Annotated in this window: 174 protein-coding genes, 1 tRNA gene, 1 other RNA gene and 1 pseudogene (1 of these 177 running past the window's edge); 67 read left to right on the forward strand and 110 right to left on the reverse strand. The window is 54.7% G+C overall.

Translation table 11 applies throughout. The annotated features are described in order from the left end of the window. Positions 1–165 precede the first annotated feature (165 nt). Positions 166–1,512: an amino-acid N-acetyltransferase gene (gene argA / locus AC07WB_RS15305; protein ID WP_176519152.1), complete on the forward strand. Its 1,347-nt coding sequence runs from the start codon at positions 166–168 to the stop codon at positions 1,510–1,512. Positions 1,513–1,673: 161 nt separating this feature from the next. Here the strand turns inward: argA and recD are convergent, their stop codons facing one another. The 12 genes from recD to rppH form a co-directional block, all read right to left on the reverse strand. Next, on the reverse strand, positions 1,674–3,512 hold the full coding sequence (gene recD / locus AC07WB_RS15310) for an exodeoxyribonuclease V subunit alpha (protein WP_494940767.1): 1,839 nt from the start codon (positions 3,510–3,512) through the stop codon (positions 1,674–1,676). Further along, complete coding sequence (gene recB / locus AC07WB_RS15315; RefSeq protein WP_494940768.1) at positions 3,509–7,048, reverse strand: exodeoxyribonuclease V subunit beta; 3,540 nt, start codon at positions 7,046–7,048, stop codon at positions 3,509–3,511. The genes recD and recB overlap by 4 nt, the downstream gene beginning before the upstream one ends. Continuing rightward, complete coding sequence (ptrA, locus tag AC07WB_RS15320; protein ID WP_494940769.1) at positions 7,045–9,942, reverse strand: pitrilysin; 2,898 nt, start codon at positions 9,940–9,942, stop codon at positions 7,045–7,047. Before ptrA ends, recB begins: the two co-directional genes overlap by 4 nt. A gap of 106 nt (positions 9,943–10,048) precedes the next feature. After that, the gene (recC, locus tag AC07WB_RS15325) at positions 10,049–13,429 is read right to left on the reverse strand and encodes an exodeoxyribonuclease V subunit gamma (RefSeq protein ID WP_494940770.1); all 3,381 of its coding nucleotides are present in this window, start codon (positions 13,427–13,429) and stop codon (positions 10,049–10,051) included. A gap of 115 nt (positions 13,430–13,544) precedes the next feature. Beyond that, positions 13,545–13,886: a prepilin-type N-terminal cleavage/methylation domain-containing protein gene (locus AC07WB_RS15330; RefSeq protein WP_345828457.1), complete on the reverse strand. Its 342-nt coding sequence runs from the start codon at positions 13,884–13,886 to the stop codon at positions 13,545–13,547. Beyond that, positions 13,819–14,241 carry a DUF2509 family protein gene (locus tag AC07WB_RS15335; protein ID WP_494940771.1) on the reverse strand — a complete coding sequence of 141 codons (423 nt, stop codon included), beginning with the start codon at positions 14,239–14,241 and terminating at the stop codon, positions 13,819–13,821. Before AC07WB_RS15335 ends, AC07WB_RS15330 begins: the two co-directional genes overlap by 68 nt. Further along, on the reverse strand, positions 14,238–14,777 hold the full coding sequence (locus AC07WB_RS15340; RefSeq protein ID WP_494940772.1) for a prepilin peptidase-dependent protein: 540 nt from the start codon (positions 14,775–14,777) through the stop codon (positions 14,238–14,240). The genes AC07WB_RS15335 and AC07WB_RS15340 overlap by 4 nt, the downstream gene beginning before the upstream one ends. Beyond that, positions 14,768–15,238 (reverse strand): prepilin-type N-terminal cleavage/methylation domain-containing protein, encoded by a 471-nt coding sequence (locus AC07WB_RS15345; protein ID WP_494940773.1) that lies wholly within the window; start codon positions 15,236–15,238, stop codon positions 14,768–14,770. The genes AC07WB_RS15340 and AC07WB_RS15345 overlap by 10 nt, the downstream gene beginning before the upstream one ends. Positions 15,239–15,435: 197 nt before the next feature. Next, positions 15,436–16,230, reverse strand: a complete 795-nt coding sequence (gene thyA / locus AC07WB_RS15350; RefSeq protein WP_494940774.1) for a thymidylate synthase — start codon at positions 16,228–16,230, stop codon at positions 15,436–15,438. Next, positions 16,227–17,108, reverse strand: a complete 882-nt coding sequence (lgt, locus tag AC07WB_RS15355) for a prolipoprotein diacylglyceryl transferase (RefSeq protein ID WP_097096192.1) — start codon at positions 17,106–17,108, stop codon at positions 16,227–16,229. The genes thyA and lgt overlap by 4 nt, the downstream gene beginning before the upstream one ends. 94 nt (positions 17,109–17,202) lie before the next feature. Further along, positions 17,203–19,449 carry a phosphoenolpyruvate--protein phosphotransferase gene (gene ptsP / locus AC07WB_RS15360; protein ID WP_097096191.1) on the reverse strand — a complete coding sequence of 749 codons (2,247 nt, stop codon included), beginning with the start codon at positions 19,447–19,449 and terminating at the stop codon, positions 17,203–17,205. 12 nt (positions 19,450–19,461) lie between these two features. Beyond that, positions 19,462–19,989 (reverse strand): RNA pyrophosphohydrolase, encoded by a 528-nt coding sequence (gene rppH, locus AC07WB_RS15365; RefSeq protein WP_007890933.1) that lies wholly within the window; start codon positions 19,987–19,989, stop codon positions 19,462–19,464. A gap of 683 nt (positions 19,990–20,672) precedes the next feature. On the opposite strand from rppH, the gene mutH reads away from it, so the two are divergent. From mutH to AC07WB_RS15380, 3 genes are all read left to right on the forward strand, one after another. After that, entirely contained in the window at positions 20,673–21,359 is a 687-nt protein-coding gene (gene mutH, locus AC07WB_RS15370; protein WP_097096189.1) for a DNA mismatch repair endonuclease MutH, read from the forward strand. Between the two features lie 105 nt (positions 21,360–21,464). Continuing rightward, the gene (locus tag AC07WB_RS15375; protein ID WP_097096187.1) at positions 21,465–21,683 is read left to right on the forward strand and encodes a YgdI/YgdR family lipoprotein; all 219 of its coding nucleotides are present in this window, start codon (positions 21,465–21,467) and stop codon (positions 21,681–21,683) included. A gap of 144 nt (positions 21,684–21,827) precedes the next feature. Next, positions 21,828–22,868: an NADP(H)-dependent aldo-keto reductase gene (locus AC07WB_RS15380; RefSeq protein ID WP_494940775.1), complete on the forward strand. Its 1,041-nt coding sequence runs from the start codon at positions 21,828–21,830 to the stop codon at positions 22,866–22,868. A gap of 81 nt (positions 22,869–22,949) precedes the next feature. Here AC07WB_RS15380 and lplT read toward each other — a convergent pair whose 3' ends face one another. The 12 genes from lplT to AC07WB_RS15440 form a co-directional block, all read right to left on the reverse strand. Then, entirely contained in the window at positions 22,950–24,140 is a 1,191-nt protein-coding gene (gene lplT / locus AC07WB_RS15385; RefSeq protein ID WP_494940776.1) for a lysophospholipid transporter LplT, read from the reverse strand. Then, positions 24,137–26,287, reverse strand: coding sequence for a bifunctional acyl-ACP--phospholipid O-acyltransferase/long-chain-fatty-acid--ACP ligase (gene aas, locus AC07WB_RS15390; RefSeq protein WP_494940777.1), 2,151 nt, complete (start codon positions 26,285–26,287; stop codon positions 24,137–24,139). The genes lplT and aas overlap by 4 nt, the downstream gene beginning before the upstream one ends. Positions 26,288–26,531: 244 nt before the next feature. Beyond that, positions 26,532–27,935, reverse strand: a complete 1,404-nt coding sequence (locus tag AC07WB_RS15395; protein ID WP_097096182.1) for an efflux transporter outer membrane subunit — start codon at positions 27,933–27,935, stop codon at positions 26,532–26,534. Further along, positions 27,936–31,040 carry an efflux RND transporter permease subunit gene (locus AC07WB_RS15400; protein WP_494940778.1) on the reverse strand — a complete coding sequence of 1,035 codons (3,105 nt, stop codon included), beginning with the start codon at positions 31,038–31,040 and terminating at the stop codon, positions 27,936–27,938. Continuing rightward, positions 31,037–34,210, reverse strand: a complete 3,174-nt coding sequence (locus AC07WB_RS15405) for a multidrug efflux RND transporter permease subunit (RefSeq protein WP_494940779.1) — start codon at positions 34,208–34,210, stop codon at positions 31,037–31,039. Before AC07WB_RS15405 ends, AC07WB_RS15400 begins: the two co-directional genes overlap by 4 nt. Continuing rightward, positions 34,207–35,448, reverse strand: coding sequence for an MdtA/MuxA family multidrug efflux RND transporter periplasmic adaptor subunit (locus tag AC07WB_RS15410; protein ID WP_494940780.1), 1,242 nt, complete (start codon positions 35,446–35,448; stop codon positions 34,207–34,209). The genes AC07WB_RS15405 and AC07WB_RS15410 overlap by 4 nt, the downstream gene beginning before the upstream one ends. Positions 35,449–35,590: 142 nt before the next feature. Next, positions 35,591–36,991 carry an efflux transporter outer membrane subunit gene (locus AC07WB_RS15415; RefSeq protein WP_097096178.1) on the reverse strand — a complete coding sequence of 467 codons (1,401 nt, stop codon included), beginning with the start codon at positions 36,989–36,991 and terminating at the stop codon, positions 35,591–35,593. Between the two features lie 186 nt (positions 36,992–37,177). Further along, positions 37,178–37,909 carry a hypothetical protein gene (locus AC07WB_RS15420; protein WP_494940781.1) on the reverse strand — a complete coding sequence of 244 codons (732 nt, stop codon included), beginning with the start codon at positions 37,907–37,909 and terminating at the stop codon, positions 37,178–37,180. 57 nt (positions 37,910–37,966) lie between these two features. Further along, the gene (locus AC07WB_RS15425; protein ID WP_494940782.1) at positions 37,967–41,098 is read right to left on the reverse strand and encodes an efflux RND transporter permease subunit; all 3,132 of its coding nucleotides are present in this window, start codon (positions 41,096–41,098) and stop codon (positions 37,967–37,969) included. Between the two features lie 8 nt (positions 41,099–41,106). After that, entirely contained in the window at positions 41,107–42,243 is a 1,137-nt protein-coding gene (locus AC07WB_RS15430) for an efflux RND transporter periplasmic adaptor subunit (protein WP_345828434.1), read from the reverse strand. Between the two features lie 478 nt (positions 42,244–42,721). Beyond that, on the reverse strand, positions 42,722–44,455 hold the full coding sequence (locus AC07WB_RS15435) for a penicillin-binding transpeptidase domain-containing protein (protein ID WP_097096175.1): 1,734 nt from the start codon (positions 44,453–44,455) through the stop codon (positions 42,722–42,724). 245 nt (positions 44,456–44,700) lie between these two features. Beyond that, positions 44,701–46,974 carry a molybdopterin-dependent oxidoreductase gene (locus AC07WB_RS15440; RefSeq protein ID WP_345828431.1) on the reverse strand — a complete coding sequence of 758 codons (2,274 nt, stop codon included), beginning with the start codon at positions 46,972–46,974 and terminating at the stop codon, positions 44,701–44,703. 196 nt (positions 46,975–47,170) lie between these two features. On the opposite strand from AC07WB_RS15440, the gene galR reads away from it, so the two are divergent. Beyond that, positions 47,171–48,172, forward strand: a complete 1,002-nt coding sequence (gene galR, locus AC07WB_RS15445) for an HTH-type transcriptional regulator GalR (protein WP_097096173.1) — start codon at positions 47,171–47,173, stop codon at positions 48,170–48,172. A gap of 197 nt (positions 48,173–48,369) precedes the next feature. Here galR and AC07WB_RS15450 read toward each other — a convergent pair whose 3' ends face one another. Continuing rightward, positions 48,370–48,819 carry a GNAT family N-acetyltransferase gene (locus AC07WB_RS15450; protein WP_345828429.1) on the reverse strand — a complete coding sequence of 150 codons (450 nt, stop codon included), beginning with the start codon at positions 48,817–48,819 and terminating at the stop codon, positions 48,370–48,372. After that, positions 48,816–50,072: a diaminopimelate decarboxylase gene (gene lysA / locus AC07WB_RS15455; RefSeq protein WP_494940783.1), complete on the reverse strand. Its 1,257-nt coding sequence runs from the start codon at positions 50,070–50,072 to the stop codon at positions 48,816–48,818. Before lysA ends, AC07WB_RS15450 begins: the two co-directional genes overlap by 4 nt. Before the next feature lie 110 nt (positions 50,073–50,182). Here lysA and AC07WB_RS15460 point away from each other — a divergent pair, with 110 nt between their 5' ends. Further along, positions 50,183–51,103 carry a LysR family transcriptional regulator gene (locus AC07WB_RS15460; RefSeq protein WP_345828426.1) on the forward strand — a complete coding sequence of 307 codons (921 nt, stop codon included), beginning with the start codon at positions 50,183–50,185 and terminating at the stop codon, positions 51,101–51,103. Here AC07WB_RS15460 and AC07WB_RS15465 read toward each other — a convergent pair. Continuing rightward, complete coding sequence (locus AC07WB_RS15465; RefSeq protein WP_494940784.1) at positions 51,100–52,263, reverse strand: MFS transporter; 1,164 nt, start codon at positions 52,261–52,263, stop codon at positions 51,100–51,102. The genes AC07WB_RS15460 and AC07WB_RS15465 overlap by 4 nt on opposite strands. A gap of 364 nt (positions 52,264–52,627) precedes the next feature. On the opposite strand from AC07WB_RS15465, the gene AC07WB_RS15470 reads away from it, so the two are divergent. Further along, on the forward strand, positions 52,628–53,254 hold the full coding sequence (locus AC07WB_RS15470; RefSeq protein ID WP_097096168.1) for a hypothetical protein: 627 nt from the start codon (positions 52,628–52,630) through the stop codon (positions 53,252–53,254). Between the two features lie 124 nt (positions 53,255–53,378). Here AC07WB_RS15470 and AC07WB_RS15475 read toward each other — a convergent pair whose 3' ends face one another. The 12 genes from AC07WB_RS15475 to xerD all read right to left on the reverse strand — a co-directional run bounded on the left by AC07WB_RS15475 (position 53,379) and on the right by xerD (position 64,922). Further along, positions 53,379–54,050: a DUF1989 domain-containing protein gene (locus AC07WB_RS15475; protein ID WP_097096167.1), complete on the reverse strand. Its 672-nt coding sequence runs from the start codon at positions 54,048–54,050 to the stop codon at positions 53,379–53,381. 13 nt (positions 54,051–54,063) lie between these two features. Next, positions 54,064–54,729 (reverse strand): amino acid ABC transporter permease, encoded by a 666-nt coding sequence (locus AC07WB_RS15480; protein ID WP_345828420.1) that lies wholly within the window; start codon positions 54,727–54,729, stop codon positions 54,064–54,066. Beyond that, entirely contained in the window at positions 54,729–55,379 is a 651-nt protein-coding gene (locus AC07WB_RS15485; RefSeq protein ID WP_097096165.1) for an amino acid ABC transporter permease, read from the reverse strand. The genes AC07WB_RS15480 and AC07WB_RS15485 overlap by 1 nt, the downstream gene beginning before the upstream one ends. 3 nt (positions 55,380–55,382) lie before the next feature. Then, positions 55,383–56,030 carry an urea carboxylase-associated family protein gene (locus AC07WB_RS15490; protein WP_494940785.1) on the reverse strand — a complete coding sequence of 216 codons (648 nt, stop codon included), beginning with the start codon at positions 56,028–56,030 and terminating at the stop codon, positions 55,383–55,385. Further along, complete coding sequence (locus tag AC07WB_RS15495) at positions 56,014–56,646, reverse strand: DUF1989 domain-containing protein (RefSeq protein WP_097096164.1); 633 nt, start codon at positions 56,644–56,646, stop codon at positions 56,014–56,016. Before AC07WB_RS15495 ends, AC07WB_RS15490 begins: the two co-directional genes overlap by 17 nt. 2 nt (positions 56,647–56,648) lie before the next feature. Further along, entirely contained in the window at positions 56,649–57,485 is an 837-nt protein-coding gene (locus AC07WB_RS15500) for a transporter substrate-binding domain-containing protein (protein ID WP_494940786.1), read from the reverse strand. 262 nt (positions 57,486–57,747) lie between these two features. Beyond that, complete coding sequence (locus AC07WB_RS15505; protein ID WP_097096162.1) at positions 57,748–58,599, reverse strand: MurR/RpiR family transcriptional regulator; 852 nt, start codon at positions 58,597–58,599, stop codon at positions 57,748–57,750. A 131-nt stretch (positions 58,600–58,730) separates the two neighbouring features. Next, positions 58,731–60,251, reverse strand: coding sequence for a lysine--tRNA ligase (lysS, locus tag AC07WB_RS15510; RefSeq protein ID WP_345828416.1), 1,521 nt, complete (start codon positions 60,249–60,251; stop codon positions 58,731–58,733). A 9-nt stretch (positions 60,252–60,260) separates the two neighbouring features. Further along, a protein-coding gene (gene prfB / locus AC07WB_RS15515; RefSeq protein WP_097096160.1) for a peptide chain release factor 2 occupies positions 60,261–61,359 on the reverse strand; the annotation gives its coding sequence in 2 pieces (ribosomal slippage) (positions 60,261–61,283 and positions 61,285–61,359; 1,098 coding nt in all). 199 nt (positions 61,360–61,558) lie between these two features. Then, positions 61,559–63,286 carry a single-stranded-DNA-specific exonuclease RecJ gene (gene recJ, locus AC07WB_RS15520; protein WP_097096159.1) on the reverse strand — a complete coding sequence of 576 codons (1,728 nt, stop codon included), beginning with the start codon at positions 63,284–63,286 and terminating at the stop codon, positions 61,559–61,561. Positions 63,287–63,292: 6 nt separating this feature from the next. Continuing rightward, on the reverse strand, positions 63,293–64,006 hold the full coding sequence (gene dsbC / locus AC07WB_RS15525) for a bifunctional protein-disulfide isomerase/oxidoreductase DsbC (RefSeq protein WP_494940787.1): 714 nt from the start codon (positions 64,004–64,006) through the stop codon (positions 63,293–63,295). Between the two features lie 22 nt (positions 64,007–64,028). Further along, positions 64,029–64,922 carry a site-specific tyrosine recombinase XerD gene (gene xerD, locus AC07WB_RS15530; protein ID WP_370659792.1) on the reverse strand — a complete coding sequence of 298 codons (894 nt, stop codon included), beginning with the start codon at positions 64,920–64,922 and terminating at the stop codon, positions 64,029–64,031. 100 nt (positions 64,923–65,022) lie between these two features. Here xerD and fldB point away from each other — a divergent pair, with 100 nt between their 5' ends. After that, positions 65,023–65,541: a flavodoxin FldB gene (gene fldB, locus AC07WB_RS15535; protein ID WP_097096157.1), complete on the forward strand. Its 519-nt coding sequence runs from the start codon at positions 65,023–65,025 to the stop codon at positions 65,539–65,541. Here the strand turns inward: fldB and AC07WB_RS15540 are convergent. Further along, positions 65,538–65,957: a protein YgfX gene (locus AC07WB_RS15540; RefSeq protein WP_494940788.1), complete on the reverse strand. Its 420-nt coding sequence runs from the start codon at positions 65,955–65,957 to the stop codon at positions 65,538–65,540. The two genes, fldB and AC07WB_RS15540, sit on opposite strands and share 4 nt — an antisense overlap. Beyond that, positions 65,932–66,198, reverse strand: a complete 267-nt coding sequence (gene sdhE / locus AC07WB_RS15545; RefSeq protein WP_007890277.1) for an FAD assembly factor SdhE — start codon at positions 66,196–66,198, stop codon at positions 65,932–65,934. Before sdhE ends, AC07WB_RS15540 begins: the two co-directional genes overlap by 26 nt. A gap of 218 nt (positions 66,199–66,416) precedes the next feature. Here sdhE and ygfZ point away from each other — a divergent pair, with 218 nt between their 5' ends. Continuing rightward, the gene (ygfZ, locus tag AC07WB_RS15550; RefSeq protein ID WP_494940789.1) at positions 66,417–67,400 is read left to right on the forward strand and encodes a tRNA-modifying protein YgfZ; all 984 of its coding nucleotides are present in this window, start codon (positions 66,417–66,419) and stop codon (positions 67,398–67,400) included. 71 nt (positions 67,401–67,471) lie between these two features. Here ygfZ and trhA read toward each other — a convergent pair whose 3' ends face one another. From trhA to AC07WB_RS15595, 9 genes are all read right to left on the reverse strand, one after another. Beyond that, complete coding sequence (trhA, locus tag AC07WB_RS15555) at positions 67,472–68,125, reverse strand: PAQR family membrane homeostasis protein TrhA (protein ID WP_097096154.1); 654 nt, start codon at positions 68,123–68,125, stop codon at positions 67,472–67,474. Positions 68,126–68,366: 241 nt separating this feature from the next. Beyond that, on the reverse strand, positions 68,367–69,110 hold the full coding sequence (locus AC07WB_RS15560) for an SDR family oxidoreductase (protein ID WP_097096153.1): 744 nt from the start codon (positions 69,108–69,110) through the stop codon (positions 68,367–68,369). Between the two features lie 185 nt (positions 69,111–69,295). Further along, positions 69,296–72,169 carry an aminomethyl-transferring glycine dehydrogenase gene (gene gcvP, locus AC07WB_RS15565; RefSeq protein ID WP_494940790.1) on the reverse strand — a complete coding sequence of 958 codons (2,874 nt, stop codon included), beginning with the start codon at positions 72,167–72,169 and terminating at the stop codon, positions 69,296–69,298. A 100-nt stretch (positions 72,170–72,269) separates the two neighbouring features. Next, entirely contained in the window at positions 72,270–72,656 is a 387-nt protein-coding gene (gene gcvH / locus AC07WB_RS15570) for a glycine cleavage system protein GcvH (RefSeq protein WP_097096151.1), read from the reverse strand. A gap of 23 nt (positions 72,657–72,679) precedes the next feature. Further along, entirely contained in the window at positions 72,680–73,777 is a 1,098-nt protein-coding gene (gene gcvT, locus AC07WB_RS15575) for a glycine cleavage system aminomethyltransferase GcvT (protein WP_494940791.1), read from the reverse strand. A 422-nt stretch (positions 73,778–74,199) separates the two neighbouring features. Then, positions 74,200–75,402 carry an FAD-dependent 2-octaprenylphenol hydroxylase gene (gene ubiI, locus AC07WB_RS15580; protein ID WP_400458429.1) on the reverse strand — a complete coding sequence of 401 codons (1,203 nt, stop codon included), beginning with the start codon at positions 75,400–75,402 and terminating at the stop codon, positions 74,200–74,202. 20 nt (positions 75,403–75,422) lie between these two features. Beyond that, entirely contained in the window at positions 75,423–76,601 is a 1,179-nt protein-coding gene (gene ubiH / locus AC07WB_RS15585) for a 2-octaprenyl-6-methoxyphenyl hydroxylase (RefSeq protein ID WP_097096148.1), read from the reverse strand. Continuing rightward, positions 76,598–77,920, reverse strand: coding sequence for a Xaa-Pro aminopeptidase (gene pepP / locus AC07WB_RS15590; RefSeq protein WP_494940792.1), 1,323 nt, complete (start codon positions 77,918–77,920; stop codon positions 76,598–76,600). Before pepP ends, ubiH begins: the two co-directional genes overlap by 4 nt. 50 nt (positions 77,921–77,970) lie before the next feature. Next, positions 77,971–78,552: a YecA/YgfB family protein gene (locus AC07WB_RS15595; protein WP_494940793.1), complete on the reverse strand. Its 582-nt coding sequence runs from the start codon at positions 78,550–78,552 to the stop codon at positions 77,971–77,973. Positions 78,553–78,722: 170 nt separating this feature from the next. Here AC07WB_RS15595 and zapA point away from each other — a divergent pair, with 170 nt between their 5' ends. The 3 genes from zapA to AC07WB_RS15610 all read left to right on the forward strand — a co-directional run bounded on the left by zapA (position 78,723) and on the right by AC07WB_RS15610 (position 79,952). After that, positions 78,723–79,052 (forward strand): cell division protein ZapA, encoded by a 330-nt coding sequence (gene zapA, locus AC07WB_RS15600; protein WP_007890288.1) that lies wholly within the window; start codon positions 78,723–78,725, stop codon positions 79,050–79,052. Positions 79,053–79,091: 39 nt separating this feature from the next. Then, a non-coding RNA gene (gene ssrS / locus AC07WB_RS15605) (6S RNA) lies at positions 79,092–79,275 on the forward strand. Between the two features lie 80 nt (positions 79,276–79,355). Then, positions 79,356–79,952: a 5-formyltetrahydrofolate cyclo-ligase gene (locus AC07WB_RS15610; RefSeq protein WP_097096145.1), complete on the forward strand. Its 597-nt coding sequence runs from the start codon at positions 79,356–79,358 to the stop codon at positions 79,950–79,952. Positions 79,953–79,990: 38 nt separating this feature from the next. Here the strand turns inward: AC07WB_RS15610 and serA are convergent, their stop codons facing one another. Beyond that, positions 79,991–81,229 (reverse strand): phosphoglycerate dehydrogenase, encoded by a 1,239-nt coding sequence (gene serA / locus AC07WB_RS15615; protein WP_345828398.1) that lies wholly within the window; start codon positions 81,227–81,229, stop codon positions 79,991–79,993. A 279-nt stretch (positions 81,230–81,508) separates the two neighbouring features. Next, positions 81,509–82,168, reverse strand: coding sequence for a ribose-5-phosphate isomerase RpiA (gene rpiA, locus AC07WB_RS15620; RefSeq protein ID WP_097096143.1), 660 nt, complete (start codon positions 82,166–82,168; stop codon positions 81,509–81,511). Between the two features lie 180 nt (positions 82,169–82,348). On the opposite strand from rpiA, the gene AC07WB_RS15625 reads away from it, so the two are divergent. Next, positions 82,349–83,254: a LysR family transcriptional regulator ArgP gene (locus AC07WB_RS15625; protein ID WP_097096142.1), complete on the forward strand. Its 906-nt coding sequence runs from the start codon at positions 82,349–82,351 to the stop codon at positions 83,252–83,254. Positions 83,255–83,292: 38 nt separating this feature from the next. On the opposite strand, the gene AC07WB_RS15630 is transcribed toward AC07WB_RS15625, so the two are convergent. Further along, a complete protein-coding gene (locus AC07WB_RS15630) occupies positions 83,293–84,021 on the reverse strand; it encodes an oxidative stress defense protein (protein WP_400458423.1) in 729 nt (242 codons plus the stop codon). A 216-nt stretch (positions 84,022–84,237) separates the two neighbouring features. On the opposite strand from AC07WB_RS15630, the gene AC07WB_RS15635 reads away from it, so the two are divergent. After that, entirely contained in the window at positions 84,238–85,545 is a 1,308-nt protein-coding gene (locus AC07WB_RS15635) for an MFS transporter (protein WP_400458421.1), read from the forward strand. Here AC07WB_RS15635 and AC07WB_RS15640 read toward each other — a convergent pair. After that, positions 85,532–86,230: an IclR family transcriptional regulator gene (locus tag AC07WB_RS15640; protein ID WP_097096139.1), complete on the reverse strand. Its 699-nt coding sequence runs from the start codon at positions 86,228–86,230 to the stop codon at positions 85,532–85,534. The genes AC07WB_RS15635 and AC07WB_RS15640 overlap by 14 nt on opposite strands. A 57-nt stretch (positions 86,231–86,287) precedes the next feature. Between AC07WB_RS15640 and AC07WB_RS15645 the strand changes: the two genes are divergently transcribed. Beyond that, the gene (locus AC07WB_RS15645) at positions 86,288–88,546 is read left to right on the forward strand and encodes an FAD-dependent oxidoreductase (RefSeq protein ID WP_494941080.1); all 2,259 of its coding nucleotides are present in this window, start codon (positions 86,288–86,290) and stop codon (positions 88,544–88,546) included. Here AC07WB_RS15645 and argO read toward each other — a convergent pair. The 6 genes from argO to tkt all read right to left on the reverse strand — a co-directional run bounded on the left by argO (position 88,543) and on the right by tkt (position 96,117). After that, positions 88,543–89,166, reverse strand: coding sequence for an arginine exporter ArgO (gene argO, locus AC07WB_RS15650; RefSeq protein WP_400458419.1), 624 nt, complete (start codon positions 89,164–89,166; stop codon positions 88,543–88,545). The genes AC07WB_RS15645 and argO overlap by 4 nt on opposite strands. 130 nt (positions 89,167–89,296) lie before the next feature. Beyond that, complete coding sequence (mscS, locus tag AC07WB_RS15655) at positions 89,297–90,172, reverse strand: small-conductance mechanosensitive channel MscS (RefSeq protein WP_097096136.1); 876 nt, start codon at positions 90,170–90,172, stop codon at positions 89,297–89,299. A gap of 188 nt (positions 90,173–90,360) precedes the next feature. After that, complete coding sequence (gene fbaA, locus AC07WB_RS15660; RefSeq protein ID WP_097096135.1) at positions 90,361–91,440, reverse strand: class II fructose-bisphosphate aldolase; 1,080 nt, start codon at positions 91,438–91,440, stop codon at positions 90,361–90,363. A 104-nt stretch (positions 91,441–91,544) separates the two neighbouring features. After that, positions 91,545–92,708 carry a phosphoglycerate kinase gene (gene pgk, locus AC07WB_RS15665; protein ID WP_494940794.1) on the reverse strand — a complete coding sequence of 388 codons (1,164 nt, stop codon included), beginning with the start codon at positions 92,706–92,708 and terminating at the stop codon, positions 91,545–91,547. Positions 92,709–92,759: 51 nt separating this feature from the next. Beyond that, positions 92,760–93,779: an erythrose-4-phosphate dehydrogenase gene (epd, locus tag AC07WB_RS15670; protein ID WP_494940795.1), complete on the reverse strand. Its 1,020-nt coding sequence runs from the start codon at positions 93,777–93,779 to the stop codon at positions 92,760–92,762. A 346-nt stretch (positions 93,780–94,125) separates the two neighbouring features. Further along, positions 94,126–96,117 carry a transketolase gene (tkt, locus tag AC07WB_RS15675; protein ID WP_494940796.1) on the reverse strand — a complete coding sequence of 664 codons (1,992 nt, stop codon included), beginning with the start codon at positions 96,115–96,117 and terminating at the stop codon, positions 94,126–94,128. Between the two features lie 273 nt (positions 96,118–96,390). On the opposite strand from tkt, the gene loiP reads away from it, so the two are divergent. Further along, a complete protein-coding gene (gene loiP, locus AC07WB_RS15680) occupies positions 96,391–97,143 on the forward strand; it encodes a metalloprotease LoiP (protein WP_494940797.1) in 753 nt (250 codons plus the stop codon). A 73-nt stretch (positions 97,144–97,216) separates the two neighbouring features. Here loiP and AC07WB_RS15685 read toward each other — a convergent pair whose 3' ends face one another. Beyond that, positions 97,217–97,621 (reverse strand): YidB family protein, encoded by a 405-nt coding sequence (locus tag AC07WB_RS15685; protein ID WP_345828381.1) that lies wholly within the window; start codon positions 97,619–97,621, stop codon positions 97,217–97,219. A gap of 54 nt (positions 97,622–97,675) precedes the next feature. Beyond that, on the reverse strand, positions 97,676–98,596 hold the full coding sequence (gene speB, locus AC07WB_RS15690; protein ID WP_097096129.1) for an agmatinase: 921 nt from the start codon (positions 98,594–98,596) through the stop codon (positions 97,676–97,678). Between the two features lie 920 nt (positions 98,597–99,516). On the opposite strand from speB, the gene AC07WB_RS15695 reads away from it, so the two are divergent. The 18 genes from AC07WB_RS15695 to rfbC all read left to right on the forward strand — a co-directional run bounded on the left by AC07WB_RS15695 (position 99,517) and on the right by rfbC (position 120,645). Continuing rightward, complete coding sequence (locus AC07WB_RS15695; protein WP_494940798.1) at positions 99,517–99,885, forward strand: hypothetical protein; 369 nt, start codon at positions 99,517–99,519, stop codon at positions 99,883–99,885. A gap of 19 nt (positions 99,886–99,904) precedes the next feature. Then, complete coding sequence (locus tag AC07WB_RS15700; RefSeq protein ID WP_494940799.1) at positions 99,905–101,680, forward strand: polysaccharide biosynthesis/export family protein; 1,776 nt, start codon at positions 99,905–99,907, stop codon at positions 101,678–101,680. A gap of 53 nt (positions 101,681–101,733) precedes the next feature. Then, the gene (locus AC07WB_RS15705) at positions 101,734–102,534 is read left to right on the forward strand and encodes an ABC transporter permease (protein ID WP_494940800.1); all 801 of its coding nucleotides are present in this window, start codon (positions 101,734–101,736) and stop codon (positions 102,532–102,534) included. A gap of 11 nt (positions 102,535–102,545) precedes the next feature. Next, the gene (locus AC07WB_RS15710) at positions 102,546–103,196 is read left to right on the forward strand and encodes an ABC transporter ATP-binding protein (RefSeq protein ID WP_494940801.1); all 651 of its coding nucleotides are present in this window, start codon (positions 102,546–102,548) and stop codon (positions 103,194–103,196) included. A gap of 14 nt (positions 103,197–103,210) precedes the next feature. Then, the gene (locus AC07WB_RS15715) at positions 103,211–104,413 is read left to right on the forward strand and encodes a Wzz/FepE/Etk N-terminal domain-containing protein (RefSeq protein ID WP_494940802.1); all 1,203 of its coding nucleotides are present in this window, start codon (positions 103,211–103,213) and stop codon (positions 104,411–104,413) included. Between the two features lie 152 nt (positions 104,414–104,565). After that, the gene (locus AC07WB_RS15720; protein ID WP_494940803.1) at positions 104,566–105,279 is read left to right on the forward strand and encodes a hypothetical protein; all 714 of its coding nucleotides are present in this window, start codon (positions 104,566–104,568) and stop codon (positions 105,277–105,279) included. A gap of 5 nt (positions 105,280–105,284) precedes the next feature. Then, positions 105,285–107,708 carry a glycosyltransferase family 2 protein gene (locus AC07WB_RS15725; protein WP_494940804.1) on the forward strand — a complete coding sequence of 808 codons (2,424 nt, stop codon included), beginning with the start codon at positions 105,285–105,287 and terminating at the stop codon, positions 107,706–107,708. 161 nt (positions 107,709–107,869) lie between these two features. Continuing rightward, a complete protein-coding gene (locus AC07WB_RS15730) occupies positions 107,870–109,654 on the forward strand; it encodes a hypothetical protein (RefSeq protein ID WP_494940805.1) in 1,785 nt (594 codons plus the stop codon). 1 nt (position 109,655) lies between these two features. After that, positions 109,656–110,315: an acylneuraminate cytidylyltransferase family protein gene (locus AC07WB_RS15735; RefSeq protein ID WP_494940806.1), complete on the forward strand. Its 660-nt coding sequence runs from the start codon at positions 109,656–109,658 to the stop codon at positions 110,313–110,315. A gap of 27 nt (positions 110,316–110,342) precedes the next feature. Further along, positions 110,343–111,017: an inositol monophosphatase family protein gene (locus AC07WB_RS15740; protein WP_494940807.1), complete on the forward strand. Its 675-nt coding sequence runs from the start codon at positions 110,343–110,345 to the stop codon at positions 111,015–111,017. Between the two features lie 4 nt (positions 111,018–111,021). After that, entirely contained in the window at positions 111,022–112,566 is a 1,545-nt protein-coding gene (locus tag AC07WB_RS15745; protein WP_494940808.1) for an N-acetylneuraminate synthase family protein, read from the forward strand. Between the two features lie 276 nt (positions 112,567–112,842). After that, positions 112,843–113,748: a glycosyltransferase family 92 protein gene (locus AC07WB_RS15750; RefSeq protein WP_494940809.1), complete on the forward strand. Its 906-nt coding sequence runs from the start codon at positions 112,843–112,845 to the stop codon at positions 113,746–113,748. 86 nt (positions 113,749–113,834) lie between these two features. After that, positions 113,835–115,853, forward strand: coding sequence for a glycosyltransferase family 2 protein (locus AC07WB_RS15755; RefSeq protein ID WP_494940810.1), 2,019 nt, complete (start codon positions 113,835–113,837; stop codon positions 115,851–115,853). Next, entirely contained in the window at positions 115,841–116,869 is a 1,029-nt protein-coding gene (locus AC07WB_RS15760) for a glycosyltransferase family protein (RefSeq protein ID WP_494940811.1), read from the forward strand. Before AC07WB_RS15755 ends, AC07WB_RS15760 begins: the two co-directional genes overlap by 13 nt. 287 nt (positions 116,870–117,156) lie before the next feature. Beyond that, positions 117,157–118,230, forward strand: coding sequence for a dTDP-glucose 4,6-dehydratase (gene rfbB, locus AC07WB_RS15765; protein WP_494940812.1), 1,074 nt, complete (start codon positions 117,157–117,159; stop codon positions 118,228–118,230). 1 nt (position 118,231) lies between these two features. Further along, positions 118,232–119,113, forward strand: coding sequence for a glucose-1-phosphate thymidylyltransferase RfbA (gene rfbA, locus AC07WB_RS15770; RefSeq protein ID WP_097096116.1), 882 nt, complete (start codon positions 118,232–118,234; stop codon positions 119,111–119,113). Positions 119,114–119,122: 9 nt separating this feature from the next. Continuing rightward, a complete protein-coding gene (rfbD, locus tag AC07WB_RS15775; RefSeq protein WP_494940813.1) occupies positions 119,123–120,010 on the forward strand; it encodes a dTDP-4-dehydrorhamnose reductase in 888 nt (295 codons plus the stop codon). 59 nt (positions 120,011–120,069) lie between these two features. Then, positions 120,070–120,645 (forward strand): dTDP-4-dehydrorhamnose 3,5-epimerase, encoded by a 576-nt coding sequence (gene rfbC / locus AC07WB_RS15780; protein ID WP_097096114.1) that lies wholly within the window; start codon positions 120,070–120,072, stop codon positions 120,643–120,645. A gap of 80 nt (positions 120,646–120,725) precedes the next feature. Here the strand turns inward: rfbC and AC07WB_RS15785 are convergent, their stop codons facing one another. The 8 genes from AC07WB_RS15785 to speA all read right to left on the reverse strand — a co-directional run bounded on the left by AC07WB_RS15785 (position 120,726) and on the right by speA (position 149,077). Continuing rightward, entirely contained in the window at positions 120,726–121,970 is a 1,245-nt protein-coding gene (locus AC07WB_RS15785) for a capsule polysaccharide biogenesis protein (RefSeq protein ID WP_494941081.1), read from the reverse strand. 13 nt (positions 121,971–121,983) lie between these two features. Beyond that, the gene (locus AC07WB_RS15790; RefSeq protein ID WP_494940814.1) at positions 121,984–124,101 is read right to left on the reverse strand and encodes a capsule polysaccharide biogenesis protein; all 2,118 of its coding nucleotides are present in this window, start codon (positions 124,099–124,101) and stop codon (positions 121,984–121,986) included. A 288-nt stretch (positions 124,102–124,389) separates the two neighbouring features. Further along, positions 124,390–125,616, reverse strand: a complete 1,227-nt coding sequence (locus tag AC07WB_RS15795; RefSeq protein WP_494940815.1) for an HlyD family type I secretion periplasmic adaptor subunit — start codon at positions 125,614–125,616, stop codon at positions 124,390–124,392. Then, complete coding sequence (locus tag AC07WB_RS15800) at positions 125,613–127,784, reverse strand: type I secretion system permease/ATPase (RefSeq protein ID WP_494940816.1); 2,172 nt, start codon at positions 127,782–127,784, stop codon at positions 125,613–125,615. The genes AC07WB_RS15795 and AC07WB_RS15800 overlap by 4 nt, the downstream gene beginning before the upstream one ends. Next, positions 127,781–129,232, reverse strand: a complete 1,452-nt coding sequence (locus AC07WB_RS15805; protein ID WP_494940817.1) for a TolC family outer membrane protein — start codon at positions 129,230–129,232, stop codon at positions 127,781–127,783. The genes AC07WB_RS15800 and AC07WB_RS15805 overlap by 4 nt, the downstream gene beginning before the upstream one ends. Positions 129,233–129,306: 74 nt before the next feature. After that, on the reverse strand, positions 129,307–145,380 hold the full coding sequence (locus AC07WB_RS15810; RefSeq protein ID WP_494940818.1) for an Ig-like domain-containing protein: 16,074 nt from the start codon (positions 145,378–145,380) through the stop codon (positions 129,307–129,309). 315 nt (positions 145,381–145,695) lie between these two features. Then, entirely contained in the window at positions 145,696–146,385 is a 690-nt protein-coding gene (locus AC07WB_RS15815; RefSeq protein WP_345828366.1) for an EAL domain-containing protein, read from the reverse strand. Between the two features lie 712 nt (positions 146,386–147,097). Beyond that, complete coding sequence (gene speA / locus AC07WB_RS15820; RefSeq protein ID WP_097096105.1) at positions 147,098–149,077, reverse strand: biosynthetic arginine decarboxylase; 1,980 nt, start codon at positions 149,075–149,077, stop codon at positions 147,098–147,100. A gap of 792 nt (positions 149,078–149,869) precedes the next feature. Here speA and metK point away from each other — a divergent pair. The 8 genes from metK to ruvX all read left to right on the forward strand — a co-directional run bounded on the left by metK (position 149,870) and on the right by ruvX (position 157,392). Next, complete coding sequence (metK, locus tag AC07WB_RS15825) at positions 149,870–151,024, forward strand: methionine adenosyltransferase (protein ID WP_097096104.1); 1,155 nt, start codon at positions 149,870–149,872, stop codon at positions 151,022–151,024. 577 nt (positions 151,025–151,601) lie between these two features. Then, entirely contained in the window at positions 151,602–152,996 is a 1,395-nt protein-coding gene (locus tag AC07WB_RS15830; RefSeq protein WP_494940819.1) for a sugar porter family MFS transporter, read from the forward strand. A 234-nt stretch (positions 152,997–153,230) separates the two neighbouring features. Then, complete coding sequence (locus tag AC07WB_RS15835; RefSeq protein WP_141400239.1) at positions 153,231–153,743, forward strand: SprT family zinc-dependent metalloprotease; 513 nt, start codon at positions 153,231–153,233, stop codon at positions 153,741–153,743. Positions 153,744–153,833: 90 nt separating this feature from the next. Beyond that, the gene (gene endA / locus AC07WB_RS15840; RefSeq protein ID WP_345828365.1) at positions 153,834–154,541 is read left to right on the forward strand and encodes a deoxyribonuclease I; all 708 of its coding nucleotides are present in this window, start codon (positions 153,834–153,836) and stop codon (positions 154,539–154,541) included. Positions 154,542–154,614: 73 nt separating this feature from the next. Then, positions 154,615–155,346, forward strand: a complete 732-nt coding sequence (gene rsmE, locus AC07WB_RS15845) for a 16S rRNA (uracil(1498)-N(3))-methyltransferase (protein ID WP_345828364.1) — start codon at positions 154,615–154,617, stop codon at positions 155,344–155,346. 39 nt (positions 155,347–155,385) lie between these two features. After that, on the forward strand, positions 155,386–156,330 hold the full coding sequence (gene gshB / locus AC07WB_RS15850; RefSeq protein ID WP_097096100.1) for a glutathione synthase: 945 nt from the start codon (positions 155,386–155,388) through the stop codon (positions 156,328–156,330). Positions 156,331–156,412: 82 nt separating this feature from the next. After that, a complete protein-coding gene (locus tag AC07WB_RS15855; RefSeq protein ID WP_097096099.1) occupies positions 156,413–156,976 on the forward strand; it encodes a YqgE/AlgH family protein in 564 nt (187 codons plus the stop codon). After that, positions 156,976–157,392 carry a Holliday junction resolvase RuvX gene (gene ruvX, locus AC07WB_RS15860; protein WP_097096098.1) on the forward strand — a complete coding sequence of 139 codons (417 nt, stop codon included), beginning with the start codon at positions 156,976–156,978 and terminating at the stop codon, positions 157,390–157,392. The genes AC07WB_RS15855 and ruvX overlap by 1 nt, the downstream gene beginning before the upstream one ends. A 90-nt stretch (positions 157,393–157,482) precedes the next feature. Here the strand turns inward: ruvX and AC07WB_RS15865 are convergent, their stop codons facing one another. Continuing rightward, positions 157,483–158,475 (reverse strand): type IV pilus twitching motility protein PilT, encoded by a 993-nt coding sequence (locus AC07WB_RS15865; protein ID WP_097096097.1) that lies wholly within the window; start codon positions 158,473–158,475, stop codon positions 157,483–157,485. Positions 158,476–158,491: 16 nt separating this feature from the next. On the opposite strand from AC07WB_RS15865, the gene AC07WB_RS15870 reads away from it, so the two are divergent. From AC07WB_RS15870 to hemW, 4 genes are read left to right on the forward strand one after another with little or no spacing between them, the layout of a single operon-like run. Then, a complete protein-coding gene (locus tag AC07WB_RS15870; protein ID WP_345828363.1) occupies positions 158,492–159,199 on the forward strand; it encodes a YggS family pyridoxal phosphate-dependent enzyme in 708 nt (235 codons plus the stop codon). 12 nt (positions 159,200–159,211) lie between these two features. Continuing rightward, positions 159,212–159,766, forward strand: a complete 555-nt coding sequence (locus tag AC07WB_RS15875; protein WP_097096095.1) for a YggT family protein — start codon at positions 159,212–159,214, stop codon at positions 159,764–159,766. Positions 159,767–159,786: 20 nt separating this feature from the next. Next, positions 159,787–160,380: an XTP/dITP diphosphatase gene (locus AC07WB_RS15880; protein ID WP_097096094.1), complete on the forward strand. Its 594-nt coding sequence runs from the start codon at positions 159,787–159,789 to the stop codon at positions 160,378–160,380. Next, complete coding sequence (gene hemW / locus AC07WB_RS15885; RefSeq protein ID WP_345828361.1) at positions 160,373–161,515, forward strand: radical SAM family heme chaperone HemW; 1,143 nt, start codon at positions 160,373–160,375, stop codon at positions 161,513–161,515. The genes AC07WB_RS15880 and hemW overlap by 8 nt, the downstream gene beginning before the upstream one ends. A gap of 32 nt (positions 161,516–161,547) precedes the next feature. Here the strand turns inward: hemW and AC07WB_RS15890 are convergent, their stop codons facing one another. The 3 genes from AC07WB_RS15890 to trmB all read right to left on the reverse strand — a co-directional run bounded on the left by AC07WB_RS15890 (position 161,548) and on the right by trmB (position 163,412). Continuing rightward, positions 161,548–162,264: a YggN family protein gene (locus tag AC07WB_RS15890; protein ID WP_097096092.1), complete on the reverse strand. Its 717-nt coding sequence runs from the start codon at positions 162,262–162,264 to the stop codon at positions 161,548–161,550. Positions 162,265–162,366: 102 nt separating this feature from the next. Continuing rightward, positions 162,367–162,693, reverse strand: a complete 327-nt coding sequence (locus AC07WB_RS15895) for a YggL family protein (RefSeq protein WP_494940820.1) — start codon at positions 162,691–162,693, stop codon at positions 162,367–162,369. Then, entirely contained in the window at positions 162,693–163,412 is a 720-nt protein-coding gene (gene trmB, locus AC07WB_RS15900) for a tRNA (guanosine(46)-N7)-methyltransferase TrmB (protein ID WP_494940821.1), read from the reverse strand. The genes AC07WB_RS15895 and trmB overlap by 1 nt, the downstream gene beginning before the upstream one ends. 154 nt (positions 163,413–163,566) lie before the next feature. On the opposite strand from trmB, the gene mutY reads away from it, so the two are divergent. The 3 genes from mutY to mltC are packed head-to-tail and all read left to right on the forward strand — an operon-like array spanning position 163,567 to position 166,058. Continuing rightward, positions 163,567–164,652 (forward strand): A/G-specific adenine glycosylase, encoded by a 1,086-nt coding sequence (gene mutY, locus AC07WB_RS15905; protein ID WP_097096089.1) that lies wholly within the window; start codon positions 163,567–163,569, stop codon positions 164,650–164,652. Then, the gene (locus AC07WB_RS15910) at positions 164,652–164,924 is read left to right on the forward strand and encodes an oxidative damage protection protein (RefSeq protein ID WP_097096088.1); all 273 of its coding nucleotides are present in this window, start codon (positions 164,652–164,654) and stop codon (positions 164,922–164,924) included. Before mutY ends, AC07WB_RS15910 begins: the two co-directional genes overlap by 1 nt. 54 nt (positions 164,925–164,978) lie before the next feature. Then, positions 164,979–166,058, forward strand: coding sequence for a membrane-bound lytic murein transglycosylase MltC (gene mltC / locus AC07WB_RS15915; protein ID WP_097096087.1), 1,080 nt, complete (start codon positions 164,979–164,981; stop codon positions 166,056–166,058). Positions 166,059–166,131: 73 nt separating this feature from the next. On the opposite strand, the gene AC07WB_RS15920 is transcribed toward mltC, so the two are convergent. Next, the gene (locus tag AC07WB_RS15920; RefSeq protein ID WP_494940822.1) at positions 166,132–168,279 is read right to left on the reverse strand and encodes an ornithine decarboxylase; all 2,148 of its coding nucleotides are present in this window, start codon (positions 168,277–168,279) and stop codon (positions 166,132–166,134) included. 296 nt (positions 168,280–168,575) lie between these two features. Here AC07WB_RS15920 and acuI point away from each other — a divergent pair, with 296 nt between their 5' ends. Further along, positions 168,576–169,559, forward strand: a complete 984-nt coding sequence (gene acuI, locus AC07WB_RS15925; protein WP_097096085.1) for an acrylyl-CoA reductase (NADPH) — start codon at positions 168,576–168,578, stop codon at positions 169,557–169,559. Positions 169,560–169,654: 95 nt separating this feature from the next. On the opposite strand, the gene AC07WB_RS15930 is transcribed toward acuI, so the two are convergent. Genes AC07WB_RS15930 through AC07WB_RS15950 form a run of 5 tightly spaced genes read right to left on the reverse strand, consistent with a single transcriptional unit; the run spans position 169,655 to position 175,641 of the window. Beyond that, positions 169,655–170,434, reverse strand: a complete 780-nt coding sequence (locus AC07WB_RS15930) for a heme ABC transporter ATP-binding protein (protein ID WP_097096084.1) — start codon at positions 170,432–170,434, stop codon at positions 169,655–169,657. Continuing rightward, on the reverse strand, positions 170,431–171,429 hold the full coding sequence (locus AC07WB_RS15935) for a FecCD family ABC transporter permease (protein ID WP_494940823.1): 999 nt from the start codon (positions 171,427–171,429) through the stop codon (positions 170,431–170,433). Before AC07WB_RS15935 ends, AC07WB_RS15930 begins: the two co-directional genes overlap by 4 nt. Next, positions 171,422–172,243, reverse strand: a complete 822-nt coding sequence (locus AC07WB_RS15940) for a heme/hemin ABC transporter substrate-binding protein (RefSeq protein ID WP_494940824.1) — start codon at positions 172,241–172,243, stop codon at positions 171,422–171,424. The genes AC07WB_RS15935 and AC07WB_RS15940 overlap by 8 nt, the downstream gene beginning before the upstream one ends. Further along, the gene (locus AC07WB_RS15945) at positions 172,240–173,271 is read right to left on the reverse strand and encodes a hemin-degrading factor (RefSeq protein ID WP_494940825.1); all 1,032 of its coding nucleotides are present in this window, start codon (positions 173,269–173,271) and stop codon (positions 172,240–172,242) included. Before AC07WB_RS15945 ends, AC07WB_RS15940 begins: the two co-directional genes overlap by 4 nt. Positions 173,272–173,319: 48 nt before the next feature. Continuing rightward, positions 173,320–175,641 carry a TonB-dependent receptor domain-containing protein gene (locus tag AC07WB_RS15950; protein ID WP_345828354.1) on the reverse strand — a complete coding sequence of 774 codons (2,322 nt, stop codon included), beginning with the start codon at positions 175,639–175,641 and terminating at the stop codon, positions 173,320–173,322. A gap of 230 nt (positions 175,642–175,871) precedes the next feature. On the opposite strand from AC07WB_RS15950, the gene AC07WB_RS15955 reads away from it, so the two are divergent. Further along, positions 175,872–176,159 (forward strand): Rdx family protein, encoded by a 288-nt coding sequence (locus tag AC07WB_RS15955; protein WP_494940826.1) that lies wholly within the window; start codon positions 175,872–175,874, stop codon positions 176,157–176,159. Positions 176,160–176,219: 60 nt separating this feature from the next. On the opposite strand, the gene AC07WB_RS15960 is transcribed toward AC07WB_RS15955, so the two are convergent. The 3 genes from AC07WB_RS15960 to AC07WB_RS15970 all read right to left on the reverse strand — a co-directional run bounded on the left by AC07WB_RS15960 (position 176,220) and on the right by AC07WB_RS15970 (position 178,248). Next, entirely contained in the window at positions 176,220–176,759 is a 540-nt protein-coding gene (locus AC07WB_RS15960; RefSeq protein ID WP_494940827.1) for a PadR family transcriptional regulator, read from the reverse strand. Positions 176,760–176,850: 91 nt separating this feature from the next. Beyond that, a complete protein-coding gene (locus AC07WB_RS15965) occupies positions 176,851–177,633 on the reverse strand; it encodes a siderophore-interacting protein (RefSeq protein ID WP_494940828.1) in 783 nt (260 codons plus the stop codon). Between the two features lie 471 nt (positions 177,634–178,104). Then, a complete protein-coding gene (locus AC07WB_RS15970) occupies positions 178,105–178,248 on the reverse strand; it encodes a hypothetical protein (RefSeq protein ID WP_494940829.1) in 144 nt (47 codons plus the stop codon). Here AC07WB_RS15970 and AC07WB_RS15975 point away from each other — a divergent pair, their 5' ends adjacent. Further along, a complete protein-coding gene (locus AC07WB_RS15975; protein WP_137386906.1) occupies positions 178,249–178,305 on the forward strand; it encodes an SEC-C metal-binding domain-containing protein in 57 nt (18 codons plus the stop codon). A 195-nt stretch (positions 178,306–178,500) separates the two neighbouring features. Here the strand turns inward: AC07WB_RS15975 and AC07WB_RS15980 are convergent, their stop codons facing one another. The 4 genes from AC07WB_RS15980 to AC07WB_RS15995 form a co-directional block, all read right to left on the reverse strand. Beyond that, positions 178,501–179,367, reverse strand: coding sequence for a helix-turn-helix domain-containing protein (locus AC07WB_RS15980; protein ID WP_097096075.1), 867 nt, complete (start codon positions 179,365–179,367; stop codon positions 178,501–178,503). 247 nt (positions 179,368–179,614) lie between these two features. Further along, positions 179,615–179,782 (reverse strand): DUF2474 domain-containing protein, encoded by a 168-nt coding sequence (locus tag AC07WB_RS15985; RefSeq protein WP_097096074.1) that lies wholly within the window; start codon positions 179,780–179,782, stop codon positions 179,615–179,617. 1 nt (position 179,783) lies between these two features. Further along, positions 179,784–180,788 carry a cytochrome d ubiquinol oxidase subunit II gene (cydB, locus tag AC07WB_RS15990; protein ID WP_097096073.1) on the reverse strand — a complete coding sequence of 335 codons (1,005 nt, stop codon included), beginning with the start codon at positions 180,786–180,788 and terminating at the stop codon, positions 179,784–179,786. Between the two features lies 1 nt (position 180,789). Then, positions 180,790–182,211 (reverse strand): cytochrome ubiquinol oxidase subunit I, encoded by a 1,422-nt coding sequence (locus AC07WB_RS15995; RefSeq protein ID WP_097096072.1) that lies wholly within the window; start codon positions 182,209–182,211, stop codon positions 180,790–180,792. Between the two features lie 565 nt (positions 182,212–182,776). On the opposite strand from AC07WB_RS15995, the gene yghX reads away from it, so the two are divergent. Further along, positions 182,777–183,667: a YghX family hydrolase gene (gene yghX / locus AC07WB_RS16000; RefSeq protein WP_097096071.1), complete on the forward strand. Its 891-nt coding sequence runs from the start codon at positions 182,777–182,779 to the stop codon at positions 183,665–183,667. 136 nt (positions 183,668–183,803) lie between these two features. Here the strand turns inward: yghX and AC07WB_RS16005 are convergent, their stop codons facing one another. Continuing rightward, a complete protein-coding gene (locus tag AC07WB_RS16005) occupies positions 183,804–184,169 on the reverse strand; it encodes a winged helix-turn-helix transcriptional regulator (protein WP_345828350.1) in 366 nt (121 codons plus the stop codon). Between the two features lie 101 nt (positions 184,170–184,270). Here AC07WB_RS16005 and AC07WB_RS16010 point away from each other — a divergent pair. Together AC07WB_RS16010 and treF are read left to right on the forward strand one after the other, a co-directional pair. Further along, a pseudogene (locus tag AC07WB_RS16010) lies at positions 184,271–185,119 on the forward strand (SDR family oxidoreductase); the annotation flags it as partial. A 384-nt stretch (positions 185,120–185,503) separates the two neighbouring features. Next, positions 185,504–187,201, forward strand: coding sequence for an alpha,alpha-trehalase TreF (gene treF, locus AC07WB_RS16015; RefSeq protein ID WP_097096068.1), 1,698 nt, complete (start codon positions 185,504–185,506; stop codon positions 187,199–187,201). Positions 187,202–187,245: 44 nt separating this feature from the next. On the opposite strand, the gene AC07WB_RS16020 is transcribed toward treF, so the two are convergent. Both AC07WB_RS16020 and AC07WB_RS16025 read right to left on the reverse strand, forming a co-directional pair. Then, on the reverse strand, positions 187,246–188,064 hold the full coding sequence (locus AC07WB_RS16020; protein ID WP_345828347.1) for an alpha/beta fold hydrolase: 819 nt from the start codon (positions 188,062–188,064) through the stop codon (positions 187,246–187,248). Positions 188,065–188,198: 134 nt separating this feature from the next. Continuing rightward, positions 188,199–189,146, reverse strand: coding sequence for a sensor domain-containing diguanylate cyclase (locus tag AC07WB_RS16025; protein WP_097096067.1), 948 nt, complete (start codon positions 189,144–189,146; stop codon positions 188,199–188,201). A 377-nt stretch (positions 189,147–189,523) separates the two neighbouring features. On the opposite strand from AC07WB_RS16025, the gene AC07WB_RS16030 reads away from it, so the two are divergent. The 4 genes from AC07WB_RS16030 to AC07WB_RS16045 all read left to right on the forward strand — a co-directional run bounded on the left by AC07WB_RS16030 (position 189,524) and on the right by AC07WB_RS16045 (position 195,349). After that, complete coding sequence (locus tag AC07WB_RS16030) at positions 189,524–192,775, forward strand: transporter substrate-binding domain-containing protein (RefSeq protein ID WP_494940830.1); 3,252 nt, start codon at positions 189,524–189,526, stop codon at positions 192,773–192,775. After that, a complete protein-coding gene (locus AC07WB_RS16035; RefSeq protein ID WP_097096065.1) occupies positions 192,772–193,473 on the forward strand; it encodes a response regulator transcription factor in 702 nt (233 codons plus the stop codon). The genes AC07WB_RS16030 and AC07WB_RS16035 overlap by 4 nt, the downstream gene beginning before the upstream one ends. A gap of 130 nt (positions 193,474–193,603) precedes the next feature. Next, on the forward strand, positions 193,604–194,668 hold the full coding sequence (gene uxuA / locus AC07WB_RS16040; protein ID WP_097097649.1) for a mannonate dehydratase: 1,065 nt from the start codon (positions 193,604–193,606) through the stop codon (positions 194,666–194,668). 258 nt (positions 194,669–194,926) lie between these two features. Next, complete coding sequence (locus AC07WB_RS16045) at positions 194,927–195,349, forward strand: ester cyclase (protein WP_494940831.1); 423 nt, start codon at positions 194,927–194,929, stop codon at positions 195,347–195,349. Here AC07WB_RS16045 and AC07WB_RS16050 read toward each other — a convergent pair. The 14 genes from AC07WB_RS16050 to AC07WB_RS16115 all read right to left on the reverse strand — a co-directional run bounded on the left by AC07WB_RS16050 (position 195,346) and on the right by AC07WB_RS16115 (position 208,549). Then, positions 195,346–195,768, reverse strand: coding sequence for a MarR family winged helix-turn-helix transcriptional regulator (locus AC07WB_RS16050; protein ID WP_345828340.1), 423 nt, complete (start codon positions 195,766–195,768; stop codon positions 195,346–195,348). The genes AC07WB_RS16045 and AC07WB_RS16050 overlap by 4 nt on opposite strands. Positions 195,769–195,812: 44 nt before the next feature. Beyond that, the gene (gene fabF / locus AC07WB_RS16055) at positions 195,813–197,075 is read right to left on the reverse strand and encodes a beta-ketoacyl-ACP synthase II (protein ID WP_494940832.1); all 1,263 of its coding nucleotides are present in this window, start codon (positions 197,073–197,075) and stop codon (positions 195,813–195,815) included. A 10-nt stretch (positions 197,076–197,085) separates the two neighbouring features. Continuing rightward, the gene (locus tag AC07WB_RS16060; protein WP_494940833.1) at positions 197,086–198,642 is read right to left on the reverse strand and encodes a DHA2 family efflux MFS transporter permease subunit; all 1,557 of its coding nucleotides are present in this window, start codon (positions 198,640–198,642) and stop codon (positions 197,086–197,088) included. Then, complete coding sequence (locus AC07WB_RS16065; protein ID WP_400458342.1) at positions 198,639–199,679, reverse strand: HlyD family secretion protein; 1,041 nt, start codon at positions 199,677–199,679, stop codon at positions 198,639–198,641. Before AC07WB_RS16065 ends, AC07WB_RS16060 begins: the two co-directional genes overlap by 4 nt. Continuing rightward, the gene (locus AC07WB_RS16070; protein ID WP_345828333.1) at positions 199,676–200,221 is read right to left on the reverse strand and encodes a winged helix-turn-helix transcriptional regulator; all 546 of its coding nucleotides are present in this window, start codon (positions 200,219–200,221) and stop codon (positions 199,676–199,678) included. The genes AC07WB_RS16065 and AC07WB_RS16070 overlap by 4 nt, the downstream gene beginning before the upstream one ends. A gap of 173 nt (positions 200,222–200,394) precedes the next feature. Beyond that, positions 200,395–201,087, reverse strand: coding sequence for an amino acid ABC transporter permease (locus tag AC07WB_RS16075; protein ID WP_494940834.1), 693 nt, complete (start codon positions 201,085–201,087; stop codon positions 200,395–200,397). A gap of 15 nt (positions 201,088–201,102) precedes the next feature. Then, positions 201,103–201,789: an amino acid ABC transporter permease gene (locus AC07WB_RS16080; protein WP_320204511.1), complete on the reverse strand. Its 687-nt coding sequence runs from the start codon at positions 201,787–201,789 to the stop codon at positions 201,103–201,105. 87 nt (positions 201,790–201,876) lie between these two features. Further along, complete coding sequence (locus AC07WB_RS16085) at positions 201,877–202,692, reverse strand: transporter substrate-binding domain-containing protein (RefSeq protein ID WP_097096056.1); 816 nt, start codon at positions 202,690–202,692, stop codon at positions 201,877–201,879. A gap of 20 nt (positions 202,693–202,712) precedes the next feature. Continuing rightward, positions 202,713–203,450 (reverse strand): amino acid ABC transporter ATP-binding protein, encoded by a 738-nt coding sequence (locus tag AC07WB_RS16090; RefSeq protein ID WP_345828328.1) that lies wholly within the window; start codon positions 203,448–203,450, stop codon positions 202,713–202,715. Between the two features lie 10 nt (positions 203,451–203,460). Then, a complete protein-coding gene (locus AC07WB_RS16095; RefSeq protein WP_179452163.1) occupies positions 203,461–204,027 on the reverse strand; it encodes a peroxidase-related enzyme in 567 nt (188 codons plus the stop codon). Beyond that, positions 204,024–204,506 (reverse strand): CMD domain-containing protein, encoded by a 483-nt coding sequence (locus tag AC07WB_RS16100; RefSeq protein ID WP_494940835.1) that lies wholly within the window; start codon positions 204,504–204,506, stop codon positions 204,024–204,026. Before AC07WB_RS16100 ends, AC07WB_RS16095 begins: the two co-directional genes overlap by 4 nt. Next, positions 204,503–205,957, reverse strand: coding sequence for an NAD(P)-binding domain-containing protein (locus AC07WB_RS16105; protein ID WP_494940836.1), 1,455 nt, complete (start codon positions 205,955–205,957; stop codon positions 204,503–204,505). The genes AC07WB_RS16100 and AC07WB_RS16105 overlap by 4 nt, the downstream gene beginning before the upstream one ends. A 368-nt stretch (positions 205,958–206,325) precedes the next feature. Beyond that, positions 206,326–207,285 carry a LysR family transcriptional regulator gene (locus AC07WB_RS16110; protein WP_193372792.1) on the reverse strand — a complete coding sequence of 320 codons (960 nt, stop codon included), beginning with the start codon at positions 207,283–207,285 and terminating at the stop codon, positions 206,326–206,328. Between the two features lie 355 nt (positions 207,286–207,640). Then, complete coding sequence (locus AC07WB_RS16115) at positions 207,641–208,549, reverse strand: LysR family transcriptional regulator (RefSeq protein WP_345828320.1); 909 nt, start codon at positions 208,547–208,549, stop codon at positions 207,641–207,643. 131 nt (positions 208,550–208,680) lie between these two features. Here AC07WB_RS16115 and AC07WB_RS16120 point away from each other — a divergent pair, with 131 nt between their 5' ends. From AC07WB_RS16120 to AC07WB_RS16145, 6 genes are all read left to right on the forward strand, one after another. Continuing rightward, positions 208,681–209,991 (forward strand): MFS transporter, encoded by a 1,311-nt coding sequence (locus AC07WB_RS16120; protein ID WP_494940837.1) that lies wholly within the window; start codon positions 208,681–208,683, stop codon positions 209,989–209,991. Positions 209,992–210,005: 14 nt separating this feature from the next. Next, the gene (locus AC07WB_RS16125) at positions 210,006–211,094 is read left to right on the forward strand and encodes a tartrate dehydrogenase (protein WP_400458331.1); all 1,089 of its coding nucleotides are present in this window, start codon (positions 210,006–210,008) and stop codon (positions 211,092–211,094) included. 492 nt (positions 211,095–211,586) lie between these two features. Further along, complete coding sequence (locus AC07WB_RS16130) at positions 211,587–211,769, forward strand: con-10 family general stress protein (protein WP_007893075.1); 183 nt, start codon at positions 211,587–211,589, stop codon at positions 211,767–211,769. A gap of 68 nt (positions 211,770–211,837) precedes the next feature. Continuing rightward, positions 211,838–212,350, forward strand: coding sequence for a ferritin-like domain-containing protein (locus AC07WB_RS16135; RefSeq protein ID WP_097096047.1), 513 nt, complete (start codon positions 211,838–211,840; stop codon positions 212,348–212,350). 138 nt (positions 212,351–212,488) lie between these two features. Then, positions 212,489–213,106 carry a glutathione S-transferase family protein gene (locus tag AC07WB_RS16140; protein ID WP_400458329.1) on the forward strand — a complete coding sequence of 206 codons (618 nt, stop codon included), beginning with the start codon at positions 212,489–212,491 and terminating at the stop codon, positions 213,104–213,106. A 10-nt stretch (positions 213,107–213,116) separates the two neighbouring features. Then, positions 213,117–215,168 carry a 2Fe-2S iron-sulfur cluster-binding protein gene (locus tag AC07WB_RS16145; protein ID WP_494940838.1) on the forward strand — a complete coding sequence of 684 codons (2,052 nt, stop codon included), beginning with the start codon at positions 213,117–213,119 and terminating at the stop codon, positions 215,166–215,168. 31 nt (positions 215,169–215,199) lie between these two features. Here AC07WB_RS16145 and AC07WB_RS16150 read toward each other — a convergent pair whose 3' ends face one another. Beyond that, positions 215,200–215,826 (reverse strand): response regulator, encoded by a 627-nt coding sequence (locus AC07WB_RS16150; protein WP_494940839.1) that lies wholly within the window; start codon positions 215,824–215,826, stop codon positions 215,200–215,202. 292 nt (positions 215,827–216,118) lie between these two features. After that, positions 216,119–218,932, reverse strand: coding sequence for an autotransporter outer membrane beta-barrel domain-containing protein (locus AC07WB_RS16155; protein WP_494940840.1), 2,814 nt, complete (start codon positions 218,930–218,932; stop codon positions 216,119–216,121). Positions 218,933–219,512: 580 nt separating this feature from the next. Between AC07WB_RS16155 and AC07WB_RS16160 the strand changes: the two genes are divergently transcribed. Beyond that, positions 219,513–225,050 (forward strand): Ig-like domain-containing protein, encoded by a 5,538-nt coding sequence (locus AC07WB_RS16160; protein WP_494940841.1) that lies wholly within the window; start codon positions 219,513–219,515, stop codon positions 225,048–225,050. 220 nt (positions 225,051–225,270) lie between these two features. Here AC07WB_RS16160 and AC07WB_RS16165 read toward each other — a convergent pair. Further along, positions 225,271–225,346: transfer RNA gene (locus AC07WB_RS16165), tRNA-Phe, on the reverse strand. Between the two features lie 194 nt (positions 225,347–225,540). Between AC07WB_RS16165 and AC07WB_RS16170 the strand changes: the two genes are divergently transcribed. Beyond that, on the forward strand, positions 225,541–226,863 hold the full coding sequence (locus AC07WB_RS16170; protein ID WP_494940842.1) for a methyl-accepting chemotaxis protein: 1,323 nt from the start codon (positions 225,541–225,543) through the stop codon (positions 226,861–226,863). 9 nt (positions 226,864–226,872) lie between these two features. Here the strand turns inward: AC07WB_RS16170 and mrdA are convergent, their stop codons facing one another. The 3 genes from mrdA to deoB all read right to left on the reverse strand — a co-directional run. Continuing rightward, a complete protein-coding gene (gene mrdA, locus AC07WB_RS16175; RefSeq protein WP_097096038.1) occupies positions 226,873–228,747 on the reverse strand; it encodes a penicillin-binding protein 2 in 1,875 nt (624 codons plus the stop codon). Between the two features lie 200 nt (positions 228,748–228,947). Beyond that, entirely contained in the window at positions 228,948–229,661 is a 714-nt protein-coding gene (gene deoD, locus AC07WB_RS16180) for a purine-nucleoside phosphorylase (RefSeq protein WP_097096037.1), read from the reverse strand. Positions 229,662–229,694: 33 nt separating this feature from the next. Next, positions 229,695–230,686 carry the 3' portion of a phosphopentomutase gene (gene deoB, locus AC07WB_RS16185; RefSeq protein ID WP_494940843.1) on the reverse strand. Its footprint extends 232 nt past the window's final position, so the window shows 992 of its 1,224 coding nt (coding positions 233–1,224); its start codon lies beyond the right edge, outside the window; its stop codon occupies positions 229,695–229,697.

Here is a 230,686-nt window from a genome sequence, read left to right on the forward strand (position 1 = left end):
GAAAGCGAAAACTTTGTTCGACCAGAAATGTCTTGTCTTGCCGGAAAAACCAGATAATGCAGTCTGTTAGCGAGTGTTGCATCAGGAAAATCGTAAAGTAACGTCAGGCCGGACACTTGCATTAATCTGCGAAAGAGCATAAAAATACGAAAATTACGAATAAAAATGCAAAGAGGGTTTGCCGTGAAGGAACGCAGTACAGAACTGGTTCAGGGTTTTCGCCATACCGTTCCCTATATAAATACCCACCGCGACAAGACCTTTGTCATCATGCTGGGTGGTGAAGCCATCGAGCATGAGAACTTCTCAAGCATCGTAAATGATATCGGCCTGTTGCATAGTCTTGGCATTCGGCTGGTGGTGGTCTACGGTGCCCGTCCGCAGATTGATGCCAGCCTGGCGCAGCAACAGCTGGAACCGATTTACCATAAACACACGCGCGTCACCGATGCGCAGTCGCTTGAGCTGGTCAAGCAGGCAGCTGGCCGACTGCAGCTGGATATCACCGCGCGTCTCTCGATGAGTCTCAATAACACGCCGCTGCAAGGTGCTCATATTAACGTCGTGAGCGGCAACTTTATTATTGCGCAGCCGCTAGGCGTGGATGATGGCGTCGATTACTGCCATAGCGGCCGTATCCGTCGTATTGATGAAGAGGCGATTCATCGCCAACTGGATAATGATGCGATCGTGCTGCTGGGACCAGTGGCCGTTTCAGTGACCGGCGAAAGCTTTAACCTGACGTCAGAAGAAGTCGCGACGCAGCTGGCCATCAAATTGAAGGCCGAGAAAATGATTGGTTTCTGCTCCGAGCAGGGCGTCACCGATCGCGAAGGTAACATCATTTCCGAGCTGTTTCCCAATGAAGCCCAGGCGCGCATTGACGAAATGGAGAGCGATGGCGATTTCCTTTCGGGCACCGTACGCTTCCTGCGCGGTGCGGTTAAAGCCTGCCGCAGCGGGGTGCGTCGCAGCCATCTGATCAGCTATCAGGAAGACGGAGCGTTACTGCAAGAACTGTTCTCCCGCGACGGTATCGGCACGCAGATTGTTATGGAATCGGCCGAGCAGATTCGCCGCGCCAACATCAATGATATCGGCGGTATTTTGGAGCTGATTCGTCCGCTGGAGCAGCAGGGCATTCTGGTGCGCCGTTCACGCGAGCAGCTGGAGATGGAGATTGATAAATTCACCATCATTCAGCGCGATAATCTGACCATTGCCTGTGCAGCGCTGTATCCGTTCCCGGACGAGCAGATTGGTGAGATGGCCTGTGTCGCGGTACATCCGGATTATCGCAGCTCATCGCGCGGCGAATTGCTCTTAGAACGCGTAGCGCTGCAAGCGCGTCAAATGGGGCTGAAAAAGCTGTTTGTGTTGACGACCCGCAGTATTCACTGGTTCCAGGAACGCGGTTTTACGCCGGTGGATATTGAGTCGCTGCCCGAGAGCAAAAAGCAGATGTACAACTACCAGCGCCGTTCGAAAGTGCTGATGGCAGACTTGGGTTAGCACTTGCTGGTGGGCATTTATGCGCATCGGGAAGAGGTCGCCATGAATGGCGACCCTACGGTGCATTTGTAGAGGCGGCATTTATGCGCATCGGGAAGAGGTCGCCATGAATGGCGACCCTATGGTGCATTTGTAGGGGCGGCATTTATGCCGACCTGGGTTTATTCCCCGCTCAACCGCTCGAGCAATCCGCTGCGCCGTTGGGTGCGCAGCTGCACCGCCCGGCGGAATACGCTTTCATCGCTGTACAACGTCAGCTGCTTTCGCGCACGCGTAATGGCGGTATAAATCAGTTCACGCGTTAGCACCGGTAAAAACTGCGCCGGCATCACTAACGCCGTATGATCAAACTCCGATCCCTGCGATTTGTGCACCGTCATTGCCCACGCGGTATCGTGCGTGGGTAAACGACTTGGCTGTACCGCTTTGATGCTGCCATCTGGCAATGGGAAAAATACTTTCAGCAGACCTTCATCATCAAACAGCGTAATGCCGATATCGCCGTTAAACAGGCCCAACGCGCTATCGTTGCGCGTCACCATCACCGGACGTCCCTGATACCAACGACTGCCGCCGGTGGGACGACGAATCAGTTGCAGCTGCATCAGCTTCTGTTCAATACGTTGATTCAGCCCCTGCACGCCAAAAGGCCCTTCGCGTAGCGCACACAGCAGCTGATAGCGACCAAATGCCGCGATAATCTCTGCCGGATCTGCTCGCTGGCTAATCAGTTTCAGGAAAGGCTGGTAGCCTGCTGCAATCTCCGCCAGCATCGCCTGATAAGCCTCCGCATCATTTAAAGGTTTACGCGCGATATCACTAAACCCTGCCTGCAATGCCGCCTCGACTGCTTTCGCATCACCTGCGTTAACGGCGCTGGCCAGCTGCCCGATGCCGGAGTTGGCGTCAAAGCGATAACTTTTGCGCAGCAGGCAAATAGAGTCGCGCACAGGGGGAGCGCTGTGCTCATCATTGCCCGCCACTGCACAGCCAGTAATTTCACTGAGTTGTAACGCACGCGCGGTACTGTAACCGGCCTCAGCGCAGCGGCAGATATCGCCGAGCACCGCGCCCGCTTCAACGGATGCAAGTTGATCGCGATCGCCCAGGAAAATGACTCGCGCCTGCGGAGGCAACGCGGCGATAAGATTGGCCATCATACCGAGATCGACCATGGAGGCTTCATCCACCACCAGCACATCCAGATGCAATGGATTTCCCGCGTGATAGCGCAGACGCTGCGTTTCCGGTTGTGCGCCTAAAAGACGGTGCAACGTAGTGGCCTCAGCCGGAAAGCGTAGTCGTTCCGCCTCGCTAACCGGCAGCTTTTGCAGCGCCTTACCCAGCGATTCGGTGAGACGCGCCGCGGCCTTGCCGGTTGGAGCAGCCAATTGAATACGAAGTGCGTCCCCACTCAGGCGAATGAGCGCTGCCAGCAGTTTTGCCACCGTAGTGGTTTTTCCGGTGCCGGGGCCGCCAGAAATAACCGCGGTTTTTTGCGTCAATGCTACGGCGGCCGCAATTTTCTGCCAGTTATCCGGCGCGATACCAAACAGCTGATCCAGTACTTCTCTTACCTGCTCAGATGCAAACTGCTGCGCTGTGGCCTGTGACTGGAAGAAGCGTGCCACCTGCCCTTCGTTATGCCATAAGCGATGCAGATAGAGACGATTCTCGCTCAACACGATCGGCGCCGCCCGATCGTGACTGTGCAACGCAGGCCAGTCACTCAGTTCTGCGTGCCAATCTTGCGGCTCCCCGGCAGCTTGCCAGATAGCGTGCGCCAGCTCCGCATGACGACCATTAAACAGGTTGTCGCGGCTCAGCTGCGTCAGCGGTAAACAGACATGCCCATCCCCTGCTTCTGCACTCAGGCATGCTGCCAGGAGTAATCGCGCCGGATAATCATCATCGGCCAACAGTTGGGCAAACTGGACATCCAGCGGCCGCAGCAAGCGCAGCTCAGCTGCCTGTGCCAAAAGCGCCGTCATACCGCTCATGCAGACTCTCCTGGCCCGCGAAACAGGCTGTCCAGTTGTGAAACAAAATCGAAGCTTGGACGCGTATGGAACACGCCATTATCGGGTGAGCTACCATCCATGCCGCGCAGGAAAAGATAGAACACGCCGCCAAAGTGCTGCTCATAATCGTAATCAGGCACACGATGCTGTAAATAGCGATGCAGCGCCAGCGTATAGAGTTGGTACTGCAAATCGTAGCGGTGGTCGATCATCGCCTGCGCCATCGCCTGCGGTGTATAAGCTTCGTGGCTGTCACCCAGCCAGTTGGATTTATAATCCAGCAGGTAGTATTTACCCTGCCAGCGAAACACCAGGTCAATAAAGCCTTTTAGCATGCCCTGCACCTGACGGAAATCAAGCGGCGGAGCCTGTGCCGATAACGCATCCTGAGCGATTAATGCACTGAGTTCATGCGCCGTCAGCACGTTATCAATTGGCAGATAGAAGGCCATTTCAACCAAACAATCGTGATGGTGAACGCCCGCCAGATGGATGCCCTGCGCATTCAGCGGCGTAGTGACCACGCGTGCAATCCACTCACTGAGCATCGGCTGCCAGTGGAGCGGGTAACCGTTTTGCTGCAGATGCTGCGTCAGCTTCTCTGCGGAGGGCGGCTGTGGGAAATCCAGTGATTCAAACAGCTCATGTAAAAACGTCCCCGGTGCAGCACCGCGCGGGAAATGGTGGGGTGTTAACGTCGCTTCCAGCGTCTCCTCACGGTTCTCCTCGCCCGCTGCTTCAACATCGAAGTTTGGCATCACATCCAACAGGCGATGAGTGCCATGCTGCTGTAAACCGGAGTAGCTGGTTACCCGCCACGGATCGGCCAACACACGCGTTACGGCACGCGCGGCAAGTTCGCTATCGGCAACGGCATCATTCTGCCAGCGCTCGGCATGGATATCATCCGCCAGCACCACATCGGTGCCTACTGCCTCCATATCATTGAGCAGAATAGCCAACTGCTCTGCCGTGGCCGCTTCACCACGCTGCAACAAGAACCCGAGCGCGCTTTTGTGCACATCGCTCTCGCCCTCTTTCTTACGCGTGCCACGAAACAGCGGCGCCACCCCAACGCTGCAGTGATAAATCGAGCGGGTCAGCGCCACGTACAGCAGACGCAAATCTTCCGCGAGACGCTCCTGCTCGGCCAGCGCCAGACTCGCCTCATCCGCTTGCAGATCCAGCACCGCTCCAAAACTTTCACGATCGTGATACAGCGCGGTATCGGCTTCGCGGAAACCGGCGGCGAATGGCAGCCACACTAACGGATATTGCAGTCCTTTGGACTTGTGAATGGTGACAATCTGTACCAGATGGCGATCGCTCTCCAGACGCAGCTGCTGGCTGGCAGACTGACTATCCGGACGTGCGATCTGCTGCGCCAGATGGCGCACCAGCGCATGCGGACTATCCAGCTGTGCTGCCGCCTCCTGTAACAGTTCGCCCAGATGCAGTAAATCGGTCAGGCGGCGTTCACCGTTGTCTGATGCCAGCAAATTCTCTGCCAGCTGACGCTCCAGCATCATCTCGCGCAGCATCGGCAACACGCCACGCTGCTGCCACACCAGCTGCCAGCGAGCAAAGGTATCGACCAATTCATCCCAACCACGAGCATCCTGATCCAGCGCATCCAGCTGCGAGGCATCAAAGGCAAACAGCGAGGTAGCCAGCGCCGTACGCAGCATACGCTCCTGTTCCGGCGCCAGCACCGCCTGCAGCAGCCACAACAGCTCGCGCGCTTCCGGCGTGGTGTAGACGCTGTCGCGGTTAGAGAGATACACCGACGGAATCCCCAGCAGATTTAACGCTTCGCGAATCAGATTGGCTTCGTTACGGCTGCGCACCAGCACGGTGATATCTGAAGCTTGTACCGGGCGCAGTGCAGGAGCTTTGCCCAGCATCGCACGCTGTTGCTGACCAGCCTGTAGCCAGCGGCGTATGTCGGCCGCACACTGCTGCGCCATCCGTTGCTGATAGTCTCCCACGCTGCAACCTGCCCCAGGTTGCAGCCAGAAGCGCAATGCCGCTTGCTCAACCTGATCGATGCTGAGCGACAAGCGCTGATTGGGTGGCGCGAACTGCACCGGCTGGAAGGGAATGTCGGCGAACAAAAATGGCGCTTCAAGACGCATAAACAGCTGATTGACGCTGCTAACCATCGCCGGCGACGAGCGCCAGTTAGTATCCAGCGTATAGTGCGCGCTGACCTCACTCCGTGCCCGAATATAGGTAAAAATATCCGCGCCACGAAACGCGTAAATCGCCTGTTTTGGATCGCCAATCAGCAGCAGCGCATGCGCTGGTTGATTGATGTAAAGCGTGCGGAAAATGCGGTATTGCAGCGGATCGGTATCCTGAAATTCATCAATTAACGCCACCGGAAAACGCTGACGGATGGCCTGCGCCAGCTGTTCACCACTGGGCTGCTGCAGCGCTTCGTCCAGACGGCTTAGCAGGTCATCAAAACCTAGCAGTGCCTGCTGGCGCTTTTCTTTACGTACCGCAGCACGCACCTCAACCAGCGCACGGGCAATTACCAAATCACGCAGCGACAGCGGCTGCGCGATAAAGCTATCAATGGCGTCAAATAAGCCATGCTGTGGCGGAAGGCCCTTTTTGGTCTTCTCTATCAGTACCTGCTGGCCAAAGCGCGCCAGCTCGGCAGGAACCTGATAATCGTACGTTTCGCTTTGTGCCCAGAAGCTGACCTTGTTAACCCAAACCGGCAAATTTTTACTGCTGTAGCTACGCTTATCCACGTCCGATTGTCCAACCAGCGTCAGCACCTCTTCGCCGACCGCCAGCCACTGCGCTTTCATGGCGGCGATACGCGCCAGATTTTCACTGTGGCGTGAGGCCAGCGTTTCACCCTCGGCAGGCGGAAGACGCAGGCTGGGAGACTCGCCCTGTAACCATGGACGCAAGGTTGCCAACAACTGCTCCGGGCCGCTCCACTCGCTGACAATCACGCGCGCAACATCCAGCGTCAATGGATAGCAGTGGCGGCGCCAAAAATCGGCCGTCGCCTGTCGCAGCAGAAGCTGTTCATCCTCAATCAGCTGCTGTTCAAACAGCATCCCTGATTCAAAGGCATTGAGATTGAGCATGCGTTGGCAGAAGCCGTGAATAGTGAATATCGCCGCTTCGTCCATCTGGCGCTCGGCAGCAAGCAGCAGTGAAGCCGCATCGGCAGGTTGCGGAATCTCCTGCAACAGTTGCATCAGCATCGGGTTGCCGCTGACGCCGCGCAGGCAGGCCAATCGCAGTTCGTGAATATTGGCACGAATACGTCCACGCAGCTCGGCGGTAGCAGCCTCGGTAAAAGTCACCACCAAAATTTCTTCTACCGACAGTGGGCGGGAATACGCATTTTGTCCACCTAACCCGAGCAGCAGGCGCAGATAGAGCAGACCGATGGTAAAGGTCTTGCCTGTTCCGGCTGAGGCTTCAATCAGACGCTCACCGCGCAGCGGCAGCGTCAGGGGATTGAGGGTTTCAGGTAACAAACTCATTGCGCATCACTCTTCACTGGCAATGATTGCTGCAATTTCTGCACCTCATCCCACGTGGTCCAGTCCGGCAATAGCGCGTAATCATCTTTGGTCGCACCATCATGGCTACCGCCAATCTGCGAAATCATCGCCATGCCCTGCTGCGCTAACACCGCCTGATGGAAGAAGTCGGCCAGACCCGCTGGCGTCAGCTTTTGAATTTGCTCAATCGCTTTTTCACGCGTATCGAAAGCAAAATTCTGGCGATTGAAGTCGCGGTTAAAGCGGTTCGCCTCTTCATCCAGCGTTTGCGGGCGCTGCTTCATATCGTTGATCAACGCCTGCTGATATTGGGCGAAATCTTCCGGTTTCATGGTGCGCAGACGCTGTTCAGCCTGCGGATAAAAGGCCTGGAAGCGTTGCAGTAAGAAGGCGGGTTGTTTGCTGTTACTTTGCAGTAAGAAACCGATACCCCATTGGCGACCAATCGGCATCTGGTAGGCAAACACCGCATAGCCGAGCTGCTCTTCGGTACGCAACTGATTGTAGAACCACGGCTGCACTATCTGGCTGAGCATGGTGCTGTTAGCCATGCTTTGATACTCGCTGTAGCCCAACGGCACATACAGCGCCGCCAGCGCGGAATCGGTGCTGCTACCTGCTTTCTGCAGGTTGGCCTTCATCGCCTTATCGACGACCACATAATCACTGTGCCAGTAGCCGTGGCCATCGCTCTGCAACTGCTGTTTAAGTTCATCACCCAACTGTATAACGCGATCGGCTGATAGATTCCCCACCACCATCATCTCTGGTGTTGCGTGATGAATCAGCGCATCACGATAGTCAGTGACCTCTTTCAACGTGATCTCTTTGACCAGCTTGCGGCGCGTTTCGCGCTGGGTATAGGGCAGCTGCGAGAGCATTTGCATTGGCTGAATGGCTTGCTCAAACGCTTTGCCTTTTTCAGCCGCCTCCAATCGATCCAGATACCAGGATTTGGCCTGTTCCAGCTGCTGTTGATCCGGGGTAAACGTGGCGTAGCCTTCCACCAGTTTTTTCAGCAGTTCCGGCAAGCGTTGGGTAAACCCGCTGGCGCTAAACACGATGCCATCATCTTCACCGGTGGAGAAGCTGATGCCGCCAACCGATGCCTGCGAGTTGAGCTGATCCAGAGCCAGACTGGAGAGATAGTCATTCAACCCAAACAGCACCTGCTGGCGCGCATCGCTAATCGCGGCTTTGTTGCGCAGTGCCAGGGTGATCGCCGCTTTGGGTTCACTGGCAAACATCTGGCTTGGCATCCAGTAGATGCGCATGCTGTCACCGCTGGTGAGCGCCACGGGATGATCGTAGGTTTTACCTGTGGAAGGCATGATGGTGAAATCAGACGGAATATAGGGATTCAGGGCCGGCATCGATAGCTGCAGCTGAGTGGCACGCTGCTGCCAGTCACTGAACTGCGCGGTGCTGATTTTATCCACCTGGTAAGGCGCGTTCACAAAATAGGCTTCTTTGTTGTGCGGCTCCTGCGGACTGATGTACCAGATACGCGCGTTCTGCGGCGTCATCTCATCAAGACGTGATTTGATGGCGGCTGGGTCGAATTGATCGGCCAGATATGGCGCGTCCAGCGTATGTTCAACCGGCACACGTAGCATGGTGTCCACTAACCATTCGATGTAATCCATATCGCGCGTGATTGATGGATAGCGGAAATCCAGTGCCAGTACATGAGAGACTTCATCAAAGTACTCTTTGCTGATGCCTTTACTACGCAGCAGATCCAGGTAGCTAAATACTGCGGCTACGACCTCATCGCGCTGTGCCAACCCTTTATCGGTGAGCGATACGCTGATAGCAAACACGCCGCTGTTGCGCTCGGTCATCGGATCGGCACCCGCGCTGACACCGTCAGCCAGCCCCTGCTTTTGCAGCCAGTCATTAAGGGTATTCTTGCTGCGGTTGCCCAGAATATAACTAATCAACGTATCCGTTTTACTGCGGAACTGGCCGCTGTTATTGGCAATACGGAATTCGATTTTTAACTGCTTGCGCGGCTGTGCAGGCACGTAATGAATAATGATGCCCTTTTGTGCATCGGTGACCACGGGGACATCTATCTCAGGCACTGCCGTCTGATGATTGGCCACTCGACCAAAGGTCTTTGCCGCAATGTCGGCCATCTCTGGCAGCGGCTTGTTGCTGTAAATCACCGCCTTCATCAGATTCGCCGAATAATGGCTGTGATAAAAATCGGTTAGCGCCTGATGTAATTTGCTGTCGGGCTTATCACTCAGCGTATCAAGGTTACCGCCGGAATAACGTGAACCCGGATGTGCAGGGTTTAGGGTTTCTGCACCCACTTGCGACATACGCAAACCATCACGCGAGCGGGCCATGGTGAGCTCAGCGTTAACAGCGTGGCGTTCACGGTCAGCATTGATCGGATCCAACAGCGGTTCAGCAATCGCATCAGCCAGGCGATCGACAGCCGGCTGCAGTGCATCGTTCTCCACTTCAAGATAGAACGCCGTACGATAGGAGGCCGTACTGGCATTATGGCTACCACCGTGCTTCTTCAGAAATTCTGCAAGATTGTCAGGCTGCGGATAAAGCTTAGATCCCATCAGCACCATATGTTCCAGATAGTGCGCCAGGCCCAGTTGCTGATTAGGATCATCCAGCGAACCTATCGGCAACGTCAGCGCCGCCAGGGATTTCGGTGCTTCTGCGTCCGAGACCAGCAGCACGGTCATGCCGTTACTTAAGGTAATCGCCTGATAGCTGCGTGGATCGTGATCGCTTTTACGAATGGTGTCATTAATGGGTTGCCAGCCGCGATCGGTATCGGCAAAGGCATTCAGCGCCAGCATGCTCAGCAGCAGCGCTCCAATCCAGCGTGCGTAAATCCGCATTTAAACCCCTTACGTTACCCTTTTCCGCTGTCTGTGTGCCCAGCGGTGAAATAGAAAAACTTTTTTATAGTAGTGAGAACAGCGTTAACGAGGCTGTTCCCGATTGCTATTCATCATGTTGATGCGCAAGGCGCACCGGCAAATACCATTGCCGTGCGGCAGCGGTAATCGCCTGGATAGCCTCTTCATCAAGTGTTCGGCTAAGGCGCTGAAGATAGGGATCGCTGCCCTCGCCTTCAACCTGGAAACCACCCTGCCAGGCTTGCAGCAGTTTGTTAAGTGCCTTTTTCTGCGTTGCTTCGTCTTCCAGCAGCAGGTGCGCCTTGCTATCAAAGCTGGCCTCCAGCCAGGCCCCACCCGATTTATTGAGCAGCATCAGCGGCTGTACTAACCCCGCCTGATAACCCCCAACATACTCGCTCAGCAAAACTAATGCCCGATCGGCATCCAGTGCCGTAAAACGCCAGTGACTCTGTTTACGACCGTACATACGGCTTTCACCCGTACCGCCTAACGCGCAATACACCAGATGTTCGATCCATAACAACAGTCCATCGTTCATATTAAGCACGCCCGGACGCCAGCGCAGCAGCCCATCAGCTTGCACCTGGGTCAGCCAGCCGGTCAATTGCACATCGCCCAGCTTCAGATTGATCTCCCAACTCTCCGCCGGCTGGCGTTGACCGCTCACCTCCGCCGCCACTTCCTGCATCTCTTCGGTCTGGCTCTGCCAGAAAATTTCCCCAAAAGCGCCGTACGGTAGATTGCCTGCGGCACGATGGCGAGCATACAGCTGCGCCGGATCGTCACCGTTGACCAGCGTATTTAACAGCTGGGCGTTGATTTGATAACGCTCCAGACTGTCGGGAGCGAAGGGTTCGCTGTCGGGCAGTTCGCTCTCTTCCATCCAAAATGCGACGCCTAAGCGCTGCTGGAACCAGGCGCGCACCGGATGGCGCCAGAAACGCAGCAGTTGCTCCAGCGACAACGTTTCCAATGGCACCGGCGGTAAAGGCTGGACAAAATCAGGTTGCGCGACCCCGCTGCCGGTTGCGGCAGGTAGCCATTCCGCCGCAAAACTTTGGCCATATGCGCCCGGTTGGAAGTTCTCCGCCGCAAAAGGCATTCGGCTATGTAGCGTTTGTAGATGTTCACGCACATGCTGCTCGCTGACGTCAGGCTCACAGGCTTCGTCGCCGGGTAAACAGAAACTCTGCCCAAGATAATCCACCAGCTCACTCACTAATACTGAGGGATAGCGCTCGGTGTTGTCCTGAATAGCGCGGCCGATATAGCTGATATACAGCTGCTGCTGCGCCGAAATTAACGCTTCGAGGAACAGGTAGCGGTCATCATCACGGCGACTGCGATCGCCCTTACGCATCTGCTGCTGCATGAGGTCGAAACCAAGTGGCGCTAATGTGCGCGGGTAAACCCCGTCGTTCATGCCCAGCAAACACACCACCTTGAAGGGAATAGAGCGCATTGGCATCAGCGTACAAAAGTTGATCGGGCCGGCAAGAAAACGTTGGCTAATCCGCTGCTGATCGAGGCGCGAACGCAGCTCATCGCGCAGTAATGTGACCGGAATCGGCTGGTGATAAGCCGCTTGCATACCCTGTTCAATAATCTCCTGCCACTGCGTTTCCACCAGCAGCAGTGCGGCGTCACTTTCGGCATCACCGCTGAAGAAGCTGGTGATCAGCTCGCGACATAATGGCAACCAATCCTCAAGCGTGCGCTCTTGCGCCAGACGCGCGCGCCACTCTTCAAGCCGAGAGAGTAATTCGGCCAGATGTCCCGCCAGCTCAGCGATGAGGCCACTGGACTCGTCATACGGCAAAATACCCTGCCAGTCGCCGTTGCCACTTTCTAGCGCGTAGCCCAGCAGCATGCGCTGCAGACCAAAACGCCAGGTATGTTGTCCGGTCACCGGCAGCGCCAACGCTTCCACACTGGCATCATCCAACCCCCAGCGGATACCGGATTCCATCACCCAACGGCGTAGCAGTCGCAGCCCGCTTTCATCCACTGAGAAGCGTTGCGCCAGCGCTGGCACTTCCAGCAACGCCAGCACATCTTCCGAAGCAAAACGGCTTTCCGGCAATGCCAGTAAACCGATCAACGCCAATATAGCCGGGTGCGCCTGGCTGGCGCGGCGGTCTGAAATGGCAAAGGGTAAATAGCGCTCACTCGGCGCGCTGGCAAAAGCAGCCTGAATAAAGGGGGCATAACTGTCAATGTCTGCCACCATGACAATGATGTCGCGCGGCTTGAGCTCGGGATCGGCTTCCATTAGCGTTAGCAGGTGATCCTGCAACACTTCAACTTCACGCTGCGCACTATGGCACACCTGCAGCGTGATCGAGCGATCGTGCGGATCAAGCTGGCGTTTCTCACTGCTGTCGGCCAGTTCACCGGCGTTCAGTCCAATCACCGCTTTATCGTCGAGATTGAGCAGGTCCGACTGCAGACTGTGCAGCAGATTGTCTTGGGGCAATTCCACAAAGGCATCAATGTCGTTGGCGGCGGACTCCATCTGGCTCAGTAAAAACAGATTATCGCGCCCCAACTTGCCCCATGACGCGAGCAGTGGATTGGTGAGCTGTTGCTCGCCGAGATCGTTAAATAACGACGTGGCGCTAGCCGGATCGCGAAACAGCGGCTGTAGCTCATCTGATTGTAAACGACGCCGCTGGCGGCTTTGCAGCTTCGCCAGGAAGGCATAATCCTGAATGTCACCCCAATAGTGGCGACATGGATTGGTGAACAGCAGATGGATATCGATATGCCGTCCCAGCGCTTCTAACGCCTGAAGATAGACCGGCGGCAGCGCGGAAATACCGCAAATAAATACGCGCTGTGGCAGACCTGGCGGCGGCGTGTTTGCCTGTTCCAGTTCACGGATAAAGCGCGCATAAAGATTGGCACGATGCCACATCGGCTGGTCGAGGCTCTCCGTAAAGCTGACCAGATCGCACCACAGCGGTGCCTGCCAATGCTGTGATTCGCCTAAGCCATCAATTCGTTCACCGCGCTCCCAGCTATTGAGCCAGTCCGAGCGGTACACCAGATATTGGTCAAACAGATCGGCGACGCGGGCGCTGAGCTGATACAGCTTACGCTTATCATCGTCGTCATTGAGATAGTGCCGCAGCGGCTGGAAGGCCTCCTGCTCCAGCAAGGTCGGCAGCCGATGCATCAGCTTCCAGCTCATGCTGGCTTTGGTGAAGGCGCTCTCTTCAGGGATATCGGGTAGCACCTTAACGAACATGTTCCAGATAAAACTGGCGGGCAAAGGGAACTCGATGTTGGCGGCGATACCGAAACTGTTAGCCAGCTCCATTTGCAGCCATTGCGCCATACCGGGACTCTGTACCAGCACCTGTTCAGCAGCAAGCGGATCGGCTAGCGGCTGGTTTTCAATCAGAATACCTGCCAGATTTTTCAACAGATCGAGCTGATTGGAATGATAGACCCGGAACATAACTCTCCTTCAAAGATATACCCACCCTACTTCAAGCTGCAGGTACGTTAGCTGCACGCACTCAGCCGAGCCACTCTACCGTTTATCGCCATTGATGCCTACCGCTGAGGCCATCTCAGCGGCAATTGAGCTGTCCTAATGAGGCCGAGCGCTGTTGCGGTCCCGTCACCGTGACGTGCTCAAGTGTACAGCCGCCTGCGATGCTTTGCTGCTGGCGCTGGCTCTGCCAGCCCGCTACGTCATGACCAAGCAGCGCCTGCCCTGCAGCACGCCAGGCCTGCCGCTGCTGCCACTGCTGGCTAAAACCCAGTGCCAGCGCCCGATGATATTGCAACAAAGTGCTGATGGTCATTGCCAGCAGCAGCATCGCCACCAGCGTTTCCGCCAGGCTAAAGCCCTGTTGCTTCTGGCTGACACAGCTCCGGCTGCGAAAGCGGGCAATAATCGATCCAGCCATGTTCTTGCCGCTGGGTTTGCGAGTTACGTAGAGAAACCCAACGATAGAGCCACAGCGCTCGCCCTTCTCCATGTGCTGATAACAACGCATTGTCATCCTCCATACGTAATAGACAGCTTTGCCACTGCTCTGCCGCCCACTGCTGGCACTGCCAGCCGGTCGCCTGCGGCCAGTTTTGCACGCTCCCCCACTCCAGTGCGGAATACGCCTGCCAGAAATCCTGGTGATGCTGCTGCTCGTCCGCCACTGATACCATCCCTTGCGACAGCTGGCTGCGCGTAGCATGCAACGTCAGTCCACCCATGATTAACATCATCAGCACCATACCCAATGTGCTGTTGCCGCGTTGCTTCATAGATTGATTCCTTCAATCCAGTGTTCCAACGTCACGCTTTGGCTAGCCGCATGCCCTGCCAGTTGCAGGATAAGGCGTGTTCCCTGTCGTTCAAGTTTGAAGGTGTCGAGGGTGAGAAAGGCCGGATCGGACACTCTCTCCCACCCACTGCTGCTGCACTCATCCACACCACGCTGCATTTCCAGCTGTCCACTGCGCAGCCGATAGCCGTAATAGTCACTTTCGCTGTGCCCCACACCTTCCCAGCGCCCGTTGCTGTTCTCATCCCAGCGCAGTAAAACGCAGCTGCCATTCGCCGCAAGCGTTAGCGCGGCACCGTGGCACTGCCCGTGACAATAGCCCGCTCGTCGCAGCGCCTTCTGTAAAGTATTGGCGATCTGCTGCAGTTCCTGTTGCAGCTGCACACGCTGCTGCAGGCGCAGATTCTGCTCCAGTAGCAGGGGTAAAAAGCGCCCTACGCTGAGCATCAAAACGGCACCAATCGCCATAGCAATCAGCATTTCCAGCAGGCTAAAACCCCTTTGCGCTATTCGCATCCTTTCTCTCCCGGCTGACAGGCTCGGATACGCGCTCTGGCGGAGATGATTAGACGCCAGTGTCCGGCATCGCTAATGAGATCGATACTGCCGGGGCGTGCCACATCACGTCGCCCATAAAACCCCACTTCACCCGTCATGCCGGCAATGCGCACGCTGGCATGTGGCGGCCTGAATAGCCAACGAGATGCCAACGCACAGCCTTCCGCAGGCTTTTGCCCCGCGCCAAGGCAGCCGTTTTCCCCTGGCTGCAACCACAGAACAAGATCGCGATTGTGCCAGCTCGCGTAAGCGCGGGCCCGCAACAGAAATCCCTGCAGTTGCGCAACGCTTTCGCGTAGCTGTTGATAGTGCTGCCAGCGCTGCCAGCCTTGTAAGGCACCCACGCTGAGTATGCCGGCAATCACCATCACCAATAACAGTTCAGGTAAGGTGAATCCGTGGTGAATGTTTCTGTTCATGCCGGGTAATTTGCCGGTTGGGATGACGCTCAACAAGCGGAGGATTGGTGCTTTGGAAAATGCTGCGCAGGAAATCGCTGAGAGGTGCAGAGAGATACAGATTTTTGCGAGGTGGATCCAGAACTGAGGTGCGGTTGGGAATTGAGGTGCGGTTGGTAAGTGGTCGCCATAAATGGCGACCCTACGGGTAAATAGCGTTAAATCGCTACGGGTGCTTTAATCGCCGGATGCGGATCGTAGCCTTCGATGTCGAAATCTTCGAATTGATAATCGAAGATGGAGGCCGGTTTGCGCTTGATCACCAGCTTCGGCAACGGACGCGGTTCGCGCGTCAATTGCAGGCGTGCCTGTTCCAGATGGTTGCTGTAGAGATGCGTATCGCCACCCGTCCAGACAAAATCACCCACTTCGAGGTCGCACTGCTGCGCCACCATATGCACCAGCAGCGCATAGCTGGCGATATTAAACGGCAGACCGAGGAAGATATCGCACGAGCGCTGATACAGCTGGCAAGAGAGCTTGCCGTTAGCGACGTAGAACTGGAAGAAGGCATGACAAGGCGCCAGCGCCATCTCGTCCAGCTCACCCACGTTCCACGCCGAAACGATGATGCGGCGGGAATCCGGATCGCGCTTCAGCTGCTCAATCACTTTGCTAATCTGATCGATTTCTTCGCCCGAAGCGTTGCCCCAGCTGCGCCACTGCTTACCGTACACCGGGCCAAGATCGCCGTTCTCATCGGCCCACTCATCCCAAATGGTTACCTTGTTCTCTTTCAGATAACCGATGTTGGTTTCGCCTTTGAGGAACCACAGCAGCTCATGAATAATTGAGCGCAGATGCACTTTCTTGGTCGTAACCAGCGGAAAACCGTCCTGCAAATTGAAACGCATCTGGTGGCCAAAAATGGAGAGCGTGCCGGTTCCGGTGCGGTCGGCCTTTTCTGCGCCTTCATTCAGCACATGTTGCATTAAGTCCAGATACTGTTTCATTTTACCTCACGCGTTTGTTGCTGCGGGCGACGACGATACGCCCAAACCATCATAATCACACCGGCCAGAATCATGGGGATTGAGAGAATTTGTCCCATGCTGACGCCGCCTTCGAACAGACCAAGCTGCGCATCGGGCTGACGGAAGAACTCAACGATGATGCGGAATGCGCCGTAGCCAATCAGGAACAGGCCAGATACGCTGCCCATCGGACGCGGCTTGCGAATAAACAGATTCAGAATGATGAACAGCACAATGCCTTCGAGGCACAGCTCATACAGCTGCGAGGCATGACGCGGCAGCACGCCGTAGGTGTTCAGCAATTCCTGGTATTGCGGATTATTGGCCGCCAGCGCGATATCTTCGCTACGCGACCCCGGAAACAGCATGGCGAATTTGAAATCTGGCGCCACGCGGCCCCACAGTTCGCCGTTGATGAAGTTGCCCAGACGACCGGCACCTAAACCAAACGGGATCAGTGGCGCAATAAAATCGGCTACCTGGAAGAAAGTGCGTTTGGTACGACGCGCAAAGATCAGCATCACCACAATTACGCCGATTAAGCCGCCGTGGAACGACATACCGCCATCCCAGACCTTAAACAGATAAAGCGGATTCTCCAGGAACAGCGGCAGGTTGTAGAACAGCACATAGCCAATACGTCCGCCGAGGAACACGCCGAGGAAACCTGCGTACAGCAGATTCTCCACTTCCTCTTTTTTCCAGCCGCTGCCAGGTTTGTTAGCACGGCGCGTCGCCAGCCACATGGCAAAAATAAAGCCCACCAGATACATCAAACCGTACCAGTGAAGCGAAATCGGTCCGATTGAGAAAATCACCGGATCGAATTGGGGAAACGAAATGTAGCCGTTAGTCATCTTTCACCATCGTTCTTCTGCCCTTAAACGGGACAATAAAAGGCTGCGCATAATAGCACAGCCGGGTTGTACACAGGTCGGCAAGATGTAACCGTTAACGCCCGCCGCGAATCAGGCCGCCTAAACCGCGACGCTCCATAAAGGTTGAAACCAGGTGACGTACTTCTGATGCCGTATGCGCTGCCAATCCATGCTCGCTCAATTTCTGCGCTTCCTCGAAATCGAGATGACGCAGCAGATATTTCACGCGCGGCACGTTCTTGCCGTTCATGCTGAGGTGGTGATAGCCCATGCCCACTAACAGCGCGACACACATCGGATCGCCGGCCATTTCACCACACAAGCAGAGCTCCAGTTTGGCCTCGCGGGCTTCGCTGGCAATGGTGTGCAGCGCCCGCAGCATTGCCGGATGCAGCGAATCATACAGGTTCGCCACGCGCGTGTTGTTGCGATCCACTGCCAGCAAATATTGCGTGAGATCGTTGGTGCCCACCGAAATAAAATCAATGCGATCCGCCAGATGCGGGATCATAAATAGCATCGAGGGCACTTCGATCATGATACCAATCCGCGGCTTGGGAATCACATACCCCAGCATCTCTTCCACTTCACGACCAGCACGATCAATCAGACGACGCGCTTCATCGATCTCATCAATATGGCTAATCATCGGCAGTAAAATGCTCAGGTTGCCAGACGCCACATTGGCACGCAGCATGGCACGCACCTGCACCAGGAAGATTTCCGGCTGATCGAGCGTTAAACGAATGCCGCGCCAGCCAAGGCAGGGATTCTCTTCACTGATCGGCATATACGGCAGCTGTTTATCAGCCCCCACATCCAGCGTGCGTAGCGTGACCGGCTTATCGTAAAACAGCTGCAGCATGCCCTGGTACTGCGCCACCTGTTCCTCTTCGGAAGGGAAGCCGTTGTGCAGCATAAACGGGATTTCGGTGCGATACAGGCCAATGCCGTCAACCCAACTGTCGAGCGCCTGTTCATGTTCCGGGCTGAGGCCTGCATTCAGCATCACCTGCACGCGCTCGCCGCTTTTCAGCTCACCGGATTGCTCAACCACGCCTTCAGCCATTTTGCTCAGCGCGTTCTCTTCACTGATCAAACGCTGATATTCCTGTACCAACACCGGTTCAGGATCGATCAGCACTTCGCCGCGGTAGCCGTCAACAATCAGCAGGCGTTTGTTAAGCTGGGCGGGCAGGATATCCGCGCCCATCACGGTTGGAATGCCCATCGCGCGCGTCAAAATCGCCGCATGCGAGTTGGACGCACCGTCGCGGACCACCACGCCGGCTAAACGCTCCTGCGGCAGTTCGGCCAGGGTGGTGGCTGTGAGTTCATCGGCAACCAGTACGAAGCGTTCCGGCCAGGCATTGGTGCCCACCAGCGAATCATCGAGGTGAAAGAGCAGACGCTGACCTAGCACGCGCAAATCGCCGGCGCGCTCGCGTAAATATTGATCCTGCAGATTAGCGAACTGTTCGGCGAACTTCTCGATCACCGTCTTGACTGCCCATTCCGCGACCGATCCGCGATCGATCTCGTCAAAAAGATCTTTTTTCAGCCGCGCATCCGTGAGCAGATGCGAATAGAGATCGAAGATCGCCGCACTCTCTTTCTGCACGCTGGCGGCAAAGCGTTTACTGAAGCGGCGAAATTCGTTGCCCGCCTCACCCATTGCCAGCACCAGGCGCTCGCGCTCGCGCTGCACGTCCAGCGTGGAAGCGGCAGTGACCTGATCGAGCAGCGGCTGGGTTTCATCTACCCAACCTGGCGCAACCGCCACGCCAGGCGCAGCGGCAATCGCTTTGACGCGCGTCTGGCGGAATTGGCCAAACAGTTGGCCAAGCTGCGATTGCGACAGCAAGCCGGCCATTTGCGTGGCAAGCGTGACGAGAAACGACTCTTCGCTTTCATCGAACTGGCGGTGTTCGCGCTGCTGCACAACCAACACGCCAAGCAGCTGGCGGCGGCTGATAATCGGGACACCGAGGAAGGAGCGATAACGCTCCTCTTTAACAGAAGGAATGTATTTGAAGCTGGGATGGCTCTGAGCATCGGCGAGGTTGATCGGCTCGGCTAAGCGTCCGACAAGGCCAACAATACCTTCGTCAAATGCCAGCGTGACCGTACGACCACGCGGCTTTTTTAGTCCGCGTGTCGCCATCAGGTAGTAGCAACGACGATCGTGATCGGCGAGATAAACCGAGCAAACCTCGGTTTCCATCGCAAGGCAAATTTCGTTTACCAGAATGTCGAGTGCTTCATTCAGACGTGGAGCACTCGCCACTTTTTCTACTATTTCGCGCAACTGAGTGAGCATAAAGGGCGTGGCCTATCCTCTTTTACGTCGTTGGGCGGCGTTATTGCGCTGCCCCGCACTCTCCTGCATAGACATCACCACGCCAGCGAATTCTTTCATTACGCGGCGATAAACATCGCGCTTGAAAGAGACGACCTGACGTACCGGATACCAGAAGCTAACCCAGCGCCAACCATCAAACTCGGGCGTGCTGCTGTGCTGCACATTGATCTCCGCGTCACTACACATTAACTGCAGAAGAAACCACTTTTGTTTCTGGCCGATACACACCGGCTTTGTGTCCCAACGCACCAAACGTTTTGGCAACTTGTAACGTAACCAGTTACGGGTTGAAGCAAGTATTCGAACATCTTTGCGGTGTAAGCCCACTTCTTCGAACAGTTCGCGATACATCGCCTGTTCAGCAGTTTCACCCGGATTGATGCCTCCCTGAGGAAATTGCCAGGAGTGCTGTCCAAAGCGCCTGGCCCATAACACTTGTCCTTGCCTGTTGCAGATTACGATACCAACATTCGGGCGGTAGCCATCATCATCGATCACTGGACTACCTCAAAGCTAAATTTGAATAGCCTGATTGTTTCACACTCCTTACAGGCGGTAAACCACTGGATACTGAGGGTGATAACGGAATAAAAACAGGATAACTCACAGAGATAAGCCAAGTTATAAACAGCAAGCGGGAATTATGGCCGATCTTATTCACCTTTTCTGTGGATAGCGTTGTGCAGAACACGGGAATGAAGTGAATAACCACTTCAGAAAACTCTTACAAAACAATAAGTGAAACTCACAAAAAAAATTATTTTTCAGCGAGTTATTAAAAAATCGTCGACTAAATCCTAAGAGGATCGTCCTTTACTCACATTTGCTTTTTGGCGATCGGTTAAAGATCCATCAGCGGCGTTTTTATCCACAGAGAATGCCCTAAACCTGGTCAAAGAAAGGAAAAAAAGCGTTCAAAACGCGAAAGTCAAGGCTGTAAATGGAAACAGGTATCTTCATAACCAGGGGTTATCCCACTTTTCTGTGGATAACTAGGTTCAACATCTGTTCATTGTCGATAACAAGCTGGGATAACCTTAATAGCACTTCTGCTGTTAACGGGCATCAATCTAAAAAAAGCACGCTGAATCATGCTATTATCACACTTATTCACGTATCTGCCATGTGGACAAATTCAGCCAGCTTTTACTGTTCACTCTTCAACCAATGTGAGTTTTACCATGCACTCCTCACCGTTATTGCCGTCGCCACCGGAAAATGAAGCGGAATTACTGCAGCGCGCACAGCGACTGGCCGGCCAAACATTTGCCGCGCTGGCGGCACAGCTTAACCTGCCCATTCCGCCAAACCTGAAGCGTGACAAAGGCTGGGTGGGTATGCTGTTAGAGCTGCATCTGGGCGCCAGCGCGGGCAGCAAAGCCGAGCAGGATTTCGCCCATCTCGGCATTGAATTGAAAACCATACCGGTGGATGCGCAAGGCAAACCGCTGGAAACCACCTTCGTGTGCGTTGCGCCGCTTACCGGTAACAGCGGCGTCACCTGGGAAACCAGCCATGTGCGCCACAAGCTGGCGCGCGTGCTGTGGATCCCGATCGAAGGCGATCGTGGCATACCGCTAGCCGATCGCCGCGTGGGATCGCCTTTGCTGTGGCATCCCAGTGAAGAAGAGGAACAGCAACTGCGTGAGGATTGGGAAGAGCTAATGGATATGATTGTGCTGGGTCAGGTAGAGCGCATCACCGCACGTCACGGCGCCTGGCTACAAATCCGTCCTAAAGCGGCGAACAGCAAAGCGTTGACGGAAGCCATTGGCCAACACGGCGAGCCTATCATGACGCTGCCACGCGGTTTTTATTTAAAGAAAAGCTTCACCGGTCCTTTGCTCGCCCGTCATTTTCTAATGTAAATGCACTTTTCTGCCGATAAATTTTAGGAATGATGCGATTACTCCTAACGGCGAAAGCATTTATTACTACACTTTTGCTGTTGAAGTCGTTGGAAGGAGAGAAGAATGAAAGGGTTGGTAAGTGCAGTGGGTGTCATGTTGGCTGCGGTATTGATGAGTGGTTGCAGTAGTGATTACGTGATGGCGACCAAAGATGGTCGTATGATTATGACCGATGGTAAGCCCGCCATTGATAAAGAGACCGGTTTAGTGCAGTACACCGATGAGCAAGGCCATCAGATGCAGATCAATGGTGATGAGGTCTCGACCATCATTGAGCGTTAAGTGCCAAATTACATCGCCTGCACACGTTTTCTCCCTGTGCAGGCGATTTCCCGAACTTTCCCCCCTTCCTTCCGCGCCGCTTCACACGCTATAGTCCCACTGGACACAACATTCCCTTTCATAATGAAAATAGGATGCCGGCACATGCACTATCACCGTATTCCCCATAGCACGCTGGAAGTGAGTCAGCTGGGGCTTGGAACCATGACGTTTGGTGAGCAGAACAGCGAAGCCGACGCCCACGCACAACTCGATTACGCAGTTAGCAGCGGCATAAATCTGATTGATACTGCGGAAATGTATCCGGTGCCGCCGCGCCCGGAAACCCAGGGTTTAACTGAACAGTACATTGGTAGCTGGCTGAAAAAGCGCGGCAGCCGCGACAAAATCATTCTGGCCAGTAAAGTGGCGGGGCCAGTGCGCGGTGCCGATGCATCGATTCGCCCGCACCAGGCGCTGGATCGCAAAAACATCCGTGAAGCGCTGGATGCCAGCCTGAAACGCCTGAATACCGACTATCTCGATCTCTATCAGCTGCACTGGCCGCAGCGCCAGACCAACTATTTTGGCAAGCTGGGCTATCAATTTACCGATTCCAGCGTGCCAGTGACGCTGCTGGAAACGCTGGAAGCGCTGACGGAACAAGTGCGCGCCGGTAAAATTCGTTACATTGGTGTATCGAATGAAACCGCGTGGGGCGTGATGCGCTACCTGCAGCTGGCGGAAAAGCATGAGCTGCCGCGTATCGTCACCATCCAGAATCCGTATAGCCTGCTGAACCGGAGTTTCGAGGTGGGTTTGGCAGAGATCAGCCAGCATGAAGGCGTTGAGCTGTTGGCTTACTCCAGCCTGGCGTTTGGTACCTTGAGCGGTAAATATCTGAACGGGGCAAAACCGGCCGGTGCGCGCAATACGCTATTCAGCCGCTTCACGCGCTACAGCGGCGATCAGTCACAGCAGGCGATTGCTGCCTACGTGGATCTTGCGAAGAAGCACAACCTGGATCCCTCGCAGATGGCGCTGGCCTATGTGCGTCAGCAGCCGTTTGTCGCCAGCACCCTATTGGGCGCCACCACGATGGAGCAACTGAAGGTTAACGTGGAGAGTTTCAATCTGACGCTGAACGCCGAGGTGTTAGAGGAGCTGGAAGCGATTCACCGCCAGTTTACTTATCCCGCGCCTTGAAACCAGGTGCGCATTAATGCGCACCCTACATGTCAATCGTAGGGTCGCCATTCATGGCGACCCATTCAATTACCGCACGATTTAACGACGGCTTTTCCACCACAAGAGCGCAATCGCCACGGCGAAGATCGCACCGAATCCTACGCCGGTCGCCACTGCTGGCGCACCCAGCTTGATCGCCACCGTGTACAATCCCAGCATCAGCAGCATGGCGGTATTCTCACCAAGGTTCTGCACCGCAATCGCGTTACCCGAACCCACGGTATCCTTGCCGCGCTCCTGCAGTAGCGCATTGAGCGGCACCACGAAGAAACCGCCCAGTGCACCAATCAGCATTAATATCAGATAGGCATTCAGCAAACTCTGTTGCAGCGCGAACACCACCACCATCACCCCAATCAGCACGCCGGCTGGCATGCAGCGGCGCACGGTTTGCAGCGTCACCAGTTTCGCCGCTGCGGCGGCGCCAATCACAATGCCAATCGCCACCATTGCATTCAGCGTGGTAGGGGTTTTATTGTCGCTGATGCCGAGCGCCACCGGCACCCACAGCACCAGCAGGAAACGCAGCGTCACGCCCGCGCCCCAAAACAAGCTGGTGCCGAGCAGCGAGAAACGCGTCTCGCCGTTGCGCCACAGTATTTTAGTCGCCGCCACGAAACTGCGCAGCATCGCGCCAAAGTGCCAGCTCTGGCCCGGACGCGCCGCCGTTAGTCGCGGAATAAAGATATTCGCCACCACCGCCATCGCATACGTCATGGCGCACACCACCAGCGCGGCGACCAGGTTCCAGTCCGCCAGAATACCGCCCGCCACGGAGCCCAGCAGAATCGCCGCTATGGTCGAGCCTTCCATTAAGCCATTGGCTTTAACTAAGCGTTCACCGTGGGTGATTTCCGTCAGGATGCCGTACTTAGCGGGTGAATAGGACGCCGCACCAATTCCCACCAGCGTGTAGCCGAGGAACGGATTGAAGCCAAAGCAGATAACCAGCGCGCCCAGCAGCTTGAGGCTGTTGGCAAACATCATTACCCGGCCTTTGGCGAAGCTATCCGCCATCTGACCTACAAACGGTGCGAGCAGAATGTAAGTCGCCACAAACAGCATTTGCAGGATCGGCTGGCTCCAGTCCGGATAGTACTGATTTTTCAGCACCGCCAGCGTCACGAACAGCAGCGCGTTGTCGCCAAACGCTGAGAAGAACTGCGCCACAATTACCGCCAGCATGCTGCGCGATAGCAGCGGTGCATCCCTATTTAACGGCTGGCTCATACCTGCTCCTCTTCCGCCAGCTGTCTGAGGCTGACATAGTCCGGTTTGCCGCTGCCCAGCATTGGCAGCTGCTTCATCACGCGGATGTCGCGCGGCACCGCCAGCTCCGGCGCACCAATCTCACGCGCGGCTTTCAGCAGCGTGTCGCGGCTCAATACCGTGTCGGTGGTGAACAACACCAACGCTTCACCACGATTGCCGTCCGGACGCAACGATGCGGCATGCTGCTTCTCATGCGAGGCTTTCAGCGCAATCTGCTCAACGATTTCCAGCGATACCATCTCACCGGCAATTTTTGCGAAGCGCTTCGCACGGCCCTGAATCTGACAGAAACCGCCTTCATCAAAGCTGACGATATCGCCGGTGTCGTACCAGCCTGCTTCCATCTCGCCTTCGCCGTTATCGGCCACCGGCACTTCCAACACGCCTGGATTCTCTACGCGCAGATAACCGTTCATCACGTTTGGACCACGCAACTGCAGGCGACCGCCCTGCTCAATGCCCGGCACCGAAATCAAACGCGAATCCATGCCGGGCAGAATACGGCCTACCGTGTGACTTTTTGCCGCCATCGGCACGTTGATCGCCACTACCGGCGCGCATTCCGTCACGCCGTAGCCTTCAAGAATGCGGATGCCGTACTTCTCCATGTAAATCTGGCGCGTCGCTTCCTGCAGTTTCTCTGCGCCGGCTACCACATAGCGCAGCCGCGCAAAATCATACGGGCTGGCGAAGCGCGCGTAGTTGCCAAGGAAGGTCGAGGTGCCAAACAGCACGGTGCAGTTACGGTCATACACCAGCTCCGGCACAATGCGGTAATGCAGCGGGCTCGGATAGAGAAACACCTGCGCGCCGGTCAGCAGCGGCGTAAACAGGCCAACGGTCAGACCGAAAGCATGGAACAGCGGCAGCGCCGACATAAAGCGGTCACGCGGCGTGAAGTCCGCCACGGTACGAATCTGCTCCACGTTCGCCAGCAGGCTTTTGTGTGAATGCACCACACCTTTGGGATTGCCTTCCGAACCCGAGGTAAACAGCACCATCGCCGCATCTTCCGGCTGCTGCTGCACCTGTGCACGGCGCGGCATCAGCAGATGCGCCACAATCCACAGCTTGTCTTTCAGCGTGACGGTATCTTTCAGATCTTCCAGATAGATCCACTGCACGTCGCTGAGGCCCTGCGGCAAGTGCCACAAGTTGCCCTTTTCGAGGAACTGGCGCGAGGTGAAGACGGTTTTCACCTGTGAAGCGGTGAGCGCCGCGCGCATACCTTTTACGCCAGCGGTGTAATTCAGCATGGCCGGAATACGTCCGCGCAGCGACGCGCCAAGAATCGCCGCCGCGGTGACGGTGGCGTTCGGCAGCAGCAGGCCCACGTATTCGCCTTGCTGGCTATAGCGTTCAAGAATGCGACCCACGCCGAGCGATTTCTTCAGCAAGCCGGTATAGCTGTCGGGCTTGAAATTGATGTCTTCAATGCACGGTTTCATCAGCCCATAACGCTGGCGCGCACTGAGGAACGCTTCGAACAGCGTTTCACGCGGACGCACCGCCATGCGCGCCTCCATCATCACATGGTGTAAGTGCTCACCCGCCAGCTGGCGGCGATCGCGCGCGCGTTTCGCTTCAGGCATCGGAATCATCGTCGCCGGTAGCACCGTTAAGGTGATGCGCGGGAACAAGCGACGTTTAAACACGCCCGCCAGCCGACCAAACGGCGTATATTCCGCCCCTTCGATACGCATCGGCACCACGGTCGCGCCGGATTTTGCCGCCACAAAACCCGCACCGCTGTAGATCTTCATCAGCGAGCCGGTCACGGTAATGCGCCCTTCCGGAAAGATCACCACCGGACGGCCTTCGTTAATCATCCGCACCAGATGTTTGACTGACATCGGTCTGGTAGGATCGAGCGGCACGAAGTCGATAATCGGCTTCAGCAGGCGCATGTACCACTGTTCGCTGATCGACGAGTAGACGGCGAACACCGGTTTGATCGGCAGAAACAGCGCCACCAGCACCCCATCAAGAAATGACATGTGGTTAGGGGTGATCAGCACTTTTTCTTTGTGTAGTGCAGTAAGGTCGCCACGCAGTTCCACGCGCCACAGCAGGCGGAACAGGAAACGGAAAAAGGTGAGTAGCATGCCAGCTCCCTAGCAATCGTAAAAAATGGCTCTTACGATGCAGGATCTGGGGATATTCGACAAGTGGCGGGATGATTTAAACACAGTTGCGCTTTGCGAGCAGGTGCGCATAAATGCGTCATCAAAATTTCTGCGCGTCGCTGGACGGTGCGCATAAATGCGTCATCAAAATTTCTGCGCGTTGCGGGACGGTGCGCATAAATGCGCACCCTACGTGTAGGGTCGCCATTTATGGCGACCTGGGTTACTGCGGATCCGCCTGCCAGCCGCCGCCCAGTGCGGCGATCAGCGCCACGCTGCTGACCCACTGCGTGCTCTGCAATGACAGCAAACTCTGCTGCGCACTCAGGCTGCTGTTTTCGGTAGTGGCGACGTCGAGATAATCGATCATGCCCGCCTCATACTGATTGCGCGTCACGCGCGCCGATTCCTGCGCCGCGTCGGTGGCGCGCTGCTGCGAGGCGATTTCGCCTTGCAGGGTATTCAGCTGCACCAGATAATCCTCCACTTCCTGCATCCCTTCCAGCACCGACTGGCGATAGCTGGCGACGCTGGCATCATAAGCCGCACGCGCCTGCTCCACCTTCGACGAGGTGGCACCGAAGTCTAACAGCGTACCGCTCAGCTCCGGCCCCAATGACCAGACGCGATTGGGCAGTGAGAACAAGCTATTAATCGCCGATGAACTCACGCCGCCGCTGGCGCTCAATGTCAGGTCGGGATAGTAACCGGCAATCGCCACGCCCACCGCCGCATTGGCCGCCGCCACGTTACGCTCGGCATAGGCGATATCGGGACGGCGCTGCAACAGCTGCGAGGGCACGCTATTTGGGATCGCAGGTAACGCGGCATCCAGCTTCGCCACCGGCAGGGAGAAATCGGCCGGCGCGCGGCCCAGCAGCAGCGCAATCGCGTGCTCCATCTGGGCGCGCTGCCATTGATAATCCTGCGCCGAGGCGCGCGCGCTCTCCAGCTGCATCTGCGCCTGCGCTAAGGTGGCGCGTGATTCGCTGCCAGCGGCATATTTGTTTTCAATCACCGTCAGATAGCGCTGATACGCCTCAATGCTGCGCTGATACAGCGCAATTTTCTCGTCGATGATGCGCAGCTGGAAATAGTCCTGCGCCAGTTCGGACTGCGCGCTCAGGGTGATATTCGCCAGTTCAGCTTTGCTGGCTTCGGCGCTGGCGTTGTTCTCCTCCAGCGTGCGGCGCAGTTTACCCCACAAATCCAGCTCCCAGCTGGCGCTGAGATCGGCGGCATGGCTGTTGCTGACGCTGCGTTGTCCGCTGGTACTGGCGCGGCTGCCGCTGCGCGTGCTGCTGGCGTCGTAGCCAACGGACGGCAACAGTGCGGCACGTGACTGCGACGTTAGCGCCTGCGCTTCACGGTACTGCGCGGCATAGTTGGCAACATTCTGATTGGAAATGCTGACCTGCTTCAGCAGGCTATCCAGCGTGGCATCGTGATACACCTGCCACCACTCGCCTTTACTCACGGCATCCTGCGGCGTGGCCTGCTGCCAGCCTTTAGCTTCTTTAAAATGGGTCGGCATCGCCATGGTCGGGCGCTGATAATCCGGACCAACCGCGCAACCGGCCAGCAGCAACACCAACAGTACGGGGGTAATTTTCAGGGACATTTTCATCTATCGGGATTCCACATGACGCAACCGCAGCCACTGACGCTGCGTGGCACGGCTTAAACGATCGAGCCAGAGATAAACCACCGGCGTAGTAAACAGCGTCAGCAGCTGGCTGAGCGCCAGACCACCGGCAATCGCCAGCCCGAGCGGGCTGCGCAAGTCGGCATCGCCACCGCTGCCCAGCGCCAGCGGCAGCGCGCCGAAGAAGGCGGCCAGCGTGGTCATCATGATCGGGCGGAAGCGCATCAAACAGGCTTGGATGATCGCCTGCTGCGGCGACATGCCCTGCGTACGCTCGGCGTGAATGGCAAAATCAATCATCATAATGGCGTTCTTTTTCACGATACCGATCAGCAGGATGATGCCGATCAGGGCGATTACCGTCAGCTGCGTATTGGTGAGCAGCAGCAGTAACAGCGCACCGACGCCCGCCGACGGCAGCGTCGAGAGAATAGTAATTGGGTGGATATAGCTCTCATACAGCACGCCGAGCACGATATACACCGCCGCCAGCGCGGCAATAATCAGCCATGGCATGGTGGCAGTGAGCTGTGAAAACGCCGCGGCGGTGCCGGCAAAACCGGCCTGAATGGTGGACGGCAAGCCGAGCTGCGCCATCGCCTGCTTGATCAGTCCCTGCGCCTGCTCCAGCGATACGCCATCATTCAGGTTGAACGCCACGGTGCTGGTGGCCGATTGCCCCTGATGCGCCACCGACAGCGGCGCGTTGCCGCCTTTGAAGCTGGCGAACGCCGCCAGCGGCACGCGATCGCCGCTGTCGTTGATCACATACAGCTGCTGGAGAATCGCCGGATCGCGCGTGTAGCTGTCCTGCAGCGACATCACCACATGATACTGATTGAGCGTGTGGTACAGCGTGGCGACCTGGCGCTGGCTGAAGGCGTTATTCAGCATGGTGTCGAGCATCTGCACGTTAACGCCCAGCCGCATGGCGCGATCGCGATCGATGTTGATCACCACCTCCTGACCGCCGGTTTGCGCATCGGAATCCACGCTGTTGAGCTGCGGGATCGCCGCCAGCGCTGCCTGCACTTTCGGCGTCCACTCGCGCAGCAGATCGAGGTCGTCGGCCTGCAGGCTGTACTGATAGGTGGCGTTGGCGCTGCGCCCGCCGATATGCAAATCCTGCGCCGCCATCAGGAACATCTGCGCCCCGGCGATGTGGCTGGTTTTCATGCTCAGGCGATTCGCCACTTCGGTGGCGGTGGCATCACGCTGATCAAAATCCTTCAGCCGCACAAAGAAGTTGGCGCTGTTGCGCGAACCGAACATGCCGCTGCCCATCGACGACATCACGCTTTCCACCGCCGGATCGGACTGGATGATATTGGTGAACTGCAGCATTTTCGGCTTCATCGCCTGGAAGGAGATGTTCTGATCGGCACGCAGCGCGCCCATCAGCAGGCCGGTATCCTGATTGGGGAAGAAGCCTTTTTGAACCACCGAAAACAGGAACAGATTGAGCAGCACGGTCAGCACCAGGCTAAACATCGTCAGCTTTTGGTGCGCCATCACCCAGCTTAAGCCGCGCGAGTAGGCCGCCAACAAACCATTAAGCTGGTTTTCGATAAACTGATACAGCGGATGCGGCCGCTGAGTGACTTTCGCTTTCGGCTTGAGTAAACGCGAGCACAGCATCGGCGTCAGGCTCAGCGACACAAACATTGAGATCAGCAGCGACACCGTCAGCGTCACGGCAAACTCGCGGAACAGGCGGCCGACAATGCTGCCCATCAGCAGAATCGGGATAAACACCGCAATCAACGACATAGTCATCGATAGCACGGTAAAACTCACTTCCTGCGCGCCACGCAGCGCCGCACGCAGCGGACTCAATCCCTCTTCGATATGGCGGGTGATATTTTCCAGCACCACAATCGCATCATCCACCACAAAGCCGGTGGCGATAATCAGCGCCATCAGCGACAGGTTATCGAGGCTGTAACCGAGCAGATACATTACCGCGCAGGTGCCAACCAGCGACACCGGCAGCGCCAGCGCCGGAATCACCACCGCCTGTACGTTGCGCAGGAAGACAAACACCACGGCGATCACCAGCAGCATCGCTACCAGCAGCGTCTCTTCGGTGTCGTACAGCGACGCGCGCACCGTTGGCGAACGATCCACCACCACTTTCAGCTGGGTATCGGCGGGCAAATCTTTCTCCAGCGCCGGCAGTTGCGCTTTGATGGCATCGATGGTGTCGAGCATGTTGGCGCCGGCCTGGCGCTTAATGCCCACCATCACCGACGGCTTCGAATCCAGAAAACCGGCCTGATATTGATCTTCTACCGAATCGTACACCGTGGCGACATCGTGCAGGCGCACCGCTTTACCGTCCTGATAGCTGACGATCAGATCCTGGTACTGCGCGGCTTTATCCAGCTGGCCGTTGCTGTCCACCACCCAGGATTGGCTGCTGCCCTGCAAAATGCCCTTCGGCTTATTGGTGGTGCCGTTGGCGATGGCGCTGCGCACCGTATCCAGCGAAATGCCGTATTGCGTCAGCTTCAGCGGCTGCAAATCGATACGCACCGCCGGCAAGGCGCTGCCCATCAATGACACTTCGCCCACACCTTGCACCTGCCCCAGCGCCTGCTCGATTTTGCTTTCAGCAAGGTCGTAGAGTTCGCCCGGCGTGCGCGTGGCGGACGTTAGCGCCAGCATCACAATCGGCGCATCCGATGGGTTAGCTTTGCGGTAGGTCGGCAGCGACTCCATCGCGCTTGGCAGCAGGCTGCGCGCGGCGTTGATCGCCGCCTGCACGTCACGCGCCGCGCCGTTGATGTCGCGATCGAGATCAAACTGCAAAATCACGCTGGTCGAACCCTGCGAACTGGTCGAGGTCATCTCGGTGACACCCGCGATCTGCCCGAGCGAACGCTCCAGCGGCGTCGCCACGGTGGCCGCCATGGTTTCCGGGCTGGCACCCGCTAAGCTGGCGCTGACCATGATGGTGGGGAAATCCACCTGCGGCAGCGGTGCCACCGGCAGCAGCCGATAGCCCAGCGCACCAAGCAGCAGGATCGCCAGCGTCAGCAGCAGCGTGGCGACCGGACGGAAGATAAACAGCCGGGTTAAGTTCATCGATCGCCCCGCGCCTGTTGCTGCTTGCGCTGCATATAGCGCTTGCCGCGCTGGGCGATGCCATCAAACCACAGGTAAATCACTGGCGTGGAGAACAGCGTTAGCACCTGGCTGACAATCAGGCCGCCAACAATCACCAACCCGAGCGGCTGGCGCAGTTCGGCACCGGAACCGGACGCCAGCATCAGCGGCAGCGCGCCGAGCAGCGCCGCCATGGTGGTCATCAAAATCGGGCGGAAGCGCAGCAAACAGGCTTGATGAATTGCCTCGCGCGCGCTCATGTGCTGTTTGTTCTCCGCTTCCAGCGCGAAGTCGATCATCATAATCGCGTTCTTTTTGACGATGCCGATCAGCAGGATCACACCAATCAGCGCAATCAGGCTGAACTCGCTGCCGGCCAGCAGCAGCGTCAGCAACGCGCCAACCGCCGCCGACGGCAGCGTCGAGAGGATGGTTACCGGGTGGATAAAGCTCTCATACAAAATGCCGAGCACCACGTACATGGTGATCAGCGCCGCCAGAATCAGCCACAGCGTGTTGCCGGTGGCGCTCTGGAACGCCGAGGTTTCGCCCTGATAGCGCAGGGTGATGCTCGACGGTAGATTGAGCTGCTGCGTCACTTCGGCAATCGCCTTCTGTCCATCCTCCAGCGAGTAACCGCTGTTGAGGTTGAACGACACCATCACCGCCGGGAACTGGTTGAGGCGCATGTGCATCAGCGAGCCGGTGCGCTGATGAATAGTGGCGATGGACGTCAGTTTCACCATGCCGGTCGTTGTACTGGTGTCATCCGACGATGACGACGACGTGCTGCTGTCGTCGCTGGACGAAGTGCTGCTGCTGGTCACCGGCAGATAAACATCATCAAACGAGGCTGGCGATTGCTGGTACTGCGGCGCCACTTCCAGCACCACGCGATACTGATTAGCCTGGGTAAAGATGGTGGAGACCAGCCGCTGGCCGAAGCTGTTATACAGCGCGGTGTCGAGATCAGCGGCGGTGATGCCGTAGCGCGCCGCCTTATCACGGTTCAATTCCACGTAGGCCACGCGGCCCTGATCCTGCAGGTTGCTCACCACGCCGTTGAACTCCGGACGCTGCTGCAACGCGGCGACCATCTTCGGCGTCCAGCTCACCAGATTTTCACTGTCGGCATCATCGAGCGTGAACTGGTACTGGCTCGGCGACACCTGATCGTTAACGGTTAAATCCTGCGCCGGTTGCAGATAGAGCTGAATGCCCGCCACCTGCACCGCCGCCTGTTGCAGCTGTTTAATCACCACGTCAGCTTTGTCATCGCGATCGTCAAACGACTTGAGGTTGATCTGGATGCGCCCGCTGTTCAGGCTGGTATTGCTGCCGTCGATGCCAATGGTCGAGGACAAACTCTCCACCGACGGGTTTTGCAAAATCACTTGCGCCAGCGCCTGCTGACGTTTCGACATCTCGCTAAACGACACATCCTGCGACGCCACGGTAACGCCCTGAATCAGGCCGGTATCCTGGGTCGGGAAGAAGCCTTTCGGGATGGCGATATACAGCAGCGCGGTGAGCGCAAAGGTCGCCAGCGCCACCAGCAGCGTCAGCTTCTGATGATTCAACACCACCGTCAGCAACCGGTCATAGCCGCGCACCAGCTTGTCGAACACCTCGCCGCCTTTGCGTGAAAAGCGTGACTGTTTCTCCGGCGGAATATGCTGCAGCAGATAGGCGCACAGCATCGGCGTGAGCGTCAGCGATACCACCATCGATACCAGAATGGATACCGCCAGCGTGATGGCGAATTCGCGGAACAGCCGCCCGACCACATCGCCCATAAACAGCAGCGGAATCAGCACCGCAATCAGCGAGAAGGTCAGCGAGATGATGGTGAAGCCAATCTGCTGCGATCCTTTCAGCGCCGCCTGCATCGGCGTTTCGCCCTCCTCCAGCCGCCGCGAAATGTTCTCCACCACCACGATGGCATCGTCGATAACGAAGCCGGTGGCGATGGTCAGCGCCATCAACGACAGGTTATTCAGGCTGAAGTCGGCCAGATACATCACGCCGAAGGTGCCAATCAGCGACAGCGGCACCGCCACGCTCGGAATCAAGGTCGCCGCCACGTTACGCAAGAACAGGAACGTCACCATCACCACCAGCGCCACCGACAGCATCAGCTCAAACTGCACGTCGCTGATGGAGGCGCGAATGGTTTGCGTGCGATCCGACAGAATGCTCATCTTCACGCCGTCCGGCAGCGCCGCCTGCAGCTTCGGCAGCTGCGCTTTGATGCTGTCCACCACCTGAATCACGTTAGCGCCAGGCTGACGCTGCACGCTAACTACAATCGCCGGGCTGTTATTCGCCCACGCCGACTGGAAGCTGTTCTCAGGGCCCTGTTCGATATGCGCGATATCTTTCAGCCGCAGCGCCGCACCGTTCTGATAAGTGATAATCAGATTGCCGTACTCATCGGCGGTGCGCAGCTGGTCGTTAGCGTCGATGGTCACCGAGTGATATTTACCGTCAAAGCCACCTTTCGAGCCGTTAACGTTGCTGTTGCTGATGAGCGTATTGACGTCTTCCAGCGACAGCTTGTGCGCCGCGAGCGCTTTCGGATCCATCTGCACGCGGATCGCTGGCTGATGGCCGCCTGCCAGCGTCACCATGCCGACACCGTTAATCTGCGACAGCTTGAGCGCCACGCGGGTATTGACCAGATCCTGCACCTGCGTCAGCGGCAGCGTGTCGGCACTCACCGCCAGCGTGATCACTGCCGTATCGGCCGGGTTAACCTTTTTATACGTCGGCGGATTCGGCAGATCGCTCGGCAGCAGATTATTGGCGGCGTTGATCGCCGCCTGCACTTCCTGCTCGGCGACATCCAGCGACAGATCGAGGCTGAATTTCAGCGTGACGATTGACGATCCGCTCGAGCTGGTCGAGGTCATCTGGCTTAATCCCGCCATCTGCCCCAGCTGGCGCTCCAGCGGCGAGGTGACGGATGACGCCATGACATCCGGGCTGGCGCCGGGATAGAGCGTGGTGACCTGAATGGTCGGGTAATCCACCTGCGGCAGCGCCGAAGTCGAGAGAAAGCGATAGGAGAAGATGCCGGCGATCAGCACGCCGACCATCAGCAGAATGGTGGCGACCGGACGCTGGATGAACAGGCGAGACGGATTCATTGGCTCGCCGCGCCCGCGCTGGTTTTGCTCTCATCGGCCAGCTGCACTTTGCTGCCGTTGGTTAGACGATCAATGCCTTCGGTCACCAGACGATCGCCCGGTTCCACCCCTTTCAGGATCGCCTGCCGATCGTCACCAAAGCTCGGCCCGGTGGTGACGGCTTTGCGCGTCACGGTGTTGTCTTTATTGATGACAAACACGAAGCTGCCGTCACTGCTCAGTTGCAACGCCTGCGCCGGGATCACCGTGGCATTTTTCAGAATGTTGATTTGCAACCGCAGATTAACAAACTGATTGGCAAACAGCGTTTCATCTTCATTCGGGAAGGTGGCTTTCAGCGCAATGGTGCCGGTCGCGGTATCGATCTGGTTGCTGATGAACTGCACCTCGCCCTGCGCCAGCGGTGTGGTGTTGTCCTGATCGAAGGCGGTGGCGGGCAGGCTTTGTCCACCGTGCAGCGCCTTGGTCAACTGCGGGATGTTGCTCTGCGGCACGCTAAACGTCACGGCGGCGGGTTGCATCTGCGTCACCACCACAATGCCGGTGGTGTCGGTGGTTTGCACCATGTTGCCGGGATCGACCAGGCGTAAACCGACGCGTCCGCTAATCGGCGAAGTGATGCGCGCGTAGTCGATATCCAGCTTCGCGCTGGCGATCTGCGCTTCATCGGCGGCCACCGCGCCTTTGTATTGCCCGACGGTGGCGGTTTGCGTGTCGAGATCCTGACGCGACAGCGAATCCTGCGCCGCCAGTTTCTGATAGCGCGTTAAGGTTAACTGGGCGCTTTTTAGCAACGCCTGATTTTGATTGAGATCGCCCTGATATTGCGCCAGCGTCGCCTGATAGCTGCGCGGATCGATCTGTGCCAGCAGCTGACCGGCGCTGACTTTCTGCCCTTCGGTAAAGAACACTTTTTCCAGCTGACCGGCCACGCGGCTGGTGACCGTGACGCTGGCGTTAGGGATCACTGTGCCAAGCGCGTTGAGATACTGCGGCACATCCGCCGTGCTGGCTACGCCGCTGTGCACCAGCGTCGCACCGCCCGTCATCGCCATACCAGGCCTAACGCCCGCGCCACCGCGATGTCCGCCGCGTGCGCCCTTCTCCGCGCCTGGCGGCATGCCGCCGTGTCCGCCCACCACGCGCCAGACCACGCCAGCCACGATCAATAGCACAAGCAAAAGAAGCAGCCATTTCAGCCAGCGGAAAGAGGAGGAGCGGGAAGCGTTGTTAGTCATCGGAGTCTTCAGGTTAACAAGGAAATGGAAAATCCCCTGCAAAACAGGGGATTATTTCAATGGGAAATCATCACTTGCCGCATTATCGGCTGAATGCCCGCGCGAATTCCATACGCGAACCGTAAGGGTTTCGTTAAGATTGTCAGGATTGCCAGCCGCCGCCCAGCGCCTTGTACAGGGTGATTTTCTGGCTGAGCTGGCCCAGATGCGCGCTAATCAATGACTGCTGCGAACTGTAAAGCGATCGCTGGGCCACTAACACATTGAGATAATTGTCGACGCCCTGCTTAAAGCGCAATTCTGAATAGTCGTAGTCGCGTTGGTTGGCGCCCACTTCCTGCTGCAGCGCCGTCAGCTGATCCTGCCAGGTATCCTGGCCGGCCAGCGCATCATTCACCTCTTTAAACGCAGTTTGGATCGTCTTCTCATAGTCAGCAATTTCAATACGTTTCTCGATATGCGCGATATTGAGATTAGCCTCGTTTTTACCACCGTCAAAAATCGGCAGGTTAATCGATGGCATAAACGACCACGCGCCGGTGCCGCCGCCCAGTAAACTGCCGAGTGAACTGCTGGTCGAGCCGCCGGATGCCGTCAGCGTGATGCTGGGGAAGAAGGCGGCACGCGCCGCGCCGATATTGGCGTTGGCCGCTTTCAGTGAGTGCTCGGCAGCCATGATATCCGGACGACGCGTCAGCAGATCCGACGGTAAACCAGCGGGTGTGGCCGGGAACTGCCAGTGGGCATCAAGCGTGGCGTGCGACAGCAGCGTGGCGGGCAGATCGGTGCCAACCAGCAGGCGCAGCGCATCAACGTCCTGCCGCACCTGACGGGTATAGCTCGCCACATCCGCCTGCGCCGCACGTACAGTACTTTCGGCCTGCGCCAGATCCATCGCGCTGCTGGCGCCGCCGTCATAGCTGAGTTTGGTGATGCGATACGATTCCTGCTGGCTGTTGGCCGTGCTTTGCGCCAGATGCAGCAGATCGTTATCTGAACTCAACGTCAGCCATGCCGTCGCCACTTCCGAGATCAGCGAAATGCGCGTGGCGCGCTCGGTAGCCGCGCTCGACAAATAGGTTTCCTGCGCCTGATCGCTCAGGCTCTGCAGGCGGCCAAAGAAATCCAGCTCCCATGAGGTGACGCTCAAGCCGCTGTTGAGTTCGTGATAGGTCACCGCGCCGGTGCTTTTGGTGTTATAGAGATTGGCCGGCTCATGCGCTGAGGTCTGGCTGGCAGTGGCGTTGATCGACGGCATCAGCGCCGCACGCTGCACCGTGACGCCCTGCTGCGCCTCTTCAACATTCAATGCCGCCACGCGCAGGTCGCGGTTGTTGTCGAGCGACAGCTGAATCAGGTTGCGCAGCGTGGCGTCGGTGAAAAAGTTCTGCCACGGCAGATCGGCAACGTTGCCGACCGGCGTTGGCTGGTCGTATTTGGCGTCTACCGGCATTGCCGGACGCTGATAGTGCGGCGCCAGCGAGCAACCGGCCAGCACCAGTGCCAGCGGCAATAGCGCCAGACGAAAATTTTTACTGTTCATTGTCAATATTCTCAATAGGTTATGCCGTGCAGTTTGCCAGGTGCGCATTAATGCGCACCCTACTAATACGAGCAGGCTTCCGTAGCGGCGCGATTCATCGCGCGCCTTGATGCCTGCATCTTGCCCATCCCGGCAATGCGCAATAAATTGCGCCGCTACAAGTTCTTGCGCGCTTGATATATGCCGCTACTCTTTGCGCCGTGCAGTTTGCCAGGTGCGCATTAATGCGCGCCCTACTAATACGAGCAGGCTTCCGTAGCGGCGCGATTCATCGCGCGCCTTGATGCCCGCATCTTGCCCATCCCGGCAATGCGCAATAAATTGCGCCGCTACAAGTTCTTGCGCGCTTGATTTATGCCGCGACTCTTTGCGCCGTGCAGTTTGCCAGGTGCGCATTAATGCGCACCCTACTAATACGAGCAGGCTTCCGTAGCGGCGCGATTCATCGCGCACCTTGATGCCCGCATCTTGCCCATCCCGGCAATGCGCAATAAATTGCGCCGCTACAAGTTCTTGCGCGCTTGATTTATGCCGCGACTCTTTGCGCCGTGCAGTTTGCCAGGTGCGCATTAATGCGCACCCTACTAATACGAGCATGCTTCTGTAGCGGCGCGATTCATCGCGCGCCTTGATGCCCGCATCTTGCCCATCCCGGCAATGCGCAATAAATTGCGCCGCTACAAGTTCTTGCGCGCTTGATTTATGCCGCGACTCTTTGCGCCGTGCAGTTTGCCAGGTGCGCATTAATGCGCACCCTACTAATACGAGCACACTTCCGTAGCGGCGCGATTCATCGCGCGCCTTGATGCCTGCATCTTGCCCATCCCGGCAATGCGCAATAAATTGCGCCGCTACAAGTTCTTGCGCGCTTGATTTATGCCGCGACTCTTTGCGCCGTGCAGTTTGCCAGGTGCGCATTAATGCGCACCCTACGTAACACACCTCACACGTAGGGTCGCCATTCATGGCGACCGCTTAACGCTCGTGCACGACCTCTGTGGATGTTTTTTTCTTGCGCGCAAACAGCTGTGAAACCACCACGTAAAACATCGGCACAAAGAAGATGGCAAGGAAGGTGGCGGTAATCATGCCGCCCGCCACCGCGGTACCAATCGAGTGCTGGCTGCCCGCGCCTGCGCCGTTAGAAATGGTGAGCGGCAGCACGCCGAGGATAAACGCCATGGACGTCATGATGATGGGTCGGATACGCAGCCGCGCCGCTTCCACCGCCGCGTCCACCAGCGTTTTGCCCTCGCGTTCATGCAGCTCTTTGGCAAACTCGACGATCAGAATGGCGTTTTTCGCCGCCAGCCCCACCGTGGTCAGCAAGCCCACCTGGAAAAACACATCGTTTTGCAGGCCGCGCAGCAGCACCGCGCTGATGGTGCCGAGGATGCCGAGCGGCACCACCATGATCACCGAGAACGGAATCGACCAGCTCTCGTACAGCGCTGCCAGGCACAGGAACACCACCACAATCGAGATCAGATAGAGCTGGGTGGTTTGGTTGCCAGACGCCTGCTCCTCATACGAGATGCCGTACCACTGCACGCGAAAACCGTGCGGCAGCTGCTTCGCCAGCTGTTCCACCGCCTTCATTGCTTCACCAGTGCTTTGGCCCGGCGCTGGCGATCCGAGGATCTCCTCGGCGGTTAAGCCGTTAAAGCGTTCAAAGTGCGGCGAACCGTACACCCATTTACCGGAAGCAAAGGCGGAGAATGGCACCATGGTGCCGCTGCTGTTGCGGAAGTACCATTTGTCGAGATCTGACGGCGTGACGCGGGAATCCGCTTTGCCCATCAGATACACCTCTTTGACGCGGCCGTTATACATGAACTGATCGATGTAGCTGGATCCCCACGCCACCGACAAGGTGTTGTTGATATCGGTCATGCTCAGGCCGAGCGCGCTCGCCCTCTCATCATTGATCTCCAGCTGATACTGCGGCTCATCTTCCAGGCCGTTGAGGCGCACCTGCGCCAGATGCGGATCGTTGTTCGCCAGCGTAATCAGCTGATGTGCGGCATCCATCATCTGCTGATGGGTGTGCGCGCCGGTATCCTGCAGATAAAGGTCAAAACCGGTGGCATTCCCCAGCTCCATCACCGCAGGCGGCACCATGGCAAAGATTTTAGCGTTCTGGTAGTTGGCAAAGTGCGCCATCACGCGGTTCGCTAAATCCTGCACGCTTTGCCCGCGGTGGGTACGATCGCCCCAATCTTTCAGGCGTACGAAGGCCATGGCGTTGCTTTGACCGCGACCGGCAAAGTTAAAGCCCGCCACGCCAAAGGTGGTGGTCACCACCGAGGCTTCGTTCTTCTCCAGATAATCATTGAGATCGTTAATCACCTGCTGAGTACGCTGTGAAGACGCATTCACTGGCAGCGTCATCTGCACCATCATCAGGCCCTGATCTTCTCCCGGCAGGAAGGTGGTCGGCACGCGGGTGAAGAGAAAGCCCGTCACGCCGACGATGACCAGATAGATCACCAGGAACAGGCCGCGACGGGAAATCACTTTGCTGACGCCATGGGTGTAGTGCATCGCGCCGCTATCGAACTTGCGGTTGAACCAGCCGGCGAAGCCGGTGGTTTTGTGCTCTGCTGCCGCCGGTTTCAGCAAGGTGGCGCACAGCGCCGGGGTGAAGATCAGCGCCATGATCACCGATAGCGCCATCGCCGACACGATGGTGATGGAGAACTGACGATAGATGACGCCGGTCGATCCGGAGAAGAACGCCATCGGCAGCAGCACCGCCGACAGCACTAGCGCGATACCAAACAGCGCGCCCTGAATCTGCTGCATCGATTTGATGGTGGCGGCTTTCGGGTCGAGCTGCTCTTCGTGCATCACGCGCTCGACGTTCTCCACCACCACAATCGCATCATCCACCAAGAGCCCGATGGCCAGCACCATGCCGAACATGGTTAGGGTGTTAATGCTGTAGCCAAACGCCGACAGAATGCCGAAGGTACCGAGCAGCACTACCGGCACCACCAGCGTGGTGATCAGCGTCGCACGCAGGTTTTGCAGGAAGATCAGCATCACAAAGAACACCAGCACCACCGCTTCGATCAGCGTTTTCACCACCTCCTCAATTGAGGCGCTCACCACCGGCGAGGTGTCGTAGGGATACTGAATTTCGACGTTGTCCGGCAGCGAATCGTTTAAATCGGCGATGGTTTGGCGCACCGCTTTGGCGGTATCCAGTTCATTGGCACCGGTCGCCAGACGCAGTGCGATACCGGCGGCGGGCTTGCCGTTCATAGTCGCATCAATGCCGTAGCTCTGTGGGCCCAGCGCCACGCTCGCCACGTCTTTCAGCCGCACCTGCGAACCGTCGCTGTTCACTTTCAGCAGCACATTCTCAAACTGCTGCACGGTAGTGAAACGGGTTTTGCCAAGAATCGTCGCCTGCGTTTTTGCCCCCTGAATGGTCGGCAAGCCGCCGAGAGAACCGGATGAAACCTGCACGTTCTGGTTATCGATGGCGGTAGTAACGTCGCTTGGCATCAGGTTGTATTTGTACAGCTTTGCCGGATCGAGCCAGATGCGCATCGCGTATTCCGAACCCAGCACCATAAAGTCGCCGACGCCCGGCGTACGCGAGATCGGATCTTCTAGCTTCGATACCAGCATGTCGGCCAGATCGCCGTTGGTCAGCTTGCCGTCTTTAGAGATCAAGCCGATGACCATCATGAAGTTTTTCTGGTACTTACGGATGCGAATTCCTTGCTGCGTGACATCAGTTGGCAGCTGCGACTCGGCGAGCGACACGCGGTCTTGCACCTGTACCTGGGCGATATCCGGATTGATGCCCTGATTAAAGGTGGCAATGATCTGTGCGCTGCCGTCTGAGGCGCTGCTCGACTCCAGATAACGCAGGCCATCCAGACCATTGAGCTGCTGCTCAATCACCTGCACTACGGTGTTTTGCGTGGTTTCGGCGCTGGCACCCGGATACGTGACGGAGATCGACACTGCCGGCGGTGAGATATTGGGGTATTGATTAACCGGCAGACTGATGGCGGCAATCGCGCCGACCAGCATCACGATAATCGCGATAACCCAGGCGAAGATGGGACGTTCAATAAAAAACTTCGACATGCCGCCCCCTATTGCGCTGCTGCATCGGTCATGGAAAGGCTGACCGCGTTGGCGGATGGCGTGTCATCGGTATTGGCCGCCGTAGTGGTGACTTTCTCTCCGCTGCGCACGCTTTGCAGGTTGTTCACCACCACGTTTTCCCCTTGCTGTAAGCCCGACGTCACCAGCCATTCTCCTTTGATCATCTCGCCGGTATGGATGCTGCGCTGCTCAATAGTGCTGTCATTTTTGACCACGAAGACATACGGCTGGCCTTTGGTGTCATGCATGATTGCCTCTTGCGGCAGCAAAATCCCCTGCTGCTGAATGCCCTGCGGGAAACTGGCATGCACGTACATGCCCGGCAGCAGGTCGTTATGCGGATTGGGGAATACCGCTCGCAGCACCACGGTGCCGGTAGTGGTATCAACGTTTACCTCCGAAAATGCCAGCTTGCCCTGTTCGGCATATTGGCTGTTATCCTCCAGCGATAACCCCACTGCCGCGGTGTTATCGGCCACTTTGGCAATTTTACCGTCGGCTAATGCGCGACGCAGACGCAGCAGATCGGTTGCCGATTCACTGACATCCACATAGATCGGATCGAGCTGGGTTATGGTGGCGAGATAATCGGTTTGGCCATTGGTCACCAGTGCACCGGCGGTGTACAGCGAACGGCTGATGTGGCCGGAAATTGGCGCTTTCACCAGCGTGTAATCGAGATTGACCTTGGCGGTTTCAACATCGGCCTGCGCTTCGCGCGCGGCAGCAACTGCATCATCGTATGTCTGCTGGCTGATAGCGTGCGCATTGGCCAGCGGCTGATAGCGTTTCACCACCATGGCATCGTTCTGCCAGGTTGCCATGGCTTTATCGTAGGCCGCTTTATAGGTGGCGGGATCAATCTGATACAGCGGCTGGCCGGCTTTCACTTCACCGCCTTCGGTAAACAGGATTTTTTCAATCACGCCGCTTACCTGCGGACGTACCTGCGCCGTTCGCACCGCCGTGGTACGGCCAGGCAATTGGGTAACAAGCGTAACGGGTTCGGCTTTCAGGTTTACCACGCCAACTTGCGGCGTGGCGGATGCGGCGGGTTTAGCTCCGCCCTGGTCACAGGCTGCCAGTAAAAACACCACGCTGGCAGAAAGAAGTTTCAGGCGCATAGTTGTTCTCTAAAAGATAGGAGGGGAATAGTCACGAAGGTAATGACGCTAAAAAGCCATTGTAGGGAGGCGGGTTAAGCGAGGTTGTTAAGGTTGCGTAAAATATATTTTCCAAAGGAAAATGGTAAACCTTTCGTGCCATAAATCGTTGGGATTTTTAGCGTTTTGTGGGTTTAACCGTAGGGTCGCCATTCATGGCGACTTGGTTATTGGCCGCACCGTGCGGTCAGTTAAATGTCGTCATGAATGACGGCCCTACGCGTTTTGGTAAATTGCAGGCAAAAAAAACCCACGCATCTGCGTGGGTCGGTGTAATAACAGGGATGCTGCAAAGCAGCGTTGTTTCACACCCATCAATACCTCTGGGATGACCATATTGGCACCGAACCGCCGGTGAAAGACAGGTGCAAAAAGCAACGGTGTTCGGCGAAGTGAAACGAGGTGTGAATTTTCTCCACACCTTAATTACATTTTGATTTCACTGAGATTTATCTGAAGGCGGCTTACTGTAGATGGCATCCGGTGCCACATTCATGTGCTTCAGCACCGGGCCCATGATATTGCCGAAGATCGGGGCGGCAACCGATCCACCAAAGTGATCGCCCGCGGTGGGATGGTTGATCATCACCACCAGCGCCACTTCCGGATGGCTGGCCGGCGCGATGCCGGCGGTATAGTTGATGTAGCCGCCATCGTACTTACCGCTGGAGCCCATCTTCTCCGCCGTACCGGTTTTGGTCGCCAGACGATATCCCGGCACCGCCGCTCTCACGCCGGTGCCGCCCGGCAGCACATCACTCTCTAGCATGTGCACCACGGTTTGGACCACCTGCGGATTGGCCACCTGCTTGCCCAGCACCGGCGGTGTCACCTTGGTGATCGACAGCGGGCGATAAATACCATACGAACCGAGCGTGGCGTATTCACGGGCAATTTGCAGCGGCGTCACGCGCAGGCCGTAGCCAAAAGCGAAGGTAGCGCGTTCGATGTCGGCCCAGCGTTCACGATGCAGCGGGAAGTAGCCGACGCTTTCGCCGGTCAGGCCCAGTCCGGTGGGTTTACCCAATCCAAACGCCTGATAGGTGTTGACCAGCGCTTCGGCGGGCATCGCCAGCGCAATGTGCGACACGCCGATATCACTCGATTTTTGCAAAATGCCGGTCATGGTAAGTCGCGGCCAGTGGCCAACGTCGCGGATCAGGTGGCCATTTACGCTGTAGGGCGTGGTATCAATCACCGAATCGGCGCGCACCAAATGGCGCTCCAGCCCTTCCATCACCACCAGCGGTTTCACCGTTGAGCCCGGTTCGTAGCTGTCGTTGATCGCCGAGTTACGCATCTGTGCCGGCGTGGCGTTCTCATAATTGTTCGGGTTGAAAGACGGATAAGAGGCCATCGCCAGAATTTCGCCGGTATCAATTTTTACCAGCACCGCCGCGCCTGAATCCGCTTTGTTGAGCAGCACGCCGTCGCGCAGTTTGCTGTAAAGCGTGAACTGGTCGAATTTGTCGATGCTGAGCTGCACCGTTGGCGGCTGCTGCGGCGGCTGGTAATCGATCATCGCAATGATGTTGCCTTCACCATCCTGACGATAAACCTCTTTGCCCGGATCGCCCTGCAACACATGATCGAAGCCTTTTTCGATGCCGTTCAGGCCATTGCTGTCGGCGCCGACGATACCAATCAGCGGCGCGGCCGCTTCACTCATCGGATAGAAACGGCTGTCGTTATACACCGAGCTGATGCCTTTCAGTTTCAGCTCGGCGATGTCTTTAGCGATGCCGAGTTCGATCTTGCGTCCCAGATAAAGGAAGCGCTTTTTCGGGTTAGCGGTGATTTGCGCGCGCAGATCTTCCGGACGCAGATTGAGCGCCGCCGCCAGATAGGCCCATTTGGCGCTGGTGAAATCAGGATTGGCCTCCAGCACGCGCATCGGATCGGCGATGATATCGCGCGCTGGCACACTCAGCGCCAGCGCCTGACCGTCGCGATCCAGCAAGGTGCCACGGTTGGTGGGCAGCGTGACGGTGCGCAGCGAGCGCTGATCGGCCTCGTGTTCCAGCATCGGATGTTTAATCAGTTGTAGGTCGCCGACACAGATCAGTAATAGCACCAGACAGCAGAAAACGCCGAGGCAAATCAGGCGAAAACGAAACGGGTTAAAGGGGGCTTTGATCTGGTCTTTTCCCAGAAATTTTTTAATAGGAGGCATGGTAATCCACTGAGGCGAAAATCAGGCTTAATGCCAGCAGTTATAAAGAAACGTAAAGCGAGTTGACAGGAAAACTATGTTTCAAAAAAAAACCTGCGCATCTGCGCAGGTCGGTGTAATCAAGAAAACTTTTTGATGTTCACCCATCAATACCTCTGGGACCCTGACTGTAGCAAGGCGGCATGATGAGAAACCATCGCCTAAACGCAACAGTTACCCGCAAAATGTAACCAGCGGTGAGATTGTTAACCGTTTGTGCAAATCCGATGTTTTTTGATTTCTACCAGGCAACTCATGGCGTTTGGCCCCTGCGTCAGCGACGAGGTGCCGATATCCAGCGTCAACACATTGGGGTTGCCGGCACGATCCCACGGCTGCCACGCGCGACCAAATCCGGGATCGAACCACGCGCCGGTGGCGATGATCACCACACCCGGCGTTAAACCATCGGTAAGGCGTACGCCAGCCAGCATGCGGCCCCGCGCGTTGCTCACCTCAATCTCATCGCCATCCGCAATCGCGCGCGCGGCGGCATCCTGCGGATGCATATACAAGGTTTCATGTCCGGCGGTTTTATTGGCTTGTACGCTGGCGGTCGCATCCATCTGGCTGTGCAAACGATCCGACGGTTGAATGGAGATCATATGCAGCGGGAACTGCGCGCTGAGCGGCGCGCCCAGCCACTCTTGCGGCTCGCGCCATTCCGGATGGCCGGCGAAATCTTCCAGCTGATAGTCCGCGATGGTTTGGCTAAACAGTTCGATCTTGCCGCTGGCGGTTTGAATCGGGTGACTTTGCGGATCAACACGAAAATCATCCATAAATACGTAAGGTTTGCCGCCTTCCGGAATCTCGACATACCCGCGCTGCCAAAACTCACCAAACTCTGGGAAATGAATATCTCTGCGCGCATGCGCGGTGGCGCACTGCTGATACAGATGTTCAATCCACTGCATCTCGCTACGGCCCTCGGTGAAAACATCGCGATAGCCGAGGCGATCGGCAATATCGGCGAAGATATCGAAATCGTTACGCGCCTGATGCTGCGGCTTGATCGCCTGATGCATCGCCAGCACGAAGCGATCGCGCGATGAGCCGCCAATGTCGTTGCGCTCGAGCGTCGTGGTGGCGGGCAACACGATATCCGCCATCTGGGCCGCCGGCGTCCAGACAATATCCTGCACAATCACGGTGTCCGGACGCTGCCAGCCCTCCACCAGACGATTGAGCTGCTGATGATGATGGAACGGATTGCCGCCCGCCCAGTGCACCAAATGGATATCCGGATAGTGCTGGGTTTCCCCCTGAAAATGATAGGGCTGGCCCGGATTGAGCAGCATGTCGCTGATGCGCGCCACCGGAATCGACAGATTGCCCGGATTCGGCCCGGTGCTCATCATCGGTGCCGGGCCATCCTGACGCGGATTGCCGACGCTATTCATCGAACCGTGACCAAACGAGAAGCCGCCCCCCGGCAAACCTGGCTGGCCGAGCATTGATGACAGCGCAATCATCATCCAGTACGGCTGCTCGCCGCGATGCGCGCGCTGCACCGAATAGGAGCAGGTAATAAAGCTACGTTTGCCAATGAGCTGCTGCGCCAGCAGGGCAATGCGCGCCGCCGGAATGCCGGTGATCGCACTCGCCCACGCCGGCGTTTTAGCAATGCCATCGCTCTCGCCCAGCAAATAGCCGCGCAGCTGCGGCCAGCCGGTGCAGTGGCTGGCGAGGAAGCGTTCATCAATGCCGTTGCGGCGCGTTATTTCATATCCGAGCGCCAGCATCAGCGCGACATCGGTGTTGGGGCGAATCGGAATCCACTCGGCATTGACGAACGCCGGGCAATCATCGCGCATCGGGCTGATGTTAACGATCGGCGTGCCTTTGGCGCTGAGCTGTTCCAGCGCCGGTTTCAGGCTGTGCTGCCCGGCGCCGCCGGATGCCACCTGGGCGTTTTTCAGCGCCAGACCACCAAAGGCGATAAAGATGTCGGCGTGTTCCACCACTTGCGGCCAGTCAGTCACGCGGCCGGTCAGCGGCATATAGGTGCCAATCACATACGGCAGGAAGAACTGCGCTGCGCCCCAGCTGTAGTTACCTTGCTGATCCACCCCGCCGCCGCCCTGAAAATAGAAGCGGCGAATCAGCGTGCGCGCGTGGTTGACGCGTCCCGCCGATGACCAGCCGTAAGAGCCGTTGAAAATGCCCGATGCGCCGTAGCGATCGCGCACGCGGCGATTCTCTTCCGCCACCAAATCCAGCGCGGTATCCCAATCCACCGCCACAAAATCTTCACGGCCACGTAAGGTACGATCGCTGTTCTCGCGTGACTTAAGCCAGGAACGGCGCACCATCGGCTGGCGGATACGCTTATCCGAATAGACCAGTTCAGGGATGGTGTTAAGCATCGGCGACGGATCGGCATCAGCAAAAAATGGTTCGCAGCCAATCAGGCGATCGTTTTCAGTGACGGCGGTGAAGGCGCCCCAGTGCGCCAGATGCGGCACGCGAGTTTTCATGGTTTTGGGTCCGGCAGGCAGGTGTGATTATGGTTGGCAGCATACCATGAGGCGAACAATGAGCTAAAGTGCGGTCGTGAGCGCCTGATTTTCCGTGCTTTTGCGACAGCGCTGACATTCTGGCGGGTTGCTACAGGGGGTGTTTTCCGTAACACTGATGGCATGTGTAAACGTTTTCCCGGATGTCGATAATCGCATGGCTACCATTAAGGATGTTGCCCGCATGGCGGGGGTTTCGGTCGCAACCGTCTCTCGCGTCATCAATAATTCGCCCAAAGCCAGCGAGAGCTCTCGCCTCGCCGTGACGCAGGCAATGGAGCAGTTGCAGTATCACCCGAACGCCAATGCGCGCGCCCTCGCGCAACAATCCACTGAAACCCTGGGTTTGGTGGTGGGCGATGTGTCCGATCCGTTTTTTGGCGCGATGGTCAAAGCGGTGGATGAAGTCGCAGGGCAGACCGGCAACTTTTTGCTGATTGGTAACGGTTACCACAATGAGCAAAAAGAGCGTCAGGCGATTGAGCAGCTCATGCGTCATCGCTGCGCCGCGCTGGTGGTGCACGCGAAGAAAATCCCCGACGACGATTTAGAGATGCTGATGAAGCAGGTGCCGGGCATGGTGCTGCTGAATCGCTTGCTAAAAGGCTTTGAGAATCGCTGCATCGCGCTGGATGACCGCTACGGCGCGTGGCTGGCAACCCGTCATCTGATTCAGCAGGGCCACACGCAAATCGCCTTTATCTGTTCCACCCACACCATTTCCGATGCCGAAGATCGCCTGCAGGGCTATTACGATGCGCTGAAAGAGCACGGGTTGCCGTGTAACGATCGATTAGTGGCGTGGGGCGAACCGGACGAAGTGGGCGGCGAACAGGCGATGACGGAGTTGATGGGGCGCGGCAAGCAATTCACGGCGGTGGCCTGCTATAACGATTCGATGGCGGCCGGTGCGCTGGCGGTGCTGAGCGATAACGGCATCCGCGTGCCGGAAGAGATGTCGCTGATTGGCTTCGATGATGTGCTGGTGTCGCGCTATGTGCGTCCGCGATTGACCACGGTGCGCTATCCGATAGTGACCATGGCGCAACAGGCGGCGCAGCTGGCGCTGGCGTTAGCCAATGGCAGCGAGATGCCGGAAGTCACTAATATGTTTAGCCCAACGCTGGTGAGACGGCATTCGGTGAGTGGACCGGGTTGATTGGGGTTGGGTGCGGGGTTTCCCTCACCCTAGCCCTCTCCCGCACGCGGGAGAGGGAACCGATCGCGGATCGGGGTGAGATAAGCACGTTGCTTTGAAATCGCTCGGGCACTTAACTTCTAAATCGCTCGGGCGGCTCCCTCGCCCGCTTGCGGGAGAGGGTTGGGGTGAGGGACAGCGCGCACCGCCCCAACCCATCACAACTCCCGCGCGTACACCTTCACCCGCACGTCCGGGAACTCCAGCGCCTCGCACTGATACTGCCAGCCAAAACGTTCGTAATAACCACCAAACGTCGACCATAACCACAGCTTGTCATACCCACGCTGACGCGCGAACGCAATCACATGCTGCTGTAGCGCTTCGCTCAATCCCTTGCCGCGCGCGGATTCCTCAACAAATAACGCGGCCACCCACGGATAGAGATCCTGACGACTGATCAAATCGCAGCGCCAAAATCCCACCGTACCCAGCGGCGTATCGCCATCGAGCGCCACAAAGGTCACCGGAAAATCAGCGTCGTTAAGGCTGCTGCGCACAATGCTGTCGTAAAACTCGCGCGAGGTGCCATCGCCAAACGCCTGCCACAACCAATCGGTGATCTGTGTGGCATGATGCGGCACCGCGCTGAGCGCAACGATCTTCATCCGTGCAGTTCCAGCGCCAGCAGTTCCTGAATGGTCTGCGCACGACGAATTTCCCGCGCCTTGCCGTTCTCAAACAGCACTTCCGGAATCAGCGGGCGGCTGTTGTAGTTCGACGACATCGATGCGCCGTACGCGCCGGTATCATGAAACACCAGATAATCACCCACCTGCGCCGCTGGCAGCGCACGGGTTTCCACTTTGCCGCCTTCCAGCTGTGTAAACACGTCACCCGATTCACACAGCGGACCGGCCACCACACTTTCAATCGTTTCATCACCCAATGCACGGCCATCTGCCGGCAGCAGCGAAATATGGTGATAGCTGCCATACATTGATGGACGCATCAAATCGCTGAAACCGGCATCAACCAACACAAAATGGCGACTGCCCATATCTTTCACCGCCCGCACCTGTGAAACCAGCACGCCTGATTCCGCGACGAGGAAGCGGCCCGGCTCAATCTCCAGCTTCACCGGATGACCAAGATGCGCAGCAATGCGCTCGCGCGCGCCGTTCCACAAGCCGTAATAGTGTTGAGTATCAATCGCCTCTTCACCATAACGATAAGGAATCGACAAACCGCCGCCGGCGGAAATCGCCTCGAGATCCTGACCAAACGCCACCACCTGATCGACCATCGCGTCACACACCTGTTGCAGGTGGCCGTAATCCACGCCAGAACCGATGTGCATATGCAGGCCCACCAGATGCAGACCGTGCTGCTGGATCGCCGCCAGCGCCAGCGGTAGATCGCTGTGCCAGATGCCGTGCTTGCTGTTCTCGCCGCCGGTGTTGGTTTTCTGGCTATGACCATGACCAAAACCGGGATTGATGCGCAGCCACACCGCGTGGCCCGGCGACAGTTCGCCCAGCTGATGCAGCATATCCACTGAACCGGCGTTGACCGGCACCTTCAGCTCGGCGATGCGCGCCAGCGTGGGCTGGTCGAACACGTCGGCGGTGAAGACGATATCTTCGCCCCCCGGCTGATAGCCGGCGGCAATGGCGCGCTCGATTTCCCCCAGCGATACCGAATCCACTTTAACGCCCGCCGCACGCATCAACCGCAGGATGTGAATATTGGAGCAGGCTTTCTGCGCAAAACGCACCACGTCGAACGCGCTCAGCTGGGCAATGCGCTGCTGAATGATCGCCGCATCGTAAGCCCAAAATGGACCGACATAACGCTGCGCCAGCGGCAGTAAATGGGCGGCGGTTAACGCCGTTTCGGTGTTGTTCAGTGGACGGGGCATGTCAATTCTCCTGTGTCATTGAACGTATTTAGCCACAGCGCAGCGATTCAGAAAAATATCTGTTTTAGCGACAGCTATACAAATATGATATGGCTTTAGCTGAGGGCGCAATGGCAAAAATTAACTGGCGACATATCGAAATTTTTCACGCGGTGATGACCAGCGGCAATCTGACGCAGGCGGCGACGCTGCTGCGCACCTCGCAGCCGACGGTAAGCCGCGAGCTGGCGCGGCTGGAGCAGCAGCTCGGCCTGCAGCTGTTCGAGCGGGTGCGCGGACGCTTGCAGCCGACGGTGCAAGGCCTGCGGCTATACGAAGAGGTGCAGCGCTCGTGGTACGGGCTCGATCGCATTATGGATGCCGCCGAAGGATTACGTGAGTTTCGCCAGGGCGAACTGTCGATTGCCTGTTTGCCGGTATTTTCGCAGTCGCTGCTGCCGCCGCTGCTGCAACCTTTTTTGCAGCGCTATCCACAGGTTAGCCTGAATATCATTCCGCAGGAGTCGCCGCTGCTGGAAGAGTGGCTATCGGCGCAGCGCTACGATCTCGGTCTGACCGAAACCCAGCATGCACCTGCCGGCACCGAGCGCCTGCCGCTGCTGACCTGTGATGAAGTGTGCGTGCTGCCGCCGCAGCATCCGCTGTGCCAGCGCGCGGTACTGACGCCGCAGGATTTCCACGGCGAGAATTACGTCAGCCTGTCGCGCAGCGATAGCTATCGCCAGCTATTGGATTCGCTGTTTCATGAGCAGGAGGTGGATCGTCGATTGGTGCTGGAGACGCACAGTGCGGCGTCGGTATGCGCAATGGTGCGCGCGGGCGTGGGGATTTCGATTGTGAATCCGCTAACGGCGCTTGATTACGCCGCCAGCGGAGTGGTGATGCGGCGCTTCAGTATTGCCGTACCGTTTACCGTCAGCCTGGTGCGGCCACAGCATCGACCGGCTTCGGCGCTGGTCGATCACTTCTGCGACCACCTGCAACAGCAGGTAGCCGCGTTTCCACAACGTATTGCCGAGCAATTAGCTTAAGCGTTGACTGCTTCGCCCTGCCCGCCCGATTTGCGGAAGGTGACGAGGCAGATCACCAATCCGATAGCCGCCAGCGCCGCCGCCGCAACCGGCACCGACGTCAGGCCGTAACCTTTCTCGATCACCGCACCACCGACCCATGCGCCAAGCGCGTTACCGACGTTGAAAGCGGAGATGTTGAGCGTGGAAACCAGGTTTGGCGCATCTTTACCGTGGCGCACCACGTTAATCTGCAGGCCCGGCACGGTGGCAAAGGTCGCCATTGCCCACAGGAACAACGTGATTTCCGCCAGCCACAGCGCATGGCTGGTCCAGCTGAACAGCAGCGAGAATAACGCAATCAGTACAAAGCTGAGGATCAGGCTGAACGACACTTTCCAGTCGGCCAGCTTGCCGCCGAGGATATTGCCGACCGTTAAACCAGCGCCGATCAGGAACAGCGTCCAGCTGACGCCACGATCGCTAATCCCGGTCACCTGCAGCAACAGCGGAGCGATATAGCTGAACAGGGCAAACATCGCCGCCGCAAAGAACACCGTCATCAGCAGCGACAGCCACAGTTTGCCATTCGCCAGCGCGCTGATTTCACTCGCCAGATGCACCGGCTTCTCTTCTTTGTTGTTCGGCAGGCTAACAATCAGCGCGATAAAGGCGAAGATGCCGATAATCGCCACGCCCCAGAAGGTGGCACGCCAGCCAAACATCTGACCGAACCAGGTGCCCAACGGCACGCCGAGCACGTTGGCCAACGTCAGGCCGGTGAACATCAGCGCCACGGCAGAAGCCTGACGACTCGGTGCCACCAGGCTGGCGGCCACCACCGCGCCAATGCCGAAGAAGGCGCCGTGACACAGCGCTGTCACCACACGCGCCAGCATCAGCAGGTTATAGGTGTAGGCCAACGCACAGAGCACGTTACCGATGATGAAGATGATCATCAGTAGAATCAGCGTCTTCTTCCGCGGCAGTTTAGCGGTCAGCAGCGCCATGATCGGCGCACCAATGGCCACGCCCAGCGCGTAACCGCTGATCAACCATCCCGCAGAGGGGATCGACACCTGAAGATCGCCCGCCACATCCGGCAGTAATCCCATAATGACAAATTCCGTGGTGCCGATGGCGAACGCACTCAGCGCCAGCGCCAGTAATGCAACAGGCATAACACACTCTCCCAATAAATTTTTTGCAGGCGGGCCGCACTGCGAGCGCAGTACGGTTACAACAGACGCTTATTAAAATTTGAACTGCGTCACATTGTTATTAAAGCATAGCCCTTGCACCGCAACCACCCCGCCTGGCGCAAGGCTATTTTGCCCGCACAGCAATAATCGCCGCGCGGAAAAATGACCGAAACCAACCATTGAGACAGATTGACGTTTTCACGCTACGCTTGTAGCAGGATGTGACGGTGGTCACAGCGGAACAGTTTTTGGCAATAAATCAGTCAGTAAAGGATGGACGCGTACTGCCGATACCTCAATGGATTGCCCGGTTAGGGGGTGTCAAAAATCGAGGGGAGAGCGTATGCGATGGCTCATCGCGCTAACGGTTGGCTGCCTGAGTGGCTGTTCTGTTGGACATTACGAATACAGCAAAGAAGCAGCAAAACGCGTCGATATGACCGTCACCGGTATTCCCACCGTTCTGGGCATTGGTGCGCTCGGCACCACCATTCCTCTTACGCGTGACTACAGCCTGACGGCGGCGCACGTGGCGAAGTTTTCCTTGTATCGGGTCAAAGCCTGGCATCCTGAATGTGATATCGCGGTGGTGTACCACAAAAACAGTGAAGCCAATCTGCCACCGCCGTTTCGCAACAGCCATATTGGCGACAACGTGAATTTGTATGGCTACAGCTTTATTTCGGCGATGCCGGTGTCATCAAGCGGCAAGAATTTGATCAACACCACGCTGGCGAATGACTGGAATAAGGCCAGCTGCGTGGTGGTGGCGGCCAATGCCGGCGTGGTGAAAGGTATGTCCGGCGGCGCCGTGTATAACGCCAGCGACGATACGCTGGCGGGTGTCATTGTCGGCTACAGCAGCCAGATCGACGATAATAAGAGCGGTAAAACGCTGTATAAAAATGTGGCGCTGTATGTGCCCTATGCGCGTTTTCAGGCGTGGCTGGATGGGGTGGTTAAGTCGTAGATTGTGCGGATCACAACAAGGTCGCCATGAATGGCGCCCCTACAGGTATCGTAGGGTGCGCATTTATGCGCACCGTTTCAAGGTACGCGCGAAATCTGATGATGCATTTATGCGCACCGGGAAATTACGCGGGAACCCACGCGCCCTTCAGCTGCACCTGCGGGAATCCGCTGGTCAAAATGCGCAGCTCGGCATCACGCGGCGTATTATCGCCCTGCCCCTGAATGCTAACGATATCCTGCGGACAGGCCGAGAACGCCACAAAACAATCCATCTCGGCGCGCAGCACGATGTAGTCGCCCGGTTTGGTCACTACCGGCAGCGTCTTTAGCGTAATGCCGTCCGGCTGCACCTGAATATTCATAAAGATATTAAATGACGCCAGATTACCGTGCGGCAGCGTCACGCCCAGCTCGCGCATCCCCTCAAACAGATTGTCATGGCAGTTGCGATGCGGTTCGGTACAGCCGAGCAGCTCATAGCGCCGCGCGTCGCAGGCGGCCATAAAGGTGTCGTGCACGCCGGGCGACGTATCCGCCACCAGCGTCAAAATAGGATGGCGCTGGCTGGTGATGAAGCTGTCGCCCACTTTAGGATTGAGACGCTGATTCCATACGCGCGTCGCCTCCATACACATATATTCGCTCACATCCTCGGCGTTATAGGCCCAGCAATCTACCACCTGGGTACCGTGCAGGTTAATCACCTGTACCGCTTCGCCCTGCTTCAGGCGCACCGCTTTGCCGTAGCGTGCCGGGATGGTAATCGCTTCACGGTGCTGAAATTCAGCTGACATGTTGTTCTCCAGATTAATGCTGCATGGCGCGACGATAGCGCGTCATGCGGGATTCGAGGCCGCGCGCCAGCCAGTCGATCGCGCTGTTGAGCAGCCAGTAACAGAGCGCCACGGTGAGATAGATCTCCAGCGGCGCGTAGGTATCCGAAATCGCCTGTTTGGCGGCGTACATAAACTCCTGCACCGAGACAATCGATAGCAGCGCCGAGTCTTTAATCAATCCGATCATCAGCCCGACCAACGGCGACAGCATCTGCGGCAGGGTTTGCGGCAGCACCACATCGCGCAGCTGCTCGCGGCGGCTTAAGCCCAATACGCGGCACGCTTCCCACTGCCCTTTCGGCAGCGCATCAATCGCCGAGCGAACCACCTGCGCAATGTAGGGCGCGTAGTAGAGCGTTAGCGCCAGCACACCCACTACCGGCGACGACAGCGTGATGTCATATTCCGGCAGCACGAAGTAGAGCAGATAGATCACCACCAGCAGCGGCAGTGCGAGGGTTAACCCGCTGTACAGATTGAGCAGACGCAGCCAGAACGGCGAGGCGCGCATCAGCAGTACGGCCAGCAGCGCGCCCCACAGCAGTGAACAAAGTGCCGCCACTAAACAGAGCTGCAGGGTAGCCACCAGGCCGTCAGCGAGCGACGGCAAGGAAGTGATAATTGCCTGCCAATCCATTATGCCATCCTCCGTTTTGCTTCCAGACGCCGCGCCGCCGCAATCAACGGCATGGCGATCAACAGATATCCGGCCGCCACCAGCAGCAGCACCTGGGTGGCTTCGTAGGTGCGGGCGATGACAATTTGCCCGGCGTAGGTCAACTCGGTCAGCGCCACCACCGAGGCCAGCGGCGTGGTTTTCAGCAGAATAGTGAACTCATTGACCAGCATCGGCAGGCTGGCGCGCATCACCTGGGGATTGATCACATACCACCAGCTGAGAAAACGGCTCAGGCCCAGCGTGCGCGCCGCTTCAAGCTGTCCACGCGTCACCAAACTGCGATTAACGCGCAGGATTTCCGCCACGTAAGCGCCGCTGTTGAGGCCGATAGCAATCACCGCCGCCAGCATCGGCTGGCCGCCCAACCCCAGGCGCGGCAAGGTGAAAAACACCACAAACAGCTGCACAATTGCCGGGGTGCCGCGCATCACGCTGACATACAGGCGGCCGATGGTGCGCCAGATCCAGGCGCGACGCAGCTGCAGGAAGCAGCCAAGCTGCCCCATCACTACGCTGACGAGCGACGCCAGCACGGTGAGTAGCAACGTCATCAGCAGGCCACGTCCGAGTTCCGGCAGCGCGGCCACTACCTGTTGATCCAGCCCCATGCGTTACTCCGCGCTAAAGTCGTGCAGGTTTTCCGCCACCGACAGCAGCAGCGGCGCGGGCTTATCGTTACCCTCAATGCCGGTGTTGCAGGCGGAGACGATGAATTCCGTATCCATCACCACGCGACAGGTAATGCTGTCGCCGGCTTTGGTCTGATTGGTTTCCGGCAGAATATCGCCCTCGCGCGTGAGCTTGACGTGCATAAACAAGTTGATCGGATCGGGCAGCTTCGGCACCACCCGACCAAGACGCGCCAGCTCGCCGCGCACGCCCTCAAGGCAACCCTCGCCCTGATAGCCACGCTCGGCGAGAAACGCGGTGGTCGAGGCGGGCAGCAGCAGGTCGTGACGCTTTACGCTGTCCTTGCCCAGCACCATCATCGGACGGCGACGGTTATTCACCAGACGCATCCCGGAACCGAGCAGATAACTGTTGCTGAACACCCGCGTGTGGTGCACCGACAACCATACGGCGGGATCGGCAAGGCTAAAGCCAAACAGCGACGCGACGGCCCCCTCGCCCAGCGCGGTGATGCGCAGCAGCTGACCGCGCAGCACGCGAATCGAACCTACGCTGCCCGGCGCAATCTGCACCGGTTCAGCCAGCGTGCGCACGGTGGTTTCTTCATAACGTTCACGCATTAACAGCATGATTCATCTCCTGAGCGTGAAAATGGTCGCTGACCACGATGTCGATGGGCGTCACCTGCAAACCGTTGCCGGGAATGATGTCCTGCGGGCAGGATGACACCGCGCAGATCAGGTCGCACAGCGCTTCAAAGGTGATGCTATCGCCCGCTTTGCTGTTGGGATCGGTGACTTCCATGCGGCCATCGGCGGTAACCGGACCGTTTTGGAACAGGTTGAATGGCTCCGGCAGCGAGAAGTAGGTCACCCCAAATGCCTTCATCCCTTCCAGCAGGTTATCTACGCAGTTGCGATGCCCTTCCACGCCGAAATCGACGCTAAAGCGCGTGCGATCGCAGGCCGGTACGTTGGCATCGTGAATGCCGATGCTGTCGGCAAGAATGCGCAGCATCGGGCGGTTTTCACTCGACCACAGCGCATCGCCGGGTTTGAAGAACAGCGACCGCAGCTGCTGGCGGGTATGCACCGGCGACAGCTTTTCGTTGAGATCGTCGGCGTTAACCGCGACAAAATCGGCGGCCTGCTGCCCTGCGCTATCAATTACGGTAATAAACTGGCCTTTGCGCACGCGAAAGGTTTTGCCAAAGCCGGCGGGCACCGTCAGGTTGGACTGGCACATAGTTACTCCTGCGGAATGAAGTCGCTGGCGGGCACGGTGAAGGTGGTGCCGAGATACTGCTGTTGCAGTTTGGTCAGCTCGCCATCTTTCTGCATCGCCAGAATATGATCGCTAATGGCTTTGTTCAGGCTGCCATCTTCTTTACGCGTCGCCCAACCCATCCACTGTGACGGACCGACTTCGCCCACCTGTGCCACTTTACCGGCGTATTTTTTCGCTACCGGCGCCAGTACTGAGATGTCGTCATAGACGAAATCGGCGCGTTTGGTCATCAGCGTGCTGACGGTTTGGTCCAGCGAATCCACGTTGATAATGACGATGGGTTTTTTACCCTCTTTCTTCAGCTGCTCGTTGAAACCCTTGAGCAGCTGTTCGGGCACGCTGGCGGTTTTCACTGCGCCGCGCAGGCCAGACAAACTTTCCGGACTCAGGATTTTACCGCTGAAGGTTTTCGCCTCTGCTTCGCGTACCAGCACGCCGTTAACGGTTTTGCTGTACGGCACGGTGAACAACACTTTCTTCGCGCGTTCAGCGGTAACGTTGAGAGAGGAGCCTTCAGCATTGAAGGAGCCAGAGATCAGGCCCGGCAGAATGCCGCTGAAGGCGGTTTTCTGAAACTCGAGTTTCACGCCGAGATCTTTTGCGAAGGATTGCATGATCGCCACGCTGTAACCGGTGATCTCGCCTTTGTCGTCGGTGTATTCGTATGGCGGAAAGGTTGGATCGATACCGACGGTGATTTTGCCGCTGCTTTTGATGTCGGACAGCGTGTCGGCTTGCGCCTGCGCCACGGTGCCAACGGAAAGAAGTGCGGCGATCAGCAGTGCTGTTTTTTTCATTATGGTGTTTCCCTGGTGTTGGTGAAATGTCTTTTTCTACTGAGCATGTTTTGTGCCAGTTTTTTCACCACTGCGCAGAGGACATCACGCCAGGTCAATCTTTAACTAATAAAATCAATTGGAAACAACTGTTTCTTAATTTTTATCTTTAATTTCTTTGGTTTCACAGACGAGCGGGACGGCGACTATTGCTGGAGAGAGAGTTGGCAGGATTGCACTGCTTTGGTGAGATTTCTGGCGCGCAGTGCGCCAGCACGGCGCACTATTCTAGTTCATCGAGGGATTGGTGCAGCGCTTCAATTTGCGCGAGATGATCGTTGCTGGCTTTACCCATTTGTCGGGCCACCAGTGAACAGAGCAGATTACACACGCCAGAGAGCGCGGCGGTGCTATCGAAGATCAGGCTGCTATCGGTATGGCAGCGAATCACCCATTGCGCGTGGCGCGCCGGTTTGCCGGAGAGCACGTCGGCGATATACAGCATGGGCACATTGCGCTCGGCTAATGCATTCATGGCCGTTTCCAGCGCCGGCATACGGCGGCGCAGTCCGACGCAAATCACCACGTCTTGCGCCGTCAGCGCCGCCATATGTTCCGCCAGCGAATCGCCCGGACGCGGCAGCAGGCGCACATCAGAATGGATATGAATCAGATCGCGATAGATCAAATGCGCAATGGTTTGGCTGTGGCGCCAGCCCATCACCACCACACGGCGTGCCTGGCTAATAGCCGTCACCGCCTGCTGCAGCTGTTCGCTATCCAGCGTGCGATAGCTGTTGACCAGGTTGGCGATCTCTTTTTCCAGGTGCTGCTGCATGATGCTGGCCAGCGGCGATGCGCTGGGTGCCGGTTGCAGATAAAGCGGCGAACCGCTGCTCTGCATCTCGCGCGCCTGACGGCGTGCGGCTTCATAACTCTCATAGCCGAGATGGCGGAAGAAACGCGTGGTAGTGGCTTTCGATACGCCTGCGCTGTGCGCCAGTTCAGTGGCGGTGTTCATGGCTAACTGCCCGGGCGCGGCGAGAAGCACGTCGGCTAAGCGCTGTTCGTGGCTGGAGAGCTGATCCCAGTGCTGACGAATCCGGCCCTCTAACGTTGCCGCTTTTGCACTCATGGTGTTTCCCTGAAAATGAAAAAAACCATCCTGCACAGAGCGTGCCGGGTTGTCATCAGGAATTTTGTTTTATGCCGCTGGAATAAAAAAAGGTCGCCATGAATGGCGACCCTACGAGATATCGGAGAGGATTACTTGCCGGTTGGACGCAGTGCCGGGAACAGGATCACGTCGCGGATGGTGTGGCTGTTGGTAAACAGCATCACCATACGGTCGATACCAATACCCAAACCTGCGGTTGGCGGCAGGCCGTGCTCCAATGCGGTGACGTAATCTTCATCGTAGAACATCGCTTCGTCATCACCGGCATCTTTGGCATTCACCTGCTGCAGGAAACGCTCAGCCTGATCTTCTGCATCGTTCAGCTCGGAGAAGCCGTTACCGATTTCACGGCCGCCGATGAAGAACTCGAAACGATCGGTGATTTCCGGGTTCTCGTCGTTACGACGCGCCAGCGGGGAAACCTCAGCCGGATATTCGGTGATGAAGGTTGGCTGAATCAGGTGCGCTTCGGCGGTCTCTTCGAAGATCTCCGTGACCACGCGGCCCAGGCCCCAGCTCTTCTCAACTTTGATATGCAGCGAGTTAGCAATCGCCACCGCTTTATCGAAGTCTTCCAGATCGCTCAGGTCGGTTTCCGGACGGTATTTCTTGATCGCTTCACGCATGGTGAGCTTCTCAAACGGCTTGCCGAAATCGAAGCTGTGATCGCCATACGGCACTTCGGTGGTGCCCAAAACATCCTGCGCCAGAGTGCGGAACAGGCTTTCGGTCAGCTCGATCAGATCTTTGTAATCCGCATACGCCATATAAAGTTCCATCATAGTGAACTCTGGGTTATGACGCGGCGAAATACCTTCGTTACGGAAGTTACGGTTGATCTCGAACACGCGATCAAAACCGCCTACCACCAGACGCTTCAGGTACAGCTCTGGCGCAATACGCAGGTACATATCGATGTCGAGCGCATTGTGATGGGTGATGAACGGACGCGCAGAGGCACCGCCAGGAATCACCTGCATCATTGGCGTTTCCACTTCCATGAAGTCGCGGTTAACCATGAACTGGCGAATACCGGCCATGATCTTTGAGCGTACTTTGAAGGTGTTACGTGATTCGTCGTTAGAGATCAGGTCCAGGTAACGCTGACGATAACGGGTTTCCTGATCGGCCAGGCCGTGGAATTTATCCGGCAGCGGACGCAGCGCTTTGGTCAGCAGACGCAGCTCAGAGATGTGGATCGACAGCTCACCGGTTTTGGTCTTGAACAGCTTACCGCGCGCGCCAAGGATATCGCCGAGATCCCACTTTTTGAACTGCTCGTTGTAAACGCCTTCTGGCAGATCGTCGCGAGATACGTAGATCTGAATCTGGCCGCCGACATCCTGCAGGGTGGCGAAGGAGGCTTTACCCATGATGCGGCGCGTCATCATACGACCGGCCACGCTCACTTCGACGCCCAGCGCTTCCAGCTCTTCGTTGCTCTTTTCGTCATAGCTGGCGTGCAGCAGATCGGACGTGGTATCACGGCGGAAATCGTTGGGAAACGCCACGCCTTTTTCACGCAGCGCGTTGAGTTTTTCGCGACGCGCTTTCAGTTCGTTATTTAACTCAAGGGCGGCATCAGCGCTCTGCGGTTGTTGTTCAGACATGTCGGTTCCTTATAGCCCTGCTTTTAAACTTGCTTCAATAAAACGATCGATATCGCCATCCAACACCGCCTGGGTGTTGCGGGTTTCTACGCCGGTGCGCAGATCCTTGATGCGTGAATCGTCGAGAACATAAGAACGGATCTGGCTGCCCCAGCCGATATCAGACTTGTTATCTTCCGCTGCCTGCTTGTCCGCGTTTTTCTTCTGCATCTCATATTCGTACAGCTTGGCGCGTAACTGCTTGAAGGCCTGATCTTTGTTCTTGTGCTGTGAACGGTCGTTCTGGCACTGCACCACAATGTTGGTCGGCAAGTGGGTAATGCGCACCGCAGACTCGGTTTTGTTAACGTGCTGGCCGCCCGCACCGGAGGCGCGGTAAACGTCAATACGCAGATCGGCGGGGTTAATGTCGATATCGATGTTGTCATCCACTTCCGGGTAGATAAACACCGAACTGAATGAGGTATGGCGACGGCCGCCGGAATCGAATGGGCTCTTACGCACCAGGCGATGGACGCCGGTTTCGGTGCGCAACCAGCCAAACGCGTAGTCGCCGATGATTTTAATGGTAGCGGATTTAGTACCAGCCACTTCACCGTCTGACTCTTCGATAATTTCGGTTTTATAGCCTTTGGCTTCGGCCCAGCGCAGATACATGCGCAGCAGCATGCTGGCCCAATCCTGCGCTTCGGTGCCGCCGGAACCGGCCTGAATATCCATGTAGCAGTCAGCGCTGTCATATTCGCCAGAGAACATGCGGCGGAATTCCAGTTCGCCCAGCTTCACTTCCAGCGCATCCAGCTCGGCAACGGCTTCGTTGAAGGTCTCTTCGTCGTCGGCTTCTACCGCCAGATCCAGCAGGCCCTGCACATCTTCCAGGCCCTGACGCATATGATCTAGGGTTTCAACCACCGCCTCAAGCGAAGCACGTTCTTTACCCAGCGCTTGCGCGCGATCGGGTTCGTTCCAGACGTCCGGCTGTTCCAGCTCGGCGTTTACTTCTTCAAGGCGTTCTTTCTTGGCATCGTAGTCAAAGATACCCCCGAAGAACGTCGCTGCGCTCACTGAGGTCCTGAATACGATTTTTGACCGGATTAATTTCAAACATGGCTTTTCAGTCTTTTTTGACGATTCGGTGAAAGGAGATAAAAACTAACGCGCTAGTTTACCCGAAAGCACACCCACTTTGTAGCGGCGCGATTTATCGCGCATTGAATTGCGCCGCTACCATGTGTGCTTTCGATAATGAGGGTTTTTCATGCCTTAACGGACAACCAGTAGCGGATTCATGGCGACTTCATTTTTTCCTACATCGGCCAGAGATGATCGATGATCAGCTGCACCGAGCGATTGCCGCGATACTCATTGATATCCAGTTTATAGGCCAACTGCACCTGCCGCACGCTGGTGTCTGGCCACAGCGTAGTATCCACGTTGAAGGCGATGCCATCTAACAGCGGGCCGCCGCCGATAGGCTCGATCATCACTTTCAGATGGCGTTCGCCCACCAGGCGCTGCTGCAGCAGTTTGAATTTACCGTCGAATACCGGTTCCGGGAATGCCTGACCCCACGGACCCGCTTCGCGCAGCATTTCAGCGGTGTGCAGCGTAAACTCCTGCGCATGCAGTTCGCCGTCTGACCAAATCACGCCCTGCAACGCTTCGCCATCCAGCCATTCATCAATAAGCGCGGCAAAACGTTCACGGAATGGTTCGTACTTTTCGCTTTGCAGCGACAAACCTGCCGCCATCGCATGACCGCCAAACTTAATCATCATGCCGGGGTACAGCGTGTCGAGACGCTCCAGCGCATCGCGCAGATGTAAACCGGCAATTGAGCGGCCGGAACCTTTCAGCGTGCCGTCACCGGCAGGCGCAAAAGCAATCACCGGGCGATGAAAGCGCTCTTTCAGCCGCGAAGCGAGGATGCCGACCACGCCCTGATGCCACTCCGGATGATAGAACGCCAGGCCAAGCGGCAGATCGGTATGCTGGCGCTCAAGCTCATCGCACAACGCCAGCGCTTCGCTCTTCATGCCCTGCTCAATCTCTTTGCGCGTCTGATTGAGCGCATCGAGTTCATTCGCCAACATGCGTGCCTGGGAAATGTCTTCGGTGAGCAACAGCGCCACGCCAACCGACATATCATCCAGACGACCGGCGGCATTGAGACGCGGACCGACAGCAAAACCGAGATCGCTGGCGGCGAGCTGACGCGCATCACGATTGGCAATTTCTAACAGCGCGCGAATACCCGCGCGGCATTTACCCGCGCGAATGCGGCTTAAGCCTTGCCACACCAGAATGCGGTTATTGGCATCCAGTGGTACCACGTCCGCCACGGTACCCAGCGCCACCAGATCCAGCAGTTCCGCCAGATTTGGCTCCGCACGACCGGCACTAAACCAGTTTTGCTGACGCAGATGCGCACGCAGCGCCAGCATCAGATAGAAAGCAACGCCAACACCCGCCAACGAGCGCGAAGGGAATGCGCTGTCGTTGAGATTGGGGTTCACAATCGCTTCGGCGGCGGGCAAGGTGTCGCCCGGCAGATGGTGATCGGTAACCAGCACCGGAATGCCATGCTGATGCGCAGTATCGACGCCGGCGTGCGAGGAGATACCGTTATCGACGGTGAGGATCATCTCTGCACCGCGCGCTTTGGCCTGCTCAACCACTTCCGGACTCAATCCGTAGCCATCTTCAAAGCGGTTTGGCACCAGATAATCAACGTTACCGCCCAGGCTACGCAGTGCCAGCACGGTTAGCGCCGTGCTGGTGGCGCCATCGGCATCAAAGTCACCAACTACCACGATGCGCTTGCCGGTTTGCAGCATCTGATGCAGCAGCGTAACTGCGCCTTCAATACCGCCGAGGGTTTGCCACGGCAGCAAATGTTTGGCACCACGTTCCAGTTCCAGCGCATCTTTCACGCCGCGTTGCAGGTACAGACGACGAAGCAAAGGGGGCAAATCAGCGGGCAAGCTGGCGTCGGCCTCAGCTTCGCGCCGACGGAGTTCAACAGAATGAATCACTGTGCGTTAACCGCCACGCTTCTGGCCGTCAAGCACTTGCTTCAGCTCTTGCGGTCCCTGATAGCCAGGAATCATCATACCGCTATCGGTAAGAATGGCCGGCGTGCCCTGAATACCAAACAGGATGCCCAGTTTGTACTGCTGTTCGATATTGATTTTGCAGGTGGCGGGCGCATCCATTTGCGGCGCATCGCCTTTCATCGCGGCATCGAAAGCTTTGTTGCGATCGGCGCTGCACCAGATGGCACGCATGGCTTTTTCAACCTGACCGTTCAGCCCTTCACGCGGGAAAGCCAGATAACGAACGGTGATGCCGAGCGCATTGTAGTCCGCCATCTGCTCATGCAGCTTACGGCAGTAGCCACAGGTGATATCGGTAAACACGGTAATGACGTGCTGCTCTTTAGGCGCTTTGTAGACAATCATGTCAGGCGCCAGCGCGCTGACTTTTTTGTCCAGCAGCTGATTGGTGACGTTAATCGGCTGAGTGCCGCTAACATCATAAAGCGGCCCCTGAATCATATGTTTACCGTCTTCAGAAACATACAGCACGCCACTTTCTGTCAGCACGGTTTTCATGCCCGGCAGCGGTGAGGGCTGGATTTCCGCCTGTTGCAGGCCCAGTTTTTTCAGCGTTTGCTGAATGGCGTTGTCATCGGCATGCGCCAATCCAGTGAATGCGCTGACCAGCAGAGCCAGCATCGTGAGCTGCTTTTTCATCTTAAATCCTTGTTACCGCTTCTTAAGCGCGCGGATGATGCTGTTGATGTAACAGACGCAGGCGCTCAGTGGCGACATGCGTATAAATTTGCGTCGTCGAGAGGTCGCTGTGGCCCAGCAACATCTGTACGACGCGTAAATCGGCGCCATGGTTCAGTAAATGTGTGGCAAATGCGTGGCGCAACACGTGCGGCGACAGCTTTTCGCTATCAATACCGGCAAGGGTCGCATAGTGTTTGATGCGATGCCAGAAGGTCTGTCGCGTCATTTGTTGCGCACGCTGGCTGGGGAACATCACATCCAGCGTTTGCCCATTCAGCAGCCACGGCCGGCCATGTTCCATATAGTATTCAATCCAGTAAACCGCCTCTTCACCTAAGGGCACAAGGCGCTCTTTGTTGCCTTTACCGATGACCCGCACCACGCCCTGGCGCAGGCTGATATCACTGATGGTTAACCCTACCAGCTCGGTAACGCGTAATCCGGTGGCGTACAGCAGCTCCAGCATCGCTTTATCACGCAGTTCCAGCGGCACATCAATGCTGGGTGCCTGTAACAAGCGTTCAACCTGATTTTCGCTGAGATCTTTCGGCAAGCGCTGCGGCAGCTTAGGGGCAGAAAGCAGCGCGCTGGGATCGTCGCTGCGCACTTTTTCCCGATACAAATATTGGCACAAGCGGCGAATGGCGCTGAGGGTGCGCGCGGAGCTGGTGGCTTTATAGCCGCCCTCGACGCGCTCGGCGAGAAACTGCTGTAAATCAAGCGCTTCTAGCGTCAACAGCGTACGATCGTGATGGTGCAGCCAACCGATCAGCGTTTGCAAATCCTGCCGGTAGGACGCGAGCGTGTTCTGCGCCAGATTACGTTCAATCCAAAGCGCATCGAGAAACTGTTCGATCAGATCGCTGTCCTGCACTGTTATCTCCGCCCGTGTGAAATCGTGCTCATTATGCCTGAAAGTAGCCTGCTTCTGGTACAATTGCCCCCGAGTCAGTTTCAGTCAGAGCATTAATTGCATGAATATTGGATTATTTTACGGTTCCAGTACCTGTTACACCGAGATGACTGCGGAGAAAATTCGCGACTTTATCGGCGAAGAATTAGTCACGCTGCACAATTTGAAAGATGACGATCCGTCGCTGATGGAGCAGTACGATTTGCTGATCCTGGGTATTCCCACGTGGGATTTCGGTGAGTTGCAGGAAGACTGGGAAGCGATTTGGCCGCAAATCCCGGCCCTGAATCTGCGCGGCAAAATCGTGGCGCTGTACGGCATGGGCGACCAGGGTGAATATGCCGAATGGTTTCTCGATGCGCTCGGCATGCTGCACGAGCTGCTGCAGCCAATGGGCGTGCAGTTTGTCGGTTACTGGCCGCTGGAAGGCTACGAGTTCACCAGTAAAAAACCGCTGACTGCCGACGGCGCACAGTTTGTGGGTTTAGCGCTTGATGATGTGAATCAGTTCGAATTGAGTGATGAGCGCATCGAACAGTGGTGCGAACAGATTTTGACAGAAACCGCGGCGCTGCTTTAGGGCAGCGTTTGCCCCTCATGCAGAAAACAGCAGGCGCGTAACGTGCGCCATTCGCCGGGCGGCAGATTATCGTGCATCAGCCACAGCCGCCAGCGCTTACCCTGCTGATTACGCAGCACCAGCAAGACGCCAAACGGCAGCCAATCCGCTTTACATTCTGTTCGCCAGCGCGCCTCACGCCACAGCCACTCGCCGTTCACGTCCAACGCCAGACAGCCTACGCGCTGCACCAGATGTCGCTCGTTACGCCAGCCTTCCACCAGCAGCAGTACTAAAATCGGCGCTTTACACCACGCCCATTCGTCTGGCCAGCTCAGGCTCAGCAGTAAAGCCACGCACAGCGCAAACAGCGCCACATTCAGTGCTCGCGCACTGGGTGACGCCCGCAGATTACATCGCCACCGGACCGCGTTCACGATTGCGCTGCTGAATCAGTTTCACCATGCGTTTGAACTCGGGATCCACCGGTTCACCGTGATTCATCAACCAGTTGAACAAGTCAGGATCGTCACTCTTCAGCAGCGCGATAAACACCTGCTTGTCGGTATCATTAAGCGAATCATATTCGTACTTAAAGAACGGCATAATAGCGATATCCAGTTCCAGCATACCGCGGCGGCACGCCCATTGGACGCGGGCTTTGTCATTAATTTCCATGTCTCTCATTCCATGGCTAAAAACAGTGGGGCTCAGTGTACCTGCTTTTTTTTCTCGCTGCAGGCGCTGTGCTTATCCCTGTGCAATGTCTCGGCGTTACGGCCCCTGATTTGCAAAGGACATCACGCGATTTGTGCGCCAGATTCAGTAAACAGGTTGCAAAGCCGCACTGCTCTTTTACCATTGCTACCTATTACCTCATTAATCAGGAATGACCCATGTCGATTTTTACCCTTCCTCCCCGCCAGCCTGCTGCATCGGCACGCCTGCCTTTAACCCTGATGTCGCTCGACGAATGGGCACTGGTTAAGGTGCAGGGCAAGGACAGCACCTCTTATCTGCAAGGTCAGTTGACGTTGGATGTCGCCGCCATGGATGCAACACAACATCGCCCGGCCGCACACTGCGATGCTAAGGGGAAGATGTGGAGCAACATTCGTCTGTTCCATCGTGGTGAAGGTTATGCCTACACGGTTCGTCGCAACCTGCGCGAGCAGCAGCTGACTGAGCTGAAGAAATATGCGGTGTTCGCCAAGGTAACACTCGTCGCTGATGATGAAGCGGTGTTGCTGGGCGTCGCCGGTTTCCAGGCACGTGCCGCGCTGGCAAACCTGTTCAGCACGCTCCCGGATGCGGAAACGCCGGTGGTGCAGCAGGATGAGAGCACGCTGCTGTGGTTTGCGCAGCCCGCTGAGCGTTTTCTGCTGGTGACGACGCCAGAACAAGCGCAGGAGCTTAAAGAGAAACTCGCCGGTGAAGCACAGTTTAACGACAGCCTGCAGTGGCTGGCGCTGGATATCGAAGCGGGTATTCCGGTAATTGAAAGCGCCACCAGCGCACAGCTGATTCCGCAAGCCACCAATCTGCAGGCGCTGGATGCCATCAGTTTCAAAAAAGGCTGCTACACCGGCCAGGAAATGGTTGCGCGCGCTAAATTCCGCGGCGCTAACAAACGTGCACTTTATTGGCTGGCTGGAAGCGCCAGCAAGGTACCCGATGTTGGTGGCTCGCTGGAACTGCAAATGGGCGACAAATGGCGTCGTTCCGGTACGGTGCTCACTGGCGTGCAGCTGGATGACGGCAGCGTGTGGGTGCAAGTGGTGATGAACAATGATCTGGAGCCGGAAAGCGTGCTGCGTGTGGAAGGCGACGAAAGCGGCAAACTGACGATTCAGCCGCTGCCATATTCATTGGCAGAATGATTGACGCTGTTTTAGGTGCACATGAATGTGCACCCTACGAAGTTCGTGCGGTTCTCATGTAGGGCCGCAAGTTACATCACATAAAAATAGATTGCGCAGAAGTGCAATACGCTGCCGCCAAGCACAAAGCCATGCCAGATAGCGTGGCTGTAAGGAATGCGGCGCGAGACGTAGAAAATCACCCCGAGCGAATAGACCACGCCACCGGCTGCCAGCAGCCAAATCCCGCCCGGCGACAGTTTGATTGCCAGCTGATAAATCACCACCAACGACAACCATCCCATGCTGAGATAGGTCACCAGCGACAGCGCTTCAAAGCGGTGAGCAAACGCAATTTTGAACAGCACGCCGATCAGCGCCAGACTCCAGATCACCACCATCAAGCCCTGCGCTAGCGGCGAGTTCAGGCCTACTAGCAAAAACGGTGTATAAGTGCCGGCAATCAAAACATAGATGGCGCAGTGGTCGAATTTTTTCAGCCAGTATTTGGCTCTCTGATGCGGAATTGCATGATAAAGCGTTGAGGCAAGGTACAGCAAAATAATGCTGCCGCCATACAAACTGTAGCTGGTAATGGCTGTGATGTTAGCTTGAGATTCGACGGCTTGCGTTAGCATTAAGACCAAGCCGATGATGCCGAAAATGCAGCCAATTCCGTGGCTGATGCTATTGGCAATCTCTTCTGCCAATGAGTAGCCCTCGGCAATAATTCGGTTCTGTACCATGGAAGGGGATTCCTGAACAACGGAAAAAGCGAGTGTGCTATTTCTGAGCAACCAGAGTAGCGAAGATAAATTTCAGAGTACACATGTACGCTAAAATAAATGTGTCAGCGGGTGTGAACGGCTAGCGCGCAAATTTGGCTGCATTAACAGGTATCAGTCGCCATGAATGGCGACCCTACAATATTCGGGTACGATTTTGGAACGGCTTTTATAGGGACAGCATACATGCCAAACAGGTCAATTAGCGTCCGCCGGCGGCATCAATAAAAGTGCCCGTCACGTACGACGCAGCATCACTTGCCAGCCAGACAATTGCCTCGGCGATCTCTTCCGCCTGGCCGCCGCGCGCCATGGGAAGCGCACTCGCTAAACGATCCACTCGGCCCGGTTCGCCGCCATCGGCGTGCATTTCGGTATAAATCAGGCCTGGACGCACGCTGTTAACGCGAATGCCCTGCGCCGCCACTTCCAGCGATAAGCCTTTAGTTAGCGTATCCATCGCCCCTTTCGACGCGGCGTAATCCACATATTCACCTGGCGCACCAAGGCGTGACGCGGCAGATGACACATTGACGATGGCACCACCTTTGCCACCATGATGCGTGCCCATGCGTTTAACCGCTTCGCGGCAGCAGATAAAGGTACCGAGGACGTTGGTGGCGAACACGCGCTGAATGCGCTCGGCATCCAACTCTTCAACCCGACACTGGGTAAACAAAATTCCGGCGTTATTCACCAACACGCGCAGCGCGCCGTCTTGCTCATCCAGTTGGGCAAACATGCGCATCACCTGTGCCTCATCAGCGATATCGGCTTGTAGCGCAAAAGCGCTGCCGCCCTGCGCTTCGATTTCTGCCACCACGCTCGCCGCTTCAGCTGCACGCTGGCGATAGTTAATCGCTACACGATAACCGGCCTGCGCCAGCAATAAGGCCGTTGCACGTCCAATGCCGCGACTGCCGCCCGTCACCAATGCCAGATCCATTTTTGCCTCCAAAACAAAAGGGCCGAATAGTCGGCCCTTAATAAAATATATCCGGAATTTTAGCCTAAATAATTTGAGATGCAGCAAGGCGGCAAGCTCGTACATCCTCGGGAGCTTACATCGGTAAGTGACCGGGATGAAGGAGCGCAGCCAACGCCGCTGCAGCTTAAGGTATGACAGCTAAATTACTGGTATTCGCTCATGGGTACACACGAACAGAACACGTTGCGGTCACCAAATACATCGTCCAGACGTTTAACGGTCGGCCAGTATTTGTTAGCGCTGCCTGCCGGGAACACCGCCAGCTCGCGGGTGTACGGGTGTGCCCAGTCGCCGACGATTTCTGTCTGCGTGTGCGGGGCGTTCACCAAGGGATTATCCTCCAGCGGCCACTCGCCATCGGCAACGCGGTCGATCTCCATGCGGATGGCCAGCATCGCATCGATAAAGCGGTCCAGCTCAATTTTGCTTTCCGATTCCGTTGGCTCAACCATCAGCGTACCCGCAACCGGGAATGACATGGTAGGCGCGTGGAAACCGTAATCGATCAGACGCTTGGCGATATCCAGTTCGCTAATGCCGGTTTGCTCTTTCAGCGGACGAATATCGAGAATACATTCGTGCGCCACGCGGCCATCGCGACCTGCGTACAGAATCGGATAAGCGGATTGCAGACGGCTGGCAATGTAGTTGGCATTCAGAATCGCCACTGAACTCGCCTGCTTCAGGCCTTCCGCGCCCATCATGCGGATATACATCCAGCTGATTGGCAGAATCGAGGCGCTACCGAAAGGAGCTGCAGAAACTGCGCCCTGCTGCGTCAGCACGCCGTCAATTTGTACCACGCTGTGACCCGGCACGAACGGGGCCAGATGCGCTTTCACGCCGATGGGGCCCATGCCCGGGCCACCGCCGCCGTGCGGGATGCAGAAGGTTTTGTGCAGGTTGAGGTGCGAGACATCCGCGCCAATATAACCTGGCGTGGTGATCCCCACCTGCGCGTTCATGTTAGCGCCGTCGAGATACACCTGGCCGCCGTGCTGATGCACGATCTGGCACACTTCGCGAATGGTCTCTTCATAAACCCCGTGCGTTGACGGGTAAGTCACCATAATGCACGACAGCTGCTCGCCAACCTGTGCGGCTTTCTCACGCAAATCGCCAAGATCGATATTGCCTTGTTTATCGCAAGCCACAACGACAACCGACATGCCCGCCATCTGCGCTGACGCCGGGTTGGTGCCGTGGGCCGAGCTTGGGATCAGGCAGACATTACGGCCGCCTTCGTTGCGGCTTTCATGGTAACGACGAATCGCCAACAGACCCGCATATTCACCCTGTGCGCCTGAGTTTGGCTGCATGCACAGCGCGTCGTAGCCAGTTAGCTGTACCAGCCATTGCGATAGCTGACCAATCATCTGCAGGTAACCCGAAGCCTGATCTGCCGGGCAGAACGGATGCAGCTCGGCAAATTCAGGCCAGGTGATCGGAATCATTTCAGCAGCGGCGTTGAGTTTCATGGTGCACGAGCCGAGTGGGATCATCGCCTGATTCAGCGCCAAATCCTTTTTCTCCAGACTGTGCATATAACGCATCATCTCAGTTTCACTGTGATGACGGTTGAACACCGGATGCGTCAGGAAGGCGCTTTCACGCACCTGACCGGCCGGAATCGCACTGTTTTCCGCCGCCACCGCCGTATCCAGCGCATCAATATCCTGGCCGTGCGCATCGCCCAGCAGGATGGCGAACAGTGCCAGCACGTCTTCACGCGTGGTGGTTTCATCCAGCGTAATGCCAATGGCATTATGGATATCACTGCGCAGATTGACGCCAAAGCTCAGTGCACGGTTCAGCACCGCGGCTTTATCAGCAACGTCTACCGTTAGCGTATCAAACCAGCTGTTGTGGCGCAGTTTCAGGCCACCATTCTGCAGGCCAGCAGCCAGAATGCTGGTCAGACGATGAATGCGGGAAGCAATGCGCTTCAGGCCAGCCGGGCCGTGATAAACAGCATAAAGACCGGCGATATTCGCCAACAGCACCTGCGAAGTACAGATGTTGGAGTTGGCTTTCTCACGGCGGATATGCTGCTCACGGGTTTGCATCGCCATACGCAGCGCGGTGTTACCGGCGGCATCGCGTGATACACCAATGATACGACCCGGCATCGAGCGCTTGTGTTCGTCGCGACTGGCGAAGAACGCAGCGTGCGGTCCGCCATAACCCATCGGCACGCCGAAACGCTGTGCGGAACCGAACACGATATCTGCGCCCTGCTTGCCTGGCGCTTCTAACTGCACCAGCGCCATAAAGTCTGCCGCGACGCTCACCACCACTTTGCGGCTTTTCAGCTCGGCAATCAGTGAACGATAATCGTGCACTTCACCGTGCGTACCCACCTGTTGCAGCAGCACGCCAAACAGATCGTCGTGATCCAGCGCCTTGTCTGCACTATCAATAATCAATTCGAAACCAAAGGTCTCGGCGCGAGTACGCACCACATCCAGCGTTTGGGGATGAATGTCATTGGCAATGAAAAATTTTGTCGCGTTTTTCAATTTGCTGACGCGCTTAGCCATCGCCATGGCTTCTGCGGCGGCGGTGGCTTCGTCCAGCAACGAGGCGGACGCGATGTCCAGACCGGTCAGATCCAGCGTCAGGGTTTGGAAGTTTAGCAGCGCTTCCAGGCGGCCCTGCGACACTTCTGGCTGATACGGCGTATACGCGGTGTACCAGCCCGGATTTTCCAGCATATTGCGCAGGATAACCGGCGGCGTGATCACCGCGCTGTAGCCCATGCCGATCCAGGATTTGTAGCGGTGGTTCTGACTGGCAATGGCTTTCAGCTCTGCCAGCGCTTGCTGCTCGGTCGCGGCATCGCCCACTGCAGGCGGGCCTGGCAGCTGGATATCGGCAGGCACAATAGAACTGATCAATGATGAGAGCGAACGGGCACCAATCGCTTCCAGCATTAAGGCCTGTTGTTCCGGCGTAGGACCGATGTGGCGCTCAATGAAAGCACCGTTATGTTCGAGCTGGCTGAGAGTCTGGGTCATTTGCAGTAAATCCTGAATCGGGCTGGGTTACAAAAATGGCGTTAAGTCAGGCAGATAAAAAAAGAAGGCGCCGCTGTGCGTCACCTTCTGTCACTACCGGTTACTCGTCAATCGCGGCTTTGTAGGCATCGGCATCCAGCATGGAGTCGAGCTCTGATTCGTCGCTGGCTTTGATGCGGAACAGCCAACCCTCGGCGTACGGCGCGCTATTAACCAGTTCCGGCGAATCGCCTAGCTGATCATTCACCGCGACGATTTCACCACTTAAGGGTGCATAGATGTCAGAAGCGGCTTTCACCGACTCCGCGACCGCGCAGTCATCACCGGCCGCGAAGGAGACGCCGACGTCTGGAAGATCGACAAACACCATATCGCCCAGCAGTTCCTGTGCGTGTTCGGTGATACCTACCGTGAAGGTGCCGTCAGCTTCTTTACGGACCCATTCGTGGCTATCGCGGTATTTCAATTCACTTGGCACATTGCTCATTGGCCATTTCTCCTGAAAAAAAATTACTGGGCGACCGGCTTACCGGCGCGAACAAAAATCGGTTTAGTGACTTTTACTGGCATTTCACGATTGCGGATTTCCACAATCGCCTGCTCACCAATTCCCGCCGGCACACGTGCCAGCGCAATGCTGCAACCCAGCGTTGGCGAGAAGGAACCACTGGTGATAATACCCTGCTGCGGCTGGCCTTGTTCATCGGTGAAGCGCACAGTGAGACCGTTACGCAGCACCCCTTTTTCGGTCATCACTAAACCAACCAACTTTTCGGTGCCCTTTTCGCGCTGCGCTTGCAGGGCATCACGACCAATAAAATCACGATCGGCGGGCTCCCAGCTGATGGTCCAGCCCATGTTAGCAGCCAACGGCGAAACGCCTTCATCCATCTCCTGACCATACAGATTCATGCCCGCTTCCAGGCGCAGCGTGTCACGCGCGCCTAAACCCGCCGGTTTAACACCTGCGGCCAACAGCTGCTGCCAAAAAGCAGCGGCTTCAGTGGCAGGCATGGCAATCTCGTAGCCTGCTTCGCCGGTGTAACCGGTCGTTGCGATGAACAGGTTTTCCGCTTGTACGCCGAAGAACGGCTTCATGCCGGTCACGGCGTCTCGCTGAGCGGCGCTAAACAGCGTTTGCGCTTTCTGCTGCGCATTCGGACCTTGCACCGCAATCAGCGCCAGATCGTCACGCTCAGTCAATTCCACGCCAAACGGCTGCGCATGCTGTTTAATCCACGCTAAATCTTTCTCACGCGTGGCGGAGTTAACCACCAGACGGAAGAAATCTTCGCTCATAAAGTAAACAATCAAATCATCGATGACGCCAGCCGAGGCATTCAACATGCCGGTGTAAAGCGCTTTGCCGGGCTGAGTCAATTTGGCGACATCATTTGCCAATAGATAGCGCAGAAACTCGCGGGTACGTGCACCGCGCAGATCGACGATGGTCATGTGGGAAACATCAAACATGCCGGCATCGTTGCGCACCGCGTGATGCTCATCCATTTGCGAGCCGTAATGCAGCGGCATCATCCAATCGTGGAAGTCCACCATGCGGGCACCGCATGCCTGATGCTGTTCGAATAGAGGCGTTTGCTGAGTCATAACCATCCTGTGAAAACAAGTAAGTGTGACGCGCCTGCGTCGCCTTATCAGGCTGACGCAAACGTTCTCTTTGTGCTGAAGTTATCACCGAATGCGGCAATTAACCATAAGCAAAACGAGGGTGAAACCCTAGCACCTTTCAACACCTCATCGAACACAGAACAGCATAAATCACTGCATTATTGTGATTAGCCTCGCACAAAATACGACTAAATTACTTTCATGCAGCAAACTGAGTGAATCAGGACCACAAACTTAAGGATGAGCATGGCGGCAACACTGATGCAGCATGAGATAAACTAATGCGAATTAAGGGGTAAAATTAGAATAAATCAAACGAGGCGCGATCGCGGTGCAGCGGTGCATCTTTACGGTGCAATAGACAAAAACGGCGCCCAATTGGGCGCCGTCAGCAAGGTGAATTAGCGGATCCAGCTGGGCAAGTCGTTCAGCCCCATTGCCTGTTTAAGCATCATGGGTTTAACGCCCGGTAAAGTATCGGCCAGCTTCAGACCGACATCACGCAGCAGTTTTTTCGCCGGATGCGTGCCGGCAAACAGCTCGCGGAAACCTTGCATCCCCGCCAACATCATCGCGGCACTGTGCTTGCGGCTGCGCTCATAGCGGCGCAAATAGAGATGCTGCCCAATGTCTTTACCTTCCTGATGCAGTCGACGGATCTCACCAATCAATTCTGCGGCATCCATAAAGCCGAGATTCACACCCTGTCCGGCCAGCGGATGAATGGTATGTGCTGCATCACCCACCAATGCCAAGCGGTGCGCGGCGAAGTTACGTGCATAACGTGCCGTCAGTGGGAAGGTTCTGCGCTCACTCTCGACCTGACACAGGCCGAGGCGCATATCAAACGCCACCGACAGCTGTTGGTTAAACAGCGCTTGCGGCATGGATTGCAGGCGCGTAGCTTCCTGCGGCGAGAGCGACCACACAATTGAACACAGGTGCGGATCCTGCATCGGCAGGAACGCCAGAATGCCATCGCCATGAAACACCTGACGCGCGATGGCATCATGCGGCATGTCGGTGCGGATATTGGCCACTAATGCATGATGCTCATAATCCCAGAAGGTGAGCGGGATATCGGCTTTATCACGCAGCCAGGAATTTGCGCCGTCAGCGGCAACCAGCAAACGTGCGCTCATCATGCTGCCATCTTGCAACGTAATGAAGGCTTCGTTATCGCCAAAGGCCACCTGCTGCAACTGCGCGGGCGCAAACAGCGTGATATCGCTGCTGTTGCTGGCACGCTGCCACAAAGCGCTATGAATCACTTCGTTTTCGATAATATGGCCGAGATGCGATAGCCCCTGCTGTTCATCATCAAAGCTGATCGAGCCGAAGCTGTCCTGATCCCACACTTCCATACCGTGATAGGCGCTGGCACGCAGGGCCAGAATGCTTGACCACACGTCAAGCTTTTGCAGCAGACGTTCGCTGGCAGCATTGATGGCAGAAACGCGAATCGACGCGTTAGCCGCCGGATCAAATTGTGGCTCAGGTGCCTTTTCCAGCACGGCAACGCGTAAGCCGCTACCTTGTAATCCGCAGGCGACGGCCAACCCCACCATGCCGCCACCGGCGATTGCCACATCAAAAGTTTGCATTGCTGCCCCTTAGTTCGTGCTTAACGCTTCACCCAGCCGAGCGTGCGCGCGGCAAGTGGGTTTCGCAGCCAAGGCAGATGGTCCATTGCCACCAGCCCAAGATTTCGTCCTGCTACTAACGGCGCATAGCGGTTAGCAAACAGTCGGACTAAACCGTCGGTAACGCCAATTGTGGCGGCACGATCGGGCTGACGCCGCGCGGCAAAGTGCTGCAATACGGCAAAACTGCCGGGATCGTGCTGCTGACGCCACGCCCCTGCTAACGTCTCTGCCAGTGACATCACATCGCGCAGGCCAAGATTGAAACCTTGTCCGGCGATCGGGTGCAGCGTCTGCGCCGCATTGCCCACCAGCGCCAGCCGATGCGTTACCTGACGTTCGGCGGTTTGCAGCGCCAGGGGATAATGTTCGCGTTGCCCAGCGTGGGTGAAACGCCCCAATCGCCAGCCAAACGCACGCTGGAGCGCTTGCAGGAAAGTCGCCTCGTCCCATTGCTTAATGGTTGCTTGCGCAGCAATCGGGTGACACCACACCAGCGACATACGGTTGCCGGACATCGGCAGCAACGCCAGCGGGCCATGTTCGGTAAAACGTTCGAAGGCGCGGCCCTGGTGCGGCAATTGCGTTGCAACATTGGCGATAACGGCCAACTGTTGATAATCATCGCGCTGCCAGGTGATGCCGCAGGAGGCGCCCAAAGGTGAACGCGAGCCATCGGCGGCCACTAATAATGCGCCATCCAGCTGTTCGCCGCTGCTGAGCGTAACCTGTACGCTATCCGGGGTGCGTGTCACAGAAGTGACGTGATCCGGGCAGCGTAGCGTAACGCCGGGAGCCGTTTTCAGACGCTGAAAAAGGCGCTGCCCAACATCAAAAAGCTCTACCACCTGACCGAGCGCAGGCAGTTGATGATCGTCCGCTTTGAGCGAGACGAAGCCGGTATGACCGCGATCGGAGACGTGGATATCGGTGATAGCAGTGGCGCAATCCGCCAGTGAACGCCATAGGTCGATATCGGCTAATTGCTGGCAAGTGCCAGCCGCCAATGCAATGGCACGGCCATCGAAGCCCGGATGCGCACGGCTATCGGGTTGGCTACGCTCAATCAAGGTGACCGGTAGCTGGCCTTGCGTCAGGTGAGAAATCGCCAGCGCCAGAGTCGCACCAGTCATGCCGCCGCCGGCAATTAAAATACTCATGCGTGGCGTGCCGCCGCCATCAGCGCTTCGATCGCGTCAGCATCTTTCACCACGCTGTCGGTAAGATTTTCGTTGCCGTCCGCGGTGATGACGATGTCATCTTCGATGCGAATACCAATGCCACGATATTGCGGCGGCACTTTGGCATCTGGCGCGATATACAAGCCAGGCTCAACGGTCAGCACCATGCCCGGCTCAAGAATGCGGTCGCGGCTTGGCGTGCCGTAATGGCCGACGTCGTGCACATCCAGCCCCAGCCAGTGGCTCAAACCGTGCATAAAGAACGGGCGGTGCGCCTGCTCTTCAAACAGCGTATCGATATTGCCATCCAGAATGCCGAGATCGACCAGGCCGGTAATCATGATGCGCACCACTTCGTCATTAACGTCATGGATGCTGATACCCGGACGGAACATCGACAACGCTTTGTACAGCGAAGCGAGCACGATGTCGTAGATGGCGCGCTGCGGCTCACTAAACGTGCCGTTGACCGGGAAGGTGCGGGTGATATCACCCGCGTAGCCATGGAATTCGCAGCCAGCATCAATCAGCACTAAATCGCCGTCGCGCATTTCCGATTCGTTTTCGGTGTAGTGCAGAATGCAGCCGTTTTCGCCAGAACCAACGATAGTGTTGTAAGAGGGAAAACGCGCGCCGTGGCGATTGAATTCATGATGAATTTCACCTTCCAGCTGATATTCAAACATACCAGGACGACAGGCCTGCATGGCTCGCGTGTGCGCCAGTGCGCTGATTTTGCCCGCACGGCGCAGAATCTCAATCTCTTGCGCACTTTTGAACAGGCGCATCTCATGCACCCACGGACGCCAGTCGGTGATCGTGTCCGGCGCACTGAGGTTTTGACGGAAGCCGCGACGCAATTTATCCAGCGCGCTAAACACCAGCTGATCCGCCTCAGCGTATTCGCCCTGCGCGTGGTACACCACATCCAAACCATTCAGCAATCGATGCAGCTGCTCGCCGATGTCATCCCACGGCAAGGCGCGATCGACACCCAATTTAGCCGGTGCGGCGTCCTGACCAAGACGGCGACCAAACCAGATTTCGGCGGTCAGATCGCGCACACGATTGAACAACACGCTGTGGTTATGCGTGTCATCGCTTTTGATTAATACCAGCAGCGCCTGCGGTTCGTTAAAGCCCGTGAAATACCAAAAATCACTGTTTTGACGAAAGTTATATTCGGTATCGTTGCTGCGCGTCACTTCAGGTGCAGCAAAAATCAATGCGGCACTGCCTGGCGCCATGCGGGCAATCAGCGCCTGACGACGCTGTTGAAACGTATCCAGAGTAATCATGTTTGCACTCCCTGTTGAAAACGGGCCACAACGTACCCGCATTGACGCGCTTAGTGTAACGTCGGTTTCTGCACTTCGGGTGCCGTTGGCTGATGCTGACGTGTGAAGGTGTCGTGGCACAGCAGAGCGGCTACGCGCACGTACTCAATCACCTCTTCCAGCGACTGCTCCAGCTCTTCCTGATCTTCGTCTTCGTCATAACCAAGTTGCGCGATGGTGCGCAGATCGTCGATGGCTTCACCGGTTTCGCCGGTGACTTTATCCAGCTTAGGCTGTGTAACCCCTAAACCGAGCAGGAAATGGTTTACCCAACCGGCCAGCGCATCCGCGCGATCGAATACCGTGATGTCATCATCTTCCGGCAACATCAACTGGAACATGAAGCCTTCGTCTTCCAGCGTATTCGCCAGGCTTTCATGCAGCGCCTGCAACGGCTGAGACAGGCTTTGTGAAAACGCCATGCCTTCGTTGGTAAGATCGTGAACCATGGTTTTCCAGCTGGTATCCTGATTGCCGCCGCACAGAATCCCAGAGAGAAGTCCGTGCATTTCGGCTGGCGTCATACCCACGCCCTGCTGAGAAAGGGCCGCGGCCAGCGCGTTGTAACTAGGCGATGCGTTCGGTAAAGACATAAGCTTTGGTCGTCGTTGACAGAATAAGTTCGTGTTATGCTACCACCAGGTGCCTCTGGGTTTCCAGAAAAGGGGTTGTAAGTTATAACTCGGGTATATATAGTTTCGCTCCTCCCAACCCATTGACCGGTAAGGGAGATGCGATCGAAGTAATCAGTCAGGATGGTGGCATGTCTGCACAACCAGTAGATATTCAAATTTTTGGTCGTTCATTGAGAGTGAATTGTCCGCCTGAACAGCAAGATGCGCTGAATCTGGCCGCAGAGGATCTCAATCAACGGTTGCAAGATTTAAAAGTTCGCACTAGAGTCACCAATACAGAGCAACTGGTGTTCATCGCCGCGTTAAACATCTGCCACGAGTTGGCACAAGAGAAAGGTAAGACGCGCGACTATGCAGCAAACATGGAACAACGTATCCGCATGCTGCAACAGACCATTGAACAAGCGTTAGTTGAGCAAGGTCGCATAACCGATCGCCAGGGCCCTAATTTTGAATAAAGCTTCATGGTCCTCATGCTAGAGTGACGGTGAAGTACATTTTCTCTGAGATGTTTGCAAGCGGGCCAGTCCCCTGAGCCGATATTTCATACCAACAGAATGTGACGCTCCACAATTTGTGCGCATGCTCGGTCCGTCCGAGAAGCCTAATAGTTGTGACGGCATGTTCACCTTGAACCAAGGGTTCAAGGGTTACAGCCTGCGGCGGCATCTCGGAGATCTCCCTTCAGTAGTAAATCTGTTTCCCCGGTTCGCATGATATAATCGCTTTTAAAAAGCGATTATTCCGGGGATGTAGATACCATGCCAGCGCCCTCACTTCTCGACCGTCACGATATTCGTCAACATGTGCGCCATTTGCGCCGCAACCTCACATCTGAGCAGCAGGAACAGGCCGCCGATCAGCTGGCTGAACACGCCATTAATATTGCGCCGATCGCCAATGCCCAACGCATCGCGCTGTTTTTATCGGTTGATGGTGAAATCAATACCCGACCGCTGATCGCCAAACTGTGGCAGCAAAAAAAGCAGGTTTATCTGCCGGTGCTGCACCCTTTCTCGCCAGGCAATCTGCTGTTTATTCGCTACACGCCTGAAACCACCCTTACGCCTAATAAACTGCGCATTCCGGAACCGCCGTTAGATATCACGCAACTGGCCACGCTGGACCAATTAGATGTAATGCTGGTGCCGCTGGTGGCGTTTGACCACCAGGGACAACGTTTGGGGATGGGCGGTGGATTCTACGATCGCACGCTGCAAAACTGGCAGCAGCATGGTTTTCTTCCGGTGGGCATTGCGCATGATTGCCAGCGCGTGGATGCACTCCCCGTCGCGGCATGGGATGTCCCGCTGCCAGCAATATTGACGCCATCTAAACTGTGGCAATGGGAAGCGTAAGCAGAAAAAACAAAGGGCGCCAGCGGCGCCCTGTTCGATCAGTACAACAGACGAGCGCGAATGGTGCCTGGAATGGCCTTCATCGCCTGTAGCGCTTTATCCGCCACATCTTCTGACGCATCAATATCAATGACCACGTAGCCCATTATCGGCGTGGTTTGCAGATACTGCGCAGCAATGTTGATGCCCTGCTCAGCAAAAATCTGGTTGATAGCCGTCAATACACCCGGACGGTTTTCATGGATGTGCAGCAGACGGCTGGCGCTGGCTGCGTGCATCGGCAATGACACTTCCGGGAAGTTAACTGCAGACAAAGTAGATCCATTGTCAGAGTACTTTGCCAGCTTGCCAGACACTTCTAAGCCGATATTTTCCTGCGCTTCCTGGGTTGAACCACCAATGTGCGGCGTCAAAATCACATTGTCGAACTCGCACAGCGGAGAGTTGAAAGGATCGCTGTTGGTAGCAGGTTCAACCGGGAAGACATCAATAGCGGCACCGGCCAGATGCTTGTTTGCCAGCGCATTACACAACGCGGGAATATCAATCACGGTTCCGCGCGCGGCGTTGATCAGCAGCGAGCCGGGCTTCATTAGCGCTAGCTCTTCAGCACCCATCATATTTTGCGTTGATGGCGTTTCTGGCACGTGCAGGCTGACCACATCGCTCATGTTGAGCAAGTCAGAGAGATGGCGAACCTGCGTAGCGTTACCCAGCGGCAGTTTGCTTTCGATATCGTAGAAGAACACGTGCATACCCAGGCTCTCGGCCAGCACACCCAGCTGCATGCCGATATGGCCATAGCCGATGATACCCAGTTTTTTGCCACGCGCTTCGTAGGAACCGTTAGCGACTTTATTCCAGATACCACGGTGTGCTTTGGCGTTCGCCTCCGGAATACCGCGCAGCATCAGCAGCATTTCGCCAATCACCAGCTCAGCAACCGAACGGGTATTCGAGAACGGTGCGTTGAACACCGGTACGCCGCGTTTCGCCGCAGCGCCAAGATCAACCTGATTAGTACCGATACAGAAGCAGCCGACAGCCACCAGCTTTTCAGCGGCAGCAAAGATCTCTTCAGTCAGTTGGGTGCGGGAACGGATACCAATGAAGTGCGCATCGCGGATGGAGGATTTCAGCGACTCCGCATCCAGCGCCCCTTTGTGAAACTCGATGTTGGTATAGCCTGCTGCACGCAGGTTTTCCAGCGCACTCTGGTGAACGCCTTCCACCAGCAGGAACTTAATCTTGTCTTTTTCCAGTGATACCTTTGCCATTTCCCGACCCTATTCAGAATTCAACGAGGACTACCATAAGGTAGCCTTCTGTCAAAATATCAAATATTTCGTGCGCAGCAATACAAACGATTGCCTGGCGACCAGCACGCGCCCATGCGTAGACAGCACAAAGCCGTACAAAATCATGGCATCTCTATAGGACAGAGTACGAACCTGCTGCTGATGAACCTTTTGTGACATAAGTCACCAAATTTCAGCCTGGCGAGAAAAGATGTTTTGCGCATGGAAATAACCGGCGCACTGCCTGCGCCGGACAGATCATTTTACGATGGTTTTCACGCCTTCAGCGCTGCCAATCAGCGCAACATCGGCACCGCGCGCGGCAAACAGGCCAACCGTCACCACGCCTGGCAGCGCGTTAATGGTTTTTTCCAGCTCGATGGGATTAAGAATACGCAGATTATGTACGTCGAGAATAATGTTGCCGTTATCGGTGATAACGTTCTGACGATACTCGGGCAAGCCGCCCAGCTTCACCAGTTCACGTGCCACAAAGGAACGCGCCATGGGAATGACCTCAACCGGCAGCGGGAAGTGGCCCAGTACATCAACTTCTTTCGACGCATCCGCAATACAGATAAATTTCTTCGCCACTGCGGCGACGATTTTCTCGCGGGTTAGCGCGGCGCCACCGCCTTTGATCATCTGCATCTGCGGGTTGATTTCATCAGCACCATCTACGTAAACCGACAGCTCATCAATCTCGTTAAGATCGAAGACATGGATGCCTAAGGCTTTCAGTTTCTCGGTTGAGGCTTCCGAGCTGGAAACCGCGCCTTCAATCTGATTCTTGATGGTGCCGAGCGCATCAATGAAATGCGCTGCGGTTGAACCTGTACCAACACCGACAATCGTGCCCGGCTCTACGTATTTTAGCGCTGCCCAACCTACCGCTTTTTTCAGTTCATCCTGGGTCATGGTATGTTTAAAACCTGTGCGACATCGAAGTGTGCGTAGTATAAAACAAGGCGTCGTAAAAAAGCGCGACTGTTAAACCGCCGATTTACGTCTTTGGAAGCCAGCCCGCAAAAAAGCGCCGCAGCACAATTTGACAGTTTTATGGCATAGTAATGTCCACCTGAACGAGAGAGAACAACAATGAAACGCCCGGATTATCGAACGCTTCAGGCGCTGGATGCTGTGATTCGTGAGCGCGGCTTTGAGCGCGCGGCACAAAAACTTTGTATTACGCAATCTGCGGTTTCTCAGCGTATTAAACAGCTGGAGAATTTATTCGGTCAGCCGCTGCTGGTGCGTACCGTACCGCCGCGTCCCACCGAGCAGGGACAAAAATTGCTGGCGTTATTGCATCAGGTTGAGCTACTGGAAGAGGAGTGGCTAGGTGACGATAACGGCGGAACAACGCCACTGCTGCTGTCGCTGGCGGTCAACGCCGACAGTCTGGCAACCTGGCTGCTGCCGGCGCTAAAAGATGTGCTGGCCGATTCGCCTGTGCGTCTGAATTTGCAGGTGGAAGATGAAACCCGCACCCAGGAACGTCTGCGTCGCGGTGAAGTGGTTGGTGCAGTGAGTATTCAGCCGCAACCGCTACCAAGCTGTTTGGTGGATCAACTGGGCGCATTGGATTATCTGTTCTGCGCATCGCCAGAATTTGCCGCACGCTATTTCCCAAACGGCGTTACGCGCTCGGCGTTACTGAAAGCGCCGGCGGTGGCATTCGACCATCTGGATGATATGCATCAGGCATTTTTACAGCAGAACTTTGACCTGTCGCCGGGCAGCGTGCCCTGCCACATCGTTAACTCATCAGAAGCCTTTGTGCAGTTAGCCCGCCAGGGTTCCGTGTGCTGTATGATTCCGCATCTGCAAATTGAGCGCGAGCTGGCGCAAGGTGAGCTGGTGGATTTAACGCCGGGCTTGTACCAGCGTCGGATGCTGTATTGGCACCGTTTTGCTCCGGAAAGTCGCTTGATGCGCAGCGTAACAGATGCGCTGATCGCGCATGGCCATCGCGTGCTGCGTCAGGATGTTTCGCCGGTGTAATGTTCAGGTCGCCATAAATGGCGACCTGATATCAAGCGTTACGGCGTATTCGGTTTGATTTCGAATACTACATCCACCTGATCGTCGAAGTGAATGCTTTGCTGCTCGTAAGTTTGCTGCGCGGTGGTGTCTGCGGGTGCGGCGGCGGCTTTATACATGCGCGCCATCGGCATTGGCTGGTAGTTAGCAACGTGATAACGGATGCTGTACACCGAACCCAATTTTGCGTTGAAACCTTCTGCCAGCGCATTTGCCTGCTGCGTCGCATTGGCGATTGCCACTTTACGCGCCTGCTCTTTATAGCTGTCCGGATTCGCCACGCCCAACTCCACTGAACGGATCTCATTCAGGCCCGATTTCAGCGCACCATCCAGCAGTTCGTTCAGCTTATCTAGCTTACGCAACGTCACCTGGACCTGACGCTCAGCACGATAACCTTTCAGTACTGACTTACCCTCTTTGGTGTAGTCGTACTCCGGCTGCGTACTCAGGTTTGCCGCATCGATATCTTTTTTCTCAATACCATTCTTTTGCAGGAAATCGAAGTATTGCGCCACGCGGTCATCAGCTTGTTTTTTTGCTTCCGCCGCGTCTTTCGAGGAAACATTAACCACAATAGCGAGCGTCGCAATATCGGGTTTGGCATCAACACTTGCTTGCCCAGAAGTCACCACATGCGGTCCATTTGGCAATTCACCCGCCTGGACTAAACCGGACATTGCGCCAGTGCTCATTACGGCGGCTAGCGCCAGTGCTTTCAGTTTCACGAAAGTCCTCCTTGAGGGATTCAATTTGCAGGTCGCCACTATGGCTAAACCCAAAACACATTACCATGCGTGATGGTCTGAGTTTTGAATTGACAAAAAGTTCGGGCAATCTGCTGTTTTAACGTCGCCGCGATCGCAAAGTTTGGTGAACAGATTCGCCAAAACCCCACTAAAACGTTTCTATTAAAGAAACACTCGGCATTCGGGAGTTGCATAATGACTGAACAACCGCTGAGCCAAACCGCTACCAGCATGCGAGCAGGACGCACCCGCTTTCTGATGCTGGGTTTGGTGTTTATTAATATCATTATCAACTACATGGACCGCACCAATCTATCGGTTGCCGCCACTGAGATGGCGGGTGAATTACGCTTCACGCCGATGGAGATGGGGTTAATCTTTTCCGCCTTCGGCTGGATCTATGCCGCCTTGCAGATTCCCGGAGGATTTCTCATCGATCGTCTCGGAGCTCGCCTGGTCTACGGGGTTGGCTTATTTGTCTGGTCGCTCATTACCCTACTGCATGCTTTTGCCAGCACGTTCGCCGCGCTGTTTGGCCTGCGCTTGGGTGTCGGCGCGTTTGAAGCACCGGTGATGCCCGCCAATAATCGGGTGATTTCCAGCTGGTTTCCGGAGCACGAGCGCGCCAGCGCCATTGGTATCTACTCATCCGCACAGTTTGTCGGGCTGGCCTGTATGACACCGCTGCTGTTCCACGTGCAGGATGCGTTTGGCTGGCGCGGCCTGTTTCTCATCACCGGGTTGGCGGGCATGGTTTGGGCGCTGCTGTGGTATTGGCTTTACCGCGAGCCACATCAACATAAACGGGTCTCCGCAGCAGAACTGAACTACTTGCGCCATAACGGCGCGCTACTGCAGAGCGAGCAAGGCCATCACCCCACCAAAGCACGCTGGCGTGATTTAGCGCAGATGTTCCGCAGCCGCAAATTGGTCGGCATCTATATTGGACAATTCACCATCTCCGCCACCTTCTGGTTCTTTCTCACTTGGTTTCCCACCTATCTGGTGGAGTATCGCCACATGGGGTTCATCAAAAGTGGCTATGTGGCATCGGTGCCCTACTTCGCCGCTTTCTGCGGTGTGCTGCTGGCCGGATTTGCCTCAGATCGCATGATGCGACGGGGGGTATCCACCAGCGTGGCACGCAAGTTACCGGTGATCCTCGGGCTGTTCCTGACGCTTTTCATCCTCGGTGCCAATTACACCGACGATTCGACGCTGATCATTGTGTTTATGTCGCTGGCATTCTTCGGCAACGGTTTGGCAACCATCACCTGGGTTTTTGTCACCGCACTGGCTCCGCGCCATTTGATTGGCCTGGCGGGCGGCGTGTTTAACTTTACGGGTGCGCTCTCTTCCATCGTGGTGCCAATTGCCATTGGCGCCTTGATTGATGGCGACAACTTCGCACCAGCTTTGGCGTTTATCGCCGTGCTGGCCGCTATTGGTATCGGTAGCTATCTATTTATTGTGGGGAAAATTGACCATGTTAGTGCGGGCTAATCAAAACCTGCGCCAGAGTTTGCAGCTGTTGCAGACGCTCCGCGAGATGCGCCTCATCAGGTTGCCAGATTTTAGCAAAGGCCAGCGCCGCGCGATTGTTATCGATTGGCTGCGCCATGCTGATTTCACCGTCATCACGATGCCAAATCAGATGGTCTTCACCACGCTTGCGCGCCAGCAGCGGAGCAATTTGTTGCCACTGCGCATCGCTAAAGCGCGGTTGCAGCGCCTCATCACTTTCAGCCGCCAGCAGCGACACGCCAATTACCGATTGCCAGGCAGGCAGCATACGAAAGCCAGCCAGCGCCTGACTGGCGCTGGTACGTTCGCCGGGCTCAGAGTGCCAGATATAGATCACCTGATCTTCCCACAGTACGCCCAGGGCAACCACGATATCACGCGGCGCGTGAAGTTCCAGCTGTGGCAAAGCCTGCGCAAACAGCGAAGAGCCGCGAATCGCCTGCGCCGCCAGCGCGTGAATGCCAGGACCAGGCAGATAACGCCGATGTTCATCCTGCGTCGTCAGACCTATTGCTGCCATGGTCATCAGCAGCCGATTAACCCGCGTGCTATTCATCCCCATCTGACGTGCCAATTCACGACAACCTACGGCTTTGTCGCTGGAAACCAGATATTGCAGGCAGCGAATACCATCAATCAGGCTTTGGTTGGGTTGAGAAGACATAGATCACCTGCGGCGGGTAAAACTCAATCTTAGCCTTAGCCATAGAGGAATGAAATGATGCAAATTTTCTCATCACAAAATGCACGCGACTTTCCTCAGCAACAGCTGCAGGCAGACTTATTGGTTGCCGGTGGAGGTTTAGCGGGCGTGTGTGCCGCTTTAGCCGCTGCACGCGAGGGGCTGAGCGTGGTGTTGATTCAGGATCGCCCGGTGCTGGGCGGCAACGCCTCCAGTGAGGTACGCCTGTGGGCTAACGGTGCCACTTCTCACATGGGCAATAACAACCGCTGGGCGCGCGAAGGCGGCATCATGGGCGAGATCATGGAGGAGAATCTGTGGCGTAATAAAGAGGGCAATCCCGTGCTGTTTGATCTGGTGCTGCTGGATATTGTGCAGGCACAGCCGGGACTGACCTTACTGCTCAATACTGTGGTTACTGATATCGAAAAATCTGGCCGCCGCCTGCAGGCCGTACAGGCATTTAACGCTATCAACCAGACGCACTATCGGGTTTCGGCCGCGCAGTTTATTGATGCCAGCGGAGATGGCGTCCTGGGCTATCTGGCCGGTGCCGCACATCGTGTCGGCGCAGAATCCGTTGACGAGTTTGGCGAGAAAATGGCGCCAGGCGAAAATTTTGGCCACAAGCTCGGGCATTCGATCTACTTTTACACCAAACGCGCCGCACAGCCCGTCCGCTTTGTACCGCCCTCTTTTGCGCTGAAAGAGATCAGCGCTATTCCGCGCTACCAACGCCTGAATGCTACTCTCAACGGATGCGATTTATGGTGGCTGGAATGGGGCGGACGGCTGGATACCGTGCACGAAAGCGAAGCCATTAAGTGGGAACTGTGGAAAATTGTCTGGGGCGTGTGGGATTACATCAAAAACGCCGGTGAATTCCCGGATGCCGCTAACCTCACCATTGAATGGGTTGGGCTCATTCCCGGCAAGCGCGAGAGCCGACGTTTTCTTGGCGATACGCTGCTCTGCCAGCAGGACATCATTGAGCAGCGCGATCACTACGATGCCGTGGCGTATGGCGGCTGGTCGATTGATTTGCATCCGGCCGACGGCGTCTATAGCCAACACGAAGGGTGTCGTCAGTTTCACAGCAAAGGCACCTACACCATTCCATTCCGCGCGTTGTATAGCCAATCGCTGGATAATTTGCTGTTAACCGGCCGCCTTATCTCCGCAACGCACGTGGCATTTGGCAGCGCACGCGTGATGTGTACCTGCGGCGTACTGGGTGAAGCCGTGGGACGCGCAGCCGCCATCTGTCAGCGGCAACAGCTTACGCCCGCCGAGCTGGCGCAGCCGGATCGGGTGGGAGACTTGCAGCAACAGTTGCTGCGTCAGGGCGCATTTATACCGCGCGTGCCGCTGGCGAATCCCGCCCGAGACGCACAGGTTACGGTCAGCAGTACGCTACAGCTGCGCGCCCTGCCCGCGGATGCAGGATGGCAGCCCATGACATCTCGCTGCGCACTGCTGCTGCCGATAAAAGCAGGCGAACGGTTGCCGGCCATCACCGTGCAACTGCGTGCCGCGCGGGCGCAAACCTTACAGGTGTCGCTGCTCACCAGTGACAACCCCGCCAATACCTGCGGCGATCGCCCGCTCGCCGCGCAACGCATCGAGGTCAAGGATCAGGGCGCTTATCGCCTGAATTTTGATTATCTGGCCGATAGCGATCGCTATCTGTTTATCGCTTTTGCAGAGAATCCGGATATTGAGATGGCGCTGACCAGCCAGCGTTTGCCGGGCGTGATGATGGTGTTTAATAGCCTCAACCCTCGCGTAGCAAAACGTACCCGTCAGATTAATGATGGTGATTACGGGGTTGATGAGTTTGATTTTTGGTTGCCGCGTCGCGCGCCGCAGCAAATCCTGCTGGCCTTTGCGCTGGAAGCGCCGCTGCAGCTGTGGCATCGCGATTATTTGCTGAATGGCAAGTTACGTCCGGAACGCCACACAAGCTGCTGGGTGCCGGCGCTGGACGACGCACATCCCCACGTAAGCTGGCAATGGCGGGAACCGCAGCAGGCGCGCCAACTCACCTTGTTATTTGATAACGATTTCGATCATGCGATGGAGACGGTGCAGATGGGGCATGCGCAGTCGATAACGCCACACTGCACCACGCATTATCGCTTGTGGCTGGATGACACATTACTGGTTGAAGTGCAGGAAAATCACCATTCACTGTGTCATCACCTTGTGCCGCAGGAAATGCGTTTCAGCCAGATCCGACTGGAACTGCTCGCCAGTGCGGGTTCGCTGCCCGCACTTTACGGCTTACATCTGCATTAGAACGCAGCTATCCCCTGGCGCGCCAGCTGGATGGCGATAAACCACATCACGCCACCAACCAGCAGATTAATAACGCGTTGCGCCCGCACGGTGCGCAATCGTGGTGACAGCCATGCCGCCATCAGTGCCAGGCCAAAGAACCAAATAATAGACGCGCTGACGGTGCCAAAGGCAAACCAGCGGCGTGCGTCCACTGATGGCAACTGACTGCCCAGGCTGCCAAGTACTACAAAAGTATCGAGATAGACGTGCGGATTCAGCCAGGTTACCGCCAATAGTGTGCCGATAATGCGCCAACGTCCCTGCTTCAGCTCGGCTTCAGAAGCCAACGACACATCACCTTGCCATGCACTGCGCAGCGCACCCCAGCCATACCACAGTAAAAATGCCACGCCCGCCCAGGTAATGATCATCAGTAAGATGGGGGATTGATTCAGCAACGCGCTGCCGCCAAAAATTCCGCCACAGATCAGCGCAATATCGCTAAGGGTACAGAGCGCAGCGGTCATCAGATGGTAATGGCGCTTGATGCCCTGATTCATCACGAAAGCATTTTGCGGACCTAATGGCAGGATTAGCGCGGCACCAAGGGCAAGCCCTTGTAAATAAACAGATAACACAGTGTCATTCCTGAACAATAAGAAGATGCTGTGCAGTATAGTGAGGTGAGAGTATTAGAGGAAATTGAAAGAATTAATTGCTCATTAGTTTCATTAATAAAAAAGGCACCCGCAGGTGCCTCTTGCTCACTTACTCGGTGCGAGCGGGCAGCTGTTGTTCGCTTTTCACCTGATGCAGATGCACATCCATCTGCGGATAAGGAATACCAATTCCATTCGCATCCAGCGTGCGCTTGAAGTTCTTCATCAAGTCCCAATAGACGTTTTGCAGATCGCTGCTTTTGCTCCAGCAACGCACGACAAAGTTGAGCGAGGAGGCCGCGAGTTCGTTCAGGCCAATCTGGATACCGAGATCTTTTAAGACGCGCTCATCCGCTTCCACCACTTCCTGTAACAGTGCAATGACCTGATCAACATCCGCATCGTAGGCCACGCCAATGATGAATTCATTACGACGAATCGGTTCACGTGAATAGTTAATGATGTTGCCGGCAATGATTTTACCGTTTGGCACCACCACAATTTTGCCATCGGCGCTTTTCAGGGTCGTAGAGAAAATCTGTACGTTCTGCACGGTACCCATCACACCACCAAGATCAACAAACTCACCGGTTTTGAACGGACGGAAGGTCACCAGCAGCACGCCGGCAGCAAGATTCGACAGCGACCCTTGCAATGCTAAACCCACGGCCAAACCAGCGGCACCCAGCACGGCGATCACCGAGGCGGTTTGCACGCCAACGCGACCCAATGCAGCAATAATGGTGAACGCGATAACGCCGTATCGCACCATCGCCGAGAGGAAATCAGCCACGGTGGCATCAATATGACGCGCCAGCAGCACGCGGTTAATGGCATTTGAAATAATGCGTGCGATGAACATACCAATGATGATGGTAACGATCGCCGCCACAATATTGACCGCATAGCTAAGGATCAGTGCCTGATTACGTACCAGCCATCCACCGGCACTGTTAATGCCATTAACGACATTTAAGTCTTCCATTTGTTAGCCCTGTTATTGAGTTTCCCGCGGGAAAATGCAAAAAACTGCCAGATTGACTCCGACACTCCGATTACAAGGTTAAACAAAAATAGGGCGAAGCGCCAAAAATGGCCTGAATTCGTGGGATTTTCCAGACGAGACGCATAAAAAAAGGCCCTTTCGGGCCTTTTTTGTACTGTAAGGAATAATTACAGAACGTCGACAGCGTTAAGTTCTTTGAATGCTTGTTCCAGACGAACAACCATTGATGCCTGCGCTGAACGCAGCCAAACGCGTGGATCGTAGTATTTCTTGTTCGGGCTATCAGCGCCGTTCGGGTTACCCAGCTGGCCTTGCAGATAGGCTTCGTTCTTTTTGTAGTACTGCAGGATACCGTCCCAAGTTGCCCACTGGGTGTCGGTATCGATGTTCATTTTGATTACGCCGTAACCGATTGATTCTTCGATTTCTGCCGCAGAAGAACCTGAACCACCGTGGAACACGAAGTTAAGCGCGTTGTGCGGCAGATTATGTTTCTTGGTTACGTATTCCTGAGAATCACGCAGGATGGTTGGGGTCAGTTTCACATTGCCTGGCTTGTACACGCCGTGCACGTTACCGAAGGAAGCCGCGATAGTGAAACGTGGGCTGATTTTGTTCAGCTCGGTGTAGGCGTAATCAACGTCTTCTGGCTGGGTGTACAGGGCAGAAGCGTCCATGTGGCTGTTGTCCACGCCGTCTTCTTCGCCACCGGTGCAGCCCAGTTCGATTTCCAGGGTCATATCCAGCTTAGCCATACGCGCCAGATACTTAGAGGAGATCTCGATGTTCTCTTCCAGTGACTCTTCAGACAGATCAATCATGTGCGAGGAGAACAGTGGCTTACCGGTTTTCTTGAAGTGCTCTTCGCCCGCGTCCAGCAGACCATCGATCCACGGCAGCAGTTTCTTCGCGCAGTGGTCGGTGTGCAGGATAACCGGCACGCCGTATTTTTCAGCCATCAGATGCACATGATAGGCACCCGCAATAGCACCAGCGATTGCCGCGCCTTGTGGCTCATCAGTTTTAAAACCTTTACCGGCGATGAAGGCAGCACCACCATTGGAGAACTGAACGATGACCGGCGCTTTCACTTTGGCCGCAGCTTCCAGTACCGCGTTGATGGAATCCGTGCCAACGCAGTTAACTGCAGGCAGAGCGAATTTGTTTTCTTTCGCTACTTGGAAAATTTTCTGAACGTCGTCACCAGTGACAACGCCGGGTTTTACGAAATCAAAAATTTTAGACATGGTTGTGTCCCGTTTCGTTACCGTTCATCCCCGAAGGGATTGCGATTTGATTGCCCAAAAAAGGGCTAGCCTTCAGGCGACGCCGAAGCGCCGCCCCCAAAGAGTTATTGTTTCGCGCGCTCTTCCAGCATAGCAACTGCTGGCAGTTTTTTGCCTTCCACGAACTCGAGGAATGCGCCGCCGCCGGTAGAGATATAGGAGATCTTATCTTCGATACCGAACAGGTCGATAGCGGCCAGCGTATCGCCGCCACCGGCAACAGAGAATGCATCGCTATCAGCGATGGCGTTGGCCACGATCTCGGTACCTTTACGGAAGTTCGGGAATTCGAACACGCCAACCGGACCGTTCCACAGGATGGTTTTCGCGTCTTTCAGGATCGCAGCCATCGCGTTCGCAGTTTCGTCGCCGAAGTCCATAATCTCTTCGTTATCCGCAACTTCGGTAACCTTTTTCACGGTTGCCGGTGCAGTTTCAGAGAATTCCGTACCTACGCGTGAATCGGTAGGAACCGGAATGCCGTGCTCATCACGCAGCTTTTTCGCCGCTTCAACGAAGTCTGGCTCGTACAGAGATTTACCGACGTTATTGTCGATGGCAACGAAGGTATTCGCGATACCACCGCCCACGATCACGGTATCGGCGATCTTAACCAGCGACTGCAGCACGTCAAATTTGGTAGAAACTTTAGAACCGCCTACCACAGCAACCAGCGGACGTTCTGGATTGCTCATCACTTTACCCAATGCTTCCAGCTCAGCAGACAGCAGCGGACCGGCACAAGCGATAGGCGCGAACTTGCCCACGCCGTGGGTAGAAGCCTGCGCACGGTGCGCGGTGCCGAACGCATCCATGACGAAGACGTCGCACAGCGCGGCATATTTCTTCGACAGGGTTTCTTCGTCTTTTTTCTCGCCTTTGTTAAAGCGTACGTTTTCCAGCACCACCAACTCACCCGCGCCAACTTCTACGCCTTCGAGATAGTCTTTCGCCAGGGTTACGTTGGTGCTGTTCAGTTTTTCTTTCAGGTAGTTAACAACCGGCAGCAGGGAGAACTCTTCGTTGTATTCACCTTCGGTCGGACGACCCAGGTGAGAGGTAACCATCACTTTCGCGCCCTGTTTCAACGCCGCTTCGATGGTAGGCAGAGAAGCACGAATACGTGCATCTGACGTCACTTTCCCTTCTTTCACTGGCACGTTGAGATCGGCACGGATCAGAACGCGTTTACCAGCAAGATCCAGATCGGTCATCTTAATTACAGACATGGTGAACCCTCTCGTTGATTCTCATAAGTTTTGCCAGACGCAGTCCGCGTCTTACCTGAAACCGCTTGCGGCCATTGCTAACGTCGTGTCGATCATGCGGTTAGCAAAGCCCCACTCGTTGTCACACCAAACCAGCGTTTTGATAAGGTGATGACCACTAACCCGCGTTTGCGTGCCATCAACGATGGCACTGTGCGGATCATGGTTAAAATCTACTGAGACTAACGGTAATTCCGTATAGTCAACTATACCACGAAACGCCCCTTCTGACGCGTTTTGCAGCAACGCGTTGACCTCACACGCCTTCACCGCCTCGCGCACAGACACGCTTAAATCAATGGCTGTCACGTTGATGGTGGGTACGCGCACCGCAATAGCCTCGAAGCGATCGTTAAATTTCGGAAAAATACGGGTAATGCCAGCAGCAAGACGCGTATCCACCGGAATGATCGATTGACTGGCGGCGCGGGTACGGCGCAGATCGCTGTGATAGGCGTCAATCACCTGCTGATCGTGCATCGCTGAGTGAATGGTGGTCACGGTGCCCGACTCAATGCCAAACGCATCATCCAACAATTTGATCACCGGAATAATACAGTTGGTGGTACAGGATGCGTTGGAGACGATGCGGTCAGTTTGTTTAAGAGCCTGTTCGTTTACACCGAACACCACGGTGGCATCAAGATCGTTACCGCCAGGATGCGAGAACAACACTTTCTTCGCGCCCGCCAGCAAATGTGCCTCGCCATCGGCGCGGCTACCGTAAACGCCGGTGCAATCCAGCACGATATCCACATTCAATTCTCGCCACGGCAGCACCTCTATTTCGGCCTGATGCAGGATGCGGATGGTGTCGTCGCCAACAAACAGTTGGTCGCGCTCCTGGCGCACATCAAAGGCAAAACGTCCGTGGCTGGTATCGTACTTCAGCAGATGCGCCATGCCGGCGGCGTCCGCCAGTTCGTTAATGGCGACCACGGTGATTTCAGCCCGGCGGCCGGTTTCATACAAAGCGCGCAACACGTTACGCCCGATACGACCAAAACCATTTATTGCTACACGAACGGTCATCTCTACCTTCAACAACACCCGAAAAAACGTGCCGATTAGCCTGAGCGTTTCACACCGTTTTGTACAGGGAATTATTGTCTGTCAGCAGAGGCAAAATGTAGAAACTCGCTCACGACTGAAACGGTTCAGCTAGAGTAATGCAAGAGAGGAATAACGGGAATGATTGCGATCAATTGAGTGGCAGAATATTGGATCTACGTCACAAATTTTGCATGAAGAAATTATTACTGCAGGAATAATTGAACCGTTTCAGGTTAGAGGTAGGAGATGTGGTACAGATGCGCGCGATGAATCGCGCCGCTACAGGCGATGCATAACCGGTAGCGGCGCAATTTATTACGCAAAATTACAGAATCGATTTCGCCGTCTTAACTACGTTCTCAACGGTGAAGCCAAACTCTTTGAACAGCTGATCCGCCGGCGCTGACTCACCGAAAGTGGTCATACCGACGATTGCGCCGTTCAGGCCGGTGTATTTGAACCAGTAATCGGCGATGCCCGCTTCGATTGCCACGCGTGCGGCAACGGCTTTCGGCAGCACGGATTCACGGTACGCCGCATCCTGCTTATCGAAGGCGTCGGTAGACGGCATAGAGACCACGCGCACCTTACGGCCTTCGGCCGTCAGCTGCTCATACGCCGCCACCGCCAGCTCCACTTCAGAACCGGTAGCGATCAGGATCAGCTCAGGCGTTCCCTGGCTGTCTTTCAGCACGTAACCACCGCGCACCACATTAGCCAGCTGCTCAGCGCTGCGATCCTGCTGTGCCAGGTTCTGACGCGAGAAGATCAGCGCCGATGGACCGTCAACGCGCTCGATGGCGTACTTCCACGCCACTGCAGATTCAACCTGGTCGCACGGGCGCCACAGGCTCATGTTTGGCGTCATGCGCAGGCTGGCCATCTGCTCAACCGGCTGGTGCGTTGGACCATCTTCGCCCAGGCCAATCGAGTCATGCGTGTAGACCATGATCTGACGGATTTTCATCAGCGCGGCCATACGTGCGGCGTTACGCGCGTACTCAACGAACATCAGGAAGGTGGCGGTGTACGGCAGGAAGCCGCCGTGCAGCGCAATACCGTTGGCGATAGCGGTCATACCGAATTCGCGCACGCCGTAGTGAATATAGTTGCCCGCCGCGTCTTCATTGATCGGCTTAGAACCCGACCACATGGTGAGGTTGCTTGGCGCCAGGTCAGCGGAGCCGCCCAGGTATTCCGGCAGGATTTTACCAAATGCTTCAATGGCATTCTGCGAGGCTTTACGGCTGGCGATTTTCGCCGGGTTGGCCTGCAGCTGCTCGATGAACTTCTGCGACTCGCTGGCCCAGTTAGCCGGCAATTCGTTGTTCACGCGACGCTTGAACTCGGCAGCCAGCTCCGGATGCGCGGCAGCGTAGGCAGCAAACTTCTTATCCCACGCGGACTCTTTCGCCTGGCCGGCTTCTTTAGCATCCCACTGCGCGTAAATGTCTGAAGGGATTTCGAACGGACCGTGGTTCCAGCCCAGCTGTTTGCGGGTCAGCGTGATTTCATCGGCACCCAGCGGCGCGCCGTGCGAGTCGTGCGTGCCGGCTTTGTTCGGCGAACCGAAGCCAATCACGGTTTTGCACATCAGCAGCGAAGGTTTATCGGAAACCGCTTTGGCTTCTTCCACCGCTTTCTTAATTGCGTCAGCGTCGTGACCGTCCACGCCGCGCACTACGTGCCAGCCGTAGGCTTCGAAGCGTTTCGCGGTGTCGTCCGTGAACCAGCCATCCACGTGGCCGTCGATAGAGATGCCGTTGTCATCATAGAAGGCAACCAGTTTGCCTAGCTTCAGGGTACCGGCGATGGAGCACACTTCGTGAGAAATGCCTTCCATCATGCAGCCGTCGCCCATAAACACGTAGGTGTTATGGTCTACGATGTCATGACCGGGACGGTTGAACTGCGCCGCCAGCGTGCGCTCGGCAATGGCAAAACCGACCGCGTTTGCAATGCCCTGGCCCAGCGGGCCGGTGGTGGTTTCCACGCCAGCGGTGTAGCCGTATTCCGGATGACCTGGAGTTTTAGAATGCAGCTGACGGAAGTTCTGCAGTTCGCTCATTGGCAGGTTGTAGCCAGTGAGGTGCAGCAGGCTGTAAATCAGCATTGAGCCGTGACCGTTAGACAGCACGAAGCGGTCGCGATCTGCCCACAGCGGGTTAGTAGGGTTATGGTTCAGGAAGTCACGCCACAGCACTTCGGCGATGTCCGCCATGCCCATTGGGGCACCCGGATGTCCCGAATTGGCTTTCTGTACTGCATCCATACTTAACGCGCGAATGGCGTTGGCAAGCTCTTTACGAGAGGGCATCTTCTACTCCAGGTCGGATTAATGCTCCGCCACGCTTAACTTATTGTAATTAATCAGTTATAAGGCGAAGCGAGAAAAAAGTCGCACATCAATGTACATGAAAATCAGGGCAAAAGTACATGCATCAGGGTGCTAAATCACGGCGATTCGGTTGCATTTCCAGCCTTGTCTGCTAGCAAGTGAACAACTTGCGAGCTATAACCAAAGCGTTTAAACGCCTGTGTCTGTTTCAGGTGTTTGTTTTCTTTACCTTGTTACTCAAAGGATGCTGATATGAAAATGAGAGCCACCGTTCTCGCTCTGGGCATGGCTTCGCTATTAAGCGGTTGCCAGGGATTCGATAACAACGCGCTGCTGCAATCTGGCGCACAGGCCTATCAGGCCTATACGTTGAACGATTCACAGGTGAAGGAGTTAAGCAATCAATCCTGTGCGCAGATGGATAAAGACAACCAACTGGCCCCCGCTAACAGTGAATATCAGCAGCGACTGAACAAAATCGCTGCCGCGCTGGGCGACAACATCAACGGCGTGCCGGCCAACTACAAGGTGTATCTCACCAAAGACGTCAATGCCTGGGCGATGGCGAACGGTTGCATTCGCGTCTACAGCGGGTTGATGGATATGATGACCGACAACGAAGTGGAAGGCGTACTCGGCCATGAAATGGGCCACGTGGCGCTTGGCCATACGCGCAAAGCGATGCAGGTAGCGCTCACCACCACGGCAACGCGCAGCGCGGCGGCATCGGTTGGCGGCGTGATTGGCTCGCTATCGCAGTCGGAACTGGGTGAAATGGGTGAGAAATTAGTGAATGCACAATTCTCGCAAACCCAGGAGTCTCAAGCTGATGATTACTCTTACGATCTGCTGAAAAAGCGCGGCATTAATCCACTCGGCTTAGCAACCAGCTTTGAGAAACTGTCGAAGCTGGAACAGGGTCATCAGAGCACAATGTTTGATTCGCATCCTGATTCTGCAGCCCGCGCGCAACATATCCGTGACCGGATTGCATCGGGTAAGTAATGCGCATAAAAAAGGAGCGCATCAAAGCGCTCCTTAACACGTAGGGTTGGCATTCATGCCAACCTGGCAAAACTCAGCGCTTAAACAAGCCGTCCACCATCGCGCCCAAATCCTGCGTACTGGACGTGTCGACGTGTCCCTGCGGCGACAGCTTATCAATTACCTGCGGCAGCAGCGCCGCCAGCGTGCCGGATGCACCATTCACATCGGTACCCAGCTTATCCGCCAGCGACTGCAGCTGATCCTGGCCGAGCGCATTTTGAATCTCGCCGCTATTAACCGGTTGATTGTTACCGCTGCCAATCCAGGTATTCAGCACCTGCCCAAGGCCGCCCTGCTGGAACTTTTGCAGCAACACTTCAACGCCGCCCTGCTCCTGCACCCAGTTCCAGATAGCCATAAGCTGCTGGAGCTGATTGCCCTGCCCGCTTCCGTTGTTATTTCCCAGCGATCCAACTAAATCATCAAGTAAGCCCATCGTTGCCTCCGCAGATTAATTGACTGCCAGTAAGTGTAGCCGCAAGCGCAAGGATTAACCTTTATTCGCCGCCTGTACGTGCAGCATATCGAGTGCCAACGTCGCCGCCGCCAGCGAAGTCAGATCCGCATGATCGTAGCCCGGCGCCACTTCCACCAGATCCATACCGACAATATTCATGCCCTGCAAACCACGAATCAGCTTGGTAGCTTTGTCGCTGGTCAGGCCGCCAATCACTGGCGTACCGGTGCCCGGCGCGTGTGCAGGATCGAGGCAATCGATATCAAAGGTCAGATACACCGGCAGATCGCCAACGGTGCGCTTCACTTCCGCCAGAATATCGTCAACGCTGCGATCGTTGACCTGCGCCGCATCCAGCACGTTAAAACCGAGGCTCTTATCGAACTCAGTACGGATACCAATTTGCACAGAGTGCTGTGGATCGATCAGGCCCTCTTTCGGCGCGGTGAAGAACATAGTGCCGTGATCGAAGGTTGGACCGTTGGAATAGGTATCGGTATGCGCATCAAAGTGCACCAGCGCCATTTTGCCAAAGTGCTTAGCGTGCGCGCGCAGCAGCGGCAGCGTCACGTAATGATCACCACCGAAGGTCAGCATGCGCTTGCCGTTCGCCAGCAGCTTCTCAGCGTGCGCCTGCAGTTTATCTGACAGATCCTGCGAATCGCCGAAGGCATAAACCAGATCGCCGCAATCGACGACATTCAGACGCTGACGCAAATCGAAATCCCACGGCCAGCGGCAGCCTTCCCATGCCAGGTTGGTGGAGATCTGACGGATGGCGCCGGGTCCTAAACGGCTGCCCGGACGGCCTGATGTTGCCGCATCGAAAGGTACACCGGTGATCACCCACTCGGCGTCGCTGTCGTAAGGCTGGAAGTTAACCGGGAAACGCATGAAACCAAAGGCGTTGGAAACCAGGGAATTATCGTACTGATTGCCCAGGGTGTTATACATAAATCGTCCTCTTCCTTATAAAGGCTAGGTTTAATACCCTCAATAATTCATGTTGCAGGACGGCGGCAAACGAGCGAATCCCGATGAACTTACTTAGGTAAGTGATTGGGATGAACGAGAGCAGCCAACGCGCCTACAGCATGAAGTATGGCGGATATAGATGAAAAAAATCCCCTCCGCGTCGTTAGCCCGACGAGGAAGGGATGTGTTATGCGCGATTATCGCGAAGATTGCCTCGCCCTGCAATCGACGCTTGCAACGCCGATTAACAAAATAGCCACTAAGATATATTGATAATGGACAAGATATTTTCAATTAACTTAATTATTTGACATCTTAAACCGGAATATAGACGTATTTTCATTTACCAGCTTCAATTAGCCGATAAGCGTGCATTTTCGGGCGCGCGAATGATAATTCCTGAAGGTGCTGATTAAATAATCAAGCTTCATTTCAGCAAGTTACTCCTCTCTGCTTAAAATCCCTTTTCCGCACGCGCTCCTCTAGTTACCGAAATGCTTACAACTCTGTCAGCTCTTACGCAAATTCAATAATTTTAAGACACGTATAATACGGCTGTTTTTTGAGCATGGAGCCCATCTCAGAAAATAGCTTTATCTAATGAACTTGAAATGTTCCAGTGCACAGGTAGCTGTAAAGCCTGGGGCGGTAGCGTACCAATTTCCACCCCACTCTATTGGGGGCGCTTAGTTAAAAAATGATTCGAGGCGCATAAGGCTAATGTGCACCCACTCTTGTTTACTCATGATGTCGATTATCATTTTCTCTTCTAAGCCTTTTTTCAAATGCGGTTAATTACTTCTTTTCATTACTCATCATGAATATTTCGTTCATGCCATGCCGCATTGGTTTTTCAATATTTACACGTCAGGTTTTAAGTACATGGAAACTATTTGCAAATGAACAAAACTATTCGCTTTATGGTGATGCTGCTCGCTCTGCCTCTTGCTGGCTGCGCCTATTCGCCCAAGCAGGTCGACGCATCACGTCCGCTGGTCAATAAGTCCGATACCACTCATCTCCAGGCTATGCCGGAAAATCTCCAGCAATCACTGAATACGCTGCCGCAGGGAGCTGCTCTGAGCGCCAATGGCGCCACCTTTACGCTAGGCCAGCGTTATGTTTCCGCCCTCGGGCAGGATTGCGTTGAGTTGTTAGTTAACAGTAATCGCAATCAGTCCCAACGTACCGCGTGTAAGAGCGCTGATCGCTGGTATCTGATCCCACAACTGGAACAGGCGTCTGTCAGAAACCTGATCGCTGAGTAATAAATCGATGATAAATGTTGTGAAAAAAACCAAGTTTCGTCAATTAACCGCCCTGCTGCTGCTAATGTGCGCCGCTTGCAGCTCCTTTGTAACGCACGCTGCCGACACGTCGGATCAGGTACCCACGTTTGGCATGAATGCCCCCGCTAATGCAGCCGACAGCGGGCGTACACAGCTCGGCGGCCAGGCTACGTTGGGAGGCCAGACTAATGCTGTATCGGGAGCCGGTACGTTTGCTCAGCAAAACCGTCAGGGCATGCTATTGCCGGGTGAAACAGACGTAAGAAAACTTCTGCCACAATCTGAATCAGGCCTGCCGCCACCTTACGGTGCTAACTTGTTTGCCGGTGGTTATGAAACCGAGCGCAGCGACGGATTGAATGACAATTATCTCATCGCGCCAGGAGATAAACTGAATATATGGATTTGGGGCGCAGTGAACTTCTCCAATGTCGTCACGGTTGATAACCAGGGGAATATTTTCATTCCTGATGTCGGCCCAATTAATGTGCAGAACGTGGCGGCCAGCAAAGTTAACAATTTGGTCAGTAGCCATATTAGCGATGTTTTCACCAATAATATTAGCGTTTACGTCAATTTATTAACAGCCACCCCAGTCAGCGTATTTGTCACTGGTCCAGTGATCCGTCCTGGGCAATATGCAGGACAATCATCGGACAGCGTTCTTTATTACCTGAAACGCGCCGGTGGTATTGATCCCGATCGTGGCAGCTATCGTCAGATTAAAGTCATCCGTCATAACCGGGTTATTCGCCAGATAGATCTCTACGAGTTTATGCAGCAAGGTAAGATGCCTAAACTTTCGCTGAAAGATCAGGACGTCATCCTCGTGGAACCGCAAGGTCCGATGATCAATGTCGCGGGGAAAGTGCGTAATCCCTTCCGTTTTGAGTTGAAGGAAAATGACACGCTGGGCTCGGAGCTCATCGACTATGCGCTCCCTCTGGCAAAAGTCAGTCACGTGGGTGTTATTGGTACCCGCTCTTCCGGACCTTTCTCGGTATATCTTCCTTATAAAGATTTTGCTCACATCCAGCTTAACGACGGTGACAAAGTCCTGTTTAACGATGATATGCATGCCCAGGTTTACGATGTGCAGGTTTCGGGCAGTTATCAGGGGCCTTCTTTCTTCACCGTGCGCAGAGAAACCCGACTGCATGACCTTCTAAATCACATTCCGATTGATCCTAACCTGGCAGATTACGGCTCCATTTATGTCATGCGTAAAAGCGTGGCGGCGCGGCAAAAAGAGATGCTGGATGAGTCGCTGAACCGCCTGGAACGCAGCGTATTTACGGCTCCTGCCAGCTCGGATGGAGAAGCCTCTATTCGCGCCAAAGAAGCTGAACTGGTGATGAAGTTTGTGGAGAAAGCACGCAAAGTTCGGCCATTAGGTAAAGTGGTGGTCGCCGATAAAGGTGTGATTGCCAATATCCAGCTGGAGCAAGGCGATCAGATTGTTATCCCGTATAAAACTGACCTGATTCAGGTGGGTGGCGAAGTTATGGTGCCGCAGGCCGTGGTCTTTAACCCACATGCCAGCCTCGATGACTATGTAGCCTGGGCAGGTGGCTTTACTGAGCGCGCCAATGACCAACGTATTGCGGTTATTCATGCCAACGGGCTAATGGAGTTTATGGGCAAAGGCGATGTGATGCCGGGCGATCAGATTCTAGTCATGCCGAAAGTTGATAGCAAAACCCTGCAGTCAATCAAAGACATCACCCAAATCATCTATCAAGTTGCCGTGGCTTCGAACGTTATCCTGAGATAATCCCCAAGGTAGCCTCGCCTGCAGGTGAGGCTACCATAAGGTCATAATTTCCTATGTTTAAACCCGTTCTTAACCAAACACCGCGCAGCTCGTTTCAGGTGCTACGCGATGTCACCTTTGGCCTGCTTATCCGTGAATTGAAAACCCGCTTTGGCAGCTACCGACTAGGGTATGCGTGGGCCTTATTGGATCCATTGCTGATGATTAGCGCGTTTAGCCTGATTTTTGGCATGCGCGGACACAGTGGGTTTGGCGGGGCACCTGCACCCTTATTTATAACCGCCAGTTATTTACCCTTTTTATTTTTCCGAAATGTGGTGAGCAAACTGCAATCGGCGGTCAGTGCGAATAAAGCCCTGTTCTGTTATCGGCAGGTCACACCGTTCTCCACTTTTGTTGCTCGCTTTATTCTCGAAGCCATTATTGGCCTGTTTGTGGGCTGCGTACTGGTATTGGGATTATTATGGTTTGGTTTTGATGCTATTCCGCATGATCCTTTGCAGGTCATTCTTATCTATTTCTTACTGATGATTTTTTCATTTTCACTCGGTATAAATTTTTGTGTTCTAAGTAATTTATTTAAAGAAGCAGATAAGTTCCTCAGCCTGATGATGATGCCACTGATGTTTATCTCCTGTGTTATGTATCCCCTTGCAACCGTACCACCGCAGTTTCAGCACTGGTTTATTTGGAACCCGCTGGTACATGCCGTTGAGCTGATACGCTGCGGCTGGATAGCGGGCTATGTCAGCCCTGACGTCAGCTGGAGCTACCTAATCAGCTTAACGTTAGTGCTACTGACATTTGCCATGAGTTGCTATCGCCTGAGCCATCGTCGACTGCTCGCCAGCTAGGGCTTAATAAGATGATTATTCTTGATAACGTAACGAAGTATTATCCCACCAAATTTGGCCGCAACTATATATTGCGTGACGTGAGCCTGACATTACCGCGCAATCGCAATATCGGTATTTTGGGATCGAACGGAGCAGGAAAATCCACCCTGCTGCGCCTGCTGGGCGGGATGGATATGCCCAATAAAGGGAAGCTAACGCGTCACTGCCGTGTTTCCTGGCCACTCGCTCTTGGCGGTGGTTTTCAGGGCAGTATGACCGGACGAGAAAATACCCGCTTTGTCTGCCGTATCCATGGTGTCCGCGACACACTGGCTATTGAAGAGTGGGTGAAAGAGTTCTCAGAAATCGGCCAGCATTTTGAATTGCCGATAAAAGCCTATTCCAGTGGTATGAAATCAAAATTCGCATTTGCCATGAGCATGGCCTTTGATTTTGACATCTATCTGACTGACGAGATTACCTCAGTAGGCGATGCCCGCTTTAAACAGAAGTGCATTGACGTCTTCACAGAAAAACGCCAAACAGCAAACCTGATTATGGTCACACACGATATAAAGAATTTACGCCAGCAATGCGACATGGGAATAGTGCTGCGTAATAACACTCTTGAGATGTTTGACGATATTGAAGATGCCATCCGTATTTATCAAAATTTATAACAAGCCAATAAATCATGAACCAGCCAACTCGTTCCAAACCCGCTTCGTGTTTAAAGCGCAAACTTAAAAAATTAAAAACCAAGCCTAAAAGTTTTATTGTTGATTCTAAAGGTTACAGCCTTGCTCATCGTTCCTGGAAAAAAAGCCTTAAGCTTGGCAGCTTTCTCTGGGTAGTAGTCTGTTTTGCCATAGCCGGAATCTACTTTGGTTTTATCGCCTCCGATCGCTATGTCAGCCGGGCTGAGATCGTCGTAAAGCAAGCAGACCAGCTTAAAATGTTGCCCGATGCCCTATCACTACTGGGTCTGGGTGGTAGTAATCATCAGGATGTGCAGCTTATCCAGGAGTATCTTAAATCTCCCGATCTGCTGGCTAAGCTGGATAAAGAATTGGGCTTGAAAGCCCATTACCAGAATCACCAAGTAGACTTTTTTTCCCGTCTCGGTAGCAACATCAGCCAGGAAGCATTCCTAAAATATTATCGCGATCATCTGGCGCTGCGTCTGGATGAAATATCCGGCGTAATGACAATCGAACTGCAGGCCTTTGAGCCAGCGTATGGCCAGAGAGTCATCAAATTGATGTTGCAAGAGTCCGATCGCTTCATTAATAAACTGGGACACCAGGTAGCGCTGGAACAACTCGCCTTTGTTGAAAAAGAAGTCGGCCGTGCTTACCAACGGCTTCAGGCCGAGAAAGTCAAAGTGCTGGAGTTCCAGAATAACCACCACCTGATTAGCCCGGAATCTACCAGCAGCGCCCGCTTGGGTGTGGTAAGCCAAATTGAAGGCGAATTGGCGCGTCAGCAGGCACAACTGAAACAGTTACAAAGCTACATGAACGAAACGGCACCTGCCGTTATCTCTGCGCAGGCCACCGTCAATGCATTAACTCAGCAGCTAACGCAGGAACAAAACCGCTTAACGGGCGTTGATAAAAACGCAATGAATGAAGTCACCGCCAGTTATTTAGATGTACAAACCCAGGCGACACTGGCGGCGGACATCTATAAAACAGGGCTTATTACCCTTGAGCAGTCCAGAGTCGAAGCGTACCGCAAACTTAAGCATCTATTGGTGGTTAGCCAGCCTTCGCTCGCTGAAGATGCTGAATATCCGCGACGTCTGTATAACTTAGCCACCGTCGGCGTACTGCTTAGTTTGATGTATGGCTTGATTGTGATGGGACTGGCTACTTTGCGTGAGCATCAGGACTAATAAATCATCGCTTAGATGCATGCTTATCAATCTCTTAATTCATGATTCCATGGTTAAGACGCGTCACTAAACATTGTATTTTATCTATTAGTTATTCATTGGTCAGCCTGACTGATTTTAATTAATTCATAGCAAATTAAGAGTTATTATCTGTGGTCAATAAACTAAATAGCCGAGCAGTAGCAAAAAAAGCCCTGCTCAAGCAACCAACAAATGCGCAAGAGCATCTTAAGGTACTACAGCATCAACTTCGTGGACAAATGCTTGAAATTGAGGCATTGCAACAGCGAATTGAGATGAAGGAACAGCAAGTTGCAAGACAGCAAACCGATTATGAAGTGCGTCTCAGTGAATTGGTGAAACATAATGAGGAGCTGGAAGTTAATATTACTGAACGCTTTAGTGAGCTGGCAATAATGACGCGTCATGCTGAGCACTTATTACGTAGCTTGCAACATAAAGAACAACAGCTGCAGCATGCAAAAAACCGGGTGCAAAAGTTAAAAAAGACAGCCTCGTGGAAGCTAACCACTCCAATTCGTGCCCTTGGACGAGCCTTTAAAGACGCGCCCAAAACTAAATCATTGAACATGAAGAACATCGAATATATCGCTGCCTCTGGCTTGTTTGATGAAATTTGGTATCAAAATAGTTATCCTGAGGTCAAGGAATCTGGTTTATGCGCCATTGAGCACTATATAAAAATTGGCGCTAATAAAGGATATAACCCAAGTGAATTGTTTGACACTAATTGGTACTTAACAAATTATGAAGATGTTGTACAGAGTACTATTAACCCATTACTCCACTACATCTTGCATGGAAAGGCTGAACAACGTCATTGTTTGTCAGATAATATGAGGTAATAACAGTGACAACTAAATTAAACCCAGAAAAATCCCTTACGAATTTTGATGCGGAATGGTATTTAAAAACTTATCGCGATGTAATTCAGACGGGATTGCCAGCAAGAGAACATTTCAAACGATATGGCAAACTATTGGGACGTAAACCTTGTTCTGAATGGGTTTCAGAGCCAGCACTTACTTTACCACCCACCGGAATCGATCTGCCTTACATTGCTCTAAATCAACTTTCAGTAGACCCTATAAATTTATATAGCTGGAAGTCAGAAGGTGACGACCCCTACTTTATCATTGATTTAACCCACCAAAAAAGAATGGGAAGAGGCTGGTATCAACTTAACCTCACTATGCAATCTTCAGAAAAACAGGGGCTGGCAAAGTTGTATCTTGATACAGGAAAAGGTTTTAATGAGTTGGAAACCATCTTTTTACCTTACAAGAATTCAACTTCTGCCAGTCGCCTTTTTTATCTGGACTCACCTCTTTTAGCATTGAGGTTTGACCCACTTGAGGAAAAATGCATATTTTCTATAAATCAGTTTGAGATAATAGCAGTAAAGGACAATTGTGTTGAACAAGAATTATTATCTCGGATTCAACATGAGCATCAAAATTACCGAGATATGGAGTTAACGCACATAAAAGAAGCATTAATTTCAGAGGGTGAGGCCTTATTGTTAGATCGTTTGGTGGAACTCTATAATGAAACCTTCACTATATCATTCTCTTCCGTTGACTATGAAGAGTGGATTGAAAACATAGAAACACCATCTCTTCCAAATATCTCAGAAGTTGATTCTTTACTTGCAGAAATGAAAAAGCCACCTTTAATTTCGGTGATTATACCAGTATATAATCCAGCGGAAATATACCTGCGAGCCTGTTTGGATTCAGTACTCGCGCAAAGTTATCCGCACTGGGAGTTATGTATTGCAGATGATAAATCACCTAAAGGACATGTCCTACGTGTATTGCGTGAATATGAAGCCAAAGATACACGTATTAAAGTAGTTTATCGTCAACAGAATGGCCATATTTCAGCGGCATCAAACAGTGCGCTGGATATTGCTACCGGCGAATATGTCGCATTACTGGATCATGATGATGCTCTTCCCGAGCATGCATTATTGTTTATGGCTCGAGCAATCTGCGATCAGCCAGAAACACAAATCCTCTACAGTGATGAAGATAAACTGAACGGACGGGGCGAACGATTTGATCCCCATTTTAAGAGCGACTGGAACCCGGATCTGTTTTTCTCACAGAATTATGTCTCTCATCTGGGGGTATATTGCCGAAGCCTCCTCAAAAAAATTGGTGGATTTCGCCTGGGAGTAGAGGGAAGTCAGGATCATGATTTGCTGCTGCGCTGTCTGCCACATGTGTCTAATGAGCAAATCGTACATATTCCTCGAGTACTTTATCACTGGAGAAGCATCGAAGGTTCAACGGCCCGAGCCTCAGGCGAGAAAAGCTATACCACCGATGCTGGTATCAAAGCATTAGGCGACTACTTTGCCACTCAGCAACCGGGAGTAAAAGTTGAAGCCGGACTGGTAGCAAATACTTACCGGATTCGTTATCCAATACCTAAAACAGCCCCTCTGGTTAGTTTACTGATTCCTACACGGGACAGGCGTTCACTGACCGAGACAGCTGTGCGCAGTATTCTTGAAAAAAGCACCTACACTAATTTTGAGATCCTCATTTTGGATAATGGCAGTGTCGAAATCGAAACACTGGAATTTTTCAGGCAGATTCAACGGGAAGATCACCGCGTCAAAGTGCTCAGATATGACCATCCCTTTAATTACTCAGCGATTAATAATTTTGGCGTTGCCCATGCCAAAGGCACTATTATTGGCCTTGTGAACAATGATGTGGAAGTAATTAACTCCGAATGGTTAACTGAAATGGTGAGCCACTGTCTACGTCCTGAAATAGGTTGCGTCGGCGCCAAGCTTTATTACAGTAACGATACCTTGCAGCATGGAGGTGTAATTCTTGGGATTGGTGGTGTAGGAGGTCATTCTCATAAGTATTACCCACGTCAGCATCCAGGTTATTTCAGTCGTTTATTATTAACTCAGACATTGTCTGCGGTTACAGCTGCTTGTCTGATTATTCGTAGAGACGTTTTTGATACAGTCTATGGGCTTGATGAAGAAAATCTTAAAGTAGCATTTAACGATGTAGATTTTTGTCTCAAGGTGCGAGAAGCAGGATATCGAAACCTTTGGACTCCTTATGCAGAACTCTATCATTACGAGTCAATAAGTCGTGGTTCAGAGGACTCTCCTGAGAAACTTTCACGATTCACTCACGAAATGAATTTTATGAAAAAAAAATGGGGAAAACTGCTTAATATTGATCCCTATTACAGTAATAACCTCACCAACACCAGGGAAGATTTCTCTCTAAGAAAGTAATTTCTTTAACCTTCATTAAAATAATTTATTAGAAAGAAAAATCACCTTCCTTGATTGGCAACTTCATAAAATGACATAAGCCATTGATGCTAAACACATCACCATATGATTCAATTAATAAACAGGCTTAAGTAAAAATCTATTCAAGCGAGAAACACCTTATGGCGCACTATATTGAAGCTAACCTTATCGACCCAGAAAAACCTGGCAAATTAAAAGCATCTTTAGACAATCCAGAATGTGGATATCATGATAATGGTGATATATTTATAAATGGTTGGGTGTTACCTGAAGACCCCTTAAAGAATAACATAAAAGTCATCATTAGAATAAATGAAGGTCAGAATCACAAAGACTATGAAACGATTAGTGTTTCCAGGCCTGATGTCTTTAAAGCACTACTACCCGACATACTACTCCCAGAAGAAGTAATGCAAGTCGGGTTTTCTATTCGAATACCATTTATAAAAAATATAAAAGCAACTGTAATTATCGTCAAAGAAGGACAAGAGTTACCTTGGTATAATTTAAATATTTTTTCAGATGGAGATATTATTCACTTCATTCAAAATATCAAGAGCCCCACCAAAAAACCAATTAACACTATAGATTTAACCTCTATCATTCCGTTTATAAAAACTTATTTCCCTCATACGTTTCATCAATGCAACTCAGCAATTACACGCAGTCACGTGAAATCATTACAGACAGCAGTAAGTAATGATGAATTTATCATTGCGCTTTATAACTCAGATAATGGCTACGTAAATTGCCATCAAAGCAAGATTAGTTTCACAATACATAATTCTAAAACTCATGGCGGGAATGTATTTCTTTTTTGCACAAATAAATCCGGCATGAGATTCATCATTCATCAACATGTCACTTCAATTGACGGCATTTATTACCCCGAGAAAGGCGTTTACTTTTCTTTTTGTCACGGTTCCGAATGTAAAATACCAGTGATAATTAACATCATATTAAATGGCAGTAATCACTTTCAGCCCGGATTAATAAATTCAACGGGATTTCTTGTTGGACATGGCCGCCCATATCATTTTATGTATGATGGAATGCTAGGTCTCGAAACAATATACCAGCATACAAAAAAAATAGAAGAAGACGTCCAGTTTTATACACTGAATGAGTGTTCATTCATTGATGCACCAAAAATATACAACTCAAGACAAAGTGCTAAATTCGTGGCTCCTGAATATCTTAATCATATTGAAAAAAAGGGAACATTAATAATCAAAATAGGTGCTTTATTTGGCAACGGAGCTAAAGAAAAAATTGTTGTTGAAAAAATACAAAATCTGGACAAAAAAATACATACATATGTTAAAGACATTAGAATTTACGATGATATACATGGGTTAAAAAAACACTTCCCAATTATCTGGATAGGCATCACAGCTCAGAAACGAGCATGGTTAGAACAGGTGGATGGATATGCAAATATAATAAATAGGTTATATGAGTCTTTCCCAGGCATGGCAGTAATTTTTGATGGTTGGACGTCCACTCTGGTTCCGCTTCAACGCGATAAAGTTGAAACAGAAAGCGATAATGTTATTATTGAAGAAATAAAAAAGCAAATACCTTCTGATATAGCTACAATTAATTTAATTGGCTCTACAATTGACAAGAAAATTCGCATTGGTTCATTTGTTGATTGTGCAGTTGTTAATTATGCCACAGGTTCAATAAACATTTCTCGTTTTTGTGGCCGTCCATGCGTAACTCATATAAGTAATAGTTTCCGCCCCTTACGTTATGAGCATATTCATAAAAATGCACTACATATAGCTGAAAAATATATCACCGATGTTAATGATGGCGAACTAAGGCCGGATTCAACGAGTTATCATATTGAATGGGAAAAAATATATGATGCATTACTCTTGCATTTAGGCCAACAAAAAATTATTGAGAAGAGATGGTAAAATGAATAAAACAGTAGCATTTGTCCCTTTAAAGTTAAATAACGAGCGTTTACCACATAAAAATACCAAGCTATTGAGTGACGGCACACCTTTATTATCTCTGATCTTAGCCACCTTAAAAAAGGTTGAAAATATCGATGAGATTTATGTGTATTGTAGTGATGAATCAGTGATTAAGTATTTGCCCTCCGGAGTAAAGTTTCTAAAACGTTCAACCGGTCTTGACCTATCTACGACAAAAATTAATGAAGTATTAACCTCATTTGCTCGTGACATTCAAGCTGATTTTTATGTTCTGGCACATGCAACCGCCCCCTTTATCACGGCTCTAAGCATTCAGACCGGTGTTAAAAAAGTGAAGTCAGGTAATCATGACTCAGCACTAACCGTGCACAAAATGCAAGAGTTTATTTGGCAAGATGGCGTACCTAAGAATTACGATTTAGCTGCAGTGCCAAGAACACAAGATTTAGAGCCGATATTCATAGAAACAACTGGATTATATATATATACAAATGACCTTATTTTACAACGTAATACCAGGATCGGTGACAATCCATATTTGATTGAAGTATCTACAATTGAAAGCCTTGATGTTAACAACCCAATTGATTTCGATATTGTCGATGCCGTTTATTCCCACTCATTAAAAAATGCGTAGTAAAAAATGAAAACACATTGTAGTGAAATGATTAAAATCATTAGAAAGAATCTTGATAAAATAATTTCATTAAGAGGAAGCCTTACTTTAAAGTCTGATAACAGCTATGTTAGCGAAGGCGATATTTTTGTTCAAAATCTTACACTCGAATACTTTAATAAAACTCTCCCTCATCACATATTAATTTCTGAAGAGTTTGCTCCATATGATGATTTCATTTGGTACGAGCAAGGAAGTTATGTCGTATTGGATCCTATCGACGGCACTGAAAATTTTGTCTCCGGCCTCAAGGAATGGGGTGTAGGAATAAGTATTTACACTGACGGAGTACATCAAGAGTCTTGTATTTATTTACCAGAACTGAATGATTTCCATATTACCGGCATGCCATCAATTCACCATCGTTCGCGTATTAGAGGTTTGTCTTCATCCCTGACTAAGCAGGACCTCTTACAGCTCGAAGAGGAGTTTGAATACCGTATTATTGGCTGTTCAATGTATAACATGCTTGCCGCAGTGCGTGGTGCTTATGCCAGTTTTGAAAACGTAAAAGGTGTGAATTGTTGGGATATATTGCCAGGATTGAATTTTGCACTTGAGCATGGGTGCATAGCAATGGTAAATGGCGAAAAATATCATGGTCAGATTCTTTTCCCAACTCAAAAATATAAAATTAGCATAACAAAAAAATTAATGAGATAGATGTATGAACAAAATTTTAAAAAGCATAATCGCTGATAAAAAAGAGCGTGACATTGTCATTATTGGTAAAGGTCCTAGTATTGATAAAATTGATCTCTCTTTGCTTAAAGACTGCATTGTAATTAACACTAATGACTCAGAAATTATTTACCCTGGTGATATAGCCATTTTCCATCACGGTTGGGTACTTGATATCTTTGATGAGAATGCTCCGCAATGTAAACTTTATATTTCAGACCGAGTTTTACCACCAGAAGCGAACAGTATTCACGCTGAATATGTTCCTTATACACCAGAAACCGCTGATTTCTTACTACATCGTTTCTTTGAAGATACCATCCATGTTGAAAGCGCAATTGTTATATCAGCATTGAAAATTGCAAATATTATTTCAAAAGAAGAAACTAAAAAGAGAAATGTTTATCTCCTTGGTTTTGACTTTACTGCTAAAGATGGTTTTACTAGTAAAATCCCTTCTGCTTCTAAACATGCTGAACCTGAGTATCAGGAGCGTATCATTAGCAGTCAAGAGCAACTATTAAAAATGCTTTTGGCTGAAAAGTCTCGTTTGAAAATCAATATCAATCACGTTGGTAATAAGAGCTATAGTATCTATTCTGTTGAGGCCTTTAATCAGGTATTTTCTTCCCGCTGTAACGGCGTGACATTACCTAATAACATTCTAAAAAAAGATACTAGACAGGAGTTTAGCGTCAAAGTTGTAGCTGAAATCACTACCAATCACTTTGGTGATATGGATCGCCTTAAATCGATGATTATTGCAGCAAAGCGTGCGGGTGCCGATTATATAAAACTGCAAAAACGCGACGTTGAAAGTTTCTACAGTAAGGAAAAATTAGACTCTTTATACAATTCTCCTTTTGGCACAACGTTTAGAGAATACAGGCATGGTATTGAACTGAACAAAGAACAATTTTCTTTTGTTGATGCTTTTTGCAAAGAAATTGATATCGGTTGGTTTGCATCAATTTTGGATATGCCATCTTATGATTTCATTAGGCAATTTAAGCCTGATATGATTAAACTGCCCTCTACAATATCTGAACATACAGATTATCTAACTGCTGTAGCAGAGGACTTTACTAATAACGTCGTCATCTCAACCGGTTACACTGACGAGGAATATGAGAGATTTATCCTTAGCAATTTTAATAACGCTCAAAACATATATCTTTTACAGTGCACTTCTGCTTATCCTACGCCAAAAGAAGACACTCAAATTGGAGTGATTAGGCACTATTATAACTTATCAAAGAAGGAATCGCGTATTATACCAGGTTTTTCAAGCCATGATATTGGAAGCATGTGTTCAATGATGGCGGTAGCTGCTGGTGCTAAGATGATCGAAAAACATGTTAAGTTTGGCGATGTTACCTGGTCTCATTTTGATGAAGTGGCTATTGATTTGGTTAATGGTGATTTTGATCGATTCGTCGCAGATATTCGCACAGCTGAACGGATTGTTGGCAGTGAAGTGAAAGAAATTCAGTCAACAGAACATCACAAATACTGGGTCGCTCCGAAATAATTAATTTCCTTGCCGTTAAAATTATTTGTGCCATATAGTTTTACTCGCATTAGTAAACATCACGATACAATAGTGTCAATTAAAAATAGCCTGTAAAAACCACTCTCACTTTAACTGCGTGTTCACTATAAATATGCTCTTATCGATCCTGCAGACTTTGGTGCTTAACTTTGATAGTTAAATAGTCTGGTTTGCAGATTATAACTTTACTCCTGTATATGAAAAAATTTTCACCTTGTGCTAGTACAGGGTTCGACCAAAAAATTGGATAACCTTTTGAACCTATATATTGCAGCCATCATAAAAGATGAATACTCAGGCTTACTTGAATGGATAGCCTGGCATCGCGTTTTAGGCGTAACGGGTTTTATTATCGCCGATAACGGAAGTCGTGACGGAAGCAGAGAACTACTCGCCTCCCTGGCGCGCCTGGGAGTGGTCACGGTATTCGATCAACCTAATCTCGATAATCAAAAACCGCAGATACCGGCTTACGATCGCATTTTGCGGAGCTGTTCCCGCGATATTGATTTGCTGGCCTTTATCGATGCCGATGAATTTTTATTACCGCTATCAACGGACATAAATTTACCCGAATTCTTTGGTGCGCGCTTCGTGGATGACAGTGTTAGCGCTATTGCTCTTAACTGGTCTAACTTTGGCTCCAGTGGAGAAGTGTTTGCTAACGAAGGATTGGTTACAGAACGCTTTACCAAGCGTGCGCCGCTAAAATTCAACGTTCACCATAACTTCAAGAGTGTAGTGAGGCCGGAGCGCATCAATCATTTCCATAACCCTCACTTTGCTAATCTGCGTTATGGCCGTTATATCGATGCGCGGGGAAATGATCTGGTTCCTCATCCCAAACACAGTTACGGAGTGAGTAACGAAGTCATCTGGGACGGCGTGCGCGTTAACCACTACGCCGTCAAATCCCTGGAGGAGTTCCTGCTCGGCAAGCACCTGCGCGGCAGCGCGGCCACAGCTAATCGCGTTAAACATAAAGCCTATTTCAAAGCCCACGACCGCAATGATGAAACCTGCTTACTTGCAGCGTCACTGGCACCCAAAGTGAAAGCGGAAATGGCGCGGCTACAAGAGCTACTGGATGCCCTGCCCGAAGAAATACCGCAGAAAAAGCCATCCTGGCTGGGTAAGCGAATGAAAACCTTGCTGGGTTGAGCTGCACCACACCTTTTATATTCCCGAATCACCTTTCAACAGGAGCCCGGAGGCGGCCTTCCCTCTCCCGGTCCGTGAATTCTCATATGCATAATTGCCACTGGCAGCCTCTGGCGCTACCCACTTCCTGGTCAACGCGCGCTGGCTGGTTACTTATTCAGGGAACTCTGCGCACCCATCAACCGCGCGGAGAAACCCGACTGCGCTGGCAGTGTCGCCGGGGAATATGGTACGAGCAGATTCTGCCGATCACACGCCGTGGCACCTTACAGGAAATGGTCTTCCTGCCAATGGGAGCTAACCAGCTGTTTCTGCTTGCCAGTAGCGAAGGAGCGGATTGCCAGTTTGAGGTTATCCGCCTTGCACGCATATCTTCACAAGAAAGCCTGTGGCGCCGGTTGCGTCGGGTATGGCCTTTTTATCAGCGGTTGACCGCACACAAGCGGAGGCGGCTGGGGCTGAGCTGGCATTTATGGTTTACCGATTTGCAGCAGGCCTATGATCTGGTGGGTAAGATTCGCGATGACAAACCGCTACACGCCTACGAACACTGGCTGGCCAATTTTGATCTAATACAGCACGGCGAGCGCCGGGCCATTGAACGCCTGCTTGCTCGCTGGAACACCCTTCCCCGTGTCTGTCTGCATCTGGTTAACGGCAACGATAACGCGGCTCGTCGGCGCACACTGGCCAGCATTGCAGCGCTTTGCTACCCGACAGATCTCGTCACTGTGGTTGAACATGGTGCGACGCCATCGCAAACCAACAGACCTACCGGTGAATGGCAATGGACGATCCCAATGGGGGCAGAGCTGGCTCCTGCAGCTCTCGTCTGGTTGGCACATCAGCTAAGGCAAACGCCTAATGCGCAGTGGATTTACGGCGATCATGATCTGCTGGATGACAAAGGTAAGCGTAATGCGCCAAATTTTAAGCCGGACTGGAATGAGACGCTGCTGCAGAGTCAAAACTATATCGGCTGGTGCGGCATGTGGCGCGAAGACGGCACATCACACATCCCCCAAAATGAGGGAGAGTGCCATGGTTGGTGGCTGCAGCTGTCCAGCCAGCATGAGACTTCTCATATTGCACATATTCCCGCGCTGTTAATGCATTTGCCTGCTGCCGCGCAACAGCCTGATGATTATGAAAATCTTGCGCGTCAGTTATCCGCTTTCCCGGCCGGGGTTGTCGTGGAAGCTGCTCCTCACGGTATCTGTCGCTGGCGCTGGCCACTGCCAGCAACCTTGCCGCGGGTCTCGGTGATTATTCCCACCCGCAACGGCCTGACGCACCTTAAAGCTTGCATCGAAAGTGTCGCGCAGCAGACCCGCTATCCTAATATCGAAATGGTGGTGATGGACAACCAGAGCGACGATGTTGCTACTCTTGCTTATCTGGAGCAGATCAGCTCGGACTATGGCGTACGGGTTATTCGCTGGGATAAGCCGTTTAATTATTCAGCTATCAACAATGCTGCGGTGCGCGAGGCAACCGGTGAACTTGTTTGCCTGCTCAATAATGACACCGAAGTACTCAACCCATTATGGCTGGATGAGATGGTCTCACATGTTCTGCGCCCTGGCGTGGGCGTGGTCGGTGCCCGACTCTATTACGCCGATGGACGTATTCAGCATGCAGGGGATGCCGTCGGACCAGGCGGCTGCGCCGACCACTTTCACAGTGGCCTGGCTGCCGATGAACCCGGTTATCAGCGCCGAGCGGTATGCGCGCAGGAACTGTCGGCAGTGACGGCTGCTTGCCTGTTAACCCATCGCCAGCTCTTCCTCGATCTGGGCGGTTTGGATGAAGTTAATCTGCCAGTGGCATTTAACGACGTAGACTATTGTCTGCGCGTGGGTGAAGCGGGGAAACGGATCGTGTGGACACCGTTTGCTGAACTTTATCATCATGAATCAGTATCTCGCGGAAAAGATGCCACCCCGCACCAGCTGGCGCGTGCACAACGTGAACTGCGATATATGAAAAAACGCTGGGCGCAGCGGTTAAAACACGACCCTGCTTACAATCCTAACCTGAGCTATGACCGTCCTGACTTCTCCTTAAGTCATGCTCCCAACGTGGTGCTCCCATGGATGAGTTAATCAGAAAAGCACTCTTTAGACCCTACTTAAGGTTGAATAAGCAGAGTATCGACAATCAACATGATGCCTGGTCTGAATGCCGCTCATTATTAATTCTGCATGAGGGAGATTCGCCAACGCTGGCGTATTTTGCGGAGGCAATAAAATGTCGCTTTCCCGCAGCAGAGTGCCAGTTAGTAGATACGTTAACGACGCCGGCGATGACCTTTGATAAGGGTGCCGCCATCGTGGTTATCCGCTTTATTTCCCAGCAATGGCAACGCGAAATCGAGCGTAATATCGATGCGCTCTCGCAGGTTATCTATTTTATGGATGATGACCTGTTTGATCCTTCAGCATTAGAAGCCCTGCCCAAAGCTTATCGAACCAAAATAATCCGCCGCTCTGCGTCCCAGCATCGTTGGATCACCGAACACTGCGACACTATCTGGGTTTCAACACCGTTTCTGGCGAACAAATATGCGCATCTTAAGCCAGACGTAATTGCGCCGTTGCCCCTATCCCGAACGTGTACGCAGCGGCAACCCGTGAAAATTTCCTACCATGGTTCTCGCTCGCATCAGGCGGAAAAATACTGGCTGCGGCAAGTGATCGAGGGGGTACTCACGGCGTGCCCACAAGCCAGTTTCGAAATTTTTGGCGAGCACGAAATCTATAAACTCTTCCGTGACCTGCCTCGAGTGACGATCCTGCATCCGATGAGCTGGCAAAATTATCTGGATTATACCCTTCATCATCATGTCGATATTGGCCTGGCTCCTTTGCTGGCATCAGAATTTAACCAGGCACGCGGGCCGGTGAAATTTTACGATTTCGTCCGCATGGGCGCGGTGGGCGTATATAGTAACTGCGCACCCTACAGTGATTTTATCGAGCAAAATATCAATGGCGTGCTGCTGAATAACGATCCACAGAAGTGGGTAGAAACGCTGACGCTATTGGTTAATTCCGATCAAAAACGTCAACATCTGGCAAACAATGCCCTGGCGTTTACTCAGACATTAACGAATCTTTAAATATTTTCATTTGTATTCAGCGAGTTAGATAATCACGCCATACTCCCACTTATGATCACCCTTATCTACTCAGTGAAATACCGGCAACTCTGCACGGTCTTATGCAATTTCAATTTTCACTGATTGCGTATAATACGCTGAACTTTTGAGCAGATACCTGACCCGCTGATTTCTGCCTTATCCATCCTATTAATAGTTATTAAGCGCTCTGGCAGCTCTAAGCCAGAGCGATAGCATGTTCATATTTAATTTACTCTGTACGCAGAGTCTCTTGAGGCTATTTCGAAATGAAATTCATTGTCACTGGCGGTGCGGGTTTTATTGGCTCTGCCGTTGCACGACACTTAATCAATAATACTGATCATCACGTTATTGTCATCGACAAGCTAACTTACGCAGGTAATCTCGATTCCCTCAGTGACGTTGCCAAAAATGAACGTTTTCACTTTGAACACGTTGATATTTGTCAACAGCACGAGCTGGAACGCATCTTTGCTCAGCATCAACCTGACATTGTGATGCACTTAGCGGCTGAAAGTCATGTCGATCGCTCAATTGATAAACCCGATGCCTTTATTCAGACTAACATTGTTGGTACTTATTGTTTACTGGAAGCAGCCCGCGCATATTACGGTAAGCGTCCTGCCGCGCTGAAAGAGCAATTTCGTTTTCATCATATCTCTACTGATGAAGTTTATGGCGATCTGCATGGTGTGGATGACCTCTTTACAGAAACTACCCCTTACCAGCCCAGCAGCCCGTATTCGGCATCAAAGGCCGCCAGCGATCATCTGGTACGGGCATGGAATCGCACCTATAATTTCCCGGTATTAATTACCAATTGTTCAAACAATTATGGCCCTTACCATTTCCCGGAAAAGCTTATTCCACTCACCATATTAAATGCCATCTCGGGTAAGCCCTTACCGATTTACGGTAATGGTATGCAAATCCGTGACTGGCTTTATGTCGAAGATCACGCACGCGCGCTGGTTAAAGTGGCAACCGAGGGGGCAATTGGCGAAACCTACAATATCGGCGGACATAACGAACGTGCGAATATCGATGTTGTAAAAGAGATTTGCTCAATCCTGGATAATTATATTGCGGAAAAACCAGCAGGGATTAAACACTTCGCGGATCTCATTACTTACGTGGCCGATCGACCGGGCCATGATATGCGCTATGCGATTGATGCCAGCAAGATATTTAATGAGCTCGGATGGCAACCGGAAGAGACCTTTGAAAGTGGCATTGAGAAAACCGTGATGTGGTTTTTGAATAATCCAACCTGGTGGCAACGTGTTATTGACGGTTCATATTCAGGCGAACGCTTAGGTTTGCCAGAGGAAACAAATTAAGATGAAAGGTATCATTCTCGCCGGAGGTTCTGGCACCCGCCTTTATCCTATCACTCAGGGCGTATCCAAGCAGTTATTACCGGTATATGACAAACCGATGATTTATTATCCGATTTCTGTTTTGATGCTCGCTGGCATTAGAGAAATTCTGATCATCACCACACCGGAAGATATGCCTTCTTTCAAACGCTTGCTGGGCACTGGTGAGCAATTTGGCATAGAACTATCATGGGCAGTACAACCCTCTCCAGATGGTTTAGCTCAGGCATTTATTTTGGGTGAGGATTTCATCGGTAATGATTCCTGCGCTTTGGTACTGGGCGATAATATTTTCTTCGGACAAAGTTTTGGTAAAAAACTAGAGAGCGCGGCCAGCTTAAACTGCGGAGCCACGGTATTTGGTTATCCTGTTATTGATCCTGAACGTTTTGGCGTCGTTGAATTTGACCCTGAATTCAATGCGATATCGATAGAAGAAAAACCCGTCAAGCCTAAATCAAATTACGCGGTAACCGGTCTCTATTTTTACGATAACCATGTGGTTGAAATGGCTAAACAGGTTAAGCCCTCAGCAAGGGGTGAACTTGAAATAACCACGTTAAACCAAATGTACCTGGAACAGGGTAATTTGAAAGTGGAATTATTAGGCCGTGGTTTCGCCTGGCTGGATACCGGCACCCACGACAGTCTCAATGAAGCATCACAATTTATTCATACCATTGAAAAGCGGCAGGGAATGAAAGTCGCTTGCCTGGAAGAAATTGCCTTCAATAAAGGCTGGCTAAATCAGGAACAGGTATTAAAGCAGGCTAAGCTGATGCAAAAATCTGACTATGGCCGCTATCTGCACCAGCTTATCGCCTTAGAATCCGCCACGCAGTAGGAGATCGGTATGAATATTTTACTGTTTGGCCGCAGCGGACAAGTGGCTTGGGAACTGCAACGTTCCCTCTCTCTTCTGGGGAGCGTGACGGTCGTTGATCGACACCATGAAGCGCTGTGCGGCGATCTCACCCAGCCTGAAGATATTGCTAATACCATTCGCTCTCTCAAGCCTGATGTGGTGGTTAACGCCGCGGCCTATACGGCGGTAGACACTGCAGAACAGGATAGGGAATCCGCATTGCTGGTAAATAGCGAAAGTGTGGAAGTTATGGCGCGGGAGACGGCCCAGCTTGGCGCTTTGTTGGTGCATTACTCTACAGATTATGTCTTCGATGGCAGCGGCGACCATTACCGAAAAGAGCATGAAGCCACCGGACCACTCAATGTGTATGGCCAGACTAAGCTGGCCGGTGAACACGCCATTGCTCGCCACAATCCGCGCCACTTTATTTTTCGTACCAGCTGGGTGTATGCCAGCCGTGGAAAGAACTTCCTGCGCACGATGCTAAAACTTGCTGATGAAAAATCGAGTTTATCGATTATCAACGATCAAATCGGCGCACCGACTAGCGCAAGCTTAATCGCTGATTGTACCGCCATCGCTATTCGGGATGAGATACAGCATAAATCTAAATATGGTACTTATCATCTGGTCGCTAGCGGTGAATGTTCATGGCTAGAGTATGCAAAATATACGTTTAGCGTGGCCAGAAAATATCATACAGCCATCAAGATAAATACCGTAACCAGTATATCAACGGCTGAATATCCTACTCCGGCCAGAAGACCGTTAAATTCACGACTATCCAACAGAAAATTCCAGCAGGCATTTATTGTAACCCTGCCTGACTGGCGTTGCGATGTGGCGCGTGTTGTTTCAGAACTTGTTTCTTAAGAACAAGACTTAACTCGCTAACGCACCACTTGCATTAAAACTTATTAAGAAAAATAAGCATGAAGATTATTAAAACGTCAATACCAGAAGTGATCATCTTTGAACCCACCGTATATGGCGATGACCGCGGATATTTTTGCGAAAGCTTCAATCAGCGAGCTTTCGAAAACGCAGTCGGTCGCCCCGTCAATTTTGTCCAGGATAATCACTCGAAATCGAGAAAGGGTGTATTACGCGGATTACATTATCAATTAGCCCCACAGGCTCAGGGTAAACTGGTGCGCTGCACTGTTGGCGAGGTGTTTGATGTCGCGGTGGATATCCGCCAGGGATCTGCAACCTATGGCAAGTGGGTGGGGGTAATACTCAGCGCGGAAAATAAACGCCAACTGTGGATACCCGAAGGCTTTGCGCATGGGTTTATGGCTCTGAGTGAGAGTGTCGAGTTTCTCTACAAAACAACCAACTATTACTCACCACAACATGAGCGCAGTATCCGTTGGGATGATGCAGAAATTGGTATCGCGTGGCCGAATATTGATGTTGAACTGATTATTTCAGAAAAAGATAAACTGGCCGACAGTCTTAATAGTTCATTAAGTGAACAAGCCGATTCCCTGGCAACGATAAGTTAGAAAGCATCCATTCCCCACCTATATTATAAAGGCGCAATACTTTGCGCCTTTATCTTTAATTCTGATTACGTTCCCTGCAATCACACCACATCCATTCTTTCATTCATCTCCCTGAAGACCACACTCCTTTCCCCTTCACGACGCGGTTTATCACCACCGTAATAAACCGCATTGATTTGCGTATTAGCAATGATATGAGTTCTGAACTTCTTAAATAATCCCATATCCGGTTTAAAGCTGGCATTCCAGAATTGATTCAGCTGTCCCTGATAGGTTAATCCCTGAATATCATAAAACGCGTTGCCCATGACCTTTAGCGGCTTTCCATGGATTAATGCCGAGATGCCAACGGTACTGTTGATGGTGATAACGGCTTTTGCATGATTCAGCAGTTCAGGCAAAGGTAAATCGTGAACATAGATGACTCTGCCCGCGACGCCATAATCTTTGCACAGCTTATTAATCAGAGGTGCATATAAGCGGTGCCCGCGATCCATGGGATGATGCTTAATCACTAAAAACGCATCACGCGATGCGCCCTTTGAAAATGAAAAGATCACTTCATTAATATAATCGCGCACATCTTCATACGGACTATGATTGCGAATCTGACTGTCATTGTAGACTTGCAAAACCGCGAGGAAAAAACGCTGATCCAGGCTGGACTGCAGTTGGGATAACACATTGCGCTGACGCCAGCCGTACCACTGCTTACGCCAGTAAGCCCTTACCCAGCACTGGGCTTCATACCAGGGAGAGAAGGACTTATGGTGGCGATAGTTTTTAAATTCATGGCGATAAAACCAGCCGACGGCGTAATACCACATGGCGTGGCCAATGCGCTTCTTGGTGGAAGGCTGGAAGGGTTCAATCTGCACCGCATGCATTTCAGGTAATTGGCGATAGAACTCGGGATCGCGCGGTAATGATGAGAAGGCATTCACGCCACCCTCTTCTACCGTAATAAAGTGCGGACGCAAATAGCCCTCTTCAAACGCAATAAAACGAATTCCTCTCGCCTGTGCCCAGCGCTTAGCCGCCAAATGCATAGGCCGACAATCACCGAAACATAGAATCGTATCGAAATTATATTCCTGATGCGTATCGCGCAGCCATGTCGGAAATTGTTTTTCTGATTTTAAATAAGGCAGATATTTACGCTGGCGACAGTAAAAACGATCGGCACCGTTAAATACCACATTCACGGCTTCACGATCGTGAGATTCCAGCCATTCAGCAATATCGTTAAAAAAAGGTCCCATTGGGCCCTGCAGTAAAAGATATTTTTTACCGGCCATCAGTTTTTTAAAGGCATTCCCTTTCATCACTTACCTTCATTTAAAATTGATATTTACGCAGCGCGACTTTTAGCACCATCGCCAGTTTGCGTGATTGCCGTATGGCATAGCCTTTTTTGCCGCTGCAAAGCTGCATCTGCGCTCGCGGCGCTTCATGCAGCCACGTCACCGCCTCTTCCACGCTTATCGCGTTCTGTCGTACCGGATGGATATAGGTGGGATAGGCAATCAGCGCCTGATAAACCAGGTCCGCTAGCGTTAACTGACGCTGGCGACGGCTGGAGCGATATTCGTCAACGGTCACGCCCCAGTTGGCGTAAAACGGCATGCCGTAACAGTGCACTTGCTTGCCGTGCAGTAACGCTTCAAATCCAGACAGCGAGGTCATGGTATGCAACTCATCAACGCGCTGAATGCACTGGATAATATCGGCATCAAGTGCCTGATAATCCGCTAAGCGCGCCACCTCTTCGGCGGCAATATCACCTTTACGGTTGCCGACAAGCACATCGGGATGGGGTTTATAAATAATGAACGCGTCAGGATTGCGTTCGCGTACGGTACGCAGCAGCGCCAGATTGGTATTGATGGCGAAGGTGCCGGTTGCAATCGAAGCATCATCTTCCACCTGGCCCGGCACCAGCAGCACGCGTTTGCCCTTAGCTGCTGCCGGTAGGATGAACTCCGCACCAAGGTTATATTTGCTGATTTTGGTTGCCACTAAGCGCTGGTGCAGCTGCTCGGCACGCCGCCGCTGCGCCGGGGTGAGATCGCTGTTATTCAGCAACTCTTCCAGATCGCTCGGCCGCGATGCATCGTAATAGATGCCGCGTTTATCCAGCACCAGCGACAGCGGCGCCAGCAGATCCGAGCCCAAACCGGAGGAACGCAAAAAGCCATCTTCCATACGCCAGATCGGCAGATGCCGCCCGCGCAGTTTGTCCTGCCAGCGCTGTTCATGTCGCACGCCCCACACCACGCAGGCTGTGGCCTGACGGCTGCGCGGCGCAAAACTCAAGCGATTAGCCGACGTACGCAGAAACGGTTTGAGGATGGTTGATTTCCACAGCGTTAAGCCCGGCGCCCATAAATGTCCGTGGCGCTGCTGCTGATGACGGCGCTGCAACTGTAGCCAGTTCAGCACATCAAACAGCGTCCCGGCTGTACCACTCACCGGATGAATGTAGCGGCAGTAACGCAGATAAGCCGCTGCAAACAGTTCATGCAGCGTGGCGTTGCCACGGCGCTGCGCCAGCTGTTGCGCCTTAGGATGGCGATCGTCGGTTAAGCCCCAGCCCGCATACCACGGCTGACCAAAGCAGGTCACCGGTTTACCTGCCAGCAGCGCTTCAAAGCCATACTGCGACGTCACCGCATACACCCGCGAGACGTGACGCAGCAGCGACTGCGGGCTAACGTTATCCGCCATCAGATGCACCCGCGCAGAGGCTTGCAGATGGGCGAAATAGCCGGCTTTTTTGCCCTGCAACACATCCGGATGGACTTTCACCCACACCATAGCGCGCGGGTTTTCATCCAGCGCAGCCTGTAACATCGCAGCAAAATGCTCTGCACACGCGTTGCCATATTGCACCGACACATCGTTGAAGGTTTGATCCACCACCAGCACGATTTCGCGCTTTAGCATTTCGCCCGCGCTAAACGCCGGGGCGTGATTGTATTTCGACAAATCCCCCGCCACGATAATATCCATCGCCTGCTGTGCGTCAGCATGCAGCGCCTGATTGCCAGTACGATCCTGGATCAATCGCTCCAGCGTGCTGGGCTGGCGTGCATCGTAATAGATGCCCTCACTATCCAGCACCATCGAGAGCGGCGGCGCGCCATTTACGCCTAAATCCAGCGAGCGGATAAACCCATCTTCCAGCCGCAAGATGGGTTTATCCGCCGCCAGCGCCATCTCCACCGGCTTATGCGCGCTGGGCCGATGGCCCCACACCGCAACGGTGGTGATGTCGTCAGGTATCGCGCGGCGTGCAGAGAGCTTGTGACACGGCTGTGACAGAAAAGTGCGCAGATGCGGAATGCGCCAAATGCCGGAGGAAAATATGCCGATGGAGCCTGTCTCACTAGCGGTGACAGAGGCGATCGGCTCGACGCTCTGCGCCGAACCAGCGGAGACGCGAGTTGCAGACATACCAGTTCCTGTGTGTGAAGGTGTTGCAGATTCTGTAGCAACCCCTTCATCCCAGTGACGGCATTGATACATAAGACGTAATGTGTAATCAGTCGAAAATTCGAACAGGCGCTATTTTTATGCTTTTTGCGCGTAGCTAAAAGTGCGGTTACCTGACAGTTATGTCGCCTTTAGCAAGCTTTGAGGCCGTTCTTATTGAAAGGATTGATTTATTCTGAAGAGGGAAGAAGAAACAGGCTTGAATAGGCAGAAAATGGTTAGGTCGCCGTCCCTGGCGACCCGCGTAAATCAGCGTTCGCGCATCGCCTCCTTACCTTTGTTAAACGGTTTGATCAGGTAATCCATTATCGTCTTCTCACCGGTTTTGATATCCACCGTAGACACCATTCCCGGACTGATGGAGAAGTGTTTTCCGGCTTTATTCTGCACATAGTCGTTATCGGTGCGAATAAACACGCGGTAATAGTAAATCTCTGGTTTGACCTCATCCTGAATGGTATCCGGCGAGATACTCTCTACCACGCCGTTAAGGCCGCCATAAATCGCGTAATCATAAGCCGAGATCTTCACCACCGCGCGCTGGCCGGGATGGATAAAAGCGATATCACGCGGTGAAAGGCGCGCTTCAATCAGCAGGCGATCGTTCATTGGCACAATATTCATCAGCTCGCCATTCGGTGGCACTACGCCGCCAACGGTGGAGACTTTGATGTTTTTCACGATGCCGCGCATCGGCGAACGAATGGTCATACGCGTTACCGTGTCTTCACGCCCTTTCACCACTTGTCCCATGCTGTCGGCTTCGGCGTTGGCCTTTGCCAGCTCTTCACGCGCCTGCACGTAATATTGCGACCGCATATCCGTGAGCTTTAGCTCCAGATCCGACTTATCACGCTGCAGGCGCAGCACCTCTACGCTACTGGCGGCGCCAGTTTTAGCCAGCCGCTGAGTGATAGCCAGCTCGCGGTTGGCCAGCGCCAGTGACTGATTAAACTGCGCGGTGGCATCAGCGAGCTGTGCACGGCGGGTTTTGTACAGCCGCGCTTCTGAGGCCTTCAGATCGGGAAATTTATCCAGCTCCGCCGGAAACGTCAGCGGCTGATCGTTCACCTCGGCAGTCAGACGCGCAGCCGCAGCCAGCGCAGCGCGATAGCGTGCCGCACTCTCTCCGACGTTGGATTGCGAGCGAGTGGCATCAAGGCGCGCGACGATTTGCCCGGCCTGCACCTGATCGCCTTCATGCACATAGAGTTCAGTCAGGATGCCGCCCTCCAGCGATTGCAGCACCTGATCGCGCGAACTGGGAATCACTTTGCCGGTGCCGGTAGAAACTTCATCCAGCACGCCAAACCACGCCCAGATCACCGTAATCAGGATCAACGCGGTACTGATGACAATCAGGCGCACTGCGCCGGTGTAGTGAGTTTCGGATCGCAGCTCGCCCAACAGATCGTCGGAGGAATCCACTTCTGCTGCGGTCACCAGCCGCAGTCGTGCCGGGAGTTGTTTTATCATGCTTGCGCCTCCGGCTGGCCGCCACTGGCGCGCGGCGGTGGCAGAGCATTCTCTTTCGGACTATCCATCACCAGCTGTCCCTCCTTCAGCACCAGCACACGATCCACCAGCGCGAGGATCGCTGCGCGGTGCGTCGCCACGATCAGCGTGCGGCCGTTCAACCACTGACCGAGACGCTCAATAAACTCTTTCTCAGTGTGATCGTCGAGCGCTGCCGTCGGCTCATCCAGCAGGATAATATTGGGATCGCGCAACAGCATGCGCGCCAGCAGCAGCGACTGGCGCTGGCCACCGGACAATCCCGTGCCGCCTTCCATGATCGGATGATCGAGGCCGAGCGGCAGACGACGAATAAAATCTGCCCCACCGCTCACGGTCAGCGCGCCGAAGATCGCATCATCGGTGGCGTGCGCCGCGCCGAGGGTGAGATTTTCACGCAGCGTGCCGTGGAACAGGCGCGCATTTTGCGTCAGCAGGCCGACGTTGCGCCGCACATCCGCCACATCAATATGTGGCAGGCTGAGGTTATCCAGCCGCAGCTCGCCGCCGACGAGATCGATGCCGCCGATCATCGCCTGCAGCAACGTTGATTTACCCGATCCGTTGCGCCCCAGCACCGCAACACGCTCGCCGGGCTTGATGGTCAGACTTTTGATGCGCAGCGCGATAGTCAGCGAATCGGTGTAGTAACGAAACATCGCGTCGGTAAATTGGTAGTGACCAAACAGCACCGGCGAGTGAATGCGCGTCTCCTCCTTGCTGTTTTCCACGGGCAAGTTCATCAGCGCATCGAGGCTGCCTTTTGCCGCTTTTACCTGCTGCCAACGCGCCAGCACGCCGCACAGCGTGGCCATCGGCGCAATCATGCGCGACGAGAGCAGCGAGGCGGCAACAATCGCACCGGTGGTGATATCGCCATCGATCACCATCGGCGCACCAATCACGATCACGCTGGCATACACCAAACCTTGCACCGTCACGCCCCAGGTGATCAGCGAGTGCATTACCTTGCGCATCTCGACGCCGGATTGCGCAGTGATGCGAATGTAGCTGTTCCACTGCTGCAGGAAGCGATCTTCCGCCTGCATCAGCTTGATGTCTTCCAGCCCCTGCACGCTCTCCACCAGCACCGCGTTACGCAGCGTCGACTCCTTGAGATTCTGCTGCGCCAGTTTTGACAGCTTTTTCTGGCTCATCACGCCCGGCAGCACCATCAACAGCACCGCCACTGGCGCAATCCACGCCAGCTGCGGCGCGATAATCGCCATCACCAGCAGGAACAGCAGGAAGAACGGCATATCAACAATCGCCGTCACCGTGGTGGAGGTGACCATTTCGCGGATCGACTCCAGCTCGCGCAGCTGTGAGATAAAGGTGCCGGTCGAGCGCGGTACGGCGCTGTTGCGTAGCCGCAGTGCGTGACCAAATACCCGATCGGAAACGCGCATATCGGCGCGCTTACCCAGCAGATCGGTCACGTGATCGCGCCCGACGCGCAGGATGTAGGTAAACACCACCGAGATAATTACGCCGATATACAGCACATACAGCGTTGGATAGGATTGCGCCGGAATCACGCGATCGTACACCTGCATCGAGAAGATGATGCCAACCAGCGCCAGCAGGTTGATCAGGAACGATCCCAGCATCACGTAGCCGTAAGGTCGCAGATCGTGCAGCACCAGGCGGCGCAGCCAGTCCGGCTTTACCCCGGCGAGATAGCGATCAACGCGGCTGTCCTTGGCCGCGGTAACCGGACGCAGCGCGGCGGCAAAGCGGATTTCCGGTAGCAGCATTGCCAGCGCAATCGGCGCGGGCTGCTCATCACCGGCGAAGTGCACGCGCACTTCATCGTCACCGTCAAACTGGGTAATCACGCCCACCTGGCCATCGGCCAGCTCTATCGCCAGCGGCAGCCGCCAGCTGGTGATCTCCCACTTATTCTCTTCATACAGCTGCAGCGATAAACCCGCCTGACGCGCCAGATGGCGCAGCGCTTTGTCGCGCGTCTGTTTGCCCTGCCATTCGGCGGCGGCCATGATCATGCCCGGCGAACAGGGCAAGCGATAATGGGTGGCAATCAGGATGATGGCGGTGGCCCATCCGTGTAAGGGCACGTTGCCCCCGGAGGCGCTGTCGGGCGCATCGGGAATCTGTAATTGCGTCATGGCTGGATCTCCACGGACTGGATCCGCTGATTATTCAGTGCAAACGCTGACCGCATATGTCCGGTGCTGTAAAGGCAATCGAGCTGCAGTGAGCGTAACTGGCTGATGGTTTGCTGCAGGGTGAAACGCGTCTGGAACACTTCCTGCTCGGCGTTCAAAACATCCAGTAAAGGACGCGTGCCGAGTTGCAGATACTGATCCTGATATAGCGACTGGGTTTTCTCGCCCAGCGACTGCTGCCGTCCCATAATCGCGAGGCTCAGCGACAGGCTTTGCGACTCGTTCTGCGATTCACTCAGCTGCTGGCGCGCTTTCAGTCGCGCCGAGTTGACGGCCGCATTGGCGGCCTGCAAGGCATTGGCTGCCGCATCCCGGCTGGCGGTGATACCGCCGCCCTGATACAGCGGCATTTCCACTTTCACAAACGCCGAATATTGCGTGCGATCCAGCGTCTCGCTGCCGGAGTAATGATTGTTGAGATAGTGCGTTACCTGCGGCTCCAGCGAGATGGTTGGCATGTTCTGCGCATTGGCATTATCGAGCTTGGCCTGCGCCTGATTAGCCTGCGCCCAGGCCGCTAATACCGAGGGATTGAGCTTGTCATCGGCTTTCGCCACCTGACAGGATTGGGTCAGTTTGGTGGGGAAATCATCGCTAACCTTCTTCACCAGCGGCCAGCCGAGATAGGTCGCCAGCGTGGCGCGCCAGCGGTCAAGATTGGCCTGATACTGGATTAACGTGGTGCGCGCACCTTCGATACGCGCATCAGTTTGCGTGGCATCGGAGAGTGAAGCCGCGCCCTCTTCATTACGCTGCCGCGCCAGATCGCCAATTTTACTCAGCGCCGCCAGCTGCTGCTGGGCAATTGTCACCAGCTGTTGATAACCCTGCACTTCCACCAATGCCGCAGCGGTATCGTGCGCGACGGTATCGATGCTGACCAATACGTTGGCCTGCTCCTGCGCCACGCCAGCTTCGGCGGAGCGTACCGAGCTGCTCACCTTGCCAAAGTCATACAGCATCTGCGACACCGACAGCACAAACGACGGACTGAAGCCCTTCTCGCTGTAGGCGTTGCTGTAGCCGTTGTTCATACCGGCGCTGATCTGCGGATAATATTTGGCTTTCGCCACATCAACCTGATTGGCCTGTTCCAGCATCTTGCCCACGGCCTCGGCGATATCCGGATGCCACTGGACAGCGCGCTGTACCGCCTGATTGATGGTGAGAAAGTCGGGTACGTTTGCCAGTGCGGGTTCGGCCACCTCACCGGTTAATGAAGGGAGTTCTTGCTGTTGCGCTAAACCTGCCGAGGTGATCTGCCCCGCGCGGGTTAACGCGTCACTGGCCGCTAAAAGTTGAGAACTGTAAAGTAAAGCCATGCCCGCACAGAGAACGCTGAGCTTAAACGAACGGCGAAAAGTTGCGCCTGAGTGCATCAGTTCCATCGATAGTCCACCAGTCATTAAAGAGAAAGGGGCACATCCTTGTGCCCTTACTGCATCCCTGCTTCACCGAGTTACTAGACCGTGTGGGTTTGGTGCGGTTGTTGCAGCAACTCCTCCAGCGAAACGTTCACGCCTTCCAGCGTAATCAGCTGCGTTGCGCTGTAACCCGTACCGCTACCATCACGGTCAATTGAGAGCACCGTATTACCGTCTGAAGTATGGTCCACTTTCACGAAATCATTAATATTACTTGTGGAATCATTCCAGCCGATTAGCAAGTTGCTGACGTCAATTTTGTCGCCCTGCGCAACATTGAAGTCGGTCCAGGTATCGTGACCGTTACCGCCGGTCGCATCGGCGCTCGCCAGCAAGTGATACACCAACGTATCGGCGCCGGCACCACTGGTGATGGTGTCGTCGTAAGCGCCACCAGAAAGCGTGTCAGCCCCGGCGGTGCCTGTGATGGTTGGGTGTAGCTCGATGGTGAACGACTGCGTGGTGATGGTGCCATCGCTGGCCGCCAGGGTATAACTGAACACCTCTTTGTGCGTGATAGATTGTCCATCCATGCCCGCATTAAGCGAGTAGGTATAGCTGCCGTTGGCCGCAATCGTCAGCACCCCGTAGTCCCCCGCAACCGTCGTTGTGCCCACGCTGTGCACGGTGGTGATATCGCCGTGTTCATTAGTGATGCTCAAGGTTCCGCTATGGCTGGCGGTTGACGAACCGTAGATGCTGCCGCTGGCATCGTGGTCATTTGCCGCTTCGGTAAACAGGCTGTTGGTGGTCACCAGCGAGCTGGTTGACGCACCGTTATGCAGGTTTACCGTCAAGGTTGCCGAGGTCACCGCACCGCTGGCATCCCTTACCGAGTAGCTAAAGGTGTCCGCGGTAGGCAGCGTGTCGATATCCAGACCGGCCTTCAGTACATAGGTGTAGTTACCGTGCGAGTCGATGGTCAGCGTACCGTACGTGGTGTTGATCACCGTGTTCCCGCTCGATCCCACCACGCTGCCGGACACCGTGGTAATCGCCGTCCCCGTCGGAATCGTACCGGCGACGGAGCTGGTGTCGTTGGTCAGCAGGTTACCTGTCACCGTTGCCGCCACCGTTACCGCCAGCGTGGTGAAATCGGATACCGTGCTGATGGTGGTGGTCGGCAGCAGGTTGACGCTCACGTTGGATCCAATCACCACGGCATAGGTGCCGGTGCCCAGATTGCTATAGGTCACGTTGGCACCGGTTTGCGTACCCAGAGAAATCAAGCCGGTTGACAGGTAATTAGATCGGGTATTGATCAACAGCCAGGTGCCATTGGTCTGCTGCTCATAGAGGTACATGGAGTAGGTTGAGATCAGACTGATCCCGCCCACCGAACCGTTGAGGGTCACGCTGCGCGTATCGTCGTTGCCGACGCTAAACACATAGGCATTACCGCTGGAGAGCACGGTAGCATTGAGGACGCTGCCCAATCCCACGTTGGCAAGTGCCACATGCGAAACGCTGGTGGTACCGTTGTTGACCGTCGCCTGCGTGGTGCTGTAGTCCACCTCGTTGGTGTCATTGGTGGCCACAATACGAATAGCCCCGGTGAGCGGTGTGCTCGTTGAGACGTTACCCGCACGGTCCGTCTGGATAACCGACAGGGAAGCACCGGTGGTCTGGGCTGTGGTCAGGTTAACCGACCATGCACCGCCCGCGCCCACCGTCGCAGTACCCAGCGATGCCCCGCTGGCATCACGCACGGTGACCGTCGCGCCGACTTCGCCGCTACCGGTTACGGTGGTACCTGTCGCGTCAATCGCCAGACCGCTCACTGCAGCAGGTGGCACGGTATCAACGTTCACCGTTACCGCTGTATTACCGGTGCTGACGTTGCCCGCCGAGTCCGTCACGGTGGTGGTCAACGGATGCGCACCGTTTGCCAGCGCGGCGGTGGTGAAGGTCCAGCTTCCTCCTGCGCCTACCGTGACGGAACCGAGCGCGGTGCTGCCATCGAAAATGGTCACCACTGCGCCGACTTCCGCGGTGCCGCTCAGCACCGGGGTGGTGTCGCGGGTGTACGCGCCATTGGTCAGCGTCACAGGCGTACTGCCCGCATCGTCAACAATGGTGAGCGTACTGGCCGCTGGCGCGACGGTATCGACGGTCAGCGTGGTCGACACGTTCGGGCTCACGTTGCCCGCCGCATCGGTTGCCGTAACGTTCAGCGTGTGCGCACCGTTGCTCAGCGTGGTAGCAATGAAGCTCCAGCTGCCGTTGCTGCCCACCGTGGTGGTGCCCAGCAGCGTGCTGCCATCGTAGACGCTGATCTTCGCGCCAACTTCGCCGCTACCGGTCAACAGCGGTGTGCTGTCGTTGGTGATGCCGTTGTTGGGAATGGTCACCGCCGTGCTGCCGTTATTGTTCGAGGCCACCAGGTTGGTGACCGCTGCCGGCGGCGTGGTATCGATAATCACCGACGCCGAGGTAGTGCCGCTGACGTTGCCGGCGGCATCCGTTACCGTCACGCTCAGCGGATGCGTGCCCTGCGTCAGTGCTGCGGTGGTGAAGGTCCACGCGCCGTTGCTGCCCGCCGTCACCGAACCAATCTGGGTGCTGCCGTCGAAAATTTTAACGATGCTGCCCGCTTCCGCCACGCCGCTCAGGGTTGGCGTGGTGTCATTGGTGGCACCGCCGCTCGGCACCGTAGTGTTGGTGACGTCGTTGGTGATCACCAGCGTTGAAGCTATTGGTGCCACGGTATCCACGTTGATGGAAACCGGCGTGGTAGCTGCACTGGTGTTACCCGCTGCATCGCTCACCGTTACGCTCAGCGGATGGGTCCCGTTGCTGAGCGTCGCCGTGGTGAAGGTCCAGGCGCCGTTGGTGCCCGCAGTAACCGATCCCAGCACCGTGCTGCCGTCGTAGATGGTGACAATCGCGTTCGCTTCCGCCGTGCCGCTCAGGGTTGGCGTGGCGTCATCGGTGATTGCACCATTAGCCAACGGGCCCTGACTGGTGCCGACATCATCGGTGATCACCAGGTTCGTCACCGGCGCAGGGGCGACGGTATCGATGGTCAACGTCGTTGACGCATTCGGGCTCACGTTGCCCGCCGCATCGGTTGCCGTGACGTTCAGCGTGTGCGTTCCGTTGCTCAGCGTGGTAGCAATGAAGCTCCAGGTACCGTTGCTGCCCACCGTGGTGGTGCCCAGTAGCGTGCTGCCGTCGTAGACGCTGATCTTCGCACCGATTTCACCAGAACCCGTCAACAGCGGCGTGCTGTCGTTGGTGGCACCATTATTCGGGATGGTCACCGCCGTGCTGCCGTTGTTGTTCGAGGCCACCAGGTTGGTAACCGCTGCCGGCGGCGTGGTATCGATAATCACCGACGCCGAGGTAGTGCCGCTGACGTTGCCGGCGGCATCCGTTACCGTCACGCTCAGCGGATGCGTGCCCTGCGTCAGTGCTGCGGTGGTGAAGGTCCACGCGCCATTGCTGCCCGCCGTTACCGAACCAATCTGGGTGCTGCCATCGAAAATTTTAACGATGCTGCCCGCTTCCGCCACGCCGCTCAGGGTTGGCGTGGTGTCGTTGGTGGCACCGCCGCTCGGCACCGTGGTATTGGTGACGTCATTGGTGATCACCAGCGTTGAGGCGGTCGGCGCCACGGTATCCACGGTGATGGAAACCGGCGTGGTGGCCGCACTGGTGTTACCCGCGGCATCTTTCACCGTCACGCTCAGCGGGTGGGTCCCGTTGCTGAGCGTCGCCGTGGTGAAGGTCCAGGCGCCGTTGGTGCCCGCAGTAACCGATCCCAATACCGTGCTGCCGTCGTAGATGGTGACAATCGCGTTCGCTTCTGCCGTGCCGCTCAGGGTTGGCGTGGCATCATCGGTGACCGCGCCGTTGGCCAGCGGGCCCTGACTGGTACCGACATCATCGGTGATCACCAGGTTCGTCACTGGCGCAGGTACCACGGTATCTACCGTCAAGGCGAAGGAAGCATTGGGACTGACGTTGCCCGCCGCATCGGTCGCCGTAACGTTAAGCGTGTGTGGGCCGTCTGCCAGAGTTGGCGTGGTGAAACTCCAGTTGCCGTTGCTGCCTACGGTGACCGAACCGATCAGCGTGCCGCCATCGTAAACTCTCACGATACTGCCCGCTTCCGCCGAGCCGCTCAGCGCTGGCGTGTTGTCATTGGTGCTACCGCCCGCGGCAATTGCGATTGGCGTGCTGCCGTTGTTGTTGGCGGCGCCCAGCCCCGTCACCTCAGGCGGTGCCACGGTATCGATGGTGACAGTCGCCGAGGTGCTGCCGCTGACGTTACCGGCGGCATCCGTCACCGTGACGCTCAATGGGTGCGCGCCCTGGCCCAGTACAGCCGTGGTGAAGCTCCAGGTGCCCGTATCGCTGGCGGTCGCCGTGCCCAGCAGCGTAGCGCCATCATAAATGGACACTTTACTGCCCGCTTCCGCCGTACCGCTTAGCGTTGGCGTGCTGTCGTTGGTGGATCCGCCGTTCGGCACCGTATTGCCCGTCGCGTCATTGGTGATCTGCAGCGTAGCGTTAGCGGGTGCCACTGTATCCACGTTGACGGTGAAGGTGGTGGCGCTGCTGGTGTTACCCGCCGCATCACGCACCGTGACGCTCAACGGATGCGCACCTTCGCTCAGGGCTGCCGGGGTAAAGCTCCATGCGCCGTTGCTACCCGCCACTACCGAGCCAAGCACCGTGTTGCCGTCTGAGATGATCACCACGTTGCCTGCTGTCGCGGTGCCACTCAGCGTTGGCGTGTTGTCATCGGTAGCGGCGCCGTTGACAAGCGTTCCTTGCGTTGCGCCCACGTTGTCAGAAACCACCAGATCGCTGACGGGCGTCGGTGCCGCAGTGATCACGGTGAGGCTGACCGATGCGTTCGGGCTAACGTTGCCTGCCGCATCGGTCGCCGTGACGTTCAGCGTGTGCAGACCATCAGAGAGCGTTGGCGACGTGAAGCTCCACGCGCCATTGCTGCCCGCCGTCACCGAACCAATCTGGGTGCTGCCATCGAAAATTTTAACGATGCTGCCCGCTTCCGCCGTACCGCTCAAGTTTGGCGTGCTGTCGTTGGTGGTGCCGCCTGCGGCAATCTGCACCGGCGAGCTGCCGTTGTTGTTCACCGCGATAAGGTCGTCGATGCCCGCTGGTGCCACCGTATCGACCACCACCGTAGCAGTGCTTGATGCCACGCTGGTATTACCCGCGGCATCGGTGACACGCACGCTGAATGAATGGCTACCCTCACCCAGCTCGGCGGTGGTGAAGGTCCACGCGCCGCCCGTTCCGGCAGCCACCGAACCCAGCACCGTCGTACCGTCATACACGGTGATCACACTGCCGACTTCCGCCGTACCGCTCAGGGTTGGCGTGTTGTCGTTGGTAGCACCGCCGTTCGGCACCGTCGTGCTGGTCACATCATTGGTGACCACCAGCGTTGAGGCGTTAGGTGCCACGGTATCCACGGTGAGATCCACCACATCAGAGCGAGGTCCGACGTTACCTGCGGCATCGGTCACCGTTACGCTCAGCGCATGGTTACCCTGATTAAGGGTTGGAGAAGTAAAGCTCCACTCCCCGCTGCCATTCGCCGTGGTCGATCCGATAACGGTGTTGCCATCGTAAACGGTGACAATACCGTTCGCTTCCGTCGTACCGGTGAGCTGCGGTGTGCTGTCGTTGGTGATGCCGTTGTTGGCAATCGGCACCGGCGTGCTGCCGTTGTTATTGGCGGCCTCAAGGTTGGTCACCGCCACGGGCGCCGTGATGTCAACGTTGATGGTAATCGGATCTGACTGGACACCGTTGTTGCCGGTGGCATCTGTCACCAGCACGGAGATAGTATGAGCCCCTTCCGTCAATGCCGCAGGCGTGTAGCTCCACTGCCCATTGGCATCGGCGGTGACGCTACCCAGCTCGGTTTCACCATCGAAAATCCTGACAATATTGCCTGGTTCAGTCAGTCCGCTCAGTGCTGGCGTGCTGTCTTTGGTGTAAGCGCCATTTGTCAGCTCGACCAGCGTGCTGCCGCTGTTATCCGTAATTTCCAGCGTGGTGGTGGCCGGTGGTAAACCGGCTTCGATGATGATGGTGAAGTCCGGCGATGCCGGGCCCACGTTGCCAGCTTCATCTTTCACCGTTACGGTGAAGCTATGGCTACCATTGCTCAGCGCGGCGGTGGTGAAGCTCCACGCGCCGTTAACGGCCGTCACACTGCCTAACAGCGTGGTGCCATCGTAGATGGAGACCACACTTCCGCTCTCGGCTGAGCCGCTTAGCGTTGGTGTGTTGTCATCGGTAGTCTGGCCTTGCGTAAGTTCACCGGTGCTGGTGCCGACATTATCGGTGATCACCAAATCGGTGACCGCCACCGGTGGCACGGTATCGATATTAATCGTAATCGGTATCGCTTCCGCACCGGTGGTACCCGCTGCGTTGGTCACCGAGACGGTGAAACTATGCTGCCCCTCGCCCAGCTCTGCGGTTACGAAGCGCCAGACTCCGTTATCGCCCACCGTGGTGGTGCCGAGCAGGTTATCGCCGTCGTAGATATTGATGGTTGTACCCGCCACACCGGTCCCGCTAATGACTGGCGTGTTGTCGTTGGTATTCCCATTATCCGCTACCTGTACCGGTGTGGTGCTGGCGTCGTTATAGACAGCAAAGCTCAGTACCGCTGCTGGTATTGAGGTATCCACCGTTAGCGATACCGCAGCATTGGAACTGACGTTACCGGCTGCATCCGTCACGGTGACGTTCAGCGTATGAGTCGCATCGGCCAGCGCCGTGGTGGTGATGCTCCATGCGCCGTCGCTGCCTGCCACCGCCGACCCCACCAGCGTGGTGCCGTCGTAGACTCTGACGATGGCATTGGCTTCCGCCGTACCGCTGATCGCCGGCGTGCTGTCGTTGGTAATGCCGCCGTCAGCAATGGTGACTGGCGTGCCGCCGTTATTGTTCTGCAGCAGCAGACCTTCCGCCGGCTGCGGAGCCGTGGCATCCACCAGCACGGTAAAGCTGGCCGACGGAGCACTGACGTTACCCACCTCATCGGTAACCGTTGCGGTCAACGTATGCGAACCATCGGTCAGGGTCGGGGAGTTGAAACTCCATGTGCCATCGGCAATCGCGGTGGTTGAACCTATCACCACATTGCCATCGTAAATGGTCACTACGCTACCCGCTTCGGCGTTGCCACTCAGCAGCGGCGTGTTGTCATTGGTGCTGGTGCCATTCGGTACCAGCACTGGCGTCGAACCATCATCGTTTCTGACTTCCAGCGTTGCGGCGGCAGGCACCGAGGTATCGACGTTGAAGTCGATTGCCGTTGAGGCCGGGCTCACGTTACCAGCGGCATCAACCACCGTGGTGGTCAGGCTATGTGGACCGTCACCCAGCACCGGTGAGGCGAAGCTCCACTGGCCGTTACTGCCCACCGAAGCGCTGCCAAGAATCGCGTCACCATCACGAATAATTACCGTGCTGCCCGCTTCTGCCGTGCCGGTAAGGAATGGCGTGTTGTCATTGGTGATACTGCCATTAGCAATAGCAACCGGTGAGGCGCCATCATCATTGCTGACGATAATCTCTGCGGCGGCGGCCGGCGGCGTGGCGTCCACTACCACGTTAATGGTGGTCGGTGCGCTGACGTTGCCAGCGGCATCGCTTGCCGTCACGCTCAGCGTGTGAGAGCCATCAGCCAGCGCCACAGGCGGGGTGAAGCTCCATGTACCGCCAGCGCCGACGGCGACCGATCCCAGCACGCCATTCTGATCGGAGACGGTAATGATGCTGCCTTCTTGCCCCGCACCGCTTAGCACTGGCGTGTTGTCGTTAGTCAGACCGCCGTTTGGAACGGCGATGGCCGCACCGCCTACATCATTGGTCAGCGTCAGCTCAGTTGCGGCCGGCGGCGCAACGGTATCCACCGTCACCGTCACGGTGGCGCTCGGTGCGCTGGTGTTACCTGCGGCATCGCGCACGGTGACACTCAGATTATGTGTGCCATCGGTCAGCGTCGGTGAGAAGCTCCAGTCGCCCTGTGCATTGGCGATGGCGCTTCCTAACACGGTGGTGCCGTCAGAGACGATGACAATGCTGTTCGCTTCTGCCACACCGCTCAACACTGGCGTGCTGTCGTTGGTCGTGCCGTCGTTGGCAATCGGTACCGGCGTGCTGCCATTATCATTGTTCAGCACGAGGTCAGTCGCCACAGCCGGTGCAACGGTATCAACGCTAAACGTAACCGGTGCAGAGGCTGGGCCCACGTTGCCTGCAGGATCGGTCACCGTCGCCGTCAGGCTGTGGCCGCCTTCGCCCAGCAGCGGCGAAGTGAAGCTCCAGTTACCATCGCTGCCGACAATCGCGGTGCCCAGCACGGTGCCGCCATCCAGCACGGTTACCGTGCTACCGGCTTCAGCCGTTCCCGTGATAAGCGGTGTGGCGTCGTTGGTGCTGCTGCCTCCATCAATGGCGACGGGCGAGCTGCCATTGTTATTACTCAGCGCAATGTCGTTCGGTGCCGCCGGTGGCGTAAGATCGATGTTAAATTCCAGTGCGGCGGATGGTGCGCTAACGTTACCCGCCGCATCGGTCACGGTGGTGGTCAGGCTATGTGGACCCTCACCGAGGGTGGGCGAGGTGAAGCTCCAGTTGCCGTCGTCGCCAACCACTACGGAGCCCAGTACGTTGCTACCATCAGAAATAATGACCGTACTGCCCGCTTCGGCGCTGCCGCTCAACAGTGGCGTGGTGTCATTGGTCGCGCCGCCTGCGGCAATCGGTATCGCCGTTTCACCTGAATCATTGCTCAGCTGCAGATCAATGGCCGCAGACGGCGCTTCGGTATCCACGGTAAAGGTGATGGCTGGGGAAGGCGTGCTGATGTTGCCTGCGTCATCGGTCACCGTCGCCGTCAGGCTGTGCTGGCCCTGGCTCAGGGCCGGGGTGGTGAAGCTCCATGTGCCATCGCTACCAACAATAACCGAGCCCAATACCGTGTTGCCATCGCGCACGGTGACGATGCTGTTGGTTTCCGCAGAACCACTCAACACCGGAGTGGTGTCATTGGTTGCACCACCGGAGGCGATGGGTGTTGGCGTCGTGCCCTGATCGTTATTGAGCACAACGTCAGCCGCAGCAGGCGGTGGCGTGGTATCGATGGTCACCGCGATGGCCGCCGATGCCGGACCGACGTTACCGGCCGCATCGGTTACCGTGGTGGTGAAACTGTGCAAACCTGTGTCCAGCGGCGTTGCAGGCGTAAAGCTCCATTGACCATCGGTCCCTACGGTTGTACTGCCCAGCACCGTGGTGCCATCAAGCACCGTGACGATGCTGCCCGCTTCGGCATTACCACTCAGCACTGGCGTGGTGTCGTTGGTACGGCCGCCGGTATCAATTGGCACCGCCGTGCCGCTGTTGTCATTGCTGAGTTGCAGATCGGTGGCCGCGGCGGGTGGCGTGGTATCCACGGTGAAGACAATTGGCGTGGAAGCCCCGCTGCTGTTACCTGCCGCATCGGTTACCGTGGTGGTGAGACTGTGGCTGCCCTCGCCCAGCGGCGTCGCGGGCGTGAAGGTCCAGTTGCCCTCGCTATCAACGTTAGCCGTGCCCAATACGGCATTGCCATCACGTACCGTGACGATACTGCCGGCTTCTGCGGTGCCCGTTAGCACTGGCGTGCTGTCGTTGGTGACCCCACCTGCTGCAATCGCCGTACCGCCATCGTTGCTGAGTTGCAGTTCACTTGACGTTGCCGGTGCCTGCGTGTCGACGGTAAAGGCAATCGGCGTTGATGGTTCGCTAACGTTACCGGACGAGCTGGTCACCGTGGTGGTCAGGCTGTGTGCGCCCTCGCTCAGCGTTGGTGTGGTGAAGCTCCAGCTTCCATCGCTGCCGACGGTGACGCTGCCCAGCACCGTGTTGCCATCACGTATGGTGACAATGCTGCCTTCGGTTGCCGTACCGCTGATCGCCGGTGTGGTGTCGTTGGTCGCACCGCCGGAGGCAATCGGCACCGGCGTGCTGCCATCGTCATTATTGAGCACCACGTTTTCTGCCGCAGGCGGCTGAGTGGTGTCAATGTTTACGGTGATAGGCGAGGACGCTGCGCCCACGTTGCCTGCCGCATCGGTCACCGTCGTGGTAAGCGTATGTTCGCCAGCGGTGAGCGGCGTCGTCGGAGTAAAGCTCCAGCTTCCGTCACTGCCGACGGTGGCGGTACCCAGCACGGTGGATCCATCCAGCACCGTCACGGTGCTGCCCGCTTCCGCCGTACCGCTCAACGCTGGTGTGGTGTCGTTAGTGGTGCCACCTGCCGCAATCGGCACGGATGTGCCACCTTCGTTGTTGCTCAATTGCAAATCGGTTGCCGCTGCTGGCGGCGTGATATCCACGGTAACCAAAATCGGTGCCGATGGGGCGCTGGTGTTGCCTGCCGGGCTGGTCACCGTCGCGGTCAGGCTATGGTTGCCCTCGTTCAGCGCTGGGGTGGTAAAGCTCCATTCCCCGCCGCTGCCCACGGTAACGCTGCCCAGCACGGTGCCGCCATCAGAGACCGTAATCGTACTGCCTGCTGCGGCGGTTCCGCTCAGCACCGGCGTAGGATCATTGGTCGCCGCGCCGGAGCTAATCGGTACTGGCGTGCCGCTGGTATCGTTACTGAGCTGCACACCACCGGGTGCGGCAGGTGCGGTGGTATCGATGGTAAAGGTCAATGGCGCACTTGGCGCGCCAACGTTACCGGCAGAATCGGTCACGGTGGTGGTCAGGCTATGCGGGCCATCGCCAAGTGTCGGGGAGGTAAAGCTCCAGCTGCCATCATTGCCGACGGTGGCGGTGCCGAGCACGGTCGTGCCATCAGAAACGGTGACGGTACTGCCCGGCTCCGCGCGACCGCTCAACACGGGGGTCACATCGTTGGTGGCACCGTTCTCGGCCACGGGCACCGGCGTACCACTGCTATCGTTCGCGAGCTGCAGATCGGTAGCCGCAGCCGGTGGTGTGGTATCAACAATCACAATCACCACGGAAGAAGCCGGACCGACGTTACCCGCCGTATCGGTAACCGTGGTGGTGAGATTGTGCTGTCCTTCGCTTAACGCATTGTCTGGCGTAAAGCTCCAGTTGCCATCGCTGCCGGTGGTGGCGGTACCCAACACGGTGGTGCCATCAGAGACCGTTACGATGCTGCCCGGCTCCGCGCTGCCGCTTAAGGTTGGCGTTGTGTCATTGGTGGAACCGCCCGCCGCAATCGGCGTGCCGTCCTCGTTACTGAAGTGGACATTGCCTGCTGCGGCTGGCGGTTGAGTATCAACCGTCACCGTCACAGGTGAAGAGGCCGGGCTGGTGTTGCCAGCCGGATCGGTAACGGTAGATGTCAGGCTATGATTACCATCGCTCAGCGCAGGCGTGGTGTAACTCCAGTTGCCGTCGCTATCCACCGTAGTGGTGCCAAGCACGGTGGTACCATCTGAGATGGTCACCGTACTGCCCGCTTCGCCGGTTCCCGTCAGGGTCGGCGTGTTGTTATTGGTGCTGCCGCCTTGTGGGATCGGATCGCCTGAGCCGTCGGTCAGCCCCACGTCAGCGGGTGCCGTCGGCACCACGGTATCAATGGTGATGGTAATGGTTGGCGTATCCGTTACCACGCCGGTGGTGGCATTGGTGGCGGTGGCGTGGAAGGCGTACGTGCCGTCATCCAGAGCCGCTGGAGTAAAGTTCCACTGACCATCGGTTCCTGCTACCACACTGCCAATAACTGTCGTACCGTTGTATAGCGTGATTACATCACCCGCGCCCGCCTGCCCGCTCAAAATCGGCGTCGTGTCGTGGGTGCTGGCGTTGTTTGGCAGTTCAACCAACGTGCTGCCGCTGTCATCCGTCACGATCAGCAAGCTGTTGGTGGCCGGAACACCGGCGTCAACATTAAGGCTAAAGGCCGGTGAAGTCGGGCTGACATTGCCTGCCGCGTCGGTCACGGTGGTGGTCAGGCTGTGCTGGCCGTTGGTCAGCGCCGCCTCTGGCGTAAAGCTCCAGCTTCCGTTGCCGCCGACAGTCGTCGAGCCCAGTAGCGTAGTGCCGTCATAAACCCGCACCACCGATCCCGCTTCGGCGGTACCCGTAAGGGTTGGCGTACTGTCATCGGTGGTTGCGCCCGAGGTCAGCGGACCCGTGCTGCTGCCGACATTATCGGTCACGACAAGGCCGCTTACTGCGGCTGGCGCGCTGGTATCCACACTGAAGGCAATCGGCGCGCTCGCGGGGCTGACGTTACCGGCCGCATCGGTCACGGTGGTGGTGATGCTGTGATTACCGTCGCCCAACGCTGGAGTCGTGAAGCTCCAGTTACCATCGCCGCCTACGGTAACCGTACCGAGCACGGTGGTGCCATCAAGGATGGTCACTTTGCTGCCTGCTTCCGCCGTACCGCTTAGCACTGGCGTGGCGTCATTGGTGGCGCTGCCGGAGATAATCGGCTGCGTGATGCTGCCGGTGTCATTGGTCAGTTCAACACCGCTCGCCGCATCCGGTGCGAGGGTATCAACGGTAATGTTGATGGTCGCCGTATCGGTGACGTTGCCGTTCGCATCTGTAATCGTGCCGTGCAGCGCGTGCGCGCCATTGGACAGGTTTTGGGTGTAGAAAATCCACTGACCATTACTGTCGGCCGTGGTGCTACCAAGCAGCGTATTACCGTCATACAAGGTGATAATGTTGCCCGCGCCCGCCAAACCGCTGAGAACCGGGCTGTCGTTATTGGTGCTGGCACCGTCAGTAAGCTGTGCAACGGTGTTGCCATTCTCATCAGTAACTTCCAGTGACGCGCTCGCGGGTGGAATATCCGCGTTCACGGTCACGATTACCGGTGGCGTGGCCGGACCAACGTTGCCTGCGGTATCGGTGGCCGTGACGGTGAACGTGTGGCTGCCATTACTCAGCGTTGGCGTGGTAAAACTCCAGCTGCCATCTGCGCCCACGCTGGTAATGCCCAGCAGCGTCGTGCCATCGTAAATGCTGATAGTGGCATTCGGCTCACCGGTGCCGCTGAGGGTCGGGGTACGGTCATCGGTGATATCACCGGAGGTTAAGGGCCCCTGGATTGCGCCGACGTTATCCGCAATCACCAGGTCGCCCACCTGCGCCGGCGGGGTGGTATCAACAGTGAGTGTAATCGGCGTTGAAGCTGGGCCCGTGTTACCGGCGGCATCGGTGACCGTGGTGGTCAGGCTATGATTGCCCTCACTCAGCGTTGGCGAGGTAAAGCTCCAGCTGCCGTTGCTGCCTACCGTCGCGCTTCCCAGCACCGTCGTGCCGTCGAGGACAGTGACGATGCTGCCCGGCTCCGCGGTACCACGCAATATTGGCGTGTTGTCGTTGGTGGTGCTGCCTGACTCAATCGGTGTCACCACGCTGCCGCTGTTAGCGGTCAGTTGCAGATCGCCTGTCGCGGACGGTGCCACGGTATCGATGATGATGGTGAGAGTAGCAGAATCGGTTACATTACCGGCGGTATCGGTCGCCGTTGCGTGGAAGGCATACGTGCCGTCGATCAGCGCGGCTGGCGTGAAGCTCCACTGCCCATCGGCTCCAGCCGTGGTGCTGCCCAGCACTTCCGTGCCGTTGTACAGTGTGACAACCGCCCCTGCCGAGGCCAATCCGCTGAGGATTGGCGTGGTATCGTGCGTACTGGCGCCCTCGGACAGGACTTTCAAGGTATTACCGCTATCGTCGGTGATCTCAAGCGTACTGTTGGTGGGCGGCACGCCAGCATCCACGGTGAAACCAAATCCGGTCGTCGCCTGGCTGACGTTGCCTGCCGCATCGGTCACCGTCACGCTTAATGTATGCGGGCCATTATTCAGCGCGGGTGTGGTAAAGCTCCAGCTACCGTCGCTGCCCACCGCAACGCTGCCCAACAGCGTGCTGCCATCATAAATTTTAACGATCGCGTTCGCCTCGCCATTACCGGTTAAGGTTGGCGTGCTGTCATCGGTGGTCGCGCCAGCGGTCAGCGGGCCGGTGGAAGCACCGACATCATCGCTTACCACCACATTGCTGGCTGCCGCTGGTGGCTGGGTATCCACGCTGAAGTTGATCGGATCGGATGCCGGCCCCACGTTACCCGCAGGATCGGTGACGGTGGTAGTGAGACTGTGGTCACCTTCAGAGAGCACGGGTGAAGTGAAACTCCACGTGCCATTGCTGCCCACGGTGGCACTGCCCAGCACGGTGTCGCCATCGCGCACGGTGACAGTGCTGCCGGGTTCAGCCGTCCCGCTCAGCACCGGCGTAGTCGTATTGGTCGCACCGCCAGAAGCGATAGGCTCTGCCGTGCTGCCTGCGTTGTCACTCAGTTGTAAATCACCGGCCGCGGCCGGGGCGACGGTATCAATGGTGATGGTGATAATTGGCGTTTGGGTGACATTGCCAGAGGTGTCTTCCACTGAGGCGTGGAATGCATAAGAGCCATCCGCGAGCGCGGCGGGTGTGAATGTCCACTGTCCATCGCTATCCGCAACGACGCTTCCCAGCACCGTGCTGCCGTTATACAGGGTAATCAGTGCCCCCGCCGTGGCCAGACCGCTGAGCGTTGGCGTGCTGTCGTGCGTGCTGGCACCATTGCCGAGCTGGACCAGCGTATTGCCGGAGTCATCGGTGATTTCCAGGGAGGTGGTGGCCGGAGGGGCATCCGCCTGAATGGTCACGCCATAGGCCGTAGAAGCCGGGCCAACGTTACCGGCCGCATCGGTTTGGGTGACGGTAAAGCTATGAGCGCCGTTACTTAATGTTGGCGTCGTGAAGCTCCAGGCGCCATTCGCGTCGACTACCGCCGTGCCGAGCAGCGTTTGCCCGTCATACACGCTGATTGTGGCACCCGCTTCACCTATCCCACTGAGCGTTGGCGTGCTGTCATCCGTTGTGCCGCCGTTATTTATCGTGCCCGAACCATCGCCAAGAGAGAGGCCCGTCGCAGCGGCGGGCGCGTCGGTATCAACGGTAAAGGTAATGGTGGTGGCGGGGCTGGAATTACCTGCCGCATCGGTGGCGGTGATGCTCAGCGTGTGGCTGCCTTGATCGAGGGCTGGACTGGTAAAGCTCCATGTGCCATTGCTTGCTACGGTAACGCTGCCAAGCACGGTATCACCATCACGAATGGTAATAATACTGCCCGCTTCGGCCGTGCCCCTGAGCACTGGCGTGGTGTCGTTGGTTGCGCCGCCGTTGGTCACGGGCAGCACGGTAGAGCCGCTATTGTTCTCCACGCTCACGCCAGTAATCGCGGGTGGTACGGTATCAACGGTGAAATCCACCGGATTTGTAGCGGCACTGGTGTTACCGGCAGCGTCCGTCACCGTTGCCGTTAGGCTGTGCTGGCCGTCTGCCAGCGCAGGTGTGGTAAAGCTCCAGCGGCCATCGGCCCCTACGGTAACGGTACCGAGCAGCGTGGTGCCATCGTAAACGCTAACAATCGCACCCGCTTCGGCGGTGCCACTCAGGGTTGGGGTGTTGTCATCGGTAATGGCACCAGCGCCAATCGTGCCCTGATACGGGCCAACGTTGTCACCGATCGCCAGGTCACTAATGGCGCCTGGCGCTGTAGTATCGCCCCCGCCATTGTTACCGCCGTTATTGCCCCCATTATTTCCGCCGTTATTACCGCCATTATTGCCACCCTCATTGTCGCCCGGCGTGGAATTCCCCCCACCGCCACCGCCGCCGCCACCTGCAATCAGTGCACCTAAACCGGCCAGGGCTGCGCCACCAATACCAAAGGCGGCGATAGTGCCGTCGTTAGTGGTGTTTTCGGCTAACAGGCCTTCAGTGCTATCGATAGAGACGTAATGGAAACCTTCTGTACCGGGATCTTCAACCCACCACATCGCGCCGCGATCGTCTAACAGAACCAGATCGCTATCGCCATTCGGGCTGTAAAAATTATGAATAACAACCACTTCACCAGACTTTGTTGTAACAACTAAATCATTACCATTGCGTGTGAAAGACTTAATATCAGACTGATTAAGATGCAACTGAACCACACTCGGAGCGGTCAAATTAACTTGATTACCACTCAGCTCAGAAGCAATCGTCCCACCTTTTGGGGTTACTGAGATATTATTCATGTTATCGAGATCCCGCGCAGATATTCATTCCATAAAAATACCCGGCATCCGCAGATACCGGCTTTTACAGCGAATAATCATCAAGATTATTCACTTCTTCTCTTGATCGATCTCATACAAACTCATGATGAAATCGCGTTGAGTTTTGCTTAGCCGCCATCCTGATAACTGATTGGATTTATTTCTTAAAATCACCACGGGATAAATAGTTTTATTTTCATCCGGCCGGGCACAGATGACATGAAATGCCTGGAGGCCAGACTTAGACATATTTCACATTCCCAATGGATAAAACCCATCCAACAACAATCAGAATTACGCTATAAAATCATCGAGATAGACGCTCTGCCAGAAATAGCCCTGCATGCCTAAAATCGCTTTGTGCGACAGCAGGTCGAGCTGGTGTTGGGTTTCAACACCCTCAACGATCACGCCGTTGCATAAGTCGTTGAGATGGCCAAGCAGAATGTCAAAGGTGCGACCGTCGCCAAATTGCCAAAAAAAACTTTTGTCAATCTTGACGATTTCAAATATTCCGCTATCGAGCATGTTCAGGTTGGAATAACCCGGACCAAAGTCATCGAGCCATAAAGGGGCGGGTGTCACTTTCGCAACACCTTTTAAAATGAGCAGATCGGCACTATTAAAACGCGCGGTGAAAAATGTTGATATTTCCAGACGCAGTTGCGTCAGTTGAGCCAGTTTTGCTTGTATTTCATCATCTTTAAAAATGCTGGCTACGATATCGCGATCAACATTGACACTGACAATCTGATCAAACCCTTTCTGGTATAGCTGAATAAGTTTTTCGATCTGGTGGAGGAATAACTGCCATTTAACGTCAGCAGAAAGCTGACTGAAGAAACCTGCATCCCTTTTGGGGTTACGCTTATTATTGATCTCTGCGTCATCGATAAAACGCGTTAATAACTCTTGGGCAATCACCTGACCGGATAAATCGTACACCGGCTCCAATATGAAGAGATTCTTCGGTGGATTGCTCATTTCATGCTCCTTACTGCAACAGCCTGATAGCACTAAACTGTCAGGATTACTCATGTAATAAGTAAGGAAAACATTGATAAAACTTAATACCTTAACTGAAGGTTAACGTACAACTAACACTTTGAGAAATAGTTTTCAGTAAACACTGCTGGCACCTTTAATCGTTTAAACCAATCAATAACGCAGGTAAATTTCTTTAAATTTCACATAATGATCAGATAATTCCTAGAAAAATTTAAGTTATCGCTCACCTTGACAGGCCAGAAAAATAGTACCTAATTGAATTTTAATAATAAAAATTAAAGCAATATCTATTGATTTTTATTTTTGACTTAAAATGCGTTAAATGACATTCAGAATCCATGATTCCAAAAGATACCAGAAAACAAAGTTACCCAAAGTGACTATTCAACTCTTAATGTTTAAATTTTCATTATACATGAAGCTTGTTTCATAACAGATTACCTGTTCAATGGCTGACAAATCAGCGGCTAATGAAAAGATATTGCTGCAAGGAATGAACAAGACGATTCGCTTTATTAGCAAAAAGAATGAGATAGCGAGAACGCTATTAATGCAGATAAGTGGGCAGGACGTTACAAAGTATTGAAGGGTGATAGCCTTCACAAATTAATAAAAAAGAAGCTGTGAAGTGAGGATATTGCCAGAAAAGAACCGAGCTTCTTACGAAGCTCGGCTGAGTCACGATGACTTACTCGTCTTCAAGATAGGTATAGCCGTACAATCCACTTTCAAATTCGGAAAGGAACTGTGCGCGTAACTCTTCATCAATATCGGTCTGCTGGGTTACCTGATCGCGGAACAGCGTCATCAGATCGTTAGGATTCAGCTGCACATACTCCAGCATATCCGCCACGGTATCGCCCTCATCGGAAAGCTGCACTTCTACGCTGCCATCCGGGAAAGCAAATACGTCAACCGCTTCAGTATCACCGAACAAGTTGTGCATATTACCGAGGATTTCCTGATACGCGCCCACCATAAAGAAGCCAAGCATCGGCGGATTATCGATGTCGTACTCCGGCATCGGCATGGTGGTAGCAATACCATCGCCATCGACGTAGTGATCGATGGTGCCATCGGAGTCACAGGTGATATCCAGTAACACCGCGCGACGCTTAGGCATTTTGTTCAGCCCTTCCAGCGGCAGCACCGGGAACAGCTGATCGATGCCCCATGCATCCGGCATCGACTGGAACAGCGAGAAGTTGACGTAAATCTTATCCGCCATCCGCTCCTGCAGCTCATCGATAATCGGGCGGTGCGCGCGGTTGCTCGGATCCAGATGCTGCTGAATATAGTGGCAGATGCTCAAATAAAGCTGCTCAGCCCAGGCGCGCTGGCCAAGATCGTAGGTACCTGACGAGTAGCCGGTGTGAATATCGAACAGATCCATCTGGCTATCATGCAGCCATTCGCGTAGCGAGCGGCGGACATCAGGTTCGTGCATCTCCTGCCACGTATCCCACAGGCTCTGAATCGGACGCGGAGAATCCACATCCGGCGCCACCGGCGTGCTGAATTCGTTGCGTTCCACACCAATAATGTTGGATACCAGCACCGTATGGTGCGCCGTTACCGCACGGCCAGATTCGGTGATCACCGTTGGATGTTCCAGTCCGTTCTCTTCGCAGGCATCACCAATCGCCCAAATAACGTTGTTGGCGTATTCATTCAGACCGTAGTTAACCGAACAATCGGACTGCGAACGCGTACCTTCATAGTCCACGCCCAAACCGCCGCCCACATCAAAACATTTGATGTTAACGCCCAGCTTCGCCAGCTCAACATAGAAACGCGCCGACTCACGCACGCCCGTGGCGATGTCGCGAATATTCGACATCTGAGAGCCGAGATGGAAGTGCAGCAGCTGCAGGCTGTCGAGACGGCCGGCCTTGCGCATGATGTCCACCAGCTGCAGCACCTGCGATGCCGCCAGACCAAATTTGGATTTCTCGCCGCCGCTCGACTGCCATTTTCCCGAGCCCTGCGAAGCCAAACGCGCACGAATACCGAGACGCGGTATCACGCTCAAGCGCTCGGCTTCTTCCAGCACCAGGCGCACTTCGGTCATCTTCTCGATCACCAGATAGACTTTATGCCCAAGCTTTTCACCAATCAGTGCCAGACGAATGTATTCGCGGTCTTTGTAGCCGTTACAGACGATCACCGAGCGGGTTTTACCCGCATGTGCCAGCACCGCCATCAGTTCGGCTTTCGAACCGGCTTCTAAGCCCAAAGGTTCACCAGAGTTGACCAGCGATTCAATCACGCGCTTATGCTGGTTAACCTTGATGGGGTAAACCAGGAAGTAGTCACCTTTGTAGCCGTAGGATTCACGCGCACGTTTAAAAGCGGCGTTAATCGAACGCAGGCGATGCTGGAGGATCTGCGGAAAGCAGAACAGCGCAGGCAGACGTTGTCCGTCGGCCTCGCGCTCTTTAACCAGTTTCGCCAGGTCAACGCGCACTTCCGGCCGATCCGGATCGGGGCACACGCTGATGTGCCCGAGCTCGTTGACGTCGTAATAGTTATTTCCCCACCAGGCAATGTTGTAGGTACGCAGCATTCTGCTTGCTTCCTGATCGTTCATTGCCACCTCCTGCATGGAGCGGAGTGAACCTTGTTCGCCAGCTGACGAACCCTTGATATTCTTCATGTCGTCAGACATCGCGGACCTCAATTTTCCGTTGAAATATGAATTTGTTACCGAGTTTTGTCATGGTGACGCCGGGTAAAAATTGCCTCATCCTGCTTGCTGCCTCTGTAAGGTTGCAACGTGCAATGCTGACTGTAAGTGTAAAACACCGCGCCGGAGTCGGGGCAAAATAGCCTGAGACGTCCACGGTCAGTAGACAGCGAAATGCAGTAATAGATGCAGAGAAATGTTAACCGGCGCTCGTGTCGGGCTGATTACCGCAACGGGCAAAACATCGACAGGAGAAAAGAACAGATTGGGAATGTGAAAGGAGTGCCTGCGCGCTGAAGCCGCGCTGTGAACCAAAGAGAGTGAAAGAGTGATTCATTGAGTTTAATCACCTCCATCGCCTGCTGACAGCATGCGAAAAACGGCTTGGGTGAAAGTCAGAGTAAACGGCATCTGACGGCGCGACGCACAGCGGCGTCATCCTTTTTGCGCTGCAACAGCAGCGGCGTTTTATACCGCCAGATGCGCGAAAATGCAAAATCTTTGTCAGCTAACTGCGTGGGGTGTCAGGAAATTATTCCACTTGTAATGTTGCGGAAAATGCGGGATCAGAAAAAGCACTGGAAAAGTGCTCACTGAGTAACCTAGAATAGCCGTCCAGATGGTTTTCCATCTAAACTGATTAACATCCAGGCGGTGTGAGCCAATGCTCCCGCTTCCTACTGCTTGCGGCTTTGCCTGAAGGGGCGTCGAGTCGGCCTGGCCCAGCTTGCGCTACGCAGTCGTATTCAAACCATTTGTAAGGTAAAGAACAGAATGGCTAAACACCTTTTTACATCTGAGTCCGTATCAGAAGGACATCCTGATAAAATCGCTGACCAAATTTCCGATGCCGTGCTCGACGCGATCCTGGAACAGGATCCGAAAGCACGCGTGGCCTGCGAAACTTACGTTAAGACCGGTATGGTGCTGGTTGGCGGTGAAATCACCACCAGCGCTTGGGTTGATATCGAAGAGATCACCCGTAATACCGTACGTGAAATCGGTTATGTCCATTCCGATATGGGCTTTGATGCCAACTCTTGCGCGGTACTGAGCGCAATTGGTAAGCAATCTCCAGACATTAACCAGGGCGTTGACCGCACCGATCCGCTGGAGCAAGGCGCGGGCGACCAGGGCCTGATGTTCGGTTACGCCAGCAACGAAACGGATGTGCTGATGCCAGCGCCGGTCACTTATGCGCACCGTTTGGTGCAGCGTCAGGCGGAAGTGCGTAAAAGCGGTTCACTGCCGTGGCTGCGTCCAGATGCGAAAAGCCAGATTACCTTCCAGTACGATGACGGCAAAATTGTTGGTATCGATGCGGTTGTGCTGTCTACTCAGCACGCTGAAGAGGTGACCACCGCCGATCTGCGTGAAGCGGTGATGGAAGAGATCATCAAGCCGGTTCTGCCGACGGAGTGGATCAACGCCAGCACCAAATATCACATCAACCCAACCGGTCGTTTTGTGATCGGTGGCCCAATGGGCGACTGCGGCCTGACCGGGCGTAAAATCATCGTGGATACCTACGGCGGCATGGCACGTCACGGTGGCGGCGCATTCTCAGGTAAAGATCCGTCAAAAGTTGACCGCTCTGCCGCTTATGCAGCGCGCTATGTGGCGAAGAACATCGTCGCGGCTGGCCTGGCTGATCGTTGCGAAATCCAGGTTTCCTATGCCATCGGCGTGGCTGAGCCAACCTCCATCATGGTTGAAACCTTCGGTACCGAAAAAGTGCCAACTGAACAGCTGACTTTACTGGTGCGCGAGTTCTTCGACCTGCGTCCATACGGTCTGATTCAGATGATGGATCTGCTGAAGCCGATCTACAAAGAGACGGCAGCATACGGTCACTTTGGTCGTGAGCACTTCCCATGGGAGCAGACGGATAAAGCTGCGCAGCTGCGTGAAGCGGCGGGTTTGAAGTAAGCTCAGACGTAACCTTTTTTATCGAGCCCGCCATTGGCGGGCTTTTTTATGCCATGAGCGCATGAATGTGTACCAGGTCGCCATGAATGGCGACCCTACATGGATATCGCCGGGTTTTCGTAGGGTGCGCATTCATGCGCACCTGCATTAAAAAGCATACTGTAGGGGCGTCATTTATGACCACCAGCGTGCCTCACGCCCCAGCAAATAACGCTTTGTCGCACATTGTTCCTTTTCAACTAGCGTCTACACTTCTTTCACCCCGCTTACAACTTAGTGTTAACGATTACATTTTGAAATCCTTTAACAATCGGCAATTTAGAGATTTTTCAGCGTAGTTATTGCTGTAAAAATGCGTTATTTTCAGCGTCGTCTGATAGCCGATAATTAGTGCGATGTCAGAAACTTAAAGGGTGCTATACCTTACTGGTTACGTAACTATTTCGGGCGGAAAATGCTGGATTGCAGGGTTCCGGCGTGTGTAACCGATTACACTGGTGTGATCGCTCTCACTTTTTTCCGCTGACAGGTTTCATAACATTGATAACAACAACGATGGATAAACTTTGGAGGCATCATGCCTAATAATAATCACAAGGGCAGAACGTCGAATAAGGTCATGACCTTGTTCGTCTGCTTTTTAGCGGCGCTGGCCGGCTTGCTGTTTGGTCTGGATATCGGCGTTATCGCCGGTGCTCTGCCTTTCATCGCGAAAGACTTTAACGTTACTGCGCACCAGCAAGAGTGGATTGTCAGCTCAATGATGTTTGGTGCTGCAGTGGGTGCGGTTGGTAGCGGCTGGATGTCATCGCGTCTGGGTCGTAAAAAGAGCCTGATGGCGGGTGCCATTCTGTTCGTTATTGGTTCGCTGTGGTCGGCGGGTGCAACCAGCCCAGAAATGCTGATCGCCGCACGTGTGGTGCTCGGTCTGGCGGTGGGTGTCGCGTCTTATACCGCTCCGCTGTATCTCTCTGAGATCGCTCCGGAGAAAATTCGCGGCAGTATGATTTCTCTCTACCAGCTGATGATCACCATCGGTATTCTGGCCGCGTATCTCTCCGATACCGCGTTCAGTGACGCTGGCGCATGGCGCTGGATGCTCGGCATTATCACCATTCCTGCCGTGTTGCTGCTGATTGGCGTGTTCTTCCTGCCGAACAGCCCACGCTGGCTGGCCGCCAAAGGGGATTTCCGCAGTGCGGAACGTGTGTTATCGCGTCTGCGTGATACCAGCGAACAAGCAAAACGCGAACTGGATGAAATCCGTGAAAGCCTGAAGATTAAACAGTCAGGCTGGCAGCTGTTCCAGAGCAACAGCAATTTCCGCCGCGCGGTGTTCCTCGGCGTGCTGTTGCAGGTCATGCAGCAGTTCACCGGTATGAACGTCATCATGTATTACGCGCCGAAAATTTTCGAAATCGCCGGCTTTGCCAACACCACGCAACAAATGTGGGGCACGGTGATTGTCGGTCTGGTGAACGTGCTGGCCACCTTTATCGCGATTGGTCTGGTGGATCGCTGGGGCCGTAAGCCTACGCTGCTGCTCGGCTTCCTGGTCATGGCCGTCGGTATGGGCGTGCTGGGTACCATGCTGCACATTGGCATTTACTCGCCGGAAGCGCAGTACTTCGCTATTGCGATGCTGCTGATGTTCATCGTTGGTTTTGCGATGTCTGCCGGTCCGCTGATTTGGGTACTGTGTTCAGAAATCCAGCCGCTGAAAGGCCGCGATTTTGGTATTACGGTGTCTACCGCGACCAACTGGATTGCTAACATGATTGTCGGTGCCACCTTCCTGACCATGCTGAATACGCTGGGCAATGCACCAACCTTCTGGGTGTACGCCGGTCTGAACGTATTCTTCATTCTGCTGACGCTGACGCTGATTCCAGAGACCAAAAACGTCTCGCTGGAACACATCGAACGCAATCTGATGTCAGGCAAGAAACTGCGCGATATCGGGCAGAAATAATCCCGCTAAGCGAATGCAAGGGCTGCCAACGGGCAGCCCTTTTTTGTTTGGACTGCGCATCGCGCCACATAACCGTGCGGTCGCCATATAAATGGCGCCCCTACGTTTAGGGTGCGGAATTTTCGTAGGGTCGTCGTTTATGACGACCGCTTCACATTTAACCAAACACCAGGTCGCCATTAATGGCGACCCTACAAGTTGATTCAACCGCTGCAACCTTTTATGCTGCCCCACATGAAAACACCGCGCCTTCCCATCGCCATACAACAAGCCGTCATGCGCTCGCTGCGCCATTTTTTACAGCTGGCGAATGAAAAACTTGAGCGTCGCTTTGATGAGCCAAACCTGGTTTATCAGCAGCGCGGCACGGCGGCGGGCACCGCATGGCTGGAAAAGTGGGAAATCCGCATTAATCCTGTACTGCTGCTGGAGAACCAACAGGCGTTTGTTGATGAAGTGGTGCCGCACGAACTGGCGCATCTGCTGGTGTGGAAAACCTTTGGCCGCGTGCCCCCGCACGGCAAAGAGTGGAAATGGATGATGGAGAGCGTGCTCGGTGTCCCGGCACGTCGCACCCACCAGTTTGAAATCGACTCGGTGCGCAGCAATACGTTCCCCTATCGCTGCCGCTGTCAGCAGCACCAGCTGACTGTGCGTCGTCACAACCGCGTGCTGCGCGGCGAAAGCGAATATCGTTGCGTACACTGCAAATCCCTGCTGCAACCCGGTGAGTTTTTAGCAACATAGCTCAGCAACCTAGTCCTGAAATCTCATATCCCGTTCGTCATCATTCTGTTACCCTGCCGCCCTTTTTCAGGACCAGGTTAATTTTGGAATATGTCTCGCAAAACATTGCTGTTTCTTACCCTATTAGTTGCTCCGCTTAGTGCTTATAGCCTCAGTTTCACTAATTATCATCAAAACAACTTTCAGCAGGCCAAAGCCTATGCCGCACAAATCAATGCTGATGCACCCGCGGACTTCTACTGCGGCTGCAAAATCAGCTGGCACGGCAAAAAAGGCGTACCGGATCTGAGCAGTTGCGGCTACAGCGTGCGTAAGAACGCCAATCGCGCCGAGCGCATTGAGTGGGAGCATGTTATGCCGGCGTGGGAATTCGGCCATCAGCGCCAGTGCTGGCAGAACGGCGGACGTAAAAGCTGCAGTAAAGATGCCGATTACCGCCGTATCGAGAGCGATTTGCATAATCTGCAACCGGCGATTGGCGAAGTGAATGGCGATCGCAATAACTTCCAGTACAGCCAGTGGAACGGAGGCGAGCAACAGTATGGCCAGTGCAGCATGAAAGTCGATTTCAAGCAGAAGCTGGCGCAACCGCCAGAGCGGGCACGCGGAGCGATTGCCCGCACTTATTTCTATATGCGCGATCAATATCATTTGCGCCTGTCACGTCAGCAAACCCAGCTTTTCACCGCCTGGGATAAGCAATATCCGGTGACGCAGTGGGAGTGTGAGCGCGATAATCGCATCGCTAAAATACAGGGAAATCATAATTCCTACGTTCAGCAGGCTTGCCAGCGCTGAAAGCGCTACCCTACACTAGCTTTTTTCGATTGCGCCGTGTCCGCTGACACGGCATAACGCTGGCAGGAACCGCATGCGTATACCTCGCATTTATCATCCCGAACCTCTCGAAGTTAACAGCGAAGTCTTCCTTGATGAAGACGCCGCTAACCATGTCGGACGCGTGCTACGCATGACGGCCGGTCAGCAGATCGAACTGTTTGATGGCAGTAATCTGACTTTTCACGCTGAAATCACCCAGGCTGATAAAAAGCGTGTAAAAGTAAGGGTCCTTGCCAGTCAGGCGGATGACCGCGAATCCCCGCTGCATCTGCACCTCGGCCAGGTGATGTCGCGCGGTGAAAAAATGGAATTCACCATCCAGAAATCGATCGAACTTGGCGTGAATGTGATTACGCCGTTGTTTTCTGAACGCTGCGGCGTAAAGCTGGATGCCGAGCGACTGGCAAAAAAGATTCAGCAATGGCAGAAAATTGCGATTGCCGCCTGTGAACAGTGCGGCCGCAATCGCGTGCCAGAAATTCGCGAACCGATGACGCTGCTTGCCTGGTGTGCGGAAGCCGATGAAGGCTTGAAGTTGAATTTGCATCCGCGCGCGAACCACAGCATTAATACGCTGCCGCAGCCGGTTGAGCGCCTTCGTCTGCTGATTGGCCCGGAAGGCGGCTTATCTGCCGATGAAATTGCCATGACGGCGCAGCAGGGTTTCACCGATATTTTGCTCGGACCACGCGTGTTACGTACCGAAACCACCGCGCTCACCGCCATCACGGCACTTCAGGTGAGGTTTGGCGACCTCGGTTAAGCGATACTTTTGGTTGAATACCCCTTTGAGGAGAGAATAATGATCAAGCTTGGCATCGTTATGGACCCTATTTCGTCCATCAACATTAAAAAAGACACCAGCTTCGCCATGTTGCTGGAAGCACAGCGCCGTGGTTACGAAATTCATTACATGGAGATGAGCGATCTCTCCCTGCGCGGTGGTGTGACTTACGCGCGCACCCGTTTGCTCAGCGTTGAGCAGAACTACGAGAGTTGGTACACCTTTGGTAACGAGCAGCTTATTCCGCTGGCCGATCTCAACGTCGTGCTGATGCGTAAAGATCCGCCGTTTGACACCGAATTTATCTACGCAACCTACCTGCTGGAACGCGCGGAAGAGCAAGGCACGCTGATCGTCAACAAACCGCAAAGCCTGCGCGACTGCAACGAAAAGCTGTATACCGCCTGGTTCGCCGACCTGACGCCAGATACCTTAGTGACGCGCAACAAAGAGCAGCTGCGCGCCTTCTGGCAGGAGCACGGTGATGTGATCCTGAAACCACTGGACGGCATGGGCGGCGCGTCCATCTTCCGCGTGAAGCAGGATGACCCGAACTTTGGCGTGATCACCGAAACCCTGACCAATCACGGCCAGAACTTCTGCATGGCGCAGAACTATCTGCCGGCGATTAAAGAGGGTGACAAACGCGTGCTGGTCGTGGATGGCGAACCGGTGCCTTACTGCCTGGCGCGTATTCCACAAGGTGGCGAAACACGCGGTAATCTGGCCGCCGGTGGACGAGGTGAAGCGCGTCCGCTCAGCGATAGCGATTGGGAAATCGCGCGTCGCGTCGGTCCAACGCTCAAAGCCAAGGGGCTGATTTTTGTCGGCCTGGATATCATCGGTGATAAACTGACTGAAGTTAACGTAACCAGCCCAACCTGCGTACGTGAAATCGAGGCCGCGTTCCCGATATCAATCACTGGCATGCTGATGGATGCCATTGAGAAACGCCTGGGCTGATGCCGTCGGAGTGCAAGCTCCGTGAACACCCAAAACCGGCGCTGTCGCGGCTGCGTCGGTTATTTTTGGTATACGAGTGATAATGAATTTACAGCATCATTTTTTAATTGCGATGCCGTCGCTGCAGGACCCGCTATTCAAACGCTCCGTGGTGTATATCTGCGAGCACAATGAAGATGGCGCCATGGGTTTGATCGTAAACAAACCAATGGAAAACCTGACGGTCGAAGGCATTCTTAAAAAGCTTAAAATTAGCGCATCCGAACGTGACCCTGCCATCAAACTGGATAAGCCGGTCTTTGCCGGTGGTCCGCTGGCGGAGGATCGTGGTTTTATCCTGCACTCCGCGCAGCGCATCTACTCCTCAAGCATTCGTATTTCCGATACCACCGTCATTACCACCTCGCGTGATGTGCTGGAAGCGATCGGGACCACTTCGCAGCCAGATAACGTACTGGTCGCGCTGGGATATTGTGCCTGGGAGAAAGGTCAGCTTGAAGATGAGCTACTGGAGAACGCCTGGCTCACCTCACCGGCTAACACCAACATTCTGTTCCAGACGCCCATTGCGGAGCGCTGGCGCGAAGCCGCGCGCGGTTTAGGCGTGGATATACACAATATCGCCACCGATGCAGGGCACGCCTGATGGCCAGTGAAACCTTACTGGGCTTCGATTTCGGCACCAAAAGTATCGGCGTTGCCATTGGTCAGCAGCTTACGGGCACTGCGCGGGCGCTGACGGCCCTGAAAGCGCAAGACGGCACGCCAGACTGGAACCTGATCGAAAAGCTGCTGAAAGAGTGGCAACCCAATTATGTAGTGGTTGGATTGCCGCTGAATATGGATGGCACCGAACAAGAACTCACCGCGCGCGCGCGTAAGTTTGCCAATCGCCTGCACGGTCGCTTTGGCGTACGCGTCGAGCTGCAGGACGAACGCCTGAGCACCGTTGAGGCGCGTGCCGACCTGTTTGAACGCGGTGGTTTTCGTGCGCTGCAAAAAGGCCAGGTCGATTCCCAATCGGCGGTGATTATTCTCGAAGATTGGTTCGATACGCATTAAAACGCATTCAAAAACCAGGTGCGCATAAATGCGCCCCCTACGGCTGACTTTCGTAGGGTCGCCATTCATGGCGACCGCTACAACCCCTGTTCAAATCATCCCCGCCTGCTGACGCGCCTGCTCGCTTTGGGCAAAGGTTTGCATCCCGGCCTGCGCACCGGTTTGCAATACGCCAGGCAGCTGGTGCATTTTCCCCTCGCGGATCAGGTTCGCCACCGCCGGCGTCGCCACCAGCACTTCAAATAAACCAATGCGTCCGCCCGCCTTTGCTGGCACTAAACGTTGCGCCAGCACCGCTTTAAGGCTGCCCGCTAATTGGGTACGCACCAGGTTTTTCTCCTCGGCGGGAAATACGTCTACTAGCCGATCCACCGCCTGGGTTGCACCGCGCGTATGCAGCGTCGCCAGCACCAAATGGCCGGTTTCTGCCGCGGTAAGCGCCAGGCGGATGGTTTCGCTATCACGCAGTTCACCAAGCAGAATCACATCGGGATCTTCGCGCAGCGCGGCTTTTAGCCCATGTTGAAACGAGGCGCAGTGCGCGCCTACTTCGCGCTGCTGAATTAACGATCGCTGACTGTGATGAACAAACTCGACGGGGTCTTCCAACGTCAGGATGTGCCGCGCCTGTTGGCGATTAAGGCTATCCACCATCGCTGCCAGCGTGGTGGATTTGCCGCTGCCGGTGGCGCCGGTAATCAAAATCAGCCCCTCCTCCAGCTGTAATAGCTGGCTCACCACTTCGGGCAAATGCAGGCTGTTGAGATCCGGCGCACTGCTGGCAATTAGCCGCAGCGCCAGCGATAAACCGTGACGCTGCATAAACAGGTTGGCGCGCAGTCGCACGCCGCTGGTCAGCGTCATGGCAAAGTCTACGTGGCCGTTTTCCTCCAGCTCGGCCTGCTGCGGTGCCGTGAGCCATTGCTGCATAACGCTTTCCAGCCAGCCGCCTGCCAGCTCGCTTTGCTGCGGGATCGGCTCCAGCACGCCTTGTCGGCGCCAGTGCGGCAAATGTCCGCTGCAAAGGTGCAGATCGGCGGCGTTATGCTTTACACTAAGCGCCACCATTTCATCCAACTCCATTTAACTTCTCCTGACTATGACTTCCATTGAGCACAACTTACAGCAAGTGCGTGAGCGTATCGCCGCTGCCGCCGCACGTTGCGGGCGCGCGCCAGAAGAAATTACGCTGCTTGCAGTGAGCAAAACCAAGCCTGCGAGCGCGGTCGCAGAAGCCATCAATGCGGGGCAACGCGCGTTTGGTGAAAATTACGTGCAGGAAGGGGTTGAAAAAGTGGCCGAACTGGCCGCACATCCTGATTTGCAATGGCACTTTATCGGTCCGTTACAATCCAATAAAAGCCGTCTGGTGGCGGAAAACTTTGCCTGGTGCCATACCGTTGATCGACAGCGTATCGCGCAGCGCCTGAACGATCAGCGCCCGGCGTCGTTGCCGCCGCTCAACGTGTTAATTCAGGTAAATATCAGTGACGAAAACAGCAAATCTGGCATCATGCTGGAGGCGCTGCCGGAGCTGGCACAGCACATCGCCGCATTGCCGCATCTGCGCCTGCGAGGACTGATGGCCATACCAGCGCCAGAAACAGAATACGCACGTCAGCTGGCGGTTTGCGAAAAGATGGCCGCCGCGTTTCATGCCTTACAACAGGATTATCCTGACGTCGATACGCTTTCTCTGGGAATGAGCGACGATATGGACGCGGCAATCGCCGCGGGCAGCACCATGGTGCGGATTGGCACCGCCATTTTTGGCGCGCGGGATTATGCGCGACCTTCACAACAATAATTGAGGAACCTCATGTTAACACTGACGTTTTTAGTCAAAACGCTGATCGATTTGTACGTGATGGTGCTGCTACTGCGCATCTGGATGCAGTGGTCGCGCTGTGACTTCTACAACCCGCTGGCGCAGTTTGTCGTGAAGATCACCCAACCGATTATCAAGCCACTGCGCCGTATCATTCCGGCGATTGGCCCGATTGATACTGCATCGCTGCTGCTGGCGTTTGTGCTGACTACGCTAAAATATCCGCTGCTGCTGCTGATTCAGGTCGGCGTGTTCTCAGTGGACCCCACCAATTTATTGGTTGGCCTGCTGTCGCTAATAAAGTCCGCCGGTTATCTGGTGTTCTGGGTGATCATCATTCGTTCGCTGATGAGCTGGATCAGCCAGGGGCGCGGCCCGATGGATCAGGTGTTGCTGCAGCTGACTGAACCGCTGATGTCACCAATTCGCCGTATTCTGCCCGCGATGGGCGGCATCGATTTCTCTGCCATGATTGTGATTCTGGTGCTGTACGCGCTGAATTTCCTCGGCATGGACCTGTTCCCAGGTCTCTGGTATTTGCTGTAATTCGTTAATCTGGAACTGTTATGCAAAAAGTTGTTCTCGCGACCGGTAATCCGGGCAAAGTTCGTGAGCTGGCCGATCTGTTAGCGGCCTTCGGACTCGATATTGTGGCGCAAACTGAACTCGGCGTGGAGTCAGCGGAAGAAACCGGCCTGACTTTCATCGAAAATGCCATTCTCAAAGCGCGTCATGCGGCTGCTATCACTGGATTGCCAGCCATTGCCGACGATTCCGGATTGGCGGTCGATGCGCTGGGCGGCGCGCCGGGTATCTACTCCGCGCGCTATGCGGGCGTTGACGCCAGCGACCAGCAAAATCTGGATAAGCTGCTGGTGGCGCTGGAAAAGGTGCCGGACGCTGAACGTCAGGCGCAGTTCCACTGCGTGCTGGTATATGTGCGTCATGCGGCCGATCCCACGCCGCTGGTGTTTCACGGCAGCTGGGCCGGTGAAATCACCCGCTCAGCCGCTGGCGAAGGCGGTTTTGGTTACGATCCCATCTTCTATGTCCCTGAATTAGGTAAAACGGCGGCTGAGCTGAGTAAAGACGAAAAGCGCGCCGTCTCTCACCGTGGTAAAGCATTGACGCTGCTGCTGGAAGCGATGCGCAATGCCTGAATTACCTCCGTTAAGCCTGTACATCCACATTCCGTGGTGTGTGCAGAAGTGCCCGTACTGTGATTTCAACTCTCACGCGTTAAAAGGCGAGGTGCCGCACATAGAGTATGTGCAGCACCTGCTGAACGATCTCGAACAGGATTTGCCGCTCACCGCGGGGCGCGAGGTGCGCACTATCTTCATTGGTGGCGGTACGCCAAGCCTGCTGAGCAGCAATGCGATGCAGATGCTAATGGACGGCGTACGCGCGCGTTTGCCGTTGGCTGCCGACGCAGAAATCACCATGGAAGCCAATCCCGGAACCGTGGAAGCCGATCGCTTCAGCGGTTATCAGCGCGCGGGGATTAACCGTATTTCGATTGGCGTGCAAAGCTTTAGCCCGCAAAAGCTGGAGCGTCTGGGCCGCATTCACGGACCGGAAGAAGCCGTCCGCGCGGCACAGCTGGCGGAAGGCTTAGGTCTGCGTAGCTTTAACCTCGATCTAATGCACGGCTTGCCGGATCAGTCGCTGGAAGAGGCGCTGGACGATCTGCGCCAGGCGATTGCCCTCAATCCACCGCATCTATCGTGGTATCAGCTGACGATCGAACCGAATACCTTATTTGGCTCGCGTCCACCGCAACTGCCGGATGACGACGCGCTGTGGGATATTTTTGAGCAAGGCCATCAGCTGCTGAGCGCCGCTGGTTATCAGCAATATGAAACCTCGGCCTACGCTAAACCCGGCTATCGCTGCGAGCACAACCTAAACTACTGGCGCTTTGGTGATTATCTGGGCATTGGCTGCGGCGCACACGGCAAGCTGACGCAGCCAGATGGCCGCATCGTGCGCACCGTAAAAACGCGCCATCCACGCGGCTTTATGAAAGGCAATTATCTCGATAAGCAGCACGAGGTGGCGGAAAACGACAAACCGTTCGAATTCTTTATGAACCGTTTCCGTCTGCTGGAAGCCGCTCCGCGCGCGGATTTCCGTCGCTATACCGGTATGGATGAGCAGGTGATTCGCCCGCAAATTGATGCCGCGATAGCAGCGGGATACGTGGTGGAAAGCGCTGAATACTGGCAGATTACTGAGAAAGGGAAGCTGTTCCTGAACTCGCTGCTGGAGCTGTTTTTAAGCGAAGATGAATAAGCAGAAGGCCGGGAAACCGGCCTTCTGCTTTGTTAACCTTTAACGCCCTGCATCAACCCTTTGCGTTGATCTTCCAGCACGGTGACGCGATTACACACTTCGTGGCCGAAATTCTGGAAATCCTGTTCCTGCTTGTTCCATTCCGCCTGCACCGATTGCTGTAAGCCGCCAAGGTTGCCCATGATGGCCTGCAGCGGATTGCTGCCGTTCGCCGCCTGGCTGCTGCCCATCTCGTTGAGGCTATCCTGCATGATGCCGCCCAATGTGCTCTGCACCAGCTTCTCGCCTTCTGCACGCACCTGATCGATGGCCTGATGATGGAAGGTTAATCCATCCGGGCGATGCTCAATAATACGGTTCATTTGCTGCTTGAGCTGGCCATCCAGTTTGGTGAGACGATTGCGTACGTTGCTGTTAGCGCCAAGCTTCTCAACAATCACTTTGTCCAGCGCCACGCGGCTACGTTCCAGACGCGAGGTCGCGCCGCTGTCGATCCACGGCAAATCGCGACGCAGCGCGGTTTGATAATCAATGGCTTTCTGGCGCGTTGCGTTGTCAACGCTGACCTTCTGCCCATTAAACTGCACATCGCCCTGCGGCGTGATTTCAAGGTTGCCGTTGCTGCCCACCACCTGCACGCTCTGTGGTTTAACAATCACATCATCCTGTGGCTTAACGCTACATTCATACGCAGCCTGAGCCTGAGTTGCCGCCAGCAGCAGCGCGGCGATAAGTGCCTTACGAACCATGAAATCTCCTGAACAATAAAAAGGTCGCCAAAAATGGCGACCCTACGACGGATTTCGTAAGGTGGCCATTGATGGCCACCAACACGCATCAACCATTAAAGATTAGTCCCACCAAACGTCGAAGAGTCCAGTTACCTGGATATCTGTCAGGTTGTGGGCTTCCAGCCATTTACGCACCAGCTCGCGGTGCTCATCGGTGCACTTGCCGGTTTCCTGCAGGCAAACCAGACCTTCCCACACCAGATAACCGCTGCCGTCATACGCCAGACCATTCGGTGCGATCACTTCATTAATGAACTGATCAACAGTCGCATCAATTTGCTCCTCAGTTGTGCCTTCGGCGAAACGCCAGGCCACGGAGAAACCCAATTCCTGAAACTCATCAATATGCAGTTTTTTACGCAAACGGCGGCTACGCTGTACGGCCATTATTTCACCCTCTCAAACATCAGATCCCATACGCCATGGCCCAGTCGCTGCCCGCGCTGCTCAAACTTGGTTAACGGACGCGTTTCGGGACGCGGCACGTAATTGTTACTTTCCGACTGATTTTTATATCCGTCGATGCTGCTCATCACGTCTAACATGTGTTCGGCGTAGGCTTCCCAGTCGGTTGCCATGTGGAACACGCCGCCCAGCTTCAACTTACGCATCACCAGCTCAGCAAACGGCACCTGTACGATGCGACGTTTGTTATGGCGCGCTTTGTGCCACGGATCCGGGAAGAACAGCTGCACCATACGCAGCGAGTTGTCCGGAATCATCTTCTGCAGCACTTCCACCGCGTCGTGACACATCACGCGCAGGTTCTCAACGCCCGCGTCTTTGGCTGAGGCCAGGCAAGCGCCAACGCCCGGCGCATGGACTTCCAGCCCGAGGAAGTTCTGGTGCGGATTATTCTGCGCCATGGTCACCAGCGAAGCGCCCATGCCGAAACCAATTTCCAGCACCACCGGCGCGTCACGACCAAACAGCGTCACCAGATCCAGCGGTTCCGGCTGGAACTCAACGCCCATCTCCGGCCATAAATTATCGAGCGCGAGCTGCTGTCCTTTCGTTAAGCGCCCCTGGCGGCGCACAAAACTGCGGATACGGCGTAATGGCCGCCCGTTCTCATCAAATTCTGGGGTGATGACGTCATTAATCATGTTGAAGCCTGCTGGTTAGCCTGTTCTGGGAAACGGGCATTATGCAAAGTTAGAAAGCAGAAGCAAGCCTTTGCAATGTTCCGGTTTACACCCTGATGTCTCTGTGCTGGAATTCCTGCCTGATTGTAGAGTAAACACGGAAAATTTCCTTCTTATGATGCAAGCGCCGACGTTCGCGCAACAAGTGCTGGATTGGTATCAGCGCTTCGGTCGCAAAACCCTGCCGTGGCAGCAGGAGAAGACGCCATACAAAGTGTGGCTCTCTGAAGTGATGCTGCAGCAAACGCAAGTGACCACCGTTATTCCCTATTTTGAACGCTTTATGGCGCGCTTCCCGACGGTCAGCGATCTGGCCGCCGCGCCGCTGGACGAAGTGCTGCATCTGTGGACCGGCCTTGGCTATTACGCGCGGGCGCGCAATCTGCATAAAGCGGCTAAGCAGGTGGTGGAGAAGCACGGCGGCGAGTTCCCACGCAACTTTGATGATGTGGCGGCATTGCCGGGTATTGGTCGATCGACTGCGGGCGCGGTGTTATCGCTGTCGCTGGGCCTGCATTTCCCGATTCTGGATGGTAACGTGAAGCGCGTGCTGGCGCGCTGCTACGCGGTTGGCGGCTGGCCGGGCAAAAAAGACGTTGAGAAACGTCTGTGGCAGATCAGCGAAGAGGTTACGCCCGCAGAAGGCGTTAGCCAGTTCAATCAGGCGATGATGGACCTTGGGGCATTAGTATGTACTCGCTCACGTCCTAAGTGTGAAATCTGCCCGCTGAACAGCCGCTGCGTGGCCTATGCCAATAACAGCTGGACCAACTATCCCGGCAAGAAGCCGAAGCAGACCTTGCCGGAACGTAGCGGCTGGATGCTGATGATGCAGGATGGCGACGATGTGTGGCTAGAGCAGCGTCCGCCGGTCGGCTTATGGGGCGGGCTATTTTGCTTCCCGCAGTTCACCAGTGAGCAAGCGCTAACTGACTGGCTAAGCGACCGTGGCATTCAGGCTAAGCCACAGCAGCTCACGGCGTTTCGTCATACCTTTAGCCATTTCCACTTAGACATTGTGCCTATGTGGCTAGCGTGGCCTTCCGCTGGGTCGCTGATGGATGAAGCGGGCGGTCTCTGGTATAACTTAGCGCAACCACCGTCAGTGGGTTTGGCAGCGCCGGTTGAGCGCTTGTTGCATGAACTGCGCCATCCCCAGCAGCTTACGCGTCGATCGGGCGTGACCGAAGAGGAAGAGTAATGAGCCGCACCATTTTTTGTACTTATCTGCAACGCGACGCTGAAGGCCAAGACTTTCAGCTCTATCCTGGCGAACTGGGTAAGCGCATCTTCAATGAGATCTCCAAAGAAGCCTGGCAGCAGTGGATGTCCAAGCAGACCATGCTGATCAATGAAAAAAAATTGAGCATGATGAACCCGGAAGATCGCAAAGTGCTGGAGAAGGAGATGGTGAATTTCCTGTTCGAAGGCAAAGACGTGCACATTGAAGGTTACACCCCGCCAGAAAAATAACCGTTCAGGGCTTCCCTTTGAAGCCCTCTTTTTCGAGTCAGGCACGCATTAACAATGAATAAAAAACTGATAGCACTGTTGGTGATTGCACCACTTTTGGTCTCCTGCTCCGGACAAAAAAAATCGCAGTATCATGAAGAGTGGGTCAAGGACACCAACGGTTTCGATATCCTGATGGGTCAGTTCGCCCACAACATTGAAAATATTTGGGGCATCAATGAGGTTCTGATCGCCGGACCGAAAGACTACGTCAAATATAGCGATGGTTATTACACCCGCAGTCACATCAACTTTGACAGCGGTAGCATCACCATTGAGACCATTTCCGGTACCGATCCGATGGCCAGCCTGCGCCAGGCAATCATCACCACGCTGTTGATTGGCGAAGACCCGGGTAATGTCGATCTCTACTCTGATGCCAACGATATTCAAATCAGTAAAGAGCCGCTGCTGTACGGCCAGGTGCTGGATAACACCGGCCAGCCGATTCGCTGGCAGGGCCGCGCCGGCAACTTTGCTGACTATCTGATTCAGAACAAACTGCAGAAGCGCACTTCCGGATTGCATGTCATCTGGTCGGTGACCATTCCGATGGTGCCGAACCACCTCGATAAGCGTGCGCACAAATATCTGCCGATGGTGCGTAAAGCGGCGGAACAATATGGCGTCGATGCCTCATTGATTCTGGCGATTATGCAGATTGAATCGAGTTTCAACCCCTATGCGGTCAGCCATTCTGATGCGCTGGGTCTGATGCAGGTGGTGCAGCACACTGCCGGCGTCGATGTGTTCCGCATGAAAGGCAAAGGCGGCAAGCCGAGTCGAAGCTATCTGCTTGATCCTGAGAATAATATTGATGCGGGCACCGCGTATTTGTCGCTGCTGCAGAGAAGCTATTTAGGTGGGATTCAGGATCCGGTCTCGCGGCGTTATGCGGTGATCACTGCGTATAACGGCGGTGCGGGCAGCGTGCTGCGCGTGTTCTCCAGCGACAAAGATCGCGCCTTCTCGTCGATTAACGGTATGTCGCCAGCCGAGGTATATCAGACGCTGACCACTAACCATCCTTCGGCGGAATCGCGTCGTTATCTGTACAAAGTGAGCCAGGCGCAGCGCAGCTATCGTCGGTTCTAGGACGGTGCGATGATTGAAACGGTGGGCATAAATGCCCACCCTACACGTAAGGTCGCCATTTATGGCGACCTTGTTAAACCATCATATTCGCCACCAGATGCTTACGCCCGCTCTCATCTTCCTCGGTGTAAACCCCTTGCAGCTCCGGCGAAAAGCCCGGCAGGAGATTGATGCCCTCTTCCAGCGCGAGGAAATAGCGCTGCACCGCGCCGCCCCACACTTCCCCCGGCACCACGCACAGCACGCCTGGCGGATAGGGCAATGCGCCTTCTGCCGCAATGCGTCCTTCGGCTTTGGCAATGGGCACCAGCTCCACTTCGCCGCGAATATACGCCTGATGCGCATCCTGCGGATTCACTTTCACCGGTGGGAAACAGGCCGAGCGGAACATCGCTTTCTGTAAATCCTTCACGTCGAAGCTGACGTAGAGATCGTGCATCTCCTGGCACAGGCGGCGCAGCGTGTAACCTTTGTAACGCTCGATATTCTTGCGATAGACGCTCGGCAGCACTTCCGCCAGCAGCGCATCCTCACGCACGTGCTGCTCAAACTGCACCAGCATCGCCACCAGATGCGCCATCTTTTCCGATGTTTCAGCGGGCGTCAGCAGGAACAGAATCGAGTTCAGGTCGCACTTTTCCGGCACGATACCGTTCTCACGCAGGTAGTTAGCCAGAATCGTCGCGGGAATGCCGAAGCGGGTGTATTCACCGCTGGCGGCATCAATGCCCGGCGTGGTGAGCAGCAGCTTACACGGGTCGACCAAATACTGCTCCCGCGCGTAACCTTCAAAACCGTGCCACTTCGCCCCCGGTTCAAGACTAAAGTAAGCAGGATCGGCGGCAATGGCTTCGGTTTCCGCCGTTTGCCACAGCTTGCCGTGCACTTTTTCTGGCAGGAACGGTTGGATCATCTCACAGCGTTCCAGAATCGCTTTGCGCGCATCAATGCCGATGGTGACGCACTCGTGCCACATGCTGCGCCCCGCTTCGCCCTGGTGCATACGGGCGTTGATATCCAGCGCGGCAAACAGCGGATAGAACGGGCTGGTGGAGGCGTGCAGCATAAAGGCATTATTGAGGCGCTTGTGCGGACAGAAGCGCTTTTGCCCTCGGATGTGATTGTCTTTCTTGTGGATTTGGGAGGTCTGCGAGAAACCGGCCAGCTGCTTGTGCACTGACTGCGTAACAAAAATACCGGGATCGTTCGCGTCCAACTCCAGCGTCAGCGGCGAGCAGCCGGCCATCAACGGGATGAACTGCTCATAGCCGACCCACGCTGAGTCAAACAGGATGTAATCACACAGATGCCCGATGCGATCGACCACCTGCCGCGCGTTGTACACCGTGCCGTCATAAGTACCAAGCTGGATAATCGCCAGGCGGAAAGGCCGCTGATCCTGAGCGCGGTGCGGCGCCACTTTCGCAATCTGCTCACGCAGATAGGCATCGTCAAAGCAGTGCGCATCAATGCCGCCGATAAAGCCAAACGGGTTACGCGCCGCCTCCAGATACACTGGCGTTGCGCCCGCCTGAATCAGCGCACCGTGGTGATTGGATTTATGGTTGTTGCGGTCAAACAGCACCAGATCGCCGCGCGTGAGCAGCGCGTTGGTCACCACTTTATTGGCGCTGGAGGTGCCGTTAAGCACGAAATAGGTTTTGTCGGCGTTAAACACTTTGGCCGCGAACTTCTGCGCATCTTTGGCGGAGCCTTCGTGGATCAGCAAATCGCCCAGCTTGACGTCAGCGTTGCACATATCGGAACGGAACACGTTCTCGCCATAGAACTCATAAAACTGCCGTCCCGCCGGATGTTTGCGGAAAAACGCGCCGCCCTGATGTCCCGGGCAAGCAAAGGTGCTGTTCTGCATATCAACGTAGCGCGTGAGCGTATCGAAGAACGGCGGCAGCAATGCTGATTCATACGCCAGCGCCGCGTCTTCCAGCGCCTGCCACTCTTCCGGCGCGCCGTTGATTTCAGCGGTGACGCCCGGCAGCTTTAGTACGTCTTCATCGAACGCATTGGCGACAAACACCGGCAGATTAAAGCCGATCTTCTGCAACAGCGTTAACACACCGCTGCGCGTATCTGACAGGGTGACCACCACCGCAGCGACATCGGTGAAATCAGTATTGTCCAGCGTCACCACGTCGCGTGTGGTATTCAGGCTGAGACTTGGCGCGACAGCAACGCTGGCAGCAATTTTCAATGGGTTCATAACACAAATCCCTGAGCAAGGATGAGTGGGTGCCGATGGCACAGCAATGAGGAGATTTCCTCGGCGAAAGTCATAAGGGAGTAGATGGCTGACTGGGGCGCAATCATGTCATCTTTTTTTTGCAGGAACAACCGTACCCTCACCCCAGCCCTCTCCCGTTATACGGGAGAGGGAGCAGTCGGAGCGATAATTAAGCGCTGCTGGATCGGTTCCCTCGCCCGCTTGCGGGAGAGGGTTAGGGTGAGGGAAAAAAAGGAGTACTATTACCCTACTTTCCTCAACCAGCCGGAGGCTACATGTTTAAGGCATTGGTCATTGAAAATGACGAACAGGGTTATCGCACCACCTTGCAAGACCTTTCAGAAAAACAACTGCCCGATCAGGATGTCACCCTCGAAGTAAGCTACTCCACGCTCAACTACAAAGACGCGCTCGCCATCTGCAACAAAGGCCCGATTGTGCGTCAGTTCCCGATGGTGCCGGGCATCGATTTTGTCGGCCGGGTGATTAGCAGCCGCCATCCTGAATGGCAGCAGGACGATGTCGCGCTGCTCACCGGCTGGGGCGTGGGTGAAAAACATTGGGGCGGACTGGCGCAGAAAGCCAGCGTTTCGGGTGACTGGCTGGTGAAAGTGCCGTCCGCGCTCAGCCCGCTGCAAACCATGGCGATTGGCACCGCCGGTTTCACTGCCATGCTGTGCGTGCTGGCGCTGGAGAAACAGGGCATCACGCCACAGCATGGTCCGGTGTTAGTCACCGGCGCGAGCGGTGGTGTCGGCAGCTTTGCCGTTAGCCTGCTGGCGCGGCTTGGCTATGAAGTAGTGGCTTCCAGCGGGCGCGCCAGCGACAGCGATTATCTGATCAACACGCTGGGCGCTGCCTCGGTTATCGATCGTGCGGAACTGAGCGAGCCAGGCAAGCCGCTGGCGAAAGAGCGCTGGGCGGCAGCAATTGATAGCGTTGGCAGCCACACGCTGGCTAACGTGTTAGCAGGCATCAAGCGCGATGGCGTGGTCGCAGCCTGCGGCATGGCGCAAGGGTTGGATCTGCCAACCAGCGTGGCGCCGTTCATTCTGCGCGGCGTGATTCTGGCGGGCGTGGATAGCGTGATGTGCGCAAAACCGCTGCGTCAGCAGGCGTGGCAGCGTCTGGCGGAACTGGTGGATGGCGACTTGCTGCAGCAACTCACCAAGGTGATTCCGCTGAGCGAAGCGCGGGAAGGTGCCGAGCAGCTGCTGGCGGGGAAAGTGCGTGGCCGGTTAATCGTTGATTGCCGCTGATGTGTCGTAGGGTCGCCATTCATGGCGACCTTGTACGCATGAATCGCGACCTGGTGGGCATGAATGCCCACCCTACGAAAACACAGGCATTACAATCAGGCTCGCAGTTGGATTTGCGGCCTGCTCTTTCCCTCCTGCATCACCACATCCAGCTCCGCCTGATACCAGCGCGTCAGCGTGGATTCGGTCATCACTTCCTGCGGTGCGCCCTGCGCCACCAGTTTGCCCTGATGCAACAACAACACGCGATCCGACCACAGCGATGCGAGATTAAGATCGTGCAGCACGGTACAGACGCTAAAGCGTCCGTTGCGCGTTAAGCGGTGCAGCAAACGCAAACTGTGCTGCTGCCAGTACAGATCGAGCGCCGACGTCGGTTCATCAAGAAACAGCCAGCCGCGCGGACCATCGCCATGCCACAGCTGCGCCAGCACGCGCGCCAGCTGCACGCGCTGCTGCTCCCCGCCAGAAAGCGAGCGATAATCGCGCTTTGCCAGCTCGAGGCTGCCGGTGATGTACATCACCTCTTCGATAACCGCTTTCGATTGGCTGGCCGGCCAGGGCGCACGGCCCATCGCCACCACTTCAGCCGCCACTAACGGAAAGGTGAGGCTGTTTTGCTGACGCATTACGGCGCGGCGCTGCGCCAGCGGTTCACGCGGCCATGCATTTAACGGGCGATCGCCGAGCCAGCATTCCCCTGCTTCTGGCATGAGAAAGCCAGTAAGCAGGCGCAGCAGCGTGGATTTCCCTGCGCCGTTCGGACCAATCAGCGCGACCATTTCACCGGGCTGTAAACTAAGCGAAACGTCATCGATTAAGGCGCGCGCGCCGTGGCTAAAGCGCAGACCGCGCGCCTGCAGGCAATCACTCATTCATTCCCCTTGGGCTCACGCAGAATCAGCCAGAGAAACCACGGGCCGCCGAGCAGGCTGGTCAACAGGCCAACCGGCATTTCTGCCGGGATCACCACCGTGCGCGCCAGCGTATCCGCCAGCAGCAGCAAAATCGCGCCCGCCAGCGCCGAGCCCGGCAACATCCAGCGATGATCGCTGCCCAGACAAAAACGCATCAGGTGTGGCACCACTAAACCCACGAAACCAATAATGCCGCTCACCGAGACCGCTGTTCCCACCAACAACGCACTCAGCACCAGCAGTTGACGCTGCGTACGCTTCACATCGATGCCCATATAATGCGCATCTTCCTCACCGAGCTGCAGCAAGTTGAGGCGACGCGCGCGCAGTTGGATAGCAATCAGCGCCGGCAGAATCAGCACCGCACACACCGCCAGACTCGGCCATTGCGCCGCGCTCAGGCTGCCCATGCCCCACAGCGCCAGCTGACGCAGCTGCTGATCGTTACTCAGCCAGGAAAGCACGCCAACCGCCGCACCGCACAAGGCATTAATCGCGATGCCGACCAGCAGCAAACGCGACAAATTGCCCAGCGCCAGGCGGCTAAAACTGAAAATCAGCAGCGTGACGACCAAGCTGCCGATAAAGGCGGCAATGCTCGGCAGCCACAATGCCAGCAGCGGCGGTAAGCCGAGCGGGATAACGATCGAGAGCGCTACCGCCAAACCGGCACCGCTGCTAATGCCGAGTAAACCGGGATCGGCCAGCGGGTTGCGAAACAATCCCTGCATCACCGCGCCCGAAACCGCCAGCGCCATGCCGAGCAGCACCGCCAGCAGCACGCGCGGCAGGCGGATATTGATCCAGATTTGCCACGCCATATCGCTCAGCGGCGCGCGCCATAAGGTACGCATCGAAAGTGGCATCGCGCCGAAGTTGGCGGCCAGCAGCATGCACATCACCATGCTGATGCCCATCAAACACAGCCAGCGCAGCACGGATGCATTAGTCATGTTTTGCGGCTTCAGCGGCACGGCGCAACTTCACAATCGCACCCGGCGTATCCAGACCAAAGCTCAGCAGTGCCATCTCATCCACCATCAGCAACGCGCGATGCTGACCGGCCGGCGTCATTGCCAGCCCCGGCAGCGCCCACACTTTCTCTTCGCCGCCCAGCGTGCGCAGGCCATCTTCACCCACCACGATTAAATCCGGCGCTGCCGCCACCACGCCCTCCTGCGACAGTTGCTGATAGTGCGGCACCGCGGCCATAGCGTTGATCAGTCCCGCGCTGCGAATCGCACCGTCGGCACCGGTTTGCGCACCGGCCGCCTGGGTACGCATACCGCCGTGCGCCATAATAAACAGCACTTTGATCGGTAACGGTTTTTGCGGGATCTGTGCGCGCTGCTTGTTCACTTTTTCAATCAGCGCGTTAGCGGCATCTTCACGATGCAGCGCCTTGCCGATGGTGGCGATTTTTTCCGCGATAGCATCAAGGCTATTTTTACCGGTGATATCCACCACTTTTACCCCGGCTTGTGCCACCTGCTCTAATACCAGCGACGGCTTGGCCAGCTCGCTGCTCAGCACCAATGTCGGCTTCAGCGCCAGAATCCCTTCGGCGTTCAGCTGGCGCATATAACCGACATCCGGCAGCTTATTGGCCTGCGCCGGATGCTGGCTGGTGCTGTCGCGTGCCACCAAATTCGCCTGCGCATCCAGCGCATAGATAATCTGCGTGACATCGCCGCCGATGGAGATCACTCGATCCGCCGCGAAGGTGGGCAGCGTCAGCGCGCAAAGCAGTACCAGAAGTCGTCTCATGCGGTGGCCCCTGCGCTGTTCAGCGAGGTCACCTGCTCGCGCCAGCGCGCCTGTTCCGGCGTGCCTTCGCTGCGCTGGCCATACAGCTGCGCAATCTGCGTGCCGTCAGCGGCGAACAGTTCAAGACTGGTGACGAAGCCGTCGCCGCTCGGTTTGCGTGTCACCCAGCTTTCACTGATGCGATCCGCCATCAGATGCAGCGTGAAGGTGGGATTGAAGATGTTGATCCAGTTCTCCATCGGCATCAGCTTCTGCACCGCGCCGGTGAAGATCTGCGTGCAGCCACGGTTGCCAATGAAAATCATTATTTCGTTGCCATCCTGCTGTGCTACATCCAGCAGCTGCGCCAGGGAATCATTACTCACCTGACGCGCCAGATCGTCCGGCACCGCGTGGAATGCCTGCGGTCGTGAGAGGTTATGACGCTTCAGCAGCCCAAAGAACTGATGCACATCGGTCATCGCACGCCATTCGGCCTCCACTTTGCTGGCATCCACCGTGCGGCTGTATTGCGGCGCGCTGGCGGGCTGCGGATCTACTGTCGCCGCGCGCTCCACCACAAACCCGGCAATCAGCGCATCCCAGGCGGTGATATCGGTGTTGTCGGTGACGTAGATTTTCAGAACCGCATCGGCGTGGCGATCAAAAATCTGAATGCTTTGACGTTCGCCGTGTGCGGTCTGCTCACGCAGAAAGAACGCGCTGTGCCACTGATTGAGAAACAGGCGCTGATCGAGGGCGCGCGGATTGAGAATCAGACCGGCATGCTCGCCAAGATGCAGGTTTTCATACTTGCCCACCTGCTCGTGCACCGCATACTCATTGCGGGTGATACTTTTGGTCTCGCCGACAGCGGCCAGCGCCGCCAGCAAGGCGGGAAAATCGGCTTTTAATGCCTGCGCATCCTGACCAACGCGGGCTTCGCACAGCTGTGCTTCGCCAATGCCCATCAATGCCGCCAGATCGCGCGCGTACTTTTTCGGATGCTCGCCTTTCAGCGCCAGATATTGTTCGTAACGTGGGTTCATTGCCTTGCTCCATGAAAATGCCCTGCGCCACCGCAGGGCGAAAAGGGATTAGAAGTCGACGTTCACACCCAGCTGGAAGGTGCGGCCTGGCATCACTGCCAGATTGATGTCGTTGCGTTCCTGGGCATTGCTGCTGGTCAGCGTACGACTGCTGGTGTAATCCCAGTATTTGCGATCGGTAATGTTGTAGATGCCGCCGCTCAGCTTGACGTTTTTCGTCGCCTGCCAGTAAGCCGTGGCATCAACCATGCCGTATCCCGGCACGCGCATATAATCGGTGGTGGCATCGGTGATCGGCGTGCCAGCGTTGGTATAGCTTTCGCGGTTGGTAGCGGTAGCCTGCTTACCTTTCACAAAGGTGGCGGTCAACGCGGCGCCATAGCCACGCGCTTTGTCATCCCACGCCAGTCCAACAATGGCTTTCAACGGCGCGACGCTGTCGAGATCGATGTACTTGTCACCGGCATAGCTGGACTTGGATTTCCCTTCGTTATAGCCCAGCGCAAAGGTGCTGCTCAAGCCATCCACCTGCGGGAACCAGGTGCCGTAATTCACTTTGGTTGAGATCTCAGCACCATAAATGTAGGCCTTATCGCGGTTTTCAGCCTGATAGCTGGTGTAGATGTTGCTCGGTACGTTGACGAACATCTCCGGATTAGTGGCGCGACGATAGCGGGTATAAGCGATGAAGTTTTTATACTGGTTGTAGAACACCGACGTGTTAACCGTGACGCCTTCGGTGGCCTGACCTTTCAGGCCCCACTCGAAGTTGTTGCTGGTTTCGGTTTTCAGATCGGTATTACCAATCAGCGCATACTGCGCGCTACCTGCATAGCTGGAACCGAGGTTCCATGAGCCATACAGCTGGCTGGTGGTAGGGAACTGCACGCCGCGTTTGTATTGCAGATAGGTGGTCAGCGCGGGCGTCAAATCGTACTGGAAGGTCAGTGATGGCAGCACCTGAGTATCAGAGTTGGTTTTGCCGTACAGTGCATCAACCTGCTCTTCGGTCAGCACCGCGCTGCCAGTGGTAAGATCGCCCAGATCCTTCGGCTTAGTGCTTTGATACATCACGCGTACGCCGGGAATGATCGCGAAGTTGTGGCTATCAAGATCGAAGTTGATCTTATCCTGCAGATAACCGGCCACCGCGAAAGTGCGGCTGTCGGCCTGCGGTTGCGTGATGGCGCTGAAGGTACTGGGTGCCGGTTCCTGACGGAACGGACGCTCGCTGTTATCCAGACGCGCATTGACACCGGCGCTGAGCTCATGACGTCCCAGCGTTTTGGTACCGCGCGTGTCAAAGCCGTAAGTATCGACATTGAAATCGGAATAGACGAAGCCGTACTGACTGGCGCTGGTTGGCAGATAGGTATTGTCGTGCGCCTGCGTTTGCTGCCAGTAAACACGCGTGGTCAGCGTATCGATGAAGTCATTGTACGGCGTCCACTCATCCGCCAGATTGATGCCCCAGCGGCGCGTATCACTCTGCTGCTGCGCGCTGCCCCACACGGTGTTACCGCTGGTGTCCCAGGTATCGTAGTGACTGTGATTGGTTTTGTGATAGTAATCGAAAGTGGCGCTCAGCTTATGCTGATCGTTCGGCTGCCAGATGCCCGACGTCATAAAGGCATCGGAGTGCCAGTTAGCTGGATAGGCGTCTTTCACGCCGCTGTTATTTTCGGTTTCCTGACCGTCGCGGCGGCTATATACAAACAGGCCGCGCAGCTCGTCATCACCCGCTGCAGCAGTAATGCCGTTGTGCCAGCTGCGGTTCGAGGAGTCATAATCACTCTGGTAACCGAAGTACGTATTTTTGTCGCTGCTAAGGTAGTCATCGGCGGTTTTGTTGTGAAACGACACGTTACCGCCGATAGAGGTGTTGGGTTGATCGACCGCCGTGGCGCCCTTCTCGATATCAACGCTGCCGAACATGTAGGGATCGATGTAGTCGCGGCCAATCCCAAAGGTATTGTTACCGGTGCGGCTGACGTACGGACGACCGGTAGCATCCGGAATCGGGATGCCGTCGATATCCATACCCACGCGGTTACTCTCCAGGCCACGGATGTTATAACCGGTGTAGCCCGCGCGGTCGAAGCCACTTTTGCCCGCCGATGAACCGCCGCTGGAGCCGGTTGCGCTGATCAGCGGTTCATAACGCATGATCGAACCGAAGTCATTGGCGCCGCGTTTTTGCAGTTCTTGCGCTGTAATCGTGGTTTTATTGCCGGCCTGCTGTTTTGGCGCAGTGACGGTCAATACCGGTTCATCGCTGGCGGCGTAGCTGCAAGCGGCATGAATAGCCGAAGATAAAATGGCAACTTTGAAAAGACGTTGCTGAGTGAATCCCTGAAAGAGTGAAGACATGCGCGAAATACCCGGTTAATTGTTAGTATTCGCTCACTTGCTTGCTGCCAGAAAGTACGGACTTTGATGCAAAGACCATAAAAAGTTGCGGACTTATTTTATGTAATAAATGATTGCGACAGAAATGTAATGCAACTGGTAATCATTATCAATAGCATTTACATTAAGATGTATCTTAGAGCGCACGATTTGTTAACTTGTTTATTATCAATAATTAAGCAGAGACATCTATGATTCAGAAACCGTCCATCACTATTCATTACTGCACACAATGCAACTGGCTGCTGCGCTCCGCGTGGATGGCGCAGGAATTACTGCATACGTTTGCTGAAGATGTAGGCGCAGTTACGCTTAAACCGGGCACCGGCGGCGTGTTTGAGATCAGCATTGATGGCCAGGTAATTTGGGAGCGTAAGCAGGAAGGCGGATTCCCGGATGCGGCGGTGTTGAAGCAGCGCGTGCGCGATGTTTGCTGGCCGGATCGCGCGTTGGGGCATGTGGATAAGAAGAAGAGTTGAGGTGATTGACGTGTGGTCATTGAAACGGTCGCCATGAATGGCGACCCTACGGGCGATCTGCTAACTTTTGGCGATTTTTTCTGCCGCGTCGTGCAGCGCGCTAATCACAATCTCCAGCGCCTCAGCCGAAATATCTTCCTGCGCCAGGCGGTGATTCAGCGTGTATTTTATCAGGTGAATCGCCTGCTCAACCTGCGGAATATTGCGGTTATTCACCAGAATCGCCAGCGAGGTTAAGCGCTCAATAATCGCTTCCACACTGTCACGATTCTCCGCCAACAGTGCCGCCCCGCTCTCATTCAGCGCATAGGCTTTACGTGATGCCTGCGCATCGACCACGCGAATCGCGTCCATCTCTTCAAGCAAGGTGAGATTGGGATAAATGATACCGGGGCTAGGGGAATATTCCCCTTTGGAGAGTTCTTCAACCGATTTGATCAGCTCATAGCCGTGCGCAGAGCCGTTCGCCAAAAAGTGCAGCATTAACAGTCGGATATCACTGGCATCCAGCATCCGCTCCCGACGCTTCTTACGTGCGCCTGCACAGATGGTCCGCTGTGCGTGGTCGGACTGCCATGGAAAATCCCGCTGCTGTTTCATTGCCTTCCTGAGCGTCAATTAAGGGAGGTTGATAGTAGTCTGCCGCCTGGCAAAATTCAACACAGGCGGCAGCGGGCGGGCCAGTCGGGAATTATTTCTGATGCCAGTAGGCCACAGCGCGCACGTAATCCGTGTGCGCACCGCGTCCTTGAGTAAAGTAATCGCTCAGCAATTTCACCGCCTCACCTTCGCCCGTTAGCCAGATGAAGTAGTCGTCAGCGGGCAGCGCAATGCTTTCTAAGCGTGCAGTTAGCGGGGCCAGGTTATCCGCCTGCATAGTACCGCTGCCAAGCCAGCTCACCTGCACATTCGGCAACTCGCCAAGATAATCGCGGCCGGTCGCTTCATCGACATACGCCAGCAGATGGATCGCCTGCGCCTGCATCTCGGCGTAGCGACGCTTAAACGCGGGCAGGCCGGTTTCATCACAAACGTAAATCTGGCAGGCATAATCGACGGGCACGATAAGCGAACCGCGCGGACCGCCCATGGCAATTTGATCGCCCGGTTTGGCTTCATTAGCCCAACTGCTGGCCACGCCGCCCTCGTGGATGTAGAAATCGATGGTCAGTGAATCGATGCCGTTAAATTCCAGCGGCGTGTAATCACGCGCGGCAGGGCGTACCCCGCCCGGCCAGACAATACCGTCATCCGTCATCTGCGGTAGCGCCAATTCTGCGCCGGTTTTTTCCGGGAAGAATACTTTGATGTGATCGTCAAACGACGGCGAATTGAAGCCTGCCAGATCGTTGCCGTTGAACACAATGCGCCAGAATGCACCGGCAATCAGCGTTTTGCTCACCACGGTGATGTGACGGAAACGCAAGTCATTACGTACGCGACGCGGTACGCGTGCGGAAGGGGTAGTTTGCAAGCGTGGTCTCCCTAAAAGATAGTGAAAGTCATTCTCATCTGATGGCGTCAGAATAGTTATGATATATCTTCGATGCAATGCCGAAAAATGCTATTGGGAGATTGTGGCGATGGCAAAATCAGTGCGATTGGCAATGCGGTCGCCATAAATGGCGACCCTACGGGTTTTGTAGGGTGCGCATTTATTACGACGCGCGGGTTTTGTAGGGTGCGCATTTATTACTACGCGCGGGTTTTGTAGGGGCGCATTTATTACGACGCGCGGGTTTTGTAGGGGCGCATTTATTACGACGCGCGGGTTTTGTAGGGTGCGCATTTATGCGCACCGTCCACATGGACGCACAGAATTTGAGACGTGGCTAATCGCACCTGGCAATACAGCAGGCGTGAAGATTTTTCATGGGAGAGCTCATCCTGCCGGACATCAGGCACGAGCAGTGCGACCGGCAAGCGAGATTAAAGCGTAGAAATATTAACCCTGATGGTTACCGCAGGTGACGAAGCTACCCTCATCCTGGGTATGGTTCGGCAACACATTGTCGCCCAGAATTTCATGCTGTGCACAACGCGGTTGATGCGGATGCAGGCCACCCGGCGGTGAAAAAGGCTCGGCCATCTGTGCACTTGCCAGCGAAGAAAACGCTACAAGCGCTGTCATGAGGAACAACGGTAGAAGTCGCATAATTTTTTTATCTGTTCACTATAGCGGTCCGGAATGGACCAGAAATGCAGGTGATTATCCAGCCTGATGTGTGGCGGCTGGTGATTTACGCGGCCAATCAGGTTTCGATGAAGAATTTTACGCCAATCAGGGCGATGAGTTTATAAAATCGTGCGGTTTGTCACGGTTTACCGCACGAATTATGCATTAGTTAACCGCCACAGGAATATAGAACGTCCCTTGCAGCAGATCGGGCGTGCTGTATTTCAGATCCAGTTTGAGTAAATCTTTGCCCGCCCGTCGTGCCACGCCCAGCGCTGGCAGATGGTTGTAATAGATCTCGGCGGTAAAGGCGTTGATCTCTTCCGGCGCGCCGTGCCAGTTTATTTCCGCATACAAGCCCTTTTCACCGGTCCAGTTCTGCACATTACGTGGAAGCACATCGGCATACTGACTTTCCAGCGCCTGGAACAGGCTAATATGCTGCTGGTCGGCCGAATTCACGCCGGGACTAAACTGGAACCCCAGCCAGCCACGGTTCACGTGCTGACCCGCAAAGGCAATAAAATCGCGCGTGTGTTGCGCCACAATATGATTGTGGTGATCGATGTATTCGCCAAAACGGCACTCCCACTCAATCACCTCGCCACACAGCTGCAGCTCCGGCTTCTCCACCAGATGCGCATTAACCCACTCACGCTGCGTTGAGATGCGGCTGTGGAAATCCTTCATCAGCATATCCGGGATGCGGCGATAGGCACCTGGCGTCATTGAAAAATGACTTTTAAACACTCGGGTAAAATTCTGCTGATTATCAAAGCCAAAGCGCACCGCAATATCGATCAGCGGCATGCTGGTCAGACGCAGCGCCATCGCCGCCATCGTTAAACGACGTTTGCGCGTGTAAGACGCCAGCGTTTGTCCGGTCATCTCTTTGAACATGCGCTGCATGTGCCATTTGGAGTAACCGGATTTTAGGGTAATCAGATCGACGTTGAGTTCGTCAGTCAGATTCGCCTCGATCCAGTCCACCAGATCATTGATGTACTGTTTTTTTAGATTCAGGCTGAGCATGGTTTTGATAATCGAATGAAGTGGTTAACGTAATGAATTTGCGTTATTCGTCACATAAATATAACAAAAACGTATTACTAACGTAAGGAAGAGTAAACGTACCGAAGCGGGAAAAGCATTAATTGCTTAGGTGACTAACGTTTTTCTCTGCGTGGAAATAGAAAAGGTCGCCATGAATGGCGACCTTTCGACAAAGCAGACCTGTTTTAGTAGGGTGCGCATTCATGCGCACCTCAGTGCAGATAACTCAGTGCGAGCGCATGCCCGCTGCCGTCATCATCATACGAAACAGTGATGCCACTACACCCAGTGCCAGCACGCTTGCGCCGTAAATGATCACCAGCCACATCAACTGTTTCCACCACGGAATCTTCGTTTCTGAGTGAGTTTTCATGTTGCTGACCTCGGTTTGCATATCAATGGTATCCTTCGTCGGCTTTGATTTTTCCGCGGAACACGTAGTAACTCCAGAAGGTGTAACCCAGAATTACCGGAATAATCAGCAAGCCACCCACCAACATAAACGCCTGGCTACTCGCCGGAGAAGCGGCCTGCCAGATAGTGATAGACGGCGGAATGATGTTCGGCCAGATGCTGATGCCAAGGCCCGAGAAGCCAAGGAAAATCAGCGCCAGTGTTAGAATGAACGGCGAGTAATGCGCTTCGCGTTTAATCGCACGCACAATCCCCCACGAACACAGCACCACCAGCACCGGAACCGGCAGGAACCAGAACAGGTTAGGACGCGTGAACCAGCGCTGCGCGATATCGGCGTGCGTCAGCGGCGTCCAGATGCTGATAATTCCCACCACCAGCAGCAGCGTCAACGTCAACGGCGTGGCCAGCGCAGACATTTTACGGTGCAGGTCGTGTTCGGTTTTCATGATGAGCCAGGTACAGCCCAGCAGCGCATAGGCGATGACCAGACCAACGCCACAGAACAGCGGGAACGGCGCCAGCCAGCTCATTGCTGAGCCCGCATATTCGCGGCCAACCACCGGGAAACCATTCAGGATCGCGCCAACCGCCACGCCCTGGCTGAAGGTCGCTAGCAGTGAACCGGCAATGAATGATTTATCCCAGAACGCACGGTGTTCCAACGTGGCTTTGAAGCGGAACTCAAAAGCAACACCACGGAAGATCAGGCCAATCAGCATCGCCGTTAACGGAATCGACAGCGCATCCAGCAGCACCGAATACGCCAGCGGGAACGCGCCATACAGCGCCGCGCCGCCCAGTACCAGCCAGGTTTCGTTACCATCCCAAACCGGCGCAACGGTGTTCACCATCATGTCGCGTTCAACAGGATCTTTATTGAACGGCAGCAGCAGCCCGATACCCAGATCGAAGCCATCCATGACGATGTACATCAAGGTGCCAAAGACGATGATGGCAAACCAGATAATTGAAAAGTCGATCATCTTAGTGCTCCCCACTCTTTTCGCTATGGGTTTTCGCCGCCGACAGCGGACGCGCTGGCGTGTGATGCTGACCCGGACCACCGTGATCAACCTCTTTACCTTCACCGGTCACCGGACCCTCTTTGATCAGACGCATCATGTAGAGGTAACCCACGCCAAATACCGACGAGTAAACCAGAATGAATGCCAGCAGGCTGATGCTCATGTGCATATCGCCATGCGCGGAAACCGCATCAATGGTGCGCTGTACGCCATACACCACCCACGGCTGACGCCCAATTTCGGTAGTGAACCAACCGGCCAGAATGGCGATCAAACCCGATGGCCCCATCAGCAGCGTGAACCATAAGAATGGACGCGAATGATACAAGCGACCTTTGAAACGCAGCCACAGGCTGACCACGCCCAACGTAATCATCAGCAAGCCCAGCGCCACCATCACGCGGAATGACCAGAAGATGATGGTTGAGTTAGGGCGATCCTCTTTCGGGAAGCTCTTCAGCGCAGGAATCTGCTTATCCAGGCTGTGCGTCAGAATCAGGCTGCCGAGATACGGAATCTCAACCGCATACTTCGTGCGCTCCTGATCCATATCCGGCACGCCAAATAGAATCAGCGGCGAGGCTTCACCCGGTTTATTTTCCCAGTGGCCTTCAATCGCAGCGATTTTCGCTGGCTGATGCTCAAGGGTATTCAAACCATGCGCGTCACCAATCATCGCCTGAATCGGCGCGACAATCAGTGCCATCCACAGCGCCATGGAGAACATCTTACGAATCGCTGGATTGTCATTGCCGCGCAGCAGATGCCACGCGCCCGATGCACCAACAAAGAAGGCGCTGGCAAGGAAGGCACCCACCGACATATGGAACAAGCGGTAAGGGAATGAGGGGTTGAAGATGATTTTCAGCCAATCTTCCGGCACCACAATGCCGTTCTGAATGATGTAGCCCTGCGGCGTATGCATCCAGCTGTTCGAGGCGAGGATCCAGAAGGTGGAGAAGATGGTGCCGAGCGCCACCATGCAGGTTGCAAAGAAGTGCAAGCCAGGGCCGACGCGGTTCCAGCCAAACAGCATCACACCGAGGAAGCCCGCTTCAAGGAAGAAGGCGGTCAACACTTCATAGGTGAGCAGCGGGCCGGTAATACTGCCTGCGAACTGCGAGAAACCACTCCAGTTGGTACCAAACTGGTACGCCATCACCAGACCGGATACCACGCCCATACCGAAGTTAACGGCAAACGCTTTCGACCAGAAATGGTAGAGATCGCGATAGGTCTCGTTACGGGTTTTCAGCCACATTCCTTCGAGCACCGCCAGGAAACTGGCGAGACCGATGGTGATGGCTGGGAAGATAATATGGAAGGAAACAGTAAAGGCGAACTGTATCCTTGCCAGATGAAAGGCATCTAATCCAAACATTGCTTACCTCATTGCCACAAATTACACCGAATTTTTACTTATATTTAACAAGCAGATCGCAACGCCATATTTCGCCTTGCTTAAAGAAATGTCGCACCAATGTAAAAGGAAGCCGTGCGAACGAAAATAAACAGTGGAAGTCGGTAAAACTATAACAGTGTTTTTTGATTTCGATCATTGTTTTCCATGGAAACTAATACTTTAAAATCACTACGTTAAGGTTAATCACCCTCATTCATTGTGACAATATTGTTATTATTTTCAGGTAATTGCCGCTGCACCTATCAGGTAAATACTTCATTTATTTATTTTTTAGTGCGGAGAATAGATCGATTATTTTTCCCAGAGCGATTTCAGCTGTAAATATTTCCGGACAGGCGCAACAGATCTAAAATGTTAATTAAAAGATAATATTTTTAGAGCAAATGGATATATTCCTGCTGAATATTTTCCACATGAGGTTAATCGGTAGTGGTTAACCCATTGAGTCATAACATTTGCCTGCGGAGACGAGCTGTGCTTTTTTAAAGCAGCAATCAACCCGTTAATCCGCGAAGGAGTGGTTATGACCCGTCTTACTGCACAGGATTTCCCTCAGGAATTGCTCGAACTTTACGATTACTACGCTCATGGCAAGATCAGCAAACGCGAATTTATTTCGCTGGCGGCAAAATTCACCATTGCCGGGATGACGGGTGCCACGTTGTTGAGCGCAATGAGCCCCAACTATGCGCTGGCGCAGCAGGTTGAATTTACCGATCCGGCGATCAAACCCGAGTACATTCACTATCCGTCACCGCAGGGTCACGGCGAGGTACGCGGTTATCTGGTGCGTCCGGCAAACGCTACAGGCAAAGTGCCCGCCGTAGTGGTCGTGCATGAGAACCGTGGCCTGAATCCTTATATCGAAGATGTGGCAAGGCGCGTGGCGAAAGCAGGTTATATTGCGCTGGCACCGGATGGTTTGAGCTCGCTGGGTGGCTATCCGGGCAACGATGACGAAGGCAAAACCATGCAGGCCAAGGTCGACCCCACCAAACTGATGAATGATTTCTTCGCTGCGGTAGATTTTCTGATGCACCACGAAGCAGGCACCGGCAAAGTGGGCATTACCGGTTTCTGCTACGGCGGCGGCGTTGCCAATGCGGCGGCGGTGGCGTTTCCCGACTTAGCCTGCGCCGTGCCATTTTATGGACGTCAGCCCAAAGCCGAGGACGTGCCGCGTATCAAAGCTCCCTTGCTGCTGCACTATGCGGCGCTGGATAAAGGGATCAACGAAGGCTGGCCCGCCTATGAAGAAGCGCTGAAGGCGAACCACAAAATTTTTGAAGGCTATGTTTATCCCGGCGTGAATCACGGTTTTCATAATGATTCGACGCCGCGCTACGACAAAGCCGCCGCCGAGTTGGCCTGGAGCCGCACGCTGGGCTGGTTTGAGAAGTATTTGCACGCCTGATGCCGTAAGAGTGCCATGAATGGCGACCCTACGCGGATACAGCCGGTTTTTTGTAGGGTGCGCATTCATGCGCACCTGCATAAAAAGATATTTTTTTGCTTAACTGGTCGGCATTACGCCATTTATGGCGACCTGATTAATGCACAGGCTTCAAAATGCGATGCACGTTGCTCTCTAACCAATCCGCCAGCCCAACCACCTGCCCTTCCACTTCATGCCCTAACGAGGTCAGACGATACTCCACATGCGGCGGCACCACTTCATAAGCAATACGCTCGACAAAACCATCTTCTTCCATATAGCGCAGCGTCTGCGCCAGCATACGTTCACTCACGCCACCAATCTTGCGGCGCAGTTCGCTAAATCGCAGCGTTTCTTCGCGCAGCGCTAATAATATCAGTACGCTCCAGCGGCTGGTGATACGCTTGAGCACCTCGCGTGACGGGCAATTGACATTAAGCAACTCGCCACGGGTAAATTTATCACTCATCTTTTCAGACACTTAAACCATCTCCGCCAAACTAACAAATCTGTAAGTACTTACTAAAAGTTAGTTTATCTCGTAGGCTGTTTGTAAACCAGCTCAAACTGAAGGAGAACATCATGATTGCGATTACAGGTGCCACTGGCCAACTGGGCCGTTTGGTCATTACCGAATTACTGAAAAAAGTGCCGGCCAGCGACGTGATTGCGGCGGTGCGTTCACCCGAGAAAGCGGCGGATCTCAAAGCGCTGGGCGTCACGCTGCGTGCGGCGGATTACAGCAAACCGGAAACGCTACAGAGTGCCTTTGCCGGCGTAGATAAAGTGCTGCTGATCTCCTCAAGCGAAGTCGGCCAGCGCGTTGCCCAGCACAAGGCGGTGATCGACGCCGCGAAAGCCGCGGGCGTTAGTTTAATTGCTTACACCAGCCTGCTGCACGCCGACACCACCCCATTAGGATTAGGCGTTGAGCATCGTGCAACGGAAGCGGATTTGAAAGCCTCTGGCGTTCCCTACGCGCTGCTGCGCAACGGCTGGTATACCGAGAACTATGCGGCGAGCATTGCGCCCGCCCTGGCACACCACGCCTTTATTGGCGCAGCAGGTGAAGGTCGCATCTCATCGGCGGCGCGTAGCGATTATGCAGCTGCGGCAGCAGAAGTGATCAGCCGTGACGATCAGGCTGGCAAAGTGTATGAGCTGGCCGGTGACGACAGTTATACGCTGGCGCAATTCAGTGCCGAGATCGCTAAACAGTCGGGTGAAAAGGTTGAATACATCAACCTGCCGCAGGCGGAGTTCGCCGCGGCGCTGAAAGGTGCCGGTTTGCCGGATGGATTGTCTGAGATGCTGGCAGACTCAGATGCCGGAGCCGAAAAAGGTGGATTGTTCGATGATAGCCATACGTTGAGTAAACTGATTGGCCGCCCAACCACGCCATACGCGGATGTGATTAAGGCAGCGCTGAAGAAGAAAGGTGCGCTTGGTCCCTCACCCCAGCCCTCTCCCGCACGCGGGCGAGGGAGCCGATCGAGTTCGTCTCAGCCGCTAAACATTCCCTCTCCCGCCGGCGGGAGAGGGTTAGGGTGAGGGGAAAACCGCTCAGCTCCCGCTGCGTTTGCCATAAATTGTTCAAGCCATCTCGCTCTTTTTTAGTCTTATTTTAGCGATTTTCTTAATTACAGATAATTCTGTGCAGCTATTTAAACATCCATCTCAAACACTGCTTTCATTTCCTGAAATATAGCCCGTTGTAATCGCTCAAAATTCATAAAAACAGGCGATCCATCGACATGATTTATTACGTTCATAGATAAATCGCATTGTTGTTTAGCCCTCTCAAACCTCTATAATTTGTCCTTTACGCATTCAAGACTTTACCAGGAGGCTGCTATTAATACTAACCAACAGCAATATAACGCTTTCGAGGATCGACGCGCAGATGCTGAACTGGAGTATCAATATAATCCTCATGAATTTGTTCGTGAAGGTGTGCAAGATTCGGAGCCGGAACCCGAGCTGATCGAAGGTCTGCCCGCGCCGGATGCGCTGACGCCTGCCGATCGCTACATGGAGCTGTTTGAGCAGGTGCAAACCTCGCACATATTTGCCGATAGCAAAACGTTCCCGGACTGCGCACCCAAATTCGATCCGCTGGATATTTTAATTCGCTTCCGTCGCCGTAAACGCGCAGCGGATTTCGATCTTGAAAGTTTTGTGCACGAACATTTTTATTCACCGCAGGTGAATGAGAGCTTTTACGTTTCTAATCCGGATAAAACCTTAACGGAACATATTGACGACCTGTGGCCCGTGTTAACCAAAATGCCACAGCAGCATTTAGCACACTCATCGTTGCTGCCATTACCGAAACCTTACGTGGTGCCCGGTGGCCGTTTCGGGGAAACCTATTATTGGGACTCTTACTTCAGCATGCTGGGCCTTGCTGATGCGGGGCGCGACGATTTGCTGCGCCACATGGCGGATAACTTTGCCTGGCTGATTGATAATTACGGCCACGTGCCAAACGGCAACCGTACTTACTATCTCAGCCGCTCGCAGCCGCCGGTGTTTGCGCTGATGGTTGAGCTGTTCGAAGAAGATGGTATTCGCGGCGCGAAACGCTACCTCGATCAGCTGATGAAGGAGTACCAGTTCTGGATGGACGGCGCGGGCGAGCTGATGCCGCATCAGGCTTATCGCCATGTGGTGCGCATGCCCGACGGCTCGCTGCTAAATCGTTACTGGGACGATCGTGATACGCCGCGAGACGAGTCGTGGCTGGAAGATATCGAGACCGCGAAAAAATCGAGCCGCCCAGCGAACGAAGTTTATCGCGATCTGCGTGCCGGGGCGGCTTCGGGTTGGGATTACTCCTCACGCTGGCTGCGCGATCCGCAGCGCCTGGCGAGTATTCGCACCACACAATTTATTCCGATCGATCTCAACGCGTTCCTCTACAAACTGGAACTGATGATTTCAACGCTATCGCATGCCAAAGGTGAAGAGCTGACGGCGCTGGCATGGCAGAAAAAGGCCGATGGCCGCAAGCAGGCGATTCACCGTTACCTGTGGGATAACACCGCCGGGGTTTACCGTGATTACGACTGGCGCCGCGAGCGTTTCGGCGCCTTCACCGCCGCGGCGGTTGTGCCGCTGTTCCTCGGCCTCGCTTCGCCGGAACAGGCGCATTTGCAGGCGGTGGCGCTGCGTCAGTTGCTGCTCACGCAAGGTGGCTTGTTAACATCCATGGTGGAAAGCGGCGAGCAGTGGGATAAACCCAATGCCTGGGCTCCGCTGCAATGGATGGCCGTTGTCGGTTTGAATCACTACGGTGAAGAGACGCTGGCGACAGAAATTGCCGTCAACTGGCTGAATACGGTGAATAATTTCTATTCGCTGCATCATAAGCTGGTGGAAAAATACGACATCAGTGGCGATCGCGCCCGTCCGGGTGGCGGCGGTGAGTATCCGTTGCAGGATGGCTTCGGCTGGACCAACGGTGTCACCCGCAGGCTGATGACAATGTACGGGCATTTGCTGGCGGATTGATAAACGCTGTAGGGTCGCCATTCATGGCGACCTTTTCACATCAATTACTTCTGCAAAAACGCCAGCAGATCCGCATTCAACCGATCCTGATGCGTCACCGCAAAACCATGCGGACCATTCTCGTAAACCTTAAGCTCCGATCCTTTAATCATCTCATGGACCAGTTTGCCGGTGGCTTCGAACGGCACAACCTGGTCATTGCTGCCGTGAATCACCAGCGTCGGCACATCCACTTTGGCAATATCTGCGCGGAAATCGGTCTCAGAAAACGCCGTCACGCAATCGATGGTGCCTTTCAGCGATGCCAGTAGCGCAATGTTCAGAGTTTGCGTCAGCACGCCGTCAGAAACCGTTTGCCCCGCGTTAATGCCGTAGAACGGCGTCGCGAACTCTTTGATAAATTGCGCACGATCTTTGCGTAAGCCATCTTTAATGCCGTCAAATACCGATTGCTCAACGCCTTCTGGATGGTCGGCCGTTTTGCCAAAGATCGGCGTTACCGCCCCCAACAGCACTAAACTTTTCACCTTCGCCGTGCCGTAGCGGCCGATATAGCGTGATACATCGCCACCGCCCATTGAAAAGCCCACCAGCGTCACATCATCTAACTGCAGATGTTCAATCAGGCCGTGAATATCATCGGCAAAGGTATCGTAGTTATAACCCTCCCACGGTTGATCGGAGCGACCGAAGCCGCGACGGTCAAAAGCAATCACGCGATAGCCACGTTCGGCGAGAAAATTTAGCTGGCTGTCCCACATATCAGCATCCAGCGGCCAGCCGTGACTAAACAGCACCGGCTGGCCCTTACCCCAATCTTTAAAATAAAGATTAACGCCATCTTTCGTCTTAAATGAACTCATTCGTTTGCTCCGTTAGTGAGTGATGTCGTGTGTCTGCCAATAAAACTACATCGAACGACGGGCGGTTTACTGTAAGCAAGTTTAGGCGTCATGGCGGCGGATGGGAGAGAGGTGGGCGTTTTTTTTCGGCAGCGTTAACCCGCTAAGCCAAATCCTTGCTTGCCGTTTTTCTTAATCTGATACATCGCTTCGTCGGCGCGGGTTAGCGCATCCTCAAAACGGTCGAGCTCCTGTACCTGGGCGATGCCTATTGATGCGCCAATTTGTGCATGCCCGTTATCAACATCAAACGGCAGTAGCGCGGCATCCAGCACCGCCTGCAGCATAATGCGCACTTTGGGATAATCGATAAGGAAAGGGATCAGTAGCACAAACTCATCGCCGCCCAGGCGTCCAATCACCACGTTGGGCAGCACCACGGCGCTGATGCGCTGGCTGAGCTGAATTAACACTTCATCGCCGCTGCGATGACCCAGCGTATCGTTGACGTGCTTAAAATTATCCAGATCGACAAACGCCACGCACAGCGGCCCCTTTGCTTTCATCTGATTAAAATGGCTGGGCAGCGCATGGCGATTGGTAAGGCCAGTAAGCGGATCGTGATGCGCCAGCGAGGAGAGCTGCGCTTCGTACTCTTTCTCTTTGGTCATATCAATGTGCGTACCGGTCACCTTGATAGGATTACCTTGATCATCCCATTCGGTCACGCGCCCGCGATCCAGCACCCACTTGATGTTGTCGTTCTTACCGAGCATGCGATGCAGCGCTTCGTAGTAAGGCGCGCGGCCCTCAATATGATCGTAAAAGGCTTTCAGCACGTCGTCGGCATCGTCGGGATGCAGGCATTCACGCCACACATCAAACTGGGCTTTGGTTTCTTTTGGCTGAAAACCGAGCATGGCGCCCCAGCGGCGGTTGAAAATCACTAACTTACCGCTCGGAATATCCAGCTGCCACAAGCAGAGCCCGGTACCATCCAGCGCAGCACTTAACTTATTACGCGCGTCATGCGCTATACGCTTTAAGCGCGCATTGTGCTTTTTCAGGATCTGGATCTGCTGACGCAGCGCTTCTTCTGACATGGTTGGCTGAAGGCGAGGAAATAAGCGCTATTTTGCCTGCCAGGAAGTTTCTGTAAATAAAACAAATGAAAAGCCGATTAGTAGCGGTAAATTGCAGCAACCTCAGGAGTAACGTCGAATGTAACCGGCAAAAACAGCGAACTTCACTAATTTAAGCGCCAGCTTTTAGTAAAATCCACTCACATCCGCTACCCGCCAATGGCGATTCGATAGCCCCATTCAGCCGTCATTTACCAGAATTTTCTCAGCTGCCATTTAATTCCTGCTTAACAGCGTGCCGCTGTGAGATGTCATTGGGCGCGTCAAGATTGCGCCAGAAAGTTGCACCGCCACGCTGGCAGTGCATGACGCCGTTAGCGAAAAGGAAGAGATGAGTCGTGGTAATACGTATTCTAAGCATGATCGTTCTGTGGAGCCTCTGTCTCTCAGCCTGGAGCGCTACCCCATTAACTTTCACGCCACGTTACGGACTCGTCTCTCCTGAAGTGTCGCTGAGCCCATCGAGCCAACGCTGGCTGTCGCGTCATCCCGTACTGCGCGTTGGCGTATGGAACAATGCCATTCCGCCCTATATGGTTGAATTTGAAAAAGGAACTTACGAAGGCTTATCGGCTGACTACCTGGCCATCATCGCTAAAACCATGAACCTGCCGGTGAAGATCACGTTATATGACACCCGTCAGCAAATGGTGGATGCGCTGCGAGCCGGCGAGATTGATCTCACTCCCTATTACACCCAGGCAGCCAACCAGGACACACACCTCGAACTGAGCATCCCCTATTCGCTGGCACAGAGCGTGTTAATTAGTCGTCGTCAGGCAAAATTTGATCGGGAATTGAAAGACGCTAATTACCGACTCATGTTTTTCGGCGATACCGCACTCAAAAACTTATTACATCAGCGTTATCCAAAGGCCTATTTAGTGCCCGCTTCACCGCATTTATGGGCGTACACCGAAACAGCATTGAGCAACAACACGGTGTTTTGGAGCAATACCGCCACGCAGCGTTACTTATCGCAACGCGGCCTGCAAAATATTATTGAGTCACACGACACGCCCTACACCAATGACGTTGATGCCCGTTTTGCCACCCGCGCTGACAATCATCCGCTTATCACCGCCATTAATGAGATTCTCGCCAATATCCCACTGCGTAACGCCGTGCAAATCGCCGAGGCCTGGGGCCTGGATTATCGCTCGGTAGTGAAAAATCATCCCCTCGATCTCAGTGATGAAGAGGCTAAATGGCTGGAGCAGCATCGCGATATCACCGTATTTTACGATCCCTCGCACCTCCCTTTTACTTTTGTCGATGCCAAACAGCGCGTGGTGGGATTGAGCGTAGAGCTGCTCAATCTCATCTCTCAACGCACGGGAATTCATTTTCAATACCAGGCGACGCATGGCTTAAACAGGATGCGTGATGCGCTGGTCAAGCAGCCTCATTCACTATTGGCGGTGAGCGACGCGGCTTCGCAACAAAACAAACATATCCGCTATTCGCGCTCATATATCTATTCACCCTGGGTGGTCGTCACGCGAAAAGAGAGTAAATGGCACAGCCTGGATGAGATGGCAGGCAAACGCGTGGGTCTGTATGAACGCGTTTATTACCGTAACGACCTTCGTCGTAGCTGGCCGGAGGTAGATTTTGTTGAAAATGCCGTCTCGATTGATTTTCTCGGGCAGCTGCAGGATAAACAGGTAGACGGTTTTATCGTGCCTTATGAATCGGCGCAGTTTTTACTCAATAATCACTTCAATGACCGTTTCAAAGTGGCGTTTGTCGCCCCATTACCGATGTTTCGCATGGCAATGGCCGCCAATGTTGCGGATAAACATCTCATTTCAATCCTGAATAAAGCGCTGTCAGATATTCCGCAGCCCACCATCCAATCGCTGATGGAACGCTGGATTAAGTACACGCCGCCCGCCACCAGCACCTCATGGCAGAGCTATCGCAGTTATATGCTGCGTTTCGGCATAGGCGCTGGCCTGTTTTTGCTGTTCTTCCTGTGGCGTAACCACCTGTTGAAATCCTCACTCGCGAAGCAACGCAAGCATGAAGAGGAGATGGGCCAGCAGCTGCACTACATCGAGACGCTGCTGGAGGATGTGCACAAAGCCAAGCGGGCAGCTTTACGTTCCAGCGAGGCGAAAAGTACCTTCCTCTCCCACATGAGCCACGAAATCCGCACGCCGCTGGCGGCGCTGATTGGCCTGCTGGAAATCGAGCATTTGGGGCAGAGCGATCAGCAGCAGCGGCAGAAGAATATCGATCTGGCGTGGCAGTCCTCGCGTTCACTGCTTTCGCTGGTTGGCGACATCCTTGATCTGGCGAAAATCGAATCCGGCCATTTCAGCATTCGCCCGATGACGATGTCGCTCAGCGATGTGATTCACGACACCGAAGCGCTATTCCACCAGGTGGCACTCAATAAAGGCATAGCGCTGAATGTGATACTCGAAATTGACCAAGATTGTGTGATTTTTGATCCGGTCGCTTTAAAGCAAATCTTGTCGAATCTGGTGAGTAATGCCATCAAATTCACCACCAGCGGCGCAGTTGAAGTCGTACTGTATCAAGCGGATACCAGTAAACCCGACTATGTGCTGGAAGTGTGTGACAGCGGCTCGGGTTTAACGCCCGAACAGCAGCAGGCCATTTTCGATCCCTTTATTCAGGTTGATCAAGGCACTAACCGCGTCAGCGGTACCGGACTTGGGCTCAATATTTGCCGCCGTCTGGCGGCGATGCTGGAAGCGGAGCTGCACGTTGAGAGTGAGCCTGGAGTGGGCAGCGTATTTATGCTGCGCTTCAGCGCTCAGCCCAGCACGCTGTTTGAAGCAGAGGTTGAGCCTGAGCAGGTAGATGACATTGCCCACGTATCACTGCGCATGCTGATTGTTGATGATAACGCCACCAACCAGCTGCTGTTGGCACAGCAGCTGCGTTACGCCGGGCATCACGTTTTAGTCGCGGATGGCGGTGAAGCGGCGCTGACATTATGGCGTGAGCATGAAATCGATCGCGTAATCACCGACTGCAACATGCCCGGCATGGACGGCTTCGAGTTTACGCGCCAGCTCCGTATAGAAGAGAAGCGCCTTAATCGCCGCATCGTCCCCATTTATGGCCTCACGGCCATGGCGGAAGAGCGCGTTGCCCAGCTCGCCATTCAGGCGGGGATGAATGGTTGCCTGTTTAAACCGCTGGAAAGCACGCAGCTGCTGAAAGTGGTGACGGGAGCACCACCGACTCATTCACGCCCTGACACATTACTCACACTGGAAAACCTTGCGGCCAACGATCCGCAAGCCTGGCACGATTTGGTGACCACCGCCCAGCAGCAGAACGCGCGCGATCTTGCGCAGCTAAAGCTGGCGACGGAAGAAGCGAATTTTGCCAGCGCACGCCACGCCGCACACCAATTGCTCGGCAGCGCCAAGCTACTGCATGCCGAAGCGTTACAACACAGCAGCCTCGCTGCCGAGCAAGCGGCTGAGGAAGAAGATCATGCGCTGCTGCAGCAGCAGTTGCCAGCGGTTATCGCTGCCGTGGCGCAGCTGGAAGAACTGTTCCTACATACACTAGAAAAAAACCACATTGATGAGGTGAAACCATGAAAGAAACTGCGATTTGGCAGGTCGCCGTATTAGATGACCATCCGCTGATTGGCAAAGCGATTCAGTATCGCCTGGCACAGGAACCCGAGCTGGAGCTGGTGGGTACTTTTGCCCAGCGTCAGCAGCTGATGAGTTTCCTGCAGCAGAATTCGGTGGATGTGCTGGTACTCGATTACATGCTGGGCGAAGAGGATCTCGACGGCTTGCAGATGGTGAAACAGCTTCGCCTGCGCTATCCCGATTTGAAAATTCTGGTCTCCTCGTCGATGGAGAAACCGGCCATTGTCCAGCTGCTGTTAAAAGCGGGTGTACACGGTTTTATCGGTAAGAGCGAAGAGCAGGAAGTATTAGTGACTGCTATTCATCAGGTGTGCCGCAACAAGCGTTTTCTCACCTCAGAGATGTTGCTGGAGATGGATAAGTTCCAGGAAAGCGATCGGGAGATGCATGACTACTTAATGCCACGCGAACTGGGTGATGAGCTCAAACTGCTGCTGCGCGATCTCAGCCCACGCGAGATCGAAGTGATCCGCTGCTATCTTGATGGCTTGAGCATCACGCAGATCGCGGTGAAATATGCGCGCAGCCGCAAAACCATCAGCGGGCAAAAGCAGACTGCGCTGCGCAAACTGGGGCTGCGATCCGATCTGGAATTATTCAAATACAAGGATCACTTCAGCGGCGTGCTGCACCATTAAGGCCGAACCTGGCGGATAAATTGTGTTCTGTGACGCGGATCAAGGCTTATTGTTGGTGCCGTGTTGTCAGCATGTTTACTAGAATGGTAGTTTATCAGTCATCACAGACACGATGACGGTGGATGACATTATGCAGCTGACAATGCGTTGGTTTGGTCCGAAAGAAGATAAAGTTTCGCTGGAATATATTCGCCAGGTGCCGGGCGTACGTGGCGTGGTTGGCGCGCTCTATGACGTGCCGGTGGGTGAAACCTGGCCTGTCGAAAAGATTAATGCGCTGGTTGAGCAGGTGCACGCCGCCGGTCTGACGGTGGAAGTGATCGAAAGCGTCAATATTCATGACGACATTAAAATCGGCCTGCCCAGCCGCGATCGCTACATTGAAAATTACCAGCAGAGCATCCGCAATCTGGCCAACGCGGGCGTTAAGGTGATCTGCTACAACTTCATGCCGGTGTTCGACTGGATGAAGACCGACATGAACTATGTTTTGCCCGACGGCTCGCTCACCATGGCTTTCGAGAAGAAAGGCATTGATAAGAGCCTTGATGAAGTGGTGCAGGAAGTGCTCGGCAATGCGAATGGTTTCGCCCTGCCCGGCTGGGAACCCGAACGTCTGGCAAAAGTGCAGGATCTGTTTGCCCAATACAAAGATGTGGATGACGCAAAGCTGCGTGAAAACCTCGCCTACTTCCTCAAGGCGGTGATCCCGGTGTGTGAAGAGGTGGGCGTGAAGATGGCGATCCATCCGGACGATCCGCCGTATTCGATCTTTGGCCTGCCGCGCGTGGTGAAAAATCGCGACGATCTTGACTGGATCTGTAACGTGGTGGATTCCGAAGCTAACGGCATCACGCTTTGTACCGGATCGATTGCGGAAGATCCCAGCAATGACGTGTACGCCATTCTGGCCGAGTTCTCTCGCCGCAGGCGCATTCCCTTTGCCCACGTGCGTAACATCAAAATTATTCAGGACAAAGATTTCTACGAGTGCGCGCACCCAACGGAGTACGGCTCGCTGGATATGTATAAAGTGCTGCAATCGATGTACGACAACGGCTTCGATGGCTACATCCGCTCGGATCATGGTCGCTTTATCTGGGGCGAAACCGGTCGTCCGGGCTATGGTTTGTACGATCGCGCGCTGGGTACTACCTACCTGCTAGGGCTGTGGGAAGCGCTGGGTAAGCGTTGAGTTTGGTGCGTTTTTTCCCCTCACCCTAACCCTCTCCCGCACGCGGGAGAGGGAACCGATCGCGCCCCATCGAACATTATCTCACTCCCTCTCTTTCACGGTAAATGGCTCTTTCTGCTCCCTCTCCCTGTGGGAGAGGGCTGGGGTGAGGGCATCAGAATGCAGCAAACTTCGTATAAAGCACAACTTAACAAATCCCTGCTCCTCGCTTGCCGTTAAATATATACAGTTAAACTGTATATGTTGCGGAGAATCACCATGTCTGAACAGAACAAAGCCGTTGTGCGTCGCTTTAACCAACAAGTGATCGCCGAGGGGGATCGTCAGGCCTTTAATCGGCTCGTCGCCGCACACTTCGTTAACCGCTCAGCACCCGCAGGCGCACCCAACGATCGCGAAAGTTTGTGGCACACCTTCGATCGGATCCTGCGCCCCGCGCTCTCCAATTTACAGGTGAATATTGAGGAGCAAATCGCCGAGCGCGATTGGGTCACTACGCGCAAAAGCATTGGCGGCGTTCACAGCGGATCGCTGATGGGCATTGCGCCCACCGGTTTAGCCGTGACGATCGCCGTGATCGATATGGTACGCATTGAAAACGGACAATACGTTGAACATTGGGGGATGAACACGCTGGCGGCGGTGATCAATCACCTGCGTAGCGCCAGCCCGTCGGTTTAAAGCAGCTTGCGCAATGCAGCCAGGCCTTTCTGCAGATCGTCACGATCGGATTGCTCAAGGCTGGCGTTAATGCGCGCCGCAATCCACTCCGTGCGCTGTTCGCGTGCCGTGACCAGGTGTGCGCGTGCGCAATCGCTCAACACAATCACCTGCGCTCGCGCGTCCTGCGCGCTTTTTTGCCGCAGTACCAAACCTTGCGACTCCAGCTCGTTAATCACCAACCGCATACTTTGATGCTTCACGCCGCGCAGCCGCGCGAGCTCGGCGATGGAGAGCGACTGATGGCTTTCGAGCAAGTCTAAGGTTTCATACTGCGAGGTGCGCACGGTCGCAGTACCAACCCGCACGTTACGCACGAAGTGGCTGACAAGCTGACGGAGCTCTTCCGCCAGCTGCTGAGTTTCGGATTTCGGAGTCAAAGGGGGCCATTCCTGCACGCTATCGTTGCCCCATTATAGGAAATCTATCGCCAGGCTTTAAACAACAAACTGGCATTAACCCCACCGAAGCCAAACCCATTCGATAGCGCATAGGTCATCGCCGTTGGCTGCGCGGTGAGCGCCACCAGATTGAGCCCGGCCGCCGCCTCATCCGGATTTTGCAGGTTCAGCGTGGGCGGCGCAATCTGGTCGCGTAGCGCCAGAATGGAGAAGATCGCCTCCACGCCACCCGCCGCTCCCAGCAGATGTCCGGTAGCGGATTTGGTTGAGGTGATCGCCACTTTGCTTCCCGCGAAGAGCGAACGGATTGCCGCCAGCTCGCCTTTATCGCCCACCGGCGTCGAGGTGGCATGCGCATTAATGTGCTGTACCTCCGCAGCCGCAATGCCCGCCTGCGCCAGCGCAGTTTCCATCGCCCGGCGCGCGCCTTCACCATTTTCCGGGCCGGCGGTGAGATGATAAGCATCGGCGCTGGTGCCGTAGCCCACCAGCTCGGCCAGCGGCGTAGCGCCGCGCGCCTGCGCATGCTCCAGCGATTCAATCACCAGTAACCCGGCGCCCTCGCCCATCACAAAGCCATCGCGGTCGCGATCGAACGGACGCGAAGCCTGCTGCGGACGATCGTTAAAGCCGCCCGACATCGCCTTTGCTGCGGCAAAACCGGCCAGGCTGACGCGATGAATCGCCGCTTCGGTACCGCCACACAGCGCAATATCCGCCTCACCGCTGCGAATCAGTCGCGCCGCATCACCAATCGCCTGCGCCCCCGCCGCACAGGCGGTCACCGGGGCACCAATCGGTCCGCGAAAACCGTGCGCAATCGAGACGTGTCCCGCCGCCAGGTTGGCGAGAAACGAAGGAATGGTGAACGGCGACAGACGGCGAGGTCCACGCGCTGCGGTGGTTTCTACCGCGTTGGCGATTTCGTTAAAGCCGCCGATGCCGGTGGCGATCACCGTGGCAGTACGCTGCTGCTGTGCCACATCCTGCGGCGACCAGTTGGCCTGCGCCAGCGCTTCTTGGGCAGCCACCAGCGCGAACTCGATAAAGCGATCCATCTTCTTGCGATCTTTGGCGGCGATAATGCCGTCGGGGTTAAAACCGTGCTGCGCATCCTGCTCTGGCGTCGGCACCTGGCCCGCTACTTTACAGGCGATATCCTGCACCATCTCCGGCGGCAGCGCGCTGATGCCGGATTTTCCCGCCAGCAGCGACTGCCACACCGCCTCCGTGCCGCAACCCAGTGGCGAGACCAGCCCCATGCCAGTAATAACAATACGTTTCATTGATAACTCCTTAAGCCGCGGGCTTTTTCATAAAAGGAACCAGCAGCGCGGCGATACAAAATCCGACCATAATCAGCCAGAATGCGTCTGAAAATGCCTGCGTGCGCGCCTCGCGGAGCGTCAACTGCGCCAGCGATTGCAGCGCCGCAGTGTGCGCCGCATCCGAACTCAGGCCGCTGCCGATGAGCGCCAGCGTGCGTGATTGCAGATAGTCACCCAACGTCAGGCTGGCAGAGTTGAGATGGTCAGCCAGACGGCTGAAGTGCAGATTGGTACGATCGTTGAGCACCGTGCCACACAGCGCGATACCGATAGCGCCACCGAGGTTGCGCATCAGATTAAACAGCCCTGAAGCTAATTTTAGTCGCGCCGGGGGCAGGCTACCCAAAGTCAGCGTTACCGTAGGCGCCACGGCAAACTGCTGCGCCATGCCGCGAAACGCCTGCGGAAACAGCAGCTCTTTGGCGCCCCAGTCGTGGGTGATCGGCACAAAAAAGTACATCGACACGCCAAAACTCATCAGGCCAAACGCCAGCAGAATGCGCAGATCGACGCGATTCGCCAGCCAGGCATACAGTGGGATCGACAGGATCTGAAAAATACCGGTAGAGAAGATCGCCATCCCGATCTCCAGCGCGCTGTACCCTCGCACCTGGCTGAGAAACAGCGGCGTGAGATAAATGGTGGCGAAGATGCCGACACCGGCCATAAATGAGAAGTAACAGCCGAGGCTAAAACCAGGATCTTTCAGCGCGCGTAAATCCATGATGGGTCTGGCGTGATGCAGCGTACGAACAATAAAAAACACGCCGCACAGCAGCGCGATCCAACCGGTGGTGGCGATGGTGCTATCGTCAAACCAGCCCCAGCGCGGCCCCTCTTCCAGCGTGTATTCCAGACAGCCGAGCGACGCCGCTAGCAGCACAATGCTGAAGTAATCGGCGCCACGCAGCAGTTCACGATTCGGCGCGTCGATTTTCACCAGCAGCGGCACGGCAACAGTAATGTAAATGCCGGGAATGATGTTGATGAAAAACAGCCAGTGCCAGCTGTAGTTGTCGGTAATCCAGCCGCCCACTGTCGGCCCTAGCGTCGGCGCCAGGGAGGCCAGCGCGCCCACCGTGGCCGCCGCAATCACCCGCTGCTTGCCCTGAAAAAAGGCAAACGCGGAAGTGAACACCAGCGGAATCATCGAACCGCCGGCTAATCCCTGCAGCGCGCGGAAGGCAATCATGCTTTGAATGTTCCATGCCCAACCGCACAGCAGACTCATGATGGTGAATCCGCAGGCCGAAGCGGCAAACAGCCAGCGCGTTGACATCACGCTCGCCAGCCAGCCGGAGAGCGGAATGATGATGATCTCCGCGATCAGATAACTGGTCTGCACCCACACGGTTTCATCATCGCCGGCCGACAAACCGCCACCGATATCACGTAGCGACGCCGACACGATCTGGATATCCAGCAGCGCGATAAACATGCCGATGCACAGCGTGGCGAAGGCCACTATTTTCTTGCTCACCGGCATTTGCGCCGGCGCCACCAGCGGTGCGGCGACGCTGCTCATCGCGCGCTTCTCTCATCCACCGTGACCGTCACCGACAAGCCGGGACGCAGCAGGCCGAGCGCCGCATCATCGCCCTCCAGCACGATGCGCACCGGCACGCGCTGGACAATTTTGGTGAAGTTGCCGGTAGCATTTTCTGCGGGCAGGATGCTGAAGCGTGAACCGGTTGCCGGGGATAAGCTGGCAACGTGGCCGCTAAAGGTGCGGCCTGGTAACACATCGGCAACGATGTGCGCCGCCTGTCCCGGCTGCATGTTCGCCAGCTGGCTCTCTTTGAAATTGGCGTCGATCCATAAGCCGTGCGACGGCACCAGCGACAGCAGCTGCGTGCCGCTGCTGACGAACGAACCGGACCACGCGCGACGGTTGCCCACCACACCCGCAAAAGGCGCACGAATTTCGGTGTACTCAAGATTGAGCTTCGCCATCGCCAGCCCGGCCTGTGCTTTGGTCAATGCCGCTTTCGCCTGCAGTTCACGCGCGTCTAACACCTGAAGCTGTCGCTCCGCCACCGTTTTATCGGCGCGGGTTTTGCTCTCTTCGGCAATCGCCTGATGGTAATCGGCCTGCGCATGATCGCGGATCTGCTGTGACACCGCCGCACTGCTGGCCAGCAGGGTGTAGCGCCGCTGATCGGAGGTGGTTTTTTGCGTCACCGCCTGCGCCGCCAGCAGCGAGGCGTGCGCACCGGCAATGGTGGCGAGCTGCAGCTGACGAGTGGCGGCGATATCACTCAGCGCCGCTTGCTGCGCGGCCACTTCACCCGAGGCCTGCTCCACCGCCGCGAGATAATCACGGTTATCCAGCTGAACCAGCAGATCGCCCTGCTTTACCTGCGCGTTATCCTGCACCGCAATGGTGTGAATGTAGCCGGAGACTTTAGCCGAGATGGCGCTGATATCCGCGCCGACGTAGGCATCATCAGTTGAAGGCATAAAGCGCGCGGTGTGCCACCAGTAATAACCGTAACCGGCCAGCGCGATACCTGCCGCCGCCAGCGCCAGCAACAGCGCAGATTTTTTGCGCGTCAGCATCATGATTGCGGCTCTGTCAGCGAAGGCGGCGCGAATTTCTGGGCGTTATCACCGGCGCGTTTTTTCTGCAGATAGTCATGGCGATAGTGCATCATCGGCACCGCCGCCGGGCCGGGTACCATCTGATATTTGTCCAGGGTAAGTGGCTCACCATTCTCGCTATCGACCAGCTGCATCTTCACCGGACGCTGCGTGGCGGTTTCTACCAGCTGTATCTGGCGTCCTTCCGGCGAGAAGTGCGTGCTGCCCCACTCTGCCAGCGCCAGAATCACGCTGCGGAAATCACGTCCGGCAGGCGTGAGGTGATATTCATAGCGCGCGGGGCTGGTGCTGTAACACACCTTCTGCAGCAGGCCATCTTCAACCAGCTCTTTTAGCCGACGCGACAAAATGTTGGGTGCCACGCCGCTGCTTTTCTGGAACTCATCGAAACGCGTGAAGCCAGCCAGCGCATCACGCATGATCAGCATGCTCCAGCCATCGCCAATACGGCCCAGGCTGCGCGCGATGGGGCACGGCATATTGTAGAGGGGTTGGTTTTTCATTATTGGGTATCCGCATCTTTCTGATGCGGGATACTGTTACAGAGTGACTTTCATTTTGCAAGTAACTTGCATAATGAAAGTTATGATAGCGATAAAAAAGGTGCGCATAAATGCGCACCCTACGTGATTGGGTATGCGGGTTTTGTAGGGTCGCCATTCATGCCGACCAGGATTTACGTCCGCACCCGCAGCGCCGCCTCAATCTTGTCGGCAAGCTTGGTAACCACATAAGCAATCACCATGTAGAACACCACCGCAATCAGGAAGGCTTCGAGGTAGTAGAAATTCAGCGCCGCCGTCAACTGCGCCTGAGCGAAGATATCCACCACTTCGATAGCAAACGCCAGCGACAGCGCTTTCATGATCACCATAAAGGCATTCGCCAGATCGGGGATCGCCGCCACAATAATTTGCGGAAACATCACGCGTCGGAACAGCTGGCCGCCACTGTAGCCCAGCGACAGCGCGGCATCCGATTGGCCGCTATCAAACGAATTGAGCGCGCCCTTCCACACTTCCGCCTGGAACGCCGCCACGCAGGCGCTGAGCGCGACAATGATAATCACCCAGTTCGGCAGCGAGTGCGCATTCACTTCCACGCCAAACAGTGTGGCAACAAAGTGCAGCGCCGGTGGTAAACCGTAATAGGCGAGGAAAATTACCACCACCATCGGCACGCCTTTAAAGGCAATTTTGTATGCGATCACCAACTGGCGCAGTACCGGAATGCGGCGATGCTCGACAAAGGCAAACAGTCCGCCGAGCAGCGTTGAGCAGATAAACACCGTCACCGCCATCAGCAGCGTAACCGGCACCGCATCGAGAATGCTCCAGAAGTCTGGCAGCAAAACCTCAAGATCAAACATGGTTGCTCCCCTTTATCAGACGCTGGTGAATTTAACGCGCGCAGCGGTTTTTGAGCTGTACTTCGCGTGACGTTGTTCGAAGAAACGGATAATCAACCAGGCCACGCCGCACAGCAGCGAATAGAGCACCGCCAGCACCAGATAGGTACCGAACTGATATTGGTTGTAGTCACGTTCCATAATCAGATGCGCCGTCGCCATGACATCCGCCGCACCGATGTACATCACCAACGCCACGTTATGAATTAGATAGATAATCGCATTGCCGTAGCCCGGCAGCGCATAGTGCACCGCCTGCGGACCGACAATGCGCAGCATTTTCTGGCGAAAGCTGTAACCCATGCTGTCGGCGGCGTCGTGCTGGCCGCGCTCCACGGCAAGAAACGCCGGACGCATCACTTCCGACAGATAACCGCCGTGGTAAAGACTCAGGCCAATCATCGCCGCGATATTGGCGGTGACAAAATCGCTGAAACCAAACTGCTCGGCCACCAGCGGCAGGCCATAAAAGGCGACAAACAGCTGCAGCACCACCGGCACGCTGCGCGCGTACGAGACGTATAGATCCACAACCTGGCTAATTACTGGGATGCGGCGCACGCGGAACACGGTGGCGATCAGCGCCAGGAAGAACCCGACGATCATCGCGACAAACATTATGCCGAGCGTCAACGGCAGCGCCGAGAGCAGCTCGGGAATCATCGAAGTCAGATTCACGGTGAAACACTCCTGCTAACAATGAAGCAGCGCCCGGCTCAGCACCGGGCGCAGCGGCTTCAGGTGAATCGCTTACTTCATGTATTTAGTGACGTCTTCGCCGAACCACTTCTGCGCCAGCTTATCCAGCGTGCCGTCGGCCTTCAGCTGCTGCAGCGTTTTGTTGATGTCATCGTTCAGCGCCTGGTTTTCAGCAGAGCGGTGAATCAGCACGTAAGTGTTGTTGATGGCCACCGGCTCGCTGGCTTTGATCGCCAGCTTCTGGTTGTCGATCACCGTCTGCTCGCCGAGGTTAGAAGGCAGGATCAGCGCATCATATTTACCGCTTTGCACTTCTTTCAGGCGATCCGGATACGGCACGCCGGCGCTCGACGCCTTGATCGCCACTTTGTCGTTCGGATTTTCCTGCTGCCACTGGGTCACAAATTTGTATACGCCGCCGCCAGCAGTCACCGGCACGATGTTCTTACCGACCAGATCTTTCATGCCGTTGATGTTGCTATCGCTGCGGCTGTAGATCTTCATCAGGCTGGCGCCGATTGGCGCATCCGGGATCAGGAACTGTTTGCTGCGGGTCGGCGCTTTGTAATAACCGCCGGTCGCCATGTCATATTTACCGGTCGCCAGACCGGTTTCCTGGGCGATATCCGCCGCCCCTTCCATGACGAATTTGTACTGCGGCAGCCTGGCGTTGATGGCTTTCAGCACGTCCGGCTCGTAACCCTGCGGCTCGTGACCAATTGCGCCCCACGACAGCGGTTTCGATTCCGCCGCGGTGGCGATTTTGATGGTGCGCACGGCGTCAGCAAAGCTGTTACCGCTAATGAGCGCCAGTGCGATGATGCCAGGCACGGCCAGGCGACGTAATGTGGTTTTGATTGCAGGCATGTCGTTGATTCCTTTAATTATTAGAATACGCGTTCTGAGTTGAGGAACTGAGCAAGGCGCGGCAGGGTGGGATTATCGAACATCTCAGTCGGGCTGCCCTGCGCGGCCACCACGCCCTGATCCATAAACACGATGCGATTGGAGATGCTTTTCGCGAACTGCATCTCGTGCGTCACCAGCAGTGAGGTAATGCCGGACGACGCCACGTCTTTAATCACTTTCAGCACCTCGCCCACCAGCTCCGGATCGAGCGATGAGGTTGGCTCATCAAACAGCATCACGTCGGGACGCACCGCCAGCGCACGGGCGATGCCGGTACGCTGCAGCTGGCCACCGGAAAGCTGCGACGGATAGTGATCGAGCTTGGCGCCCAGACCGACGCGCTCCAGCTCCTGCACGGCGATATCGCGCGCTTGCTGTTTGCTTTTGCGTTGAATAACGATCAGCGGATCCATCACGTTTTCCAGCACCGTCATATTTTTGAAGACGTTGAACTGCTGGAACACCATCGCGGTGCGCAGGCGGATCGCCTGGATCGCCGCTTTGTCCGGAGTCTGATAATCCATGCGGATCTGATCGAGCTGAATAGTGCCGGACGCCGGTTTCGCCAGATAGTTAATGCAGCGCAGCAGCGTGGTTTTACCGGTGCCGCTTGGCCCGATGATCGACACCACATCGCCACGTTTTACCGATAGATCGACGCCTTTCAGGATCGGCGTGCTGCCGTAAGCGAGCTTGATATCGTTGAGTTCTAACATGCAGCAGCCCCTATTTGTTCAGGTCAGCATGGCCAAGCACATGCATCAGACGGTTGGCCCAGCCAAAAATGGCGATGGCGTGGATCAGATCGATAATCTCCTGATCGTTCATGCCGACCGCGCGCAGTGCCGCCATATCCTCGGCGCTGGCCTCTGATGGCGTGACGGACAGGCGACGGGCAAAACGGTAGATCGCCGCATCGCGCTCGCCGAGCACATCGGCACGATCGAAGTAAATCGCACTCACTACCGCATCACTTTCTGCCAGCTGCGCATGGCGGCGCGCATGCACCACCGCGCAATATTTGCAGCCGTTAACGATTGAAGCGCCCAGCGCACCGAGCTCGCGATCTGCACGATCCAGCCCGCCATCGACATACATAATGGCGTTGAACAGCACGGTACGCGCCACGTAGCTGTCGGGATCGTGCGCCAGCGTGCGCACATACTCGGAGATCTTCTTGTTCGAGGGCGTCACTTTCATCGCATCAAGCTGCGCGGGCGTGGCATCTGCCACCTCAACCGGTGCGATGTAAGGATGCCAGTGCAGCGGCTTGAGATTAACCGACGGAATCATGCAGACCTCAACAAACGTAATCCGGCCGCGACGCGCGTCTGGAAGTTAACAAAAGCGATCAGCTCTGAGAGCGCCACAATCTGTGGATTACTCAATCCTGCCTGTTCCAGCAGGCGAATGTGCTGCTCGGTGGCATTCATAGGCTGCCGGGTAACGAGATCGGTATGCCGCGCGATAGTCGCCAGCGGCTCAGCCAGATCGCTGGCACCGGCCGCCAGCGTCAGCAGCGCGTCTGATGGCTGCAACGCCGCCAGCTGCGCCTGATAATCGCGCTGCAGCTCGGCATCGCCATTCAACTGCGCCATGCGCTGCGCCAGCGCCAAACGCACATCCGGCGCTAAGCCCTGATCGTCATTAGGTGCCAATACCGACAGCCGGCACTGCTCAGCGCCATCCACAAATTCCGGGCGCAGGCGGCGTGTAGCGTACAGCGCATCTTCAGCGTTTAAGCCAACGGCGCGATCAATTGCGTCACTCACTGCGCGTTCTCCTGGTTGAGTAAGGGCGTGGAATCCACCCATTCATCACCCTGCAATTCAGGGGTGTCAAAAGCCTGTAAGTTGGCGTAATGCTGCTCGACGTCTTCAGCAAACAGCGACGCGCTGATGCCGCGCACCAGACGATCGGCACCGGCGCTCACCGCCGGAATATCGCCGGAGACTTTGCCGTGCGTCAGCATCGCCGCATCGTTGAAGCAGTGGATATGCGCAAGGCCGGGACACGCGCCTGGCGTTAGCTCGCGGAACTCAAAGGCGGGACCGAGATCCGGCGCTTCGAGCAGATTGGCACGCGGCGCGCCCATTTCTGGCTGATAACGCCCGTCGCGCCAGCTGCGGATGTGCGGTGCGATGGCGGCAAACTCTGGGCGTCCGTGGAAATCGTTGCTAAAGCCGGTGGCGGCAATCAAAAAGTCGTAGCGCAGCGCGCCCTGAGTGGTTTCGATCAGCAAACCCTCGGCCTGCTGTTTTACCGCTTTGATGCCGCAGTTGAGGAAGAAGCGTGCATTGGCATGACGTGAAACGCGCAGCGTCGAAGAACGCGGCGGCGGCGTTTGTGTGGTAGCAGTGTAATCCACAAACTTCCATTTCCACGCGTCCGGCAATTGATGCATCCCGTGCACCACGCCCTGGCTGCCGATGCCGGTCATTTTGTTAATGCGCGGCATCTGTGGGCGACGGATCAATAGATCTACTGCACCGGCACCGTTTTCCAGCGCGGTGGCGGCGTTATCCATCGACGATGCACCCGCGCCAATCACCGCAATGCGTTTGCCCTGCAGGGCCGCGAAATCAATGTCGTCGGCGGAGTGCGCCCAGAATTTGCGGTCAATGCCTTGCAGGAAGTCCGGTACGGCGAAGCCGCCGAGGCCAGAGCGTCCGGTGGCCAGCACCAAACGGCGGGTGTAAATCCGGCCGGTTTCGGCACCGCTGATATCGAGCGCGATTAACTCACCTTCGAAGGTAATATTGGTGACGCGCACATTGTTACGCACCGGCAGATTTAGCACCTTGCGATACCAAATCAGATAATCCATCCACTGCGCTTTGGGAATTTTATCCAGCTCCTGCCAGGCTTCTTTGCCCCACTGCGCGGTGAACCATGCGCGGAACGTCAGCTGCGCCATGCCGAGTGCCGGGCCGTGTAATGTCTTTGGCGATCGCAGCGTTTCCATGCGCGCAAAGGTCACCCACGGACCTTCCAGCCCGGCGGGCGCGGCATCGTAGGCCACCACGTTGCTGATGCCGGTAAACTGCAATTTAGCCAGCGCCGCCAGGCCGCACATACCGGCACCGATCACCACCACATCACGCACCGGGGCGCCATCCTGCGTGCGCGCTGGCACCCAGGATTTTGCAGGCAGTTCAAGATATTCCAGATCCTGCTGCAGCTGAGCTTCCAGCGCGGCAAGACCGTCGGCAGCATTCGTCATACGCGTTTTCCCTGAAATAAGCGGCGGCCAGCAAACTGGCGAAACCACTAAAGTGCGTTGGTGACTATGTATTTTCATTATCTCGATAACACATAGTTAGCGTGCTTTAATCACCAAATCACATAATAAGAGCTAAGGTTTCGCATAATCCTCTTGCCCTAAAACGGAGTCAACAATCTCGCTCAGCTTTTGACCAATGGATTTCTTATATCTTATGCCGAAATTGTTATAAGCGAGGTGGGAGCTGGCTGGCGGTCGCCATAAATGGCGACCCTACGGGTTGGTCGTCATTTATCATGGGAAAGAGCTGCACGAGGCGATTGTAGGGTCGTCATTTATGACGACCTTGTTGATACCCGCACTGTTGTTTAATCCTGATTAATCAGGCGCATAATGCGCGGATGCTCGCTGGCAGGCAGGCGTTCAAAGCCCGGTAGCAGATGAGCCGCAGCGTCGGCTAAGGCCTCCACCAAGGCCTGTGCAGCGGTGGATATTTGTCGCCCTTGCGGCGTGATCACGCCAAAGTAGTACGGAATATCCTCCTCCAGCGGACGAATCGCCACACCGGCCAGCGGCATGCCCCAACCGGTCACCGGCTCAAGAATTGCTACGCCCAATCCGGCGCGCACGCAGCCGAGAATATTGGCGGAGGAGTTAGTCTCGATGGTTTCATGCAGCGGCGTTTTGACCTTTTTCAGCGCTTTTTCATAGCGCCCGCGTAGACGCTGCGGGCTCCACGGCGCAATCAAACGGCGTCCCGCCAGGCTGCTGAGCGACAGCCGCGTTTGCGCCGCCAGCTCATCGTTCTCCGGCAGCGCCACGACGCACTGCGACTGCCCAATCCAGTGCAGCTCTACCGCGTGATGCTCCAGCGGCAAGCTACACAGACCGAGATCGGCCTCTGCGGTGATCACGGCATGCGCGGTATTAACTGCGGATTCGCTGATGATCTGCACTTTGTTCTGCAAATTAAGCGCGGCCAGCGCCTGCGGCAGCAATCCCGCCGCCAGCGCGGGCGTGGCGGCAATACTCAGTGGACGATGCTGCTGATGGGCGATCTCCTGCGCGCGCAGGCGAATTTGCTGCAACGAAAGCAGCGCTTTCTGCACGTATTGATGCAGCTGCAACGCCTCTTCCGAAGGATGGATACGCGGGCCGTTGCGGATAAACAGCGGATAACCGAGCGACTGTTCCAGTTCCTGAATCAAGCGCGACACCGCCGGCTGCGAGCGATTGAGCGCCTTTGCTGCCGCCGTAACGCTACCGGCAGAGATCACCGCCGAGAAGGCCTCCAGCTGCCGCAAATCCAGGTCGTTTAAAATGGTCATCGCGCGATTTTTCCCTAACTCATTGATCACTCCCGACATTGGCGCGGGAAAGTTTTCATCATAGAGAGAGTCGCGGCAATTAGCCACTGGGTGGACAGTGCGCTTTGTCCCTCACCCTAGCCCTCTCCCGCAGGCGGGAGAGGGAACCGTCCTCTGCGGAATTCAGCATTTTTCTCCCACCTAATCATTCCCTCTCCTTCTGGGAGAGGGAACCGTCCTCTGCGGAATTCAGCATTTTCTCCCAACTAATCATTCCCTCTCCTTCTGGGAGAGGGAACCGTCCTCTGCGGAATTCAGCATTTTCTCCCAACTAATCATTCCCTCTCCTTCTGGGAGAGGGTTAGGGTGAGGGAAATCACAACTTCTCCGTCAACTCACATTCATTCTCATGCAGCAGCCGCAGCATCTCGAGTAAAAACGCGTCTTCGTTGCCCTTTTGCCAGGCGATACTGAGCGGCAAACCTTTGATTTGTTCGGGCAGATCCAGCGCTATGTAGCGCACGCTGTCGCTGTTCATCGTACGGTACGACGCGGGCACCACGGCCAATCCCAAACCGGCCGACACCAAACTCAGAATGGTTTGTTTCTCTTCGGCGAACTGCGCGATGTGCGGCGTGAGTCCCGCCAGTTTGAACAAACTCATCGTCAAATCGTGGCTGTGCGGGCGCGTGCGGCGATCGGGAATAATCATCGCTTCATGCTGGAAATCCACCACCGCCACCCGTTCGCACTGCGCCAGCGCATGCTGAATTGGCACCGCCAGCACGCAGCTTTCACGGGTAATAAAGCGCACCGCTAAAGACGCATCAATACTTTGCGGTTCGCGGATAAAAATCATATCCAGCCAGCCCGATTTTAATTTCGGAATTAAATTAATGGTTTTGTCTTCAATAATATGAATATCACTGTGCGGATGCAGTGGCACAAATAAGTTAAGCAACGCCGGAACTAATCCGCGCGCGGCGCTATCAATGGCGCCAATGCGTAATGTACGACGCTCATCTTTTAATCCGACTTTAAATCGCTGCGCCAGCGCATCAAATTGATCGATTAATTTGCTGGCCTCATCAAAAAATATCGCGCCTTCGGCGGTTAATGAAACATTACGCGTCGAGCGATTTAACAAGCGCACGCCAAGGTCTTCTTCCAGTAAACGAATGAAGCGAGAAAGTGACGCAGGCATCATTTCCATTCTTTGAGCAGCGCGCCCGAAATGGAGTTCTTTACCCACGGCGACAAAACAGCGCAATTGATTTATATCCACATTTCCCTCGCCCGTTGATTATGCAAATACTTTATATAATCCACGCCTGATGATCCCCCAAAGCAAAACTGCATACTGAACGCGAAGACAAAAAAATAATACTACCCCTACACAATCTGGAGCACGTTAATATGAACTCTCACCTCGAAAAAAGGGTGATGCGTAAAGTGACGTTACGCATTGTGCCCTTCATCATGCTGCTCTACTTCATCGCCTTTCTCGATCGCGTCAATATTGGTTTTGCTGCATTAACCATGAATCAGGATTTAGGTTTCTCGCCCACGGTGTTTGGTTTTGGTGCCGGAATTTTCTTTCTCGGTTATTTCCTGTTTGAAGTACCGTCAAATTTAATTCTGCACAAAGTCGGCGCACGCATCTGGATCGCCCGCGTGATGATTACCTGGGGATTAGTCTCCGGCTGCATGGCCTTCGTGCAGGGCACCACCAGCTTCTATGTGCTGCGCTTCCTGCTCGGCGTAGCGGAAGCCGGATTCTTCCCCGGCATCATTCTCTATCTCAGCTACTGGTTCCCGGCGGCGAAACGCGCGCAGGTCACCGCTATCTTTATGGCTGCCGCACCGCTTTCGACGGCGCTCGGTTCGCCAATTTCTGCTGCGCTGCTTAAGATGCACGGCCTGCTAGGCTACGCCGGCTGGCAATGGATGTTTGTGCTGGAAGCCATCCCGGCGCTGCTGTTCGGCATCGTGGTGCTGTTCTACCTCACCGATCGGCCAGCAAAAGCCAAGTGGCTGAACGATGAGGAGCGCGCCTGGCTGGAAAACACCCTGCGGGCGGAAGAGCAGGCGCGCGCCACCAGGCAGAGCCACAGCAGCGCATGGCGCGGACTGGCCGATAAGCGCGTGTTAGCGCTGGCGCTGGTCTATTTCGGCACCTCGGCGGGCTTGTACACGCTGGGCATCTGGTCACCGCAAATCATCCGTAGCTTTGGCGCATCCTCAATGGAGATCGGTTTCCTCAATGCCTTCCCGGCGGTAATTGGCGTGATCGGCATGATCCTCTGGGCGCGCCATTCGGATCGCACCAAAGAGCGCAGCTGGCACGTGATCGGCGCCTGTTTACTGGCGGCGGCCGGACTGATTTATGCCGGCAACGTCAGCACGCTGTTTACGGTGATTATCGCCCTGACGCTGGTCACCGTCGGCATCAGCGCCGCCAAACCGCCGCTGTGGAGCATGCCGACGCTGTTCCTCAGTGGTCCAGCGGCGGCAGCGGGCATCGCCACCATCAACTCGATTGGCAACCTCGGCGGTTTTGTCGGCCCGATGATGATTGGCGTGATTCGCCAGCAAACCGGCAGCTACAGCTGGGGACTCTATTTCGTGGCGGGACTGCTGGCGATCTCCGCCATCGTGGTTCTGCTGCTCTCCACCCGCGGCAATAAGCCGCAAACGGCGGAGCTTCCTCATCCTCATACTCATTAATCTGGAGATACAACATGCGTAACTATTCGATTGCCGCTATTCCCGCAGACGGCATTGGCCCGGAAGTGATCTCTGCCGGTGTGGAAGTCTTGCACGCGCTAACGCACCAGGATCCGCAGCTGAAGTTCAATGTCGAGACCTTTGACTGGGGTTCGGATTACTACAAACAACACGGCGTGATGATGCCGGAAGATGGCCTGCAAACGCTGAAGAAGTTCGATGCGATTTACTTCGGTGCGGTGGGTGCGCCTGACGTGCCGGATCACATCACGCTGTGGGGTTTGCGTCTGCCGATCTGTCAGGGCTTTGATCAGTACGCCAACGTGCGCCCCACCAAAATCCTGCCGGGCGTGACGTCACCGCTGCGCAATCGCGGTCCTGGCGATCTTGATTGGGTCATCGTGCGGGAGAACTCAGAAGGCGAATATTCCGGCAACGGCGGGCGGGCGCACCGTGGTTTGCCGGAGGAAGTCGGTACCGAAGTGGCGATTTTCACCCGCGTCGGCGTAACGCGCATCATGCGTTATGCCTTCAAACTGGCGCAGTCGCGCCCGCGTAAGCTGCTCACCGTGGTGACCAAATCCAACGCCCAGCGTCACGGCATGGTGATGTGGGATGAGATTGCCGCCGAAGTGGCGATCGAGTTTCCGGATGTGCAGTGGGACAAAATGCTGGTTGATGCCATGACGCACCGCATGACGCTGCATCCACAAAGCCTCGACACCATCGTGGCCACCAACCTGCACGCCGATATTCTGTCGGATCTGGCGGGTGCGCTGGCGGGCAGCCTCGGCGTGGCGCCGACCGCCAATATCGATCCCGAGCGTCGCTTCCCGTCGATGTTCGAACCGATTCACGGCTCAGCGTTTGATATCACCGGCAAAGGCATTGCCAACCCGATCGCCACCTTCTGGACCGCAGTACAGATGCTGGAGCATCTCGGCGAGCGCGACGCGGCGGCGCTGATTATGCAAGGCATCGAGTTTGTCTGCGCCAAAGGCATTTTGACCCCGGATGTCGGCGGCACGGCCAACACCGCCGAGGTGACGCGTGCGGTAGTGCAGTTTATTACGTCCAAAGCCAGCGTGGCAGAAGCCCTCTGATTTAACCCAGTGCGGGTTGAATCATCCCACCTTCCATAGCGGCGCAATGAATTGCGCCGCTATGGCTCGTGCATACTGTGATTCGACGTGTGTCGACTGGAGAAAAATGGCGGTGCACAGGTGCTGGTGAAATTAAGTCGCCCGATATAAGTAAATAAATGATTCATAGCCCTTACAAGAAAAGGGCTAATAATCCGATTCACAATCATTTCTCAGCATAACAAAAAAGTAACATTAATGATGATTGATTTCATCAGCTTGGAAATTAAAAATAAATATAAGCGGTACGGATAATTACCTGGCACACAATCAAGCCAGGAAAATTTATTTATTCTTACGCGAAAAATAATTAAGCAAACTCTAAGAAATAATCGAGCCTTTTCAATACCGATAAGATAACTCCTAATTAGTCCGCCTTGTGCGTTAGGCTTTAACGACTAGCCTTAAGGTGTAACTGAAATAATAGTTATCTAACTTTTTGAGGCAATAATCATGACGACACCACGTGGCGGTTCTGGCAATTTTGCCATGGACCCAGAAAGAGCCCGCGAAGCGGGAAAAAAAGGCGGCCAGCTTAGCGGCGGTAATTTCCGTAATAATCCGGAACGCGCTATTGAAGCAGGGAGAAAAGGCGGAAAAAAAAGCCGTCGCGTCGTGGATAAATCGCCTGAGTAACGTCTCTGCGGCTAGCAATTAATAGGTGAAATAGCCGCAGCACCCTATTTTCAATAAGGTAGCACATTATGAGCAATAACAGCGAAACACACTTTCTCGATTGGGTCAGAGATGCCCATGCCATGGAAAAACAAGCGGAAAGTATGCTGGAAAAAATGGCCTCACGCCTTGAGCACTATCCCGATCTCAAATTACGCGTTGAACAGCATATAGATGAAACTCGCCAGCATCAGGTGCTAGTACAAAGCGTAATTGACCGCTACTCCACCTCGCAATCGGTATTAAAAAATATCGCCGGCAAAATATCCGCTTTTGGTCAGGCGATGGGCGGCATGATGGTAGAGGATGAAGTGGTGAAAGGCGCGATCAGCGGAAATGTGTTTGAGCATCTTGAGATTGCCAGTTACACCTCGCTGATAGCCGCAGCCCAGCATCTCAACGATCATGAAAGCGTCGATATCTTTAATCGTATTCGTGAACAGGAAATTGCGATGGCAGAATGGACGCTGAACAATCTGCCGGTGGTGACGGAACAGTATTTGGTTCGCTCTGCCACGCCGGGCGTTGAGGCGAAAAAATAACGCCGAAGCGCACAGCATGACTCTTCCATTTTTCGCAATAATGACTTCGCTAATTCGGCTATTCTGCCGCTAAATCGTCTGTGCGAACCTTATGGCATGGCTCGGGATCGTCCCGAGCATCACCTAAGGAAGCACACGATGAAACTCTATCATTTCCCCCTTTCCGGCCATGCACACCGTGCACGCCTGTTTCTGTCGCTGCTCGGTTTACCGCATGAAATTATCGATGTTGATCTCAAAGCGGGCGAGCACCACACGCCGGAATTTCTCGCCATGAACCCGTTCGGGCAAGTGCCGGTGCTGGAGGATGACGGTACGTTTATTGCCGATTCCAACGCCATTCTGGTCTATCTGGCAAAGAAAACCGGCCGCAGCGAGTGGCTGCCGGAAGATGCACAGGGCGCGGCAGCGGTACAGCGCTGGCTGACCGTCGCAGCGGGCGATATCGCGTTTGGTCCGGCAGCAGCGCGCTTGATTACCGTGTTTGGACGGCCGTTTAATGCGGAAGAGGTCATCGCCCGCGCGCACCTGGTGCTGTCACGCATAGAAAACCACCTCCAGAACCGTGAATGGCTGGTGGGCGATGGTCCAACCATCGCTGACATCGCACAGTACAGCTATATCGTGGGCGCACCCGAAGGCAACGTCGACCTTTCCGGCTACCCGGCGGTGAACGCACTCTTGCGCCGTATCGAAGCGCTGCCGGGCTTTGTGCCCTTCCCGCAAACCGCTGCCGGCCTGCGCGGCGTCGCCTGAGCGTACCATCATGAGTAAGAAACTGCCGGTGTGGCATCAGGGTGAAATTGCCCTTCAACAGCAGGCGGGTGTGGCGGAGCGCATGGCGGACGTGGGTCGGCGCGTGGTGCGCGATCACATGCCCGATCAGCATCGTGACTTCTATGCGCAGCTGCCGTTTATCGTGGCAGGTAGCGTTGATGCGCAGGGCGATGCCTGGGCCACGCTGCTGGAAGGTCAGCCCGGCTTTATCTTCTCACCCAATGCCACCACGCTGGACATCGCAGCGCGCGCGGATAGCAGCGATCCGGCCGCGGCCGGGATGCAGGATGCTGCGCCGATTGGCCTGCTCGGCATCGAGCTGCACACTCGTCGCCGCAATCGCATGAATGGCGTTCTGACGGCAATTGGCGGCGGGTATCGCGTGCAGGTTGATCAAAGCTTTGGCAACTGTCCGCGCTATATCTCGCTACGCGATTTCCGCTTTGCCCGCGATCCGGCCGAGCGCTATGACGCAGCAGCAGAAACCCTGAGCGTGCTGGATGACGCAGCGCGCACCACTATCGGCACAGCGGATGCGTTCTACGTTGCCAGCTATGCCGACCAGCCTCATCGGCAGGTTGATGTTTCCCATCGCGGCGGCAAACCTGGCTTTGTACGCATCGGTGATGACGGCCTGCTGACGATTCCCGATTTCAACGGCAATCTGTTCTTCTCTACGCTCGGCAACATCCACCTGAACGGCAAAGCGGGGCTGCTGTTTGTCGACTATGCCAGCGGCGACACGCTGCAGCTGAGCGGTGATGCCGAAGTGATCCTCGACTCGCCAGAGATCGGCGCTTTTCAGGGCGCGGAGCGACTCTGGACGTTTCGCGCGCGCCGCATCGTACGTCGTCGTGCCGCCCTCGCCCTGCGCTGGATGACACCGGCAGAGAGCGCAGAAGCGAGCTCGCTGATGACGGGGGATTGGCAAAACGCCGCCGAACGTCTGCGTGCGGCGGAACTGGTTTCGCGCTGGCGGCCGTTTAAGGTGACAAAAATTGTCGAAGAGAGCAGCACTATTCGCTCGCTGCATTTACAGCCGGATGACGGTGCGGGCGTGCTGCCGCATCTGGCCGGCCAGCATCTGCCGATTCGTGTGCAGCTGCCAGCTGCAGAGAAGCCGCTGATGCGCGCCTATACGCTTTCGGTCGCGCCTGCGGATGGGTTTTATCGTATCAGCGTGAAGCGTGAGGGTGCGGTATCGCGTTATCTTCACGATGGGATTGCGGTTGGCGATACGCTTGAGGCGCGTGCTCCGGCGGGCGATTTCACTATCGATGCTAACGAAACGCGTCCAGCGGTGCTGCTTGCCGCCGGCGTGGGCATTACGCCCATGCTGGCGATGCTGCGGCATCTGGTGTTTGAAGGCCAGCGTAAGCAGCGGATGCGGCCAACGGTTCTGTTGCAATCGGCTCGCTCTAAAGCCGAGCGGCCTTTCGCGCGTGAGCTTGATCAGCTGCTGGCACAGGCGCAGGGTGCCGTCAAATTGGTGCGTGTGCTAAGCCACACCACGGATGCGGAACAGGGCTTCGATTACGACATCGCTGGACGCATTGATATGGCGCTGCTTTCGCAGGTGCTACCGTTCAACGATTACGATTTCTATCTGTGCGGTCCACCAGCATTCACGCAGGCGCTGTATGACGGACTGCGCGCTTACAATATCGCCGATCATCGCATTCATGCAGAAGCCTTTGGCCCTTCCTCGCTGCAGCGCACTCAGGATGTTGCTCGGCAGGATACGCCGCGGTTGCCGGTTGCAACCCAATCGGTGCCGGTGAAATTTATGGACTCATTAAAAGAGGCGCGCTGGACGCCGGATGCGGGTTCACTGCTGGAGCTGGCCGAAGCGCGCGGGCTGAGCCCGGCTTATAGCTGTCGCGCCGGGCATTGCGGCAGCTGCAAAACCAAACTGCTGCAAGGCGCGGTAACCTATCAAACAGCCCCCAGCGCCAGCGTGGCGGACGATGAAGTATTGATTTGTTGCGCGCTACCCGCTCAACAAGAAGGAGAAGAACAGTCGATACACCTGGCGTTGTAAGTATCAGGCTTCACACATTAACGGGCATTAATCAGTCCAGATTATGCCGGCGAGCAAAGTTAGCGAGTTCAACCTGATTACTCATACGTAACTTTTTGAGCAACCGGGTTTTATAAGTGCTGATCGTTTTATCACTCAGCTTCATAATTTTTGATATATCAATGTTTTTCATACCGCTTGCCAGGTATTTCAAAATTTGCAATTCACGCGCAGACAGAAGAGAAACAAAATCACCTTCTGAATCAGGGATCGACGACGTTTGTTTATTGTTCAATACTGGCATGGGAAAATAGCTGTACCCGGACTGGATCGCTCGAATGGCATCGTGCAGTTCGGAGAGATTATTCTCCTTGCTGATATAACCATTCGCTCCCGCTTTAATGCTAAGGTTAATATAATGCTGCTCTCTTTTCCCTGTCAGCACCAAAATATAACCGGAAAAACCAAGCCGACGTAATCTATTGACCACCTCAATGCCGTTAATTGAGGTGATATCGATATCGACAATAACCAGGTCGGGCTGTAACGTTTTTGCCATGCTAATACCTTCAAAACCATCACCGGTCTCTGAGGCAACAATATACTCTTTACTTTCCAACAAAATACGCAGTGCAAGTCGGGTTACAGGGTGATCATCAATAATTAACACTCTTGACATAGGAAACGTCTCGAAAGGCAACTCATTATTATTGTCAGGGCAACTATGCTACGATCTTTAGCGGCATGACACACGCACAATTGGCTGTAGCATTACGCTCGCATTCAGAAAAGTCCTTCTTATTGCACCACTTCGCCATATTATGGCTTTGAGCATCATGAAATTCCCTACAGCTTACTTTTTAATTAACCACCAAATACATACGTACGTTCTTTTGCACTAAAAAGGCGATGAAAATACTCATCGCCTCTATTTTACTTGCTGACTACTCTTTCAAAAAATTAGCCAATCATTACCAACTCCAGCGTACCCCAACGCTGGCATTCCATGGTGTTTCGGTTTTGGAACCTTTGCTGTAATTCGCTTCGCTATAAAGTTGCACATCCTGAGTGAGCTGCGCGGATGTACCGAGCGTAAATTTACCCTGCACGCCCGACATATCATTGTTAAAACCATTATCATTGATATGAACCTTGTTGTTTTTTGCAAACTCCTCAATGAGTGAGGCACGTAACCAAGGTTGAATTGTCATGCCATTTTCTAATTCAATATTCTTTCCAACAACGCCATGCAATGCAGCCTGCTTAGAGGTTGCCATGTCACTATCGGCTTTAAGGCCATTATCTAAACGGTAGCCCGTGCCTTTGATCCATACGCTTGATAACTGCACTGATGGCTCAGCGAACCAGCCGCCATCAAAATCAATACGTTTACCCAATTCAACAGATAACCCGAATGCCGGCGTGCTGTAGCCGCCTTTGGCGAGCTGGCCATCACTCATACGCGCGTTAGTATGGTTGCTGAAGTTGTTTGCTTTGATGACGTTATCGATAAACCAACCATCCTGCAGCAGGAAAGTGGAGTAACCGCCGATAAAGAAACTGTCGATAGTGCCGGAACTGTTGTGCGTAAACGCCAGGTTACTGCGGCTATAACCGCTGAACAGGCCCAGCAGCATTTGCGATTGCCCTACATCGATTGCGCTGTCTACACCAACAGAAATACCTGACTGGTTTTGGCTATAACCCTCGCCGTTGGCGTCATGCATTTTAAATTCGCCGCCCACGCCACGTACCCATGCGCCACCCGTTTGTTTACCCTGACGCACATCGCCCAGACGAGTACGCAAGGTGGTCATTTCGCCATACCATGCGGAAGGCATCGCGTTAAAAATGCCCAGCGCGGTGGCTGTTGAAGGCGTCACAACGGGATCTCCGCCATCATCACCGCCGCCGCCCTCTTTAAATTTCTGGGCTAACACCCAATCGTTATCCTGATGCTTTAACTCGTACTGGTAGGTACCCGCATCCACGACGCCATTTTGCAAAGTAAACTGCTCATCGCCATTGCCAGCCGTTTTTACCACCGCCAGTACATCGTGCGTTTCACCTGGCTCCAGACCGGTATTGTTAATCGAGAGAACGTGATCGCCCGTGGCGTTTCCGCTAACGGTAATCAGGTCACCCGTGAGCTTCTGCAGATCGGTTGTCATCGCAAACTGGCTATTGCCGGAGAGATCGCCCAGCGCGAGCGTTTTGAAGCCATCGTCGCTGTGGGCAAATTCAATCATACCCGCTGAAGCCAGCGATTTGAGATCGGAGTTTTTGGTCATCAACCAACGGCTGCTGCTGTCGATGGTCATAGCCGAACCGTTAAATATGGCGCCGGTTAATTGCGACGATTGCGCAAGATCGACATCCACACGATTGTTACTTTCCGCGATGATGTCACCGCTCAGCAGCACATCATTTTCAGCCTTCAGGCTAACCCTGCTCGGTTGAGTACCGCTCTTACTGTCCAGCAAAATACCGTTACCCGCAATCAGCTGCGAACCATTCTTCACGGTTAAATCGAGTGCGGCGCCATCGGCCATCACCGCTGAACCACTTTTACTCACCAACGAGGTATTATCTAACACAACATTGCTGGTGTTAAACCCCGTATCGCTGGTGACATATAACGCTGGTGCATCTCCAAGCGTTTCCAGCTGGCTATTGCTGATATTAAAATTCCCTGAATGCGCGGCAAGAATATAAGCGTCCTGACCATGCGTGAGAGCCTGAATATGATCAGCATTAATGGTGCCGCCCGCATCAGCAAACAGGGTATGAGCGGCATTGCCGTAAGTGGTGAGAGTGGTATCTGAGAGGGTTACTGAAGAGTTATTGCCCGCCACAGATATTGCCGTGCCGTCATCATCCTGAGAAGTAATGCTACCACCGTTGAAGGTGGCAGTCGCATTATCGCCAACATTAATGCCAATGCCGCTATCCGTATTAATGATGGTATTGCTAATAGCAATATCGCCGGACTGCACATAAATGGCCTCGCCCTCGGACGTGTGAATATTACTATTATCAAGGGTCATTATGCCACGGCCATTACTGGCACTGTTAATTTCAATGCCGCGCGTTCTGCCATTGGCAGATATATTTAGCTCGTCTGCATTGACGCTGCCATTACCCAATAGTAAACCGCTATTGGCATTACCACGCATGACGATATCAACATTTTTAAGCGTCGCCTGGGAATCACCTGCGGTATTATCGACAAACAGCTTGAGGCCATTTCCCGCTTGCCCATTGCCAAATATATTGACATCTGTCGCCGTCAGGCTGCCATTTTTTAATGCGATGCCGTTGCCACCCACGCCGTCAGCCGTAATGGCAACACCGTTAAGATTGAGTGTGGCGCCATTGTCCGCATGGATTCCATCACTGTTATCTCCGCCCACGGTGATTGACCCACCGATGATATTCACCGTGCCATTATCAACATTAATGCCATGCGAATTCGCGCCACGGGTAACCAGCGTCGAACTTTCTAAATTTAACGTACCACGATCTAATACCTGGGCAGCAGCATAATTATCACCGGAAGTACGAAAATCTAACCCAGCAATAGTTTGTAATACGCTATTATCCCCGGATACATACAATGGATAATCTCCAGGCGTACGTCCTTGATAACTCGATGTGGCGATTAATATTTTACCATCAGTCACTTTCCAGGGAGAATCCGCATAGGATAGCGATGAAATACTCATCGTGGCGATAGCGAGCAGACATTGGTGTGATAATAAGGATAACTTTAATTTAGGTAACATATTCTTACTCCTTGAACGTGTTTCTACCGTGAATACATCTGAAATAAAAAGACATAAAATCCTTCATGCAAGATTGATAAACATTCCTTTAAATGTCATTCGGAACGCTATCTTCCTTTTGTAGTCTTTTTCCCTATGGGGTGTAGGAGGAGGAGAGTTTTTGAAGTGATTTTTTTTAAAATAAGGCGGGCTTTTATTTAAAATAATCCCCATTACGGCGCGGAGAAATATTATAAACGAGTATTATTGCGGGAGACTTTCTCATCAACTATTAAAAAATTTTTCACATGCTAATTAAAATTATTTAATAGCACTAATGCTGTCGTCCTCTACTCAATGCCCTCGCCCCGCCAGATGCGAGTAAAGTGTGGATTGAGGTGGCATGAAATAATAACGAAAAATTTAACTTCTAAAAATCTCTTTAACCCCTTGTATTAATTGCACTTTAAACCAGACGCAAGAGAAATCATCCTGTCTCACAGCGTATTGAGCCACGTCTCATAAGCGCATTTTTTTGAATCCTTATTATAGCGCCGTTAGTTACGTACTGGATGTAGCTAAGTAATAGAGAGTCAATACCATGGAAGAATCGAAAAAGAGTAATGTGCACCGTTCCAGCCACGAGAACGCCACCGTCTCTGTTTTAACCGATGCGCCTGCAGCTGCCATCAATCATGCAGCAGATTCTGCGGTTGGGCAGATCTCAGCCACCAACGTCGTGCTCGCAGAAGCAAAGCCGGTTCAGGTTTCGTATGTTGCCGATGACGAGCACGCTAAACAGGTTATTGCCGACGGCATAACCTACGACGCCACCCCACGTTTTGTTGGTACGGCTGAACCCTACACGTCCATCATCATTTACGATGGTGAAAATCAAATTGGTGTAACGACATCTGATGAGAACGGAAACTGGACATTCACGCCAGCATCGCCATTAGAGGTCGGGGCACGCAATCTTACTTTCAGCTCAGATAAATCCAGTGATTCCTTTAATTTTGTCTTACTTGCTGAGGGAACGACGGTGATTTCGCTGGATTATCAAATCGATGACAGCGGAGAGCGCAACAACACGATTGTGCCAGGCGATAAAATTCAGGACACCACCCCACGATTTGCCGGAACGGCCGATCCTAATACCACGATCACCGTCTACGACAATGGTCAACCGATCGCGGTAATCACCTCTGAAGATAATGGCAACTGGTCCTTCTTCCCGACGCTGGGAACTGGGGCACACTCGCTGACCTTCGATGCAGGCAATGGTAATACGACTAAACCGTTTACGTTTGAAATCGTCGGTACAGCGGAACCTGAAGTTCCTGTCATTGTGGAACCGGAAACGCCTATCGTTGTAGATCCAGAAATTCCTGGCATCCGGGAGCCTGGAGCACCCGTTAGAATTTCCTTTGTCGTCGATGATGAACGCAGCAAGCAGATAGTCGAGGGCAGCAAAAGTTACGACTCCACGCCACGTCTGATTGGTGATGCAGCGCCAAATACCTTAGTTACCATTTTTGATGGTGAAAAAATCGTCGGCAGCACTATGTCAGATGATAAGGGCTTCTGGAGCTTCACGGTCAAGCCTGCACTGGATGCGGGATCTCACCACCTGATTGTCACTACCCCAGGATCGAGCGTTTCGTTTGATTTTGTTGTTCTTCCCGTAGGCACAACCCCTATCACCCTGACACCGCCAGTCGATGACAGCGGCGAACATAACAGCTATATCGCTCCCGGCGATAAAATCCACGACACTACACCACGCTTTGCTGGACGTGCCGATCCTGGCGCCGTCATTACCGTTTATGATAATGGCAAACCGATTGCTGAAATCACGGCTGAAGCCAACGGCAACTGGTACTTCTTCCCTGAAATGGGCGTTGGTGAACATAACCTGATATTTGATGCGGGTAATGGCAACACCACACAACCTTTTAATTTTGAAATCGTTGGTCCTGAAACCGTAGCAACAACCATTGATTACGGTATTGATGATTCCCGCGGCTATGAAAATTATCTTAACCGTGGCGACACCACTAATGACACCACACCACTTCTGCGCGGTCATGCTGCACCGAATGTAGAGGTCACCATTTTTGACAATGGCAAACCTATTGGTACCGCAATGGCTAACAGCCGTGGCGAGTGGGAATTTACGGCCGAGCTGTCTGACGGCTCCCACAACATCACCGCAAAAGCCAGTACCGGTAATGAAAGCGATACCTTCAGCTTCACCATAGTGGACCCGCAGGGTGTGCAAATTAATATCGGTAACGCTTACGATGATACGCGTGGCTATGAACTCGATATTGAGCGCAACGGCATCACTAACGATACCACGCCACGCTTTACCGGCAGCGCCGGTCCGAATGCAAAAATCACCGTATATGACAACGGCCAGCCTATCGGTACCGTTGATGCCAATGACATGGGCTATTGGACCTATACAGCAGATCTGAGCAGCGGCGCGCACAGCATCACCTTTGAGGCAGGCAAAGGCAGCCTGAGCGATGCGTTTAACTTCACGGTAGTCACACCGGAAAGTCAGCCAATCACTGTCGATCACGCCTACGACGATACGCGCGGCTACGAACGTGAATTTGATCGCAACGCCACCACTAATGACACTACACCGCGTTTTACCGGGCGTGCAGGTCCGAATGTAAAAATCACTGTGTATGATAATGGGCATCCGGTTGGTGAAATTGTTGCAGATTCTGCAGGTTACTGGACCTATACGGCGAAGCTGGGCGCTGGCGCGCATAGCATCGCCTTTGAAGCAGGAAAAGGCAGCCTGAGCGATGCATTTAGCTTCACTGTGACAGCACCGGAAAGTCAGCCAATCACCATTGAAGCGGTGAACCAGGACATCAATTACGGCTGGGAGCCGGTTGGTGAGAACGGCACCACACGTGACACCACGCCGCGCTTTAACGGCAAGGCTAGCCCGAACGTGCAGATCACCGTGTATGACAACGGTCAGCCTATTGGTGTCACCACCTCGAACAGCCGCGGTGAGTGGGTCTTCACGCCGGAACTGGGTGGCGGTGCGCACAGCATCAGCTTCAAGGATGCACAGGGTAGCGAGAGCAAACCGTTCAGCTTCACCGTCGATGCAAACATCACCATTGAAGCGGTAAATCAGGACATCAATTACGGCTGGGAACCGGTTGGTGAGAACGGCACCACACGTGACACCACGCCGCGCTTTAACGGCAAAGCCAGCCCGAACGTGCAGATCACCGTGTATGACAACGGTCAGCCTATCGGTATCACCACCTCGAACAGCCGCGGTGAGTGGGTCTTCACGCCGGAACTGGATGGCGGTGCGCACAGCATCAGCTTTAAGGACGCGCAGGGTAACGAGAGCAAACCGTTCAGCTTCACCGTCGATGCAAACATCACCATTGAAGCGGTAAATCAGGACATCAATTACGGCTGGGAGCCGGTTGGTGAGAACGGCACCACACGTGACACCACGCCGCGCTTTAACGGCAAGGCCAGCCCGAACGTGCAGATCACCGTGTATGACAACGGTCAGCCTATTGGTGTCACCACTTCGAACAGCCGCGGTGAGTGGGTCTTCACGCCGGAACTGGGTGGTGGTGCGCACAGCATCAGCTTTAAGGACGCGCAGGGCAACGAGAGCAAACCGTTCAGCTTCACCGTCGATGCAAACATCACCATTGAAGCGGTAAATCAGGACATCAATTACTTCTGGGAACCGATTGGTGAGAACGGCACCACACGTGACACCACGCCGCGCTTTAACGGCAAGGCCAGCCCGAACGTGCAGATCACCGTGTATGACAACGGTCAGCCTATTGGTGTCACCACTTCGAACAGCCGCGGTGAGTGGGTCTTCACACCGGAACTGGGTGGCGGTGCGCACAGCATCAGCTTTAAGGACGCGCAGGGCAACGAGAGCAAACCGTTCAGCTTCGCGATTACAACACCAGAAAGCCAGCCAGCCACTATCGATCGCGCATTTGATGATAGCGGATGGTCCGATCGTGAAGTCGGCGACAATGACTCGGTCAAAGACACATCGCCACGTTTTAACGGCACGGCGGCACCGAATACGCTGATCACTATTTACGATAACGGTGTTGAGATCGGCTCTGTCGTCTCGAGCTGGGGCGGACGCTGGAACTTCGAGCAGGAACTCGGCGGCGGTAAGCACATCATTACGGTGCAAGCCGCAGGTGGCAGCATGAGCGATCCCTTTACTCTGTATATCAACGCACCGGTTGTGGAGCCAGAAGTACCGGTTGAACCAGAAGTGCCAGCAATCCCCGTCACTATCGATCGCGCATTTGATAATAGCGGATCATATGATCGTGAGGTCGGCGACAATGACTCGGTCAATGACACATCGCCACGCTTTAACGGCACGGCCGCACCAAATACGTTGATCACTATTTACGACAACGGCGTTGAGATTGGCTCTGTCGTATCGAGCTGGGGCGGACGCTGGAACTTCGAGCAGGAGCTGGGCGGTGGTGAGCACACCATTACAGTGAGAACCGCTGACGGCAGCGAAAGTGATCCGTTTACTCTGTATATCAATGCACCGATTGTGGTTGATCCAGTGGAGCCAGAAGTTCCGGTTGAGCCAGAAGTGCCAGTTGAACCGGAAGTGCCAGTTGAGCCAGAAGTGCCTGTTGAGCCGGAAGTACCAGTTGAGCCGGTAATACCGGTATTGCCGGAAATTATTTACACCGTCGAAACAGCATACGATAGCGTCCTGAAATCTGGTCTCATTCCTGCCAATGGCGAGAGCGATGACAGTGCCCCACGCTTTACCGGACATGCATTACGATTTGCGATAGTGAAGATCTTCGATAATGGCGTAGAAATTGGTGAAACACGCGCTGATGGACAAGGTTTCTGGACATTTAAGCCTGAAACAGCGTTACCGCTTGGTGAACATAACATTACCTCAGGCCCAGACGTAGAACATCAAGGCCCAGCCTTTAACTTCACCGTGGTGCCTGCTGATACAGAGAATCCATTGGAACCAGGCACATCTTATGAAGTAAACAGTGCCTACGATAACTTCTTTAGAAAAGGGTTCATCAGTGCCAACGGAGAAAGCGATGACAATACGCCTCGCTTTACCGGAAAAGCACAACCGAACGCCTTGGTTAAGATCTTCGATAACGGTGTGGAGATAGGTGAAGCGCAGGCTAATGCATCAGGTGTATGGACATTTAAACCTGAAAAAGCATTAGATCTGGGAGAACACCGCATCACCGCTGGATCGAGTGAAAAATATCAGGGTGAAGCATTTACTTTCAGCGTAGTGCCAGCCGAATATCCTCGTATTTTGGTGCTCGAAAGTATTGCTGAGTATGATGGCGGTATTAGTCATTTAGAGTGGGATCAGCGTAAATGGGAAGTTCGAGACAATACGCCGTCCTTTAGTGGTATCGCGGCACCGGGCTCGGTGGTTACCCTCACCAGTAATGGTGAACCATTTGGAACGGCGACGACTGATGAATATGGCCGCTGGAGTTTCGACGTCACTACGCCCCTGCAACCAGGTAAGAATCATATCATCGTCACCGGTGAAGGGCAGCGTGAAAGCTTTGACTTTGAATACGATTTAGCGCATCCAAACGATATGCCAATCCGTTGCGGCGCCTACGACGACGAACAGGGCGATAGCTATATCGTGCCTCGTAGTACTACCTCTGACTCAACCCCAACCCTGAAAGGCGTTGCTGGCCAGGACATCATGTTGGAAATTTACGACAATGATGAAAAGGTCGGTGAGGTGCGGACAGGTCAGGATGGCTCGTGGTCATTTACGCTACCTGAGCGTGATGATGGGTCGCACACCGTTGTGGTTAAAGGTCTCTATCTTGAGAGTCACCCGCTTAACTTTACGGTGCAGGCTGAGTCTAATGAATCAGCGCTGAATATCTCAGTTGCCGATCTTCTTAGCTCCCCGGAGCAAGCGCTGTTTAGTGAAGAAGTTGAAGCACAGCAGCCTGCTGCAAAACCACTATCTATCGCGCAAGCCGATATGACCGTAGAAACGCAGTCTGGTGTGGTGAACAACAGTGCGTTGCCGCTGATTGAACCTGAAGAGCAAAACTACACAGCAATGTGATGTTTTACTTCATTAATAGGTAAGTAAAAACGGATGGTTCGCCATCCGTTTTTTTATGTCTGAAAAGGCGAATGTTACGGATGAGCACCAATGAAAAAAGGGTATCAGCGTTAACTGATACCCTTTTTCTGAAGGCTTTGATGTTCAACTAGAATTGTTGCTGTAAACACCACCTTCTTAAGCCACCCGTCATAATATCTAACCAGTGTGCTTCGATGTATGGTGCCCGGACGCGGAATCGAACCACGGACACGGGGATTTTCAATCCCCTGCTCTACCGACTGAGCTATCCGGGCAACGGGGCGCATTAAACCCTACTCGCGCCGCACCGTCAAACGCTTTTCGGCAAAAATCCGCTGACTGATGCCTTTTAAAGCAACCGCCAGACCAACCGGTAAAAAATCATTCTACCTATCGCAGTTATCGATGAATTTTTAATCGCTTGTGCCGATAACCGTGCTGACAACTCATACCAATAATAAGGTCCACCATGTTCAGCACCATTACATCAGGAATCCTGTCACGCCTTGCGTGGCAGAAACGCGGTCATAGCGTAGCAACGCTCAATTCGCTGCAGGATGCTATCGCCATGGTTGAATTCACCCCCGAAGGGAAGATTCTCACCGCCAACGATCTGTTTCTTGAGCGCATGGGGTATACGCTCAACGAGATCGTCGGCCAGCATCACAGCCTGTTCTGCACCACCGATCAGATCACCTCTCCGCACTATCGCGACTTCTGGCGGCGCCTGAACCGTGGCGAAGGTTTTAGCGACAAATTCCTGCGCGTGGCGAAACACAGCCGTCCCATCTGGCTGGAAGCCAACTATGTGCCGGTGCAGGATCGTAGCGGCCGCGTGATTAAAATCGTCAAGCTGGCAAGCGATATCACCGCGCGCATTATAGATGCGCAGGAGCAGCGCGCGATGACCACTGCCATAGAGCGCTCCATGGCAGTGATTGCCTTCAATTTGCAGGGCGAAGTGTTGATGACCAACGACAACTTCCTGAAAACCATGGGATACAGCGCGGCGGAGGTGGTTGGCGTGCATCACCGCCAGTTCTGTCCGCCAGAGATGCGTAACAGCGACGAATATCGCCGCTTCTGGCACAAGCTCAATCAGGGCGAATTTATCTCCGGTCAGTTTCAGCGCGTGAACAAACGCGGCCAAACGGTGTGGCTGCGCGCCACCTACAACCCGGTGTTCAATGAAGCGGGTGAGCTGTACAAAGTGGTGAAGTTCGCCACCGATGTCACCGCTCAGGTGGAGAAGAATCAGCAAGAGCGCGAGGCCGCGCAGCAAGCGTACCAAACCGCGCTGCAAACCAGCGAAAGCACGCGACTGGGCGCAACGGTAATTGAAAACAGCGTGCAGACCATGAACGATTTAGCGGGCGAGCTGCATGGTATTTCCGGCGATATCAATAATCTGAGCGAATCCTCCGATCGCATTGGTGCCATTGTTGAGAGCATTCGCCGCATCGCCGATCAAACCAACCTGCTGGCGCTCAATGCCGCCGTTGAGGCGGCGCGCGCCGGCCAACACGGCCGCAGTTTTGCCGTGGTCGCTAATGAGGTGCGTACGCTGGCGGCCAATATCAACCGCGCCACCACCGAAATTGAGAATAGGGTGCAGCAGAACCACACATTGGCGGAGAAAGCGCTGAAAGGTATCGCATCAAACCTGAAGCGCGCCGACCAGGGCGTGGTGCTAGCGCAAGAAGCCGGCGGCATGATGGCCGATATTCGCGGCAGTTCCAGCGAAGTGGTACGCGCCATCGGCCACGTTACGGATGCATTGAAAGAGGGCTAAGTCACTTATCTACTGCGCCGCTGTTGCTAACGGCGGCGCTGCAGCTGGCGGCACAAAGATATGGTCGAGGATGTTGCGCATAAGCGGCGCCGCCGTCACGCCTTCATTACCGCCGTTCTCCAGAATCAACGCCACCGCCACTTTCGGATCGTTAAACGGCGCAAAGGCGGTGTAGAAGATGTGATCGCGCAGACGCATCGGCGTCATTTTGGCGTTATAGATCTGATTCTGCTTCAGACTGAAAACTTGTGAGGTACCCGATTTGGCCGCAATGCCGTAAGGCGCGGTATGGAAATATTTGTAGCCCGTGCCGTTCGGCGCGTTCGCCATGCCGAACATGGCGTGACGCACCAGCGACCAGTACGGCGATTTGGCATCGCCAATCTGCGCCTGCGGCAGTTTTGGCTGATAGAGCTGCACCACCGTGCCGCGCTGCGATTTCTCCAGCAGATGCGGAGTGATGACGCGGCCGTTATTGATCAGCGCCACCATCGCTTTCACCATCTGAATCGGCGTCGCAACCCAGTAACCTTGCCCAATGCCCACCGACACCGTATCACCTTGATACCATACGTGTTTATGCACCTTCTGCTTCCATTCGCGGCTTGGCAGTAACCCAGCATACTCTTCATTGAGATCGATGCCGGTCGATTTGCCATAGCCAAACTGGCTTAGCATGGTGTGGATGCGATCGATGCCCATCATAAAAGCAACCTGATAGAAGAAGGTATCCGCCGACTCCTCAATAGCACGCGTCACATCCAGCATGCCGTGGCCCGATTTTTTCCAGTCGCGATATTTACGATCGGTGCCCGGCAGCGTCCAGGTGGGTGCGCCGAAGAAGGTGGTACTTGGGGTGATCACTTTATTGAGCAGCGCCGACATCGCCATATAGGGTTTGACCGTGGAAGCCGGCGGATACAAGCCTTGCGTGACGCGGTTGATCAGCGGCAGGTCTTTATCCTGCAACAGCGTTTTATACGCTTTATAGCTGATGCCTTTGACGAACGGGTTAGGATCGTAACTCGGCGCGGAAACCATCGCCAGCACGCTGCCGTCGTGCGGATCTTCAATCAGCGCCGCCGCGCGTTGCCCTGCCAACTGGCTCTCCACGTACTGCTGCAGGTGCAGATCGAGCGTCAGCGTGATGTTCTGGCCCGCAACCGGCGGCACCTCCTTCAGCACGCGCACGATACGCCCGTGGTTATCCACTTCCACTTCCTGATAGCCGGTTTTGCCGTGCAGCAGCGCTTCGTAATAGCCTTCAATGCCCTGCTTACCAATGTTGTGGTCGGCGGCATAATTCTCGCCCAGGCCTTGCGCGTTCAGGCGTTTGTAGTCATTGTCATTGATTTTAGAGACGTAACCGAGCACGTGCGCCAGGTCCGCGCCGTAAGGGTATTCGCGATCCTGGTAGGTATCGACGGTGACGCCAGTAAAGCGGAACTGATTGACGGCAAAGCGCGCCACTTCCTCATCCGTTAGCTCAGCTTTCAGTTCGACCGGCTTATAGCGGCTGCTCTGTTTGAGATCGTGCTCGAAGGTTTCGATCTCTTCTGGCGTCAGATCAACAATCGGCGTCAACGCCTTCAGCGTCTCCTGCATATTGTCGATTTTGTACGGCGTGATGTGAATGTCATACCAGCTAACGTTACGCACCAGCGGAATACCATTGCGATCGAAAATCAGACCACGAGTCGGCGCGATAGGGATCATTTTGATGTCGTTTTCGTTGGATCGCGTCTGGTAATAGCTGTGCTCATCAACCTGCAGGCGATACAGGTTAACGCCTAAAATGGTAAAGCAGATGACAACCAGGGCAAAAGCGACAATCGCACGGCGGGCAAACAGCTTTTCTTCTGCTTCGAAATTACGGAAATTCATCAGGTGGGCTTAGTCTCTTTGTTATCACGCTAATGATAAGCAGAGATCGTTTCAGAGCCAGCACGAAGATGCACAAGCCTGGGTAAAAGTGTGTCAGATGTTTACGGTGGGAAGCCAGGTCGCCATGAATGGCGACCCTACGTTCGTTGTAGGGGCGGCATTTATGCCGCCCTGGTTCATATGCGCAGCAAGGGTCGAAATTAATCGCCCAGCAGCACTGACTCCAGCGCGATCTTAATCATATCGTTGAAGGTGGTCTGGCGTTCAGCCGCGGTGGTCTGCTCGTGGGTGCGGATATGATCCGACACGGTGCAGATAGTCAGCGCTTTCGCACCAAACTCTGCTGCCACGCCGTAAATACCCGCCGCTTCCATTTCCACGCCCAGGATACCGTACTTCTCCATCACGTCGAACATCTGCGGATCTGGCGTGTAGAACAGATCGGCGGAGAAGATGTTACCCACGCGCGCCTCAACGCCCAGCGCTTTCGCTGCGTCAACCGCGTTACGCACCATCTCGAAATCAGCAATGGCGGCGAAATCGTGATCCTTGAAACGCATGCGGTTCACTTTGGAATCGGTGCAGGCACCCATACCAATCACCACGTCACGCAGTTTCACGTCTGCGCGCACGGCGCCACATGAACCCACGCGGATGATCTTCTTCACGCCGAAATCAGTGATCAGCTCTTTGGTATAGATCGAGCAAGATGGGATACCCATGCCGTGACCCATCACAGAAATCTTGCGGCCTTTATAGGTACCGGTGAAACCGAGCATGCCGCGCACGTTGTTCACTTCCACCACATCTTCGAGGAAGGTTTCAGCAATGTGCTTAGCGCGCAGCGGATCGCCAGGCATCAGTACGACGTCCGCGAAATCACCCATTTCTGCATTAATATGAGGCGTTGCCATGTTTATTTTCCTTATAAAAATTGGTGCGCTGTTTTACAGCATGCTCTTGCCGTAGTCCATGCTGGACAGGCCGAAATATTTTGCGATGGTCTGGCCGATATCGGCAAAGGTATCGCGATATCCCAGCGATCCAGGCTTCACATGCGGGCCGTAGATCAGAATTGGAATGTGCTCACGCGTGTGTTCGGTACCTTCCCAGCTTGGATCGCAGCCGTGATCGGCGGTGAGGATCAAAATGTCACCCTCTTTCACCAATTCCATCAGCTCGGGCAAGCGACGATCGAACAGCTCCAGCCCGCCCGCATAACCGGCGATATCGCGACGATGTCCCCACGTTGAGTCAAAATCAACGAAGTTGGTGAACACAATCGAGGTATCTGGCGCTTTCTTCATCTGCTCAATGGTGGCGTCGAACAGTGCATCTAAGCCGGTGGCTTTCACCTTCTGCGTGATGCCCTGCTCGGCGTAGATATCGGCGATTTTACCCACCGAAATCACTTCGCCGCCTTTCTCGTCGACCAGTTTTTTCAGCATGGTCGCCGACGGCGGTTCAACGGCCAGATCGTGACGGTTGCCGGTACGCTCGAAGTGGCCGGCTTTATCGCCAACAAACGGACGCGCAATCACGCGGCCAATGTTGTAGCCACCGTTCGTCAGCTCTTCACGAGCGATTTCGCACAGCTCATACAGGCGATCGAGGCCAAAGGTCTCTTCGTGGCAGGCAATCTGGAATACTGAATCCGCCGAAGTATAGAAAATCGGCTTGCCGGATTTCATATGCTCTTCGCCGAGTTGGTCGAGAATGACCGTTCCTGAAGAGTGGCAGTTGCCAAGATAGCCCGGCAGATCGGCACGCTTCACCAGAATATCCAGCAATTCCTGCGGGAAGCTGTTCTCTTTGTCGCTGAAATAGCCCCAATCAAACAGCACCGGCACGCCGGCGATTTCCCAGTGACCCGACGGCGTATCTTTACCCGACGAGAGTTCGCTGGCGTACGCGTACGCACCGATGATTTCCGCGTTGG

It is taken from the genome of Pantoea sp. GW821-FHT03E06 (genome assembly GCF_059420725.1).

Bases quoted from the DNA above. Each gene is read 5' to 3' on its own strand.
- argA (WP_176519152.1), top strand. From the start codon at position 166: ATGCAAAGAGGGTTTGCCGTGAAGGAACGCAGTACAGAACTGGTTCAG.
- recD (WP_494940767.1), bottom strand. From the start codon at position 3,512: ATGAGCGGTATGACGGCGCTTTTGGCACAGGCAGCTGAGCTGCGCTTG.
- recB (WP_494940768.1), bottom strand. From the start codon at position 7,048: ATGAGTTTGTTACCTGAAACCCTCAATCCCCTGACGCTGCCGCTGCGC.
- ptrA (WP_494940769.1), bottom strand. From the start codon at position 9,942: ATGCGGATTTACGCACGCTGGATTGGAGCGCTGCTGCTGAGCATGCTG.
- recC (WP_494940770.1), bottom strand. From the start codon at position 13,429: ATGTTCCGGGTCTATCATTCCAATCAGCTCGATCTGTTGAAAAATCTG.
- AC07WB_RS15330 (WP_345828457.1), bottom strand. From the start codon at position 13,886: ATGGCTGGATCGATTATTGCCCGCTTTCGCAGCCGGAGCTGTGTCAGC.
- AC07WB_RS15335 (WP_494940771.1), bottom strand. From the start codon at position 14,241: ATGAAGCAACGCGGCAACAGCACATTGGGTATGGTGCTGATGATGTTA.
- AC07WB_RS15340 (WP_494940772.1), bottom strand. From the start codon at position 14,777: ATGCGAATAGCGCAAAGGGGTTTTAGCCTGCTGGAAATGCTGATTGCT.
- AC07WB_RS15345 (WP_494940773.1), bottom strand. From the start codon at position 15,238: ATGAACAGAAACATTCACCACGGATTCACCTTACCTGAACTGTTATTG.
- thyA (WP_494940774.1), bottom strand. From the start codon at position 16,230: ATGAAACAGTATCTGGACTTAATGCAACATGTGCTGAATGAAGGCGCA.
- lgt (WP_097096192.1), bottom strand. From the start codon at position 17,108: ATGACTAACGGCTACATTTCGTTTCCCCAATTCGATCCGGTGATTTTC.
- ptsP (WP_097096191.1), bottom strand. From the start codon at position 19,449: ATGCTCACTCAGTTGCGCGAAATAGTAGAAAAAGTGGCGAGTGCTCCA.
- mutH (WP_097096189.1), top strand. From the start codon at position 20,673: ATGCACTCCTCACCGTTATTGCCGTCGCCACCGGAAAATGAAGCGGAA.
- AC07WB_RS15375 (WP_097096187.1), top strand. From the start codon at position 21,465: ATGAAAGGGTTGGTAAGTGCAGTGGGTGTCATGTTGGCTGCGGTATTG.
- AC07WB_RS15380 (WP_494940775.1), top strand. From the start codon at position 21,828: ATGCACTATCACCGTATTCCCCATAGCACGCTGGAAGTGAGTCAGCTG.
- lplT (WP_494940776.1), bottom strand. From the start codon at position 24,140: ATGAGCCAGCCGTTAAATAGGGATGCACCGCTGCTATCGCGCAGCATG.
- aas (WP_494940777.1), bottom strand. From the start codon at position 26,287: ATGCTACTCACCTTTTTCCGTTTCCTGTTCCGCCTGCTGTGGCGCGTG.
- AC07WB_RS15395 (WP_097096182.1), bottom strand. From the start codon at position 27,935: ATGAAAATGTCCCTGAAAATTACCCCCGTACTGTTGGTGTTGCTGCTG.
- AC07WB_RS15400 (WP_494940778.1), bottom strand. From the start codon at position 31,040: ATGAACTTAACCCGGCTGTTTATCTTCCGTCCGGTCGCCACGCTGCTG.
- AC07WB_RS15405 (WP_494940779.1), bottom strand. From the start codon at position 34,210: ATGAATCCGTCTCGCCTGTTCATCCAGCGTCCGGTCGCCACCATTCTG.
- AC07WB_RS15410 (WP_494940780.1), bottom strand. From the start codon at position 35,448: ATGACTAACAACGCTTCCCGCTCCTCCTCTTTCCGCTGGCTGAAATGG.
- AC07WB_RS15415 (WP_097096178.1), bottom strand. From the start codon at position 36,991: ATGAACAGTAAAAATTTTCGTCTGGCGCTATTGCCGCTGGCACTGGTG.
- AC07WB_RS15420 (WP_494940781.1), bottom strand. From the start codon at position 37,909: ATGCGCACCTGGCAAACTGCACGGCGCAAAGAGTCGCGGCATAAATCA.
- AC07WB_RS15425 (WP_494940782.1), bottom strand. From the start codon at position 41,098: ATGTCGAAGTTTTTTATTGAACGTCCCATCTTCGCCTGGGTTATCGCG.
- AC07WB_RS15430 (WP_345828434.1), bottom strand. From the start codon at position 42,243: ATGCGCCTGAAACTTCTTTCTGCCAGCGTGGTGTTTTTACTGGCAGCC.
- AC07WB_RS15435 (WP_097096175.1), bottom strand. From the start codon at position 44,455: ATGCCTCCTATTAAAAAATTTCTGGGAAAAGACCAGATCAAAGCCCCC.
- AC07WB_RS15440 (WP_345828431.1), bottom strand. From the start codon at position 46,974: ATGAAAACTCGCGTGCCGCATCTGGCGCACTGGGGCGCCTTCACCGCC.
- galR (WP_097096173.1), top strand. From the start codon at position 47,171: ATGGCTACCATTAAGGATGTTGCCCGCATGGCGGGGGTTTCGGTCGCA.
- AC07WB_RS15450 (WP_345828429.1), bottom strand. From the start codon at position 48,819: ATGAAGATCGTTGCGCTCAGCGCGGTGCCGCATCATGCCACACAGATC.
- lysA (WP_494940783.1), bottom strand. From the start codon at position 50,072: ATGCCCCGTCCACTGAACAACACCGAAACGGCGTTAACCGCCGCCCAT.
- AC07WB_RS15460 (WP_345828426.1), top strand. From the start codon at position 50,183: ATGGCAAAAATTAACTGGCGACATATCGAAATTTTTCACGCGGTGATG.
- AC07WB_RS15465 (WP_494940784.1), bottom strand. From the start codon at position 52,263: ATGCCTGTTGCATTACTGGCGCTGGCGCTGAGTGCGTTCGCCATCGGC.
- AC07WB_RS15470 (WP_097096168.1), top strand. From the start codon at position 52,628: ATGCGATGGCTCATCGCGCTAACGGTTGGCTGCCTGAGTGGCTGTTCT.
- AC07WB_RS15475 (WP_097096167.1), bottom strand. From the start codon at position 54,050: ATGTCAGCTGAATTTCAGCACCGTGAAGCGATTACCATCCCGGCACGC.
- AC07WB_RS15480 (WP_345828420.1), bottom strand. From the start codon at position 54,729: ATGGATTGGCAGGCAATTATCACTTCCTTGCCGTCGCTCGCTGACGGC.
- AC07WB_RS15485 (WP_097096165.1), bottom strand. From the start codon at position 55,379: ATGGGGCTGGATCAACAGGTAGTGGCCGCGCTGCCGGAACTCGGACGT.
- AC07WB_RS15490 (WP_494940785.1), bottom strand. From the start codon at position 56,030: ATGCTGTTAATGCGTGAACGTTATGAAGAAACCACCGTGCGCACGCTG.
- AC07WB_RS15495 (WP_097096164.1), bottom strand. From the start codon at position 56,646: ATGTGCCAGTCCAACCTGACGGTGCCCGCCGGCTTTGGCAAAACCTTT.
- AC07WB_RS15500 (WP_494940786.1), bottom strand. From the start codon at position 57,485: ATGAAAAAAACAGCACTGCTGATCGCCGCACTTCTTTCCGTTGGCACC.
- AC07WB_RS15505 (WP_097096162.1), bottom strand. From the start codon at position 58,599: ATGAGTGCAAAAGCGGCAACGTTAGAGGGCCGGATTCGTCAGCACTGG.
- lysS (WP_345828416.1), bottom strand. From the start codon at position 60,251: ATGTCTGAACAACAACCGCAGAGCGCTGATGCCGCCCTTGAGTTAAAT.
- dsbC (WP_494940787.1), bottom strand. From the start codon at position 64,006: ATGAAAAAGCAGCTCACGATGCTGGCTCTGCTGGTCAGCGCATTCACT.
- fldB (WP_097096157.1), top strand. From the start codon at position 65,023: ATGAATATTGGATTATTTTACGGTTCCAGTACCTGTTACACCGAGATG.
- sdhE (WP_007890277.1), bottom strand. From the start codon at position 66,198: ATGGAAATTAATGACAAAGCCCGCGTCCAATGGGCGTGCCGCCGCGGT.
- ygfZ (WP_494940789.1), top strand. From the start codon at position 66,417: ATGTCGATTTTTACCCTTCCTCCCCGCCAGCCTGCTGCATCGGCACGC.
- trhA (WP_097096154.1), bottom strand. From the start codon at position 68,125: ATGGTACAGAACCGAATTATTGCCGAGGGCTACTCATTGGCAGAAGAG.
- AC07WB_RS15560 (WP_097096153.1), bottom strand. From the start codon at position 69,110: ATGGATCTGGCATTGGTGACGGGCGGCAGTCGCGGCATTGGACGTGCA.
- gcvP (WP_494940790.1), bottom strand. From the start codon at position 72,169: ATGACCCAGACTCTCAGCCAGCTCGAACATAACGGTGCTTTCATTGAG.
- gcvH (WP_097096151.1), bottom strand. From the start codon at position 72,656: ATGAGCAATGTGCCAAGTGAATTGAAATACCGCGATAGCCACGAATGG.
- gcvT (WP_494940791.1), bottom strand. From the start codon at position 73,777: ATGACTCAGCAAACGCCTCTATTCGAACAGCATCAGGCATGCGGTGCC.
- ubiI (WP_400458429.1), bottom strand. From the start codon at position 75,402: ATGCAAACTTTTGATGTGGCAATCGCCGGTGGCGGCATGGTGGGGTTG.
- ubiH (WP_097096148.1), bottom strand. From the start codon at position 76,601: ATGAGTATTTTAATTGCCGGCGGCGGCATGACTGGTGCGACTCTGGCG.
- pepP (WP_494940792.1), bottom strand. From the start codon at position 77,920: ATGATTACTCTGGATACGTTTCAACAGCGTCGTCAGGCGCTGATTGCC.
- AC07WB_RS15595 (WP_494940793.1), bottom strand. From the start codon at position 78,552: ATGTCTTTACCGAACGCATCGCCTAGTTACAACGCGCTGGCCGCGGCC.
- zapA (WP_007890288.1), top strand. From the start codon at position 78,723: ATGTCTGCACAACCAGTAGATATTCAAATTTTTGGTCGTTCATTGAGA.
- AC07WB_RS15610 (WP_097096145.1), top strand. From the start codon at position 79,356: ATGCCAGCGCCCTCACTTCTCGACCGTCACGATATTCGTCAACATGTG.
- serA (WP_345828398.1), bottom strand. From the start codon at position 81,229: ATGGCAAAGGTATCACTGGAAAAAGACAAGATTAAGTTCCTGCTGGTG.
- rpiA (WP_097096143.1), bottom strand. From the start codon at position 82,168: ATGACCCAGGATGAACTGAAAAAAGCGGTAGGTTGGGCAGCGCTAAAA.
- AC07WB_RS15625 (WP_097096142.1), top strand. From the start codon at position 82,349: ATGAAACGCCCGGATTATCGAACGCTTCAGGCGCTGGATGCTGTGATT.
- AC07WB_RS15635 (WP_400458421.1), top strand. From the start codon at position 84,238: ATGACTGAACAACCGCTGAGCCAAACCGCTACCAGCATGCGAGCAGGA.
- AC07WB_RS15640 (WP_097096139.1), bottom strand. From the start codon at position 86,230: ATGTCTTCTCAACCCAACCAAAGCCTGATTGATGGTATTCGCTGCCTG.
- AC07WB_RS15645 (WP_494941080.1), top strand. From the start codon at position 86,288: ATGCAAATTTTCTCATCACAAAATGCACGCGACTTTCCTCAGCAACAG.
- mscS (WP_097096136.1), bottom strand. From the start codon at position 90,172: ATGGAAGACTTAAATGTCGTTAATGGCATTAACAGTGCCGGTGGATGG.
- fbaA (WP_097096135.1), bottom strand. From the start codon at position 91,440: ATGTCTAAAATTTTTGATTTCGTAAAACCCGGCGTTGTCACTGGTGAC.
- pgk (WP_494940794.1), bottom strand. From the start codon at position 92,708: ATGTCTGTAATTAAGATGACCGATCTGGATCTTGCTGGTAAACGCGTT.
- epd (WP_494940795.1), bottom strand. From the start codon at position 93,779: ATGACCGTTCGTGTAGCAATAAATGGTTTTGGTCGTATCGGGCGTAAC.
- tkt (WP_494940796.1), bottom strand. From the start codon at position 96,117: ATGCCCTCTCGTAAAGAGCTTGCCAACGCCATTCGCGCGTTAAGTATG.
- loiP (WP_494940797.1), top strand. From the start codon at position 96,391: ATGAAAATGAGAGCCACCGTTCTCGCTCTGGGCATGGCTTCGCTATTA.
- AC07WB_RS15685 (WP_345828381.1), bottom strand. From the start codon at position 97,621: ATGGGCTTACTTGATGATTTAGTTGGATCGCTGGGAAATAACAACGGA.
- speB (WP_097096129.1), bottom strand. From the start codon at position 98,596: ATGTATAACACCCTGGGCAATCAGTACGATAATTCCCTGGTTTCCAAC.
- AC07WB_RS15695 (WP_494940798.1), top strand. From the start codon at position 99,517: ATGAACAAAACTATTCGCTTTATGGTGATGCTGCTCGCTCTGCCTCTT.
- AC07WB_RS15705 (WP_494940800.1), top strand. From the start codon at position 101,734: ATGTTTAAACCCGTTCTTAACCAAACACCGCGCAGCTCGTTTCAGGTG.
- AC07WB_RS15710 (WP_494940801.1), top strand. From the start codon at position 102,546: ATGATTATTCTTGATAACGTAACGAAGTATTATCCCACCAAATTTGGC.
- AC07WB_RS15715 (WP_494940802.1), top strand. From the start codon at position 103,211: ATGAACCAGCCAACTCGTTCCAAACCCGCTTCGTGTTTAAAGCGCAAA.
- AC07WB_RS15730 (WP_494940805.1), top strand. From the start codon at position 107,870: ATGGCGCACTATATTGAAGCTAACCTTATCGACCCAGAAAAACCTGGC.
- AC07WB_RS15735 (WP_494940806.1), top strand. From the start codon at position 109,656: ATGAATAAAACAGTAGCATTTGTCCCTTTAAAGTTAAATAACGAGCGT.
- AC07WB_RS15740 (WP_494940807.1), top strand. From the start codon at position 110,343: ATGATTAAAATCATTAGAAAGAATCTTGATAAAATAATTTCATTAAGA.
- AC07WB_RS15745 (WP_494940808.1), top strand. From the start codon at position 111,022: ATGAACAAAATTTTAAAAAGCATAATCGCTGATAAAAAAGAGCGTGAC.
- AC07WB_RS15755 (WP_494940810.1), top strand. From the start codon at position 113,835: ATGCATAATTGCCACTGGCAGCCTCTGGCGCTACCCACTTCCTGGTCA.
- AC07WB_RS15760 (WP_494940811.1), top strand. From the start codon at position 115,841: ATGGATGAGTTAATCAGAAAAGCACTCTTTAGACCCTACTTAAGGTTG.
- rfbB (WP_494940812.1), top strand. From the start codon at position 117,157: ATGAAATTCATTGTCACTGGCGGTGCGGGTTTTATTGGCTCTGCCGTT.
- rfbA (WP_097096116.1), top strand. From the start codon at position 118,232: ATGAAAGGTATCATTCTCGCCGGAGGTTCTGGCACCCGCCTTTATCCT.
- rfbD (WP_494940813.1), top strand. From the start codon at position 119,123: ATGAATATTTTACTGTTTGGCCGCAGCGGACAAGTGGCTTGGGAACTG.
- rfbC (WP_097096114.1), top strand. From the start codon at position 120,070: ATGAAGATTATTAAAACGTCAATACCAGAAGTGATCATCTTTGAACCC.
- AC07WB_RS15785 (WP_494941081.1), bottom strand. From the start codon at position 121,970: ATGAAAGGGAATGCCTTTAAAAAACTGATGGCCGGTAAAAAATATCTT.
- AC07WB_RS15790 (WP_494940814.1), bottom strand. From the start codon at position 124,101: ATGTCTGCAACTCGCGTCTCCGCTGGTTCGGCGCAGAGCGTCGAGCCG.
- AC07WB_RS15795 (WP_494940815.1), bottom strand. From the start codon at position 125,616: ATGATAAAACAACTCCCGGCACGACTGCGGCTGGTGACCGCAGCAGAA.
- AC07WB_RS15800 (WP_494940816.1), bottom strand. From the start codon at position 127,784: ATGACGCAATTACAGATTCCCGATGCGCCCGACAGCGCCTCCGGGGGC.
- AC07WB_RS15805 (WP_494940817.1), bottom strand. From the start codon at position 129,232: ATGGAACTGATGCACTCAGGCGCAACTTTTCGCCGTTCGTTTAAGCTC.
- AC07WB_RS15810 (WP_494940818.1), bottom strand. From the start codon at position 145,380: ATGAATAATATCTCAGTAACCCCAAAAGGTGGGACGATTGCTTCTGAG.
- AC07WB_RS15815 (WP_345828366.1), bottom strand. From the start codon at position 146,385: ATGAGCAATCCACCGAAGAATCTCTTCATATTGGAGCCGGTGTACGAT.
- speA (WP_097096105.1), bottom strand. From the start codon at position 149,077: ATGTCTGACGACATGAAGAATATCAAGGGTTCGTCAGCTGGCGAACAA.
- metK (WP_097096104.1), top strand. From the start codon at position 149,870: ATGGCTAAACACCTTTTTACATCTGAGTCCGTATCAGAAGGACATCCT.
- AC07WB_RS15830 (WP_494940819.1), top strand. From the start codon at position 151,602: ATGCCTAATAATAATCACAAGGGCAGAACGTCGAATAAGGTCATGACC.
- AC07WB_RS15835 (WP_141400239.1), top strand. From the start codon at position 153,231: ATGAAAACACCGCGCCTTCCCATCGCCATACAACAAGCCGTCATGCGC.
- endA (WP_345828365.1), top strand. From the start codon at position 153,834: ATGTCTCGCAAAACATTGCTGTTTCTTACCCTATTAGTTGCTCCGCTT.
- rsmE (WP_345828364.1), top strand. From the start codon at position 154,615: ATGCGTATACCTCGCATTTATCATCCCGAACCTCTCGAAGTTAACAGC.
- gshB (WP_097096100.1), top strand. From the start codon at position 155,386: ATGATCAAGCTTGGCATCGTTATGGACCCTATTTCGTCCATCAACATT.
- AC07WB_RS15855 (WP_097096099.1), top strand. From the start codon at position 156,413: ATGAATTTACAGCATCATTTTTTAATTGCGATGCCGTCGCTGCAGGAC.
- ruvX (WP_097096098.1), top strand. From the start codon at position 156,976: ATGGCCAGTGAAACCTTACTGGGCTTCGATTTCGGCACCAAAAGTATC.
- AC07WB_RS15865 (WP_097096097.1), bottom strand. From the start codon at position 158,475: ATGGAGTTGGATGAAATGGTGGCGCTTAGTGTAAAGCATAACGCCGCC.
- AC07WB_RS15870 (WP_345828363.1), top strand. From the start codon at position 158,492: ATGACTTCCATTGAGCACAACTTACAGCAAGTGCGTGAGCGTATCGCC.
- AC07WB_RS15875 (WP_097096095.1), top strand. From the start codon at position 159,212: ATGTTAACACTGACGTTTTTAGTCAAAACGCTGATCGATTTGTACGTG.
- AC07WB_RS15880 (WP_097096094.1), top strand. From the start codon at position 159,787: ATGCAAAAAGTTGTTCTCGCGACCGGTAATCCGGGCAAAGTTCGTGAG.
- hemW (WP_345828361.1), top strand. From the start codon at position 160,373: ATGCCTGAATTACCTCCGTTAAGCCTGTACATCCACATTCCGTGGTGT.
- AC07WB_RS15890 (WP_097096092.1), bottom strand. From the start codon at position 162,264: ATGGTTCGTAAGGCACTTATCGCCGCGCTGCTGCTGGCGGCAACTCAG.
- AC07WB_RS15895 (WP_494940820.1), bottom strand. From the start codon at position 162,693: ATGGCCGTACAGCGTAGCCGCCGTTTGCGTAAAAAACTGCATATTGAT.
- trmB (WP_494940821.1), bottom strand. From the start codon at position 163,412: ATGATTAATGACGTCATCACCCCAGAATTTGATGAGAACGGGCGGCCA.
- mutY (WP_097096089.1), top strand. From the start codon at position 163,567: ATGATGCAAGCGCCGACGTTCGCGCAACAAGTGCTGGATTGGTATCAG.
- AC07WB_RS15910 (WP_097096088.1), top strand. From the start codon at position 164,652: ATGAGCCGCACCATTTTTTGTACTTATCTGCAACGCGACGCTGAAGGC.
- mltC (WP_097096087.1), top strand. From the start codon at position 164,979: ATGAATAAAAAACTGATAGCACTGTTGGTGATTGCACCACTTTTGGTC.
- AC07WB_RS15920 (WP_494940822.1), bottom strand. From the start codon at position 168,279: ATGAACCCATTGAAAATTGCTGCCAGCGTTGCTGTCGCGCCAAGTCTC.
- acuI (WP_097096085.1), top strand. From the start codon at position 168,576: ATGTTTAAGGCATTGGTCATTGAAAATGACGAACAGGGTTATCGCACC.
- AC07WB_RS15930 (WP_097096084.1), bottom strand. From the start codon at position 170,434: ATGAGTGATTGCCTGCAGGCGCGCGGTCTGCGCTTTAGCCACGGCGCG.
- AC07WB_RS15935 (WP_494940823.1), bottom strand. From the start codon at position 171,429: ATGACTAATGCATCCGTGCTGCGCTGGCTGTGTTTGATGGGCATCAGC.
- AC07WB_RS15940 (WP_494940824.1), bottom strand. From the start codon at position 172,243: ATGAGACGACTTCTGGTACTGCTTTGCGCGCTGACGCTGCCCACCTTC.
- AC07WB_RS15945 (WP_494940825.1), bottom strand. From the start codon at position 173,271: ATGAACCCACGTTACGAACAATATCTGGCGCTGAAAGGCGAGCATCCG.
- AC07WB_RS15950 (WP_345828354.1), bottom strand. From the start codon at position 175,641: ATGTCTTCACTCTTTCAGGGATTCACTCAGCAACGTCTTTTCAAAGTT.
- AC07WB_RS15955 (WP_494940826.1), top strand. From the start codon at position 175,872: ATGATTCAGAAACCGTCCATCACTATTCATTACTGCACACAATGCAAC.
- AC07WB_RS15960 (WP_494940827.1), bottom strand. From the start codon at position 176,759: ATGAAACAGCAGCGGGATTTTCCATGGCAGTCCGACCACGCACAGCGG.
- AC07WB_RS15970 (WP_494940829.1), bottom strand. From the start codon at position 178,248: ATGGCCGAGCCTTTTTCACCGCCGGGTGGCCTGCATCCGCATCAACCG.
- AC07WB_RS15980 (WP_097096075.1), bottom strand. From the start codon at position 179,367: ATGCTCAGCCTGAATCTAAAAAAACAGTACATCAATGATCTGGTGGAC.
- AC07WB_RS15985 (WP_097096074.1), bottom strand. From the start codon at position 179,782: ATGCAAACCGAGGTCAGCAACATGAAAACTCACTCAGAAACGAAGATT.
- cydB (WP_097096073.1), bottom strand. From the start codon at position 180,788: ATGATCGACTTTTCAATTATCTGGTTTGCCATCATCGTCTTTGGCACC.
- AC07WB_RS15995 (WP_097096072.1), bottom strand. From the start codon at position 182,211: ATGTTTGGATTAGATGCCTTTCATCTGGCAAGGATACAGTTCGCCTTT.
- yghX (WP_097096071.1), top strand. From the start codon at position 182,777: ATGACCCGTCTTACTGCACAGGATTTCCCTCAGGAATTGCTCGAACTT.
- AC07WB_RS16020 (WP_345828347.1), bottom strand. From the start codon at position 188,064: ATGAGTTCATTTAAGACGAAAGATGGCGTTAATCTTTATTTTAAAGAT.
- AC07WB_RS16025 (WP_097096067.1), bottom strand. From the start codon at position 189,146: ATGTCAGAAGAAGCGCTGCGTCAGCAGATCCAGATCCTGAAAAAGCAC.
- AC07WB_RS16035 (WP_097096065.1), top strand. From the start codon at position 192,772: ATGAAAGAAACTGCGATTTGGCAGGTCGCCGTATTAGATGACCATCCG.
- uxuA (WP_097097649.1), top strand. From the start codon at position 193,604: ATGCAGCTGACAATGCGTTGGTTTGGTCCGAAAGAAGATAAAGTTTCG.
- AC07WB_RS16045 (WP_494940831.1), top strand. From the start codon at position 194,927: ATGTCTGAACAGAACAAAGCCGTTGTGCGTCGCTTTAACCAACAAGTG.
- fabF (WP_494940832.1), bottom strand. From the start codon at position 197,075: ATGAAACGTATTGTTATTACTGGCATGGGGCTGGTCTCGCCACTGGGT.
- AC07WB_RS16060 (WP_494940833.1), bottom strand. From the start codon at position 198,642: ATGAGCAGCGTCGCCGCACCGCTGGTGGCGCCGGCGCAAATGCCGGTG.
- AC07WB_RS16065 (WP_400458342.1), bottom strand. From the start codon at position 199,679: ATGATGCTGACGCGCAAAAAATCTGCGCTGTTGCTGGCGCTGGCGGCG.
- AC07WB_RS16070 (WP_345828333.1), bottom strand. From the start codon at position 200,221: ATGAAAAACCAACCCCTCTACAATATGCCGTGCCCCATCGCGCGCAGC.
- AC07WB_RS16075 (WP_494940834.1), bottom strand. From the start codon at position 201,087: ATGTTTGATCTTGAGGTTTTGCTGCCAGACTTCTGGAGCATTCTCGAT.
- AC07WB_RS16080 (WP_320204511.1), bottom strand. From the start codon at position 201,789: ATGATTCCCGAGCTGCTCTCGGCGCTGCCGTTGACGCTCGGCATAATG.
- AC07WB_RS16085 (WP_097096056.1), bottom strand. From the start codon at position 202,692: ATGCCTGCAATCAAAACCACATTACGTCGCCTGGCCGTGCCTGGCATC.
- AC07WB_RS16090 (WP_345828328.1), bottom strand. From the start codon at position 203,450: ATGTTAGAACTCAACGATATCAAGCTCGCTTACGGCAGCACGCCGATC.
- AC07WB_RS16095 (WP_179452163.1), bottom strand. From the start codon at position 204,027: ATGATTCCGTCGGTTAATCTCAAGCCGCTGCACTGGCATCCTTACATC.
- AC07WB_RS16105 (WP_494940836.1), bottom strand. From the start codon at position 205,957: ATGACGAATGCTGCCGACGGTCTTGCCGCGCTGGAAGCTCAGCTGCAG.
- AC07WB_RS16110 (WP_193372792.1), bottom strand. From the start codon at position 207,285: ATGACCATTTTAAACGACCTGGATTTGCGGCAGCTGGAGGCCTTCTCG.
- AC07WB_RS16120 (WP_494940837.1), top strand. From the start codon at position 208,681: ATGAACTCTCACCTCGAAAAAAGGGTGATGCGTAAAGTGACGTTACGC.
- AC07WB_RS16125 (WP_400458331.1), top strand. From the start codon at position 210,006: ATGCGTAACTATTCGATTGCCGCTATTCCCGCAGACGGCATTGGCCCG.
- AC07WB_RS16130 (WP_007893075.1), top strand. From the start codon at position 211,587: ATGACGACACCACGTGGCGGTTCTGGCAATTTTGCCATGGACCCAGAA.
- AC07WB_RS16135 (WP_097096047.1), top strand. From the start codon at position 211,838: ATGAGCAATAACAGCGAAACACACTTTCTCGATTGGGTCAGAGATGCC.
- AC07WB_RS16140 (WP_400458329.1), top strand. From the start codon at position 212,489: ATGAAACTCTATCATTTCCCCCTTTCCGGCCATGCACACCGTGCACGC.
- AC07WB_RS16145 (WP_494940838.1), top strand. From the start codon at position 213,117: ATGAGTAAGAAACTGCCGGTGTGGCATCAGGGTGAAATTGCCCTTCAA.
- AC07WB_RS16150 (WP_494940839.1), bottom strand. From the start codon at position 215,826: ATGTCAAGAGTGTTAATTATTGATGATCACCCTGTAACCCGACTTGCA.
- AC07WB_RS16155 (WP_494940840.1), bottom strand. From the start codon at position 218,932: ATGTTACCTAAATTAAAGTTATCCTTATTATCACACCAATGTCTGCTC.
- AC07WB_RS16160 (WP_494940841.1), top strand. From the start codon at position 219,513: ATGGAAGAATCGAAAAAGAGTAATGTGCACCGTTCCAGCCACGAGAAC.
- AC07WB_RS16170 (WP_494940842.1), top strand. From the start codon at position 225,541: ATGTTCAGCACCATTACATCAGGAATCCTGTCACGCCTTGCGTGGCAG.
- mrdA (WP_097096038.1), bottom strand. From the start codon at position 228,747: ATGAATTTCCGTAATTTCGAAGCAGAAGAAAAGCTGTTTGCCCGCCGT.
- deoD (WP_097096037.1), bottom strand. From the start codon at position 229,661: ATGGCAACGCCTCATATTAATGCAGAAATGGGTGATTTCGCGGACGTC.